This is a genomic window from Stanieria cyanosphaera PCC 7437, from assembly GCF_000317575.1.
Taxonomy (GTDB): Bacteria; Cyanobacteriota; Cyanobacteriia; order Cyanobacteriales; family Xenococcaceae; genus Stanieria; species Stanieria cyanosphaera.
The window spans coordinates 1-230,686 of the sequence record NC_019765.1 but is presented as its reverse complement, the minus strand read 5'-3'; the positions used below and the strand labels follow the sequence as shown (position 1 = coordinate 230,686).

At 38.8% G+C, this 230,686-nt stretch carries 213 protein-coding genes, 14 pseudogenes, 2 CRISPR repeat arrays and 1 riboswitch (1 of these 230 cut by a window edge); of the genes and pseudogenes, 103 read left to right on the top strand and 124 right to left on the bottom strand.

Features of this window, described 5'->3' with window-relative positions; genetic code table 11:
• Positions 1-333: pseudogene (locus STA7437_RS27805) on the bottom strand (DNA/RNA non-specific endonuclease); its annotated part reaches 810 nt to the left of the window's first position; the annotation flags it as partial.
• Positions 334-4,245: 3,912 nt separating this feature from the next.
• Between STA7437_RS27805 and STA7437_RS23200 the strand changes: the two are divergent.
• A pseudogene (locus STA7437_RS23200) lies at positions 4,246-4,858 on the top strand (tyrosine-type recombinase/integrase).
• A 29-nt stretch (positions 4,859-4,887) separates the two neighbouring features.
• Here the strand turns inward: STA7437_RS23200 and STA7437_RS23195 are convergent.
• The 11 genes and pseudogenes from STA7437_RS23195 to STA7437_RS23160 all read right to left on the bottom strand — a co-directional run bounded on the left by STA7437_RS23195 (position 4,888) and on the right by STA7437_RS23160 (position 14,921).
• Complete coding sequence (locus STA7437_RS23195; RefSeq protein WP_041620530.1) at positions 4,888-7,875, bottom strand: Tn3 family transposase; 2,988 nt, start codon at positions 7,873-7,875, stop codon at positions 4,888-4,890.
• A 230-nt stretch (positions 7,876-8,105) separates the two neighbouring features.
• Positions 8,106-8,273 (bottom strand): transposase, encoded by a 168-nt coding sequence (locus STA7437_RS26325; protein WP_150109190.1) that lies wholly within the window; start codon positions 8,271-8,273, stop codon positions 8,106-8,108.
• Between the two features lie 73 nt (positions 8,274-8,346).
• Positions 8,347-9,871: pseudogene (gene tnpC, locus STA7437_RS27880) on the bottom strand (IS66 family transposase).
• A gap of 60 nt (positions 9,872-9,931) precedes the next feature.
• Positions 9,932-10,105, bottom strand: coding sequence for a hypothetical protein (locus STA7437_RS26710; protein WP_015212067.1), 174 nt, complete (start codon positions 10,103-10,105; stop codon positions 9,932-9,934).
• Between the two features lie 170 nt (positions 10,106-10,275).
• Positions 10,276-10,800, bottom strand: coding sequence for an META domain-containing protein (locus tag STA7437_RS23185; protein ID WP_015212066.1), 525 nt, complete (start codon positions 10,798-10,800; stop codon positions 10,276-10,278).
• A gap of 150 nt (positions 10,801-10,950) precedes the next feature.
• Positions 10,951-11,340 carry a hydroxyisourate hydrolase gene (gene uraH / locus STA7437_RS23180; protein WP_015212065.1) on the bottom strand — a complete coding sequence of 130 codons (390 nt, stop codon included), beginning with the start codon at positions 11,338-11,340 and terminating at the stop codon, positions 10,951-10,953.
• A 41-nt stretch (positions 11,341-11,381) separates the two neighbouring features.
• A complete protein-coding gene (locus STA7437_RS23175; RefSeq protein ID WP_015212064.1) occupies positions 11,382-12,152 on the bottom strand; it encodes a glucose 1-dehydrogenase in 771 nt (256 codons plus the stop codon).
• Positions 12,153-12,366: 214 nt separating this feature from the next.
• A pseudogene (locus STA7437_RS23170) lies at positions 12,367-13,648 on the bottom strand (serine hydrolase domain-containing protein).
• Positions 13,649-13,807: 159 nt separating this feature from the next.
• On the bottom strand, positions 13,808-13,930 hold the full coding sequence (locus STA7437_RS27525) for a hypothetical protein (RefSeq protein WP_281169281.1): 123 nt from the start codon (positions 13,928-13,930) through the stop codon (positions 13,808-13,810).
• Positions 13,912-14,412: a hypothetical protein gene (locus STA7437_RS25195; RefSeq protein WP_150109188.1), complete on the bottom strand. Its 501-nt coding sequence runs from the start codon at positions 14,410-14,412 to the stop codon at positions 13,912-13,914. Before STA7437_RS25195 ends, STA7437_RS27525 begins: the two co-directional genes overlap by 19 nt.
• A 41-nt stretch (positions 14,413-14,453) precedes the next feature.
• Positions 14,454-14,921, bottom strand: coding sequence for a helix-turn-helix domain-containing protein (locus STA7437_RS23160; RefSeq protein ID WP_015212062.1), 468 nt, complete (start codon positions 14,919-14,921; stop codon positions 14,454-14,456).
• Positions 14,922-15,476: 555 nt separating this feature from the next.
• Between STA7437_RS23160 and STA7437_RS23155 the strand changes: the two genes are divergently transcribed.
• Positions 15,477-16,274: an SDR family oxidoreductase gene (locus tag STA7437_RS23155; protein ID WP_015212061.1), complete on the top strand. Its 798-nt coding sequence runs from the start codon at positions 15,477-15,479 to the stop codon at positions 16,272-16,274.
• 216 nt (positions 16,275-16,490) lie between these two features.
• On the top strand, positions 16,491-16,937 hold the full coding sequence (locus tag STA7437_RS23150; RefSeq protein ID WP_015212060.1) for a nucleoside deaminase: 447 nt from the start codon (positions 16,491-16,493) through the stop codon (positions 16,935-16,937).
• Positions 16,938-17,021: 84 nt separating this feature from the next.
• Here STA7437_RS23150 and STA7437_RS23145 read toward each other — a convergent pair whose 3' ends face one another.
• From STA7437_RS23145 to STA7437_RS23135, 3 genes are all read right to left on the bottom strand, one after another.
• Positions 17,022-17,801, bottom strand: a complete 780-nt coding sequence (locus STA7437_RS23145) for a globin domain-containing protein (RefSeq protein WP_015212059.1) — start codon at positions 17,799-17,801, stop codon at positions 17,022-17,024.
• A gap of 32 nt (positions 17,802-17,833) precedes the next feature.
• Entirely contained in the window at positions 17,834-18,613 is a 780-nt protein-coding gene (locus STA7437_RS23140; protein WP_015212058.1) for an SAM-dependent methyltransferase, read from the bottom strand.
• 168 nt (positions 18,614-18,781) lie between these two features.
• On the bottom strand, positions 18,782-19,363 hold the full coding sequence (locus STA7437_RS23135; RefSeq protein ID WP_015212057.1) for an HPP family protein: 582 nt from the start codon (positions 19,361-19,363) through the stop codon (positions 18,782-18,784).
• Positions 19,364-19,586: 223 nt separating this feature from the next.
• Between STA7437_RS23135 and STA7437_RS23130 the strand changes: the two genes are divergently transcribed.
• Positions 19,587-20,288: a Crp/Fnr family transcriptional regulator gene (locus STA7437_RS23130; RefSeq protein ID WP_015212056.1), complete on the top strand. Its 702-nt coding sequence runs from the start codon at positions 19,587-19,589 to the stop codon at positions 20,286-20,288.
• Here the strand turns inward: STA7437_RS23130 and STA7437_RS23125 are convergent, their stop codons facing one another.
• Positions 20,289-23,222, bottom strand: a complete 2,934-nt coding sequence (locus STA7437_RS23125) for a calcium-translocating P-type ATPase, PMCA-type (protein WP_015212055.1) — start codon at positions 23,220-23,222, stop codon at positions 20,289-20,291.
• 447 nt (positions 23,223-23,669) lie between these two features.
• The gene (gene pdxR / locus STA7437_RS23120; protein WP_041620455.1) at positions 23,670-24,878 is read right to left on the bottom strand and encodes a MocR-like pyridoxine biosynthesis transcription factor PdxR; all 1,209 of its coding nucleotides are present in this window, start codon (positions 24,876-24,878) and stop codon (positions 23,670-23,672) included.
• 150 nt (positions 24,879-25,028) lie between these two features.
• Here pdxR and STA7437_RS23115 point away from each other — a divergent pair, with 150 nt between their 5' ends.
• The 4 genes from STA7437_RS23115 to STA7437_RS23100 all read left to right on the top strand — a co-directional run bounded on the left by STA7437_RS23115 (position 25,029) and on the right by STA7437_RS23100 (position 29,001).
• Complete coding sequence (locus STA7437_RS23115) at positions 25,029-25,736, top strand: MOSC domain-containing protein (protein WP_015212054.1); 708 nt, start codon at positions 25,029-25,031, stop codon at positions 25,734-25,736.
• 37 nt (positions 25,737-25,773) lie between these two features.
• A complete protein-coding gene (locus STA7437_RS23110) occupies positions 25,774-26,409 on the top strand; it encodes an L-threonylcarbamoyladenylate synthase (protein WP_015212053.1) in 636 nt (211 codons plus the stop codon).
• A gap of 100 nt (positions 26,410-26,509) precedes the next feature.
• Positions 26,510-28,189 (top strand): L-lactate permease, encoded by a 1,680-nt coding sequence (locus STA7437_RS23105; RefSeq protein ID WP_041620526.1) that lies wholly within the window; start codon positions 26,510-26,512, stop codon positions 28,187-28,189.
• A gap of 269 nt (positions 28,190-28,458) precedes the next feature.
• Positions 28,459-29,001, top strand: a complete 543-nt coding sequence (locus STA7437_RS23100; protein WP_015212051.1) for an alpha/beta hydrolase family protein — start codon at positions 28,459-28,461, stop codon at positions 28,999-29,001.
• Positions 29,002-29,706: 705 nt separating this feature from the next.
• On the opposite strand, the gene STA7437_RS23095 is transcribed toward STA7437_RS23100, so the two are convergent.
• Positions 29,707-31,278: an ISL3 family transposase gene (locus STA7437_RS23095; RefSeq protein ID WP_281169285.1), complete on the bottom strand. Its 1,572-nt coding sequence runs from the start codon at positions 31,276-31,278 to the stop codon at positions 29,707-29,709.
• A 296-nt stretch (positions 31,279-31,574) separates the two neighbouring features.
• On the opposite strand from STA7437_RS23095, the pseudogene STA7437_RS27520 reads away from it, so the two are divergent.
• From STA7437_RS27520 to STA7437_RS23085, 3 genes and pseudogenes are all read left to right on the top strand, one after another.
• A pseudogene (locus STA7437_RS27520) lies at positions 31,575-31,976 on the top strand (group II intron maturase-specific domain-containing protein); the annotation flags it as partial.
• Positions 31,977-32,174: 198 nt separating this feature from the next.
• Positions 32,175-32,402, top strand: coding sequence for an HNH endonuclease (locus tag STA7437_RS27515; RefSeq protein WP_281169284.1), 228 nt, complete (start codon positions 32,175-32,177; stop codon positions 32,400-32,402).
• Between the two features lie 142 nt (positions 32,403-32,544).
• The gene (locus STA7437_RS23085) at positions 32,545-32,877 is read left to right on the top strand and encodes a hypothetical protein (RefSeq protein ID WP_041620452.1); all 333 of its coding nucleotides are present in this window, start codon (positions 32,545-32,547) and stop codon (positions 32,875-32,877) included.
• Between the two features lie 87 nt (positions 32,878-32,964).
• On the opposite strand, the gene STA7437_RS23080 is transcribed toward STA7437_RS23085, so the two are convergent.
• From STA7437_RS23080 to STA7437_RS23055, 6 genes are all read right to left on the bottom strand, one after another.
• The gene (locus STA7437_RS23080) at positions 32,965-33,642 is read right to left on the bottom strand and encodes a class I SAM-dependent methyltransferase (protein ID WP_015212049.1); all 678 of its coding nucleotides are present in this window, start codon (positions 33,640-33,642) and stop codon (positions 32,965-32,967) included.
• Between the two features lie 23 nt (positions 33,643-33,665).
• Entirely contained in the window at positions 33,666-34,136 is a 471-nt protein-coding gene (locus STA7437_RS23075) for a DUF4079 domain-containing protein (protein WP_015212048.1), read from the bottom strand.
• Positions 34,137-34,348: 212 nt separating this feature from the next.
• The gene (locus STA7437_RS23070; RefSeq protein WP_015212047.1) at positions 34,349-34,783 is read right to left on the bottom strand and encodes a NifB/NifX family molybdenum-iron cluster-binding protein; all 435 of its coding nucleotides are present in this window, start codon (positions 34,781-34,783) and stop codon (positions 34,349-34,351) included.
• Positions 34,784-34,884: 101 nt separating this feature from the next.
• On the bottom strand, positions 34,885-35,928 hold the full coding sequence (psbA, locus tag STA7437_RS23065; RefSeq protein WP_015212046.1) for a photosystem II q(b) protein: 1,044 nt from the start codon (positions 35,926-35,928) through the stop codon (positions 34,885-34,887).
• Between the two features lie 121 nt (positions 35,929-36,049).
• Complete coding sequence (gene petC / locus STA7437_RS23060; RefSeq protein WP_015212045.1) at positions 36,050-36,583, bottom strand: cytochrome b6-f complex iron-sulfur subunit; 534 nt, start codon at positions 36,581-36,583, stop codon at positions 36,050-36,052.
• Between the two features lie 29 nt (positions 36,584-36,612).
• Positions 36,613-36,686: riboswitch (Glutamine riboswitch) on the bottom strand.
• 129 nt (positions 36,687-36,815) lie between these two features.
• Positions 36,816-37,274 (bottom strand): hypothetical protein, encoded by a 459-nt coding sequence (locus tag STA7437_RS23055; RefSeq protein WP_015212044.1) that lies wholly within the window; start codon positions 37,272-37,274, stop codon positions 36,816-36,818.
• Positions 37,275-37,819: 545 nt separating this feature from the next.
• Here STA7437_RS23055 and STA7437_RS23050 point away from each other — a divergent pair.
• From STA7437_RS23050 to STA7437_RS23035, 4 genes are all read left to right on the top strand, one after another.
• Positions 37,820-38,260, top strand: a complete 441-nt coding sequence (locus STA7437_RS23050; RefSeq protein ID WP_015212043.1) for an OsmC family protein — start codon at positions 37,820-37,822, stop codon at positions 38,258-38,260.
• 413 nt (positions 38,261-38,673) lie between these two features.
• Positions 38,674-39,624 carry an NAD(P)/FAD-dependent oxidoreductase gene (locus tag STA7437_RS23045; protein WP_015212042.1) on the top strand — a complete coding sequence of 317 codons (951 nt, stop codon included), beginning with the start codon at positions 38,674-38,676 and terminating at the stop codon, positions 39,622-39,624.
• 10 nt (positions 39,625-39,634) lie between these two features.
• Positions 39,635-39,973: a hypothetical protein gene (locus STA7437_RS23040; RefSeq protein ID WP_015212041.1), complete on the top strand. Its 339-nt coding sequence runs from the start codon at positions 39,635-39,637 to the stop codon at positions 39,971-39,973.
• A gap of 195 nt (positions 39,974-40,168) precedes the next feature.
• Positions 40,169-41,002, top strand: coding sequence for a YwiC-like family protein (locus tag STA7437_RS23035; RefSeq protein ID WP_015212040.1), 834 nt, complete (start codon positions 40,169-40,171; stop codon positions 41,000-41,002).
• Between the two features lie 51 nt (positions 41,003-41,053).
• Here STA7437_RS23035 and STA7437_RS23030 read toward each other — a convergent pair.
• The 5 genes and pseudogenes from STA7437_RS23030 to STA7437_RS23010 form a co-directional block, all read right to left on the bottom strand.
• A pseudogene (locus STA7437_RS23030) lies at positions 41,054-41,373 on the bottom strand (2Fe-2S iron-sulfur cluster-binding protein).
• 416 nt (positions 41,374-41,789) lie between these two features.
• On the bottom strand, positions 41,790-42,314 hold the full coding sequence (locus tag STA7437_RS23025) for a universal stress protein (protein ID WP_015212039.1): 525 nt from the start codon (positions 42,312-42,314) through the stop codon (positions 41,790-41,792).
• A 153-nt stretch (positions 42,315-42,467) separates the two neighbouring features.
• The gene (gene dps, locus STA7437_RS23020) at positions 42,468-42,971 is read right to left on the bottom strand and encodes a DNA starvation/stationary phase protection protein Dps (RefSeq protein ID WP_015212038.1); all 504 of its coding nucleotides are present in this window, start codon (positions 42,969-42,971) and stop codon (positions 42,468-42,470) included.
• Between the two features lie 110 nt (positions 42,972-43,081).
• Complete coding sequence (locus STA7437_RS23015; protein WP_015212037.1) at positions 43,082-43,807, bottom strand: rubredoxin-like domain-containing protein; 726 nt, start codon at positions 43,805-43,807, stop codon at positions 43,082-43,084.
• 49 nt (positions 43,808-43,856) lie between these two features.
• Positions 43,857-44,495 (bottom strand): universal stress protein, encoded by a 639-nt coding sequence (locus tag STA7437_RS23010; RefSeq protein ID WP_015212036.1) that lies wholly within the window; start codon positions 44,493-44,495, stop codon positions 43,857-43,859.
• A 126-nt stretch (positions 44,496-44,621) separates the two neighbouring features.
• Between STA7437_RS23010 and STA7437_RS23005 the strand changes: the two genes are divergently transcribed.
• The 7 genes from STA7437_RS23005 (at position 44,622) to STA7437_RS22970 (ending at position 51,674) form a co-directional block, all read left to right on the top strand.
• Positions 44,622-45,170, top strand: coding sequence for a Uma2 family endonuclease (locus STA7437_RS23005; RefSeq protein ID WP_015212035.1), 549 nt, complete (start codon positions 44,622-44,624; stop codon positions 45,168-45,170).
• A 99-nt stretch (positions 45,171-45,269) separates the two neighbouring features.
• Positions 45,270-47,138 carry a response regulator gene (locus tag STA7437_RS23000; protein WP_015212034.1) on the top strand — a complete coding sequence of 623 codons (1,869 nt, stop codon included), beginning with the start codon at positions 45,270-45,272 and terminating at the stop codon, positions 47,136-47,138.
• A 130-nt stretch (positions 47,139-47,268) separates the two neighbouring features.
• Positions 47,269-47,601, top strand: coding sequence for an Hsp20/alpha crystallin family protein (locus tag STA7437_RS22995; protein WP_015212033.1), 333 nt, complete (start codon positions 47,269-47,271; stop codon positions 47,599-47,601).
• A 60-nt stretch (positions 47,602-47,661) separates the two neighbouring features.
• Entirely contained in the window at positions 47,662-48,009 is a 348-nt protein-coding gene (locus tag STA7437_RS22990; RefSeq protein ID WP_015212032.1) for a hypothetical protein, read from the top strand.
• A 1,029-nt stretch (positions 48,010-49,038) separates the two neighbouring features.
• Positions 49,039-49,491: a DUF305 domain-containing protein gene (locus tag STA7437_RS22980; RefSeq protein ID WP_015212030.1), complete on the top strand. Its 453-nt coding sequence runs from the start codon at positions 49,039-49,041 to the stop codon at positions 49,489-49,491.
• Between the two features lie 44 nt (positions 49,492-49,535).
• The gene (locus tag STA7437_RS22975) at positions 49,536-50,258 is read left to right on the top strand and encodes an alpha/beta fold hydrolase (RefSeq protein ID WP_015212029.1); all 723 of its coding nucleotides are present in this window, start codon (positions 49,536-49,538) and stop codon (positions 50,256-50,258) included.
• Between the two features lie 165 nt (positions 50,259-50,423).
• Complete coding sequence (locus STA7437_RS22970) at positions 50,424-51,674, top strand: cytochrome P450 (protein WP_015212028.1); 1,251 nt, start codon at positions 50,424-50,426, stop codon at positions 51,672-51,674.
• A gap of 304 nt (positions 51,675-51,978) precedes the next feature.
• Here STA7437_RS22970 and STA7437_RS22965 read toward each other — a convergent pair whose 3' ends face one another.
• From STA7437_RS22965 to STA7437_RS22940, 6 genes are all read right to left on the bottom strand, one after another.
• Complete coding sequence (locus STA7437_RS22965) at positions 51,979-52,251, bottom strand: DUF1830 domain-containing protein (RefSeq protein ID WP_041620448.1); 273 nt, start codon at positions 52,249-52,251, stop codon at positions 51,979-51,981.
• Positions 52,252-52,407: 156 nt separating this feature from the next.
• Positions 52,408-52,782: a hypothetical protein gene (locus STA7437_RS25970; protein WP_015212026.1), complete on the bottom strand. Its 375-nt coding sequence runs from the start codon at positions 52,780-52,782 to the stop codon at positions 52,408-52,410.
• Between the two features lie 380 nt (positions 52,783-53,162).
• Positions 53,163-55,106, bottom strand: a complete 1,944-nt coding sequence (gene ftsH / locus STA7437_RS22955; RefSeq protein WP_015212025.1) for an ATP-dependent zinc metalloprotease FtsH — start codon at positions 55,104-55,106, stop codon at positions 53,163-53,165.
• Positions 55,081-55,845 (bottom strand): phosphoribosyltransferase, encoded by a 765-nt coding sequence (locus tag STA7437_RS22950; protein WP_015212024.1) that lies wholly within the window; start codon positions 55,843-55,845, stop codon positions 55,081-55,083. The genes ftsH and STA7437_RS22950 overlap by 26 nt, the downstream gene beginning before the upstream one ends.
• Positions 55,846-55,942: 97 nt before the next feature.
• Entirely contained in the window at positions 55,943-56,632 is a 690-nt protein-coding gene (locus STA7437_RS22945) for a phosphoribosyltransferase (RefSeq protein WP_015212023.1), read from the bottom strand.
• 83 nt (positions 56,633-56,715) lie between these two features.
• The gene (locus STA7437_RS22940) at positions 56,716-57,096 is read right to left on the bottom strand and encodes a response regulator (RefSeq protein ID WP_041620512.1); all 381 of its coding nucleotides are present in this window, start codon (positions 57,094-57,096) and stop codon (positions 56,716-56,718) included.
• A gap of 230 nt (positions 57,097-57,326) precedes the next feature.
• On the opposite strand from STA7437_RS22940, the gene STA7437_RS22935 reads away from it, so the two are divergent.
• Positions 57,327-58,346, top strand: coding sequence for a dihydroorotate dehydrogenase-like protein (locus STA7437_RS22935; RefSeq protein ID WP_015212021.1), 1,020 nt, complete (start codon positions 57,327-57,329; stop codon positions 58,344-58,346).
• Positions 58,347-58,426: 80 nt separating this feature from the next.
• On the opposite strand, the gene STA7437_RS22930 is transcribed toward STA7437_RS22935, so the two are convergent.
• The 7 genes from STA7437_RS22930 to STA7437_RS22900 all read right to left on the bottom strand — a co-directional run bounded on the left by STA7437_RS22930 (position 58,427) and on the right by STA7437_RS22900 (position 67,160).
• The gene (locus tag STA7437_RS22930; protein WP_015212020.1) at positions 58,427-59,422 is read right to left on the bottom strand and encodes an L-lactate dehydrogenase; all 996 of its coding nucleotides are present in this window, start codon (positions 59,420-59,422) and stop codon (positions 58,427-58,429) included.
• A gap of 184 nt (positions 59,423-59,606) precedes the next feature.
• Positions 59,607-62,108, bottom strand: coding sequence for a phosphoenolpyruvate synthase (ppsA, locus tag STA7437_RS22925; protein ID WP_015212019.1), 2,502 nt, complete (start codon positions 62,106-62,108; stop codon positions 59,607-59,609).
• A 327-nt stretch (positions 62,109-62,435) separates the two neighbouring features.
• Positions 62,436-62,807, bottom strand: coding sequence for a response regulator (locus STA7437_RS22920; RefSeq protein ID WP_015212018.1), 372 nt, complete (start codon positions 62,805-62,807; stop codon positions 62,436-62,438).
• Positions 62,804-64,780: an ATP-binding protein gene (locus STA7437_RS25190; RefSeq protein WP_015212017.1), complete on the bottom strand. Its 1,977-nt coding sequence runs from the start codon at positions 64,778-64,780 to the stop codon at positions 62,804-62,806. The genes STA7437_RS22920 and STA7437_RS25190 overlap by 4 nt, the downstream gene beginning before the upstream one ends.
• A gap of 177 nt (positions 64,781-64,957) precedes the next feature.
• On the bottom strand, positions 64,958-65,317 hold the full coding sequence (locus STA7437_RS22910) for a hypothetical protein (RefSeq protein WP_015212016.1): 360 nt from the start codon (positions 65,315-65,317) through the stop codon (positions 64,958-64,960).
• A gap of 334 nt (positions 65,318-65,651) precedes the next feature.
• Complete coding sequence (locus STA7437_RS22905) at positions 65,652-66,860, bottom strand: iron-containing alcohol dehydrogenase (RefSeq protein ID WP_015212015.1); 1,209 nt, start codon at positions 66,858-66,860, stop codon at positions 65,652-65,654.
• Positions 66,861-66,866: 6 nt separating this feature from the next.
• Positions 66,867-67,160: an antibiotic biosynthesis monooxygenase gene (locus tag STA7437_RS22900; protein WP_015212014.1), complete on the bottom strand. Its 294-nt coding sequence runs from the start codon at positions 67,158-67,160 to the stop codon at positions 66,867-66,869.
• 348 nt (positions 67,161-67,508) lie between these two features.
• On the opposite strand from STA7437_RS22900, the gene STA7437_RS22895 reads away from it, so the two are divergent.
• From STA7437_RS22895 to STA7437_RS22865, 7 genes and pseudogenes are all read left to right on the top strand, one after another.
• Positions 67,509-68,957: a helix-turn-helix domain-containing protein gene (locus STA7437_RS22895; RefSeq protein WP_015212013.1), complete on the top strand. Its 1,449-nt coding sequence runs from the start codon at positions 67,509-67,511 to the stop codon at positions 68,955-68,957.
• Between the two features lie 689 nt (positions 68,958-69,646).
• Positions 69,647-73,120: a plasmid replication protein, CyRepA1 family gene (locus STA7437_RS22890; RefSeq protein WP_015212012.1), complete on the top strand. Its 3,474-nt coding sequence runs from the start codon at positions 69,647-69,649 to the stop codon at positions 73,118-73,120.
• 58 nt (positions 73,121-73,178) lie between these two features.
• Positions 73,179-73,496, top strand: a pseudogene (locus STA7437_RS22885) (AAA family ATPase); the annotation flags it as partial.
• Positions 73,497-73,539: 43 nt separating this feature from the next.
• A pseudogene (locus tag STA7437_RS25965) lies at positions 73,540-73,929 on the top strand (IS1 family transposase); the annotation flags it as partial.
• A 42-nt stretch (positions 73,930-73,971) separates the two neighbouring features.
• Positions 73,972-74,230 (top strand): annotated as a pseudogene (locus STA7437_RS27800) (type II toxin-antitoxin system RelE/ParE family toxin).
• 11 nt (positions 74,231-74,241) lie between these two features.
• Positions 74,242-74,541, top strand: coding sequence for a HigA family addiction module antitoxin (locus tag STA7437_RS22870; RefSeq protein ID WP_015212009.1), 300 nt, complete (start codon positions 74,242-74,244; stop codon positions 74,539-74,541).
• A 182-nt stretch (positions 74,542-74,723) separates the two neighbouring features.
• Positions 74,724-75,959, top strand: coding sequence for an RNA-guided endonuclease InsQ/TnpB family protein (locus tag STA7437_RS22865; RefSeq protein WP_015212008.1), 1,236 nt, complete (start codon positions 74,724-74,726; stop codon positions 75,957-75,959).
• Positions 75,960-75,976: 17 nt separating this feature from the next.
• Here STA7437_RS22865 and STA7437_RS22860 read toward each other — a convergent pair whose 3' ends face one another.
• Positions 75,977-76,936, bottom strand: coding sequence for a tyrosine-type recombinase/integrase (locus STA7437_RS22860; RefSeq protein ID WP_015212007.1), 960 nt, complete (start codon positions 76,934-76,936; stop codon positions 75,977-75,979).
• A 194-nt stretch (positions 76,937-77,130) separates the two neighbouring features.
• On the opposite strand from STA7437_RS22860, the gene STA7437_RS27510 reads away from it, so the two are divergent.
• From STA7437_RS27510 to STA7437_RS22850, 3 genes are all read left to right on the top strand, one after another.
• Positions 77,131-77,262, top strand: coding sequence for a hypothetical protein (locus tag STA7437_RS27510; RefSeq protein WP_015212006.1), 132 nt, complete (start codon positions 77,131-77,133; stop codon positions 77,260-77,262).
• The gene (locus tag STA7437_RS22855) at positions 77,262-77,600 is read left to right on the top strand and encodes a helix-turn-helix domain-containing protein (RefSeq protein ID WP_015212005.1); all 339 of its coding nucleotides are present in this window, start codon (positions 77,262-77,264) and stop codon (positions 77,598-77,600) included. Before STA7437_RS27510 ends, STA7437_RS22855 begins: the two co-directional genes overlap by 1 nt.
• Before the next feature lie 340 nt (positions 77,601-77,940).
• Positions 77,941-78,813, top strand: a complete 873-nt coding sequence (locus tag STA7437_RS22850) for a hypothetical protein (protein ID WP_015212004.1) — start codon at positions 77,941-77,943, stop codon at positions 78,811-78,813.
• Between the two features lie 8 nt (positions 78,814-78,821).
• On the opposite strand, the gene STA7437_RS22845 is transcribed toward STA7437_RS22850, so the two are convergent.
• The 8 genes from STA7437_RS22845 to STA7437_RS22810 form a co-directional block, all read right to left on the bottom strand.
• Positions 78,822-79,409 carry a Uma2 family endonuclease gene (locus STA7437_RS22845; RefSeq protein ID WP_015212003.1) on the bottom strand — a complete coding sequence of 196 codons (588 nt, stop codon included), beginning with the start codon at positions 79,407-79,409 and terminating at the stop codon, positions 78,822-78,824.
• Between the two features lie 49 nt (positions 79,410-79,458).
• Positions 79,459-79,701 (bottom strand): hypothetical protein, encoded by a 243-nt coding sequence (locus STA7437_RS22840; protein WP_015212002.1) that lies wholly within the window; start codon positions 79,699-79,701, stop codon positions 79,459-79,461.
• Positions 79,698-79,883: a hypothetical protein gene (locus STA7437_RS22835; RefSeq protein WP_015212001.1), complete on the bottom strand. Its 186-nt coding sequence runs from the start codon at positions 79,881-79,883 to the stop codon at positions 79,698-79,700. Before STA7437_RS22835 ends, STA7437_RS22840 begins: the two co-directional genes overlap by 4 nt.
• An 8-nt stretch (positions 79,884-79,891) precedes the next feature.
• A complete protein-coding gene (locus tag STA7437_RS22830; protein ID WP_015212000.1) occupies positions 79,892-80,251 on the bottom strand; it encodes a hypothetical protein in 360 nt (119 codons plus the stop codon).
• Between the two features lies 1 nt (position 80,252).
• Entirely contained in the window at positions 80,253-80,798 is a 546-nt protein-coding gene (locus tag STA7437_RS22825) for a siphovirus Gp157 family protein (RefSeq protein ID WP_015211999.1), read from the bottom strand.
• An 11-nt stretch (positions 80,799-80,809) separates the two neighbouring features.
• Complete coding sequence (locus STA7437_RS22820) at positions 80,810-80,974, bottom strand: hypothetical protein (protein WP_171815488.1); 165 nt, start codon at positions 80,972-80,974, stop codon at positions 80,810-80,812.
• 138 nt (positions 80,975-81,112) lie between these two features.
• Positions 81,113-81,553, bottom strand: coding sequence for a hypothetical protein (locus STA7437_RS22815; RefSeq protein ID WP_015211998.1), 441 nt, complete (start codon positions 81,551-81,553; stop codon positions 81,113-81,115).
• A gap of 60 nt (positions 81,554-81,613) precedes the next feature.
• Complete coding sequence (locus STA7437_RS22810; RefSeq protein ID WP_015211997.1) at positions 81,614-82,771, bottom strand: N-6 DNA methylase family protein; 1,158 nt, start codon at positions 82,769-82,771, stop codon at positions 81,614-81,616.
• Between the two features lie 155 nt (positions 82,772-82,926).
• Here STA7437_RS22810 and STA7437_RS26705 point away from each other — a divergent pair, with 155 nt between their 5' ends.
• The 3 genes and pseudogenes from STA7437_RS26705 (at position 82,927) to STA7437_RS22800 (ending at position 83,839) form a co-directional block, all read left to right on the top strand.
• The gene (locus STA7437_RS26705; protein ID WP_171815487.1) at positions 82,927-83,067 is read left to right on the top strand and encodes a hypothetical protein; all 141 of its coding nucleotides are present in this window, start codon (positions 82,927-82,929) and stop codon (positions 83,065-83,067) included.
• 12 nt (positions 83,068-83,079) lie between these two features.
• A pseudogene (gene parS / locus STA7437_RS25185) lies at positions 83,080-83,346 on the top strand (type II RES/Xre toxin-antitoxin system antitoxin); the annotation flags it as partial.
• Position 83,347: 1 nt separating this feature from the next.
• Positions 83,348-83,839, top strand: coding sequence for an RES family NAD+ phosphorylase (locus STA7437_RS22800; RefSeq protein WP_015211996.1), 492 nt, complete (start codon positions 83,348-83,350; stop codon positions 83,837-83,839).
• A gap of 16 nt (positions 83,840-83,855) precedes the next feature.
• Here STA7437_RS22800 and STA7437_RS22795 read toward each other — a convergent pair whose 3' ends face one another.
• Genes STA7437_RS22795 through STA7437_RS22780 form a run of 4 tightly spaced genes read right to left on the bottom strand, consistent with a single transcriptional unit; the run spans position 83,856 to position 86,604 of the window.
• Positions 83,856-84,146 (bottom strand): hypothetical protein, encoded by a 291-nt coding sequence (locus STA7437_RS22795; protein WP_015211995.1) that lies wholly within the window; start codon positions 84,144-84,146, stop codon positions 83,856-83,858.
• A gap of 20 nt (positions 84,147-84,166) precedes the next feature.
• On the bottom strand, positions 84,167-84,676 hold the full coding sequence (locus tag STA7437_RS22790; RefSeq protein ID WP_015211994.1) for a hypothetical protein: 510 nt from the start codon (positions 84,674-84,676) through the stop codon (positions 84,167-84,169).
• Positions 84,677-84,724: 48 nt separating this feature from the next.
• Positions 84,725-86,233: a relaxase/mobilization nuclease domain-containing protein gene (locus tag STA7437_RS22785; protein ID WP_015211993.1), complete on the bottom strand. Its 1,509-nt coding sequence runs from the start codon at positions 86,231-86,233 to the stop codon at positions 84,725-84,727.
• Positions 86,230-86,604 (bottom strand): plasmid mobilization protein, encoded by a 375-nt coding sequence (locus tag STA7437_RS22780; protein WP_015211992.1) that lies wholly within the window; start codon positions 86,602-86,604, stop codon positions 86,230-86,232. The genes STA7437_RS22785 and STA7437_RS22780 overlap by 4 nt, the downstream gene beginning before the upstream one ends.
• Before the next feature lie 525 nt (positions 86,605-87,129).
• Here STA7437_RS22780 and STA7437_RS25180 point away from each other — a divergent pair.
• A complete protein-coding gene (locus STA7437_RS25180) occupies positions 87,130-87,729 on the top strand; it encodes a hypothetical protein (RefSeq protein ID WP_015211991.1) in 600 nt (199 codons plus the stop codon).
• Between the two features lie 48 nt (positions 87,730-87,777).
• The gene (locus STA7437_RS22770; RefSeq protein WP_015211990.1) at positions 87,778-89,031 is read left to right on the top strand and encodes a ParM/StbA family protein; all 1,254 of its coding nucleotides are present in this window, start codon (positions 87,778-87,780) and stop codon (positions 89,029-89,031) included.
• 110 nt (positions 89,032-89,141) lie between these two features.
• Here the strand turns inward: STA7437_RS22770 and STA7437_RS22765 are convergent, their stop codons facing one another.
• Entirely contained in the window at positions 89,142-89,390 is a 249-nt protein-coding gene (locus STA7437_RS22765) for a hypothetical protein (protein ID WP_015211989.1), read from the bottom strand.
• 398 nt (positions 89,391-89,788) lie between these two features.
• On the opposite strand from STA7437_RS22765, the gene STA7437_RS22760 reads away from it, so the two are divergent.
• Positions 89,789-90,475 carry a LuxR C-terminal-related transcriptional regulator gene (locus tag STA7437_RS22760; RefSeq protein WP_015211988.1) on the top strand — a complete coding sequence of 229 codons (687 nt, stop codon included), beginning with the start codon at positions 89,789-89,791 and terminating at the stop codon, positions 90,473-90,475.
• A gap of 64 nt (positions 90,476-90,539) precedes the next feature.
• Here STA7437_RS22760 and STA7437_RS22755 read toward each other — a convergent pair whose 3' ends face one another.
• Positions 90,540-90,887, bottom strand: a complete 348-nt coding sequence (locus STA7437_RS22755) for a hypothetical protein (RefSeq protein ID WP_015211987.1) — start codon at positions 90,885-90,887, stop codon at positions 90,540-90,542.
• 111 nt (positions 90,888-90,998) lie between these two features.
• On the opposite strand from STA7437_RS22755, the gene STA7437_RS22750 reads away from it, so the two are divergent.
• The 5 genes from STA7437_RS22750 to STA7437_RS22730 all read left to right on the top strand — a co-directional run bounded on the left by STA7437_RS22750 (position 90,999) and on the right by STA7437_RS22730 (position 97,079).
• Positions 90,999-91,739, top strand: coding sequence for a P-loop NTPase family protein (locus STA7437_RS22750; RefSeq protein WP_015211986.1), 741 nt, complete (start codon positions 90,999-91,001; stop codon positions 91,737-91,739).
• Positions 91,736-92,713, top strand: coding sequence for a DUF6753 family protein (locus STA7437_RS22745; RefSeq protein ID WP_015211985.1), 978 nt, complete (start codon positions 91,736-91,738; stop codon positions 92,711-92,713). Before STA7437_RS22750 ends, STA7437_RS22745 begins: the two co-directional genes overlap by 4 nt.
• A 313-nt stretch (positions 92,714-93,026) precedes the next feature.
• A complete protein-coding gene (locus STA7437_RS26700) occupies positions 93,027-94,271 on the top strand; it encodes a hypothetical protein (RefSeq protein ID WP_015211984.1) in 1,245 nt (414 codons plus the stop codon).
• An 82-nt stretch (positions 94,272-94,353) separates the two neighbouring features.
• On the top strand, positions 94,354-95,826 hold the full coding sequence (locus STA7437_RS22735; RefSeq protein ID WP_015211983.1) for a hypothetical protein: 1,473 nt from the start codon (positions 94,354-94,356) through the stop codon (positions 95,824-95,826).
• Positions 95,826-97,079, top strand: a complete 1,254-nt coding sequence (locus STA7437_RS22730) for a toprim domain-containing protein (protein WP_015211982.1) — start codon at positions 95,826-95,828, stop codon at positions 97,077-97,079. The genes STA7437_RS22735 and STA7437_RS22730 overlap by 1 nt, the downstream gene beginning before the upstream one ends.
• A gap of 41 nt (positions 97,080-97,120) precedes the next feature.
• Here the strand turns inward: STA7437_RS22730 and STA7437_RS22725 are convergent, their stop codons facing one another.
• On the bottom strand, positions 97,121-98,191 hold the full coding sequence (locus tag STA7437_RS22725; protein ID WP_015211981.1) for a Fic family protein: 1,071 nt from the start codon (positions 98,189-98,191) through the stop codon (positions 97,121-97,123).
• Positions 98,192-98,259: 68 nt separating this feature from the next.
• Between STA7437_RS22725 and STA7437_RS22720 the strand changes: the two genes are divergently transcribed.
• Complete coding sequence (locus STA7437_RS22720; protein ID WP_015211882.1) at positions 98,260-98,868, top strand: IS607 family transposase; 609 nt, start codon at positions 98,260-98,262, stop codon at positions 98,866-98,868.
• Positions 98,865-99,980, top strand: coding sequence for an RNA-guided endonuclease InsQ/TnpB family protein (locus tag STA7437_RS22715; protein WP_015211881.1), 1,116 nt, complete (start codon positions 98,865-98,867; stop codon positions 99,978-99,980). Before STA7437_RS22720 ends, STA7437_RS22715 begins: the two co-directional genes overlap by 4 nt.
• A gap of 244 nt (positions 99,981-100,224) precedes the next feature.
• Here STA7437_RS22715 and STA7437_RS22710 read toward each other — a convergent pair whose 3' ends face one another.
• Together STA7437_RS22710 and STA7437_RS26695 are read right to left on the bottom strand one after the other, a co-directional pair.
• A complete protein-coding gene (locus STA7437_RS22710) occupies positions 100,225-101,160 on the bottom strand; it encodes a SprT-like domain-containing protein (RefSeq protein WP_015211980.1) in 936 nt (311 codons plus the stop codon).
• A gap of 92 nt (positions 101,161-101,252) precedes the next feature.
• Complete coding sequence (locus tag STA7437_RS26695) at positions 101,253-101,864, bottom strand: hypothetical protein (RefSeq protein WP_015211979.1); 612 nt, start codon at positions 101,862-101,864, stop codon at positions 101,253-101,255.
• Positions 101,865-102,030: 166 nt separating this feature from the next.
• Between STA7437_RS26695 and STA7437_RS22700 the strand changes: the two genes are divergently transcribed.
• Entirely contained in the window at positions 102,031-103,638 is a 1,608-nt protein-coding gene (locus STA7437_RS22700; RefSeq protein ID WP_015211978.1) for an AAA family ATPase, read from the top strand.
• A 290-nt stretch (positions 103,639-103,928) separates the two neighbouring features.
• Here STA7437_RS22700 and STA7437_RS22695 read toward each other — a convergent pair whose 3' ends face one another.
• The 3 genes from STA7437_RS22695 to STA7437_RS22685 are packed head-to-tail and all read right to left on the bottom strand — an operon-like array spanning position 103,929 to position 104,879.
• Positions 103,929-104,354, bottom strand: coding sequence for a type II toxin-antitoxin system VapC family toxin (locus STA7437_RS22695; RefSeq protein WP_015211977.1), 426 nt, complete (start codon positions 104,352-104,354; stop codon positions 103,929-103,931).
• Positions 104,354-104,662: a hypothetical protein gene (locus tag STA7437_RS22690; RefSeq protein ID WP_015211976.1), complete on the bottom strand. Its 309-nt coding sequence runs from the start codon at positions 104,660-104,662 to the stop codon at positions 104,354-104,356. The genes STA7437_RS22695 and STA7437_RS22690 overlap by 1 nt, the downstream gene beginning before the upstream one ends.
• Before the next feature lie 4 nt (positions 104,663-104,666).
• Positions 104,667-104,879: a hypothetical protein gene (locus STA7437_RS22685; protein ID WP_015211975.1), complete on the bottom strand. Its 213-nt coding sequence runs from the start codon at positions 104,877-104,879 to the stop codon at positions 104,667-104,669.
• A gap of 173 nt (positions 104,880-105,052) precedes the next feature.
• On the opposite strand from STA7437_RS22685, the gene STA7437_RS22680 reads away from it, so the two are divergent.
• The 7 genes from STA7437_RS22680 (at position 105,053) to STA7437_RS22640 (ending at position 113,111) form a co-directional block, all read left to right on the top strand.
• Positions 105,053-105,319, top strand: coding sequence for a hypothetical protein (locus STA7437_RS22680; protein ID WP_015211974.1), 267 nt, complete (start codon positions 105,053-105,055; stop codon positions 105,317-105,319).
• A gap of 199 nt (positions 105,320-105,518) precedes the next feature.
• Complete coding sequence (locus STA7437_RS22675; RefSeq protein ID WP_015211973.1) at positions 105,519-106,205, top strand: hypothetical protein; 687 nt, start codon at positions 105,519-105,521, stop codon at positions 106,203-106,205.
• Positions 106,206-107,327: 1,122 nt separating this feature from the next.
• Entirely contained in the window at positions 107,328-108,053 is a 726-nt protein-coding gene (locus STA7437_RS22660) for an AzlC family ABC transporter permease (protein ID WP_015211970.1), read from the top strand.
• Complete coding sequence (locus STA7437_RS22655) at positions 108,043-108,360, top strand: AzlD domain-containing protein (protein ID WP_015211969.1); 318 nt, start codon at positions 108,043-108,045, stop codon at positions 108,358-108,360. Before STA7437_RS22660 ends, STA7437_RS22655 begins: the two co-directional genes overlap by 11 nt.
• 167 nt (positions 108,361-108,527) lie before the next feature.
• Positions 108,528-110,072, top strand: a complete 1,545-nt coding sequence (locus tag STA7437_RS22650) for a hypothetical protein (RefSeq protein WP_041620442.1) — start codon at positions 108,528-108,530, stop codon at positions 110,070-110,072.
• Between the two features lie 79 nt (positions 110,073-110,151).
• Positions 110,152-111,348: a DUF1822 family protein gene (locus STA7437_RS22645; RefSeq protein WP_015211967.1), complete on the top strand. Its 1,197-nt coding sequence runs from the start codon at positions 110,152-110,154 to the stop codon at positions 111,346-111,348.
• An 11-nt stretch (positions 111,349-111,359) separates the two neighbouring features.
• Positions 111,360-113,111, top strand: a complete 1,752-nt coding sequence (locus STA7437_RS22640; RefSeq protein ID WP_015211966.1) for a hypothetical protein — start codon at positions 111,360-111,362, stop codon at positions 113,109-113,111.
• Positions 113,112-113,114: 3 nt separating this feature from the next.
• On the opposite strand, the gene STA7437_RS22635 is transcribed toward STA7437_RS22640, so the two are convergent.
• The gene (locus tag STA7437_RS22635) at positions 113,115-114,644 is read right to left on the bottom strand and encodes an ABC transporter substrate-binding protein (RefSeq protein ID WP_171815486.1); all 1,530 of its coding nucleotides are present in this window, start codon (positions 114,642-114,644) and stop codon (positions 113,115-113,117) included.
• Positions 114,645-114,880: 236 nt separating this feature from the next.
• Here STA7437_RS22635 and STA7437_RS22630 point away from each other — a divergent pair, with 236 nt between their 5' ends.
• The 5 genes from STA7437_RS22630 to STA7437_RS22610 all read left to right on the top strand — a co-directional run bounded on the left by STA7437_RS22630 (position 114,881) and on the right by STA7437_RS22610 (position 120,069).
• Positions 114,881-116,332 carry a DEAD/DEAH box helicase family protein gene (locus STA7437_RS22630; RefSeq protein ID WP_015211964.1) on the top strand — a complete coding sequence of 484 codons (1,452 nt, stop codon included), beginning with the start codon at positions 114,881-114,883 and terminating at the stop codon, positions 116,330-116,332.
• A gap of 108 nt (positions 116,333-116,440) precedes the next feature.
• Positions 116,441-116,962: an NADAR family protein gene (locus STA7437_RS22625; protein ID WP_015211963.1), complete on the top strand. Its 522-nt coding sequence runs from the start codon at positions 116,441-116,443 to the stop codon at positions 116,960-116,962.
• Positions 116,963-117,433: 471 nt separating this feature from the next.
• A complete protein-coding gene (locus tag STA7437_RS22620; RefSeq protein WP_015211962.1) occupies positions 117,434-118,669 on the top strand; it encodes a hypothetical protein in 1,236 nt (411 codons plus the stop codon).
• Positions 118,670-118,739: 70 nt separating this feature from the next.
• Positions 118,740-119,396: a Rossmann-fold NAD(P)-binding domain-containing protein gene (locus STA7437_RS22615; protein ID WP_015211961.1), complete on the top strand. Its 657-nt coding sequence runs from the start codon at positions 118,740-118,742 to the stop codon at positions 119,394-119,396.
• 7 nt (positions 119,397-119,403) lie between these two features.
• Positions 119,404-120,069 carry a pentapeptide repeat-containing protein gene (locus tag STA7437_RS22610; RefSeq protein WP_015211960.1) on the top strand — a complete coding sequence of 222 codons (666 nt, stop codon included), beginning with the start codon at positions 119,404-119,406 and terminating at the stop codon, positions 120,067-120,069.
• A gap of 32 nt (positions 120,070-120,101) precedes the next feature.
• On the opposite strand, the gene STA7437_RS22605 is transcribed toward STA7437_RS22610, so the two are convergent.
• The gene (locus tag STA7437_RS22605) at positions 120,102-120,413 is read right to left on the bottom strand and encodes a nucleotidyltransferase family protein (RefSeq protein ID WP_015211959.1); all 312 of its coding nucleotides are present in this window, start codon (positions 120,411-120,413) and stop codon (positions 120,102-120,104) included.
• Positions 120,414-120,472: 59 nt separating this feature from the next.
• Between STA7437_RS22605 and STA7437_RS27200 the strand changes: the two are divergent.
• Positions 120,473-120,586, top strand: a pseudogene (locus STA7437_RS27200) (type II toxin-antitoxin system RelE/ParE family toxin); the annotation flags it as partial.
• 131 nt (positions 120,587-120,717) lie between these two features.
• Here the strand turns inward: STA7437_RS27200 and STA7437_RS22600 are convergent.
• The 5 genes from STA7437_RS22600 to STA7437_RS22580 form a co-directional block, all read right to left on the bottom strand.
• Positions 120,718-120,915: a hypothetical protein gene (locus STA7437_RS22600; RefSeq protein ID WP_015211958.1), complete on the bottom strand. Its 198-nt coding sequence runs from the start codon at positions 120,913-120,915 to the stop codon at positions 120,718-120,720.
• A 19-nt stretch (positions 120,916-120,934) separates the two neighbouring features.
• Complete coding sequence (locus STA7437_RS22595) at positions 120,935-121,171, bottom strand: type II toxin-antitoxin system RelE family toxin (RefSeq protein ID WP_041620440.1); 237 nt, start codon at positions 121,169-121,171, stop codon at positions 120,935-120,937.
• Positions 121,172-121,384: 213 nt separating this feature from the next.
• Positions 121,385-124,588 (bottom strand): serine protease, encoded by a 3,204-nt coding sequence (locus tag STA7437_RS22590; RefSeq protein ID WP_015211956.1) that lies wholly within the window; start codon positions 124,586-124,588, stop codon positions 121,385-121,387.
• 218 nt (positions 124,589-124,806) lie between these two features.
• Complete coding sequence (locus STA7437_RS22585; protein ID WP_015211955.1) at positions 124,807-125,364, bottom strand: COP23 domain-containing protein; 558 nt, start codon at positions 125,362-125,364, stop codon at positions 124,807-124,809.
• Positions 125,365-125,397: 33 nt separating this feature from the next.
• Positions 125,398-126,528 (bottom strand): S1C family serine protease, encoded by a 1,131-nt coding sequence (locus tag STA7437_RS22580; RefSeq protein ID WP_015211954.1) that lies wholly within the window; start codon positions 126,526-126,528, stop codon positions 125,398-125,400.
• 269 nt (positions 126,529-126,797) lie between these two features.
• Between STA7437_RS22580 and STA7437_RS22575 the strand changes: the two genes are divergently transcribed.
• From STA7437_RS22575 to STA7437_RS22565, 3 genes are all read left to right on the top strand, one after another.
• Complete coding sequence (locus tag STA7437_RS22575; RefSeq protein WP_015211953.1) at positions 126,798-127,562, top strand: FHA domain-containing protein; 765 nt, start codon at positions 126,798-126,800, stop codon at positions 127,560-127,562.
• Between the two features lie 49 nt (positions 127,563-127,611).
• Entirely contained in the window at positions 127,612-128,844 is a 1,233-nt protein-coding gene (locus tag STA7437_RS22570; protein WP_015194629.1) for an RNA-guided endonuclease InsQ/TnpB family protein, read from the top strand.
• A gap of 79 nt (positions 128,845-128,923) precedes the next feature.
• The gene (locus STA7437_RS22565) at positions 128,924-129,481 is read left to right on the top strand and encodes a Uma2 family endonuclease (RefSeq protein ID WP_015211952.1); all 558 of its coding nucleotides are present in this window, start codon (positions 128,924-128,926) and stop codon (positions 129,479-129,481) included.
• 1 nt (position 129,482) lies between these two features.
• Here STA7437_RS22565 and STA7437_RS22560 read toward each other — a convergent pair whose 3' ends face one another.
• Positions 129,483-130,868, bottom strand: a complete 1,386-nt coding sequence (locus STA7437_RS22560) for a serine/threonine-protein kinase (RefSeq protein WP_015211951.1) — start codon at positions 130,866-130,868, stop codon at positions 129,483-129,485.
• A 201-nt stretch (positions 130,869-131,069) separates the two neighbouring features.
• On the opposite strand from STA7437_RS22560, the gene STA7437_RS22555 reads away from it, so the two are divergent.
• From STA7437_RS22555 to STA7437_RS22530, 6 genes are all read left to right on the top strand, one after another.
• Positions 131,070-131,960: a S1 family peptidase gene (locus STA7437_RS22555; RefSeq protein ID WP_015211950.1), complete on the top strand. Its 891-nt coding sequence runs from the start codon at positions 131,070-131,072 to the stop codon at positions 131,958-131,960.
• Between the two features lie 120 nt (positions 131,961-132,080).
• Positions 132,081-132,866 carry an SPFH domain-containing protein gene (locus STA7437_RS22550; RefSeq protein WP_015211949.1) on the top strand — a complete coding sequence of 262 codons (786 nt, stop codon included), beginning with the start codon at positions 132,081-132,083 and terminating at the stop codon, positions 132,864-132,866.
• Between the two features lie 184 nt (positions 132,867-133,050).
• A complete protein-coding gene (locus STA7437_RS22545; protein WP_015211948.1) occupies positions 133,051-133,407 on the top strand; it encodes a hypothetical protein in 357 nt (118 codons plus the stop codon).
• A 129-nt stretch (positions 133,408-133,536) separates the two neighbouring features.
• A complete protein-coding gene (locus STA7437_RS22540; protein WP_015211947.1) occupies positions 133,537-135,285 on the top strand; it encodes a VWA domain-containing protein in 1,749 nt (582 codons plus the stop codon).
• Between the two features lie 40 nt (positions 135,286-135,325).
• Positions 135,326-135,667, top strand: coding sequence for a hypothetical protein (locus tag STA7437_RS22535; protein ID WP_015211946.1), 342 nt, complete (start codon positions 135,326-135,328; stop codon positions 135,665-135,667).
• Between the two features lie 89 nt (positions 135,668-135,756).
• The gene (locus STA7437_RS22530; protein ID WP_015211945.1) at positions 135,757-136,413 is read left to right on the top strand and encodes a hypothetical protein; all 657 of its coding nucleotides are present in this window, start codon (positions 135,757-135,759) and stop codon (positions 136,411-136,413) included.
• Between the two features lie 227 nt (positions 136,414-136,640).
• Here STA7437_RS22530 and STA7437_RS22525 read toward each other — a convergent pair whose 3' ends face one another.
• Positions 136,641-136,874: a hypothetical protein gene (locus tag STA7437_RS22525; protein ID WP_041620436.1), complete on the bottom strand. Its 234-nt coding sequence runs from the start codon at positions 136,872-136,874 to the stop codon at positions 136,641-136,643.
• A 90-nt stretch (positions 136,875-136,964) separates the two neighbouring features.
• Between STA7437_RS22525 and STA7437_RS25175 the strand changes: the two genes are divergently transcribed.
• Positions 136,965-137,978 (top strand): hypothetical protein, encoded by a 1,014-nt coding sequence (locus STA7437_RS25175; protein ID WP_150109185.1) that lies wholly within the window; start codon positions 136,965-136,967, stop codon positions 137,976-137,978.
• Between the two features lie 26 nt (positions 137,979-138,004).
• On the opposite strand, the gene STA7437_RS22515 is transcribed toward STA7437_RS25175, so the two are convergent.
• From STA7437_RS22515 to STA7437_RS22500, 4 genes are all read right to left on the bottom strand, one after another.
• Positions 138,005-138,352 carry a type II toxin-antitoxin system PemK/MazF family toxin gene (locus STA7437_RS22515; RefSeq protein WP_015211942.1) on the bottom strand — a complete coding sequence of 116 codons (348 nt, stop codon included), beginning with the start codon at positions 138,350-138,352 and terminating at the stop codon, positions 138,005-138,007.
• 4 nt (positions 138,353-138,356) lie between these two features.
• Positions 138,357-138,623, bottom strand: coding sequence for a type II toxin-antitoxin system MazE family antitoxin (mazE, locus tag STA7437_RS22510; RefSeq protein ID WP_015211941.1), 267 nt, complete (start codon positions 138,621-138,623; stop codon positions 138,357-138,359).
• A gap of 93 nt (positions 138,624-138,716) precedes the next feature.
• Positions 138,717-140,642 carry a DNA polymerase gene (locus STA7437_RS22505; RefSeq protein ID WP_015211940.1) on the bottom strand — a complete coding sequence of 642 codons (1,926 nt, stop codon included), beginning with the start codon at positions 140,640-140,642 and terminating at the stop codon, positions 138,717-138,719.
• A 338-nt stretch (positions 140,643-140,980) separates the two neighbouring features.
• On the bottom strand, positions 140,981-141,913 hold the full coding sequence (locus STA7437_RS22500; protein ID WP_015211939.1) for a DUF5895 domain-containing protein: 933 nt from the start codon (positions 141,911-141,913) through the stop codon (positions 140,981-140,983).
• 128 nt (positions 141,914-142,041) lie between these two features.
• Here STA7437_RS22500 and STA7437_RS22495 point away from each other — a divergent pair, with 128 nt between their 5' ends.
• Positions 142,042-143,976: a type IV secretory system conjugative DNA transfer family protein gene (locus STA7437_RS22495; RefSeq protein ID WP_015211938.1), complete on the top strand. Its 1,935-nt coding sequence runs from the start codon at positions 142,042-142,044 to the stop codon at positions 143,974-143,976.
• Between the two features lie 23 nt (positions 143,977-143,999).
• On the opposite strand, the gene STA7437_RS22490 is transcribed toward STA7437_RS22495, so the two are convergent.
• The 7 genes from STA7437_RS22490 to dnaX all read right to left on the bottom strand — a co-directional run bounded on the left by STA7437_RS22490 (position 144,000) and on the right by dnaX (position 149,991).
• A complete protein-coding gene (locus STA7437_RS22490) occupies positions 144,000-144,677 on the bottom strand; it encodes a LuxR C-terminal-related transcriptional regulator (protein ID WP_015211937.1) in 678 nt (225 codons plus the stop codon).
• 129 nt (positions 144,678-144,806) lie between these two features.
• Positions 144,807-145,289, bottom strand: a complete 483-nt coding sequence (locus tag STA7437_RS22485) for a helix-turn-helix domain-containing protein (RefSeq protein WP_015211936.1) — start codon at positions 145,287-145,289, stop codon at positions 144,807-144,809.
• Positions 145,290-145,595: 306 nt separating this feature from the next.
• Positions 145,596-146,231, bottom strand: a complete 636-nt coding sequence (locus STA7437_RS22480) for a hypothetical protein (protein ID WP_015211935.1) — start codon at positions 146,229-146,231, stop codon at positions 145,596-145,598.
• Between the two features lie 93 nt (positions 146,232-146,324).
• On the bottom strand, positions 146,325-146,993 hold the full coding sequence (locus tag STA7437_RS22475; RefSeq protein WP_015211934.1) for a hypothetical protein: 669 nt from the start codon (positions 146,991-146,993) through the stop codon (positions 146,325-146,327).
• Positions 146,990-147,460, bottom strand: coding sequence for a hypothetical protein (locus STA7437_RS22470; RefSeq protein ID WP_015211933.1), 471 nt, complete (start codon positions 147,458-147,460; stop codon positions 146,990-146,992). The genes STA7437_RS22475 and STA7437_RS22470 overlap by 4 nt, the downstream gene beginning before the upstream one ends.
• Before the next feature lie 183 nt (positions 147,461-147,643).
• Positions 147,644-148,609 carry a DNA polymerase III subunit delta gene (gene holA / locus STA7437_RS22465; protein ID WP_015211932.1) on the bottom strand — a complete coding sequence of 322 codons (966 nt, stop codon included), beginning with the start codon at positions 148,607-148,609 and terminating at the stop codon, positions 147,644-147,646.
• Entirely contained in the window at positions 148,606-149,991 is a 1,386-nt protein-coding gene (gene dnaX / locus STA7437_RS22460; protein ID WP_015211931.1) for a DNA polymerase III subunit gamma/tau, read from the bottom strand. The genes holA and dnaX overlap by 4 nt, the downstream gene beginning before the upstream one ends.
• 42 nt (positions 149,992-150,033) lie before the next feature.
• On the opposite strand from dnaX, the gene STA7437_RS22455 reads away from it, so the two are divergent.
• Genes STA7437_RS22455 through STA7437_RS22445 form a run of 3 tightly spaced genes read left to right on the top strand, consistent with a single transcriptional unit; the run spans position 150,034 to position 150,940 of the window.
• Positions 150,034-150,246, top strand: a complete 213-nt coding sequence (locus tag STA7437_RS22455) for a hypothetical protein (protein ID WP_015211930.1) — start codon at positions 150,034-150,036, stop codon at positions 150,244-150,246.
• Between the two features lie 30 nt (positions 150,247-150,276).
• Positions 150,277-150,615, top strand: a complete 339-nt coding sequence (locus STA7437_RS22450) for a hypothetical protein (RefSeq protein ID WP_041620434.1) — start codon at positions 150,277-150,279, stop codon at positions 150,613-150,615.
• Between the two features lie 34 nt (positions 150,616-150,649).
• Positions 150,650-150,940 carry a type II toxin-antitoxin system TacA family antitoxin gene (locus STA7437_RS22445; RefSeq protein WP_015211929.1) on the top strand — a complete coding sequence of 97 codons (291 nt, stop codon included), beginning with the start codon at positions 150,650-150,652 and terminating at the stop codon, positions 150,938-150,940.
• A 166-nt stretch (positions 150,941-151,106) separates the two neighbouring features.
• Here the strand turns inward: STA7437_RS22445 and tnpA are convergent, their stop codons facing one another.
• Entirely contained in the window at positions 151,107-151,514 is a 408-nt protein-coding gene (gene tnpA / locus STA7437_RS22440) for an IS200/IS605 family transposase (protein ID WP_015211928.1), read from the bottom strand.
• Between the two features lie 31 nt (positions 151,515-151,545).
• Between tnpA and STA7437_RS22435 the strand changes: the two genes are divergently transcribed.
• The 6 genes from STA7437_RS22435 to STA7437_RS22410 all read left to right on the top strand — a co-directional run bounded on the left by STA7437_RS22435 (position 151,546) and on the right by STA7437_RS22410 (position 158,490).
• A complete protein-coding gene (locus tag STA7437_RS22435) occupies positions 151,546-152,712 on the top strand; it encodes an RNA-guided endonuclease InsQ/TnpB family protein (protein ID WP_015211927.1) in 1,167 nt (388 codons plus the stop codon).
• 94 nt (positions 152,713-152,806) lie between these two features.
• Positions 152,807-153,901 carry a tyrosine-type recombinase/integrase gene (locus STA7437_RS22430; RefSeq protein WP_015194993.1) on the top strand — a complete coding sequence of 365 codons (1,095 nt, stop codon included), beginning with the start codon at positions 152,807-152,809 and terminating at the stop codon, positions 153,899-153,901.
• Entirely contained in the window at positions 153,902-155,575 is a 1,674-nt protein-coding gene (locus STA7437_RS22425; RefSeq protein ID WP_015194568.1) for a tyrosine-type recombinase/integrase, read from the top strand.
• Positions 155,575-156,411, top strand: coding sequence for a DUF6262 family protein (locus tag STA7437_RS22420; protein ID WP_015194567.1), 837 nt, complete (start codon positions 155,575-155,577; stop codon positions 156,409-156,411). The genes STA7437_RS22425 and STA7437_RS22420 overlap by 1 nt, the downstream gene beginning before the upstream one ends.
• The gene (gene dnaB, locus STA7437_RS22415) at positions 156,404-157,717 is read left to right on the top strand and encodes a replicative DNA helicase (protein ID WP_015194566.1); all 1,314 of its coding nucleotides are present in this window, start codon (positions 156,404-156,406) and stop codon (positions 157,715-157,717) included. The genes STA7437_RS22420 and dnaB overlap by 8 nt, the downstream gene beginning before the upstream one ends.
• Positions 157,718-157,971: 254 nt before the next feature.
• Complete coding sequence (locus STA7437_RS22410; protein WP_015211926.1) at positions 157,972-158,490, top strand: GNAT family protein; 519 nt, start codon at positions 157,972-157,974, stop codon at positions 158,488-158,490.
• A 4-nt stretch (positions 158,491-158,494) separates the two neighbouring features.
• Here STA7437_RS22410 and dnaN read toward each other — a convergent pair whose 3' ends face one another.
• The 6 genes from dnaN to STA7437_RS22380 form a co-directional block, all read right to left on the bottom strand.
• Complete coding sequence (gene dnaN, locus STA7437_RS22405) at positions 158,495-159,883, bottom strand: DNA polymerase III subunit beta (RefSeq protein WP_015211925.1); 1,389 nt, start codon at positions 159,881-159,883, stop codon at positions 158,495-158,497.
• A 440-nt stretch (positions 159,884-160,323) separates the two neighbouring features.
• Positions 160,324-161,751: an ATP-dependent DNA helicase gene (locus tag STA7437_RS22400; RefSeq protein WP_015211924.1), complete on the bottom strand. Its 1,428-nt coding sequence runs from the start codon at positions 161,749-161,751 to the stop codon at positions 160,324-160,326.
• 71 nt (positions 161,752-161,822) lie between these two features.
• On the bottom strand, positions 161,823-162,986 hold the full coding sequence (locus STA7437_RS22395) for a hypothetical protein (RefSeq protein WP_015211923.1): 1,164 nt from the start codon (positions 162,984-162,986) through the stop codon (positions 161,823-161,825).
• Positions 162,987-163,096: 110 nt separating this feature from the next.
• A complete protein-coding gene (locus STA7437_RS22390) occupies positions 163,097-163,441 on the bottom strand; it encodes an XRE family transcriptional regulator (RefSeq protein WP_015211922.1) in 345 nt (114 codons plus the stop codon).
• Positions 163,438-163,797, bottom strand: a complete 360-nt coding sequence (locus STA7437_RS22385; protein WP_015211921.1) for a type II toxin-antitoxin system RelE/ParE family toxin — start codon at positions 163,795-163,797, stop codon at positions 163,438-163,440. Before STA7437_RS22385 ends, STA7437_RS22390 begins: the two co-directional genes overlap by 4 nt.
• Positions 163,798-163,849: 52 nt before the next feature.
• Positions 163,850-164,500: a uracil-DNA glycosylase gene (locus tag STA7437_RS22380; protein ID WP_015211920.1), complete on the bottom strand. Its 651-nt coding sequence runs from the start codon at positions 164,498-164,500 to the stop codon at positions 163,850-163,852.
• 520 nt (positions 164,501-165,020) lie between these two features.
• Here STA7437_RS22380 and STA7437_RS22375 point away from each other — a divergent pair.
• A complete protein-coding gene (locus STA7437_RS22375) occupies positions 165,021-165,212 on the top strand; it encodes a hypothetical protein (RefSeq protein WP_041620432.1) in 192 nt (63 codons plus the stop codon).
• Between the two features lie 7 nt (positions 165,213-165,219).
• Here the strand turns inward: STA7437_RS22375 and STA7437_RS26690 are convergent, their stop codons facing one another.
• The 6 genes and pseudogenes from STA7437_RS26690 to STA7437_RS22360 all read right to left on the bottom strand — a co-directional run bounded on the left by STA7437_RS26690 (position 165,220) and on the right by STA7437_RS22360 (position 169,345).
• Positions 165,220-165,375 carry a hypothetical protein gene (locus STA7437_RS26690; RefSeq protein WP_171815485.1) on the bottom strand — a complete coding sequence of 52 codons (156 nt, stop codon included), beginning with the start codon at positions 165,373-165,375 and terminating at the stop codon, positions 165,220-165,222.
• A gap of 196 nt (positions 165,376-165,571) precedes the next feature.
• Complete coding sequence (locus STA7437_RS22370; protein ID WP_015211919.1) at positions 165,572-166,108, bottom strand: hypothetical protein; 537 nt, start codon at positions 166,106-166,108, stop codon at positions 165,572-165,574.
• 3 nt (positions 166,109-166,111) lie between these two features.
• Positions 166,112-167,131 carry a hypothetical protein gene (locus STA7437_RS27195; RefSeq protein ID WP_051036133.1) on the bottom strand — a complete coding sequence of 340 codons (1,020 nt, stop codon included), beginning with the start codon at positions 167,129-167,131 and terminating at the stop codon, positions 166,112-166,114.
• Positions 167,132-167,188: 57 nt separating this feature from the next.
• Positions 167,189-167,347: pseudogene (locus STA7437_RS27190) on the bottom strand (RHS repeat-associated core domain-containing protein); the annotation flags it as partial.
• Between the two features lie 50 nt (positions 167,348-167,397).
• Positions 167,398-168,912 (bottom strand): RHS repeat domain-containing protein, encoded by a 1,515-nt coding sequence (locus STA7437_RS27185; RefSeq protein WP_051036132.1) that lies wholly within the window; start codon positions 168,910-168,912, stop codon positions 167,398-167,400.
• 223 nt (positions 168,913-169,135) lie between these two features.
• The gene (locus STA7437_RS22360) at positions 169,136-169,345 is read right to left on the bottom strand and encodes a hypothetical protein (protein WP_015211918.1); all 210 of its coding nucleotides are present in this window, start codon (positions 169,343-169,345) and stop codon (positions 169,136-169,138) included.
• Positions 169,346-169,498: 153 nt separating this feature from the next.
• Here STA7437_RS22360 and STA7437_RS25165 point away from each other — a divergent pair, with 153 nt between their 5' ends.
• Positions 169,499-170,335: a hypothetical protein gene (locus STA7437_RS25165; protein ID WP_015211917.1), complete on the top strand. Its 837-nt coding sequence runs from the start codon at positions 169,499-169,501 to the stop codon at positions 170,333-170,335.
• A 180-nt stretch (positions 170,336-170,515) separates the two neighbouring features.
• Here the strand turns inward: STA7437_RS25165 and STA7437_RS22350 are convergent, their stop codons facing one another.
• Both STA7437_RS22350 and STA7437_RS22345 read right to left on the bottom strand, forming a co-directional pair.
• Entirely contained in the window at positions 170,516-170,956 is a 441-nt protein-coding gene (locus STA7437_RS22350) for a DUF7878 domain-containing protein (RefSeq protein WP_015211916.1), read from the bottom strand.
• Entirely contained in the window at positions 170,926-173,340 is a 2,415-nt protein-coding gene (locus STA7437_RS22345) for an RHS repeat-associated core domain-containing protein (RefSeq protein WP_041620431.1), read from the bottom strand. The genes STA7437_RS22350 and STA7437_RS22345 overlap by 31 nt, the downstream gene beginning before the upstream one ends.
• A gap of 318 nt (positions 173,341-173,658) precedes the next feature.
• Between STA7437_RS22345 and STA7437_RS22340 the strand changes: the two genes are divergently transcribed.
• On the top strand, positions 173,659-174,600 hold the full coding sequence (locus STA7437_RS22340; RefSeq protein WP_015211914.1) for a vanadium-dependent haloperoxidase: 942 nt from the start codon (positions 173,659-173,661) through the stop codon (positions 174,598-174,600).
• 176 nt (positions 174,601-174,776) lie between these two features.
• Here the strand turns inward: STA7437_RS22340 and STA7437_RS22335 are convergent, their stop codons facing one another.
• The 7 genes from STA7437_RS22335 to STA7437_RS22305 form a co-directional block, all read right to left on the bottom strand.
• Positions 174,777-176,213 carry a hypothetical protein gene (locus tag STA7437_RS22335; RefSeq protein WP_015211913.1) on the bottom strand — a complete coding sequence of 479 codons (1,437 nt, stop codon included), beginning with the start codon at positions 176,211-176,213 and terminating at the stop codon, positions 174,777-174,779.
• Positions 176,214-176,218: 5 nt separating this feature from the next.
• Positions 176,219-176,929 (bottom strand): hypothetical protein, encoded by a 711-nt coding sequence (locus STA7437_RS22330; protein ID WP_015211912.1) that lies wholly within the window; start codon positions 176,927-176,929, stop codon positions 176,219-176,221.
• A gap of 20 nt (positions 176,930-176,949) precedes the next feature.
• A complete protein-coding gene (locus STA7437_RS25160) occupies positions 176,950-178,050 on the bottom strand; it encodes a hypothetical protein (RefSeq protein WP_015211911.1) in 1,101 nt (366 codons plus the stop codon).
• 5 nt (positions 178,051-178,055) lie between these two features.
• A complete protein-coding gene (locus tag STA7437_RS25155) occupies positions 178,056-178,943 on the bottom strand; it encodes a hypothetical protein (protein WP_015211910.1) in 888 nt (295 codons plus the stop codon).
• Positions 178,944-179,005: 62 nt separating this feature from the next.
• On the bottom strand, positions 179,006-182,209 hold the full coding sequence (locus STA7437_RS22315) for a P-loop NTPase family protein (RefSeq protein ID WP_015211909.1): 3,204 nt from the start codon (positions 182,207-182,209) through the stop codon (positions 179,006-179,008).
• A 45-nt stretch (positions 182,210-182,254) separates the two neighbouring features.
• On the bottom strand, positions 182,255-182,854 hold the full coding sequence (locus tag STA7437_RS22310; RefSeq protein WP_015211908.1) for a hypothetical protein: 600 nt from the start codon (positions 182,852-182,854) through the stop codon (positions 182,255-182,257).
• 186 nt (positions 182,855-183,040) lie between these two features.
• On the bottom strand, positions 183,041-183,961 hold the full coding sequence (locus STA7437_RS22305; RefSeq protein WP_015211907.1) for a WYL domain-containing protein: 921 nt from the start codon (positions 183,959-183,961) through the stop codon (positions 183,041-183,043).
• A 244-nt stretch (positions 183,962-184,205) separates the two neighbouring features.
• Between STA7437_RS22305 and STA7437_RS22300 the strand changes: the two are divergent.
• The 10 genes and pseudogenes from STA7437_RS22300 to cas2 all read left to right on the top strand — a co-directional run bounded on the left by STA7437_RS22300 (position 184,206) and on the right by cas2 (position 195,260).
• Positions 184,206-184,453, top strand: a pseudogene (locus STA7437_RS22300) (DUF433 domain-containing protein).
• The gene (gene cas3, locus STA7437_RS22295) at positions 184,453-186,633 is read left to right on the top strand and encodes a type I-D CRISPR-associated helicase Cas3' (protein ID WP_015211905.1); all 2,181 of its coding nucleotides are present in this window, start codon (positions 184,453-184,455) and stop codon (positions 186,631-186,633) included. Before STA7437_RS22300 ends, cas3 begins: the two are co-directional and overlap by 1 nt.
• 293 nt (positions 186,634-186,926) lie before the next feature.
• Entirely contained in the window at positions 186,927-187,106 is a 180-nt protein-coding gene (locus STA7437_RS22290) for a DUF433 domain-containing protein (RefSeq protein WP_015211904.1), read from the top strand.
• Between the two features lie 46 nt (positions 187,107-187,152).
• On the top strand, positions 187,153-190,629 hold the full coding sequence (cas10d, locus tag STA7437_RS22285) for a type I-D CRISPR-associated protein Cas10d/Csc3 (protein WP_015211903.1): 3,477 nt from the start codon (positions 187,153-187,155) through the stop codon (positions 190,627-190,629).
• Between the two features lie 82 nt (positions 190,630-190,711).
• Positions 190,712-191,713, top strand: a complete 1,002-nt coding sequence (gene cas7d, locus STA7437_RS22280) for a type I-D CRISPR-associated protein Cas7/Csc2 (RefSeq protein ID WP_015211902.1) — start codon at positions 190,712-190,714, stop codon at positions 191,711-191,713.
• Positions 191,714-191,790: 77 nt separating this feature from the next.
• Positions 191,791-192,495: a type I-D CRISPR-associated protein Cas5/Csc1 gene (cas5d, locus tag STA7437_RS22275; RefSeq protein ID WP_015211901.1), complete on the top strand. Its 705-nt coding sequence runs from the start codon at positions 191,791-191,793 to the stop codon at positions 192,493-192,495.
• A gap of 16 nt (positions 192,496-192,511) precedes the next feature.
• Positions 192,512-193,336, top strand: a complete 825-nt coding sequence (gene cas6, locus STA7437_RS22270) for a CRISPR-associated endoribonuclease Cas6 (RefSeq protein ID WP_015211900.1) — start codon at positions 192,512-192,514, stop codon at positions 193,334-193,336.
• Positions 193,337-193,341: 5 nt separating this feature from the next.
• Positions 193,342-193,932, top strand: a complete 591-nt coding sequence (cas4, locus tag STA7437_RS22265) for a CRISPR-associated protein Cas4 (protein ID WP_015211899.1) — start codon at positions 193,342-193,344, stop codon at positions 193,930-193,932.
• A gap of 41 nt (positions 193,933-193,973) precedes the next feature.
• Positions 193,974-194,981, top strand: a complete 1,008-nt coding sequence (cas1d, locus tag STA7437_RS22260; protein ID WP_015211898.1) for a type I-D CRISPR-associated endonuclease Cas1d — start codon at positions 193,974-193,976, stop codon at positions 194,979-194,981.
• A gap of 3 nt (positions 194,982-194,984) precedes the next feature.
• Positions 194,985-195,260: a CRISPR-associated endonuclease Cas2 gene (gene cas2, locus STA7437_RS22255; RefSeq protein ID WP_015211897.1), complete on the top strand. Its 276-nt coding sequence runs from the start codon at positions 194,985-194,987 to the stop codon at positions 195,258-195,260.
• A 233-nt stretch (positions 195,261-195,493) separates the two neighbouring features.
• Positions 195,494-198,025: direct repeats of the CRISPR family, unit length 37 nt; unit sequence GTTTAAACTATTAATAATTCCTATGAGGAATTGAAAC.
• 104 nt (positions 198,026-198,129) lie between these two features.
• Positions 198,130-198,678: a CRISPR direct-repeat array (repeat unit 37 nt; unit sequence GTTTAAACTATTAATAATTCCTATGAGGAATTGAAAC).
• Positions 198,679-198,760: 82 nt separating this feature from the next.
• Here cas2 and STA7437_RS22250 read toward each other — a convergent pair.
• Complete coding sequence (locus tag STA7437_RS22250) at positions 198,761-200,593, bottom strand: coiled-coil domain-containing protein (RefSeq protein ID WP_015211896.1); 1,833 nt, start codon at positions 200,591-200,593, stop codon at positions 198,761-198,763.
• Positions 200,594-200,709: 116 nt separating this feature from the next.
• Complete coding sequence (locus STA7437_RS22245; RefSeq protein ID WP_015211895.1) at positions 200,710-204,360, bottom strand: hypothetical protein; 3,651 nt, start codon at positions 204,358-204,360, stop codon at positions 200,710-200,712.
• Positions 204,361-204,552: 192 nt separating this feature from the next.
• Between STA7437_RS22245 and STA7437_RS22240 the strand changes: the two genes are divergently transcribed.
• Positions 204,553-204,789: a hypothetical protein gene (locus tag STA7437_RS22240; RefSeq protein WP_015211894.1), complete on the top strand. Its 237-nt coding sequence runs from the start codon at positions 204,553-204,555 to the stop codon at positions 204,787-204,789.
• On the opposite strand, the gene STA7437_RS22235 is transcribed toward STA7437_RS22240, so the two are convergent.
• Positions 204,767-205,699 carry a ThiF family adenylyltransferase gene (locus tag STA7437_RS22235; protein ID WP_245562198.1) on the bottom strand — a complete coding sequence of 311 codons (933 nt, stop codon included), beginning with the start codon at positions 205,697-205,699 and terminating at the stop codon, positions 204,767-204,769. The two genes, STA7437_RS22240 and STA7437_RS22235, sit on opposite strands and share 23 nt — an antisense overlap.
• 541 nt (positions 205,700-206,240) lie before the next feature.
• Here STA7437_RS22235 and STA7437_RS22230 point away from each other — a divergent pair.
• The 3 genes from STA7437_RS22230 to STA7437_RS25950 all read left to right on the top strand — a co-directional run bounded on the left by STA7437_RS22230 (position 206,241) and on the right by STA7437_RS25950 (position 208,944).
• Positions 206,241-207,038: a ParA family protein gene (locus tag STA7437_RS22230; protein ID WP_015211892.1), complete on the top strand. Its 798-nt coding sequence runs from the start codon at positions 206,241-206,243 to the stop codon at positions 207,036-207,038.
• Between the two features lie 220 nt (positions 207,039-207,258).
• Complete coding sequence (locus tag STA7437_RS22225; RefSeq protein WP_015211891.1) at positions 207,259-208,293, top strand: RRXRR domain-containing protein; 1,035 nt, start codon at positions 207,259-207,261, stop codon at positions 208,291-208,293.
• Between the two features lie 117 nt (positions 208,294-208,410).
• Entirely contained in the window at positions 208,411-208,944 is a 534-nt protein-coding gene (locus STA7437_RS25950; RefSeq protein WP_015211890.1) for a hypothetical protein, read from the top strand.
• Between the two features lie 153 nt (positions 208,945-209,097).
• Here STA7437_RS25950 and STA7437_RS22215 read toward each other — a convergent pair whose 3' ends face one another.
• Positions 209,098-209,823, bottom strand: a complete 726-nt coding sequence (locus STA7437_RS22215) for a hypothetical protein (protein ID WP_015211889.1) — start codon at positions 209,821-209,823, stop codon at positions 209,098-209,100.
• On the bottom strand, positions 209,805-210,677 hold the full coding sequence (locus STA7437_RS22210) for a hypothetical protein (protein ID WP_015211888.1): 873 nt from the start codon (positions 210,675-210,677) through the stop codon (positions 209,805-209,807). Before STA7437_RS22210 ends, STA7437_RS22215 begins: the two co-directional genes overlap by 19 nt.
• 464 nt (positions 210,678-211,141) lie before the next feature.
• On the opposite strand from STA7437_RS22210, the gene STA7437_RS22205 reads away from it, so the two are divergent.
• Together STA7437_RS22205 and STA7437_RS25645 are read left to right on the top strand one after the other, a co-directional pair.
• Positions 211,142-211,501, top strand: a complete 360-nt coding sequence (locus STA7437_RS22205) for a transposase (protein WP_245562187.1) — start codon at positions 211,142-211,144, stop codon at positions 211,499-211,501.
• Positions 211,467-211,910 (top strand): transposase, encoded by a 444-nt coding sequence (locus STA7437_RS25645; RefSeq protein ID WP_083856894.1) that lies wholly within the window; start codon positions 211,467-211,469, stop codon positions 211,908-211,910. Before STA7437_RS22205 ends, STA7437_RS25645 begins: the two co-directional genes overlap by 35 nt.
• A 74-nt stretch (positions 211,911-211,984) precedes the next feature.
• On the opposite strand, the gene STA7437_RS22195 is transcribed toward STA7437_RS25645, so the two are convergent.
• The 5 genes from STA7437_RS22195 to STA7437_RS22175 form a co-directional block, all read right to left on the bottom strand.
• A complete protein-coding gene (locus STA7437_RS22195) occupies positions 211,985-212,824 on the bottom strand; it encodes a hypothetical protein (RefSeq protein ID WP_150109183.1) in 840 nt (279 codons plus the stop codon).
• A 110-nt stretch (positions 212,825-212,934) separates the two neighbouring features.
• Entirely contained in the window at positions 212,935-213,888 is a 954-nt protein-coding gene (locus STA7437_RS22190) for a tyrosine-type recombinase/integrase (RefSeq protein ID WP_015211886.1), read from the bottom strand.
• Positions 213,889-214,065: 177 nt separating this feature from the next.
• On the bottom strand, positions 214,066-214,707 hold the full coding sequence (locus tag STA7437_RS22185) for a hypothetical protein (protein WP_015211885.1): 642 nt from the start codon (positions 214,705-214,707) through the stop codon (positions 214,066-214,068).
• Between the two features lie 25 nt (positions 214,708-214,732).
• Positions 214,733-215,224 (bottom strand): hypothetical protein, encoded by a 492-nt coding sequence (locus STA7437_RS22180; RefSeq protein ID WP_015211884.1) that lies wholly within the window; start codon positions 215,222-215,224, stop codon positions 214,733-214,735.
• Positions 215,224-215,685, bottom strand: a complete 462-nt coding sequence (locus tag STA7437_RS22175) for an RES family NAD+ phosphorylase (RefSeq protein WP_015211883.1) — start codon at positions 215,683-215,685, stop codon at positions 215,224-215,226. Before STA7437_RS22175 ends, STA7437_RS22180 begins: the two co-directional genes overlap by 1 nt.
• 286 nt (positions 215,686-215,971) lie before the next feature.
• Between STA7437_RS22175 and STA7437_RS22170 the strand changes: the two genes are divergently transcribed.
• Both STA7437_RS22170 and STA7437_RS22165 read left to right on the top strand, forming a co-directional pair.
• Entirely contained in the window at positions 215,972-216,580 is a 609-nt protein-coding gene (locus STA7437_RS22170; RefSeq protein ID WP_015211882.1) for an IS607 family transposase, read from the top strand.
• The gene (locus STA7437_RS22165; RefSeq protein ID WP_015211881.1) at positions 216,577-217,692 is read left to right on the top strand and encodes an RNA-guided endonuclease InsQ/TnpB family protein; all 1,116 of its coding nucleotides are present in this window, start codon (positions 216,577-216,579) and stop codon (positions 217,690-217,692) included. Before STA7437_RS22170 ends, STA7437_RS22165 begins: the two co-directional genes overlap by 4 nt.
• A gap of 67 nt (positions 217,693-217,759) precedes the next feature.
• Here STA7437_RS22165 and STA7437_RS22160 read toward each other — a convergent pair.
• The 8 genes and pseudogenes from STA7437_RS22160 to STA7437_RS22125 form a co-directional block, all read right to left on the bottom strand.
• Positions 217,760-218,110 (bottom strand): annotated as a pseudogene (locus STA7437_RS22160) (type II toxin-antitoxin system VapC family toxin).
• Positions 218,100-218,348, bottom strand: a complete 249-nt coding sequence (locus STA7437_RS22155; protein WP_015211880.1) for a type II toxin-antitoxin system VapB family antitoxin — start codon at positions 218,346-218,348, stop codon at positions 218,100-218,102. The pseudogene STA7437_RS22160 and the gene STA7437_RS22155 overlap by 11 nt, the downstream one beginning before the upstream one ends.
• Before the next feature lie 181 nt (positions 218,349-218,529).
• Positions 218,530-219,996, bottom strand: a complete 1,467-nt coding sequence (locus STA7437_RS22150) for a multicopper oxidase family protein (RefSeq protein WP_015211879.1) — start codon at positions 219,994-219,996, stop codon at positions 218,530-218,532.
• A gap of 29 nt (positions 219,997-220,025) precedes the next feature.
• The gene (locus STA7437_RS22145; protein WP_015211878.1) at positions 220,026-220,604 is read right to left on the bottom strand and encodes a DUF411 domain-containing protein; all 579 of its coding nucleotides are present in this window, start codon (positions 220,602-220,604) and stop codon (positions 220,026-220,028) included.
• 91 nt (positions 220,605-220,695) lie between these two features.
• Positions 220,696-223,869: an efflux RND transporter permease subunit gene (locus STA7437_RS22140; protein WP_041620428.1), complete on the bottom strand. Its 3,174-nt coding sequence runs from the start codon at positions 223,867-223,869 to the stop codon at positions 220,696-220,698.
• 178 nt (positions 223,870-224,047) lie between these two features.
• Entirely contained in the window at positions 224,048-224,482 is a 435-nt protein-coding gene (locus STA7437_RS22135; RefSeq protein ID WP_015211876.1) for a FixH family protein, read from the bottom strand.
• Between the two features lie 35 nt (positions 224,483-224,517).
• The gene (locus STA7437_RS22130) at positions 224,518-226,275 is read right to left on the bottom strand and encodes an efflux RND transporter periplasmic adaptor subunit (RefSeq protein WP_041620463.1); all 1,758 of its coding nucleotides are present in this window, start codon (positions 226,273-226,275) and stop codon (positions 224,518-224,520) included.
• 436 nt (positions 226,276-226,711) lie between these two features.
• Positions 226,712-226,951 carry a hypothetical protein gene (locus STA7437_RS22125; protein ID WP_015211874.1) on the bottom strand — a complete coding sequence of 80 codons (240 nt, stop codon included), beginning with the start codon at positions 226,949-226,951 and terminating at the stop codon, positions 226,712-226,714.
• Positions 226,952-227,349: 398 nt separating this feature from the next.
• On the opposite strand from STA7437_RS22125, the gene rppA reads away from it, so the two are divergent.
• Both rppA and rppB read left to right on the top strand, forming a co-directional pair.
• Positions 227,350-228,045, top strand: coding sequence for a two-component system response regulator RppA (gene rppA / locus STA7437_RS22120; RefSeq protein WP_015211873.1), 696 nt, complete (start codon positions 227,350-227,352; stop codon positions 228,043-228,045).
• Between the two features lie 23 nt (positions 228,046-228,068).
• Entirely contained in the window at positions 228,069-229,412 is a 1,344-nt protein-coding gene (gene rppB / locus STA7437_RS22115; protein ID WP_015211872.1) for a two-component system sensor histidine kinase RppB, read from the top strand.
• A 158-nt stretch (positions 229,413-229,570) separates the two neighbouring features.
• Here rppB and STA7437_RS22110 read toward each other — a convergent pair whose 3' ends face one another.
• Positions 229,571-230,368 (bottom strand): glutaredoxin family protein, encoded by a 798-nt coding sequence (locus STA7437_RS22110; RefSeq protein WP_015211871.1) that lies wholly within the window; start codon positions 230,366-230,368, stop codon positions 229,571-229,573.
• Positions 230,369-230,686: the final 318 nt, after the last annotated feature.

Below are 230,686 nucleotides of genomic sequence, written 5' to 3'. Positions count from 1 at the left end.
TACTTTTCCTCTTAACTCATCTGGAACATCTAAACTAAAAGTTTCAAATCCATTTTTTCCATACCCAATTCTATATCTATCATCTTCATATTCAGGTTGGCTACCTATTGCTGATGTCAAATTAATTGGAGCGAAATTATAATTTTCAAAACCAGGTACGGTAGATGATAAAGATACTTTAATTTGACCATTATTCAAATTATGAACATGAAGATCGAAGCGTAAATCGCCCCATTCGGGTACGTTAACTAAATTATGTCTGTATGCTTTAGGATTTCCACCACCCAGCTTTGCTGCTCTATTCTTCTGTTGTTGAACAGTTAAAGCCGCCATCAAAGGTGCTACTGCATCATCCAAAAGTGGCTCATCTATTTGTTCTGACTCTACTATAGTATCAATATCATCAACATCAACCAAATGCTCATAACGTAACGGTTGTGTTCCTTCACCATTATGATAAGACCAACCAGGAACGGGTAAATTATTGGGAACTTCCTGACCAGGAGTATTATTAATTCCATAATCGAAATTACCATTAAACACTGTAGGAACAGCAAAATCTCCTGGTTCAACATTGGGGTCAGTATTATCCTCACTGACAGGAGTGCGATCGCTTAAATCCACATCGGGACGCTGACCGCCACCTAAAATAGAGTAATACCAACCTTCACCAATACCTTCAGAATTATTCTCATCATCTTTCAAGTACCAACCAGTCAAAGCAGGATTAGCAGCACTCAAATCCAACAGTTGAGAAATATCTTCCTCTCCAAGACTATCTAAAGCTAGACTTTCTAAAGCTTCCGAACCCAAGCGATCGTAAATTTTGGTGGCTATTGGTTCTATCGGAATTCCAGACTTTGTTATTTGATACCCTGTGGTAACTTCATCTAAGGCAAAATCAACCGTACCTGCGTACCAAGCAAATACTCCTGTATGTGGCGCACCAATTCCATTATCCTTGATAAAACCGCTACGTCCGTTTAAGGGAACATTGACATCTGCATTATCAATATTTCGACCATTGGGAGTCCACGTACCACCACTAGGATTGGCAATATTTTGAAAATAGTTATCGGCAAAAGTTACGTTATCCCAAACTGTTACTTCTGGCTCGTTAAAATCTTTAAAGTCAAGTATCGTTCCCAAACCAGGAAGGGGAAGACCGACATTTAAACTATCTTGCTTAAAGTCATGGGGGTCGATAGTGGTCATTTGCAGATCGCGAACTTTATTTCCACTCGCGTCTACAACAGGTTTTACTTTATTCCCATCATCAGTATCTATATAAACAGCACCACCAGCGTGAGGATAATAAGTACCGAGACGTTGAATGATTTCGCTATTAACAACCGTACCGCGACTAAAGCCAATAAAGTGCAAGGGCGAGCTAAATAAATCTCCGTAAGTGCGAATTAAATCCCCTTCATCGTCATATAGTTGAGTCAATTCACCAGCATCATTGGTAATACCAATTTCACCCCCCAAAGCTTGGTCTAATTGAACCATTGACGCGAAAATCGCATCGGCTGCCCCTTCAGTAAAACCAGAAATAGGCAATACAGATTCATAATCTAGCGACCATTCTGGAATCAGAACCAAAGGTTTATTTTGATAATTAGCTTTGATATTACTAGCTACGGTAGATAGATAGTTGGGATCGTCGGTATCCAATCCACCCGTGACACTATCCAAAACATTTTGCTTTTCGTCAATAGGAATCCATTGTCCTGTTGGTTTGTCATAACGAAGTATCAAACCTTGTTCGTCTGGCTCATTTCTTTGAGAATCTGCGATCGCTGCTGCCAGATCGTAAGTTGCGCTATCTATGCCTGTAGAACCAGGGAGTAAAGTAAATCCATGAGTAAGAATACTAACACTACTGAAGGGATTAGTACTAGGAGGAGCGACTGTCTCGAAACGACCAAAATCAATATTTCTCGTTCCTTGTTTGCCAAAAGCTTCTACTGCCCAATAATAAGTTTGTCCGTTGGTTAAAGCTCTCAAATCTGGCAAAGTAAAACGATTTTGATTATTTGCTGGATCGCTAACAGGTTGAGGAATAATCGTAGTTCCATCGTGCCAATACCAAGTATCGGTATCTTTTTTCCAAGTCGCTGTTAAAATTCGACCTGGATTGAAATCATTGTATTTTTGCCAAGATCTTGTTATTAAAGCTTTCTTCTCTGATTCGCTAAGATCTGAAAGAAAATCAGGGTCGGATAAATCAACTAATTCATCCCAGGGTAATAATCCCTTATCTTTGGGAAAAGAGCTAACAAAAAGATTAACTTCTTCTACATCTTCAAACCCTTCATCGTATTCCCATTTAAAAGTTGGAGTAGAATTTTCTGTAATATTGTCATCATCAACTGGTAATAAATCCAACCAATCGCGATGATTGACATTCGCTACCGACCAAGGATTAAAACCAACAGTCAAAGGCGCGCGGACTGAATCTTCTGGAACGCCAAACTCGACATCATTGACAGATTCAAAACCATCAAACCGATACTCGTCTTTAGTAAGCTGTAAATCGGAGGCAAGGGTAATATCGGGATTAATATTATCAATCGGGACACTACTAAAGTCAGCTTTAGTTGCATTCTTAGCTGTATTAGGATTGAAGACAGGTGATGCTATACCTCTTCCCCGATGATCGATCTTAAATTCACTAGGATCGTCAATCGTCTCAATCATCTCTTCGACATCCCAGGCATAAACACCACCCACTCCTGGATAGGCAGCAAAGAGGTATTTATCATCACTAGAAAGAGTTACATCACTCGTCCAAGCATTGGGAATCGGTCTGGTAGCAGCAATTAACTTGGCATTTTCCGTGAGAGGATCGACAATAATCCCGACATTACTACCTGCTTTGGGCCCATCAATACTAGGAATTCCACTGCCCATCAATCTGCTATTTCTTCCCGCCACAAAACCATACTTACTATCACTGGTAATTGCGATACTCATCGCTTCATTAACATCAAAGTAGTCATTCGTACTTCCCAATCCCAGTGCAGTATAGCTAGTTTTAGCAGCAAATTCGGTGGGTTTGTCGTTAGTAATTTTTAAACGCCCAAAACCTTGAGAATCTTCTTGACGATTGGCAAAAATCATAACATTGGGGTCAGGTGTAGCAGAAATTCCTTCAACTCCTTTTTCTACTTCGATAACTCCAATAATTTCATGCCATTTTTCAGTATTGGGTTCAAATTCTCCAGGGCTATCTTCTAATTCCTTGGGTTTATCCTCTGGATCGATATTGAATACATAAACTTTACCCTTACTATTTGATGAATAACTTCCTGGAACAGTAGCAAATAGTTTTTTGCCATCACTATTAATTGCTAGAGAACGGAAACCATTGGCAGCTTCAGCAATACTAATAGTTTCAATCACCTTATGATAAGTATCCGATCTTGAATCAATATCGACTATGTAGAGCGTTCCCGTGCGATAATCGCCAACATAGAGATAACGGTCATCGGCAGAAGTAGCAATCGCATGAGGAGCAGCATTAATAGGTAGTTGAATTGGATCGATAATATTTGAAGTTTCGGGTAAGGTATCTACTTGCTGTAAACTCATTAAATCTATTACAGCAATTCGACCAGAACTCCTTAAGGATACATAAGCACGAGTCGCATCATGAGTAGCAACTAAATCTCTGGGTTCATCATCAAAACTCTGACCATTACCGACAGGAATTTGTGCTAGTAATAAATCTCTGCTGGTTAAACCATCAAAGGCTAATATTTCTTCAGGATTTAAAGCATTAAAAACGCTAACCTGGTCTTTGTAAGCCTGGGGTGCGAGGGTTAATTCGACATCATCGGGTTGAATGGTAATGCCAGTTTCACTGACATAGGTTTTTTGTTCGATATCCCCAGGTTCAGTACCATTTAATTCTTCCTGGACTCTTTCTAATTTAATTAAAGATTCTCCTAAAACAACTGTTTGTGGTACTTCAACTGCTAGTTGATAGCGATTATTACCTAATTTATCACTCAATTCAGGAATTACAATCCCAGAATACGATTCTCCTCCATATTCAAACAAAGGTGTTAGAGGGCGGAAATAGAAGGTTCGTGCGACGAAGTGCAGCCTCAAAAAAATTGTGATTTTTTATACCAATTTTTAGCTCGAATGATAAGAAATACAAATCATAACATTGCCGAAAATGTCTCCTTCTAGGCAAAGTATCATGAAAATATAAACGCCAGCATGAGGATTCAACCCATGCTATTATTCATCGCCCAACTTTCGTTTTCGGCAAAGTTTTTTTCTCCCCCACCGAAAAAACCATCGACGAGAGAAAGAGAATACCTGCGTACCAATGAAATCAACGCCATGATCCACGCTGCCAAAAAAGTAGGTCGTCATGGTATCAGGGATGGAGCAATTATTTTACTGATGTTTCGTCATGGATTGAGAACGGCTGAATTAGTAGCTCTTCATTTGGACGCAAATTGATTATTCTGGTGGTTACATCGAAATCCGAAGAGTTAAACACGGTCGCGACAGCATTCATCCCTTACGCTCTCCCGAAATCAGAGCCTTACGCACTCTCCAGAGAGACTATGCCGATACAAGCTATGTTTTTGTTTCCGAACGAAAAGCCCCTTTATCAACCCGTTCCATCCGTCACATCATAGCCAGAGCAGGAAAATTAGCTGGTATTTCTTTTCAGGTTCATCCCCATCAACTGCGTCATGCGTGCGGTTATTATCTAGCTGCTCAAGGTCATGATACGAGAGCGATTCAGGATTATTTGGGACATAAAAATATCCATCATACGGTTCGGTATACTCAGATGTCACCTCAGAGATTTGAGAATTTCTGGATGGATTAGGATTAAGTCATACATTAATTTGGGGCATTTTAAGCCACTAATGGTTGCGCTAACCGAACTATCCGCTCCTTCATATCCAGCTTGAACAACCCATAAGGATTAACATGACTAAATATCAAGGGCGTAATCGCCTGTAAATCCCTTGCCGTCAGCTTCTTCTTCCAATGCTCCTGTGCTAGCACGCTCTGAATCATCAAAGTATTGATATACACCAAACAAATCTGTAACAGGTGCAAAGATAATACCGATAATTCCTGACTTTCCAAGCGATTAGAAGCAAACTCACCACCCTTACCGTAGAAGATAAATTCGTTAACCCCATTCCATCTCTCTACCACATTCAATCCTTCATTAATCTCTCGGCGTACAGTTTCCGAGTCGAGATACTGACACAAGAAAATAGTTTTAATGACCCTGCCTAATTCCATCAAGGCTAGATAGGTAGGATGTTTAAAAGGATTTTTGCTAAACCTTTTTAAGATAGCTTCGGTTTCTGCCGTCCCCAACCTCAAAGCAGTGGCATATTTCACCATCTGGTCGTACTGCTGACGAATTAAGTCCCAGTTTATCGGACGAGTCATGACAGGTTCTAAATTGGGGTAAGCATCTACCTGACCCGCATGAGGGCGATAGAGTTTCTGCACCTTAATCCTTTTGAGCCTGGGCATTAACTGAAAACCCAACAGGTGAGTAAAAGCAAAAGCCACCTCACTTTGCCCGTGACTATCCACATAGTTTTTCTGCACCTCCATATTGGTACAGTGCTTTAAAACTCCATTAATCATCGCCGACACTTCAGAAGAAGAACAGGTTTTAAGCTGAGAATAGATACAGGTTGAATTTTTTTCAACGTGCCAGTAAATCATCACTCCCCGTCCGCCATAACGGAGATGATACTGGGTAATTAAATTTTGCTCCCAAGCACCAAAATGCTTGCTGTCGCTAGCACAAGTGGTAGTTCCTTCTCCCCAAATATGAGGCAAGCGAATCTCAAAGGTGGCATTAACTATTTCTGCGATAGCACTGCGTAACTGGTCTTTGTGGATGTAGCGACGGCGGACATAAACTAAATCTTGATAGTTCTCTCCATCTATCCCCGTATTAATGCGTTTTAGTCCCGTATTCGTTCCCATGCCAAACAGACAGAGTAATAATCGCTTTTGCAGGGTTTCTCTATCTAAAATTTCCCTAGTTCCCATACTCTTGAAGTTACGGGTAAAATCAACTCGTAAATCCGTTTCTTTGAGAATGTCCAAGAGACTGGTTTTGTGCCAGAGACGGTTGATTTCTCCCTTGAGTTGTTTGATATTGATGGGTTCGGGTGCAGCATCAAACGGACTAAGTCTAATCAAACCTTTATTTCCCTTACCAATAATAGTGACACTCTTATTTCTAGGCATTCCCTTATCCAGTTTCTCTAACCCTGACTCCATCTGCTCCTGTAAACTTCTGATAAAAGTTTCTACATTTTCGGGGAGAGTTAAAGCCTGATAATAAACTTGCCGTTTGGTTTCAAAGTCAGTGGGTAAATCGTCATCGGGGTTGCGATAGCGATTAGCCCCTACTACCCAAATTTCCTTACAACAGAGTCTTTCTCTGAGGGCTTGAAGGACGCAGATTTCATAGTTGATGCGGTTAATGCGCTCATTTCCTTGGTTGTCAGTTTCTAACAGAATCTCTTTTGCGTTACTTTTGAGAACTCCATCAATAGCTATTTCTTCACTAGGGTCATAATATCGAGCTTTACTGGAAGCGTATTTCTTCAAAAGCTCTAATGCCTCAATTACAGGGCGATGGATGTCATTATTAGAACGAAATTCCAACACCTCTAATAGTTGAGGAATCATCCTGCGATAATGACTGGCAAAGGAATTACGAACTACTGTATGAACCCTTTGCTGATAGAAATTGCCCGTAGATTTATATTCTGCTACTAAATCTTTGAGGGTTTTTAGAGACACGACAGGGTAAATAACTTGTTCTACAACTCCAGTTGGTGCTGCTATAGCTGCTTCGGCGATGCGAAACAGTAAGCCTGTTTTGCCCGAAACAGTTTTGAATTCATCGATTAATTCTTGGTTGATTCGTCTTACGGCTCTAGTATCGATGCGGTGAATGATTTGATTGAGTAACTCAATGAGATTGTCTGTAATCTCTTGGCTGCGTTGGATACAGAAAGCTGCCATTAGGGTGTAGCGGATAGCATCTTTGTGTCGGCGAAGGTCGTAGGGGGATTCTGTGGATGCTCGTTGACGGTAGGTGGAGAGCAGTTTTTCCGAAATACCTGTAAATAAATCTGAGGGTAAACCAACAGCACGAATCAATTTCAATTTTTTGATTTCAGTGAGAAAGCTATCCAATCCCACTGCTCCTGGGTCAGTTTTGAGGAAGGCGAAATCCGACATTTTAATTTTTTTGCCTGACTGGGAGGCAGATTCATCATCTTCCGTTTCTTCTGAATCCTCCGTAGAAAGCAGAATATCGATTTTTTCGATTATAGAGGGAGTGAGTTTCTCTAGGGTTGAGGAGCAGAAATCAGCTTCGTATTGGTAAATAGCACTCTTGATTAAGCGTTCGACTTGAGGAGTTGTAGGCGGTTCGAGTTGTAATTCTCTCCATCTTTGAGAGACGACTTCTCTGATAGCTTCAAACTTTTGCTCGTTGGGTAATATCTCTTGAATCAGCCAGTTACTCATCTCTTCTGAATCTCGGACTGTAGCGACTCGAAAATTGAATAAACGACGGATTTCAACCCGATAACTTTTTGCCGAACGTCCCGACCAATCATAGTCAGAATAAGAACTTTCAGGAGTATTTGTCTGTGAAGCTATATAAGAGATAATAACTCTGGGGATAGATGAGCTACGCTCTGGAAAACTAGCAAAGATTTGAAAATGCTTTAATAAAAGAGCGAAACCAATCTTATTTCCCCCAACTCTATTTTCGACTAACTCTAATTCTTGGGGTAGCAGCGTCCAATGTTCGATTAGTTCTTCTGCGTCCCAATTTGGTTTCACCATTCATCTTCTTCTCACACCAGTTTATCAATTGACAGCATAGAAGAAGAGGGGACGGTATTATTATTCGTTTAGAAAAAATGCAGATTTGAAATTTTTTGTCAAATCTCTTAAACAAGAGATATTTATAAAACTTATCAATTAAGCTCGAATTTGAATGAAAGTAGAAAGCAGATATTAAAGGCTATAAATTATGTAGGACAAGGGTTTTAGCGACAGGTTGCACTTGGTCACACGAACCCTATATTTTCGCGATGTTGGGCTTGGGGGCGTAAAATAACCGTTCTTGCTCCTGCTTTAGCACGAGTACAATCAGCCCTAGACTCACAAGCAAGACAATCGGCTTTGTCAAACTTCACGCTAATTACAGGTTGTTGATAAGTATTATGAGTCGGAATCGTAACCGTTCATTCCCCCCCTGCAAAAAAGCAAGAGAAATTTGGGACTATCGCGATCGCGATAGTCCATTAATTAACTGCCAACAGGAAATGGTGGTGGAGCAAGACCTTTTCGAGCCTTAGCTAAAACTTCAGCGATGTAATCCCAAGGATTAATATCTCTCAGGCGACAAGTTTCAATAACACTCAACAAAGAACTGTAAGCCAAACTTCCCTCGCGGGTGCGAGTGCCAAACCCAATGTTTCTGGCAATTACCGCATGACGCAAAGACCGTTCCGCTTGATTATTGGTGGGAGGTAACTCAGGATTTTTAACAAAAGCAACCACTGCATCCCAGTCGTTGAGTATTTCTTTAGCTAAAGCCTGTAACTTAGTCTGATCAGCCTTTTTCCCTAGATGACACACTCTTCTGAGACCAGCCAGAATTTTACGAATCAGACGATTATCTTCACTGGCTGAAGCAATTTGGCTAATTAATTCTCTTAAATCGTCTAAAATCCATTGTCCGATTTGGGCTGCTTTTTGGTTAATTGCTCCTGTTATGGCGATCGCTTTGCGAATCAAATGTGCCAAACATCTCTGTCTTTTGGGGTGAGAGCGATAAGCAGCATAACCATCCGTTACTAACCAACCCACAAAAGCTTCTTTGACCAAATAGGATAATTCTTCTTTCCGACGAGAGCCAATATGAAATACGGCGGTTTTCGTACTGACTGCCACCCATAACCAATGTAGTTTTCCCCTCTCGTACCAATGAGTTTCATCCAAGTGAAGGATATCTGCCTGTTGTAACTGTTCAACTAATTCTTCTACGACTGGCACACAAGCAAATTCCCGCTTCTCGGATACATCTGTCTATAGTTCCAATACTCAGTTCGGTGTTAGTCCAATCTTTTAAAAACTCTTGAATTTTGGTACGGCTCATCCGATAACGAACGCTCAAGGAAGCGATGAAGGTGGCGAGGAATAGTCCTACTAACACATACTCTGTTAATCTTAAATCTTGGCTCCGTCCTTCTACTACAGAAACCTTACCTGTACCTGGCTTGTCATAGGTGCAGTGACCACAGCTACAAGTTGTCCGATAGTAATGATGTAACTGAGTCACTATCCGAAACCCAAATAATAGTGGTTCTAATTCCAAAACATAATGCCCCATGTACCTAGTCGCCTCTGATTCAGCTAAATCATGATTACAAGCGATACAGACACGAGGATAGTGTGGAACTATTACTTCGGCATTCAGAGGTTGACTACGCCCAAATCCTTTTCCTCCTGGTTGTTTTCCTGGCTTCCTGAGAGATTTTTTCCTTACGGGGTTTTTTTCCGATTCTTCTATTCGATCCCCTTCCGTTTTGCCCGATTTGGTTTCAAATTCTGAATTTTTTTCGGACTCTTCTGTTGTGGATTTTGAAGTGTAAGGATTATCTTTTGATGGAGGCTGAGAACTATTTTCCGAACTCTGCTGTTGCTTTTCCCATAAATCTGTAGCTAATTGATGTAGATTTTTGGCAACTTCTACCAATCTCTCTTTTTTGAGAGACTTGAAGTAGTCTTCGTTCATCTGTGCCAAGTCATCTCGATCTAATTGAGCCATGTTTTTAACATACACCACAAGGGCGCAGTTGGCTCATTTTTGACTGGGGGGAATGAACGTTTACTCTTCGGCAGCTTGCTTGGCTTGTTCGAGAGTGATTTTAGCTAAAGATTGCAGGCTTTCGGTTTCTTGCTGTTCTTCAAGACTTTCTGCGTAGACAATAGCAGCCATCCCTCCTGCACCTATAACCGTTGCTAAAAGTGCAGTAACAATAGTTTTAGTTGAGTTCTTCATTGATGTAAATCTCTTTGCTTAGTAGATCCAAGGTAAAAACCAAATGTCAAGAACTTTGCAAGATGTCTTTGGAATTAAAATCGGTTTAGATATCATTTAGCATTTAGCATTTGGCATTTATCAATTTTTGTTTAATGTTTACTGTTCATTGTTTATTTCCCTTAGTTGCTTCAACAAGCCGATTGGACAAGAGTCGCGAAACTCTTTACTCGTCCCTCGACTTCAAATACTAAGTCTCCATCGGAAGTATTAATAGTCAGCACATTATCTACCACAGCAGCACTTTCTGCTTTATCCAGTAAGTTTAAGTAAATAGTCTCTTGTTCCATCAAATCATCTGGACAAGCTTTTTTCGTCGAACCTACAGTCTCGATATTAAGCTGTGTATCGTCTAGTTGATAGTCGGCAAAATAGGAATTACAGCCTGCCGAACCATTGACACGCCCTTCGGCAAACTCTGCGGTTATTTTGCTTTCGGCTAAAATTGGCTGCTGATTATAGCTGACTAAATTCCAAACTGTACCTTCAATAGTATTGGACTGTTGTGACACATCTGACTCCTGGTTAACTTCAGATTCTTCGTTTGCAGGTGGGATAACTGTAAGATCTTCAGAATTATCCGTACAGGCGATTGTTGTAGTGCTTAACGTAACTATTAGCAAAAGCTGGGTTACGGCTTTGAGATTAAATTTCATGACAATTATTTATGAACGATCTCGATTAGATACGGTTAAGACAAAATTTGCTATGGCGATGGTAAATAAAGAGATCGCTTTAACTAGCAGCTATGTTCATAGCGGGAATTTCTGCTGTTTTCCGTGAAAAATAAAAAATGGAGCGAAAGATTAATTTCCGCGATAGGTACTGTAACCATAGGGACTGACAACTACTGGTACGTGATAATGTTCTTCTGGATCTTCGACGTTAAATACCACATTAATTTCTGGGAAAAAAGTCTCTCCCGTTTCTGACATATCAAAGGTAAGTTTATAGACACCTTCTTCTACTGTGATATCTTCGCCAAAAGATTCGACACGACCATTTTCGCCCGTTGTGGCACTGCCGATATCGGTCCAAGAATTATTTTCATCCTGTACCGAAAGTGTGATTGGTACGTCTGCTCTACCAACCCCATTAGCTATATCTAATACATGAGTTGATATTCCTTCTGCATGGGCTGCTGTTGAGACAAGAGAGAAAAGAATCCCTGCCGACAAGTTGTGAATTAAACTCATTTTGCTCCTTGTAAATATTTAATTTATTACTATTGAATTAATTAATCTAAGGTCTGTATTCCACCGCCGTTAACAAACAATACTTGTCCACTTACCCAAGAGGATATGGGTGCTGCGAAATAAAGTACTGCACCTGCAATATCCTTTGCTTCACCCAGCCGTCCTAAAGGCGTATGTGATAGCATTTTTTCTTCTCTTTCAGGTGTCAACACCGAGGCTAAAGCATCAGTTTTTATCGCTCCTGGTGCTACCGCGTTGATTCTAATATCAGGACCGTAATCAAAGGCTAGATTAGCGGTCATGTGGTTGATTGCTGCTTTGGATGAAGCATAGGCACTGATAGCAGGACTTTTGTTGATTGAGGACATGGAGGACATACTGATAATCGAACCATAGCCAGACTTCTTCATCTCAGGGGCGCATAATTGCGATAACCGCCAAGCACTAAATACATTAAGTTGAAAAGTTCGGGCAAAGTCATTTACGGAAATATCTGAGGGGCTTTCTTTGCCCGCACCGCCACCGCCAACGTTGTTGACCAAAATATTTATACCGCCAAATTCTTTAATTGTGCGTTTTACTAAATTGGTCAGGTCTTCATCTTTCATTACGTTGCAGGATACGGCGATCGCTTGTCCGCCTTTTTGCTTAATTTCTTCGGCTGCTTTGTTAGCGTCTTCTATTTTTAAATCTGCTACGACGACATTCGCACCAAAATCAGAGAGCATTAGAGAGCATCCTTTACCGATACCGTTCGCGCCTCCAGTAACGATCGCAGTTTTTCCTTCTAAATTAAATAATTCTGTGTTCATGATATTTATTGTTTGTGTATTGTTTATCGTTAATTTTTAAAAGCTATAAGCACAGCGCATTCGCGCAGATCGTCGTAAGACGACTGGGAGGCGAAGCCTCCGTAGCTCTAAGCCGATCTATTATGTAGATTCAAACTATCAATCTAAACTTTCCGTCATTTCAGGATAGAAAAGGTAAATTAAACCTAAAAAACTTACAGCTTATGGCTTGCAGCTAGGAGCTTCGCTCCTTCAAATAATCTGCTACGGCTTGATAGGCAGGTAGAGAATAGGGATCGTTGGCAGAATTGGCAGCAACGGGATGGGAAGCAAAACGCACGATGACCATCTCAGCAGTGGGGTCAATATAGATGGTTTGTCCGTGTACGCCTCTGGCAGCGAATGCCCCATCTTTGTTATTGGTAATCCACCACATATCTCGGTAAGACCAGCCTTCTAACTCGTCATGGTCTGACTTAGCAAACGCCTCTTTACTTCCGCCTTGTTCGATATCTTCAACGACACTTTGAGGTATGATTTGTTTGCCTTGCCAATTTCCTTTATTACGAATTAATTCTCCAAAACGTCCTAAATCCCGTAATCCTGCGTTTAACCCGCCTCCAGCAAAAGGGATTCCCAATTCGTCTACAGAATAATAGCCATTTTGTTCCATACCCAGAGGTTGCCAGATTCTTTCAGATAACAACTGCGCTACTGATTTTCCTGTAGTTTTAGAAATTATCCAGCCCAAAGCATCGGCATTAACTGTTTTGTAGCCAAAGGCTTTCCCATGTTTGCCATCTTTTTGTACTGTTTGTAGGTATTCGTAATAGCCGATCGGTCCATTGTAGTTTTTAGGTTTGGGGAGGGGATTACCCGCAGCAGAATATTGCCAAATTTCAGCATTAGGATCGGAATAGTCTTCGCTAAACTTAAGGGCAGTGGTCATATCCATTACCTGTCTAACGGTAGCATCGGCAAAAGCAGAATTTTTTAGTTCGGGTACGTATTCCACTACAGTTTTGCTTTCATCTAAAGTGTCTTCAGCAGCCAACATCGCACCCAGCGTTCCCGTAAAAGATTTGGTTAGGGACATAACTGCGTGTTGACCGACCTCGGTAAAGGCTGCAAAATACTTTTCATAGATAATTTTGCCTTGATGTAGAATTAGTATGCCGTCGGTATAATTCTTGCCTAAAGAAGCTTCCCAAGTCATCTCTTCATCAGAGTTCCAAGGAACGAAAGTTAGTGAGTCAATATTCTCATCTAGATCGTATTCAAAGGGAACTGGTTGGTTTTTTATGCCACGAGAAACATCAACTGTAGGCATAAACTCTCTCATATGTGCCACGCTATAGCGCAAAGAAAGCGGGAAATTCAAAGAAAGAGCCATCGGCAAACCTTAAGCGTTTATCTTTCGGCGGTGGAAACCCCTGCATCCAACCCATTTTTATCGGGTCGCTTTCTCCCGCAGAGAGATATTGCCGATCTTGGCTATCTTGTGCGGATGAACTCATAACGGTAAAAAATATAATACAGAGTGCAATAGCGATCGGCTTCGCTGGTGCGCTTCGCGCAATCGCTAATAGATTTTTAGAAGTACGAGAAAATGATAAAAGGCTGTTTTTTTGCTTCATTCGATCTTGTTTTTATGTAACTTGAGTAGTTTATCTAAGTTAGTTACCGTAACCAACTCCTAAAAGTAAGCCAACATCAGTATCGTCATCAAAACCCACATTCACGCGGGCTGTTCCTGTCAGGCGATCTGTGATTGGAACATCTACTCCTGCTGTTGCCAAACCACCCAAATCGAAATCATCAAATATTTCTTTAATTGATATTCCGCCGCCGATGAAGGGGTGAAGTATTTTTGAAGAACCGCTTTGAATTGGAATATTGTATTTTTGTCGCCAAATAACACCGCAGGATGTAAGGCAAAATGCCTGGTTAACGCCCCTTTACCTAAGACAGCGAAAGCACCATCTCCAATTTGAGTATCGTCACCTCCCAAACCAATATTTCCACCAACGCTTATATAGCTACGCGCTCTATTTGTTTCTCTGGTCTCTATAGGTTCAACTATATCTACTTCTACTTCTTCTCGTTCAAATTGAGCCAGCTTTTCTGCATCGGATTTTATATTCAAAGACTCTAAGTTTCGGCGATCGCTAACGTTTGAGGGTTTGATCGATTGAGCATTAACCGATAATGGTTTAAGTAACAATAATGTAGTTACAAAGCAGAAGAACAAACCAGTAGGTTTGGTTTTTAGAAAAAACATTACACTTGAACTTCTCATGATGTATCGAGTTATATAAGTAGTTAGACAAAATTAATTACATATTTTTGACCAAATTCCCGAAGCATTGTTTCCACAGAATCAACTAAACTTTGCCAGTCTTTGTAAGAATCAATTTCCATCCACTTAACTGTAATATTCCATTTTTCTTGAATTTTTTGTCTAACTTGCTTTAATTGCTGAGGATGAGAACTTGCCCATTCTTTTATTTGTTTTATTTGCTCTGGATTAAAAGTTGCTTTTCGCCCTCTTCCTGGTTGATTGTAAAGTCCAACTAACCCTTTTGACTCCCAAGCATTAAACCAGTTGTATAAAGTTTTTTCACTGACTTGGAAAATTGCTTTCAATTGCTTAATGTTTACTCCTTGATTTTTGAGGAGTAAACAGTGAGAACGTTGGCGTACTTGATGATGACTACTTTGCCGATAGATTCGCTTTAATAAGCTTTGAGTTTCCAAATTAATCTGACGAATAAATTGACCTGTTGTCATTCGTTACTCTCTCAGTTACTATTTTTTAACTACTGTAATTTATTTTGTCCACTTACTTAAAAAGCTCTACTGATATTTCTCAACCGAAAAACACGGTGTATCGCTAAATCGGTGGCAATACATTTGAGCTATGGCTTTAATTTATAGCCAGAAGTTTTGAGGAACTTATGAGCGACTCTTTTTTTGGAAACAAAGCGATTAGGCTTGCGCCTAGCCGACCGATCGCAAAAGCGATGAAGTGCGTTACACTGTGCGAGGTATTTTTAATCGTTGACAAATATGTAACAGGAAGGGGAAATAAATTCTTTAAGCCGTACTCTTTAATTTAATAGTTGCATATCTTAGTACGATTGAATTTCGCCAAAGGATTGCAGATATTTCAATTTGGTACTTATTAGTCTTCTTCATAAGTTACTCATAATTTTTGCCTAGTTTGAATAACACAAGTAATCGAGCGACTGCAACAGAGATATAGTCGGGCATGGTAAGGGCAAGCTCGACTTGCTCAAAATCAGCAGGACAGCATAAATACCACTATTACAAGGAATCGATCTAATGACTCAATTTGATGCTTTTGCAGATTTCCGCATGAATAACCATCATGTCATTATTACGGGTGGCGCACAGAATATCGGTGCAGGAATAGCCAAGACGCTTGCCAGTGCTGGAGCGAACGTGATGATTGCCGATCTCCAAGGCGATAAAGCCAAGAAAACGGCAGCAAATATCGAAGGAGAAACAAGTAGTCATTGCCGTGGCATGGCTTGCGACGTGACGAACTCCGAGGACATAAACGCGGTGGTGGCTGCAACTGTAGAGGCGTTCGGCGGAATATCGACGCTAATCAATAATGTGGGTTGGGGCGCACGCCATGACGATCCCACAGCGATTTCCGACCAAGCGTTTATTGATTCCTACAAGCTCAACACAATCAGCGCCTACCGCATGTCTATGGCGTGCCTACCTCACTTACTCAAGGCAGAGAATCCCAGTATTACCAATTCTGGGTCATTTTCATCAGCCGTGCCTGCTTATGACATCCTGGCTTATGGCACATCTAAGGCAGCCCTAAACCAGATGATGATTTCGATCGCACACATGCTGGCTCAAAAGGTTCGCGTGAACTCTATCCTCATTGGCACTGTAATGACGGCTGGCTATAGTGATGCTGGGATCGATCCTACCGTGCAGGAAAAGTTATTGCATCCCGACAATCTCACTGGTAGAACAGGTAAACCTAGAGATATTGCTAACGCGATGCTTTGGTTATGTTCGCCAGCGGGTAGTTGGGTTAGCGGTCAGATAATCAAAGTTCACGGCGGTGGCTCTGTCGTCCGCCTCTTCGACAGTTGACTTGGTAGTTTTCATAAAATCTGTGGAATAATGGTTGATGGAAAATAGCAGTTTTAGTCTTGAAACTAAAATCGAAACTTATTTTTAGGTTAGCAATTGTCTTAGGAGTCGCGCCTTCGGATCTGACTGCGGATAGTTTTCAATAGCATCTCTAAACTCTAATCTTTAACTTATAAAAGTTCATAACTGCATCACAAAAGTAAATAAAAAAAAACGATGACTCACGAAAAATTTATGCGCGAAGCTTTAATCGAAGCAAAAAAAGGCGACTTACCCTATGGTGCTGTAATCGTTAAAGATAATGAAATTGTGATGCGCGGTTATAATACCGCCCAAACAGATAACGATGTTTCCGCACACGCCGAACTTAATATTTTACGAGCTTTTACCAAACAGTATAGTTATTCTCTAGATGCTTTATCTGGTTATACTCTTTATGCTACTGGCGAACCATGTCCGATGTGTGCAGCAGCCTGTGTTTGGGCAGGAGTTTCTACGGTGGTTTTTGGTGCATCTATAGAACAGATAAGTAATTTGGGACTAGACCAGCTTAAATCTTTCGATCTGCCCTGTAAAACCGTCGTTGCCAAAGGTTTTCAGAATATAGAAGTTGTGGGTGGTATTCTAGCTGAAGAATGTTTGGAGTTGTTTAAACAGTTATAAAATCAGGGCGTTGGTAATTTTTAAAATCATACTTTGATTTACCAACGCCTGCAAATTAATAGTCTGGTAGTACGACAGTAGCAATTAAGAAGCATTTTGATAGATTTGTTGTTCTCGATTAATAAACACCCCAGCTAAAGCTTGATAGGCTTCAGCCCAAGCTGTCATTACTTCTTCGGTTGCTGCATCTCCCAACACATCTTTAATTGCTTTCAACAAACATTCCCCTACAATAGGATATTGCTCTGGTAAAACATGGGTTGCTACATGACGATGGGCGATCTTATCTACCATTGCTTTCAGAGATTCTAGATCGTCGATATGGGTAGCGTAACTATAAACAGCAGTAGCAAGTTTAGCATGTTGAGTACCGTTAGCCTGTGCAGCCATATCAAACTGTGATTTTACCTCTGGATGGGTGTCAAACATAATTTCATACATCCGAGTAGTAATGGTTTTACCGTGTTGTTTAATTACAGGGGCGGTAGATTTAACAATATCGATGGTTTTTTGGCTAACTCCCTTTTTAGCTGGTAAATGTTCGGATAAAGCTAGGGTAAATGCCAAGTTTTCTTTTGCTTGTACCGCATGGGGTGCATTCGCTGGCATAAAAATAAATACTCCTGGAGTCAAAGCAATATCTTTTCCTTCTAAATTGAGATTTCCCGAACCTTCAATTACAGTTATGACCGCATTACGAGTAGAAGTATGTTCGTCGATATTTGTACCTGCTGCCAAACAGAATAAGCTGTATTGGCTATTGTTGTCTTTGAGTAGAACTGTACTATTAATACCATTGGCGGGATATTCAATTAAATCCTGTAATGTAGCGTTAAAAGAATTGTTAGGTGTTGTAATTGTCATAATTTTCTCCTTTATTTTTTGTCTTTTGTTAACTAATGACCAATGACTGATGACGTAAAAACGATATAACCGATATTTTTTCCCTGCTGTTGAAAACTACGGCGCATCTTTTTGACTCTGTGACGCAGACTGGGTTTAGTTAAAATATTCGAGATAATTTTTACTGTTCCCAATAAACCTTCATCCCTTATCATGCGATCGAGATCGAGTAATCCCATTTTTCCTGTTTGCTGTTGCTGTAAGGTTAAACCTGCAACTTTACAAGCTGTTGACCACTCCGAGACAGTTAAAGGATTAGCATTGACTCGAATAGATTTAGATAAGCTTTTACGCACTTGTTCGGCGTTATCGCGGACAAACATTTCATGGGAAAGAAACTTCCCCCCTGGTTTAAGACAGTTTCTAATTCCTGATAAAGTTTTGGCTTTTCCTGCGTCCGACTGCATGGTAAGGATTGCTTCAGCCAAGACATAATCGAACTTGTCTGTAATCTTATCTAACTGAAAGATATCTCCTTCAATAATAGTTACTCGGTCTGATAGTCCCGCAGCTTTAATATTTTCCTTCGCTTTAGCCACGCTATCGGGGTTTTTCTCAATTCCGACAACGCGAACATTAAATCTTTTAGCTATTTCAATAGCACTTTCGCCAAAGCTTGCTGCTAATTCTAATACCGTTTCTCCCGATTGAAAATTAGCCCAAGTAAATAGTTGTTCTGTGGCTGCTTTTCCTCCAGGACGCAGAATTTTTTTTCCTGCTGCTGCTAATACTTGATGACCAGGTGCGGTAGCAAAATTAAGAGTAGTTATCATGAAAGAGCATCCAAACTCGATACTCATACTCTGACATTAAATTTCAGTCCCGTCTTTGAGGTAGCTCATGTTTGTGGATAGAGTTTTATTTAAAACCATCGATCGCAGGTTACGGTAATTTTTAAAAGGAGCGAAAAAGTGGGCAAAACTCTTTTAAATAATAAAAGTTTACAGCCAGTGTCTGGGATAAGGTCTACCCTCAACTAAATTATTAAAAATTACAGTAACTAAAACGATAATAATTGACCCTCCCAAGGCTGGAGTAAAAATAAAGCGCCAATCTACATTACTCAAAACTCCGATTAAAGCGACTGCTCCTGATGGTGGATGAACTGTCCTAGTTAATTGCATTAATTTAATAGTAGTAGCTACCGCTAGAGCCATAACCCAAGGACCTGTACCAAATAAATGTACTAAAATTACGCACGTCAATGCAGCGATTAAATTACCTCCAATAACATTACGTGGTTGAGCTAGAGGACTATCGGGAACACCAAAAACTAAGACCGCAGTTGCGCCAAAAGGCGCAGCAATTAAGGGATAAGAACTATAAACCGAAAGATAAGCTAAAACTGCAATGCCGATAAAACTACCAACATAAGAAAGCAAAATATGTTGCCAGGAAAACTTAGGTTGGTGTCTTCGACTCTGTTGCAAAATATAAAATTTGCGCTTCCAACGTCTTAAAGCACTCTGATTAGTGTTTTTTCGATATGATTTTTGTCTTACGGTATTATTTTTTAACAGCATTATTTAATTGTAAGAGCGACTACGCATCCGCAATCGTTGGTTAAAATAATCTTGAATACAGGCAATTATTCGTTATTATCAATCTATCATGTCAAAAACGCATAAAGTGTTTAAAGATACAGAAATATCTAATAACTTGCTTAACGGTTGCTTATAGATCGATCGCATTTCTTAGGTTCTAATTTTTGGCTTCAATAAATAAAATGAAACTATTTTCCAATAAATGCTAGTTAAAGGTTACTCGTCGATCGCTCAATTACAGCAGCTTTCAATTTTTCAAGATTTAGCGATCGCCCAATTAAAAAGTCTCGTTGGGTGCAGTTACGTTAAAGAATATCAGCAAGATGAAATAGTGATGCACGAAGGCGATCGCATCCCTCAACAACTGCATGGTTTAATTACAGGAAGACTAGAAATTAAAAAAACCGCCGACAACGGTAAAGAAACAATAGTGCGCCTCATTCCCCCAGGTGAACTGTTTGCTGCGCCAGCAATTTTTGGCAACGGAATTTCCCCTGCAACCGTAATCGCTCAAGTAGAGTCGCAAATATTAACTATCGATCGCCAAGCCTTATTACAGGTAATTTCTCAATCGCCAGAAATTAGTTTGCGGATACTAGAAGTATTTAACCAGCGTCTACAACAACTTCACAATACTGTACACGGACTAATCTCCGAACGGGCAATGGTGCGTTTGGTTAGATTACTTCAATATTATGCAAACCGCGATGGCACTTATTCTGTAACTCAAGGCGATCGTTTAAATATTAAACTGCCTTACTATCAAATCGCACGCAGTATGGGTATCACCTATGAAGAATGCGTGCGGTTATTTAAAAAATTGAAGGGAATAGCGATCTATAAAAGAGGCGGAATAATTATTGTTCGAGATTGGCAAAAATTAGCAGCAGCAAGCGAACAATAATCAATCACCCGAACGTATAAAGAAACGTCTTAACTCTCCTACCCAAAGCACGACGGAAGTAAGTACGGTAATGGCGATCCAGTCAGTTAGAGACAGAGGAACAGTACGGAAGACGCTACCGCCAAATTGAACGATGAGAATTTGTCCGACCAGAATGACAGTTGCGATCGCCATAAAGCCTCGATTGTGAATTAAGCCAGCAAAGGCAGAACGATTTGAACCCAGACAACGGACGTTAAACATATTCCAAAACTGCAACATCACAAAGGTAGTAAAGAATAGAGACAGTTCGTAAGTCGTGGCTTCTCCATTTCGATCGAGATATAACAAGAATCCTGTCAGAATAAACAGAAAACTCAATCCAGCGATGGCAATATGACGCAACATTTCTGGAGTAATAATGAAGGCTGCGGGATTACGGGGAGTTCTGGTTATTACTTCAGGGTTTGGTGGTTCGGTGGCTAATGCCAGCGCAGCGAAAGTATCCATAATTAAGTTGACCCACAGCATTTGGATGATGGTTAGAGGCAAGGCTACGCCGATGAATGGCCCTAAGAAAACTATCCCCAAAGCAGCAACGTTAATAGTTAGCTGAAACAGAATGAATCGTTGAATGTTTTCGTAAAGAGAACGTCCCCAAATCACCGCATTGACAATACTCTTGAAAGAGTCGTCTAATAAGACAATATCACTGGCTTCAAGAGCGATCGCCGTACCGCTACCCATCGCCAGTCCTACCTGTGCTTGTTTGAGTGCAGCAGCATCATTTGTCCCGTCACCCGTTACTGCCACTACTTCGTTATTAGCTTGTAATAGCTTAACTAGACGTAACTTATCTAGAGGACGGGCGCGGGCTAATACTTTCAATTCGACCGCAGCGATTTTAGCTTGTTCGTCGTCGAGTTGACTGAATTGTTGTCCCGTCAAGCAAGCATATTGTTGGTGTCGATCCGTATCCGTGACCAGACCCATCTGAGAAGCAATTTCTCGTGCGGTTTCGAGATTATCTCCCGTGACCACTTTGATTTTAATGCCTCCCTGGAGACAATTGGCGATCGCATCAGGAACGTCAGCACGTAAGGGGTCTTGGATGGCTGTAAAGCCTAACCAGATTAGATTGGTGGCTAATTGATCGAGATTATCTATTTGTTCTGGTGCGTCGTGATAGGCAAAACCCAGAGTACGCATTCCTCGACGTTGATAGTCTTGAAGTTTAGCAGAAATTGCTGCTTGGTTTGTTAGGGGTTTTAATCCTGTAGTAGTTAGGATTTGAGTACAGCGATCGAGAATTATTTCTGGCGCACCTTTAACATAAAAAACCTTGCTTTGGGTAACTGCCGAGATGCCTAAAGTACCCATATATTTATTTTGGGTTGAAAAAGGCATTTGTGCCTCAATTTCAAAGTCACTACGGTAGGGAATATAGTCAAGCTTTTGGCTTTCTAACCAGAGTAGTAATGCACCTTCGGTAGCGTTACCGATGGGACGAATCTCCCCGTCAGGTTTTTTTTCTAAATCGGCGGTACTATTAACGGCAATTGCTTCGGCAATTAATTGTCGAGCATCTCGATGTAGGGGTAATAGGGAAGCATCGAGACTGGGGAAATGAGCTTTTTTGACTCGCATTTGATTCTGAGTCAGAGTACCAGTTTTATCGGAACAAATAACCGTCGCTGCGCCAATAGTTTCGCAAGCGTGCATCTGACGTACTAAATTATTGTCAGCAGCCATTTTTCTCATGCTGTATGCCAAAGAAAGGGTAACGCTCATTGCCAAGCCTTCGGGTACTGCCACGACAATAATAGTTACTGCTATCATGAAATATTGCAGCAGTGCGCTGGCAAAATCACCTGGCAACCAATTATTTAACGAACTCGGCAGTAAGTCTACAAAATAACCCAAACCAACTCCGATCACCAAAATTGCCAGTCCGATAGCTGTAGCCTTTAACCAAGTCGCTACACCACCAACTTCTAACCATTCTGGAACTTGCTGTTTTTTGCCAGCCAATTCCCAACCATCGTAGACAATTGGCAACCATACGGGAGTCAAAGCAGCTAAAACACTGACAACAGATAAGCCAAAACAATACCATTGGGCAATAGTTAAACTATATTCCCCGATGAAAAAGCCTCTAAATAGTAGTGCGCTAAAAGTCAGGCTGGCAAATGCCAAACCAGTAACACCAATTAGTTTGCTCAGTTTTTCCAACTGAAGATTGAGTGGAGTAATTGTTTTGTCTTCCACTACAGCTACGGCAATTGCTAACTTGCCGATTTCCGTGCGATCGCCAACAGCAGTCACCTCGACAAAAGCGTGTCCCCCTTCAACTAAAGTGCTGCGATAAACTTTGTCGGCGGGATAAGTTTGTGTCTCGGCTATCTTATTTTGTGTTTCGGCTTGACAATATTTTTTAACCGCTTCAGATTCCCCAGTAATCTTAGATTGGTCGATATAAAAAGCAACCTCTTCTAAGACAACTCCATCAGCAGGAACTTCTTCTCCCCGTTCGAGATAGATAATGTCCCCTACTACCAAGTCTTGACGGGGAACAGTGGTAAAGTTGCGATCGCGAATTACTTTGACCCGAATAGTATCGTATACCTGATTGAGAACATCAAACTCTTTCTCCGCTTGGTACTCATTGATAAATGCTAGAGTAGTTGCCAGCAAAATCGCCACGATAATACCAATACCTTCTATATAATCTCCCTCCACTATGCCTACGGCAATCGCCAAAATTGCGGCGATCGCTAAAATTTGAATTACAGGATCGTTAAATTTGGCTAAATATAGTTTCCACGCTGGTTCTCGTTCGGGAGGTTGAAGAATATTTGCGCCGTATTGTTGGCGATTATGTTCTACCTGTTGAGATGTCAGTCCTTGATATGGTAAGTGATTATTAAGATGAACTTCTTCAGTAGGTATTTGCATTACTATTCTATAGGTGTATATGCGATTTGCTCGATCTCTAATTAAAAATGCGAGTTGAAAACTCGCGATCGCTCGGCTATTGACTATTGCTTTTATTTAATGAGAATTTTTAATATAGCTATCAAGGTACTGAATAAGTTTGAAGAAGTTATGAGGATTTTTATTTATTTTTCAGTTTTTCGATACTGTTTTTTGTTAAAGCCGAATTGAATATATCGAGCAAACCTTTTATTTCAATCTGGCGAACGCTTGGTGAATTTGCGCTTCTGTCACTGCACCAAATCCTAAGATAAGATAATTCTTGCTTTTTTCTGAATGGCGACCGTAGTACTCCGAACCAGAAAAAATTTGTATTCTCTCTTTTCTAAATTGTTGAATTACAACTTCTGCATTCTGTTCGCCTGGTAACTGAATCCAAAACTGTAAACCGCCACCTGGTAAACTCCATTACCAATCTGGAAAATCTCGCCGTAAGTAATCGGCAATCAGATTACGTTTTATGAAATGGTTCACTCGCATACGGCGCAAATGTCGCTCTACTGCTCCTGAATTTAACAAGTCTGCTAGCCATAACTGAACGACCAGACTCGTTCCTCCTTCGATTTGCCAACGTAAATTTATTAATGCTTGGATAATAGTTGGGTGAGCCACAATATATCCTACACGCAATCCGTTAAATAATACTTTAGAAAAGGTACCCATGTAGATTACCTTTTCCCTACAGTCGATCGCTTTAAGAGCAGGTAATGGATGGCGATCGAAGTAAAATTCACTATCATAGTCATCTTCAATGATTAGCGCATCGTTTTGTTGGGCTAATTGCAGCAATCGGGTACGTCTTTCTGGTGACAGTGTAATCCCTTGAGGAAAGTGATGTTCTGGCATAACATAATGTAAACTGGCTTGTTTTGCCTCTTGAGTCAGGCAAATCCCCTCTAGATCGACAGAGCAAGGTAGCCCTGTTATTCCCCGATTGATGAAGTTTTGAGGAATATTTAAATATCCAGGAACACCATAACTAATACTGTCAGCGTAAGTAGACAATAATTCTGCCAGAAGAAAGGAAGAGTGAAGTGAGCCATTGGTAATAAAAACTCGATCGGGTGTTGTTTGTATACCTCGGTTGGGTAAGACCATCTGACAAATTGCTTCTAGCAAAGCTGGATGACCGTTACTGTGTTCGTATTCTGACAACCCAGTTGCTCCCGCGTGCATTACCTTCCGAAATGCTTGGGTCATCGCCTTAAAAGGTAAATAGTCTGTCTGAACTAAACTAGGCTTAAAAGAAATTAGAGAACGAGCTTCGATGTTTGAAATCGCAGAATCGAACCGAGGGTAATTTGAGCTTGCTAAAGATAACCACTTGGGTAATGTCTGTTTTTTTTGACTCGGTGTAGTTGCTTCAATCTTGCCTAAATCCACAACCACCGTGCCGTGTCCAACCCTACTAATACAGTAACCCTGAGCACATAACTCTTCGTAAGCATTTACTACTGTCTGTCGCGAAACATTTAATTCTAATGCTAGCTGACGAGTTGGCGTTAATCGCATTTGGGGCGTTAACTCTCCCGATAAAATGCGATCACGAATTTGTTCGAGAATCTGCAAGTAATAAGGATGATGAGGATTACTACGATCGAGTTGAATGTGTAGCATATTGGTCTATAAAATTTGTCTCGAATTGGCTCGTTACGTTAAGCCAATTTTTCTATAGGATAATATTCCATAAAAAACAGTGGTAAATAAAATGGTCGCAGAACTACAAAAAATTGAAATCGTAGTAAATATTTGTATTTGAAAAGCTAAATGACTACACCCCAGGTAATTACGATTCAAGTTGGCTTACCTCAAGCTTTTGGTATCAAGGGTGCATCTAATCCAATGGATCGACCTTGGACGACAGGTTTTTTCAAAACTCCAATTGAAGGAAAAATCTGGCTTGGTTCGACCAATCTTGTCGGAGACGGACAGGCAGACCTCAAGAATCATGGTGGTGTTGAGAAAGCGATTTTAGCTTACGCAGCAGAACATTATCCAATTTGGCGGAAAAATTTGCAGTTACCAGATTTGCCCCATGGCGCATTTGGCGAAAATTTAACGATTGTTAGCCAAACAGAATCGTCCGTTTGCATTGGCGATGTTTACAATCTGGGTGAAGCAAAAATTCAAGTATCTCAGCCTCGTCAACCCTGTTGGAAATTATCTCGTCGCTGGCGAATTCGCGACCTAGCTTTGCAGGTTCAGCAAAATGGACGAATTGGATGGTATTTTCGAGTGCTAAAAGAAGGAAATATTGAACCGAACCTACCATTAATCTTACAAGACCGCCCATATCCTCAATGGACAATAGCACGAGCCAATCAAATTATGCACCAAGAGCAAAACGATCGAGAAAGTGCAGGCGAATTAGCAGTTTGTCCGCTTTTATCATCAAAATGGCAACAAACTCTGTCACGTAGTGCCAAAAAATCGCTTAACTCCGATCCTGCATCACGACTATGGGACAAGAATTAGCCGAGCGTTGCCAATTAAAATTCTGTATTTAATATAAATGAACACTCAAGTAGTTAAACTCAATCGAAATTTAATCCCTAAGATCGAAAGTCGCCTCAAAGCAGGGGAAGTCATCATTCTTCCTACAGATACCGTCTATGCATTGGTCGCTAATGGCAACGATACCGAGGCTGTCACTCGACTCAGACAAATTAAAGCCTTTACTTCTCCCCAACCTTTAGGGGTATTCACCCGCAAAGAAAAAGCAGAGCAAGTGGTGGAAGTCGATCGACCTGCTTTAGAAATGATGAGTCATTTTCCCTATCCCGTGACGATGATTATGCGCGCTAAATCTACTTTATCTGAGGCGGTAACCAATGGATTTCAAAATGTTTTTGTCACCTGTCCAGATCGATTCATTTACGATTTAATCATGGAAATACCTTTTCCCATTGTGGGAACTTCTGCTGCTTTTGCAGGCATTCAAGCAACCAATGCCGAGTTAGCAGTCAAATTTTTTGGCAATAAAGTCGATCTAATTGTCGATGGTGGTGAGAGTAAACACGGTAGAAGTGGCACTTTAGTAGATTTTACCGTGGAAGTGCCAACTATTATGACTTATGGCACAGTTTCCGTAGACGACCTCAGACCTTTACTTCCTCAAATCGTTCTTCCTTCCCACATGATGAAGTAATAATTAGTAAGAGGTGTCAATGTAATATTATGGGTGGCGTGCATTAAAACATTGAACATTGAAATGATAAATAATAAATGATAAATGTTAAATGTTAAAAATGGAACTTGTAGTTTATGGTTTACTAGCTTTTGCCCCAATTATAACCGTGTTTTTATTGCTAGTAATTGCTAGACGCTCGGCAAAACAAGCTATGCCAGTAGCCTACATAGTCACAAGTGCGATCGCCCTATTTGTCTGGCAAGTTCCCTTAGCTGCGCTCGCTGCTTCTACTATCCAAGGCTTAGTTATGGCAGCAGAAATTCTCTATATTATCTTTGGAGCAATTCTACTGCTAAATATTTTACGAGAATCTGGAGCGATCGCTACTATTCGACGCGGATTATTAGCGGTTTCTCCTGACAGGCGCATTCAGGCAATAATTATCGTCTGGCTATTCGGCAGCTTTTTAGAGGGTGCTTCTGGCTTTGGTACTCCTGCTGCTGTCTGTAGTCCTTTATTAGTAGCTTTGGGTTTCCCAGCTTTAGCTGCTGTTACCATTGCCTTGATTGCCAACAGTACCGCTGTTGTTTTTGGGGCGGTAGGTATTCCAGTTTTATTGGGAATTAATACGGGGTTAGAGGGAGCAAGTATAGTCAACAACTACATTGCCGAGCAGGGTTTTACCTACGTCGAATATTTTAAGTTAATCGTAATTAGGATCGGGGTTTTAAATAGCATCATTGGTACTTTAATTCCCCTATTTATGGTCTGTACTTTAACTCGCTATTATGGTGAGCGTAAATCCTGGCGAGAAGGTTTAGCTGTAGGCTGGTTTTCCTTATTTGCAGGGTTAGCTTTTACTGTTCCTTCTGCTTTGACGGCAATCTTTTTAGGTGCAGAGTTTCCTTCATTAATCGGTGGCTTAGTCGGTTTAGCAATTGTTGTCCCCGCAGCCCAAAAAAGGTTTTTGACTCCAAAACAAGTTTGGAATTTTCCCCTAAGAGAAACACGGTCGCATGGATGGTCGGGTAGCTTAACCGCAGCGAGCGATAATGAAGCGCGATCGGATCTTAGTTTACTAAATGCCTGGACTCCTTATGTCTTGGTAGGCTTGTTTTTGATGCTCTCCAGACTGCCATTTTTACCGTTTCAGGGGTTGCTTCAAGTACTTAAGTTTAACTTACCTAGTTTATTTGGAACAGAAATAGGCATTAACTCCCAACCTCTTTATCTCCCAGGAACAATCTTTATCTTGGTAGCAATTTTGACTTATTTCCTGCACCGCATGAAGAGAAAAGCAACGATCCGAGCAACGGTTAATGCAGTTTCCACTTTAACAGGAACAGCCCTGGTTTTAGCTGCTGCCGTACCGATGGCGAGAGTATTTATCAACTCTGGCTTCAATGAATCCAATCTTGCCAGTATGCCTGTAACCCTAGCAGATGGTGTTGCTAGTTTGGCAGGTTCTAGCTACCCCTTTTTTGCTCCAACTATTGGTGCGATGGGTTCTTTTATCGCTGGTAGTGCCACCGTCAGCAACATGATGTTTTCCCTATTCCAATTTGGAGTAGCTACTAAAATTGGTGCTTCAGCAGCGGTAGTTACAACCCTGCAAGCTATTGGTGCTGCTGCGGGTAACATGATTTGTGTGTCTAATGTGGTTGCTGCTTCGGCTACTGTGGGCTTAAGAGGTTGTGAAGGATTGCTAATTCGCCGAGTATTATTACCCCTGACTTATTATCTGATTGTTGCGGGTATTTTAGGCGCGACTGCTATTTATTTACCGAGAATAGTTTAAATTTTAAAGCGATCAATGTAACTGAGTTAAGTTATGAAACGTTTAAACAATGGATTTGGTTGCCTTTAGATGCCAAAACTAAGGAAATTGTGGGAGTTCGTGTAGGCGATACCTAAAGATTGAGAATCATATTGGAGCTATTTGGTTTTTCGTTCACCAATACAATCAATTCTTAAATCTTTAATCTATCATTTCTTAGATATATCGTCTTTTTTTCTTAAGATTGAGAAAGAAGTTCACCACCCTTTTACATCTAATCAAAGATAATCATGTCTAACATCAAATCACTGAACTTAGCAGACACTCCTGTTATAGTAAAGCCTCCTGCCAACTTGGATCGTCCAGCGCCGTTGATTATTCTTTGGCATGGTTTCGGTACACCAAGTAGTGAAGCAATGTTAGCCAAAACCTTACCTTTAGAAGAAGTACAGGCTTGGAAAGCTTATCCTGAATTACCTTTGTTTGGAGATTTAATCAAAGCAGGTAAGATAGAAGAGTTGATGCAGCGACAGTTAGAAGATTATGTTTTACGACTGCTGCTACCTACAATTGAACCAGCCCTACAAAAGCTACCCGAAATCGTTAGTCAATTGCAAGCAGAATTGAGAATCGATCCGCAGTTGGGAATTGGAATATTTGGTTTTTCAGCAGGTGGTATCGCCAGTTTGCTTACGTTAATTGAAAGTTCAGTTCCAATTAGTGCTGCTGTCTTAACTGGCGTGACTAAAGATTTGACATCGGCTATAGATATGGTTGAACGTACAACGCAGCAAAATTATCAAACGTTAAAAGAACAATATTCTTGGGTGTGACTTGAACTGATAACTTGATACGGGAAAACAGTTCCTTATGGGTTTTTCGCCCCATACCCTCGTAGAGGAATCCGCGAATAAAAACGCGGTACGCCACATGAAGAGTAAGTAATGAAATTCGTGGAAAGCAGGTGCTAAAAGTAGCCAAAAACAAGAAGGTCACTTGTTTAGGAGCGAGAGGGAAGCAATGGAAAGATGAACGTAGTCTAAGATAGCGACTAAATCGCGTTATGTTGTAAAGAGCCAAACGACCTTGATAGGCTCTAACCAAAAGGTAAGTGGGTGACAGTGACATTCCATGATTGTCACTGGGCGAAAACACAATTCCCACCGCGAAATAGCTATCCATCCTAACCACTGACCAAACATCAAGTTAATCAACAAGGTAAACCCTACAGAGTCTGTACAATCAGTAGGCTGAGAGTAATCAAAGCGGAATTCTCTGGAGGGCAGAGGAAGGAAGAAAAAGCGAATGCTGTTTTGTAATGAAACAGATAAGGGTTCAAAATTTGCCCTTGACCGAAAGGAATAGCAGACTTCTTCCTGTCATGTACGAAAGATAAGTCAAGATTGAAAGACGAACATTATGAAAAGTTTGATACTTGAAAAAGTAAATGGACATAATGAACAGTTAGAAGATTGGAGTCAAATTAAGGGTCTTGCACACTTTTGGTGATCTGACGAAAAAAGGCGATCGCGAGCCGATTAAACAGGACACAAAAATCTTTTCTTGAGTAGTTCGTGACTGGCACGACCATACATTTGCCTTTTCAACATCTTAAGTCGATTCACTTGACCTTCAACCTGTCCATTACTCCATTCATAAGTGATTCCATTTCTAACTGCATCTAAATCGTCTTTTAATTTGGTAGCAAAACCAGTTATAGCTCTGATTGCACTCGATTCGGCTTTTTCTAACCATTTGGCTAATAAATCAGGTTGTTTTCGACGAACCAAATCGGCAAAATCTATTGCCAAAGAGATTCCCGTATTAAGATCGGGATGTTGTTTTTTCAATAATTCAATGGCTTCAGTTTCAGCTTTGTTTTGATTGATGCTATGACGCAGAATTAGCCATACTGCTTGACGTACAGTCATCAGTGATTTTTTCGGTTCAAACACAAGAGGCAATGGTTTACTGGTTTTTTCTCTTGGTTTAAGTCCCTGTGCTTCACGCAGACGGTGAGTATATCGAGCTAAAGTGACATAGCTTCCTTCATAACCCTGTTCTTTAATTTCAGCATAGAGTTTTTGTGTATCGTGAAACCCAGAATTCCATCGTTCTAGAAGATATTTTTTGTAGGGAGAAACTTTACCATGTCCTTTATCACTTCGTCCCTTCCTTTCAGGAAACTTTGGGCTACGAAGATAACGAAAAACTGTACTTTTTCCAATTCCTAAATGGTGAGCAATTGCTTTTCCCCCATGACCTTTTTTGTGTAAAGCCCACACTTGGTCGTATTTTTCTTTTCTTTTCTCTCGTCTTACTTCAGCAAGTTTAAGGGCTTTTACAGGATTTGGGGGAAGTTTAATAGGTTGAGCTACAATTTTTTCGTCTTCAACAATCGGACAATTATTAGTATCATCTTCCACATTTTTCAGCAATGTTCGATGTTGATTTAATACTACTTCTAACATTTGAGCTAAATTTTGTAGTAGGTGAAAGCGGTCTGCTACCTGAATGGCTTCTGGACATCCTCTTGATGCTCCTTCTTGATAAGCTTTGGCTCTATCTCTGGAGATGATTTCAACTCCAGGATGCTCTTGTAACCATTCGGCTAAAGTGTTAGCTGTGCGGTCTGAGAGCAATTCTATTGGTTGACGAGTTTCCAAATCTACCAAAATAGTTCCGTAGGTGTGACGTTTGCGATATGCCCAATCGTCCACACCTAAAACTCTGGGTACAGAATGAGATGGTGGTGGCATCTTCATCACCAATCTAAGCAAGGTCTGACGACTAATCGTTATTCCAAGATGCTGAGTCAAACGAGAGCCTGGTAATCCTCCCTGTGCTAAACCTACTTTGGTAAGTTGAATATTCAATCTTTCTGTTCGTCTTGCCCAAGGCGCAGCTATTTTAGGCAATCGTTGAGTAAAAATCCGACGCTTGCAATTTGAATTAGAGCAGAATAATTTCTGAGTTGAAATCTTCAAGCAGACTTGATAGTTCCCCCAAGATACATCTAATAGCGATCGCTTATACGAACTATGAATGCGATTGCTTATTGAGTTACAAATTGGACAAACTGCTTGTAGATTTTTGGTTTTGACTTGTATTGTCAGTTTATTTTCTGTCTCACTGATTGACCAAGATGTTATCTTGAGACAAAAAAATCAGGCAGTAAATATTGTAGTAAAGAAGAATTGTTCAGGGACTGATTTTCTGACATAAATAACCGCTTTTTTAGCTCTTATATCATTTACTCACAAAATCTTTCTTTCTTGCTATTTTTGGTCATAGCGATCGCCTTTTTTCGTCAGATCACCAAAAGTGTGCAAGACCCTTAATGTGGGCTGATTCTGCCGATGATTTCAGGTCGGAGTGATTATAATTTCAGTCTGTTACAGCTAAGAAAAGAGAAGATTTAGAGGAAGGATTAAAAATCATCAAAGAATGGTTAGAATCCAGAGGACTGAGAATTAATAAAGAAAAAACACGAATTGTTCACGTAAGTGAAGGATTTAACTTTCTAGGGGTAAATATTCGCCAATATAAAGGCAAAACACTAATCAAACCACAGAAGGAAAAAGTCCTACAATTCTGCAAAGAAATAGGGCGAGTAATTAAATCAAGCAAATCGTGGACACAAGAAAAATTAATCCTCAAACTGAATCCTATGCTCCGAGGTTTTGCTAATTATTACAGGGGATATGTAAGTAAAGACATATTTAGCTACGTCCAGCACAGGACATGGCAATACCTATGGAGATGGGCAAAAAGAAGGCATCCTAAAAAAGGAAAAAAATGGGTTTATGACAGATACTTCAAGCGAATAAATGGACAAAAATGGACATTTATAACTGAAGGAATCAATAGGCAAGGTAAATCGAAAACTGTAACACTTTGCAACATACAAAAAGAGATACCCATCATCCGACATATCAAAGTCAAAGGGAATAATAGCCCCGACGACCCAACCCTAATCAAATACTGGAGAGATAGAAATCTAAGTATGGGCAAGAAACTTTGGGCAAAAGGCTCTAAATATGATTTAGTAGCCAAAAACCAAGGATGGATATGTCCCGTATGTGGTGAACCCCTTTTCAATGGGGAAGAAATAGATACTCATCACAAAATTCCAGTAAAGGAAGGGGGTAATAATGACCCTAAAAATCTAATACATTTACATAAACCTTGTCACAAACACACCCATTCAGGAGAGAGTCGGCTAAACAAGTAACTTTTACTTGTGAACATGACAAGAGCCGTGTGAAGGGAAACTTTCAAGCACGGTTCTGTGAGGAGGGAGGACTGGTAACAATCCAACCTTACTCGACATTGAAGAGCGACATAAACAATATAATTGGACTGAAGCATCGCGCTTGGCACAACAACGCCTAAATTTTGTCGAACGTGCTGCCGAAGTTATCCAGCGCAAACCCATCCCTGCAATTTTGTTAGCTCATGGTGTCCAAGATGAAATCTTGACTTTGGAAGAAGTAGAAACACTACATACTGCTTTAAAAACTCAGTATAAACGAGCCAAACAGCCAGAGCGTCTATCTTTAAAAACATTTGAACATCTAAAGCATCATTTGGACTTTGAAACTGCCGAAAACAATCCTCAGATGCACCAAGATTTAATTGAGCTTCAACAGGTAGTTGCAAGATGGTTTAGTAAATATTTAACTCGCTTTGAATCGACAAAATCATAGAGGAAATATAAAAGATTATATTTTTAGATTACCGTTTGTCTTTGGTACATCATATATATAGGCAAGTTATCTCGATTAAGTCTTGCTTTAAAAACTTCGGTTATTGATTTTTTTCCTAACTATCCCTGCAATATGAGGACTGACAATGGGAAAAGCCAGTTGAAACTCATAGTAATTGACAGTTTCTAGTCCAATTTGTTGAAGAATTTCTCCCGTTTTGCGGTTAGGATGACAGTTATCAAACAGAGTTTTCCAAACTGGTTCAATACCATCTTGAATTCTCCGCGTCCAAGTGCCACATTCTCCTGCAATGTGTTCGATGAAAATAAAATCGCCTCCTGGTTTGAGAATGCGTTTAATTTCTTGAAGGCTACGGTAAACTTGGTTAACGGAACAGAGAACGTGGGTACTGACAACCGTATCAATGCTTTCATCCTCCACTGGTAAGTCTTCTGCTGTTCCTTGATGCAGTTCGATGTTTAAAAGTCCTTGTTGTTGTGCTTCTCGTTTTAAGTAAGGATACATATATACATTAGGTTCGACACCAATCCAGTGAATATTATTGGGATAATAAGGCAGATTAGCTCCCGCACCAGGACCAATTTCCAAGACCTTATGCTGTAAATTTCCTAAGAGTGCTTGTTTAAGTTCTCCTAAGCTTTTATACTCAGGGCAATTGATTAGCTTAATCTCGTAATCATCGGCAGCGTTAGCTTTTGCCATGCCCCAAGCAAACAAACGTTTTTGAATAGGTGATAGATTCATGTTGTTTTTCAAGCTAAAAAAAATCACAAATTACTGATTATCTTTTGTACAATCTGTACCCCAGTAATCGCTTGCCAGCTAAATAATGCTAAAAGTATCGCGTTGAGGGAGATATGACTATAACGAGCAACCTCATTTCCTTTTTGCATATATGGGACTAGAGAAGCAGAAGTAGCAATAAGTCCTACCATGCCCAAACCCACAAATAAGTGAGGTCCAACTATTAATTTGCCGTTGTTGATATAAGTTACTGCCATTCCGCCTAAAGCCCCTATCACCATAAAAGCCAATAAAATTGAACCAACTCGATGATGTCTGTTGCTAAAATTTTGCTTAACCAACTCTTTGCGGAGTTCTTTGGGAGCATTGCGAGTACGGCGAACCTGCCAACCGAGATATAGTGCATAAATAGCAGTAAAAAACAGAATCCACATCACAAGGGGATGGAAAAATTGCGACCAAGTTTTGATGGTTTCAGGAATTTCAAAGTTCATTGTGTTCTCCTCTATTAATTGATTTATGAGAATTTTTGATTATGGCAAGTTCGAGCAAATGCCAGTAATTAGACCAATAATATTGACTTGATTTGAGCAAGTTATGAGCTTATTTTTATTTTCCCTTACAGGTAGGAAACCCCTTTGGAGTGAAAGATCGATAACTTGTGGTTGAGAATGTGTAATAAATGTCATTTGAAACCTCTTTTAAATTAAACAGTCTTGCCTAAGTTTATGGTTGGTAAGTGATAGGCATGTCCGTGAAGATGTTGACTGCGATCTCTCCTACGGTTATATCTGCGTTGGCGATTGCGAGGTTGGGATAGTTTTCTAACTAGAGAACTTTCGAGGTAAGTAATAACAGCTAAATCGGGTTCTCTTTCTGAAGTCACGATGCCTTCAATTCCCTGTTCCTCTAAACGGTTCATCAATCCGCATCCTATTCCCCCTGAAATCAAAACTTGGATATTATTTAAAGCCTGGGGGATATGAGGAAAACTATTTAGAAAAGATTCCTCTTTGGACAACTGCAAAAGTTTTTTATTAAGAATTTCTTGAGAGTTTACTTCGTAAATCCAGAAGTTTCTACATTTCCCTGTATGACTCGTTATGTTGATTCGATTTTGACTGGCAACTGCAATTTTCATGGCAATAAAATTGATTATTGAAAATTGTATTTTAGGTTGAGCGATCGCTTTTAGGTAAATAGCGATCGCTCTATGAACAATGCTGCATTTTAAATAGCTAGCTATAGCAACTTAGGAAAATTATGGGTATTGGGAGCGTGCATCGCTTGAATTCCCAAATTGGCTCGGTTAAGCAGATCGGCATCAGTTGGGATGACTCTACCACTACTGTCAAGAATAGACTGGTTAAAATTAAATCCATTGAGGTTGAAAGCTATAGTGCCGATTCCTACCGCAGCAAACCAAATACCAATAGTAGGTAAAGCTGCTAAGAGGAAATGTACCGAGCGACTATTACGGAAAGATAGTGAGGGAATGAGCAATCTACCCAAGTAGCCCACATGACCAGCTAATAGGTTATAAGTTGCTTGTTCTTGACCAAATTGGTAGCCTTTATTGGCAGATTCAGCTTCCGTGGTTTCTCGAATCAAACTGGAAGTTACTAGAGAACCGTGCATCACACTTAAGAGTGCGCCACCGAAAACCCCAGCTACACCAAGCATATGGAATGGGTGCATTAAGACGTTATGGTCGGCTTGTAGTGCCAGCATAAAGTTAAAAGTACCAGTAATACCGAGGGGCATTCCTGATGAAAAACTACCCTGACCGATAGGATAAACCAAAAATATAGCGGTTGCTGCTGCTGCTGGAGCGGAGAAAGCGACAGCTATCCAGGGACGTATTCCCAAACGGTAGCTCAACTCCCACAGTCTACCTAAATAAGCCCAAATACCGATTAAAAAGTGCAAGATAATTAGTTGGTAAGGACCGCCATTGTAGAGCCATTCTGCTACAGAACTAGCCGACCACAAGGGGTAAAAATGTAAGCCAATGGCAGCCGAAGTAGGAACAACTGCTGCTGTAGCAATATTGTTACCTCCTAAGAGCGAACCGATTACTGGCTCGCGAATACCATCAATATCTACAGGGGGAGCAGCTACAAAGGCGATCGCAAAAACGATAGTCGCAACCAGCAGGGTGGGAATCATCAGCAAGCTAAACCAGCCAAGATAGATACGATTGTCTGTGCTGGTAATCCAGCGAGAAAACCTTTCCCAAATTGGTGAAAAATCAAATTCGGGACGACGTTGAATTGTAGTAGTCATAACAGACTCCTAGTTAAATTAGTGTCAACAATGCTTAAGCTGCTTTAGAATATAAATTGCAGCTTTATTCGTTCCTCCGCTTACTTATTAATTCGAGTTTCGACGGAGGGAAATGAAATCTTTAAACCCACCAGGGTTTTTCTCCCGTACGGGGGTCGGTTTCTGTCCAGGGAGAAATGCGAATATAGTCTCCTTCCACATTTACGCGAGTAAGCTGCCAAGGTAGCGGTGCAGGACCTCTGACTACCCTCCCTTCAGGATCGTAACGAGAACCATGACAGGGGCATTGAAATTGCTCGTCGTTGGGATTCCAGGGGAAAGTACAGCCTAAATGGGTGCAGTTATCGACTATTCCCCAGGGATGCAGCGTACCATCTTCTCTAACAGTGAGATAGGTCGGTTCGCCAGCTAGTCCCGCGACTAAAGCGCGAGTCCCTGGTGGTTCTGCTAAAATTTGCCCAGCAGGAATAATATTGCCGTTAATATCTTTAGCAATAATCGAACCGTCTTCGCCGACTTCTGAGGGTGGAATAAAATATTTACCTACAGGGTAAAGAGCTGCACCAGCAGTAGCAGCAACGACTGCACCAGTGAGAAAGTTAAGTAACTGTCTCCGTGACATGGACGGACTTTCTATAGGAAGACTTCCTTCCACGTGTTATCACCTCCTAAAATATTGTTATCGGTGCGTTCTTTCAGGATGTTGAAATAGTTTCTTACTTCTGTCTTTTCTTATACTTGCAAAAAAGATGAACGATACTATAAAGACTAAACAAAAACTTTGAGGAACTTATGAGGAACAAAAAAGATTTTTCCTAATGATTGAATGCTCGGTAGTAAAATGATTGTAAATCAACTTGCAGATATATTTTTTACTTAGCAGCATCCTACGCAAACACAATTTTGGATTCTGGTTCATGACCGAGATAGAGCCAAGCAGCAGCTTTCAAAACGATTTGCGAGTAAAGAATTTTTTGAATCTCTAAACTGGGAGCGCGATTAGCAGTAGCTCGATAAGAGGCAATTTCTCCGCTTAAACTAAAGTCGGAGTTGTTTTTGTAGTGGTCGTAATCGTGAATGGCTTGAAAAGCGAATCCACAGAAAGGATTGGGATAGACTTCTGTGTTGTAGCTACGATCCGAAACATATAAGCGATCGTGAGCCAGGTCGTTCAACATTTCTTGGGCAGTTTCATAACGTTCAAAGTCAGAAGGAACGATATTAATCGGAAGTTGTTGAAATTCGCCCATAAGCCAATCACAAAGTTCTTGCCGAGTTTCGTCAGAAATTTCGGCTGGTTTCCCATTTAAATAAATTTTGGCGAGGGTTTCTAGTTTAGGTGCCATTGTATTTACCCCCTTAAGCTTTAGGTTTGCATTTTAGATAGAGTAAGCTTTAACTCCATTCCACTTTGATCTTGCCAAATTTTCTTAATTAATTCCTTGAGCTAGCTCATAATTAGAGGAAAATTATTTAATCTATCTCTTCAAAACCAAGTTCTCTTAAATAAATTACGGTTTTTCACAAATTCCTCAAATTGTTTTTTTAGCCTCAAGTTAACTCTCTTCTGTCAGACTCCGAAAACTTTTGTTATTTATAAATTCTGGAGTCTTTATAGAGAAAAGGATTACTTGATTTTTTTCTAATCAGAAAAACTCAAATTAGAAAATAACTAAAATCCTCTCGCTGTAAGGATCTATCTCGGAAAGTGACAAAAGAGAGTTAATCAAGCTCGATGTCATTCCTTGAGCTAGCTCATAGAAATCGATAAGAATTCTTTTCAAAATAAAAATAACAGGAGAGCAACAGTAATTCAGCAAGCAGCTCATGCTGTTTTTTCTCTCAATAGCAGAACTGGTTCCAATGTCAACAATATGGAGGACATGAAATTATGGCAACTATAAAGCGGACAGCTACCGCCGTCTGGAATGGAAACTTTAAAAGTGGTGACGGACGAATCAATACTATTAGTGGGGTTTTGCAGGAAACTCCTTACAGTTTTACCACTCGCTTTGAAGGCTCTCCAGGCACCAATCCAGAAGAGTTACTGGCAGCTTCCCATGCCGCCTGTTATAGCATGGCGTTTGCTCTGACGTTAAGTAATAAAGGTTATCAGCCAACCAACATCCATACGCGAGCAGTCTGCACACTAGAACCTCAAGCAGGAGGCGGTTTCAAAATTACCAAAATTCGTCTCGAAACCCAAGGACAGATTCGTGATGTCGATGCAGACAACTTCCAGCAGATGGCGCGGGAAGCTGAGGCAGTCTGCGTTATCTCTAATGCACTGCGTCAAGGAGTAGAAATTGAACTAGATGCCTCTTTGGCATAGCATTAGGAGGGCGTTGCTGATTTGAAGTATGAAACCGAAAAGTAATTTGTTCGTAGCTTTTAGCTCTTAGCTTTTTAATTAATTTGCTGGCGTTATGAAAATCATAGAATCATACCCTAATCCAGCCAGCAACGCCGTTAGGAGAAACTTCTCTTTGGTACTCGCCTCCGTTGCGAGATGGGCTCATGTCCCAAGCACCGTTTCAAGAAAGTGTCAATCAATTTGCCAGTGCTGTCGAAACGGGTAGCCTTAATTGGCGAGCTTACTTTCGCTAGATGACGGGGCGAATTTTCAACGAAACCTGGGGCAGAATTCACTTCCTGTTGACGTTTATTGGCTTCAATTTAACTTTTCTAGTTCTACCTAGCTAGAGTGCAGAGCTTTGTAGTACATCGGTGACAAAAGATAAAAATATGAAAAACTTTAATTACGATGTTGTCATTATCGGTGGCGGTCCTGCAGGCTGTACCTGCGCGCTATACACTGCCCGCTATGGTTTGAAAACGGTACTCCTTGACAAAAATCCAGCGGCAGGAGCGCTTGCGATTACCCATAAGATTGCCAACTATCCAGGCGTGCGAGGAGTGGTTTCTGGAAATGAACTGCTTCGTTGGATGCGCGAGCAGGCTGTAGAGTTTGGAGCAGATTACAAGCAGGCTCAGGTTTTTAGTCTCGATCTGGGAGGCACCCAGAAAAAAGTTTATACTCCAGAGGGCACTTTTATCGGTAAAGTCCTGGTTCTAGCTTCTGGGGCAATGGGTCGCATTGCCTCTATTCCTGGCGAGCAGGAATACCTCGGACGGGGAGTGAGCTACTGCGCGACCTGCGATGGAGCGTTTATGCGTAATCGGGACGTGGTGGTTGTCGGCACGAGCGAAGAAGCGATTGACGAAGCACAAGTGCTGACCCAGTTCGCTTCGACGGTTCACTGGGTAGCTTCTAAAGACCCAACAAAGATGAACGGTCGCTGCCAAGAACTTTTGAATTGTTCTTCAGTCAAGCTTTGGAGTAAGGCTCGTTTGGAGGCGATTCTGGGCAACGAAAGTGGCGTTACCTCTGTTGAGGTGATCCAGCGTGGTCAAAATACAAACCAAATTCTGCCAGTGGAGGGTGTTTTTGTTTATTTGCAGGGAGCCAAACCAATTATTGACTTCCTCGAAGGTCAAGTGGAGCTTAAGTCTGATGGTGGGGTAAAGGTTGATGAGATGATGCAGACTACCATTCCTGGAATTTGGGCGATCGGCGATATCCGTAATACGCCTTACAAGCAAGCGGTGGTAGCAGCAGCGGACGGATGTATTGCGGCGATGTCTATCGACCAATACTTGAATCAGCGTCAGAGCGTTAAACCAGACTGGAGTTAAAATTAAACCAATGACTACTAATAATAGCCTTGAGTGTCGGTATTTAGGCTGGGGGAATTTAGATAAATTTCAGCAAATGTCTCTAGCCGACAATCAAGCCCTAATCTATACTGTTCTTGCCGATCGCTCCCCAGTTTTAATACGCGGTTTCTTAGATTGTATTCGCTCTGAAGAAGTAATTCAGCGAGTACCTCAACGATTTTCTGTGAATGACTTGGTAGAAGTCATGGTAGGGATGGTGAGAAGTTTACCTGATAGCCTGCTACAAGAATTTCATCAATTTTCTACTAATACATACAGGGCTTCAAATGACGATCAACCCGTAGTTTGTGCGGTGATTAGTTGGTAAACCTGCAACATATTTGACTCTTTATGAGCTAGCTCATAGAAAGCAACAAGCAAATTTGTCACATTAAGAACAGAGATTTATAGGTTCGAGTTAATAGCTACGTCAAGTTATTGCTACTTATGAAGCAGAACAAAAGCCGAGCGCCCGAACGAAACGCTGGCAAAGTCAATCTTAGTCTAAAGAGTAATTGAGAGGATGACTCAATCGAACATCAAGATAAAAAGCAATAGCCATACTGTTAAACCTAATCCTCAAGCATGGTATCGCCCGATGTTTTCTCCCGAACATGGAGTTTACGTGATGTTGTTTGTTTCTTTTGTAACAGGGGCAGCATTAGCACAAGCTTGGACGTTTTCAACTACATTAGCCTTAATCTGTGCCTTTTGTGGATTTCAAGCGGAACATCCTTTGGTACTTCAACTCAAACAAAGGCGAAGCCTGAAGCCTCGTTTCGTTATCTGGGGCAGTTTGTATGGTTCAGTTTCAGTCGCGATCGCCTTTTGGCTTTATTTGACCTATCCAGTGTTGCTCTGGCTTTATGGCGGTGCAATTGCTGCACTGGCGATCGATGCTATTTCTGTTTGGCGACGAAAGCAAAAATCGATCCCCAACGAATTAATTACCTTTGCTGCTGTTTGTCTGTCTGCGCCGATGGCTTATGCTGCTACTATGGGGACAATTTCGGCAACTGCAATGGGACTGTGGGTACTTAATACTCTCTATTTCAGCAGCACCATTTTTACCGTCAAGCTGCGTAAACCAAAAACTAGTTCTATTGTGCCAGGAATAATTTATCATGCGATCGCTACTGGGATTGTTGCGACTCTCTATTGGTTAAACTACCTGCCACCGATAGCAGCCTTAGCCTTGGGAATAGCTTTACTTAAATTTGCCCTTGTCGCTTGGCAGAAGCAATGGTACAGCACGGTAAAAATTCAATACGTGGCGATGCTAGAAAGCGTGACTGCTTTTAGTTTTTTGTTAATTGTTGCTCTTTCAGTATTACCATCGCACTTAACAACTATTTAACTCACAAACCAACTAGCTAAATTTTTTCAAGGAGTTTAATCATGGCTGATGCTAACGAGAAGGTTTTGGTTTAGTTATAACTTTGACTGAACCATTAACCATAGTTTGACAAGCTAAACGATAATTATTTGGTTTATTCTTCAATTTATGTTTTTCAAAATCTGTTTTGGGTGACAAGTTTTCCATTCCCTCGGCGATTTCAACCACGCAAGTACCACATTGTCCATACCCACCACAGTTTCTTAGTTGTTTCTTAGTTTACCTCCCAGAGTATAAAGATCAACTCGATTTTGAAGAGCTTTCTCGCGTAAATTAGAACCCATAGCTGCGATCGCTTCTTTATCTTCTTTTACAAAGGTAATAGTCGTCATAAAAATTTTCTTTTGTTGAACTCTAGTTTATTGTTTTTTGCAATATTTTATTTTGTATAGGTAATATATTTAATTCCCTTTTTTATATTTATGTTGATTACCTATTAAAGTTAATTAAAAGCAATAAATTGCTACTACATATGGCAAAAAGTATCCTATTAAATAAAAATCCCAATAATAAACTTGTCTAAAAATATTAACACCGCTAGAGATGCTTTCTTAGTCATAACTAACAGTGGTCATAATTGTCTTCATTTATTAAATATTCCAACCTTCTACGGACAATTTAAGTAGCCTCTAGGAAAAAAATGATCGCAACTAGACATTCTTTTGTTCACTGCTATCTAAGTTAAATATTAGAAAAAAGTTTTGAGGAACTTATGACGAGCAAGAAATAATCGGAATTAGTTTTACGATCAAAAATCAGAATTGACCGAGAGAGAGGATGAAGTGTTGTTAGTTTTATGCACAATGAAAACCGAACAGGGAGCATGATGGATTACATAATTACTCACACTCCCTAAAATCATCTCTTTAATACCTGTTAAACCTCTGCTACCAACCACGATTAGATCTGCTGACCATGTTTGAGCTAAGTTACAAATAGTTTTCCCAGGATCGCCTAAAGTTTGGGTAAATTCAGTGTTAACTCCTACTGCTGTTGCTGCTTTAACGAGCGATCGCATTACTTTTAGTCTTTGCTGCTGTTGCCGTTCGAGTTCTTGCCAGTGGCGATCATAAGCTTCTAAAATAGATGAGTCCAAGCGATCGCCTTCCTGTTTGGGGTCAATAGACGGACTTAAATTGTCTTTTTCTTCACTAGATAGAACGTGCAGCAGCATCAAGCTTGCTCCTGTCGTTTTTGCTAAAGATACAGCAGTTTCAAAAACATTTCTGCTCGCGGTTGAACGATCTATTGCCACTAAAATTTTGTTAAACATCACAATTTTGGTGTTGCTGATTTGGTAATGGTATCTAATATTTTTAAGATCTAAGATCTATATTTTTCGCTAACAATTAGCTCAAAATCATTACCTATTCAACAACGCCATTAGTCTTAACTATTGCCATCGATTATCGCTGATTTCCCGTATCTATTTAACCAAATGTGCTTCTAAAAACCAGAGACGTTTATCGATCGTTCGCGAAATTTCGGTATACAAATCGGCAGTATCGGCATCGCCCATTTCATCGGTAGTATCGATCGCAGCACGCAAGTGTTTGGCATAGACCCCGTAGCGGTCTGCTAAAGCGGTAACATGTTCTACACCACCAACCGCATCGAGCGGGTATTCGGGTAAAATCGAATTCACTGCGGCGATCCGCGCCGTTCCCATAGCCGTACCAGCCAAAGCCGTTACTCTTTCTGCCACCATATCGGTATATTCTTCCAACTCGGTTGCCATTTCATCAAACAGTTCGTGTAATTGGTAGAAATCCATACCTTTGACGTTCCAGTGAGCCTGTTTGGTCTGAGTTTTTAGATCCAAAGTAGCAGCAAGAGTTTGATTTAGTATTTCAGTAACTTTCAGACGGGTGTTTTCAGCTAGATCGATTCTAGTAGAATAGAGTTGTGTTTTGTTAACTGTAGAAACCATATGTTTGATTCTCCTTTGTATTTGATTTAAACTTCAATATTTATCAATTAGCTAAAAGCAATATCCAAAAACATCATGGCGACAAATTCGTTTTAGTCTCCTCAATTTATCTAAGCTACTGTGCGAGAATTCTCCTCAACTAAATGCTGGAAATTCTCACGCCAGCTATCAAATTCTGTAACATAGTTATATCCGCAAACCGTTAAGAGCGATCGCTCGTCAATAATTTTTAGTATCCATGCTGCACGTTTACGTGTCTCGTCTTGCGGTTCAAAAGGGTTAAACCGCATCTTAGACCCTGGAGGAAAGGCATAGTCGCAAATAAACAACACCTTGCCATAGATGTACAGAGTAAAACCTGGCGTATGTCCGCCTATATGGAAAGCTTTAATACCATGCTCGCTAAAGTCGCCCTCAAACTCTCGATCGACTGGAAATTGTCTAGCAAGTGGATGTTTGGCATCGAGAGCGTGCAGGTAAACTTTCGCATCCCAGGCTTCACGATACTGGTTGGATGCACCCATGAAATCTTTGTGGGTGAAGTAGATTGCTTCTACTGGTGTCAAATCGGGATCGAATACTGATGGACAATCAATCCAAACAGCAGCATCATCTGTTTCAATGAGGTAAGCAGCGTGTTCTAAACCAAGACGAGGCACTGATCGCAACTGGGTAACGTAGTCATTGACGCGATACGGTGTTACTCGATAGATTTGCTGTGCCTCATCCCAAGGGACAAACTTATCATGGTTTGCTCCGCAAAATGGACAAACATCAGGTATATCGCCAATCATGTTATAGCCACACACCTTGCAAATAGATTGATTATGATTCATTTCCTATTTCTCCGAAAACATTGGTTTTTTTGTTGTTTAAAGAACTTAGTTAAGATTTTGCTGGAGATTGGGGTTCTTTTTCCAACTGAGAAATTGATTTAGCTACAAATTCACGTTTTCTCAAAGTTGATTTTCCAGAAGTAAAAGAAGTTAATTCTCCTTGCTTGTCCTGAAACGATTGAGAATCATAATTGACCGAGAGAGAGGTATTGCCAGTTTTATGCACAATAAAAACCGAGCAAGGGGCATGGTGGGTTACATAATTACTCACACTACCCAAAAACATCTCCTTGATACCAGTTAAACCTCTGCTACCGACCAAGATTAGATCTGCTGACCATGCTTGAGCTAAATCACAGATATCGCGTCCAGGATTGCCCCAAAATTGGGTAAAATCAGCGTCAACTCTTGCTGTTTTCGCTTCTCGAACAAGCGATCGCAAGAATTCTAGTCTTTTTTCTTCAAATTTCTGCCACTGTTCTTCATAGGCTTTGAGAAGTGGTTCGCTCATCACATTGTATCTAATACCAGAATAGACAAACAGAGTTGGATCTTGCTTTAATTCATTCGCGAGAATGTGCAGCAGCATTAAACTTGCTCCAGTTGTTTTTGCCAGAGATACAGCAGTTTCAAAAACATCCCTACTTGCTGTCGAACGATCTATTGCTACTAAAATTTTATTAAACATCTTAATTACCTCGCTTAAATATATATATAGGCAAGTAATTTGAGGAACTTATGAGGAAATTTATTTTACGATGGTTTGATAGCGATCGGCTAAAATCAGCTTATAGTTAGTGATGAGCTTAGTAATATGGTTTCAACAACTTACAAATGGTCGATAGATAAATGGCACGAACTGGTGGACTCTGGGGTGCTGGAAGGACAAAAGGTGGAGTTATTGGAAGGGGATATAGTTGAGATGAGTCCCGAAGGTGTCGAGCATAGTTTTACTAATGAGAGTATTGTTATTTATCTGCGAAACAAGCTATCTAAATTAGCTCATGTTAGAGAGTCCCATCCTATTACTTTAGATAATTCTGAACCCGAACCAGATATTGCTATTGTTAGATTGCCTCTAACTATTTATCGTACTCATCATCCCTATGCGGAGGATATTTATTGGTTAATTGAGGTGTCCCAGCGAACACTCAAGAAAGACTTGCAACAGAAAGTTACAACTTATGCCCGTAATGATATCTCTGAATATTGGGTAATCGATCTGAAAAATAAGAAGTTAATTATTCACACTCAACCCAGTAAAGATAAATACTTGCAAATAGTTGAATATAAATCTGGAATAGTAACGCCTCAAGCCTTTCCTAATATTGAAATTGCGATCGATAAGTTATTGTTGTATTAAATAATAACTGAAATTAATTCGGAAAACTATTTCGTCGAACCAGTGTTCCGTTAAGCTTGCTAGAGTAAAGAAAGACCTCAAATTATGCTCAAAACTTAAATGAGACTTTTATTGGTAGACGATGATGAAGTGTTAGTAGATGCTCTGGCTAACCATCTCATTGCTCAAAGATATGCGGTGGATATTGCCACAGATGGCGAAGAAGCATGGGAATATATCGCGCTTTTTAACTATGATTTGGTGGTTTTAGATGTGATGCTGCCCCAAGTTGATGGCATCAGTCTGTGTAAAAAAATTCGCGATCGCGACTATAGTATGCCAGTTCTGATGTTAACCGCACGCGATCGCAGCACCGATATTGTCGAAGGTTTTAATGCGGGGGCTGATGATTATCTAGTCAAACCGTTTAATTTTGACGAGCTTACGGTGCGAATTCATGCCTTGCTGCGTCGAGAAGCACAAGCTTTGACTTCGGTATTAAAATGGGGTAATTTGAGTCTCGATCTCAATAGCTTAGAAGTAATCTATGATGAGAAACCGTTAAATTTAACAGCAAAAGAGTATGCTTTACTAGAGCTATTTTTACGCAATCATAAGCGCGTTTTTAGTCTTGATGGAATTATTGAAAGCCTCTGGAGTTTTGAAGAACCGCCCACGGAGGGAGCAGTCAGAACACACATCAAAACACTACGTCAAAAATTGACAGGGGCAGGTGCAGCCAAAGATTTGATTGAGACAGTTTATGGGATAGGTTATCGTCTTAAGCCACTACCAGATTCAACAGAAAAACAAACTGAAACTGAATCTAATTCCGCAGCGCAATCGCCCGCTCCTGAAATTGCTGCTGTTTGGATGCAACACAAAGAGGCAATGTCCGCTCGCCTAGCTGTTTTAGAAAATGTAGCGAACGCTTTAAAAGAAGATAATTTCAATAAAGCATTAAAACCAGAAGCGATCTTAGCAGCCCACAAATTAGCTGGTTCTCTAGGAAGTTTGGGGTTTGAAGATGGCTCGAAGCTAGCCCGAAAACTAGAAGATTTTCTGACTCTTGAAACTTTTTCCCAGGCAGAACAAATCGAGCCTTTTAATAAATTAGTTAATAACTTGAGAGATAAATTCGACCGTTACGAACCTGGTTCTAGTTCGGTTTTAGACAGTTTTCCCTTATTATTAATTGTGGACAACGACCGCGATTTTACTGGGCAATTAGCAACCCAAGCAGCAGCTAATAATTTTCGGACGGCGATCGCCACAACTGCATCAGAAGCACGAGAAATAATTCAGCGCGATCGCCCTGCGATTGTTTTGCTCAGGATATTTCAGATTAGAACCAAAACGGATCGAGATAGTCCGATAGATAGTTTAGATTTACTAGCACAACTACACCAGCAAATGCCCTTACTACCCATTGTGGTAATTGTCTCGGAAGCAGCCTTATTTAACACCAATAAAGATTTTACCGAGCGTCTTAAAATTATGCGCGGTAAAAAACATACTTTATTAGTGCAGCCCATAACTCCAACTCAGGCAATGGATGCTGTATCTCAACTGCTGCGACGTTCTGGGGCGGAAGCTAAGATAACAATTGTCGATGATGATTCCTTATTTCTAGAGGTAATGCAGACAAGTCTCAAACCTTGGGGATTTGAAATTACTACCCTTAACGACCCTCGTCAGTTTTGGCAAGTTCTTCAAGTCACCTCACCCGACCTACTAATATTAGATGTAGAAATGCCAGATGTTAATGGCATTGAATTATGTCGTATGCTACGAAGCGACTCAAATTGGAGTCATTTACCCGTTTTGTTTCTCACCGCTCATCAAGACTTACAAACTCAGGAGCGAGCATTTTATATCGGTGCGGACGATTACATCAGCAAACCAGTTGCGGGAACACAATTAGCTACTCGCATCCTCAATCGCCTATCACGAATCCGCACAATTCAAAGCAAAACACCTAACTCCTGATCCCGTACTGACTTAGCATGCTACGTTTCTACCCCTGATTTATTTTGCTCATAAGTTCCTCAAAACTTTTGCTTAATCTAAAACTAGCAAAGAAAACTCATTTCCCTAGAATTACTAGGAGGGATTATTAATGAGCGAACAAAATAAAACTTGGTGTCCAAACATTGAATTCAACGAAACCGATGAAGAGTTAATTCTTAAGGCAGAACTTCCAGGAGTTAAAATCGAAGATTTAATTATTAATGCCCAAACTAGATTTGTTTCGATTTCTGGAATTTGCAACCCAGATAAGTCTACAGACGAAAAAGAAGTAATTCCTTCTCAATTCAATTACGGGCAGATTAAATGTAATACACCTTTACCTGTAGCAATTCAACCCGAAAAAACTAGAGCCGAATTTATTGATGGAGTGCTAACTATAAGCATGCCCAAGCTGAGGGTAGCAAGTGCAGTTAACTTTTAATCGGTTCTAATCAATAGTTAACGGTGGGGTTTTTAGTTCTGGGTTTGAGGAAAATATTTTGTGAATGTACGTAGTAAATCGCCTAATTCAAAATTAATACTAAAGGCATTTTCTTTATTGTTAATTGGAATAGCCGAAATTACTGCTGTCTGGGCTTTGAAAAGAGCTATATTTCCCACCGTTATTAAATCATCTTTTATTGTCGAATTACAGCCAGCTAAGTTTAGTCCTCGACTTTACTGGTTAGAAATAGTCGATAATCGCATTAAGTTAACACCAACAACTATCTCTACTACTGCAACATCTTCAGAATTAGCTCTAAAAGAAGCTTTTTACCAACTATTAGAAAGGATTGCTCTTAGAATATCCTCTCACGAGACAAAAATTTACCAGGGATTTTCTTTTTGATTTGCATAGTTATTTACAGCCGTTTTCAGTTGAATAGACTTCGTTCAGGATTAACTGGTTCGTACCTTTTAGCTCTTAGCTTTTAGCCTTTCATAGTCTAATTATTGGGGTCTACTATGCGTGAAAAGCGCAGAAAAATAACACATCAGCTATTATCAACCAGCTAAATAAGTTACAGGAGTTTAAAAAACACTATGAGATTGGTTTTAGAGCAGATAAACGTTGAAAGCATCACTCAACTGTCTTATTTGGTAGGAAACGATAATGCAGTAGTAGCAACTGCGCTCGATCTGTACGATCTGTATTTGCTTCTGGTGGTAGATATCTACCTGTTGCAATTGACATGGCTTTACGTTCCGTTTTTCCTACCTGGGTTGGCTGCGGACAATCGATCCAAAAAAATAGAAAATAAATGCGATCGCGAAGCCTACACCCATTCGAGTGCGCCTCGAAGAAAGTCCTTTCGGGCTTGCCCTAAAGGTAATCGTGCTTTAGAAAGGTAATGAGCTTATTTTGCTTAATACATGGTTCGACTCTTTAATCAACTTTAATCTAAATCAAATAATCATGAAAAACATAAAAAAGAGATTTTACTGGTAATAGAGAGTCAGCGTGATGTTTGCTTAGTAACCGAACAGCTATTCCGTCTCTCTCGGTAACGGACTTGAGCGTGTCATTAATATTCCTGGTTCTTGGACGGCTTGGAAAAATGTCGATTTGCCCGTCGAACAGACAGCGTAAATAAATCTCCAGTGATTCTTTAGCCGACTAGAAAGTAGTCAAGGCAAATTTTTGCTCCGCTGCTAGGTATTTCTTTTGACAGACGAATCAAATGCAAAAGTTTTTTATTATCTGCATATTGAAACCAAATAAGCTGTAGCTGCCAAAAAAAGACGGTGCGATAGTTCACTTCGTCTCTAAAACGCGATCGCGATTGTGTACAACTAAATTGCATATATGCAACAACTAGGCTATATCGAGTGAATATCGTAAAATCTGTATTCTGCGCCTACTATATCTTAAATCGACATGAAATCTAAATCCGACATGAAGCCCTATATTAGTCTGTTGATTGCACTCTGCATCTCTTATGTCGTCATGTTCGCTATCATGTATTCGCGGGTTAACGAGTGGAGCAACCTGTTTCTCAGTCCTAATCAGGTGTACATGACAGGGCTAATGATATCTGCAATGCTCGTCATCATGCTGACGGTAATGTGGTCGATGTACGGCAATAAGAAGCTTAACATCGTGCTTCTGATTATAGGAGCTGCTCTAGTACCAATATTTTTAACTCTGATTCGGACGCAGACGGCAGTAGGAAACCAGCAATTCTTGCACGCAATGATTCCCCATCATGCTGCTGCAATTCTCGTGTGTCAACAGGCATCAATTACCGACCTACGTATTGAGGAACTATGCACAGAGATTGTCCAGACACAGAAAGAGGATATCCGCATTATGAAAGAACTTATGGAATAGCCTGAGAAGCTTATGGAGCGATCGCGCTTTGGTAAAGTAAAGTAATGAGCGTATTTTGCTTAATACATGGTTCGACCCAAAACTCCGAGTGCTGGAATTTATTAATTCCTGAGTCAGAAAAACTAAATCACCAAGCAGTTAAAATAGACTTGCCGAGCGATCGGCAAAATGCTGGTGGAATGCTGTATGCAGAGATAATCGCCAAACAACTTGAAACAATAGAGGAAAGTGTAATTTTAGTCGGACACTCATTTAGCGGCATCTTTCTGCCTCTGGTTGCCAGCTTACGACCAGTTCAGCATCTGGTGTATCTTGCTTCCTTCATTCCCAAAGTAGAAACTAGTATTGCCGAGCAGCTATTCGATGAAAACCCAGATATGTTTGTTCCAGACTGGGCAGAAGCTTGGACATCAGTAATAGGAGCGGGAAAATGTCCAGTCGAGGATTATGAGTTAGCCCTGCACTTTCTATTTCATGACTGTACGCCAGAAGTTGCTGAGTGGGGGTTTAGTACCAGACAACTGACGAATGCTGAGGCAGCAATGAATGAAGTGTTTCCGCTAACAGACTATCCTAGTAATGTATCTCACTCTTATATAGTTTGCGATCGCGATCAAACAATAAATCCAATCTGGTCTCGAAGAGCAGCACGTAAGTTTCTTGGAGTCAAAGCAATTGAATTGGCAAGTGGACATTGCCCCTATTTATCTGTACCTAAAAAATTAGCTTCTATTTTGGATGCAGTGTCACATGCGAATCAATATTAGTCGTCAACTTTTTCTCAATTGAATTTTAATCTAAATCAATTTTTAAATGAGGCATGACTCTATAGCCAACTAGAAAGTTTAAGCCAAGTTTCAAACCTAACAGAAATAGAGAAATTTCTCACCGATTACTTCGTTACTCCTTTAAGTAAATAACTACACAATTTTATGACACAAATTCCACAAGATCGCAGTATAGATAGCATTTTAGCATTGGCATTTGACGATTATAAATTTATTTCCCAAAGATGTCAACGCTACCAAACTGATATTTTTCAAACTCGGCTTTTATTTAAAAAAACTATCTGCTTAAGAGGAGAGGAAGCTGCTAAGGTTTTCTACGATCCTGAAAAGTTCATTCGCAAAAATGCTGCACCTAAAAGAGTTCAAAAAACCTTGTTTGGTGAAGGAGGCGTTCAGGGAATGGATGGCGACCCACATCGGCATCGCAAACAGATGTTTATGTCTTTGATGAGCGACGAAAATATTCAGCAGTTAGCAGATCTTCTCGACCAACAGTGGAAAGCCTATGCCAAAAAATGGTCAACGATGGATAAAGTTGTGTTTTTTAAGGAAGCGCGAGCAGTTTTTTGTCGTGCTGTCTGCACTTGGGCTGGTGTGACTCTCCCAGAATCGCAAGTAAAGCAAAAAACCGAGGATTTGGGGGCAATGATTGATGCTTCGGGAGCAGTTGGTCTAAAACACTGGCGGGGAAGACTAAGCCGTCAGCGTACTGAAAAATGGATTGAAGGCATTATCGAACAGATACGTAATAATCGGCTAGAAATTCCCCAAGAGAGTGCAGCATACATTATCGCCAACCATCGCGATTTAGAGGGAGAACTGCTAGACATACATACTGCTGCGGTAGAGTTAATTAATATTTTACGCCCTACTGTCGCGATCGCCAGATACGCTACTTTTGCTGCATTGGCACTACACGAACATCCTCAATGTCGGCAAAAAATGCACGATGGTGGCGAGGAGTACTGTGAATGGTTTGTGCAAGAGGTACGAAGATTTTATCCTTTTTTTCCTTTTGCAGCAGCTATAGTTAATCACGATTTTGATTGGCACGGATATCATTTCACTCAAGGGACAAGGGTGCTGCTCGATTTATATGGCACTAACCACGATCCCCAATTATGGTCAAATCCAGAAGATTTTTACCCCGAACGATTCCGCGACTGGAATGAAAATCGTTTCAATTTGATTCCTCAAGGGGGCGGAGATTATTACATCAATCATCGCTGTCCTGGAGAATGGATTACGATCGCCTTAATGAAAGTAACCCTTAATTTTCTTACCCAATCTCTAAAATACGATGTGCCAGAACAAAACTTAGAGATTAGTTTGTCTAAGATGCCAACTATCCCCAAAAGCGGTTTTGTAATTAGCAATATCGTGGCACCGAACTAATACCAATTCTCGAAAATCGGTAAAGACTTACTATTTTATATTTAATTTGTCTCAGCTACTTACCTTAGTTTTTCGGTTTTAGGCTGGGACTGTTTTTTTATGCTTTAACCAATCTTTTGATAATTTTACAATTTGGTTTTGTCGATGACATTTATTTGGGTTAGCACTTTCAAAATTTGGCATTTCTTGCCAACAGTTACGGCAAAACCAGTATTCCCGATGATTACTAAGATGGTGTAGCATAATATTCGAGCAGCAAGGACAAATAGTGAAAGAGTTCATGATTATTTCGACTAGATTTATTCTAAGTGACCGTCGGACAGTTAACTTTTAGATTTTGACAAGGAATAGTTTGGGCAATTTTTGGATTTTTTCCTTGACTATAGTAAATTTCTAACTGAGCTTCCGGCATTGCTTCAAACAAAATTCTTTGTTGAGGAAAGATAATCTTTTCAAAGTCAGAGATTACTACGGAATTCATTTGCGCAGCAGCATCTGACCGTTGGTTAAGATGGCGATCTTTGATTACTCGAATAAGCTGAATTTTATTGGTAGGATTAATGTAGTAACATAGCATAGTTGATAATTTTGCAGTTATTACTCGATCGCTTGGGAACATAACTTTATTTCCCAAAAAATTACTTCTATTTAGTACATATCGTAGTTGTGGGATTTGAAGAACTTATGAGGAACTAGAAAAATAACAGATAATAAATTTAATGTGAACAAATGCTCAATCGTTAAAAATATTCAAAGAAGTTACAGTCGCCCAACCAACCAAAACTACACCGCCTAAGTACAAAGCAACATTTGCCACTGGACCAAAGCCCAAATCTGTAGTCAATATTAAACAGAAAATACAAGTTAAAACTAACAAGGTTAAGATTGCCTTGAAAAGATTTAAGATCGCCATGTTAAATTTGTCCTTTGTTTTGTGGTGTATGAAGAGCGAACGTACTTTGTCGCCGTCTGTTTGTTTGGAAGCTTTTTCAAGCTGATGTGTAACTGAGCCATATACGGTAAAGTGATTAATTATTAGAGACAGAGAAAATAGTAAAAACCCTGTTAATAATAAAGCCAAAAATTTCCAGAGATGAAATTTAATCATTGCTTGCTTTTGATAAGTAACGTCTGGTATGAATTAGATTGGTTCACATTTATTAGTTTTTAGCTATTAGCCTTTAGGGTTTTACTAGTATGTTTTACTCAACCGATCGAGCGCCATAGGTATGGTGGGAGAAGAGACACGATCGCGGTGTTTAATTTGGGTTTCGACTTTGGTAACTAAAATTTCTGCCGAGCGCGATCGCCTTCATTATTAGTTCTTCTTCTTGTTCTCTACCAACTTTTTTTATTGGCAGTAGGATCGAGACGATGAATTTTATTTACCCGAGGATAAAGATTATAAATTTCAGGATTTGCCAGCATTCGGTGCTAGTAACTGTGCAGCGATTTGTTCGATTTTGGCTGTATGTAATTCCATTATGTCTACCTCTTCAAGGTTTTTCCATTATTAGATAAGGCAGGGGTGAGTAAATTATTTTGGGCTAACTCTCCTGTTTGCAACCATCGATCTACCCGTTCATTGCTTTGAGCTTGACCCAGATGCGATCGCAGTTGTCCTGCTTCTAAAACTTCTTGCTTTAAAAGAATTTGAGCTAATGCAGTTAATAGTTCGCGGTTGTCCCAAAGAATAATCTTCGCAACTTGATGCGCGCCATCAATTACTGCTTTGACTTCTAGGTCGATCTCTTCGGCAATTTTTTGGCTGACTTGACGGCGAGGATTAGTCATACCCCCAAGATACTGCTGCTGTACCTTTTCAAAAGCTATCGGACCGAGGCGATCGCTCATGCCATAGAGAGTTACGTATCTTTCAGCCAACTCAGTAGCTTTTTGAATATCGTCGCTAGCTCCCGTAGATACCTTGCCAAAGATTAATTCTTCAGCAGCACGTCCTCCTAATAAAGTGGCAATACGACCGCGAATTTCGTCTTCGATCGCTAAGAAACGATCTTCTTCTGGTAACTGTAAGGTATAGCCCAATGCACCAATACCACGAGGAACAATCGATATCTTTTCGACTCGATCGGTTCCAGGCATCAACCACCCCACGATCGCATGACCGACTTCGTGATAGGCTACGGTTTTCTTTTCAGTTTCATTGAGTACCCGCGATCTTTTCTCTAATCCCGTCAGAATTCTTTCGGTGGCTTCATTAAAATCTGCCATCGTTACCGCAGAGCGATTATTTCGAGCAGCCAGCAATGCGGATTCATTGATTAAGTTTGCCAAATCTGCTCCAGCAAAACCAGGAGTACGAGCAGCGAGTTTATCTAAATCTACGTCCTCCGCTAAACTAACATTTCTAGCGTGAACTTCTAATATTGCCAGTCTTCCCGACTTATCAGGGCGGTCTACTACAATACGGCGATCAAAACGACCAGGACGCAATAAAGCAGGGTCGAGGACTTCGGGGCGGTTAGTAGCAGCCAGCAGAATTACTCCTGCGTTGGGTTCAAACCCGTCCATTTCTGCCAGTAGTTGATTGAGTGTCTGCTCTCGTTCGTCGTTACCGCCCATAAAAGCTCCACCAGATGCGCGAGACTTACCCAAGGCATCTAGTTCGTCGATAAAGACAATGGCAGGGGCTTGTTTTTTAGCGCGATCGAATAAATCCCGCACCCGCGATGCACCAACTCCGACGAACATTTCGATAAATTCCGAGCCAGAGATACTGAAAAAAGGAACACCAGCTTCTCCTGCGATCGCTTTTGCCAATAAAGTTTTACCCGTTCCAGGAGGACCTACTAACAACACACCTTTAGGTATTTTTGCTCCTACAAGAGCGTATTTGGTTTTGTTTTGCAAAAAATCGACAATTTCATAAAGTTCTGTCTTCGCTTCATCGACTCCCGCCACATCATCAAAGGTAACGTCCATGCTTCCTTCGGAGTAAATACGAGCGTTGCTGCGACCAACAGCAAAAGAACTCGCTGTACCTTGTTGACTGCGACTGAATAACAGACCGCCCAAATTGACCAACAAGAAGAGAAAAAATAATAGTTGAAGAAAACCCCAAAACCCACTACCACTATTAGAAGGTGTTGCGGAAAATTCTACTTGATGCTGACGCAAAATCTTCGGTAACTCTGTATCTTGAGTCACTGGAACTGTAGTAAAAATCTGCTCCGAGTTATCTGCAAATCCTTCTGATTTGAGAGTATATTCAAGTCGATTGGGGCTAATAGTCACCTGCTCAACGCGATCGCTCTCTACCAAGTCGATAAACTTACTGTAAGATTGAGATGTTGATGATGACGTTGGAGTCAGGAATAAACTAAATAAAATCAAGCAGAGCGCGCTCACAATTAAAGTTAATTTCCATTGACTTGATCGCGGTGTTTTATGAGGATTTTCGTGTTCGGGCATATCTATTATCCTTGGTGTAGCTTGGTAATGAATAAGAGCTTGCTAAAATTTTATGAGTTACTTGAGAAAGCACATCACACACTTCTCGATCTGTTGTTGGAGTAAAATCTTCATACCAAAGATCTACTGCACCTAAATATTTTGGTTTTATTAAACAGATGAAATCATCTACTTGAGTTGCTAATTGTTCTATAGCTGGCAAAGGTGCAACAGGAGTAGCAATGATAATTTTCTCTGGCTTATGTCTTTTCAAAACAGCTATTGCAGCCTGCATAGTTTGACCCGTAATAATGCCATCATCAACGACAATAACAGTATGCTGAGAAACTCTTAGCATGGGACGAAAACTTTGATAATAACGATCTCGCCATCTTAGTTCGGCTTTTTCACGAGCAGCATAGCGAAGCCATGTACGAAAACTTGTATTTTTAATTTTTTCTGAATTAACCCTATGTTGAGTCGTGTTCTGGTTAATTATAGTAATGTTGCTACAGTTATCAGGTAACTGTGCATCTTCAGTAATCGCACCTATCGTTATTTCTGGATCGTTAGGCAGACCTAATTTCTTTGCCAGACAAACATCTAAGGGAAGATTTAAAGTTTTGGCAATTTCATAAGCTACAGGTACGCCACCACGAGGTATTCCCAATACTATTGCTTGAGGATGATTAGCATAGGCGGTAAGTTTGGTAGCTAATCTTCTTCCTGCTTCTTGTCTATTAGAAAAAACTTGGTTCATAATTTTTACCAATCTCGTTATCATTTATCATTTAGCATTTATTAATGTTTAATGTTCCCTGGTCAATGCTCAATGTTCAATGTTTAATGTTCAATGATTAAGTTTGGTAAGCTAGAGTCTTGTAAGTTTGTTGAGAAAGTAAATCGCACACTTCTCGATCTTTTGTTTGAGTAAAATCTTCGTACCAAAAGCCCACTGCAACTAATGATTTGGGTTTCATTAGGCAAACAAAATCATCTACTTTAGCTGCTAATTGTTCTATGGCTGGCTTTGAAGCAACAGGAGTAGCAATGATAATTTTTTCTGGCTTATGTCTTTTCAAAACAGTTACCGCAGCCTCCATAGTTTGACCCGTAGCAATGCCATCATCAACGACGATAACAGTACGTTGGGGAATTTTCAGCATGGGACGAAAGCTTCGATAACAACGATCGCGCCATCTTAATTCGACTTTTGCTCGAGCAGCGATCGCTTTAATTTGTTCTGAATCAACTCCGTGAATTTGTGTCGTGTTTTGATTAATAATAGTGATGTTGCCACAGTAGTCAGGTAACAGTTCATCTTCGACAATTGCACCTATCGCTGTTTCTGGATCGTCAGGAAGGCACAGTTTTTTAACTAGACAAACATCTAAGGGAAGATTTAAAGTTTTGGCAATTTCATAGGCTACAGGTACGCCACCACGAGGTAGCCCCAATACTATTGCTTGAGGATGATTAGCATAAGCAGTAAGTTTTTGGGCTAATCTTCTTCCTGCTTCTTGTCTATTCGTAAAAACTCGGTTCATAATTTTTACCAATCTCGATATTAATTCCAACTATAGATTTTAAGTTTGAGGAAGTTATGAGTCGTGATGATATGGAGTTAAGATTACTTTAATAGTTGGACGATCGCCTCTACCAATTCTTGTGGGTCAAAAGGAAGAGCGATCGCCTTGGCTGCACCTAATTGTTGGAACTGAAGTCGATCCATGGCTCTAACTCTTGATGCCATAAAGATTATGGGAATAGATCGATTACAAGCAGTAGTTTGTAGTTGTTGCCAAATATGGCGATCGCACCGAGCGAGCAGATCGGCTTCGAGTAAAATTACATCGGGTTGCTGTGTTTGAATTAAAGCCAATCCTTCAGCGATCGAATTGACTGAAGACACTTGCCAATTTGCCGTATTTCCCAAGCTGCGTTTAATAATTTCTCGAATATCTTTAGCAACCTCAATCGCTAAGATGTGTTTGCGAGCTAGCTGTAACATTAATAATTCAGTCCTCAAGGGCGATCGAGTAAAAACCATATCAATTTAACCTGCGATCGATTTAGAACATCGATACTATAACAATGAACAATATATTAATTTAGGAATATGAGCCACTTATGAGGAGCAAAAGCTGTTTCCTTCTGATTACTTACTAATGTTCTGTTCATTACTCATAACTTCCTCAAAAGACTTTCTTAGTTTAGAGATAATAATGAGGAGGCAAATAAATGGTAGACCTATCCACAAATTATCTAGGTAAGACATTGCGATCGCCTTTGGTTGTTGGTGCAGCAGCACCTTTAACCGAAAATATCGATAATATTAAACGGATGGAAGATGCTGGCGCAGCAGCAATAGTATTGCATTCTTTGTTTGAAGAACAACTACTAGAAGAAAGATATGAAGCATATCATCAATTCGCTCACCCTACAGAAACCTATCCCGAATCAGATTTTCGTGTCGATTCAGAAGCCTATTTAGAACGTATTCGTCGTGCTAAAAAGATGGTGGATATTCCCATTTTTGCAAGTCTCAACAGTTCTACAGTAGGTAGCTGGGGTGATTATGTACGTCAGGTAGAACAAGCAGGTGCCGATGGTTTGGAATTAAACATTTATGACATTCCTACAGACATGTCGATGACTGGCGAGCGAGTAGAGCAAACTTATTTAGATATTGTTCGCAGTGTTACAGATGCTGTCAATTTACCTGTAGCAGTCAAACTGAGTCCTTTCTTTAGTAATATGGCAAATATGGCAAAAGAACTGAGCAATGCAAATGCTAGTGGCTTGGTATTATTCAACCGTTTTTATCAACCCGATATTAATTTAGAAACTCTAACAGTAGAGTCCAATTTGCTTCTTAGCACTTCTAGAGAGATGCGTTTACCGATGCGCTGGATCGCTATTTTGTATCGTACTCTTCCCCTCGATTTTGCTGCTACAGGCGGGATTATGACCGCTCAAGACGTTATCAAAATGATGCTGGTAGGTGCTAACGTCACCATGTTGATTAGCGTGCTACTGAGTCATGGCATCGAACAGCTGCAAAAAATCGAGAAAGACATGGTTGAATGGTTAGAGGCTAAAGAATACGATTCAATTGCCCAGTTACAAGGCAGCTTAAGCCAAGTAAATTGTCCCGATCCTAGTGTTTTTGAACGATCGCAATATCTCAAAGCTCTACAAACCTATCAACCTTACTGGAAATTGGTTGACGGATCGTATGTTAGGAATTACGCCAATTGAAAATATTTACCCAGTTTGAAAGTATTTACCCAGTAGCGCAAGGCATAGCTAACCTTACGCTACTAATCGTGTTTATAGAATTAAAATTTGAGTTGAGCAAAAACATCTTGTAGAAGATTAGCAGAAAGGCGAAGCTGTTTTTCTTCTCTGGGACTCAAATCTAGATTGACAGTTTTGTAAAAGCCTTTTTCATTGATTACTCTAGGCAAACCCAAACACACATCTTTGATATCATACAGTCCATTGACAAGACCACTAACAGTAAGAATGCGTTCTTGAGAGCGTATAATTGCTTCAACTATATCGGTCACTGCTAAACCGATCGCATAGGAGGTATATCCTTTACGGTGAATAATTTCATAAGCTGCATTTTTAACTTGACTAAAAATAGCCGTGAATTCCTCGCGCTCTTCTGAATCAAGATTTTCCCAATCTTGTGAGAGCAATTTTCGACCAGCTACATTAGCCGTACTCCACACGGGAACTTCACTATCACCATGTTCGCCAATGATATAAGCTTGAACGCTACGAGCATCAATATTTAATCTGCGGGCTAGTAAAGAACGAAATCGAGACGTATCTAGTACTGTTCCCGTACCAATAACCTTAGAACTGGGAAACCCAGAAATTTTTAGTGCTACATAGGTCATAATATCTACGGGATTGGTGACAATTAACAGGATGGCATGGGGACAATGCTTGACTACATCTTCAAGCAGGTTTTGATAGATAGCAACATTACGTCCTAGTAGATCGAGGCGAGTTTCTCCTGGTTTTTGTGCTGCACCTGCGGTAATAATTACTATATCCGCATCCTTTCCCACGTCAGCTACCGTTCCCGCAGCCAGTTCTGTAGGAGCGATAAAAGACATTCCATGGAGCAAATCCATCACTTCTCCTTCAACCTTTTTGGTATTGATATCCTGTAAAACTAATTCATCGAAGCAATTTTGAATTAGTAAAGAATATGCACAGGCTAATCCTACTTGTCCTGCACCAATAATGACTCCTTTACGGAGACGAAGAGTATTAGTTTGCTCGACTTCAGTATTGAGAGCAAAGATTTTTTCAAACATAAGACTTTTTTGGTTCTGTTTTTGGTTGTGATGATTAATTGATAGTAAGTTTCTACTGGCTATCTGCTTTCATTTACCAACTAAAGGCTAGCGAGCTAGCAGTAAAATATTGAGTGGGCGAGTTTTTAAAGAAAGCTTGAAACGCATAACACCCAATTATTTCACTCCACTAGCCACATTACAGCTAGCCAATATTTTGTTCTGCTTCGGCTATTTTCAGTCTGGTTTTAAGTACCGAATCGGGATTAAGACTGATGGAGTTAATACCCTGTTGAACTAAAAACTCGGCAATCTCTGGATAATCGCTGGGTGCTTGACCGCAGATGCCAATTTTACGATTATTTTGTCGGGCTTTGGCGATCGCTATTTGCAGCATCGCTTTAACGCCTGGGTTGCGTTCATCGAATAGATGTGCCACTAAAGAAGAATCGCGATCGAGTCCTAGTGTCAGTTGCGTTAGGTCATTTGAACCAATAGAGAAGCCATCAAACACTTGGCTGAATTCATCGGCTAGCAAAACGTTACTGGGAACTTCACACATGACGTATACTTGCAGATCGTTTTCGCCCCTGACTAGCCCGTGTTGTGCCATTTCTTCTAATACTTTTCTTCCTTCATCGGGAGTACGACAGAAGGGGATCATCGGAATGACGTTAGTTAAACCCATGTCGGCTCGAACTCGTTTAAATGCTTGACATTCTAAGGCAAAGGCATCGCGATATTTGGGGTCGTAATAACGACTTGCACCCCGCCAACCCAACATCGGGTTTTCTTCGGTTGGTTCAAACTGTTTACCCCCTAGAAGGTTAGCATATTCGTTACTCTTGAAATCCGACATCCGCACGATAACGGGTTTGGGATAGAATGCTGCTGCAATGGTAGCTATTCCCCTAGCTAATTTCTCGACAAAGAAATCGGGCTTACGGGGATAATTAATTGTCAGTTGGGCAATGTTCATTTTGTCCCCAAAGTCTTGTAGTTCGTCAAACTTGAGTAAAGCCAGGGGATGAACTTTAATCTGATTGGCAATAATAAATTCTAACCTAGCTAAACCAACACCATCACAAGGGATAGCCGATAAACTAAAGGCTGCTTCGGGATTACCTACATTCATTAAAATTTGCGTTTTGGTTTGGGGTAAATTATCTAACCGAGTCTCTTCGACAGTAAAAGGAATCGATCCAGCATAAACTTTACCTTCTTCCCCTTCAGCACAGGATATGGTCACTTCTTGTTTAGATCGGATATTTTTGGTCGCATCACCACAGCCAACGATCGCAGGTATACCCATTTCACGGGCTATAATTGCTGCATGACAAGTTCTACCACCCTGGTTAGTTACAATAGCACTGGCTTTTTTCATAATTGGTTCCCAGTCAGGATCGGTTTTATTGGTGACAAGAACTTCTCCAGCTTGGAACTGGTCAATCTGGCTGACATTTAAGATAACTCTGGCTTTACCCGCACCAATTTTGTCACCAACTGCCCTACCCGTTACTAAGACATCACCCGTTTTCTCTAGTCTATATGTCTGTATGACATTTTTGGCTTTTTGCGATTGAACGGTTTCGGGGCGGGCTTGAACGATAAACAGTTCTCCTGTTACGCCATCTTTTGCCCATTCCATATCCATTGGCGTGTAAGCATCGCGTACCTGGGAATAATGTGATTCAATTTGACAAGCCCATTTAGCCAATTGCAAAATTTCCTCATCATTAATAGCATATCGAATTCTTTCGGATGCTGATGTGGGAACGTTTTTCGTCAGCTTACTACCGCCTAGATCATAGACCATCTTGATTTCTTTACTGCCGAGGCGTTTATCTAAAATGGGATGATGACCAGTTAATGTTGGTTTAAACACAGTATATTCATCAGGATTGACCGCACCCTGGACTACGTTTTCACCCAAACCATAGGCAGCAGTAATCAAAGCTGCATCTTTAAAGCCTGTTTCTGTATCGATAGAAAACATTACTCCAGAGGTAGCTAAATCCGAACGCACCATCTTTTGTACGCCCACAGAAAGAGCAACATCAAAGTGGTCAAAATCTCTAGCAGTACGATAGGAAATAGCGCGATCTGTAAATAGGGATGCAAAGCATTTATGACAGGCTTCGAGAACGCTTTGAACCCCATGAACATTAAGATAAGTTTCCTGTTGCCCTGCAAAAGAAGCATCGGGTAAGTCTTCGGCGGTAGCTGAGGAACGAACTGCTACATCGACATTATTGTTAAATTTTTGACACTGTTCTTTTTCCTCACCCTCATAGCGGTTACAATACTCAGAATCGACGCTATATCGCTGGCATAATTGGCTATAGGCTTCGGTAATCGCTGCTTGTAATTCTTCGGGGAAAGGAGTATTCAGAATCAACGTCCTGGCTTGTTTACCACGCGATCGCAAATTGTTAAGATCTTCTACGTCAAGATCGGCAAACAGTTCGCGCAACTTACTTTCTATTCCTGCCTGTTCGATAAAGTAACGATAAGCATAAGCAGTAGTGGCAAAACCTCCTGGAACGTTAATTCCTTTAGGGGTTAGCTGTTGGATCATTTCTCCTAGAGAAGCATTCTTTCCCCCTACCAGAGAAACGTCACTCATTCCCACATCTTCAAACCAGAGAACGAAAGCTCGTTCTTTATCTAAGAATTGTTTTTTAGGGCTATTTGTTGTTGTCACCATAAATCTTAGTTACTCGTTAAACTGCTACCTCTTCGCACCTATAGAGCGAGTATCTGTTTGAGGTTAATTCTGTTGTAAACAATTGATTTGAGAAAGTTATGAGGAGCATCAGAAGTTAGGTAGAGGGCGTTCTATTGAGCGGTGCGACCCTGCGGATTAAAAATCCGCCAAGGAATGCGCACCAAGACGCGTCCGTACAGAACTCAGAAGTTAGAAATCCCAGTTCAAAAGTTTTAAAAAAGTCGCAAGTAAAGACAATCTACTCATTACTTATTACTTACGAGCAGTTAACTGAAATTGCCCTAACCAATTAACGTACTGCGATACTTACCAACCCAAAAAGCCTGAAATTTGACTTGCTAAAGTAGTAGGGTCGAAAGGCTTAGTAATAAATCCTTTAATACCAGAGGCATAGAAGCGACGGCGATCTGCTTTCTGAGTTTTGGCAGTTAGAAAAATTACGGGAATATCTTTAACTTGAGGATTATCTTGTAGCTGCTTGAGAGTTGCTAATCCATCCATTTCGGGCATCATCACATCTAAGACGATCGCGTCTGGCTGTTCGGTTTCGGCAAGCGCGATGCCCTCTTGTCCTGAAGCTGCGGTCAATACTGACCACCCCATTCGTTTTAAACCGACACGAGCAACTGCTAAGATAGAGGCTTCGTCATCTACCAGTAAGATACGTTTGACAGTCATAATGACAATTTTTCTGATGAAGATAAGCCAGATTTAGGCAGAGTAAAATAAAACGTACTTCCTTTACCGAACTCACTGTCAGCCCAAATGCGACCTCCATGTTCTTCGATAATTTTATAACAAATGGGCAACCCTAAGCCAGTACCTCCTTTGTCTCGCGAATCTGAAGCATCTACCTGTTTAAATCGCTCAAAAATGCTACCTAATATATCTGCGGGAATTCCACGTCCTGTATCGATAACTTTGAATAAAACCTCGTCTTCTAAGTTATCTACTGTAACCCAGACTGAACTGTGAGGTGGAGAAAATTTGATGGCATTGCTAAGTAAATTGGTCAGGGTTTGATGAATATGATCGCCATCGGCATTAATTATAATAGAAATAGGTTCTGCTATTAGAGTAATATTTCCAGCCTTTGCCATCGGCTGCATGACTTCTATTGCTTCCTGGATCAGATTGCCAGCATCACAAGGCTGTTTCACCATTTGGATTTTGCCTGACTCGATGCGCTCTAAGTCAAGGACATCGTTTACTAGGCGCACTAAACGGTCTGTATTAGTCACGGCAATATTGAGCATTTCACGGTCTTCTTCAGATAATCCACTTTGAGGACTGGTTACGAGTAATTTTAAAGCACCATAAATAGAAGTTAAGGGGGTGCGTAATTCATGACTGACTACCGAGACAAATTCGTCTTTCATTTTTTCGGTAGCTTTGCGATTGCTGATATCGCTAATTAAACTAATAAATCCTTTTACCCCTCCTTCTCCATCGAGATCGGGAATATGGGTAACATTAACCCAATGTGAACGATCGCTTAATTCAAGCTCGGTTTCATAGGTTACTGTTTGTCCTGAGAGGGCTAGTTCTATATGATGTTTAATTTGCTGGTAATATGCCTCACCCAAAATTTCTTTTAGATGACTGCCAATAATTTGGTTCGGGGATTTAGCGAACCAATCTCCAAAAGTCTGATTGACAAATTGATAGCACTGCCGATTATCGACATAAGCAATTAATGCTGGTAGTGCATCTGTAATTAAACGAAGTTGTGATTCGCTCTGTTGTAATACAGTTTCAGATTGTTGGCGACCCATAGCAATAGAGGCTAAATTAGTACAGGCTTCGATTATTTCTAGCTCTTTCGGCTCTGGCGATCGCGGTTCGGTAAAATACAGATCGAAAGTTCCCAAAACTTGACCCGTATTTGATTTAATCGGTTCAGACCGACTGGCTTGAAAACCGTGGGGTAAAATTAGGTGTTTGTAGTCTGCCCATAAAGGATCGGTAGCGATATTACTAACGATTACTCGCCGACCTAAATACGCTGCCGTACCGCAAGAAGTAGCTTTGGCTCCAATGGGTAAACGTTCGATCGCCCTAATATATTCTTGGGGCAACCCCGAACTAACAAAAGGTCGTAAATGCCTGCCGTCGTTCTCCACGATCGTAATAGTCGAAGTTAAATTTGGAGATAAGCGATCGATCTGTTCGCTCAGTTCTGATAAAGTATTTTTTAGCGTCTCTCCCCGTGCGATCGCGCTCAAAGTTCGATTCTGAATCTGCTGCAAGCTTTCTGTCCATTTACGTTCGGTAATATCTAAGATAATTCCATCTAACCCGAGAAGTTTGCCATTTCGGTCAAAGACTCCTTGCCCTTTGTCCTTAATCCAGGTAATTGCTCTATCTGAGCGAATAATTCGATATTCAATTGTATAGGGTTTTCTTTGGGCGATCGCCTCATTTACTTCTCGAACAACTAGATTGCGATCTTCTGGGTAAATAATACTTCTTATAGACCGACTTTGATTTTGAATAAAATCGGCAGCCCGATAACCTGAGATATTCGTAATTTCATCACTCAAAAACTCCATCGTCCAATTAGCATCGTTAAGACAACGGTATATCGCCCCTGGAACATTGGCGATTAAAGTTTTGAACCTTTCTCTTATGTGTTCGTAATCTGACTCCATTTTGCTGAAAGACTACGCAAGCAGTTTTATGAATATATATAGTTTATCTGCTTTTTCTAAAATATATTTGGTAATATCCTTAGCTGTAGCGTAGATCGACCAACGGTCACAGCAGGCTCCGTCCGTTTAGGGCGGAGCCTGCTGTGACTTTCGAGCGAAATCAAATTATGGTTATTGTCAATTTATATTAGGTCTGTCTGGCTGTTTCCTATCGGTCGAGATTACTATTTGTTGTTTTTCTGCTTGCTCAAGGCGCGATCGCACTATCTTAGACATTCCCATTAGCAATAATTGTCTCATTACTACTCGCTCATCTAAGGGACACTGAGGAAACAGATCGTCAGCTTCTTTTGGAATTGCAGTTAATTCAATCATCATACATCGATGATTTAAATTAGATAAAACATATTCAATTAGCTGCTGTTTATAATATAAATCTCGAAGAATTAAATTACCTCGATATTCTTCAGATTCGGCAAGATACTGAACTTCTTTTATGACCCAAAGATGAGTCAGGTCTACTAATTTTGTAAGCATTTTGCAAAATTAAAGTTAGTTGTTTTCCAGCTAATAAAGCTTGTTGCTTAATTTATTTTTAGTTTTTTGAAAATAGTATTTATTAAAAGTTTTGTAATATTTAAAATTACTTAAGTTTTTTCTATTCCCACCGGTAAATCTTCCACAAGACTCATCCCATCAATCTAAGAAAATATGTTTGTTGCTCATTTTTTCTAAATTACTTTTTTCTCTAGTTTTTAAGATTAAAGCTGAAATTTGAGGAACTTATGAGGAAATATCGATTTTCAGGTCGAGTGTTATCTGCCTATGAATAGTTCTACTTAACTATTGTCCCAAGATTATCGCATCCTCTTCATCCAGAGGGCGGCTGTTCACCTGTCAAACGACTTGATAAAATTGATTTAATCTCTTCACGAGTCAGTTTAATCGGATTATTTCGGTTAGAAGTTTGCTCAACAATTGTTTCTAAATCCCTAGCTTTGACTCCATAATCGCTGAATTTAGGCAGAGCTAATTGTTCTGTCCACTCGGAAAGAGTATGAATTAAGAAATCTGCATAGTAATGCTCCGATTTTCCAGTTTCTGTAGAGAGGATTTTACCCACCCGACTCATCTTGACCAGAGCTGGATTTTGGGGTTCTCTGGCTCTCATCGCTTCTAAGGTCACTTTATTAGCCATTGCCATTAAGGTGCCACAAACCACTCCATGAGGAATGGGAAATAAACCCCCTACAGGAGAAGCCAAACCATGTACGATTCCCAAACCAGCATTAGCCAAACATATTCCCGAACATAGGGAAGCGTAAGCCATGCCTTCCCTTACCCTCGGATTATTAGCTTCCGAACCGCAAGCTGGAAGAAAATATTCTGCCACCTTTTCAATGCCACTGAGGGCGATCGCATCGGTTAGGGGGGAAGCGGTAGGAGATAAAAAAGGTTCTAACAGTTGGGTAAAGGCATCCAAACCGCAGGCAACGGTAATGTGTCGGGGGCAGGATGTCAGTAAATTGCCATCAATAATTATCCCGTCAGGGATTAAGTTGTCGTGACGCAGAGATTTTTTATAACCATTTTTTCCTACTTCACTAATAACTGCATTTTTGGTAACTTCTCCCCCGGTACCAGAAGTAGTGGGAATGGCAAAATAAGGCAATTTCACTCCACTGTGAGGAATACCCTTGCCCACTCCTTCTAGATGGTCAAAAATCGAATTCTGATGGGGGAGCATGGCCGACAGTGCTTTGCCTAGATCGATAACACTTCCGCCGCCAATGCCCACTACCGCTTCAATCTGGTGAGGTCGATATTGTTGGCACAATTTATCTACATCAGGTGTGGTCGGCTCTCCTGAATAAGAGATTCTTTCAAAATTAATTTGATTTTGTTCTAAGAGAGACTGAATCGCCGACCAATTACCAGAATGCTCCAGAGATGTTCCTCCTGTCACTACTAAGACATTATGAGCCTTGACTGACTTAAGTAGAGAGGGAAGTTGCTCAATTTTTTCCGTACCAAAATGAATGGGAGGAACTTTAGCAAAAAAGAAGGGAGAAATAGCCATAGTTCGTTAAACAGGTGCAATTACATCATAGGGTACACCTTGACGGGGTTCGGCCATCCAATCTGCCACTGTTTCTCGCCAAGTTAAATAGTGTTGAGTTTGTTTATGGGCACTTGCTCCTGCTTCGGTTTTATAGGCTTCATAGAGAATAAATTGGCTTTTGTCTTCAGGAGCTTGTAAAATATCAAACCGCATATTCTCTGGCTCTTGAATCGAGTATTGATGATTGAGTTTAGTAGCTTCAATGAAGTCTTGAATGTATTCAGGTTTAACTTTAACGTGAACAATTGTAACAACCATAGAAGAACCCACCTATTGGTTTAATCTGACTTAATAATCAATCAAAAAAAGCTTATCACTATTCCTCACCCCCTATTCCCTTGTTTGATTTTAGACAATAAATCTGTACTAAATCGTTTGGGCGATCGCTGATTAACTTAACCTATCGAATCCTCCTTTTTGTTCGATTAATTGAACTACTAAATTAATCTGCAAAGAAGACAAAGAAACTGAATAAAAGCTAATTTCTGCGCTATATTTCAGTGACAATCGCGCTTTTTTTGTGGTTTTATTCGGACAAATGCTGGACAAGACAAGCATATTTCTTTGCTCCAGCTGAACTTTAACTCTCCTATATCTGGCGTAATAATGGGACATTCTGACGCTAAAATTAGCAATAAAAGAGACAAGAGCGAAAACAAATCTTATGAGTCCAGTATCAAGAGCCAATCCGCTCTTAAACTCAATAAAAAAGAAAAAAGATCGCCATCTGAAGCGCAACTATGCCAGAACAAATTTTACGAAGAATGTCCTAGCAGTGCAATAACTGACACGGTTTACACGGCAGGGGTCACGGGAATGGATTTTTGGGAATTAAAACCCGATAGATTAAATGGAGGAAAAGATTTTTCCTCTGGTCGGGTCGAGTTGCAGATTCGAGATAGATTCGATCTAACTGACTTTGCCGAAGTAGCCTATCAAACAAAAGAAGTAATTGCCCATCAATTTGGCGAACAAACCCTAAAACTACATTACGCACTATCTGCGATCGCTTTCCGTAAACCCGAAGCCTGGAAAGAAAAAATCACTGTCTCAGCTTCTAAACTTTTAACTAATTTTGGTGACAGCAAAAAAAGAAATCACTACATTCCGAAAGCTGATAGAAGCCTTATTAAAGAATCTACTCGCTACTTATCAAAACAAGAAAAGCTGCTTCAACTCGCTCATCATGTATACCTACTCAAGCGTTTAGAAGTCTGGGTTAGAGAATGGCGTGTTCGCCACAAAGGGATTTTTACAGTCGAAATGTCAAATCTCTGGGATGTTTACAATATCAAACAGATAGTTCAACCAAGTCTTGATGGAAAAGATAGCATAATCGATATTGAAATTACCTACAGTCCAGGCTCTTGGTTTGAAAAATTTGCTGGTCATGACTATTTAAGAGAATTTGGCTATCTCAGTGGCGAATCATTAAAATTAGACCCTTACCGAGAAAAAATGGCTTTGAGAATCGCTTATTTTGCTCTTTTTGCCTTACAACAAAGTAGAAATAGTCGTTTTCAGATAGAAACTCTTTTAAGATGCCTTGGTTATGGAGAGGAAATAGAGATAGCTTTAATCAATAGTAGTGCTGCATCTAATCTAAAGCGTAGCTTTGATCGCGGACTTAAAACTTTAGCTAAATTCGAGCATCCATACAGTTTTATATATGATGCAGACGTTCCTGAATGGGTCGAATCTGACAGTAAAATTAAAAAGCCAAAATACTGGTTTAACGATTGGTTAAAGTGTTTTGGTATTTTGTATCAACCAAAAATACAGTCGAAGCTCAAACCAAATTTGCCCATATCTGATTTTCAAATCGATAAAGAGCAAACCTTAACCCACGAGACAATACTGAACATAGATTTATTAGCCTTTGGTAAACAAATTAGGAAAGCACGTAAAGCTAATAAAGAAAGCTTGAGAACTATGGCTAAACAAATTAGTATTTCTCCTTCCCGCCTATCTCAAATTGAGAACGGTTGTTATCCTCATCCAGTTACCCCAGAACTTAAAACTAAACTTTTAACTCATTTAGGTTTAGAAGCATAATCGAGCAAATAAATAATGCCTCCATATCTTTCAAAAGCCCTCAATTAAAGGGTTTTTTTGTTTTGTTTATCAGTTTGATAGTGTTTAGGAAGGTTGAAAAAGCTCCTAAACAGTCACAAAATTTAACAAACTCTAATCTTTATAAATAGCAATAGTTATAGCTCCTAAACACTTAATGTTCATTCGGAAACGTTTCGTGTTCATTCGGAAACGTTTTGTGTTCATTCGGAAACGTTTTGTGTTCATTCGGAAATAGAAAATGTAGAAAAAGCCTAATAAGACAAGTATTTCAGCTAATCGAAATATTTTCTGCAAGTGTTTAGGAACTCCTAAACATCAGTATTTGAAGAGTCTGTACAATAGGAGTTGCTATATTTATTTTTCAAAGTAACTATGACCTTGTTTAAACCAATAACTCCATTCAATTTAATTTCCTAAACGAAAAAGAGCCTAGACCCATAATGTTTGCTAACAAGTGTCCAAGCTCCTTTTCTGGAAAAAATAAATAGAATATTTTCCCACCTAGTTAATATTCTATCTTCAATTCTCCAGAGTTGCACGGCGATCTCGTTCGAGGTCTATTTTTTCCTGCGCCAAAATGTCTGGTGTAATTTCGCTATGGGAATTTAAATGCTTGCTATGACATGGTTTTAAGGCTCCAAAAAAAATAATTAATGGAGTCCCCTTCAATGACGCAACAATTACCGAAACACCATGCTATTTCCAATACATCAAATGAAGAACAACTACCTAACCAACTCACATCTGCCGAATATCAGGAACTCTGCCAAGAAAGCGGAATCCACCCCGATTTAATAAAACTTAACTTTTTCCACCTCGAAGGTCAGGCTGCACTAGACCGCCTGTTTATCTCCGAAAAACTAAAACGAACCAATTCAGGTGCAATTAGCTATAGCATCCTCAAACGTTATCGCCATATCGAAGCTGGAGGTTGGTGGGTATCGGGAGTTGATGTCCTCAACAATTACAATGACGATCTCTGGGGACAATTCAAACCGCTTCAACCTAGACTATCGGCAGATAAAGGGAAAATAATTAAATATGAAGGTCCTCCTAAACACCCGACGGGAATAATTGCCCTAAAAATTTCTCTATTTCTTTGGCATAAAATAGCCAAGCTAAACAAAGTCAAGCTATTTCTCTCTCCTCTAACACTTAGACTCAGCGATCGCACTGCTCCAATCTCATTCTGGGAATGGGTCGTAAATAACCCCGAAGTTCCTTTAATTATTACCGAAGGAGCTAAAAAAGCAGCTTCCTTAATTAGTCTAGGCTATGCAGCGATCGCCTTACCTGGTATCTTTAATGGCTACCGCCAACCCAAAGATGAATTCGGAAGGTATACGGGACTGGCAAAACTCATTCCCCAACTTCAAGTCTTTGCTATACCAGGACGTAAAATCTATTTTGCCTTTGATAAAGATTCTAAAGCCAGTACGATCGCCAATGTCAATCGGGCGATCGCCAAAACAGGAAAACTTTTTACCAAAGCTGGAGTTGATGTCAAAGTAATTAACTGGCGGGAATCGGCCAAAGGGGTTGACGATTTAATTGTTCAACATGGTGCAGAGGCATTTCATCGATCTTATAGTAAGGCATTGTCTTTAGAAACTTGGTTAGTCCGCACCTCAGTTCAATTAACCTACAAAGCCAATATTCAGGTTAATAGACGCTATCTAGGTAACTTGGGGATAGAGAGCGTGGAAGTATGGAAGCATGGGGACAGACGAGGAGTCCTAAAGGATACCGTGACCGTTAGGGAATCCTTTAGGGCTTCGCATAACGGGGAGTCACAAGCATTCCCCAGTCCCCCAGTCCCCCAGTCCCCCAGTCCCTTAATAATTCCTGACACTGCCAAACTCATATGTCTCAAATCTCCCAAAGGCACGGGCAAAACTCATTTACTAGAACAAATAGTCCAACAAGCCACCAGAGAAGGAAAATGGGTGCTGTTATTAACTCACCGCATTCAATTAGGAGAAGCACTGTGTCAGAGAGTGGGACTACCTTATTTAACGGAAATCAAAACCGTTGAATACGGAACTGTTCTCGGTTACGGACTCTGTATTGATTCATTACACCCAAATTCAGGAGCGAGGTTTAATGCCGATAACTGGTCAGACGGAATAGTAATTATCGACGAAGCAGAACAGGTAATTTGGCATATGCTCAATTCCGCCACCTGTACTTCAGAGAGAGTAGAAATTTTAGCTCAGTTTAAAACTCTTATTCAAAATAATCTTTCAGGAGATGGTAAGGTATATCTTGCCGATGCGGATTTATCTGATGTCGCTATCGACTACATCCGCGGACTTGCAGGTTTTCATGTCGAACCCTTTGTAGTGGTTAATGATTGGCAACCCCCTATCGAACAACGGTGGACAATACATAACTATGAAGATAAAAATCCCGCCCGTTTAGTTCGAGATTTAGTCAATCATATTGAAACTGGTGGGAAACCATTTATCAGTTGTTCGGCACAGAAACTTAAATCCAAATGGGGTACGCAAAATTTAGAATCTTATTTACAACTAGAATTCCCAGATAAGAAAATTCTCCGTATCGATTCAGAAACAGTAGCAGATCCCTCTCATCCAGCTTATGGCTGTATTGCCCATCTTAATGAAATTCTACCAAACTACGATCTGGCGATCGCTTCTCCCTCCATTGAAACAGGAGTTAGTATCGAATGCCAAAGAACGGATAAATGTTATTCTGAAGTTCCTTTAGCCTTTCAATTAATACTCAGGGGCATCAATACTAACTTAGGAAAAATTAAACAGATACCGCACTTCGATTCCGTCTGGGCGATCGCCCAAGGAGTACAGACTGCCGATTCCATTCGTCAGGCGTTAGCCCGTATCCGTGCTTCAGTACCCCGCTATCTCTGGGCAGCTAAACGAGGTTTTCATAAATGTATGGTAGGTAATGGAGCTACGATTAAAAAAGCTCTGATTGCCAGCACTAAAAATAAAGCCAGTACAAACATTCGTTTACTCCAAGCTGCCGATGCCTCACTTAGCGACCTCGATTTGGATACTAACTTTCAACCAGAATCCCTAAACACTTGGGCGAGAAGAGGCTGTTATATCAACCTCACCATGCAGAATTATCGTAGTTCTATCGTTGAAGGTTTGATTGCCGAGGGACATTTTATAACCGCCCCTCCCGAACTCAATCGGTTAGAATCTAATCCCACCGCTGAAATAGAAACCCAACTAAAACAAGTAGCAAATACTAAATATGAGGCGGAATGTATCGAAGTAGCTAACGCACCCATCCCGACCGATGCTCAATACCAGAAACTAAAAGATAAACGAGCCAAAACCAAAGAAGAGAGATGGATTGAACGTAAGGGCAGCTTAGTCATGCGTTATGGCAGCGATATATTTATTACCCCCGAATTAGTAGCTAAAGATGATGAGGGATGGTATTCCCAATTGCTCTCCCATTATTACCTTACCGTCGGCAGACCCTATTTAATCGAACGAGATTCAAGACAGTTAAGAGCGATCGCTACTTATACCAAAAACCGTTTATGGTTGCCAGATTTTAACCGCAGTTTGCTATCTACTTCCCTGAGATTATTGGAAACTTTGATAATTGGACTACTCCAACCAGGAGTTGAATACAGAGGTAGCGATCCCAATTTACAACTAATTGCCGAATTCGCGCAATTCAACAAAAGAGAACTAAAAACTTTCCTCGGTTTAACCATAGTTGAATCAGATACCCCAATTAAAATAGTTCAGAAGCTGCTCGGTCTTTTAGGACTCAAGTTAACCTGTATTGGTCGCTTAGGTTCGAGAGATAAACGAGAGAGGGTTTATCTCTTTGAGCCTCCCAATGATTGTAGGGAAGAGATATTTGCCAGTTGGCTGCAAAGAGATAAAAGCATAACTCAAGTAGACTCTACTACCGATATTTATTCTGTGTCCACTATAGGGAAAGATAATAATTTATCTCCAGGGATGGACAGGACAAAAGAACCCGAACCTCTTATTCAACCAGGAACAATAGTTGAATGGTTAAAAGCTAAAGGAACATGGATCGTACAAGCTACTACTGGTATAGTGGCAAAAATTAGAGATACTTATGGCAAAGAAGTATTGGTAAACTGTCGGGAATTAAAACCTTGTTAAATAGAGAGAGACAAAATTACCAAATTTCTGCAACTAAATGTTTTAAAATCCAAAATAGATGGACTTATTCGAGCAAAGTTATCAACAAAAAGTCAAATCTGAAGCACCCCTAGCAGATCGAATGCGACCCCGAACTCTAGATGAATTTGTGGGGCAAGACCATATCGTTGGTGAGGGACGCTTACTCCGTCGTGCCATTGTCGCCGACCAGTTATCTTCACTAATTTTTTTTGGTCCTCCAGGAACGGGTAAAACTACTCTAGCTCGCATCATCGCTCAAACCACCCGCGCTCATTTTATAGCTATTAACGCCGTTCTAGCTGGAGTTAAGGATATCCGCGAAGCGATCGCTACCGCTACGGACAAAGGGAAATATGGCGTTGCTGAATGAGTAATGATGTTTTTGGCATAATGAAGAGATGAAATGTCCCAGATGCAACTCACAAAGAGTAACTAAAAACGGTCTTCGTCGTCGAAAACAATGCTACAAATGCCGAGATTGTGGAAGACAGTTTGTTGAATCGCCAATAGAGCGGAGCTATCCACCTGAAGTTAGACAACTATGTCTCAAAATGTATCTAAATGGAATGGGTTTAAGAGGTATTGAGAGAGTCATAGAAATTCACCACACCACAGTCATGAATTGGATTAAAGAAGAGGGAATTAAATTACCCGATGCTCCAGATGGAGAAGAAATTCCTGAGATAACCGAGATAGATGAGTTACAAACATTTATCGGGAACAAAAAGAATAAGGTGTGGGTTTGGACAGTAGTAAATCATTGGAAACCTGGAATACTATTATGGACAGTAGGCGATCGCCTAAATCCTTACTCATTCAGCAACGCCGATATTTTTAATGGAGATGATACAAAGTATGCGCGGAAAGTTTGCCCTCAAAATCTATGGAAAATAGCGAGACGAAAGCTCGACCAATTAGATGAGTGCAGCTAGCTTAAATGATTTGCGTTCTCCACCTAAGAATCGATTAGAGGCTTTAAAAGGCAGCCGAGAAGGACAACACAGTATTCGCATTAACGACCAGTACAGAATTTGTTTTATCTGGTCAGACGATGGTATTAAAGATGTTGAAATTGTAGATTATCATTGAGAAGTAAGCTTATGGTTAATATCCCAACTAATAGACCCCCTACCAGTCCTGGTGAGATGTTGAAAGAAGAATTCTTAGAACCAATGGGATTGACCCAGCAACAACTCGCTGATGGAATTGGAGTAAGCTATCAAAGGATTAACGAACTGATTAATGGTAAGAGGGGAATTACAACCAGTACTGCTTTGAGATTAGCCAAATATTTTAATACATCTCCTGATTTCTGGTTAAATATGCAAAGGGCGAACGAGCTATATCGGGTCATGCAAAAAGAAGGAGGGGAGATTGAAAAGATTCAACCGCTCGTCTAGTTTTATGACCTTAAATTATAGAGACAACGGGCAGCGTAAAACCAACTCGCTTCAGCAGTTGGATACACGCTACTCGGCAACGGGGCTTATAAAGTGCTGAACCAAGTTCAGCACACAGCCCCTCCTTTTAAGTGCCTTCTTACTATGCTATACTATCTTATGTCAGTAAGCTTGACATAAACATGATTGTCTTAGAGTTTAAGGTTAAAGCTAAAACAGAACAATACCGAGCGATAGATGAGGCGATTAGAACTACTCAGTTCATCAGAAACAAATGTCTAAGATTCTGGATGGACAATAAAGGAGTAGGACGTTACGACCTCAACAAGTATTGCAAGGTGTTGGCTGATGACTTTAGCTTTGCTAACGAATTAAACTCAATGGCAAGACAATCCGCAGCAGAAAGAGCTTGGTCTGCGATTGCAAGGTTTTTTGACAACTGCAAGAAAAAAGTACCAGGCAAAAAAGGATACCCGCGCTTTAAGAAAAACGTTCGCTCTGTAGAATATAAAACTACTGGTTGGAAGCTAGATAGAATTACCTGTAAGCATATTGTTTTTTCCGACAAGAAAGCTATAGGTCGAGTGAAGCTGATAGGTACTCATGACCTACGTTTCTACGAAAACAAGTTAATCAAACGAGTTCGATTAGTTCGTAAAGCAGATGGGTATTACTGTCAGTTTTCTATTGACGTAGATAACAAAGAAAACGTCGAGCCTACAGGTAAAGCCATAGGTCTAGATATGGGATTAAAGTTTGCGTATGTTGATAACACAGGGCATAGTGAGCCAAATCCCAGATTCTACAGGTCTTCGGAGAAACGACTAGCTAAACTACAGCGTCGGGTATCTAAAAAGTACCGTAAAGGTCAACCTCAATCTAACAACTACAAAAAAGCTAGAACTAAACTAGCAAAACTTCACCTTAAAGTAAGTAGGCAGCGTGAAGAATGGGCTAAGAGAGTAGCCCGTTGCGTAACGAAATCGGCAGATTTTGTCGCCTATGAAGATTTAAAAGTGAAGAATATGGTACGCAATCCTAAATTAGCTAAATCTATACAGGATATAGGCTGGAGTAGACTACGCTATTGGATTGAATACTTTGGGGTTAAGTTCGGCAAAGTAACCGTCGCTGTACCCCCTCACTATACGACAGTTGACTGTAGTGTTTGCGGGAATAAAGTACAAAAAAGTTTAAGTACCCGTACTCACCGATGCAATGTCTGTTTAACCCAGATGTGTAGGGATAAAAACGCAGCAGCCAACGTTTTGCAGAAAGCCTTACGTACTGCGGGACACGCAGGAACATGGGAGCAATCCCTAAACGCTTCTGGAGAGATTCCCTCTTGGGCAGTTGGGGCAACCCTGTTGTCTAACGGAAACTCGATGATAGAAGAATCCCATGGCTTTAGGCGTTAGCCGTAGCCGTGGGAGTGTCAACATCTAAACTTCAACCGCTTGACTGCCCTACGTTTTCTACCTTCACCGCGACGGTCGTATTTAGCAGTAGTGGCGGGGGAAGCATGACCAGCCAATTCCTGTACGGTAAATACATCTTCACCTTCTGCTAAGAGATCGCTACAGAAAGTCCGCCGAAAATCATGGGGAGAAAAATGTTTGACTCCTGCCATCATTGCTCTAGCTTTGACTAATTTATAGATTCCATCACCATCGGCAGCAAAGTGACGCAAAATGACCTTTCCTCCCTTATTGACGGGACAGATTAAAGGTCCTGGTAGCTTGCCCCTTATTTCTAACCAATCTTCAACCATGTCCATCGCTTCAGGAGTTAGATAAACCAGCCTAAATTTGCCTCCTTTTCCCCGACGAATGGTTAATTCTCCAGTTGCTAAATCTAAATCTTCTAATTTCAGTTGAACTATTTCCTGTCGCCTAATGCCACCACAACGTAAGATAGCAATTACGGCAGCATCTCTAAGGGAGATCGCATCTCTTCGTTGGTAACAACACTCGATCAAACTTTCAATTTCGGCACGAGTTAAAGCGCGACCCCTTAACTGACCCGTTCCTTTAACATTGGCAATATCTACTGCTTTATGATAGTCTTTAGCATCAATTAAATCCAAACGATAGGCTTCAGTCAGTACCCGACGCAAAGCCACTAACATTTTATTAGTAGTAGCGGGAGCGAGTCTTTGTTTGAGGGCGGTTCTAACTGCTGCGGTGTGATGATAGCGTAACTTCGACCAATCTAAAGAAAAAGCATCGCATTCTCCCTCAGTCAACAGATGGGCGATCGCATTGAGGGAAGACAGCATCGAACGACGCGACCCTTGACTGAGAGAACTGAGGTAAACTGCGGCGGGATGAAGGGTAACGGGAACGGGTTCGTGTAACTTTAACTGTTGAGCTTGGGAATATAGCAGGTAGCTCACGAGCAGTTTTTTTAGAGTTTTTTAATTATTTTCTCATTTCTTGAAGATTATCGATCGACTTTGTTAGTAAGCGAAGAAAGCGATCGCCAATCAAATGTGCAAAAATTTTACACATTACAGAATCACAATTTTTTATTTGATAAGTATGTAGAGTATAATCTCAATAATTAAAATTATAAGTATTTACTTATAAAATGGAAAAATCCGTTGTTTGGATGGGAGATAGTTTAAAACAAGTAAAAAGCTTTCCAGAAGAAGTAAAAAAGGATATTGATTTAATCAAGAAACGTTATAAAACAGCAGTTGAGAGATCGAAGGAGAATTAATGATGAGTGAAGATATGACACCAATTGAATTTACTCCAAGCAGTGGTAATGTATTCGCAGATATGGGTTTAGAAGATGCCGAAGAACTTCTTACTCGTGCCAAACTAGGAGTTACTGTGCGCCGTATTTTAGAAAGCCGTAATCTAAAGCAGCAAGAAATTGCCAAGCTGCTCGATATCAAACAGCCAGAAGTTTCTAACCTTATGAAAGGTAAATATCATCTGTTTTCAGAAGCTCGTCTGTTTGGGTTTCTGAACAAACTTGAAAAGAAAGTAACAATTCAAATTTCTACCCATTATGCTGGAGAAGCATTAATTGAAGTAGCTGAAATTGGATAAATTTAATCTATCGCTTGAGGGCAATCTCTTCTATCTCTCTCCTAAGAAACTCAACTTTTTCAGTTCATATGAACCAATAATCTGCCGAGTTTCTTTTATTCATTATTAGCGATCGCTAATGAAACGCTTCTGTCACTTTAGGCACTTTGGAGTTAGAAAAAAAGTTTTTACAAAAAATTCTTGGGTTATAAGGGCGGGTAAAATAGCTCTTGAGAATTGATGTTTCCAAGAGTTATTCTGAAGTCAAACCCTATGTTTTCGTAATTGATGTTGGTTTGTGCATCTCTTGCTTTGGTGGTGACAGGGTAAAATAATTTAAGCATCATCGGAGAAACAAGAGATGGCGCGCTCGACAAGGCAATGGCGAAAAAAAAGAAAATCTTCGAGTAAAAGTGGCGAACTAGCAGTGATACCAATCGCTCCCCTTACAGTGGAGGAAGAAAGCGACCGCTATTCATTGGAGAGAAAAGTCGAACGGGCATTTTACGAGGCTGGCATGGCATTGATGGAGTTACGCGATCGCAAGTTATATCGTTCGACTCACGCGACTTTTGAAGATTACTGTCGCGATCGCTTTGATTATACTCGCCGTCGTCCCTATCAGTTGATCGAAGCTGCTTTAATTTACGATAATCTAAGTGAAAAATGTGTAAAATTTTTGCACATTTTGCCCACTAAAGAGGGTCAAGTACAACCCTTAACTCAACTAGAGTGGGAGTCACAACCCTCAGCTTGGGAGACTGCGGTAGAAGAAGCGGGGGGTAAAGTGCCGACGGGAAGGATAGTAAAGGATGTAGTACGGCGCATGAAGGAGAAGAATTCGGCACCGATATCTTTTCGAGTCGGGGAAGTTTGCCAGATTCTAGCTAAGGATAATCCCGAATTGCGCGGGAAAAGTGGCTGTTGGTGTATTGTGAGTGAAGTGTACGAATTTAGCTGTTTGGTCGATACTTGGAACGAGCGGTATCTGCTGCGGGGTGAAAATCTCAGCTCGCTCGATTTTTCTCGGCAACAATGCCGACAGTTAAAAGAAATTGGCTTTCGGATGAACGATTTACACGAAACGGGACAATTAGATGAGGCTGCACTTTGGGTTCTGAAGGGATTGGCTAAAATTACTCGACCAGAACTGACTGCTTTAGAAGAGAAGTTGCTGGCAGTTTTAGAATTAGAGTATGGAACGAACGAGTCGAACGAAAATTACGATCAATAAAATTTAAATTAAACTTGTCCTAGTATTCTTGCTACTTCAATTTGAAGCTCGGGAAAGGTAATGGGAGTAATTGTACCTCGGTCGAGGGTAAACTTGGTTTTGTAATCGTTACCAGATGGCTCTCTAAAAATAATTATTTCTGTTGTTTTTAAGTTAATAACCCAATATTCATCGATACTTGCATTAGCGTAGATTTTTTTCTTTCTACCCAAGTCTTCTTCTAGAGTAGTGTTGGAGATTTCTATTAACCAATAAATATCTTCGGGATAGGGATGATGAGTCAAATAATTGCTATTGGGCAGGCGGACTACGGCAATATCGGGTTCTGGCTCGCTTGCCCTTATTATCCCGCCCTGACGGGACGAATGGGGGGAATTAGTCAAGGTAATTGGGTGTGCCTCAAATACTTTTGCTCGACCGCGCAGCAATTCTCGCAAGTATTCAGCAACTGCATCGTTAGTGAACCTGTGTAATGGTCCTTCGGGACTTATTTCAATAATTTCTCCTTCTAATAATTCTACAGAGCGGTTATTTAAAACTCCGCTTTCAATCATGAGATGATAATCATCGACCGACCATTTGGCTAATGTTGTCATAATGTTTTTACCTTGAGAATCTATATATACTAATTTTACAAATGGACGCTCAAAATCCCCAAGGAACGCAATTGGATTGGGAATTAGCCGATTTTAGTCGCTGGAGACTGTAATTATAATCGGCAATGGCTTGTTTGCATTGGGCGATCGCACTTTTTGCTTCTTTGGCTAATTGTTCCATCATTTCTGGAGTTACTTGTCCTGACAGTTCGAGATGTTGAATATGCCTTGCTGTAACAATAGCGGGATTAATGGTTTCTGGACTACAGCGTAGATATTCGAGGGGAGTCATCCTTTTGTACCTGCCTGTTTGATTATTTGAATGGGTTGACCATCTTCTCGCTGAATTTTGGCATTGGCGGCTGCGGGAATAAAGGGAGATAAAATTTGTCGGAGTTTGTCATCATCTGCTGCGATCGCTGCATCAATAGGGTATTCCTTACCTTCAAAAACGACAGTAACTTTATCGCTCATGGTTTTAACTAGAATAATTGAACTTGTTTGATAGTTGAGGTATTAGATTCATTTGGTTGAGAAGTTTTATCAGATTTATTAGTATGAGTAGTTTTCTGCTTACTGGTTTTACTTTGCTTGACGCGAGCGTGGAATTCTCGTTGGGGTAAATCGGCTTTTAACTCTGCAAGCAAATCTTTTATTGGTTCTGGTAAACTCAATTGAGAACGCTTGATTATTTTAGTTAGAGGAATATCTTCATGAGTACTAACGGCAATCGTACAGTCTGGCTCGTTGGAATTGGTTTTGCATGGATGCAATAGCAGAACTATTTTGACGGTGCATTTTTCTAGATCGTAGGGTTCGGGAATTTTTAAGGTATCTGTCATCTTAGGTAATGTCCCTGTTTAATTCGTAAACTACGCGCTGTTTTTGAAAGACTTCCGTGCCTTCTACTTCAATACCTTGTTTCCAAGCTTGAGTAATGGCTTTCTTATCGGCTCTAATCTCAACCTTTTCATAGCGATACTCTTCGGGTAAATTTTGAGGAGGGATTAACACTTCACAGCTTGGAGGATTGGTTTTGATTTTGATAGTTTTAGACAAACCTTCAGTCGAAGTTGCGATCGCTCCTGCTTCGTATAGTTTGATGATGGTTTTATCGATGGTTTCTTTTTTACTTTTAAGGCGTTCGATGGCTCGATTGTGAAGTTCGACAAGATATTGTTTTCTAGCGGAGATCGCAGAGATTTCAGCATCAATCTGTTCGGCAACTTCAGCCACGGCATCGATGGCTACTTCTCGATCGGATTTGTGCTGTAAAAATGAGGTAGTTAAAATTTCAATGTCCGACTCATCTTTGGCTTGTTTGATTAGATTCCATAATTCAACTGCTCGCTTTGAACTATACTTGAGAACTTGAGTAGCTAGACTCATTTGTTTCCTCCTTAATATCGACTATTGATGCAGGTATGAAAGTAGTCGCGTTCTCGCTCAATTCTGGCAATTAAATGCTTTGATGATTTGAGATCGTCATCTAAGGTTAGTTGGTTGTCTTTAGTTTTTTTTCTTGGTAAATCGTTATTTAAATTTGTTGTTTGTTCGAGTTTCATAATGGCAATCAAAGCGTTAATTTTGTTAGCCAATCTTCGGGGCGTTAGCCCTATAATGAGTTTATTTAAAATTACTTTACGGTCAAAATTATAAATTTAGAACTATTAAATTAATCATTTATTTTTTACTTAATACATCTAATTTTTATTTGATGTATGAGAATTATTATTCAACCAAATACAAGCTCTATATAAGATTTGAACGTGACACTTTATTTCTTTGTTTTTACTATATTTGTAATTATTAATATTGGTACAAAAACACATTAATCCACTTACTTTGTTTTCTCCAATCAGTATGGCTAAATGTAGAAATCGATTGAGATAAACCATTTCCCAAAGTTCTAAGGTAGAAATTTTACTTTTTCGATAAGTTTTTAATGATTTCCACAGCCATAAACGATATGACATTAAAGATTCTTCAAGAGAATTAACTATAAATACAGCATTGCTATTGGGTTTATGAGAAAAAGGATTACCCAGACCAATTAGTTCTGGATTTCCAATTTTTCTACCACAGAAAATTATATCGGGTCGGGTTAGTAAGGCGCGATTGTACTTAAGAATGCCGATTGGCATAATCAATTGAAAAGAGTTGAATTAATACCAATTGGAGATAACGATAGCTATCTATACAAGCTATTTTAAGTAATCGAATAAACTTGCTTGATGTACTTTCGGCACTGATTTTTTATTATCTAAAGCCTTATTAACAATCGGATTACTAACATTTTCAATATTGTTTTTTTCAGTTTTCTTCGTTAGTTCTTGTAGCGTTTGTTTTAGATTCTCTCGATAGATTTCATGATCGATTGGTTCTAACTTAACTTTAACAATGTCAGCAAATGCAGGTAGCCAAAATTTAGTATTAATCGATTCAAAATTTTCTAGAGTTAATGAATTACCACAAATCAAATCTGTCTTACCCAACCACCAAATAGGACAATAGTACCAAGGAGCGTAGAGGGCGAATTGAATTAAAGCGCATTCGAGTAGATCGCGATTAATATCGATGCCAATAGCACAGAGATTATAGTTACTTTGAGTTAATAGCATCGACCCCGTACCAACGGCTGGTTCGTTGACTGTTTTGATGCGAGCTAGCTTACCTCTAGGGGAATCGGAGTCAAGGATTTTGCTAATAAATTCGGACACCACTATTGGAGTTGGGAAAAATCCCATCGCTTGCTGTGCCTTATGAGATGAGATTTGGGGCAAGATTCTACCAAAGTAGTCATAAGGAAACATGAGCAGATAGGAGAGATCGAATAATTGGTACAGTCGCATCGATGCTCCTTCACAACCTTGAGGTTCTTCGGGTAATTCCTTGTAACCAGGATGTCCCAAACCAAATAATAGCCAGTGTAGAAAGTACCTTAGATAGCTCCAGCTACTCCAACTATTCCAACCACCAGATACGGGAATAGCATCCAAGCAGTCGAACAACATTTTCTCTGCCTGTTCGTTATATACCCAGCTAATCTGAGGTATTTCTCTATCTGGTAGGGTATGTTCGATGACGAATTTAGGGATGACTTCTGGCTTCCTATTTTCTATTAAGGAGATTGCCTTCTCCCATTTCCAACGCTCCCAGGCTACTTCGGGTAGCAGTTGACATTTTTGCCAATATTGCCATCTACCCCACATTAAGTTCTCAGTTTGTGTTAGGTAAGGAAAGAGCCAGCCGCGCTTTAAATCTCTTTTTAGATGAGCATCGAGTTTCTTTTTTCGCTGCTTTTGAGCTTGATACTGTCGCCAAAGCTGTTGCTTTTCGTGAGGACTGAGTGGTGTTTTCATTGTCTTGAGAAAAATCCTAAGTTTTCCTCTCAGTAGCGTTAGCTTAATCGCCAACTAAGCTTTGAAAATCAGGCTATAGTTGTTGTACGTCAACTGTCTAAAATAAAGCGACAATTGTTAGAATAATAGTTGGAGTTAGAGTTAAGAAAAAGATTGTGGTTTATCAAGCAGTAGGTCAAACGCTAGGTTTAGATTCTCCGACGATAAGTAATTTCGATTTGATGATGCTCACTCGTCAGGGAGTTCCAAGAGCAGCAATTGATGCTTTGGCTAATTCGTTGCACCTATCTGTTTGAGAGTTAACTAAATACCTGCACGTTTCTGAAAGAACTCTACAGCGTTATAGTCCAGACAAAAACCTTTCTACCGAACTTTCAGATCGGGTGCTTCAGATAGCTAAGGTTTATGCCAGAAGCTTGGATGTATTTGAAGAGCCAGAAATTACATCTGAGTGGTTGAAACAGCCCATAGTAGCTTTAGGAAATATAGCCCCCATAGAATATTTGGATACCTCAAGTGGAGTCGAAATAGTTCTCGACGAACTGACGAGAATTGAGTACGGAGTATTCTCCTAAAATGCTGCTGTATCGAATTGCTAAGAGTAAGTATGCTAACGACCTTAGTGGGGAAGGAGCGAGAAGGGCAGGAGGACGCTGGAATTATAAAGGAACACCAGTAGTATATACTGCCGATTCAACTGCACTGGCTACTTTGGAAACGTTAGTTCACTTTCCTCTAAATTTAACACCCAAAAACAGAGCGATCTCGCAGAGATCCGCTGTGCGGCCCGCTACTATTGAGTTACCCGACGAACTGCCAATAACAACGATCGATTTGGCAGACTTACCAGATAATTGGGCTACCTATCCTGCATCAAACCAGTTGGCAGAAATAGGAAATGATTGGATTCAAAAACAAGAAACGGTTGCTTTCTGCGTCCCATCTTCGATTACTCCCAACGCTGAAGGGCGTAATTATATCTTGAATCCAGCTCATCCTGATTTTACAAGAGTAAGGATTATTAAGATAAACGAATATAGGTATGACAGTAGATTGTTTGAAAGATAGGGAATCGGCTGATTCGTCAAGCAACATTAATTTCCGATAGTAGAAGGAGTTGAGATATGGGTTGAAGGTCGGACAATGTTACTGAATCGGATAGACAAATATTGATATTCTTTTTCCCAGTCAAAGAGGTAGCAATATCGACATTTTTTACTTTGACTAACTTTCTCTGATGAGAATTGGATACCAAAACAATAGTATCTCCAATTCTTTTTTTGATTTCATCATCAGAAAAATTATCAAATTTACTATCGGTGCTGCTAACAATAACTCCAAATCTGGGATGTTCAAAATAATCTAGTATTTTCATATAGTTTCTCTCTTTATCTTTTATCTGTGGTTGATATGTAATAAATATTTAATTTGGCGAACTTTAATACCTGCTTTATGTAAACGAGCTATTGCATCTCTAAGTAAAGTATATCTCTCAGTAGATGTAAGAAGAGGGGCAAATCTCGCTGCTCTTATACTAGCTTGAGCTTCTTCTAGAATTGGTTGTAATTGTGTCTTTTGGGCTAATGCAGCTTCCCTATGACCTACTAATTCATGAGCAATTGAGCCTTTCCAAGTGATACGAGTATTAGCACTCAATGTACCTTGTCTATCAGATCGGTTTGCTGGCATAACATCACTGCCAATTTGAAGCAGATCGAAACCTGGACTGTAAGCAGTATTTAACTGGCGATCGTCAACCCATCTAATTATTTCTAAATCTTTTAAGTTGTCTAAGGAGAGGGATGAAATATATTCTTCAATCTGTTGTTTTTGAAAATCTGTAAGAGGCAACTCACCTCGTAATCCTCCTGTATCAACTTGATATGATTTTTTCTGGTATTCCACTGATTAGATATTTTTAATGTTGTAAATGTAGCAGGTAAGTTAAAATTACTACAATTCTAATTCCATAGTTTTATTGGGTTTTTTCTCAATCAAGGTGTTTTTAGCTTCAAATTTTAAGATCGCTTCGACCTTGTTCCAATGAGCTAACCAACTTTGCTGCCAACTACTGTCATTCTTTTGAATTACTAAATTAGAAACTCTATCTGAAACTAACTGTTTATCCCTACTATTAACAACTACAGTGTCAAATTTAGTTAAATCGAGCTTTATAAGATGCTCTGAGCGATCTAAACTCAGATACAAACAAGGGCGATCTTCCTTATTCACCAATCTATCGACTAAATAAGCAGATACAGCTTCTACGGGAGAGTTAGTAACAACAATTGTCTCAACTCGCTCGTCACGATCTTTAATCTCAAACCAAAAGTGAGCATCCTTGCTATCCAATAAGCTGCGTTTGTGCCAAATAGGTTCTCCTTTAGCATTAGCGCTTAGTAAATTAGCCTCATTTAAACCAGCAGAAATATGTTCGGGAATGCCATAGCGAGTGAGTAGTGTCTTTTGTAGCTTGTTCCACTGTTTGGGGTCTGGTATTTCCCAAATTTTCTCAATTGAATGAGCGTTAGCTAACGCTTTGAGAGATTGTGGTAGCCAATAGTCAAGGTCAATCCGTTCCCAGGAAAGAGATTGCTTATTATCTATTTCTACCGATTTGCCGTGATATGCAGCTTCAATTGCGGGAATATCTCTAACCTCATCAAAATCGATGCCTCGTTCTGAGATTAACTTAGAAAAACTACCGTTATGTAGTTTGCTACCTCTGACTTTAAAATCTCCCAAGCGATAGCTAATACGCTCTCTCCCTTTCTCAGTAATATAGGGTCGCACATCAATTCCCAACTGCTGCATTCTAGCTATAAATGATGTCATGGTGGGTCGATCTCGACTGACAACATCGATTGCAGCTTCTAGCTTTGCCATCATAGGTATTTCTGGTGCTGTATCTGGGTATTCCCTGCTTTCTCTCTGATAGCGTTTAATTTGGTTGGTTTTAGGTCTGTGTCGGTCGCATTCATGACTGGAGACAACGGGGCTTAGATTATGTTCTGCTTCTAAGGTTCTAAGAATCTTTTCTAAACGAGTTTTGTCAAAACTATCGGAGACTCTCTCGCCATTAAAATCGATCGCATTGATGACAATATGGATGTGGTCGTGGTGGTGTTGCCAATCGTGTCCCGGGTCGTTTCTTCCGTGGGCGATTGCTATCCATTGATTGTTGGTATAGCCCAACCCATTAACTACTGCTTCGGATATTGCCACCTTGGTTGAAACATCTACCTTTCCGTCGGTAGGAGCAAAGCCAATGGAGATATGCTTGACTGGTTTTTTGGTAGTCGGTCTGGTGCTGGCAATCCAGCTAAATTGACTGGCAAGTTCTTTGGCATCGGGTTCGAGTAACAGGCGATCGCCACTAAGAATTCGAGCTTGTTTATTATCTTTGAGCAGATATTTAAACAGGCGCTCGAAGTTGCTGCCAGTAGTTATTTTGCCAATCAATTGACTTTTCTTCCCTGTAATTGATTTAAGGTTTGACGCAGTAAATTATAAATTTTTTCTAGCATCGCCCGGTCGTCGGGATGTAATTTGGAGTAATTACCAGAAGCTGCCTGGGTATTGTGTAGGCGAGCTAAGCGATCGAGATTGTTACCCTGACGACAGAGTTCTAGATATAGAGCTTTGTCGATTGCTGGAGTTATCCGAGTCGATTTCTGATTTAAACCAGTAGCAATTAAATATTTACCCAGACTCATACCTGAAGCTTTAGCTTTAAGTTGTAGTTCTGCTTTTTCTGTAGGTGTAGCTCTAAGATCTATTCGTGCTGCTTTAAATTCTTTTTTGTAGCGATAATTTTGTTTGGCTTTGGTCATCGAACTTCGGGATAAAACTTAAATAACAATAGAGAAAAAAAGGTATCGAATAAATTTTGTTGGGGGTTTTAGGGGAACGCCCCTAACAAGCCGTGCCGTAGTCTTATCAAGGTCAATACTTCAGTATAAAAAGTACAGACAAAGGCACTGCTTGCTAACAATAATATCACAAAATAATTGGCAATTAATAATAGCAATATATCAATTTACTATAGCGTAATAACGCCGATAAAAAGTAATATTTGACGTTAATATGTACTTATTTATATATGACAAAGTGACAAATTATCTGGTCAAAATCGGGAATTGTTAGGATAAATTTATCGTGATAACTTAGTTGATAATTCACTCGTGCGTAAGAAAAGCGAAATTTCGGCGTAAGAACGTTGTTGTTTTGTCTTAATTGTTTTTTAACAGTAATTTGTAGATTTTGTAAAGCATATTATCGATCTATTTATCTGTTAAAGATTTTCTTCAATGCAGTAGTTTTGATTTCTATTTAGTTTGAGGTTTACTCATAAAGAGATGACCAAAGAAAAAAGATTGAAAATAGGAGAAGGTTTAGAACTTAGGTGTTCTGCTAATAGTCCGTTAGGAGAAGTAATTAACTATCTGCAAAAAATGCCTTTGAATAATTTAGAAATGGCAAGAAGTACCTTAATTGCCCGTTATTTACCATTTACTTTGGATTTATCCCAAGAAGAGCATCGTGCTGCTGCTTTAGCTTGTGCGATTGAATGCGAATCTTGGGGAAGAGCGATTAGGGAATACTGTGCATTGCCATCTACATCTATATCTAATCCAATATCTGTAGCTCAGAATTATTCTGTAGTTCCCGAGTTGGTTAATGATAGTAGTTCCCCAAAAGAAGATCGCTCTATCATAAAAACGACTAAAGTGTTTGCGATAAAACATGAGGAAGATGAATTAGAAAAATTCATTTCAAAGCTACAAGAGATTGTCGATAGTTCATCATCAGCTGCCGATGCTAAGGATAAACTGATCGCACTCCAGCCAGAAAAAGATGATTCTTGGACTGAAGCACAGTGGGAGTTGTGGGAAGAATTTACTACCAAACAAGAAACCGAAGCCGATAAACAACTTCTCGGAGATTGGGGAAGTTAATCAATGCACATCGACCGATCGACCATTAATTATCAGTAGAAAAAAAACATGAATAAACGAGCCTCAAAATTAACTATAGTCTGCGACCACGGTACGAGTTTGACTAAGGTACTATATCGAGTTGGCAGAAATGGACAGCCAAAGCAGTTAACTATGGATGCACAACTATTAAAACTAGATGTAAATGTAGTTGAGAATCTGCAACAAACTTCAGGCTTTGGTAAGCCCGAACATAATGCCTGGTTACAAACAAAAGGGAACTCTTGTTATTTAGTAGGGAGATTGGCACGGGAGTACCGCGCCTCAACCAGTATCAAATCGTTAAAATACGAATCAATCGTACCTAAAATTCTCTCAGTTGTGGGTGTGATTGCAGTAAAAGAAAACTTATCCGAGCAAATAAAATTAGATTTAGCCCTACTGCTACCATTGGGTGAATCTAGTAATAATAGTGAGTTAGAAAAAGAATTAGCCGAAGCGATAAGAGAGTTTAAGTTTCAGGGAAAGACCATGGGCGTGGATTTGCAGAGATATCGATGTCAACCAGAAGGATACGGTATTGCCTCTCATCTGCTCAAAATTTGCTCCCTCGAATCAGTTCAAGCTCAAACTTTTGCCGTATTAATGTTTGGTTATCGCAATACCAGTTTATTGCTGTTTAAAAATGGTATTCTCAGTTTTGACAGTAGCGAAACGACTAGTTTAGGCTTTTACAATTTTAGCGACCGCATTATTAAGAAAACATCTGGGTTAACTAGAGAAGATATTCAATCTGCTATTTATACTTGCAGGGAGAATATTATTAACCACAAAACTGCATTGGGTGAAGAGAGATTGATAACCAAGATTGTAGTAGAAGAGTTGGTGAAGTCGAGAGATAAACAGAGGGCTGAAGTTGAAAAAGCCAGGATTGAAACTGCGATAAATAATTCAAAAATAGAATATTGGCAATTACTGGAAGGTTGGTTAGAGGAAGTTATTCCTACTCAAAGGCAATTAGATAGGTTAATTTATACGGGCGGTACGTCGGGGTTTTTCCGACAAGAGTTAAACGATTACTTATCGGTTAAATATTCAGAAAATGTAGAGGTTAGTTCGACAGAGGAATTAGAACGAGAGCTTCAGTTGGAGTTGAATTTAAGTAAAATTAGCTCCAATAGATTTAAACAGCAGCAACTACCATTAAGATTTGCCGATGCTTGGGGTTTATTTGTGGACTTTGCTCGATATACTTCAACTTATTTGAATTTGCCAGAAACTTCAATTGAGTTGAATATAGAAAAAAAGTTGAGTGTTAACTAAGCTATCAACAGTGTCATCATAAAAATATTCACTGCACTTGCTATTCGGAAAAAAAAATAGAGAATTATTCTCTATTGCTGAGAAAATAGTTCTCTATTTTGGTAGTTACTTTAATTTTCTAGGATCGCTTTGGATACCAAGCTCATATATAGTTGAGAAGCTACAGGGTCGTCTGCCTCCCATTCCATATCGATCTTTTGCGGTTTGTTTTTAAGCATTATCTTACCGCCGAGTCGGTTGGATAATCGGGCAAATCGATAGTCGTGATAGGCAAACACGATTCCCGCACTATTTTGGAATTGAATTTTCCAATCTTGGGGGCTAGTTTTAATAGTTTTAAGTACTTGTCCCGGTCGCATAATTTTTAAGGATGAGTGAACATTCACCCCTTTTTGACTCGTTAGAGTCCTATCAACATAAAGCTCAACTAAATTTTTGGTTGAGTTATCAACAAGATTAATTACCTAACTTCGTGAAGAGATTACCTATGAGTTTGTCGTCGAGCTTTTCTTTGTTTGAGCTTATCTGCTAGGAGATTAATTTTTTCAGGGGAAACAATTTTAACTTTGTCCTGAACTGAAATCGCGCTCGACTAATTTATATCATCATTTTGTACTATATATTTTGGGAATAGACGGCAATAAATTTACGTTTTATGATTGGTATTAATCGAGTTAATAATAACATTTATTAACAAATAAAATTGGTTTTGCTAACTAAAAACAATTGAGTAATTAATAGTCGGTAATTGTTAATTATGAATGAGACTAAAACCCAAAGCGCGATCGCTTATGAATTTAAACTACCATCAGCCACAGTTTTGCTAATTAAAAAAGATCCTTTTCAAAGATTAGGTCTTTGTAAAATATTAGCAAAGCAAGAATCTCTAACTATTTATGATTGTGCCGATTCATTTAAGGGATTGAGGCTGGCACAAAGATATCAGCCAGATATAATTATTTTAGATTTAGAAATTTTAGTCAGTAGTAATTTCAAGCTCTACGAACAACTCATCGAACAGTCACCTAAAGCTCAATTAATCGTTTGTGGACAAAAGATAGACCGCGAAACTATTCTCAAAGTCTATTCAATTTCAGCAAGTTACTACTTTGAAGATGGAGATATTTCCAAATTACTTTTAGCCATAGCTAGTACATTTGAAGGGAGTATTTACGTTCACCCCTTAACAAGCCATCTATTATCAAATAATCTGTTAATGCCAGTTTCATCTTTGGGATTGGATTCTCTTGCGCCAAAAGAATTAACAGCATTGAAGCATTTAATAACTGGTAAAGATTATCAGGAAATTGGTCAAACAATGTGTATTAGTTCTCATACAGTACGCAACTATATCTGTGGTATTGTTAAAAAGTTAGGTTTAAAAAATCGCACTCAAGCAGTAGTAGTTGCTGTTTGTGGTGGGTTATTAGCTGAAATTCAATAGTAAAAAAAAGACCGATTAAGGTCTTTAGATAAATGTAATAAATCGTATAATTAGCTATTGATATTTAGCTAAAATCTAAATCATCACTTTCTGATTCTTGTTGTTTGCCACTAGCTTTATCAATATCTCTCATATAGCGAAAATAAAGCTCCATAACTTCAGCTTCGCTAGTGAGCCAATAGACATTCTCTAGGATTTCAGCCAGTAACTCATCGGCAGAATATTTACCGTAGCTTTGCTCGAATCTTTTACTAAAAGCATCCCAGTTGAATTTGTTACCTTTTTCCTTATGAACTCTAGATAAAGCGCGACCGGATACTTCTTTAGCTACATAGTAAATAGCTTTAGCTCTGCGTTCGTCAGCATCGGCAAAAATTTTCTGCATTAAAGATTGAGATGTGTGTCTAGCCATGAATTAAATCTCCTTTGATTTATCAATTTTTCACACACATCAAGCCGACAGGCTCTTCAAAATTAAACTTTAATTCAATTAATTTCAATTAATATTAATTAGTTCAAAATTATGGCAACTATATATTTAATAGATGGTGAAAAAGGAGGAGTAGGCAAGAGTCTTTTTTGTCGCTGTTTACTTCACTTTTTAGAACAAAAAAAGATTGCTTATAAGTTAATCGATACCGATCCCAAACCAGATGTGGCTCAAATCTATAACGGCATCAAAGATATTCAGTTTGTCGCTTCTGATGAGGCTACGGTGATGTATTCCCAAACCGCAGGAGAGGTTGACAAAATTATCGATCTGGCAATGAAAGAAGATGTAATTGTCAATCTTCCAGGTAAAGTTCACCAACAAGTTAAGTTTTGGATTGAGGGCAATAACTTATTAGATGAGGATTTTATCAAAGAAAGTGGAGTCAGCTTTTGTAAGTTCTTCCTTTCTAATGGGAGTGATATTTCTCTAGATTTACTGGAAGATTCTTTGCAGACATATAAAGGAAAGCTGCCCCATATTTTAGTCCGCAATCAAGGTTTAAAACTAGATTGGTCGGACATTACCAATAGCGATCGCTTTTTGGAATTAAAATCCAAATATCAATTCCTCGAAATCGATTTTCCCGGGTTACGTCGTACCGATATTGATTTTATCGACCGTAAAAAACAGCCCTTTGCTCAAGTGATGGCTCAGTTACCCCTACTAGCAAGACAGAGGGTTAAAACATTCCTCAGCGACACGATGGCAGCTATCGAAGGCACGGGCAAGTTTACTACTTCCCCTACTCCAGCAACGGCGAATAAGAAATGAATCGAGAATTAACACCTAGAGAAATTGAAACCCTAGCTGAATTGGCTGAAGAAGGCACAGAAGATTTGCTCTCTAATGAAATAACTGTTAATAATTCTGAGAGTAAAACCTTTTATGGCTCGGATTATCCTACTGCTAGGAGTACCGAAGCTAAAAATCGGGCCTTTATGGCGACTGCTCTTAAAGATTTGAGCGATCGCGAGAGAGAAATCGTGCTGCGAACGGCGATGGAAACTGACATCAAGGGTGACGATCCTTTATTTATTTTCCTAATAGCTACGGGAAAAATCGAGTTACTCCTACACCAAAAACCAGCAGAAATAGCCGCACATTTCGACAAGCAATATCGGGCATGGCGTAAAGACTGGCAGAGACGCTTGAAGTATTCCCATGCCTTGTTTAAAGAGCATGCTAAAACTCTCCAAAACTATATCAACCAAACCCAAGAAACCTTAGAAATTGCTTCTGAGGCTGCTCTAGAAGCTCATAGCGACAAAATTACCGATGCAGCCAATATAGTAATTAAAAAAGCTGCCTTGACCAAGATCGGTCACGATGCGGTCGCTTTAACTAAAGCTGCATTCTATATCTTTCTCTCAGTTTCTCTTGGTACGGCATTGGGATTGGCAATTCCTCACATCTGGAAAACTTCATCACCAGAATTAGACCCCAAAGGAGCGAGACAACTAACCCTAGAAGAAGCCAAGGCTCTGGAATGGGCGATGAGTGATGTAGGGAAGTCTGCCAGAAACAACCCCGAACTCGTTCAATGGGCTACCAGCACTCAAGGGCAATATGCTAGGGAGTTAATGGGGTGGAATCAAGTTTTACTTACCAAACGGGGTGGAAAGTTTCTCTGCGAAAAAGATGCCCAGAAGTTAGGGGTAGTGTTGCGCTTGGAAGGGAGGGAAACCAAGACGGGTTTTTGTACTCTCTGGGTGCGCTTTCCTAGTGAGCGTAGGTATTTGGAGTAAGTTTATTTCGCTTCGCTCTGAGGCAGGAGGACGGGGCTGCGGGCGGACGCAGGAGAATCTCTACCCGCCCGCAGCCCCTCCAGAGCGCAGAAAGATCGATTGCAGGGCGTGCCGTTGCTCTAGCCTGGTGTTGAACCAGACGACAGGAACTTGGGATAGGATTCCGACCCGCGACTCTATCGAAGAACCACCAAGCCAAACGAGGCTGAGGGTCTTAAATCCAAATGCTCGTGCAAGACAATGGGCTTCTTCTACCGATAGCTAAAACTTCTGCCTGCTGCCATTGAGAAATTTTAAAAGTTACTAAATAACCATGATGAGATCGAGAACGACAAGACTATTAATAACAGTTTTATCTAGTGTAGCTATAGTTGCATTACCAATAAAGCAAACAAGAGCTATTGATTACTGGGACGATAAAACTATTACAGAAGATGTAATTGACGGAGAGGAGGTAGTCGGACAGGTAAGATTGCCCGATTGGGAGCGGATCGCTTTAGCAGATTTTCCTGCCGTTAACCGAGGTGGAAGCATCGGCAGTGAATTTAATTCCTATGTCGGTTATGACCTATCGCGAGAGTGGTTGAAAGGTGATTCATTGGTCGATATTCTCAAACTGGGAGATGTTGAAGAAGCCTTTGCAGCAGAGGAATTTAGTCTTGCTGAAATAGCTGCCATTACAGGAGTGGATACCGATGAGATTGCCCTGTCATCATTTGAATTGTTTAATGACCAATCTTTAGAAGAATTGGTTGAAGCAATACCGGGATTGGGTCAAAAACGAGTCGGTCAAGTAGAACCAATTGCCAAATTAATTGAAACCAAACTCGGTTATAGTTACGACAACATTCAGTTAGAGTCTCTAGTCGAATCAAATTCCATCGCAGGTAATCTCAAACTAGGAGAGGTAGACCTTTCTGAATATAGTATTAAAGATATTCCTGGGTTAGAAGCTACGCCATTAAAAGAGTTTGACCGTTGGGAGAATGCTAACATTAGTGACATTCCAGAACTAGCGAGAGTTGCACTGGCTCAAATGCCCAATCCTATCTCTAATGCATCCATGCCAGTGATGCGGATCGATGCAGTCTGGAGTGATGCCGAGAGTAACCGACAGCGAACGGTAAGTGGCAGTTACGAAGAAGGATTTAACGTACCCTGTACGGCAGGTTCTCGCTGTCCCTATCTCGAACTGGATGACATTGAAAATTCGGGGAGTAGTTGGAGATTACCAACCGAAGGAGTGCAGTGGATAGCAGGGCGCGATCCCGAAACGGGTAGTATCTGTCCTAATGCTCCTTGGGGTGTTAATGGAGGACACGGAGTATTGGGTGCGATCAACTGTGGTAAAGAGCCGACAGGGAGACATCCCTTTGGCAAGGCATTTAAATTTGCTATTTGGGGAACAGACGAAACTACTGACAGTGTAGAAACAGCGATCTTTTTCCGTATCTGTGCCAAAACTACTTTCGTCGATCTCGGTTGTACGCCCTATTTTATCGGACCCATTCCATTCTTTAGTTTCCAGCGCGATGACTGGATTTTTCTCGGAATTTGAGAAGGCGTTCATACGCCCCGTCCTCCTGCCTTCTGCCTTAAAACACCATTAACTTTTATCAATCGACCCATTCATTAGACGCATGAAATTCTTAAAACTATTCAATCTAACTTTTTATCTTCCTCTATTAGCTGCAAGTACGGCAGCTATGAGTGGAGTGCTTCAAATTCAAGCATCGGTATTGGCAGCAGAATCGAATGTAGTGGCAAATTTAAACTATCAGCAGGTCAGTCAAGCAACAGCGATCGCCAATAGTATAAAAGTTTCTATCAATCCAGGTAGAATTGCTGTAATTGATTTTTCAGCAACTGATGAAGCGATTGCCTATATTGGGTTGGGGGATGCCTCGCGAATAGTTTACAATACCGACTTTCCCATCGAGTCGGGTACGGCTCAAACTATCTTTTTATTGCCAATTGAAGAACTAGAATTTCCAGGAGCAACGACTACTAAAATAACGAATCTAGTCGCAAAAACCGTCGATGGTAGTGGAGTCAGTCGCGTCTACAATTTCCAGATCGAGCATAGTAACAGCGTTGTCGATTTGGGAATCAAAATTACCCCTCAAACTCGTAAAACAATTGCCGATATAGACCGTCAAACAATAAAAGTTAGTTCTGGTCGTGCAGCTAATTTAGATGATGTAGCTCGCGGACTGACTCTAGCAATCGGGCGCGGTTTTACCACAGCGGATGACCCAGTAGTAACTAAAATCAGACGTTTTATCGCTTTGGCAAGAAATAGCGATCTAAGTGTTATTGAATCGGCTCAAGCTGCCGAGATTGATTTGGCAGTAATTTCATCATTAGCAGAAATGGCTCTCGACCAATTTTCTCTTGTCAGGCATGATGGTAATTCTGTTTTTTCACCAATACCTAAAACGGAAGCAGATTTGAGTTTGGATGTTTCCGAAAGTAAGGCAGTAGAAATACAGCAACAACAAGAGAAAACAAGTGGTTCTTTACAGCGACTTGAGGGAGATAGAGGTAATGAAATCGAGCAGGAATTACCTAATACAGCTATTCTTAAGCAAAACTATGACCGCGATTTAGTTCGGGAAAAATTCGACAATGATAGAGAAAATTTTACTCAAACTGACAATAAAGATAAACCAGCAAAATTAATTTCAGATTCGAGTGAGGAACGAGCGGTTGAGATTGAATCTAATGTAGAAAGACAATCTTCTTCAGTGTCAGAAACGATAGAATCAACAAAACTAATAAATCGAGCAGAAGATTTATCCATCTACCTGGCCAAACAATCTCCAGTAAAAGATGTCAACTTTGACAAGCGAGTAAACAACCTTCTCAAAGCTCACGATCTTTATTTTGGCTGGCAAAAAGTAGTTCGACAGAGAATATTAGATATTGATGAAGAGACTCAAACTAAGGTCAATCGAGCTATTAGTTTGGTCAGAAGGGGTAGTCCCTTAAAGTCAGCATTATTTGAAGCAGATATTGACATGCAGGTTGCTTCTTTTCTTCTAGCTATTAGCCAGGGAGATACCGAAGCACTATCCTCGCTGTCGAAGAATGTATCGAGGGTAGGGGAATAATGCAATTCATATCGAACAGTAAAACTCCCTTTTATCCGCCAGAGATAATCGATGAGGTACGTCAGTTCGATTTAGAAGAAGTAGCGCAATGGTTGGGAATGGAACGCGATTGTCACGATAAGAAGAAGTGGCGCATTAGTGGCTGTACAATTTCAATCGATCCCGAACGGGGAGTTTTCTTCGACCATCTGGCACAAACTGGGGGTGGTGGTGCAATTAGTTTGGTGACTCACGTTCTTGGGTGCGATTTTGTTAGTGCCATGGATTTTTTATGGGGTAAACCTGTAGATTTATCACCTAGAAAACCTAACAAAAATATTCTACCCAAGGTCAAAGAACTAGAAAAACTACCCAGGTGTAATCGGCGCGCTCCTGACAAATGGAAGGATGTAAAAGAGTATCTAATCGACCGTCGGGTATTACCCAGTTATCTGGTCGATACCCTCCACCAGCAAGGAAAGATCGATGCAGACATTTGCGGTAATGTCATGTTTTTCCGATATTCGATAACCGAAGATTTTCAAATAGGTGAAGCGGTTGGGGCTAGTTTGAGGAGCATATCTGGCAATCTTAAATTACTCACCCCAGGAACTAAGAGGAATGAAGGTTGGTTTTTCTTTGGTATTGGTGAAGGCTTTGTCCACAAGATATTTTTGGTTGAATCTCCCATTGATGCGATTTCACTGGCTGCTTTGAGGGGAAATTATATCTATGGTAGAACGATTTATATTTCTGTTGACGGGGCGGGGAGTATTCCTCGAGCGATACTTACTCAAGCTACTCAAAAGGGAACAACAATTATCTTGGCGTTAGATGGAGACTGCCCTGGAGAAGAAATGTCCTGGCGAATTGCTAAACTGCTGCCAAGGGTTTTGAGATTGCGACCATTATTAGGAAAGGATTGGAACGAACAATTATTGGGAAATAGGCGTTATGCTCTAGCTAAAGAAGACTGGTTGATGTTTGTCAAAGCATTAGATAGAGATGAACTGACACGACAGCGAATTAATCGGTTGGTCGAGCAAACTACTTTTTCTACAGCAGGGCGAGAGATGTTTTTGTTGGACTGGAAAGCTTACAGAAAAAGGCAAAATCAATTATGGCAGTGGTATCGTCAAGCTCGGACTGATGGTAAATCTGCGGGATATTTACAGAGAATTGTCGATATTGCAATTTCATTTAATCAACAGCAACCAATACCCTTATCTAAAAAGGCGATTGAAGCGATGCAGAAAGACTTAACTGGGCGATAATTATAGAGTAAAGATATCTAGATATAAAGATATCCCAATCTTTAAAAAAGAGAATACCAAGTAGATCTTCCTTTACCATGTCGGATTAATTTTTTCATCCCTAGCAAATCATTAATTCTGGCTTTGATAGTACTGCGATTAGCCTGGGTATATCTTTCAATTTCCCCTGTAGTAATTCTGCCATGTTCTTTAGCCAGTTCTAGAATTTTCACCGATAATTCTGGGAGAGAACTTTGCATAATCTTTTCTCTCTCTAATTTGACTGCCAAACGGTCTTTTTGTCGCTTTAGGGAATGAAGAAAAAACAATAACCAACTATTCCAATCTGGATTTTCAGTCTTTAAACTTTGCTGTGTACGTCTTAAAGCCAGATAATAACTATCCTTGTTTTCTTCTATTACAGTTTCTAGGGAACTAAAAGGAACATAAGTATATCCACTTTTTAAGAGCAACAATGTAGTCAAAACTCTAGAAAGACGACCAACAGCGTGGTTGGACAAGCTGCTTGCGAAGCAGCGTCCCCCGCGCTCATTGCCATCTTGAAAGGGATGAATAGCTAAAAACCGAACGATGAAAATTCCTGTAATTAACAAAGGATGCAGTTGTTTGTCTGTAAAAGCTTCGCGAGTCCAGTTAACTAATTTTTCCATCAACAATGGAGTCATCATTGGAGAAGCAGTTGTAAATAAAATACCGAGACTTTTACCATCTCCATCGAATGCTTCAATATGATTATCTATTGCCTTATAATTACCACGATGTCTTTCATCCTTGTGACTGTATTGTAAAAGTATTGAATGAAGTTGTTTGATGTAGTTTTCCGTAATCGGAATCATTTCCCAACTGTCAAACAATATTTGCATCACCTCTGCATAACCCGCTACTTCCTGTTCGTCGCGAGTAGTAAAAGATAATGAGTCTAAATTACTCAGTAAAGTCTCAATTTGGCGATCGCTAAGTTTGGCGCCTTCAATACGAGTAGATGAACCAATACTTTCAATAGTCGCTACTTTTCTCAATGCTGCTAAACGTTCGGGAGCAAGCGTTCCCAAAGCTCGCCACGACCCCTTAAACTCATCTATTTCGGCAATGAGATTTAGTATTTGGGGCAACCAGCAGAACTTAAATAATTGGACATAGTTAGACAATCATAGACATAAATTTATGTTATACTTGGTCTATGTCCAACTTATTAACTGTTACTGAAGCTGCTCAATTACTTGGTGTCTCTACCAAGACAATAAGACGTTGGGAAAATGAAGGAAAAATCAAAGCAATTAGAACCGAAGGTGGTCATAGACGCTTTGAAGTATCTTCATTGCTCGGTAATAAACATGATGCTTCTTTAACAGTCGCTTACGCTAGAGTCTCTAGCTCAGACCAAAAGGAAGACTTAAAACGACAAGTGTTAGTACTAGAAGCTTATTGCGCAAAGCATGGTTGGTCTTATGAAGTCATCCAAGACTTAGGTTCAGGTCTAAACTACAGAAAGAAAGGACTAATAAAATTAATTAAACTTCTTTGCTCGTACCAAATAGAACGATTAGTTATTACACATAAAGACCGATTATTACGATTTGGCAGTGAGCTTATTTTTACTCTATGCGAGATATTCGGAACAGAAGTGATAATTATCAATCGCTCCGAGGACTCTACCTATGAAGAAGATTTAGCAGCAGATGTAATTGAAATAATAACTGTGTTCTCAGCAAGGCTTTACGGGTCGAGAAGCCATAAGAATAAACAGATAGTTAATCAATTAAAGCAAGTAGCGGACGAGTTAAAGTGATTACTTGGAAGACAGAATTAGACTTTAATAATAAGCAGAAGACTTTAGCCAAGAAACACGCTGGTGTGCGCCGTCATAGCTGGAATTGGGGACTTTCTATTATAAAAGACGAGATTGAAAATAAGTCTAAATGGTCTTCAGCTATTGACCTACATAAGAAATTAGTAGCCGAAGTTAAAAGTGTTAATGATTGGTACTATGAGGTCTCTAAATGCTCTCCTCAACAAGCTTTAAGAGATTTAGTTGTCGCTAGAGATAGATGGAAGAAAAAGATAGCTAAATTCCCACGCTTTAAAAAGAAAGGAATTAAAGACTCTTTTTACTTAGAAGGTAATATCCAGATTAGTAAGAATCGGATTAAATTACCTATCTTTGGTTGGGTCAAAACCTATGAAAAGATGCCTGTTATGCGAGCTAAGAACTGTGTAATTAGTTGTAGAGCAGGTCGTTGGTTTATTGCTTTTAAGATAGAGGCTGAAAAATTACCTATCTCTAACAAACCGCAGCAAGTAGTAGGTGTAGACCTCGGTATTAAAGCACTGGCAACTTTATCAACAGGATTTCAAGTAGACTCCCCAAAACATTATAAACAGGCAGATAAGAAACTTAAACGCTTACAGAGAAAGCTTTCAAGACAAGTCAAAGGAAGTAAGAATCGTGAGAAAACTAAACTCAGAATAGCTAAACAACATTATCGTGTTGCTAGCATTCGTCAAGACATCTTACATAAGTTAACTAGCTACTTAACTAAGAACCACGGTGAAGTAGTTACAGAAGACCTAAAAGTGTCTAATATGCTGAAGAACCACAACCTAGCTAGAGCAATAGCTAACGGTGGATTCTATGAATTCAAGCGACAGGTCGCTTACAAATCGAATTGGTATCGCACAGTTCATACTACTATTGGAACTTTTTATCCCAGTAGTAAAACTTGCTCTAGTTGCGGAGCTATTAAAAAGACTCTCAAGTTATCTGAGAGAGTCTTTAACTGTCCTTGTGGATTTAGTTGTGACAGAGATTTAAACGCTAGTTATAACCTAGCGAACTTGGCGGTAAGCTCTACCGTTACAGTCTGTGGACAGAGTAGGTTACAGAAACTTAGGTTTCAGTGACTCTGATTGAAGCAGAAATAAGACATCAAGATAGTGTCTAAGTTTGTCTAACTTTATCCTATCTTGTCTAAGTTCTTAAGAGCGGTGTTATCTGAAGAGTATTTAAATCCATGACTTCTATTTTAACCAATAATTAAACCAATTAAAACCAATTAAAGCTAATTAGAGCCAATTAAACTAGTAAAAAACTATAATAGGTATCCATCAAGCTAGAAGAGGAGTAATCAACTATCGGCAGAATAATTTAACTCTTCTGACGGGCTATCTTTCCCAAATACTGAGAAGCTTCTAGATAAAACTTAAACTGCCGTTCCTGGCGACGAAATTCGGCTGTGTGAGCCAGACATCTCCCGTTGACGTATTTAACTCCAATTTCTTTGTGCAATAATTCATGGTACAAAACAAATTCCACGACAAATTGGGGGATGCGATTGCTATCTAAAGTTTTGCTAATTACCACTCTGTTTCTGGTTCGCTCGTAATGACCGAATTTTCGCCTGGTTAAAGTTTGATTCCAGGTTAAACGGGGTTTGCTCATTTTACCTGCAAAATACTCTCGATTTATGTTTTCAAACAGTTCTTCTAGGTTATAGTGGCTACCTTGAGGTATCTCTGCTGCCACCTCAGCAATAGAGTCTAGCTCGAAAATAAGGTCGCTGTATTCTTCTGTTGAGCCAAAATTTCTAATGATTTGTTGTTGCGAACTCTCTTTACCTAGTAGAACAATAGTCATTACTGCCTGAAAAACATCGTCACCAGCCCTAATAAAACCCTCGCTGAGTTGAATGGTAGCTAGTTTGTCAGTAATTTTGTATTTATACAATCCCGAAAAGTTAGTTAATTCGACGATAACGGTTTCAATTTCTGTTTTTTTGGTTTTAATAATTTCCCGAGCTATGGCTCGTGTGCGACAAATAGCATTTAGATGTAGGGTAAGATTGTCCTCGTGACTCAAAAATTTCATCCAGGCGTAAGCTTTGCGAGAAGGCTTGCTTAAAGCAGCAGGGGTTAATTGATTTTTGGCACAAATTGCTTCAATTTCTACCGTACATTGAATAATTCTCTGATGGAGAGTTTGGACTTTATCTGAATCAGAAATAGTAGTGATTTGACTGATTTTTTGACCGATAGCTTGTTGTTGTTTGAGTACGTTTCTAAGTTTTATTGTAGAAGTTGACATAGGGCTTAAAGAAAAGGATTTTTATTGTAGAATTTGAGTCAGAAAAAAAACCCGACCGCGTGATCGAGTTTAATCGAATTTATTTAACTAGATTAGTCTTCATCAAAATCATCAAGTTCATCATCATCAAAGTCTTCTAAATCTTCATCTTCGTCTTCATCGACAAAATCCAAATCCTCCTCTTCATCATCTAATTCATCGTCTTCATCGAGTAATTCCTCAATATCATTTAGATCGTCATTTTCCCGTTCTTCTCGTTCCCGTCGATTGCGCTCTTCTAAAGAACGGTCGTTATAATCGATCAGAGCTTGAACTGCTGCTTCGGGTTCGGTGGGGACATCGTGATAGATAATTGCCATTGCCCCAGCTACGATTTCGGGTGGATATTTGAGGTCAGTAGGTTCGCCGAAGATTTTGGCAAAGATTTTATTCCAAGTCTCCCAACTAAAGTCATCTTGAGCCAAGCCGAGGAGATTTTTTCCCAAGCGTTCTCTGGTAGCATAACCAACCTTTTTGGCGATCCTCTGCTCTCTGGTGTCGAGCTTGACGCCAAACTTTTTCTGTGCCGCAGCAATTAAGGTACTGGCTAACTTTTCTGGAGTAACTTTAGCCGATGTTTTAGTAGTTTTAGCGTTACTTTTGCCATTGCTACTCGCACCATTTTTATTGGCAGCTCTTGTAGTTCTACGACTAGCTGTAGCCATAATTAAACTCCTTAATTCAAATAATTTTTCTAATTACGCGCTGATAAGCGCATCAATAAATCAAAAGTGATAAATTAATTAGTCTTTTTGGGGAATAGTTAGGCTCGATTAATTCTGTTAATTTATCTATTAATTAAGATTTAAATCGTTATAAACTTTCGATAAGATGCATTTAAAATATTGGCTGAAGCAAGCCAACTTAAATAAAGTAACTACAGCTATAGAAATCAATTCAATCGATCTCGATATTTTATTTCAATATTTTGATAAATTTGCTAAAGAGTTAAATATTTCCCTTTATTATTGTAATTTGGGATATAAAAAGTTACAAAAAGTAGAATTGATAGAGCAAAAAATAGCTAACTTAACTCCCGATTTAGAAATAAATAGAACGTCAAAGTCAAATTTTATTCTTAAATTTCTCTTACAATCTGACAGTATACCTTCTGGAATATATTTGCTGGACGATCTATGTAATTTTGGAGAATTGGAGCCAGAGATAATCAGGGAAAGAGAAGCCTTAATTACTAATATTAATCGTAAATATGCAACTAGCGATCGCTTTATTTATATTGTCTTGTTGGGCGAATATCTTCAATTTGGCAGTAGACTCACTCCCTGTATACCAACATTTAAAATGCCCTTACCAGACCGCGCTGAAGTAGAAATTCTCGCAAAAACTTATTTAGGTGAAAAAACGTTAGATCGGCATAAGTTGATAACGGCTTTACAGGGTTTACCTCATGGTGAAATTGAGCTTTTATTGCAAACTTACTCTCAAGATGATGCAGATAGTTTAGTAGAAAAGATTTTAGCTCGTAAGATAAATCGCTGGCGGGGATTGGGATTGGAGTTTTTTGCTTCACCCGATGTTCAAAGTGCGGGGGGTAACGATCTATTACAAAAATACCTTTATGAGGTAGTAGTCAAGTTGAATGAATCTGGAGCAAAACAATATAACCTCAGACCGCCTAAAGGAATGTTGTTAATGGGTCCTCCTGGGACGGGAAAAAGTCTAATAGCCAAACTTGCTGCTAAAGCATTGGGTTATCCTCTGTTGGGATTATCTTGGGGTAATGTGTTGGGTGCGAATAACCCAGATCGGGCATTGGCACGGATTTTAGAAGTAGCCGACTGTTTGGATAACTGCGTTATTTTAGCCGATGATTTTGATAAAGGTTTTACTGGTTGGACGGAAGGAGGGACGAGTCGTAGGTTATCTCAACGATTGTTGACCTGGATGCAGGAACATACGAGTAATGCTTTAATGATTGCTACAGTCAACCGCATCCAATTACTGCCATCCGAGATTAAGCGCAGGTTTGATGATGGGGGAATTTGGTTTGTCGATTTGCCCCACAGGGGAGCGATTAGGGATATTTTCCTGATTCATCTGGCTAAATATTTTCCCTCTCAGTTTGCGGATGGATTAGACCCTTGGTCGGAGCGAGATTGGTATCGTCTGCTGAAGGGATATCAGGGTTCGACACCTGTGGAGATAGCTAATGCTGTAGTTCGCTGCGCTCAAGAGTTTTATTGCAGCTTGAGCGATGAAGAGAGGCGAGAAGCTGCTATTAGTCCTAGGGTAACTATCGAGAGTTTGCTGGCTCAACTTTCCCAGTTTAAGAAAGCTTCAATTCGGGATGCCGAAGATTTACAGGCAATTCGCAATAAAGCCTATTATGCTCGTCCTGCTAGTTCGGAAGATAAGAGCGAGTATGCAGTAGTGAGGCAGGAATTGTTTGAATATCAAGGGCATCATCTTGAAGTTTAAAAATTTCAAGATAATAATATTGTCTAGTCCGTCTTAATTAGATTATTAGTAATGCTCGCTTCAATCTTTTTTACCCTTGGTAAACCATTCCAAGCATTATCTAACACCACCACTGTATCGCGATGAGTCTTTTAATAACTGGTGTTCTGGAGGGGCTGTCTGCGTAGGTTTCCAAGGGGTCGTCGCCTGGGGTTGCCCCAGGCGTTTATGAACCCCGCCGCGCAGTTTATACGCCCCGTCCAGTATAAACCCCAAAATCGTTATTTATATGCTTCTATTTTGGTAATCATCTATTTAGTTGTAGTGTCGTCAAATAAAATCACTAATCCTTCTTGAGTAAAATGTTTGTCGTGACTTAAAACAGAATTTATTCCTAAATTTTTCATCGTATTCATAGAAATACAGTCTGTTAAACTATATCCCTTATCCAAACGCTGTTGATAAAGAGCAAAACCCAATAAAAAAGATTGATGACTTTGTTCGACAACTGTGACGCGCTCGTTATTTAAAATACTTTCAATTAATTTGATCGCTCGTTGTTTCATTTTTAGACCAGATTTGGAGTAAAAAGCCAAAACTTCTCCTAATACTTCTTCTGTAGTTACCAAATGAACATCTCCTAACGATTGACTAAACTTCAGAACTTTTTTATGCCAATCATCTTGAGGATTAATTAATGCAACCCAATAAAAAGTATCTACAAAAATAGTATCCATCAATCAACTTTTGGCGTTCCGTAAATATAATGATCGTGTTGGACTGCCCCATCTGTTGGTAATTGTTCTTTTTCTGACTCTGTTAGATCTGCAATTAAATCTTCTGCTATTGCCCAAATTGGTTGGCTGGATTTTTCAGCTTTTTTGGTACTAGAAACTTGAGTTAGATAATCTTCGATAGTTGCTTGAAGATTTTTAACTACCACATCTAAAGACTTAGCTGTTACTTTATAACCAGCAATTTCCGAACAAGAAGCAGCATAACCAGACTCATCTTTCTCAATTAAAATATTTAACTTAGTTTTCATTATCTTAATTTTTATCTGATGAAGATTGTAGCTTTTGGGCGATCGCGATTCTGACAAATTCCTGCCAATTATCTCTAGCTTCCAACTCTTTCTTCATGGAAGCGGAGACTCTGATTTGCAATCTTTCTCTTAAGGGTTCATTTCGATCTGTTGTAAAACAATATTTTTTTAAATCTGGATTTCCCCCTGGACGACCACTGGCTTTTGTTCCTGGCATAGTGAAATTTTAGTTTGTAGGCACAGGTTCATTATAGCAGGTAGCCATACAAATAAATTGGTATTAATCATTGATTTTTGCACGTATACACGTTAGAATAATATTAAAGACGGTTTTGAGCCTGAGAAACTTTAACCGCCTTTAAATCGAAACCACTCACGCAAAAATTGAACATGATTGATTCATACATCAGTGTAAAGCAAGAAAAACTAGAAAAACAAGGACTTGAAGTAATTAAACAGCAAGGAAAGAATTACATAGATTTATATTCAGGGGGTCGGCTCGATGGACTTAGCGGGTTAGAACCTCGATCGCCTGATATATACTGGCAGGGATACCAGTTAGGTCAACGGGAATATTGGTGCAAACTGCGTGGTTTAGAAATACCAGAAATAGAAACTTTTGAGTCCGATTGTACAGGATCGAAACCATCTGCCTAGCTTCTGTTATTAGCTACTGTAAGTTGATTTACATTTAACCTGCAAATATTCAGACGTTCAATCCCATATATAGCTGGAAACGTTCTGGCAAACTAGAGCGAGCGTCTTATTTACTTTTCGGCAGTTCGATCATGGTAGCTTTTTGGCGATAAGCCTACGGCATGGCTTCGCTACGCATTAATCAAATATAAAAAAGATTATGGTAGACTCAAGAGAACTCAAGAATACTCCAGTTGAAATAGTCGATGAAGACGAATTAAGTTTAGAAGATGAACGAGATAAATTAAAGTTAGAGCGCGAGGTAGAAAGGGCATTTTATCGGGCAGGATGTGCTTTAAAAGAACTTCGGGATAGAAGATTGTATCGCTCTACTCACAAGACTTTTAAGGAATACTGCCAAGATAGATTTGGCTTTACTCGTCGCAGAAGTGATTATTTAATCGGTGCAGCAGAAGTTGTTGATAACTTGTCTGGCGAACCAAAACCAAAACGAGAACCATTGGTTCTCATTTTACCTACCTCAGAAAGACAATGTAGACCTTTAACAAAGCTCGAACCAGAGCAACAGAGAGAAATCTGGCGTGAAGCGGTAGAAAGTTCTAAAGGAAAAGTTCCATCGGGTAAAGTTGTTGCCGATCTCGTAGCTAAAATTCAGGGAAAGTCTAACTTAAAGCAACAGCAAGTTAGTTCTGGCACCAAAAATGAGAGCCACAAACAATTAAACGAAGGAATAAATTACAAGCAAGGAATGGGTTGCGAGTTTTATGTACGAGTTAGCCAGGAGACTTGGGAGAAGTTGAATAAATATGCTGAGTACATTGGTACGGCTACTTTAAATGGTGCGGTGGCAAGATTACTAAACGAAGTCAATCATGGTGTTATCTGAATAAAGTAAAAGATAATCGAGATCATCTTCACAAATACTATAAGGAGATCGCTTTTTAAAATCGGGCATTTATCGCTCGACTCTATGAGTATAGGTATTTGGGGATTTGAAAAATTTTTACTTTTGTCCTGCAACAAAATCAAACTTTCAACCGAATAACTAATTGAGAAGATTGATTCGCTTCTACTGTAGGACAAAAGTTATGAAAACAAAGAGTCAAGAGGAATTTGGGCAAAAGTTTCAAGATAGTCAAGAACTATTGCGACTCCAAGATCTAGCCGAGAAAAAAATGTGGTTATCAGGTATTTTGGGGTCAATTTTTGGTTGTTTTGATTACTTACTCAGGTCAAAGCGATCGCTATTGAAAAGATACATATTTGAATTTTGGCTTATTAACGCCGAAGTAATTACAGAGAGTGAAGTAACACCATATTTTGAGATAAATTTCAATTGGTTCTTATGAAAAATAAAAATCGAACAATATTACTAGACCGAAATTCTATTAAGTGGCTCAGAATTATTGCAGCTTACCAGATTTGTAGAGGAATTTTCGGGCAGTCACTTTTACCATTTCCAGTAGATTTTTTGTTTAGAGTACTTCTCTGTTCTAGTGGTGTACTTGTCTTTTTAAATAAAAAGATAGGGATCGTGTTGTTATTGATTGTATTGATTGCATCTATTCCCTATATTGAAATTGTCTTAGAGTCGAGTTTTTTTTATTGGCCACCAATCGTACTAGATTCACCTATAAATATAGGTCTTTATTTTACTCCATTTAGTATGGAACGTTTCTCGCCATCTCAAGGCGATAGGACTTCTGTGATTAGTATCTCTTTCAATTGTGTCTATATTTTTCTTTGTCTTAGTTTAAAAACAATCCTTTCTGAGGAAGCTTAAATAAAAAATCTCCTGTCTCCTACTCTCTTTTTCAATTATTCAATTAATTTTGCACCATTATTTATCTGTTTTGTCGGAGTGTAGGGGCTTGGAGTGGGACAATCAAACAAATGCGATCGCATCATAAAAGCTAAAGCAACATAGTTTTTTCAAAATATTTGCAACAAAACTCAAAACCTCAACCGATAGAAAGCTAGAAGAATTAAATAAAATTTGATGTATTAGATGAAACAGTCAAACAAACATTTTTCTAACTTAGCATTAATTCAATTTAGTAAGGGGTTTCAAGCAGCAATTCCGATTATCATTGGCTATATTCCTACTGCTATATCTTTTGGTATTGTAAGTACTGAAAATAATTTATCAGAAATTTCAGCAGTTTTGATGTCAGCAGCAGTTCATGCAGCAGCAAGTCAGTTTATGGCGGTTGCGATGCTCTCAAAAGGTGTACCAATTTTAGAAATTGTAATTGCTACTTTATTTATCAACTTGCGCCATATTGTAATGAATCTTTCGTTGCTACCAAAACTTCACAATCTGTCTGGTAGTGAGAAAGCTTTGATTTCTTTGGGTATAACCGATGAAACTTTTGCCGTAGCCTCTCTGACAAAAGACAGCGATATTCGTAGTGTTTCGGGGATGGCTGGCTTGGTTATATCTGCATTTTTAGCGTGGGTTATCGGTACGGTTTTGGGAGTTTGGTTGGCAGAATTTATTCCTCAAACAGTTAGCGGAGGAGTGAGTGTCGCTCTCTATGCAATGTTTATTGCTTTGCTAGTTCCAGCTTTGAAACAAAAACCTCAATGTCTTTTGGTTGTAGGAGTGGCAATAGTAACTAAAGTTTTACTACAGAACTCGTTTTCTTTGGGATGGTCGCTAGTAATCGCAACGATTTTAGGTTCGTTTGTATTTCCGTTTGTTGAGAGGAAGGGTATTGTCTATGAACGATAAAACTATTTTATGTCTGATTGTCGGAATGTTGCTGGCAACTTGGTTTTCTCGACTACTGCCTGTAGCTATCGTGTCTAGAATAAAGTTATCGCCATTTTTTGAATCATGGTTAAAAGGAGTTCCTTATGCAGCTTTAGGTGTTTTAATCTTTCCGGGAGTAATATCTGCCGATCCAGAAAGTTCTTGGACGGGAATTATCGGAGGAATGGTTGCATTACTTTTTTCTCTTTCTAGGCTTCCTACATTCTATGCTGTTGTTGCCTCAGTCTGTGCTGCTTCGATCTTTAAGCTGATGGGAAGTTTTTGAGTTTGGTTGAATACAGGCGATCGCTTCAAATCTTTTCAGAGAAAATTTTTCTAAAAAATCCAACATTAACCAACTTCCTAACCGACTATTGATTGCATGAGTCAAAAAAGCTTAAAATCTTTGTCTTATATACCTACATCTGGTATTTTGCGTAATATGAGGAGCGGATGATGTGCAATGAACAACTAATAGACAATTTTACAAGAGAACCCCGTCTCGAACAAAATAATGAACGTTTGAGAGTTCGACGCAACAACAGCGATCTAGAAGAGTTAAAAAATGCGATAATTCCTTTGATTTCAGAATATGGTGAAGATGAAGACAATGTATTTAGACATTTATTATTCAATAGATGTTCTGATTATGAATATTTATATTTAAGACTTTTAACAATATTTTGTAAAAATATTGCATACAACTACGGAGCAGTTAGTGTAAGAAATCAAATTGACGGTTATAGAGTAAATTTTCCTCAAGAAATCGGTCAATGGTTCGAGCGAGGTGATGTTCGAGAAAGATTGTTCCAAGAATGTTTACTAAAAATTTTAGATGTAACAAACGTTAGTAATTTACATCAACTAAATTCTAGAAATCTTTCTCAAGAATTTATTAATAAATTAATCGAGAGATACGATCCTAACTATAAAAATACAGAATCTAAAATTTTACCCTATTTAAAAACCACAATCAGTGGAAAAATACAGGATTCTGTAAAAAGAGATATTAATAATCCCGATCTTATTCGGATAATGTTTCATTCGAGTTGGTGGCTATTGGAAAAGAGTTCTAGAACAGATTTAGAAGAAGCAGCAATAATAGGATGCGTACCATCAATTAGATATTCAACAATTCAAAATCTCTTTAAATTGCACTATGGAACAATGCCAAAATTAGTACCAGGTCAAAGATACAGAGAACCGACAAATCCCGAATTAGAAAATATTGCATCAGAATTTAATGAAATAATATCTAGAGGATATAATTTTGATTTGGAAGATAATTTAACAATAGATGCAAACTGGATAAGATTTGAACTTAAAGAAATAAACGAAAATTTAAGAACATATTATACTAATAGGTCAAGAAATATTCAAGTAAATGAAGACATGGCATCAATAGAATCAATAGAAGACAGTATCGATCTAAATAATAATATAAAAAATATTCATTTTCTAATATTACAAATATTAGAAAAAATGGAATCTTTAGCGAACATAAAAAACCAAAAGATTATAGTTAGAAAAAATAAAGTTTTAACATATATGTATTATGGATTTAGTTATACACAAAATAATTATACTCTAGAACAAATTGGAAAAATTGTTGGATTAGGAGGGGGTGGTGTAATCAGTAGAATAAAAACACTTGAGCAAAATATTGTTAAAAAAATAATTGCAAACTTAGTATTAGATGAAACAATGAATTCTCAAGAAGTTACGTCAGAAAGAGTTGAAACAGTACGGGAGAAGTTGAAGAAAAATTTACCAGAAACTTATAGGCAGTTTACTTTTAAATTTTTAAGTAACATTCAAAATAATAATGTAGCAGTAATAACAAGCGATCAAGATTTTCTTATTAATGAAATTGAAAACTTTTTAATGCAAGAGTTAAAATTATTCGAGTCAAAATATAATTATGAAATATTTCAAAAATATTCTTATATTGTTCGAGAAAATATGCAACACATAATTCAACAATGGCATGATCTATAAAATTTAAAATTTATTTACTGTTACTTATTCAAATCCACCACACATCAAACACACTAAAACATCAATTGAGGAAAATTTCATGTTTCATTATCAATATAGTTTAGCGAAAAACAACCAGACAAACTTAATAATTTATTTCGATAATAAAGATATAGAACAAATACCCTTTAAAAGAAATGAATATTCTAGTAATTCGACATACCGTAATGCAAAAATTAATTTTATTTGCCAAGAAGGTTTTATGACATGGTTAAGAGAAGAAATAGAAGCAAATGAGAATTTAGAAGTTTGGGATAAAAATAATTTTTATATTAATTGGGAGTTTTTAAATGGAACAAAAATAAAACTAGGAAACAAAAGTTTAGTTTTAGTTCCTCAATTAGGCTCAAATGAAGAATGTGAAATAGATGCAGAATGGATAGATATTCCCGAATGGACAGCGGATTATTATATTCCGATATATGTAGATTTGGATAATATGTTTTTGCTAGTTCAAGGATATACTACTCACAAATGTCTTAAAAACTCAAAAATAACTAAATACGATGAAATACTTCGTAAATATTATATAAATACCAAAAAAATGTTTTTGAACATAGATAATATGTTAATTGTTAGAGAATACAATGCAGAAAACAAAACAAAGGTTAATTCTCTTCAGCCTTTGAGTGAAAGCAAAGAAAAACAAATGATTACAAAGTTGGGACATCCTACAGTTTTGTCTCCTAGATATGCAGTAAAGGATTTTTCAGAATGGTGTGCATTGATAGATAGTACTGATAAACGAAAAGAATTATATGAAGAAAGATGTTTTACCCTGAGAATAAATATTAATAAATGGTACGAAGGAATTTTTGAAGAGTTTTGGCAATCCCTCAGTGATATTGTTTATCCTTCTTTACGAATGGTAACATCTGGGTCATATAAACTACAGAGTAACCCATCAGTAACTATAAATAATGAAATATCAAAAGCTCGTCTTGTGAAGCTTGGTAAAAATTCAGTGGCGTTAGAGGTAAGCACTAAAATTGATCGACAAAATAGCTTAGATTTGATATGTAAAATATACTCTTCAATTAATTCTAACTCAATAGATTTACCTATTGGACTGAAAATAATAATAATGGATCGATATAAAAACATTTTAAAAGAAGAAATAGTTACTAATTCAACTGGTTGTATCCAGTTTGATTTAATGAAAATAAAAAAAGACGAATGTTATGTATTAGAAATAAATTTGAATAAAATAACTGAAAAAATAGAATTTTATTTTTAATTGAGTTAAAAATGTCGTATTTTTTAGAATTTAGTAATGATGACGGTTTTAGAGCAGGTCATAATTATCCAGAAGGAGAAGTATTTAGAGTTAGCCTAAAAAAAATATCTCCTATTTCGGAAGAAATTAAAAAAGGAACATTAGCTAAAAATTTTCAATTGTCCTCAAATAGTAAAAGTTTTTTTGCTTACTTGCAAGAATGGAAACAAGCTATAGAAAACTTTAGAAGACACCAGGATAGTAAATGCTATGCAGCGGTAACAAGTACTCAAATTCCTTCAGATACTCTTATGAAAATGGCTGATGCCGTCAATCTAGCATCTCACAATTTAATTAATGGCATGTTAAATTGGATCAGGCATTTTGGTAATCTAAATAGTATTTTATCATATTTATATGATGATATTATTCAGGCTTATCAACAAGATCGCAATCGAAATTTTTGTATATATATACAAACTGATAGTATTGACTTGAGACAATTACCTTGGCAACAAGCAATAAAACAATTAATAAGACAGGAGGCTTACACTCAGGGACAAAATATATCTAACTTAAATTTGTCTGTAAATTTTATTTCTAGGTTCAACTCTGGATTAATAAATCAATTTCAACGAATAGAATTTAATAATACGCCAGTTCGACTTTTAACAGTTATAGGCTCTGAAATAGACCAAAGTAAAGTAAATACAACGATAGAATGTTTAAAGTCAAATAATAGAGAATGGTTAAATGTAATAGCCTATCGACCTAAAAAGATTAAAGAATTATATGATAAAATTTGCCAGGATAATTTTGATATATTAGCTTTTATTGGGCATAGTCGTACAATTAATCCCGATCCAAATAATAATTTAAATCCAATAGGAGTATTCGATTTTTCATCTAACGAAAGTTTTACTTTGAAAAAATTAGAAAACGCATTAAACACAATAAATCCGAGTAAACATAAATTAATTATTTTTAATTCTTGCCAAAGTTTAGGTTTTGCGAGAGACTTAATATCAACATTGGGAATTAATAATGTTTCCTGTATTGCTTATAAAGAAGTTGTTCCAGATATAACTGCTTTAGATATTCTCAGAGAATTGTTAACACAGTTAAGACATTATAAAAACCTTAACATGGCTCTGTTGAAGACACAATTACGGATTTTCCCAACTGAAGAAAATGATGGTGCTTATGCTGCTTGGTTTCCAGTAATTTGTCATTCTGGTGGACAGGGAATACCTTTAATTTCTATAAATATAAATAACCAAATACAACAATATAATAATCAAATACAACAATATAAAGCTTTTAAATTAACATTTATTAAATTGTTTTTCGTATATATAAATACGAGAAGAAAGCCGATTGATATAATTGTCAATCGAATAATTAACTTAACTAATACAAGTTTTCCAATTTGGATATTATTATTAATGGGAGGGTATTTTATTATTAGTTTAATGTTCGTTGATCGGTTAATTAATTTAGAAGAACAAATGTTTATAGTTAAAACTATTTTATTGTTTATAATTTTTACTGCTATACTATTTATTTCTTATTTTATTAGATCAAACTGGCGAAATATAAATAAATATTTACGTTTTCTTAATATTATTTTTTTTGTAATAATCAATATTTTTCTTGTTCACTTTTTAATAAAGCCAGATAGAGTAGAACTAATTTTATTAATATTTAAAGTTTTTATTTCAACATTATTTTTTGGTATGTTGTCAGCTATGATAAAAAATTTGAGGTCTAGAGCGATTAATTAGTTTTTAGTTTACTGAGCTTGACGATTCAATTGGAACAAAATCATAACCACTTTCGTGTTGAGCTTCATTTCCCTTATATTCTACTTTAACTAAATAAGGCTTCAATTTACGATCGCCATTCGATGAAAATGTTATTTCTCCTAAAGCTCCTTTAGCAGAGAAATTGTTTTTCAAGAAATTGTTTTTCAATTCTTTAGCAATTTGCTGACGGTCAATTTCTTTATTTTCAGCTTCAATTTTTTTAATAGCTTCAATAATTACCTTCATCGCGTCATAACACATTGCTGCTTTAAAGTTTACATCTCCGCCCCAAAGACATACTGCTTTGTTAGGAAAATCTGAACAATTTTGGTTTGCTCCGTTTGAATCGCAATCGCTTTTTTCACAACGGTCGATATTGTTATGCCAAGAAACTGCTAATACTAAACCTTCTGCATCTTTTTTAAGATCTAAAGTACTGCTCTGATATAAGTTAGCTAAATCTCCTATTATTTCTAATTTTTCATTATTATTTGCAGCATTTGCTTGGATAATTTGTCTAGCTACCTCAGCGCGAGCGTTATCAGTTGCAAGCAAAATAACTTCTGCTCCTTTATTTTTAGCTTTGGCAATAAATTCTTGTGCTACCTCGTCTGCCTTAGATTCAACATCTTCAAAAAGATGTTGATAATCAAACTCTGCTATTTTATATGTCTTATTAAAAATATTTACTCCTAAAGCTTTTTTAAATTCACTCCTAATTTCTTCACTATAACTAACACCTTTAACATAAAAAATAGCTACTTTGGTTTTTTGAAGCTTGGTTTTCATATAGTTCGCCAAATTAGCACTTCCTGATTTATTTGTAATGTTTGTTCTATAAATATAATCGCCATATCCTGAAAGTTTTATTGTGGTACTAATTGGGGAAATGTATAGAATCTTATTAGCGTTATATATTGGTACTGCTGCTAAACTTACATCAGATGTCCAGTGTCCAGTAACTGCTAAAATATTTGAATCTTCAGCAATGTAACAAGCAATTTGTTGTGCTTTTTCTCTTTTATCATTATCTATAAAAATAGCTATCTTTAAGTATTTGCCGTTAATGCCACCTGCTTCATAAAGTTCTTGTTGTGCTTGAGCAAAACCTTGTAGCATTGACTTTGAATCTATTTGTTTATACTTTCCAGGAACGATAACTGCAACAGTAAATGAATTTTGATTTTTAATAATATCATTGTTAATAAGACTATTGTAGTAATAAATAGAGGTTTCTGGAGCATTTCTTTTAACAATTAAAGCTTTTTTAAATTCGTTAAATGCTTTATTATACTCTCCTGACAAAAATAATTGGTTTCCTGTTTCTTTATGCTCTGTAAAAGTTACATTTTTATCCGATTCAGATAAATCGATATTTAAATTTTTTTCTCCATAGCTTATTGATTTTTCAAGTTCAGAATTTTTATCAAATTGACATATTAATTTGGCCTTTATGACAGAGCGATCGTTGAACAAATCTAGAATACGCGAAAGCAACGAAGAGAAAGTCAATATTAAACCAATTAAAACTAAAATAAATATTCTTCGGTTCATATATCAAAAAATACTTGAATTTTGAAATTAATGTAATTAGTCAAAATAAAATATGCGTATTATTGTAAGATGAACGAGTAATCTCTGTAAATATACTTAAAAAAAATGTGATATTAATAACTATTAAGCAATGCTTTGAATTATTCCAACATTTGAAGTAAATCGATCGATATATCTAGTAGGAAGTCCAATAAATGCGATCGCCTACTATGATTAAACCGATTAAAACGGTAATAACGACAATTTTAGAGGCAATTTTTACAATACTCAGTTCGGGTTTATTCCATACCCCCGATGATACGGCATACATCGATGTCTATAGATATCAACTTCGTCAGACATATCCAGTCAATAGCGCGAAATTCAAACAATGGCTGAAAGCCTATGCCAGAGACAAATACAACAAATTCTTAACTCCAAAAGAAGTTAATTTACTGATAGAACAATTAGAAACAGAAGCTTTATTCAAACCGAAAGCCGAAATTTACCATAATCGCGTCATTCAATACAAAGGAACTATCTATATTAACGTAGGGGATGACAAGGGAAACGCGATCGCCATAAATAAGCAAAACTGGTATATTATCAACAATCCTCCCGTTCGATTTAAAACTTCCCAATTTATCGAACCCCTACCCTTTCCAGTCAGGGGAGGCAAAATTGAAGACTTGTTAGAGTTTACCAATCTCAATCCCGAACAACTGATTTTAGTAGCAGGTTGGTTATTAGGTACGCTTAGTCCCAATCCTCCTTATCCTCTGTTAATTATTACTGGCGAACAAGGTTCTGGTAAATCTAGTTTGGCAAAAATGCTCAAACAACTAATCGATCCTGGCAAAGGAGTCTTGCGATCGCAACCCAAAGACGAACGCAGTCTGATGGTTGCAGCAATGAATGCTTGGGTATTATGCTTCGATAATTTATCAAAACTCTCTCAATCTCTTTCTGACGGTTTGTGCCGACTCAGTACGGGTAATAGTTATGTAGACCGAAAGCTTTACAGTGATAGAGAACAAACGGTAATCGAAGCAGCACGACCTGTAATTATTACTAGTATTGCAGATACAATAACTAATGGAGACTTACTAGACCGTTCGATTTGCATTCATCTCGACCCGATTCACCCACAGCAAAGACGTTCGGAAACAGAAATTAACCTTCGCTTTGAACAGTTAAAACCAAGAATTTTAGGATTATTTTGCACTGCCGTCAGTCAGGCTTTAGCCAATCGAGAAAGAGTTAATTTAGAAGAATCTCCCCGTATGGCAGATTTTGCCGAGTGGGTAACGGCAGCCGAACCAGCTTTGGGTTTTGAATCAGGTACTTTTCTCCAAGCCTATCAAACCAACCGCGAACAATCTCAACGACTGACGGTTGAAGATTCTATTGAAACACTAGCAATTCAATCTTTATTAGAAAGAGAGTCTTGCTGGCAGGGAACGGCAACCGAGTTATTGAAGTTTATTGAGGGGTATGCAGAAGAACATGAATATTCAACCCATGACTTACCCAAGGCTGCCAATAAACTTAGCCAAAAGCTACGAAAAATCAACCCAGGATTGCGTGCTGTAGGCGTAGAAGTCAATTTCGAGCGTCAGGGAAAGTCTGGTATTCGTGTAATTAAGATTGAAAAGATCGCTCCTTAATCGTCAGACCGTCAGCGAGTAGAATTATATTTTAGTCTTACTGGTACATAACTTTAATCTCTGCTGACGATACTGACAATAGCTGAATTAAAACATTTGTGAACTACTATGAATATTTACTTCTGCGATGCAAGTGAAAATCCTTATGGATGCTTTTCAAATTCTGCCTTTTATGGTGTTAGATTAGATATATTTCAATGCAGAACTAGCGAACACTATTTTCAAGCACAAAAATTCGAGGGAAACTCTTTAACAGAGCGTGAAGCAAAGCGTAATAATTTGTTATTAAAAGAAATACTAGCAGCAAAAACGCCAGAAGTAGCAATTGCTTTAGCTGAGAATTATCGGCAATTTTGGCGTAGTGACTGGGAAGAAGTAAAAGACCAAATGATGTATCAAGCGGTATTTAAAAAATTTGATTGGCATAGGGATATAAGAAAAATATTACTCAGTACGGGAAAAAAAGCGATCATTTATAATTCTCCTTCAGATTATTACTGGGGTTTTGGAGAAGATGGTACTGGTGATAATAAACTAGGTGAAATTTTGATGTCGGTTAGAGATATTTTACAAAAGAAAACAGACCGCTTAAAAAATCATTCTGGTGCTAGTTATAGGTGGTGGTTGTAGTAGTTACTACGGAAAAACATATTATTTAATTTTTCAGATAAAAATGCTTTATATTCGGCATTACTAGCTTCACCTTGCAAATTTATTTCCTTCATCTCTGCAACAATGAGCCTGAATCTACCGAAGGTACTAATAGATAGATGTAAGAGGAATTAAAAGGTGAAAAAAACTTCGACTACAGTTTTAGGCTTAATATTATTATCGATAACGCTGCGATCGCTCTCAAACTTTTTGCACAATCAAATTCAAGTTTTGAATCAGAAAAAAACACGCTATTGCAAGCATTTCCTAATTGGTCGAGAGTCTTAAACAATACAGAAAAATAAACCCTTAAGTTTTCACCGCGTCTAAGTCAATATTTAGATGTTCCTATCGAATTAGAAAAAATTCCCGTCTTCAAAGGATAGCTGCATCAATATGCCTTTTTTATCAGATTAACTAACTTATCCTCCTCAAGCAAAATGTATCGTTATGACTCCCACTAATCGTTATCAAAAGCGATCGCCTAACTCTCAAATACCAACTGCTTACAACTCGGTATTTTCCTACCGATGGCTTTGTCATCTAGTTCGAGATTTGCTGATCGTTACTGCTTCCGAACTGTACGGCGATGCTATTGTCACTAAAAAGTTAGCCCGACAGTCAGATTGGGTTGCAGGTATTTTAACCGTTACTAATTTAATCAATGCTGCTAGCAGTTTTCCCCTGCTGTTATTAACTTTGATTGACTTTGGTATCTTTGGTTGGCTATTAGCGATCGCCATAGAACTCGGTTTGATTAAATTTAGTAATTGGACGGGAGTTGTAGCGATCGCCTATGAAGCCCGACACAAAAATTGGAACGGTATCGGTTTGGCAGGGGTTGTTTTAATTAATATCGTCCAGTCTTTTGTCGGAGGAGTGGGAACGCTGATTCTGTTAGATCGACCGAGTTTGAGCGATCGCTTGAGCGAACAATTAATTCAAGAGCGAGTTATCGTTCCTCAAGAGAAAAAAATAGAGGCTTTACAAATCGAACCTCAACAACTAACTGAGGCTAAAAACCAGTGTCAAAACCTAGAAGCTCGATTGGCACGAACTCTACCCAATAGTCCCGAACGAGGTTCTTTATTTCCTCAAGCTTATGGTTCGTGGCAAGACTACAATTTACCCCTACCCCAGCGTAGTTATTCTACCTCTCCCGTTGCTCAGTGGCCCTGGTGTCCTAAAAGTAGTAGACTAACGGAAATTTATGCCGAGAATTTAACAAGAGCAGAAGAAGAGTTAGAAAAACTCAAGGCAGAAATCGCAAGCCTGGGTAATCTAAATTATCTACATTCGACTCTATTTGATGTCTATGCTCAAAACTTTAATGAAAATGACGAAATAAAATCTAGCATGAGAGCAATGGCGATCGCCCTCGATTTGTTCTTCAGTCGCTTGAAAAATGGCGAATGGGCAATGCTCGGTCTTAGTTTATATGTATTTATCCTTTCTGTGGTTACTTCTGGAATTGCTGTAGGTTTAATTGCGACACACGCTCGACGGGAAGACGTACAGATGTCTTGGAGTGAAGCAGCAGCAGAGGCTTTTATCGAATTTCTCAAACAGAAACGACAAGAACGAGCGTTTGAACTTGATAGGGTGAATAGTCAGAAAGATATCATTCTTACTTCTAGCGATCGCCATAATTACTCTTTTAATGGTAAATCCGATTCTCAACAGTAGTAAATTTTAGCGATCCGCATCAAAGTTTACAACAAGAACAATAACCAGATAAACCACTCTAAATTTATCCATGCAAACCCTCGCAGAACCAAAGCTATTACTTTTAACACCAGAAGAATCCGAACTGGTTGGCGATGACGAACCAAAATTACTCGAATACGTTCGAGAAGCTTACCTTAAGGAGCGCGATCGCCCGTTAGCTGAAGCTTTAGGTTCTGTAGAGGCTGCTTTGGAAGATATCCGCGAGGAATGCGATCGCTTGAGTTATTTGCTGTCGGAAAAAAAGTTCGATGAGATTTCCTATTCGCAATGGCAAACGGCGATGAGTCGCCTTCTTTATGGAACTCATTATTTATTGTTTGTGACGGGAATTGATCGCCAGTATTGGCGCAAGCTAATTAAAGATTGGTTTACTGGTTCTTGGTGGCGCAAACTAGGACTCGATAGAAATTACTTTTCCGAACGAGATAGTTTGGAGGAGTGTTGGCGAAATGTTAGCTATATCTACAATTTCTGGCAACTATCGGGATTGACTTATCCGAGTGCGGAATGGACTGAAACTCATTGTCAGCGTTTGCAGCTTTATCTACAGCAATTGCCTATCTCCAGTCTGCATTTAGCTCAGTGGTTGCAAATCAAAATTCAAAACAGTTATCGCAGGGGTAAGTTACGTATCCCTCTGTATTCTCCTACTTCTCTAGATAAAAGACCGACTAACATCAATTGAAAAAACTATGTTTATCTTACCCGATACCATATACGATCTATTTCCCTCCTGGTTGAGAATTGAAATTATCGGCGATCAAGAATTTCAGCAACGCTACCGAGAAGGAGAGCGTCAGTTTGCTAAAAAGCGGTTGCTCAATATAACTATAGATGGAGCAGAATTTTTAAATATTGATTGGCAGGGGTCTGATTTACGTTATTTTGGCAGATTACCTCATAATTTGACTGGGATTAACCTGCGTCGTGCCAATCTATGCGGACAGGATTTGAGCGGTAGAGATTTACGTCAGGCAAATCTAACGGGAGCTAATTTACGTCACGCCAATCTAGCAGGGGCAAACTTAGCAGGAGCAAATTTAAGTCAAGCAAGACTGGTTAGAGTCAATCTCCATCGCGCTAATTTAATCGGAGCGCAGCTAGAGAAAACTAACTTAAATGGCGCGAATTTGAGTCAGGCAGAACTAGAAAAAACCAATTTCAGTGGAGCAAATTTATCAGGAGCAAATCTAGCCTGGGTAAATCTCCGCAATAGTAATTTAATCCATACCAAACTCAATTGGGCAAATCTAACTGGTGCAGATTTAAGCGGTTCGGATCTCGCCTATAGCCAGCTAAAAGGAACGGCATTAGCAGCAGCGCGATTACCTGTTGGATTTAAGATGGTTTATTATTGATTTTTTTGATGTGTTTTAGGCGAGTAAGATCGTCAATTTTTGGCATAAATTATTACGGCTTCACTTAATACTCTTTCGCGAAAAAAGTGACTTAATTCTGCTGGTGTTCTTAAATCTACTTCTCGCCCTAGCATTTGCGATAATTCATCTTGTAGATCTACAATTGCTAACCCTGGTGTTTTTCCTTTGGCAAACTCTACTAATAGATCTACATCACTTTCGGGGGTAAAATCCTCTCTTAATACCGAACCAAATAACGATAATTTATCGATCTCATTTCGCTGACAAAAATCTTTTAGTTTTACAATAGGTATTTTAATTGGTAATGCTAAAGGAGTTTTCATTTTTGTCGAGCTTTTTATCTTATTTACTTTCATCTATCCTACTTTTAAATGGTTTAACATTTAAAGGAATTGGCAGTGGTATTTTTGAGATTGTTACTCGATTTGACTCTGACACTTATAGAACAATTTATGCTGTACAAATAGGTAAACATATTTATGTGCTTCATGCTTTTTAGAAAAAATCTCCTAAAGGCATTAAAACAGCACAAAAAATCTAAATTTGTCGTATTGTTTTATGGTCATTTTTATTAATTTGCGGATGCTGTTAAACATGAATTAAACTCAATCTATCTCTACAGACTTTTTACATTTCAAGCATTTGCTTAACTTCTTGTAAAGAATATTCGGGACTGTCTTTATCTTCTTCTTCAGCCGATCTTAAATCTCGTAAGTCTTCTAAATCTTCTAGTATCTCTTGTAGTTTTAGAAATTCTTCATAAGGAAGTACGGCAAACTCTTTTTGACCATTTTTGGTTATAAATTCGGGATGTAATTCAATCATTGTATTTACTTGGTTTTTATTATTGGTAAGCGTCTTTTCTATGTTTGACTCGGTGAATCCTTAAAATTTCACCATCAATTTTAAATAAAATTCTATATGTTCCAACTCTTAATCTATATTCTGGAGTAAAATTAGTGAGCTTTTTAATATCTCCTTGTAGATTATTCTCCATAGCTTCAATTTTAAGTAAAATTTTTTCTCTTAAATTGGGAGATAAGGCTTTTAAATCTTTCACTGCTTGGCGTTTAAATTTAATTTGATATTTTACATCTTCCTCTTAGCTAATTTTAAAATTGAGGAATTTATATTTCTGCCTATTGTAACGAAAAAGTTTCTCTGCTTGAGGAAAAAGAAGAATTTACATTTTTCCTTAAACAGATATTTTAAAATATTTGATCTTAACAATTATTTTGGTTTGTTTTACGGTTTCAAAAATTGAATCGAGCTAGTAGGTTTTTTCTATGTTTGTTTAAGGTAATTGTTGCAATAAACTAGCTGCTTGTTCGGCTAAAACAGTGTTACCTTGAGCAATGAATAATTTTTGGGCTTTTTGAAGATTAGCTCGCGCTGCTTCAATAGCTCCTTTTTTTTGATACACCAAAGCCAAGTTACCATAAGCTTTAGCATCATCGGGATTAATCAGGATGGCTTGATTAAAGTCAGCGAGAGCTAGATCTAGTTTGTTTTGGTACAAGTAGATAGTACCCCTACCGTAGTAAGCATCACCATCATTATGATTGATGTCAATCGCTTGATTGAAGTCATTTAGAGCCAAATCTAATTGACCTTGTGTTACGTAGATAGTACCCCTACCGTAGTAAGCATCACCATCATTATGATTAAGGTCAATCGCTTGATTGAAGTCATTTAAAGCCAAATCTGGATTGCCTTGCCTGGCGTAAATACTACCCCGATCGGCGTAAACTTCAGCATAGTTAGAATTAATAGCAATCGCTTTATCGTAGTCGGAGAGGGCTAAATCTAGTTTGCCTTGCTGAGCGTAAATAGTACCTCGATTGTAATAAACCTTAGCATTGAAATAAGCCCCAGTATAGTTAGAATTAATAGCAATCGCTTTATCGTAGTCGGAGAGGGCTAAATCTAGTTTGCCTTGCTGAGCGTAAAGATTACCCCGATTGTAGTAAACTATGCCATCATCAAAATTGAGGTCGATTACTTGATTGTAATCAGCTATGGCCAAATCTAGTTTGCCTTGGTCGGCGTAAACAGCACCCCGATTAAGGTAAGCTAGAGCAAATTCACGATCAATCGAAATCGCCTTATTAAGGTCGGCTATGGCCAAATCTAGTTTGCCTTGTTGATCATAAACAACACCCCGATTGTAATAAGCTTTAGTATAATCAGAATTAATCGAAATCGCCTTATTAAGGTCGGCTATGGCCAAATCTGGTTTGTCTTGTCGAATGTAAAATAAACCTCGATTAATGTAAACTTTAGCATCGTTAGAATTAATCGAAATCGCTTTATTGAAGTCGACTATGGCCAAATCTGGTTTGTTTTGTTGATCGTAAACATTACCTCTATTGTAGTAAAAAGTAGAGCGAGGATTAAGTTTAATTGCCTGGTTATAAGCCAGTTTAGCTTCTGAATAACGTTCTAGATCGAATAAGATATTACCTTTTTGGTTGTATAAATTGGCATTGTTTGGTTGCAGTGAACTTGCTGTTTCGGTAACTGATAGTGCTTCTTCTAATCGATTTAATTGTTGTAAAAACACAACTTTAGTCAGGAAAGCTGCTGCAAAACTAGGTTCGGTTTCTGTAGCTAGTTCCAAACTTTTTAATGCTGCTTCATATTTACGTTCATACCCTAAAGCCAAACCCTTGCCATAGTAAGCCAAATGAATAAATTCAGGTTTAAGTTCAATTGCTTTATCGAACGCCTCCACTGCTTCAGAATTGCGCCTTAACCGCCATAGTTTATTTCCCCTTTCAATCCATTTTTCTGCTGTAGCATTACTTTGAGGTATTTCTGTACCTAAAATAGCATCTTGAAAAGCTTGGGTTTCTGACGTGTTTAATTTTTTCGGTTTGTTATCTTGTATCGCTAATGTGGAGTTAACCTTTAATATATTTGTTAAACCGACAAATGTATTAATGGGAATTCCTAAACTAAAACCTGACTGCACCTGCTTTTTGTCACTGCTTTGACTGTCTAAAACTTCTTCTCCTTCTGCCAACCCATGAATGCCAATAACTCTGCCATCTCGATCTAATACCGCACCACCACTCATTCCTCCATAGGTGATGCTGCTATAAACCATTTCATAACCACCAGCTAAACTACCCTGACTGCTAATCAAACCAAAATTATCGGTAGTCAAAGAACTATCTTTAACCTCTAATAATCCCTGTTCTCGCTCAAAACCATAACCCAAACTAAACAACCACGGGGCTGGTTTATTGTTATCTAGCTTGGGATACCCTGCCACAAATACCGCATCGCCTTGTGTTAAAGGATAATTAGCTAACTGAGCTACTTGATAATTTTCATCACTGGTAAATTTAACTACCGCTAAATCTACCCCCTCTTGTCTTCGAGTCTTGTCAGCTTCTATTTGGTGACGTTGACCGTCATGAGTCACTATTTCATAAACAAAGTCGCGACAGGGTTGGGTGGCGTTGTCCCTTTCGCAAATTACATGATCCGCAGTCAAAACGGCATAAGTATTGTTTTCTTTAGCTACAATCACTCCCGAACCATTACTCAAGCCATTAGTATTATCAATTTTGACGGTAAATTGCTTTGCTTCGGCTTCTAACTCGCCCAACCATTCCGTTAGAGCAGGTGTGTTGGCTTCTGCAATTTCTGGTTGAGGTAAATTGTAAGCAGTCACAATATTGGAATTTAATTCTCCCAACACCGTATCGATGGGAATGCCCCAACTTAACTGCCTCATTGCTTCAATTTCTTCTGGCTTGGGTTGTGTGCCATCTTGATAGACATAGACAGTATTGATGATAGGAAATTTTAGTTGACCGTTAATTCCCAGTAACTTCATATCCCCATCGAGAATTGGTCCACCACTCATGCCTGATTCGATCTCGTTGGTGTAGCCAATTTGATAACCTTTTTTCAGAAGTCGGTCGGAAATTTGAGTAACTTGACCACTTGTAGTGACAAATTTCCCAGTTTGGCGAGAATAACCTGCTGCAAAAGTAGGTAGTTCTGGTTCGGCAGGTAATTTACTAAGGGTAGCTATTTTGTAAGTGTGGTTACTACTAAATTGAAGCAATGCCCGATCGTAAGCGGAACTGATAGAGTTAGAAACTAGATTGGCTTGGTGAGTTTGACCGTCTTCAGTTTTAACTTCAAAAGTTTTACCACCACGAACTACATGAGCGTTAGTGAGAATCAGATAGTTATTGCCTTGCTTACCAATCAAAACCCCCGAACCACCATTGTCTTTAGTGCTGATTTTAACGGTAATGGCTCTAGCTAATTCTGTAAGATCTTTTTCTGCTTCGGGAGAAAATGCCTGAGCAACTTCGTTTGATTGTGCCAACTGTTGACCCGAACTTTGAGTAAGAACCGATTTTGCTGTCAAATCTTCAGCACCCGATGTATTGATACCTAAATACGAACAAGCACTTACCGTGAAAACCGATGTGGGTAATAGAAAAAAGCCAATTAAAGCAAAAGAACGTTTCATAAAAATTTTTATCTTAATAAAATCACTCGATAAACAAACAGAAGTGTGGAAAAGCTAACTATGTCTGAATAAACTTAATTGTTTTGTAGTGGCGTGCCTAGACTAAAATGGTAAGTTAATATTCTTGTACTGATTAACTGCCCCCAAATTTGGAGGTCGGGGGACTAAAGTTAATTTGCATTATTTGACACAACAGAATATAAAAATTACGACATTATTCAATCCTCTACTGCGGGAGCATTTAACAAAAACTCATTCATGGGAACGTAAATCTGCGATCCCGAACTTTGATATAAAGGAGGTGCATCTCCTCCTCTTCTTTCCAAAATATCCATCAAACTTTTGAGCGCATCATCCCCATCTGCTTCCCGTTTGAGTTGAAACAATTGATTTTCTGCGTTACAAGTCTCCCCATTTTGGGTTCCTACGGCACAAATCACAGGATAAGCACCGACTTTACCATGAGTTAAATAATTAAGGCGGTTATTATCAAGAAAAGTTTGAAATTTGGGGGTTACTTCTTCGCACCGTCTTTGACCATCCCAACCAGCTTCTTCAAAATGAGCAGATTTCCAATAAATAATCGGGACATTTTGATTTCGCTGGGGAACCCAGGCTATAGTGGCGGGAATCTCTGAGCCAGCAGCACTATCAAACATAGCTTTACAAAAAAAGCTTACTCGATCTTCAGAAGCAGATTGACTAAAACTAGGAATGGCAGCAGTAATAATAGCAGTTGCTAGGGCAATGCCCAAAACAGGTTTGAGTTTCATCATTTTTTTTCTTAGTATTAATTAATAAAATTTGCTTCAAAACTCCGAAGAAGTGTCATTAGAAAGGGCTTGCAAATTGTAAGTGCCGTATTCTCCGTTGTAGGGAGATTGAGCAATAATTACATAAAAACCGTCTTCTTTTAGAGTAGTTTCAATCCTGGCGTTCAAACTTCCTGGATTAAAATCATCATTTTCATCAACTTTATATTCTGGCTCTATTTCTCCTTTGGGAGATATCTGCGCTTTAACCAGCACTAAAGCCGAATTAATTTCTTCGCTAACCATATCGATAGTGACTTGTTGACCCGCACGCCCTTCAAAAATGTAATAAGAAGCTCGATTTTCTTCGGATAAACTATCTGAAATTGTTTGACCGTTCAAAGTAATTTCTCTAAAGTTTGTTTCACTTTTTCCTGTTGGTCGAGTAGATACGGGAGAAATATTGTCTTGTTTTACTGCGGTGATAAAAGAAATTAATTTATCGACGGGGATAGCAAAATTCATTCCTGTATTAAGCTTTCCAGTTTGTACTATTCCTTCAGAGTTGACACCAATGACTTCTCCTCTATCATTGAGCAAAGGTCCTCCAGAATTACCACCAAAAATAGCAGCATCGTGTTGTATATGGTCAAATTTATCTCGGTCGATCTTAGTCACGTTGCCTTGGGTAAACGAATTTTGAAATTGAGAATCTAACGGAGTACCGATCGCAAAAACAGGTTCGCCCACTCTAACAGAATTAGGCTGTGCTAGAGTAACGGTGGGTAATTTTTTTGATTGATAAACTTGCAAAGCAGCTAAATCTAATCCTCCTTTGGCAAAACCAACCACATCCGCCGAAGCTTGACTACCATCGGCAAACACTACCGTTACCACCTTCGGAGCGTCTTCGACTACGTGAGCATTGGTAAAAATCAAACCATCTTCGCTGTAAATAAATCCACTACCAATTGCCGAACCAGTTTTGATAGTCACCACAGCGGGATTGACTTCTTCAAAAATTTGACTGGCATCTTTAGATGGACTATTTTGTGCTAAGACAGATTGAGAAACATTTTCGAGCATACTTGGCAGAAACTTTGATTTTTCTACCCTGTAGTCTCCCAATAAAGTTCCAGTAGTTAAAAGTACCAAAGCTCCTAATTTAAAAATTTTAATATCTTGCATTTTCGCTCTAGTAAGTTTTTCACTTATAGATGAAATTATTATTCGGATGTATTTCTAATGAAATCTCAGTAATCGTGATAATACAGCTTTTACCATCTAATTACAATCAACTTAAATCTGACTAAATAAAGATTAAATATTGTTTCAATCTTGCCTGGGGTCTATAAATGATAGATTCGATTTGATGAATAAATTTATTGGTTTATTCATTAACTTTTTTGAAATAAGTATTAAAAAAAAATTAATATTCTTGTCTATAGCACGATAATATGAATTCCGAATATCCTTTTTTAGAAGTTACCAAACCAGATGGCTCGCAATACACAATCGAGCTAGAAAATATTATTACCAAGCAAACAACAGCCGAAATTTATATTTCTCTTGGCAGACAAAGTAACAATCATATCGTTCTACCCGACCCCCACAAAACAATATCTAGAAATCACTGTTCTTTCCAATACAAAAACAATCGCTGGTGGATCGTAGACGAAGGTAGTTCTAACGGAACTTTTCTGCAACGAGAAATAGACCGACCAGAAATCGATGTGCGTTCTGAAGACAAAATTTCCCTGAGAAGTGGCGACTATATCTTGATTTTGGGAGAACTCAGTCCGTCGGAACAACCTATTTTCTGGCGGTTGGAATTTATCGATCCTGGAGAAACCAGCCAGATATCGAGTAGGGAAACCATCCACAGTATCGAATACAGCCTCAGCCAAAAAACTTTGTTTCGTAATCTTGCCCGTCGTCGAGATTCTATATCTTTAGGGGAACAAGAACGTTGTTTAATCGATTATATGAGTCGCAAAAATCATCAGAATAGCGATCGCCCCTCAATCTGTGAGTATGATGAATTGATCGAAGCAATTTGGAATGAAGATAGTTTCGGCAGAAATAGAAGCCATATCAACCACTTGGTTTGGCGAATTAGAGACAAAATCGAACTAGATTCGGGAGAACCTCAATTCCTTAAAACCGTCAAAGGTAGGGGCTATTCTTTGGATATTAAAATTATCGAAAAAAATTGGGTTTAAGACCTCGTGCTTCAGCACGGCTTTACAGAATTTGTGATAATATGTAAGCATGACCGAACGTGCTTTCAAATACCGATTTTACCCAACTGCCGAGCAAGAAAATCTCCTGCGACGGACAATGGGTTGTGTTCGTTTGGTCTATAACAAAGCTCTGGCTGCAAGAACCGAAGCTTGGTATAGCAAACAAGAAAGGGTTGACTATAAGCAAACCTCTGGCTTGCTGACTAACTGGAAGAAAACCGAAGACTTGCAGTTTCTTAATGAAGTTAGCAGTGTACCTTTGCAGCAATGTTTGAGACATTTGCAAAAAGCTTTTTCTAACTTTTGGAGTAAAAGAGCTAATTACCCTCGGTTCAAGAAAAAACGTAACGGTGGTTCGGCAGAGTTTACCAAAGCAGCTTTTCGCTACAAGGAAGGTAAGCTTTGGTTAGCTAAATGCGAAGAACCATTGAATATAGTTTGGTCGAGGTATATTCCTCAAGGATGTGAACCTTCGACTGTTACTGTTAAACTCGAACCCTCTGGTAGATGGTTCGTATCTTTGTTGGTTGATGACTATACCGTAGAGGTACTTCCACCAACAGACAAAAAGATTGGGTTGGATGCTGGAGTTACCAGTCTTGTCAGTACCAGCGATGGTGAGAAGATAGTTAACCCAAAACATTTTAATCGGCTGTATAAAAAGCTCAAAGCAGCGCAAAAGGAACTGAGTCGGAAAACCAAAGGCTCTAGAAACCGAGAAAAAGCGCGACTTAAAGTAGCTCGAATACACGCCAAAATAAAAGATGCTCGTACTGATTTTCTGCACAAATTGACTACTCGCTTGGTTCAGTCTAATAGCCTGATAGCTATTGAAGACTTGGCAGTTAGAAACATGGTCAAAAACCGTAAGCTGGCTCGTTCGATTAGCGATGCAGCTTGGGGTGAGATGCGAGCGCAACTGGAATATAAGTGCGAGTGGTACGGACGAAAACTGGTCAAGATTGACCGCTTTTTTCCAAGCAGCAAACGATGTCAATGCGGTTTCGTAATTGAAAAATTGCCTTTGAATGTTCGCAGTTGGGACTGCCCTAGCTGTATGACAATAGGCATTGACAGGGACATCAACGCTGCAAAAAACATACTCGCTGCGGGACTCGCAGTGATCGTCTGTGGAGCGGACATAAGACCTGATAACCATAGTGTTAAAGGAGCGAGTGCGGTCTTGGGGGTTTCCCCCACTCGCCTTTCGCGTGGGCAGTTGCGGAAAACTCGAAAGAGAAAGAAACAGAAACCCAAATAGTGATGTTTGGGAATCACCGCACTTCTAGGGCGGTGAGGATGTCAATCCATAAGAGTTTTAAAAAAACACAGATAAAACAATGCACTCTTCTGTAAACTTACTCACTGTAGAAGAATACTTCAAATTAGAGCAAAATGCTGAAATTCGTCATGAATACGTAGCGGGACAAATCTTTGCAATGGCTGGTGCTAGCGAAGAACATAATTTGATTGTTACAAATTTTATATCCTTATTACGTCCTCACTTAAGAGGGAGTTCTTGTCGCGCCTTTGTTTCCGATATGAAAGTAAAAGTTAAATTGCCAACAGCCGACATATTTTATTATCCCGATCTCTTAGTCACCTGCGATCCCAATGATAGTGCCAAGTATTTTAAAACCAGTCCCAAACTAATTGTAGAAGTCCTTTCTGAGTCTACCGCTACTACAGATCGCAGAGAAAAAAGAATCAATTATCAAACTCTGGAGAGTTTAGAAGAATATGTCTTAATTGCTCAAGATGAGATGAAAGTCGAAGTTTATCGTCGAGACAACCAGGATAACTGGACAGTAGAAACTTTAGGCAAAAGCGACAATTTACACCTAACTTCAGTTGGATTGAGTTTAACAATGGCAAATCTTTACGAAGATGTGTTTTAAATTAAAATCCACAAGCATCGAACCGCGACAATAACATTTCCCGTTCGCGAATACGTAAATCTTGTTTGTTATCGGCTACTTTACCTGGAGTAGGAAGAAAACCCGATGGGGTTATGGTCGTATCGATCTGATTGAAATTAAAGTCGTTGTATCTTTTCCAAGTACCAAAAATTCTCCAACCAACTTCATTGCCAAATGTTTCATAAGTAGATTCGATATAGCGATCGAATTCATTTCCTGTTTCTAAATAAGCTTTTTTTTGGGGAGTATAACCAAAGCGTCCATTACTATTCTGCATCCACAATTCATCGATTTTTTGCAGTGAGTTACAAGGGAATTTTTGAATTGATTCGGCATCTAAAGTACTCTGTTCTCCTGCAATTTTGAGAATAAGGTTATCTGTTTCTGTATTAGCTTGTTGCCATTGCTCGTTTTGTAAATATGTTGCCAAGCCAGTATAGTTAGGCTTATTCATAAAAGTCAAAACAGAAATCCCCGCACCAGTCAGTCCTATAGCTCCTAATAAAAGCGATAGTAGTTTTACTTTTGATGGGATTTTTTGAATTAGATTGAGTGCCTCTAAAGCTTCATCAGCATCGGAAAATCTTTGTTTGTATTGAAAACTAACCATCCTATTTAAAAGACTCTTGAATCGTGGATTGATTTTGAGGTTAAGTTTATTCCACATTGTTTCCAACTCTTCGGAATTTTGAGGTATTTTTGTAGGCGATAAACCAGTGACAGCCTGAATACCCAATAATCCTACTGCATAGATGTCACTATACTTTCCAGGTTTTCCCATTGCTTGTTCTGGTGGCATATAAGCAGGGGTACCAATACCATCCGATAGTAAAGATATATTAGTACTTCCGTGTTGATTTACGGTTAAAATTTCTTTTACCGCACCGAAATCAATGAGAACTAATTTGCCATCCTTTTGACGACGCATGATATTGGCGGGTTTAATATCGCGGTGTATCGTATTTTCTTGATGGACTAAAGACAAAATTGCTAAAAGTTCTCGAAGAAACTCAATCGTTTCGGTTTCACCCCATCTTTTACCTAACTTAAATTCAGAAGTTAAATTTCGACCTTCAATTAATTCCTGCACTAAAAAAAACTCTCCATCTTCCTCAAAATGAGAAAAAAGACGGGGAATGCGATCGTGTTCTCCTAAGCGAGATAAAACGATTGCTTCAATTTCAAATAATTTTTTAGCTTTGGCTAAACTCGCAGCATCTCTATTTATGGGATATAAATGTTTGAGAAGCCGACGGGGTTTGCCAGGAAAGGCAAGATCGATAACGATATAGGTATGACCAAAACCACCTTTATCGATTTGTTCAATAACCTTGTATTGTTTAAATAAAACTTTACCGACTAGCATTAAATTATTCAAAAACTAAGAGATTTTTGAGCGTGTAACTAAAAGTTAGTGTTTTGCAGCTTCATCATATTTTAGATTGGTCTTATAATTTTTGGAATAAAGTTTCGCGATCGCAATCGTAAAATTATTTCTGCGATTATGCAACATTTTCTTAAATCGTACCGATAAGAGAGATAGGTATTAGTAAAAAGAAATTGCCAGATGAATGAAAAAAGATTAATGCAAGTATTACGATCTTGCCGAAGGCGAGGTGCGATCGCTCTTAAATTAATTTTAGTACAGTTAATTGTAATAACAAGAGTAATGTATGAGAAAAAAAACAAAAAATCTAAATCAAAAAAGAGCTTTATAGGACATATAGTTATTATAATGCTAGTAGTTTTAGTAACGATTAATTATACTCTAGCTCAAAATTTGAATAACAGTTATCTTAAAATAAAAAGTAATTTTGAGATGGCTAATAATCAAGAAAAAACTCCTCAAGAAATCTATGAAAAAGCCAACAAAGCAATAGTTACCATCAAAACAGATAATAATATTGGTAAAGGTTTCATTGTCGAAGCAGGAAGATCTTGTGATCATTCAGAGTTTGCAGTAATTACTAACAATCATATTGTCGAAGATAACTGGAAAATCAAAGTGATTCTTGCTAATGGAGAAGAATACTCTGGATATGTTTTTAAAACAGATGAACAAGCTGATTTAGCAGCTATTTCTTTCAAACTGCCACTATTACCATCTTTTCTGGCTCAAAAAAAATCTTTACCTACTTTAGATACATTATTTTTCCCTTTTATGTTTTTCAATTATGCTAGAGTAGGCGAACCTGTATATACTATCTATTCATCTGAAAAAACGAGTAATTCTTTTGCAGCAGGAACTATTTCTAGTATCGATCCAGAATTGGGTATATTACACGATGCATTTATCACTCATCTTGATAGCTCTGGTAGTCCTTTACTAAATTTTCAAGGACGCGTAATTGGAGTAAACAGTGGCAAATCGGAAGCTGGACTCAATCACGCTGTTTCTTTGGAAAAAATAGAAATATTTGTCAATCCTTTTGTAGTTTCTAAAATATGTTTCAACTAAATCTTAGGGTAGTGATTTTTTAGTCTCGTATACTAAAAATTTACCCCTCTTGTTTTTGCAACTTCATCTTTTTTAAAATCAATGCATCGCTTACAAACACCATTTTAATTGGAGAAAACAATGGAAATGCTATTTATTATTATAATTGTGGCAATAGTAATAATACTATTATCCATCAGAATTTGTAACCAATGGGAAGATATTTTAATCTTTACTTTAGGACGGTTATCTAAAACAGCTAAACCTGGAATGTATCTCTGTTTCCCAATTATTCAGACAGCACAAAAGGTAGACAAAAGAACAATTACATACACCGTACCGCTACAAAAAGGATTAACTAGAGACAATATTCCTGTAGAAGTTGATGCCATTTTATTTTATAAAGTTCGGGATTCTAAAGTAGCAGTTTTAAATGTCGATAACTATCATCAAGCTACTCAACTAGCGGTTCGTTCTTCGATTAGAGATATGGTAGGTAAATCGAGTTTAGATGAATTACTATCCCAAAGAGATAAAATTGGCGATATCGTGATGGAACACATCGCTGAATTTGTCTGTCAGTGGGGAATCTTAATTGTCGGCGTAGAAATTAAAGATGTGATAGTTTCCAAAGAATTAGAAGAAGCTATCTCCCGTGAAGCAGCAGCAGAACGAGAAAAAAGAGCCAGAGTTAAACTAGCAGAAGCAGAAGAACTAACAGTCGATGCGATTGCCAAAGCTGCCGAAAAATATGCAAAAAACCCCGTTTCATTACAGTTACGTGCGATGAATATGCTATACGAAATGTGCATGGAGGGCAAATCAACGATGTTATTCGTTCCTACTAATAATTCTGGTACTGCTATGCCTACCCCTTTAGGAATTGAAAGTATCGATACTTGGCTAGAACGTAGTCATTCAAAGTAAATATTGCCCTTAAATAATTGCCAGCAGGTTCGGTTAAAGACCGAACTTTTTTTTAGGAAAAAATCAAGACAAAAATTACAACTTTCAAGTCTTCAACACCGAAGTAATTAAAGAGAGTCTAGCAATTCGCTTTTAGAGCGATCGCTATTACTAAAACAATAATTTACTGAAGGTGCAATGAAACATGAAAAAGCTCGGATATTTTGTCTTATTTGCCCTACTTATGATGTTATTTCCCATTCAATGCAAAGCTCCAGATGTACCGCCAGGTGCAGTAGGAATTGGATTGGGAGTTGAGTTTGGCGCGCCAAAAATTGTTCCTCTAACTGGCACTACTCAATTTATCGACTATCAAGGAGAACAGATTGTCATTTTAGAAAGAGACAATTTTAATGTTTACACGCTCTTTACCCCAGAATTTATCAATTACCAAAAAGATTGTGAAATCATGGCTAGGGTAAGTCTGTGGGCAATCATTTTTCAATTACTTCGACAAAATGATTATATTTGGTCTTACGACACAGAAGTTAGTTGTCCTTAAAATTTGCTTGCATCGATGCAACAAATTAGTTTTTTACACCGATTAATAAATTAGATGCGAATAATGGCGAGATTTCCTCGCGATTTTCGACCGAGTTGTTGAATAATTTAGTTCTTAATCGATAAATAAATGAACAAAAAACATCTTAAGATAACTCGATGGTTATTATATTTTGTAGTTACTTTATTGCTGTGTCTATCGTCTTTATGGGCTTGTAGCCCAGATACAAAGCAAGTATTACTATCGCCATCGGATACAATAACCCAAATAAACAAACTGGTCGATAATATTACGGTAAATCCCAGTCCTTTACCTGAGATACTTCCGATATCTGACACTCCAGCAATTACCGAACCGATTCCTAACCTAGAAAATTATCCCGTTTATGGAGCAAAAAACACCAACAATGTTGATGTCATCCCTTTAGAAATTTATAGTTCACCAGAAAAAGCCAATCCAGACTCTTCTACTGAAGATTTCCTGATTGAAGCTGTAGATGAATTTAATGCTCAAAACCAAACTATTGATGGTCAGAAAATAGAGGTAAGCATTCGTTCAATTCCCTCTGGTGCGGGAGCGAGATTAATTGCAGCAGGAGCGACTAAACCTAACGCCTATAGTCCTTCTAATAGTCTTTGGCTATCGATGCTACAAGCCCAAGGAATTGATTTTAAGACGATCGCACCTCAACTCGTTCCTAATACTGCGGGTTTGGTACTTTCCGAATCAGCCTATCAAAAACTAGCCAAAGACGGAGAAGTAACCTTTGATCGCGTTTTAGATGGGATTTTAGCGGGTAATTTAACTGTCGGCTATGCCAACCCCTATGAAAGTTCTACGGCAATTAATTTACTCTATTCTACTTTTTGGCGTGGTGCGGGGCATCATCTCGATGGTAAACCTCTAACTAAAAGCGATCTCAATTCTCAGCCAGTTAATTCTGTCTTCGAGACGTTTCAAAATCGCGTGTTAGTAACGACTACGACAACTCTAGACTTGCTCGAAATCTATCAGCGCGAACCCGATAAATTAGATGCTTTCCCTTTGGAGTACCAAAATTACCTCAATCTCAAACAACAGCCAGAATTTAAAAACCTTCACTTTGTCAGCTTTGGTGTAGCTCACGATAATCCTCTAGTCACTTTTAGTTGGAATAGTCCCGAACAAGAAGCTGCGTTGACTAAATTTACTCAATTTGTTCTTTCCACAAAAATGCAGCAACTGGCAACTAAAGATAGCTTTGTTCCCGTACAAAATGCAGCGACAGATTCTCCTCCCCAACCTAATGGAGAAATTTTACTAGCAGCACAAAAATACTGGAAACAACGTAAGGATTTGGGTAGAACCGTTTATATGGAATTGGTCGTCGATGTATCTGGCTCTCTAGAAGGCGAACCAATTAACTCTCTCAAAGAAGCTTTACGAGTAGCTACGACAGAAATTAATCCAGGTAACGAAATTGGATTAATTTCCTTTGCCGATACACCTACTCGCATCGTCGATTTGAATGCCTTTGACCAAAATCAACAGCAACGACTTTTAGCAGGGATCGATAGCCTTCAAGCAGTGGGTAGTACGGCAATCTATGACGGTTTGGTCGTGGGTTTGGCAGATTTACTAGCCAAAAAAGAACGCGATCCCAATGGGATCTTCTATCTACTACTTCTCAGCGACGGCGATCGCACTACGGGTTTGGAATTCGACCGAATTCGGGATGTCGTGGCTAATGCGGGAGTCAGAATCTTACCAATTGCTTACGGCGAAGTCAATTACCAAGAACTAGAAGCGATCGCAGCTTTTAGCGAAACTACTGTCAAAGACGGTAATCCAGATAACGTCAAAGAACTCATGCATCAAATTTTTCAAACTCAAATGTAGTATGAATATTTTCAATAAATCGTTGAATCGAGAGTTGTCGATGCTTATAGCTGGAAGTTGTACTGCTTTCGTTTTAACTTGGTTACTATTTAATTGGTTAATTGTTCCCCAAGTTACTATCATTATCGACCGTAGCTATTGCCAACCCCAGCAATGGCAAGAACAAGTAGTCAAGGCTTACGAACGGCTTTATAACCAACATCCTTCTCGTTTAAAAATCGAGCGCGTAGTTTCTTTTAGCGACTGGGGAATAGAAAGCTTTCCCCAAATTCCCTCACCACACAAGATCGAAACTTTAGCAACTTTTGGCAGACAAAACCAGCAATTGCGCCAACAGCTTGAAGCCAAATACGATTCCTTTCAGATTTTGAGTTGTAACTAAACTCAAAACAAACAAAAGGCAGGAGCTAACACTATTAAAATCCTGCTTTTTTGTCATCTATGCAGTGTTCAAAATGAGGCAAATAACTGATGATTTCTTTTTTTTTAGCAAATTGGCAACAAATTAAGCCTTTCAATCAAACTTATGTTTTAATTGCGGTTCTTAGTTTGAGTTATGTTATTTTTATTTTCTCTCTGGGTTTTCATCCTCTAGCTTTGATCGTAGGATTGGCGATCGCGCTATTAACTTTGGTAATCTGGAGCGTAATTATTCCAGCCAAAATTACTCGATTTAACGCACAAAACCAAGCCGATCTCTTGATTCCCAAAAACTTTGAAAATGAATTAGCACGATGCGATCGCCTACTGGGAAAAGATCGGGTTTTTTCTCAATGGCAAGCTACATTATCTTCAGTTAGAGAAATTCATGTTTTAGCTCGAGATATTCACCAAAGCGATCGCATTTTGTTACCAGAACTATTAGAAATCCTTCATTTTGTTCTTCATCTTTGTCGAGAGATAGCTAATTCTCTTGTTGCTCTAAAAAAGGTTAAAACCAGTGCTAGTTCACAACAAATTACTCAACATTTGCAATTAAAGCAGTCTCAGTTACAAGAAATTTATCAAACTCTATCTCAATTAAAAGATAAACTGTTGATTGCTGGTTTAGAAGTTAATAGTACAGTAACCACAAATAGTCTCAAACAATTGTTGGAATCAATTAATATCGACTGCGAAAATTTATAGAGGGAGCGAGTCAAATGTGGGAAATAAAAGGGTTTGCAGCGTCAACAGCACAATTGGATCGGACAAGCACCTTTAAATAGAGTAAAAATTACACATTACTGGCAGTGCAAGATAACTGAAAGTTTTGCAGGTATTTAATCTTGCTAAAGTAAGGCTGAATTTGTAATCGATAATGGCTTGATTTTTCTTTGAAAATTGAGTTTAGTACAATAATTGAGCCACTAATTTTAAGCTGAAACATCAATTTTTACCAATCCTCTACCAACTTTTTCTAGAAAATCGGAAACGCTCTTGCAGCCTAACTCTTCAATAACTGGCTGTAATCCTTCCCATCCTTCTTCAGTAACAGATACACTTCTTCTTTTTTTAGACGAATCAAAAGTTTTTGGTCTACCGCCACGGTAGTTTAAGTTCGCCAAACTATTGGGATGCTTGCCATGAGAATAGTTGTTATCTGTCATTTCAGGATTACAAACTGCCTTACTATCACACCTAATATTATCTATCAAAAACTGAAAGTGAGCTTTATTTTCTCATTATATACATATATAATGAGGATAATTAGGATTGAGCGATCGCTTTACATGGTTAATAGCCAAAGCGTGCGATTGCCTCTGGCAGCGGGCTTCGCTCAATCGCTATTTATGCTTAAGAAGATGGTTGACTTGATAAAACCAGAAAAAACTCAAATTGAAGAGGACACGGGTGCGGAGGTTGCCTTCGCACCTCGAGATGTCCGTATAGTCAGTGATGAAGAATTAAGTTTTGAAGAAGAACGAGACAGATTGAGGCTGGAGAGGCAGGTAGAACGAGCATTTTATCAAGCGGGAATTGCACTAAAAGAATTAAGAGATCGTCGTTTGTATCGTTCTACTCACGAGACGTTTGAAAAATATTGCCAAGACAGGTTTGGAATGCAACGGCGTCATCCTTATCGTTTAATTGATGCTGCTGCTGTTGTAGATAATATTCTGCAAATGTGTCCGATTCGGACACAAAATGGCTCGGATACATCTGACGCTAATAAAACCTTAGAAATAATACCTACTTCAGAATGGCAAATTAGGTCTTTAACGAAGCTCGAACCTCGCCAACAGAGAGAAATATGGGCTAGAGCAATAGAGTTAGCTGGTAATAAAGTACCATCGGGTAAAATTGTATCCGAGCTTGTGTCCGAAATCAAACCGAAAAAAGATAAGGTGTCCAAGAAATTAACGGTAGGACAGAAAGTAATTGTTTCTAGGACACATCCTCTATTTCCAGAGCGATCTGGCAGAATTAAACAGATACCGAATAAAAAGGATGCAATTGTGGAACTTAGTAATGGTAAAACTGAGTCGATCTCTCAAGAATATTTAGAAATGGAATTAGACTCGTCAATTAAAGAACTTCCGCCAGAGGGATTAGCATATACACCAGGGCTAGGCATTGAATATAACGTGCGACTATCTCAAGAGACTTGGGAAAAACTAAATAAGTATGCCCAACTCGTGGGTACGGCAACGTTAGATGGAGCGATTCAAAGGTTATTAGACGAAGTTTATGAAAGTTCTGATGTTCGGTAAATTAATGCCATAGCCTTCCCTTTTGCCTAGAGCGCGAAAATTATCTTAATAGCTTCCTGAAGCGGTTTCAAATATTGCTGTTCCAGAATTCCTTGGCGATTTTGGATGCGGGAAACATCAACTGCTCTCATCTGTTTGAGGTTGATATGTCGTTCTTTATCTAATCCGTTACTCTTGCTAGGTTTGACATTGACTGCAAAAGGCCAATTTTTATGTCCTGGAAGAATAGGAGCAATAATAATTGTCTTCGACCCCTGGTTAACAATGTCGGCTTGGATAATAACGCATGGTCTTTTTTTTTGAGTTTCAGCACCCCTTGTCGGCTCGAGATCGATCCATCTTATTTCCAATTGCCGATAAACAGGAGAACTCATCAACTTATAACTCGATTGGACAAGCTGCGGAAACCGCAGTGTCCCTCTCGTTCAATCCATCAGACAATGTTACATCCCAATTCATTAGCTCTTCTTGATAAGCAAGGTCAGAAGCTTCTTCTTGATTGGCTCTCATTATCTGTTTTGCCAATACTCGTTGTTTTTCTTCTTTAAGCAGCTTATTGATATAAGCACTACGATTATTCCCCGCTGAAGCTTCTAAAAAGGCGTAGGCATCATCATCTAGAGTAATAGTTGCACGATGGGTCATAATAGTAACCTCCTTAATCATATATTAAATCATACTATTTAGTACGATTTAAAAGGGAAATGCCTAACGACATTATTGAATTAAGTTTTAAATTTAGCGATCGCCCCAACTATCTAAAACCTTGACCTCAACTTCAACAGGAATCGGAGCGAGAATCGGTTTGGCGGCACGAATAGCACAATCGGACAAACACCTCGCTACTCTATCGGCTAAAGAGCGAGGCACTTCCAGGACAATTTCATCGTGTACCACCAGAATCAACTTAACCTGGGGGACTTTTGCCAGTAAAGTAGAATCCAATAGAGCGATCGCCCGTTTGATAATAGTGGCATTTGTACCCTGAATGGGATGATTGAGAAGTTCGTTGAGAGTCGGTCTAGTGCGCTTGCTCCAGACTCTACGCCTACCGTCGAGACTGTAACTGATTCTAGTACCTGCTTGCCATTCCCGTCGAATTCGCTGATGATAAGCAGCAACTCCTTCATACAGTAAAAAAAACTTCTGACGAAATTGACTGGCTTGAAATTTAGATAAATAGATGTCGTGCTTTTTAGCAGTAGTCAGACAAAACTTTGCCACTCCCATGCCATAAATTAAGCCAAAATTGACAATTTTACCTAATTTACGTTCCTCATCAACAATGTTTTCAATTAGCTTATCGAATAAAAATGAAGCAGTTAACCGATGCAAGTCTTCTCCGTGGCGATAGGCTGCAATCATACGGCGATCGCCACTAGCTTTAGCCATCAATCGCAGTTCGATCTGACTGTAATCGGCTTTAATGATGACATTGCCAGGAGCAGCAGTAAAACATCTTCTAGTAAAGATATCGCGAGGAATATTGGTTAGATTGGGTTCTCGACAGCTAAATCTCCCCGACCTTGCTCCCATTTGCCACCAATGACCTTGAATCCTCTCCGTTACTGGATGGATAAATTGAGGTAAACCCACACTGAAAGTATTAATTTTAGTTGTCAGACTGCGATATTCAAGCAACCATCTAATGACGGGATAATCTTGAGCTAAAGGAATTAACTCCCTAACACTAGTCGATTTCACATCAATTCCCAATCGGTTAAATGCAGCTACTACTTGCTTGGGGGAAGAGAGATTAACTCGGATACCCAACTCAGCTAGTAAAGTGTCAGTCGAGCAATTGCGAGTTACCAGATGTGCCTGCAATTTTTCTTCTAACCGAGCTTGTTGTTGCAGTAAATCCTGTTTGAGTAACTGCCACTTATCTAAATCTAACCTAACACCATTGAGTTCCATCTGTGCCACTGCTCTAAGACAGTTAAACTCAGTTTGAGCCGTAGCGGTGAGTTTGGCTTTGCTTAGGTGGCGGGTCAGTTGTCGATGCAGGGGCAATAAAACAGCAGCATCATTGGCAGCATACTGTAACTGTTCCTTGCCGAGACTGCGACTAAAATCGCTAGTCTGAGCGGATTTATTAAGCTTTACTCGCAATAGCTTTTGAACTAACGTTTCTAGGGTATTACTTCTTTTGAGTCCCGCAGTCAAAACTTTGTATTCTAGATAGGTATCGAAATAAGGAGGTTCGAGATTAAACCCCGTACTCTTCAGCATCATTAAATCGAACTTTAAGTTATGTCCGATTTTGAGACAGTTGCTAGCTAAAAGTTGTTTGAGGGGAGTCAACCCAGTTTGGTCGATGGCAGCTAAATCGATTACCAAAACAGGATGCTTCAAGACAGCAATTTGTACCAAACGGACTTTACTGGTATGGGGGTCTAAGCCAGTGGTTTCAGTATCGATGCCAAATTTTTCGATTGTATCAATTAAAGGGTCGAGTAATTTTCTAAGTTGTTCGACATTGGTAACTAAATGATATTTAGCATTAATAGATTTAACTCGTGCGGGTTGTTTTAACCGATATCGTTTGAGTAAAATCTCGGTTTCTTTCGAGCTATAAAAAGCATCAGCACTGTCTTTTTTATCGTGCGAGCGATATTTACAGATAATCTTGTTAGCAGCGATCGCTATTGGTTGACTATTCATTTAAATTAATATTCATGACAATTGGGGAAATAAGCTAGTTAAATTAAATGATTAGTTTTGACGAGGAGATTGGGTAGATAAAGCAATTGGATAAGACTTAATTGAGTTGTAATCTTTAGATAATCAATCAAGTATTAATCAGACATGAAAACTACAGACAAGAAAAACATCCCCCGACCCGAGCGAAAACTAGCTATTTTTGCTAATTGGTTCAGAGTGGGGATAATTGGATTACTGGCTCTACCTTCTCTGTTTCAACTAATAACTGGAATCATTTGGCAAATCTGGTCTTAATTACTAATACGAGAAAAATATTTTCTTGGTTGGGATAACAATTTTTAGTCGTCGAAATCATCATTGAGGTAATCATCCTCATCTAACTCAAAATCGTCTTCGTCCTCTATCTGTTCGATCTTGCGAGTTTTAGGATTGCTAGCAGGAGGTAATATTTCAACAGAAGCGTCTTCATCACCAGCAGCTAACAGTTTATCGCTAGATTCAAATCCAGTAATGGTTTCATGTATCTGCCAGACTTGCTGTTTGCGTTCGGGTTTACCCAAGAAGAGAAGGGAAAAATTACTAATAGTTGGTTCGACAATTCGATCGGTTTTACAACAGAAAGATTTGTTGCTACCTTTGCCTTCTTTAACTGCTTTAAACTTGGTGTAAAGTACCCCTAAAGAACGCCATTTATCGTTTTTATTGCTATAAGGTTGATTGGTATATTGGGCAAAGACTTTTTCTAGTTTGCGATAATGTTCTTCTTTGGCTGATTTAAACGACCATAAAGCGACATTTTTAAAGGTAACGACAATAGGAATTTCGTGTAGGGGTTGATTGTTTTTGTCGAGAAACATCATGGCATGCTTGGAGCAAACATCCTGAGTCTTCTTATTGAGTTTAGAACGATATTCTTCATAAAGAGCGACTAAAGTACCAGCCTTTTCACCCAGGTTATCTTCATCGTTTTTCCAACGCACGTATTCGGGAGTGGTTGCTAATACCAATAAACGAACTCGATCTAATAGTAACCCCGTTACTGGTTCGGTTAAATCGACTGTAGTTAAGTCGAGCTCTTTTTGATACCAATTAGCTCTTTCTAACTGGTCTTCTGGAATTAAAATTCCCGCAGGGCGGTCGTTGATGACAATGCCATAGGGTAGAGAAGGAGGACGAGCTTCATTGTATTGAGTATCTAGTAATTCTTCATCAATTTCTAACTCAGAATCAATTGCAGCTTTTTTACTTTTGTTGGTTTTAGATTCAACCATTTTTTTGTTAAAAATTAGCCTAAAATTACCAAACTAAAAAGGCGATAGCCTGCTTTAAGAATTATTTGAAGACCAGATATTTGGTGAATGCATGGTGTAGGGAACCTAGCCTTTTTAAAAAGATAGAAATGAATGATATTAATCAGCAGAATATAATTATAGCTACTACTAAAACGGCAACTACTTCTAATAGTTTTGATGAAGTTTTAACTGGATTAAATAATTCAGATACTCTGACAATGTTGGGTATTTTGGCTGGCTTATTAGTTGTATCTCTATTTTTAGGAAAGAAAACCAATAAGATAACTAGCGGTAGGTTTGCCAACAATGGTGACAAGCTACAGGCGACTAAGAAAGCTATTAAGCAGATAGAAAGCGTCAAACAAGGTCAATGTCAACCCTGTACTCTTTGGAGTGGTACTCCTAATTATTGGTTCAAAGGAAAGTTAAGGGGAATCGGTGCGAGTTGGCAGACAATCTTGGGTGCTTCTCCGACTGTTTGGTTTCCCCATGCCGAACGGGGTATTTTAGTAATTGGCGCACCTGGTTCTGGTAAAACTTTTTCAGTAATCGATCGCGTCATCGAAAGTGCCTATCAACAGGGATTGCCCGTCACGATCTATGATAAAAAGGGCGACCAGATGGAGCTACACGCAGCTTTAGCTACTCGCTACGGTTATAGCGTTCGGGTATTTGCTCCAGGGGAACCCTACAGTGGAGTAATCAATCCTCTCGACTTTATGGACAGTCCCCAAGATGCAACTATGGCAGGGGAAATCGGACAGATAATTATCCAAAATTCACCTGGGGTTAAAAATAGCAAAGGAGACTCATTTTTTCAGCTCAATGGGGCAATGCTAGCCAAAGGATTGCTACAGCTAGCTAAATCGAGTAAATATCCAGACTTAGCTATGGTTTATGCTCTAGCTCGCCTGCCTCAATTTATTCAGAGATTAGAATATGCGGTATATCGAGAAGACGAACATCGCTTAGATCCATGGATTGCTTCTACCTTCGCTACATTTCTATCGAGCAAGGATGCGGAAAAAACGGTAGCGGGTATTAAAGCTACTGCCGAGACTACCTACAGTGCTTTTATCCAGAAAGATTTGCTGCGAGCTTTTATTGGCAGGAGTACCATTCCCCTCAAACAGAAGAGAAAGCAGCTAACGATATTCAAACTGGATGATAAACGCAGGTCGATCCTCGCACCTTTATTAGCTACTAACATTCACCTGTGTATAGTTGAAAACTTATCAGAAAAAAGAGATTGTCCCTATGTCTACTCCCTCGATGAATTTCCCTCAATTTACTTAGACCGCACGGTAAACTACGTTAACGAATATCGCAGTAACGGGGGAGTACCGATAATCGGCATTCAAAGTCTCAATCAACTCTATGAAACCTACGGAAATCAAAAAGGAAAAGCGATCGCTTCCGCCCTCTCAACTCACGTATTATTTAATCCAGGGGATGTAGAAACTGCCGATAGTTATTCCAAGCGTTATGGAGAAACTGAAGTTTTAATTAAAAACCGTTCTACGGGAAGATCGATGGGCAGACATGGCTCTCGTTCGGTTAACTGGAGCGAACAAATCCATAAAAAACCCTTGATAACTGCCGATGAAATTCTCCGCTTCCCCGAAGGAAAATGTGTTATTACCTCTCCTGCCTATGGTAATGGCAGAGAAGCTTTATTTCCGAACCTGTTGAAAATACCTATTTCCAAGCAAGATAAACAGAGGGCAAAACAGTCAGAACAACTATGGGATAAATCTATTAAAGCTCAACTAATTGCGCGGTGCGAGCGACAGCAAGAAAAAATTGCTCACTCGAATACCGAGGAATTAGAAGTAACTGAAGAGCGAGATTGGATTACTAATGAGTTAAATAAAAGAATTGAAGCAGCAGCCAGGTTATTACCATTACCAGAAGAACTAACTGATTCATTGGCAGTAGCGGCACAACCTCAAACCCAGAAGTTAATCGAAGAATTGAATCAAGCGGGTAGAGCGATCGCTCTTTCTAGTCGTCGCAAGGCAAAATCAGTACAAAAGAGTTAAATTCGTGGAATTGAGGTCCCTAGTCACAGTGCATAAGCTAAACCCATACTCCAGCATTTAGCAATCACTTCCGATTTGCTTTTTGCGACTAACTTGTTTCTAATCGCATTTAAATGAGAGCGAACCGTATAGTAAGAAATTTCCAGTAGTTTGCTAATTTCAGTTTCATCTTTTCCCTGTAAAAGTAACTTGAGTACGTCTTTTTGTCTGGTTGTAAATTCTGCCAACAGATGAGTAATTTCTTCATTAGTTTCGTCAGTAACATACTTTAAACGACTAATTTGTTTTCTCAAATCGCTAACGATTCTGGCATCTAAATAAATACTATCTTCATTTTTTTGAGTAACTCGAATTGCTTCAATTAACTCATCAACTTCCATACCTTTAAGACAAAAGCCATTATAGCCATCTGCTATGAGGCAAATTAAATCTTGTTGATTGCTCAAAGTAGCTGAAAGAAATAGAATTTTTATTTCGGGAAGAACATTTTTAATTTGTTCTGCTAAAGTCAAACCTTTGCCATGATTCAAGTCCATCAAAATTAAGTCTGGTTTTAAGCTAAGTGCTTTTGATAGACCATCTTCATGATTAGTGGAAACATCAACGACTATTTCCGATTGAACTTTTTGATGGATTAATTCTGGCAAGCCTAAAGCAATAGCTGGGTCAGTTTCAATCAGAAGAACTTTTGTTTTCAACATGATTAATTCCGTATTTTATTTATTTACATCTATATAATTTTTAATTCATGGGACGCTTAATTTGGCTAGTTATTGTTAAAAATACTTACCTCGTTCTGGAACTCTTCATAATAGCTTTATCTAAAACCATTAAAGATTAAGTAAATCTAAAACCTCTATACCTCGATGTTTGACTAAAGTGCTAAAAAAACGACTGACTTCATCCTGGTTTTTACAACATATTAGTCTTTCTATTTTTCTTTCAAAGAAATAGTTGAAAGCTTGTTGAAAATATAGAGTATTCAGACAATTTTGGGGTTGAGTTGATTCAGAGATAGCTATTTCCGTCCAGCTATTTCGTTGACAATAATCTCTAGCTTTTTCTACTAAATTTCTCCTTTCTAAACTGTTTTCGGCACGAACATAAATCAAGGTAAACTTTGGATTTCGACTGCGGTAGAAAGAACTTTGTTTAAACTTTTCTATTTCTGCTAGGGAAAACTTGCGATTTTTTCCCTGTCTGAGGCAATTTATATGTCCTTGTTTGACCCATTTAATTAAGGTTTTATTACTAACCTCAAGAAGAGCGGCAGCTTTTCCAGAGTAGACGTATTTATCTTGTGGTAAATTCATTGTGGTGTTTAGCGTGGGCAATAGACGTTTCTGACGAGAAGCTCGTTCGACATAGCTTTATCGCTCGCCAAGTTACAATTCCTATCTAACTAGATCGAGTATTTGATAGCTGTGACATCGATCTAAATTGCTGTAAAAGAAAAATGCTTTTTTATATCTGCGAGTGAGAATACTCGTCTTGCCTTTAGGCGACGGGACGGGCGGTGTTAGCCTATGGAGATACCGCTGACGGGGATACGGCAATAGCTATGTCTAGTCAAGTATCGTCGAAGTAGGAAGCCTACACGGGTTTACCCTGTGGGTTTGTCACAACTTTATTTCTTCGATTTCATCGAAATTAGTTAAGTATTGGCAATATTTATCTACTTGCTGGGGAGGACTTTTTAAAGTATCTTCTGAAAGTAAGGATATTAGTTCTCGTTCGATGGTACGGTCATCTTTTTGATTCCAGCATAGTTTTTGAATATAACTATTATGTTGGGATGAAAAAGCACAAATAACCATCCATAAATCTTCGGGTTGATATTGAAGATGAAGATATCGGCAGGCTACCCAAAGCTTGACCCTGTCGCTCCAGTTGAGTTTGGCACTGCCAATTCTCCATTCATAAAGCCGAACTTTGGTCTTAACTACTCCAGCATTAATCGGAACTTCAAGCCAGTAATTGGCTTCATCTATTTTAAGTTGGGCTTTCCATCTACTGTCGAGATAAATTTTTTTACGCGACTCAAATATTCCAGGAATAAAACTTTCAAGCTGTTCGAGCCAAAGAGCAAGCTGAGGATTGAGTAAGGGTTTGATGTTTAAACCCATTCGCTTTTGTCTGACTAGTAATTGAAACTGCTGTTGTTGTATTGTTTGCTTTGAAGTTTGAAAGTTAGCTAGAGGAGAAGAATGTTGTCGATTGAGAGAAACTAGCTCTTTTAAAGTAATAACTGCCATTAATAGTTGTAAGTCTTGATTTTTTAGCTATAAATGGCGTTAGCTAAGAAATTGGAGTAAATACGAATTATTGCAACAAATAAATTTATTACTTTATTCTGTTTGAAGACTAGTTCTCATTTTCACCTCACTTTCTCCCGCTCTAACCATGATGGTACGCACGAGAGAACCAAAAATACGCCATCCCACCAAACTTAAGCTGGCATGGCGTGTCGACATCAATAAATCTTCCAGTCTTATTTGAACTAATCCATCGAAGAGTATGGCATTGGCTAAAACGGTATCCCTATCACCTGGTAATGGTGGAAGATACATTCTTTGAGTCGAAGTAAACTTAAGCATCTCCCCTAGAAGCTGCTTGGCATAAGGATTATCGACGGTAATTGGCTGTAGTCGTAGCAAGGTAGCGTACTGGCGGCGATTGGGTACGAGGTCGCAGGTAGAACTAGCAATGGCAAACTTCATACCTGTAATGCGCTCTCCCATAAAGTAAGCAGCATCAGAACTGATAATATCTCCTTGCAACAAGATAAAGGGGTCTTCTTCTGGAGAGATTAAACCTTTATCTATGAACACTTGATATTCTATGGGAGGTCGTACTAATGCACCATTGGTATTAAAAAGTTTTTGTCGTGCTTTAGTTTTACCGATTTTTTGAGCAAAAGATTGGATAATCGTGAGAGATTGAAGGTCATGGGAAAGGTTTTGAAGACTTATCTCTAATTCTTTTAAACTCTCTGGAGTTTTAGCTGCTGCATTCAATCGAATTTATCCTCCAAGATAGGAGTTGCATTGCTGAAAGGACGCTCGATTTGATTGGAATCGAGCATGACATCATCATCGTCATCAAAATCTGTATTTTCAGGCATCAAAGATTCAAAACTATCTCTGGTAGGGAGTTCTGGCAACTCTCCTAACATGGCAACCGCCTCGGCTAATACCTCCAGGTTTTCACGGTCGGGATGTTTTTGAGCAGCTTTAACGGCTACTGTAACCATTCTCAATCCACCACGAAGCCGATCTACATCACGTGCTAAACCATACATCTGTTGGAAATCGCGTTCTTCTATAATGCGGTATTGTCCTGTTTTTGTCGTCAGAGTAGCAACTGCACCATCTTTAATGGTCGATAATGCTTTTGCTCCTTCGGTGCGGAACTTTTCAAATGATTTCCAAGTTTGACCGAGGCGCAAGCTAAATAATCCAGGTTTACGGTTGGCTTGTAACATAATTTAAACCTCCTGATTCAATACTAACGAAAAACCAACGGGAAAACAACGCTCATTTGGATGGCTTACTAGAGGAGAAAGGAATTAGCGAAGAAGAACTGGTCGAGGAGTTTCGCCAGCTACGTCAACAGAAATAGTGAGGATGTCTCGTGCAGGAGTAGCGACTTGGACGAGCGATAGAGTTCACCTGTATTTATCTCGAGGTTGAAATCGTTCGCAAACCAGTAACAATTTTGACTGCAAGCAATCTGTTTTCATCCCCTGTTGACAAGCAATTTGTAGCTCGAACAAAAGAACCACAGTACGAGCCAGACTTGAGAGGGAACATTTAGCTACTTCCTGACGCAGATAGTAAACTCGATTGACATTTTCCACATTAGCCACCTTGGCAATGTCAGCATTAGTTTTAATTCCAGAAGCAATTGCCAATTTCGTCCACAACCAAGTCCTAAATTGAGTAATGAGAGTCGCAATAATCTTCAATTGAGGTTCGCCTTTAGCTAAAAGTTCTTCAGTCAGTTGGGCAACCAATAAAGCCTGTCCTGCTTTAATCGCAGCAGCCAACTGCAAGCTAGTTTGAGTATTAATTGGCACAAAATTAGCTACTTGAGATTTGTTTAATTTAGAATCGAGAGCGTAGATTCCTACCTTTTCTAACTCTTTACTCCTGCGTTCTGAATCATTGCCAATGGCATTAGCTAAATATCGAACAGCATCCTTGGTGAGCTTTAATCCAATGTCTTTGGCTTCAGTTTCTACAGCTTTGATGAGTAAATCCTCTCGCCAAGGTGGAATTAGTTTGTGTTCGACGACTTTTCCTCGTTCGAGCAGGAATTTAGCTACTTTCAGTCGCCGATCTATCGAGCTAGCAGTAAAGATTAAATCAGTAGATTCGGGTAATTTGGCAATGGATTGTAGCAGTTCTAAACCAGCGATTCCGAACTCTCTAAAGTTACAATTCTCAATCACTACTACTTTCTGACAGTCACCGAAACTGAAACTAACTGCATCCATAATCGCTTCTGACAATTGCTCGCAACCATAACGCTTGTAGTTGAGGGTTTGCCACTGTTGGGGAATTTGATGCTTGTACTTATTTATCTCCTGTTCGATACCGTGGCGGTCTTCTCCTACTAATATTAGTATCATTGCTGCTCCTCAATAATGACTTTAATAGGCTGCTGCTGCCTCAAACTGTGGGTTATGATACGAGAGAGGTGAGTAACGTTTTTCTGGAACTTAGCTACGTACTTGGATTCTACTGCTAGTACGGCAAAATTTAACTCTCGATCTAAGTCGATTAAACTGGCATGAGACAGCATTTTTTGGTTAGATAACTCGGTACTGTTAACGATCTTTGCCCACAATTGACCCAGATTGGCAGTCGATTTTTGGGTTTTGGTTCGGTGTTGTCGATTATTTAGAAGTGTTTGAGTTTCATTAATGCTGGTAGAGTCCATCATATTTAACAGACAAGTTTCCAACCAAACGGCATTGTTAATACTAAATCGAAGCTGCTGTTCTCTTTTTTGGAGTTGTTCGAGATTGCGCTCGATGTGATGCCAACTAATTTTGCTGGCTAATTGGTCCAGTTTACTATATTCGAGATTACTAGAAAGCAAGGATTTGCCATCTTTTTGAGTTGCTTTAACTAACAATAAATCTCGATGACAATTGAGTAAATCTTGGAGGATTAATTGGGGTGACTTTCCCATTTGGATGAGATTTCTGGCTATTAGTAGGACGTTGAGGACATCTTCTTTAACTAAGTTCGTCATCAATTTCCACATTTGTTGTGAACTAATGCCACCAACAGCTTCAATTACGTTGTCTAAGGTAATTTGTTGCCGTAACACTTGAAGTTGAGACAATAATTGTAGGGAATCTCTGAGACTACCCAAACCCGATTTTGAAATAGCAGCGATCGCTTCAGGAGTGAGATCGATTTCTTCAGTAGTAGCTATCTGACTTAAATAGTCTATTACAGCCGTTTGGGAGAGGGATTTAAAGTTAAATAGCTGACAGCGAGAAACGATTGTTGGCAAAATCTTATGCAGTTCTGTAGTGCATAAAATAAAAATGGTTCTCTCTGGAGGCTCTTCCAACAGCTTGAGTAAGGTATTTTGCGCTGCTGAGGTGAGCATTTGTGACTCATCCAAGATAAACACTTTGTAGCGAACTTGAGCGGGAGCGAGGTGACTTAACTCAATCAATTCTCTAGCATTGTCTACCCCATTATGGGATGCAGCATCAATTTCAGTGACATCAATAGCATTACTGCGTTCGATACTGCGACAAGAACTGCATTCTCCACAGGGTTTGATTGTAGGCTGTTCGACTGCCAAACAATTGAGGGATTTGGCTAAGATTCGGGCGGTAGAGGTTTTACCCGTTCCTCTTGGTCCTGAAAATAAATATGCTGGTGCGATTTTTTTGGCTGACAGGGCATTTTTGAGAGTGGTTTTAATAAACTCCTGTCCGATTAAGTCTTCTAGTTGTTGCGGTCTGTATTTAAGAGGGAGAGATTTCATTACTTTGTTATATGAAGTGAAACTAAATTTTGAGGTTGAGGGATGTTTTCGGAAAGACAACGCATATCCAATCGACCTGTTGAGTGCAATCCCGTTAGGGAAGAAATTTTTCCACTTTTTTTATTGCAGATCGAAAAATTGGAATCACAATTGCAAGAAAAAGAACGGCAATTAGAGCAGAAAAAACAAAAACTGGAAGAATTTAAAAACTTTTCCGTATTACTTTTAACCAATCGTTTGTTACCAGCAGGATAGCCTCTCAATGGTACGGAAGAAAGCCCGGCTATGAGAATTTTGGGAGAACCCAAAACTTTAACCGAATTAGAAGCCAACTATCGAGAGCTAATCAAGCGCGAACATCCAGATGCTCCCCTTTTCCATCAGAAGAGGCAATCGAGCGATTTGCTTACGCGCGCACCGCGAAGCGGATCTCTTCGAGATCGCTTTACTCGGATCGCCAGGGAGTATTGGCAGCAGTTAAAGCCTACGGCTGTGATTGCTCCAACAGAGTTGAATCCCCAGCTTTGTCTGTTTGCATTACTCCATCTCAAGAGATTGTTACTGATTTTTCTCAAGCCAACTTTTATTCTACTCAAGATAATACGTCAAAATGCCGTACAATAAAAATAATAAATAACTTATTTACGTTTTGCTTGGTATGGCTAAGTCAACAAACAAATCTTCAGCTAGATTAGAAGCCCGTGTCTCGCCAGAGGTAAAAGCATTGTGGCAAAAAGCAGCCGATTTAGAGGGACGGACTCTAACCGACTTTGTGATTGCTAGCGTACAAGAGGCAGCATTTGAAGTTATTCAACGCCATCAAACACTAAAACTAAATCGTGAAGACAGCGAAGCTTTTGTCGCAGCTTTGCTCGAACCACCGCAGCTATCAGAAGCTTTAAAAATAGCAGCTCTTCGTTACAAGAAGCAATGCGACTCTGCGGATTAAAAATCCGAATCGCGAACGCGCATTACGACAAAAAATACAACTTTCTCGCGAGTGTCCCTACCCTCAACGAAGTAGGGTAGGGAACGGGGCTTATAAAGGGCTGAAGTGAATTCAGCCCACAGCCCCTCGGAATAGCGAACTAATTCGACGGCTCGATGCCCGAGAATTAGTCTAAGGGAGTATCTTGTTCATCGATATACTTCCTCAGTCTTTCTATCGTTACGCCACCACAGGAAGCGACATAGTACGAGCCAGACCAAAATACAGGTTTGGAATAGGTTTTCGAGACTTCAGTTTCAAATTCTTTTCTAATTATTCTACTAGATGCGCTTTTGAGACTAGCTACCAGTTGAGAGATATTGTTGTCGGGGTGAAGATCGATTAAAAGATGCACGTGATCTGATTCTCCATCGAACTGAAGCATCAAGCTTTTTTTCTTCTTGCAGATGTTTTGAAACACTTCAGTCATTCGAGCAATCATCGCAGAAGTAATTACCTTACGACGATATTTAGTCACTAGAACTAAGTGCAAATGAATTGAATAAACCGAATGCGAACCCTTGTTAGGTCTCATGTTATACTAGCTACAGGTCAGTTGGGTAACTATGTTAACACGGCGCATTACATTTAGGCTTTATCCTTCTACTGCTCAAGAACAAAAAATGTTCTGGGCAAGAAGAATGCACGCCTACTTGTATAATGCAGCAGTAGCTAACCGCAAAACTCAATATCAAAAATTTGCTCATTCAGTAGATTACTTTGAGCAACAGGCATCATTACCAGGCTTCAAAGAAACTTGGATTGAGTACAAAGAGTTAAATGCTGGTTCTTTGCAAGCGACATTAAAGCGTGTCGATTTTGCTTTTGTTAGATTCTTTCAAGGATTAGCTAAATATCCTAAGTTTAAGCCATTTAAAGCTTATTCTGGATGGACATACCCTGATGCTCGTCAAGGTTTTAAAGTTCATAGCAGTGGCAAAAATGGTTATCTAGAATTAAGAGACTTGGGTATCATTATTCAAATGAGAGGACAAGCTCGTATTTGGGGTCAACCTACTACTTGTACGATTGTCTACCGCAATAGCAGATGGTATGCCAGCGTTACAGTTAAATGCTTGCCAACTAGAGAAACAGCAAAAGGTAGTATTGGAATAGATTTTGGTTGTAAAACGGCTGTTGCTATGAGCAACGGCATTCTGGTTGAACCATCAAAATTTTTGACTAATACCCAAAATCAAATAAACCGATTATCTAAGCAACTAAGGAGAAAACGTAAGCCCGAAAAGAAAAAGTGTAAAGCCTCTAGCAGATGGAAAAAAATACAGGCTAAAATTTCTCGACTTAAGAAAAGAGTAGCCAATCGCCGTAAAAACTGGGTACATCAAGTGGCAGTAGATATTGTTCGGAGTAATTCCCTCATTGTCACAGAGAAACTTAAAATCAAAAACATGACTAGAAAAGCGTCCTCTGGTAGCAAAAGAAAAAGACAGAAGACTGGTCTTAATCGTTCTATGCTTGATGTCGGAATAGGTATGCTTAGAGATGCCATCGCTTATAAAGTCAAAGAAGCTGGTGGAGTATTTCTCGAAGCTCCTACTCAAAGTTTAAAACCAACACAGCGATGCGTTAAATGTTGGGAATTAACCAAAAAAAGCTTAAGTGATAGACTTCACGTTTGTTCTAATCAAAGTTGTCGGCACACTGAAGATCGAGATATTAACGCAGCCCAAGTATGTTTAGCTTGGGCAAGGGGGCAGGTTATACAACATTAATTTAATATATTAAACAACAACAACAAAGGCAAGATAATTGCCTTTTTTAACGTTTTGTGTAAATATAAATCTTGATAATTACACAAAGCATATAATGAGAGTTCAGAAGGTCAATATTCGAGGTCAAACCAGTTGGGTTTTACTTAGTGATGACTATCTTCCTATCGAACCAGTCACAGATTATCTGCAACACCTGATGGCGTTAGGCAAAGCACCAAACACGCTGAAGAACTACGCCCACCACTTGAAATTATTCTTTGAGTACTTGGAAGCTTACAGTCTCGACTGGACACAATGTTGGGAGAAAGAGTTAGCGGAATTTATGCTCTGGCTACAATTACCCGATTCTATTCCTGGTGTTCCTTCTATTGCCCCACAAACGGCAAAAAGGACGGAAAAGACAGTCAATATCATGATGAGTGTGATTTATCAGTTTTACGAGTTTCACGCCCGAAATCAGAGGATAGAAAGCCGAGAACTGTATCAAACTAGCTACCCAGTCCAGAGAAGGTATAAGTCACTTCTCTATGAGATGAAGAAAGATAAGAGGGTAAAAACTAAGAGATTAAAAGTCAAAGAACCTAGAACTTTTCCTGGGTGTTTAACTAAAGAAGAAGTCCAAACTTTAGTTGATAATTGTGCCAATCTTCGGGACAAGTTTTTAATTGTACTTCTCTATCACTCAGGTATGAGAATTGGGGAAGCTTTGGGGTTACGCCATAGTGATATTCACAGTGAAATGGGATTGAATGAAATCCATGTAATTCCCCGTGATGATAATCTCAATGATGCCAGAGTCAAAGATGGTGAAACAAGAATTATTAGCGTACCAAGACAAACAATTCAAGCTTATGAAAATTACGTTTTAGATGATGATTTTCCTGATGTAGATTCTGATTATGTCTTTATCAATATGTGGCGTAATGAAATCGGTTCGCCCATGAGATATTCTACTGCTCAAAGTTTATTTAGAAGGTTGAGTGAAAAAACAGGAATTGAAGCCACAGCACATTTATTAAGACATACCCACGCTACAGAATTAATTAGAGCAGGAATGGATTTAATTTATGTTCAAGAACGCTTAGGTCATGCCAGTATCCAAACCACAATTGATACTTATGTGCATTTGTTAAACAAAGACCAAAAAGCTGCTTACAAACAGTATTTAGCTAAGTGCGAGGAAGATTAAATGCAAAAAATATCGATATCAAAGTCTAAAGACAAAGAAATAGTTTGTCCTAGATGTTGCAGTATAAAAGTAAAAACTTGGGCAAAATCGAAAGCAAGACAACAATATAAATGTGATGATTGTGGTCGTTTCTTCTATAAAAATCCAAAATTACAGTCTGCTAAAGATATATTACCTTCGGATATTACTCCCAAAGAAATGCGAATATATGATATATGGGACTTAAGAGTTTTTGGGAAAGAAGCAACTACTGGAGGTTTATATACAGCTAATTTCTCAATGATTAATCCTGAATGGTTTAAAAAAACTGTGAAAGATTATATCTGGTATAATTCTTCGCAATATAGCACCAGCGAGCTTTTAAGAAAATTAACAGAGTTTAGACGTTTTTCACGATATTTAACCGAAAAAAGAGCGACAGTAAAACCGCAGGATATAGATAGATTATTAGTGATTGAAGCAATTAATTATGCTTCTCAAGACTTAAAAGTATCTAAATCATTATCTATCTTTATCACTACATTAAAGTATTTTTTTGAATTTTGTAATTCTAACAATCTCATAGAGATTAGCAGTAAACAATTAATTTTTGAATCTGATTATCCTAAAGCTGAAAGAAAAATAATTAAAGAAATTCCTTCTGATGTCATTAAACAGATACGTCAACATCTTGATTCTCTTCCAAAACCAATAAAAATAGCAATTAGTATTCTTATTGAAACGGGAATGAGAATATCAGAAGTATGTAGTTTAAAGCTAAATTGTATTAGCCAAGATTCAGATGGAGATTGGTGGGTTAGTTTATATAGAATAAAGCTTAAAAAAGAAGACAGATTATTTATTAGTAAAGAATTAGCTCAAAGTATTTTACAACAGCAAGAGTTTATTAAAAATAACTTAGGAAGAGATTTTAGCTATTTGTTTTGCAGCACAGAAGGTAGTGGATGGTTTGCATCCTATACTAATACCCCAAAAAGAAGGGCAAGTGTAAAAAGAGAACTTTCTCATTTTATTCCTGTTAAAAAACTTATCAAACAACCTTTAATAAGAGGATATCTTCATCAATTGGCTCACGAACATAACATTACTGATATTTCTGGTGAAATATATCCTGTTTGGAAGTGCCACAGATTTCGTCATACTCATCTAACAGATTTAGCTAGAAAAGGTATGGGCATCGCTCACATTATGCAGCGTGGCGGTCATGCTTCTCCTTCGATGTCTATGCACTATATTCACCTGACTAATGACGACCAGAAAAAGAAAATGAAAGAAGTGTGGGACAATACCCACTTCAACATGGAAGGTGAAATAGTAGCACCTGTTAATCCTGATTTAGACACAGCAGAAATGCAATGGATAAAGAAAGGAATGGGAGTACAAACTACAGATAATGGTTACTGTACTTTACTCTGGACACAGACTTGTCCCCATCAAGATTTACCTTGTAAAAGCTGTGGTAGTTGGGTAACAACTTTAGACTTCTTAGATAGCCATAAACAGGAATTAAAAGAGACAGAAAAAATTATCGAAAATGCTCGTCAAAAAGGCTATCAAAGACAGATAGAAAAGAACGTTCCCAGAGCGGAAAGACTCAAGAGAATTATCTCTGGAATGGAAAAACACAAAACCATGAGAGGTCTTGGTCATAATGAATGGGAGGAGAAAGAATAATGTCTCGCCCTAGTAACAACTCTAAAGGCAATCCAGAGCTATTAGTCAAAGCAGCAGCAGCTAAGAAAAAAGATGCAGAAGAAAGACTGGAAAAAGCGATTCAACAAGTCTTAGATTCTGGAGAAACTATTACTTTTAACGCCATAGCAGAAGCAGCAGGATTATCTGTTAGCTACCTCTATAAATATCCTGAGATTAAAAATCGTCTTGCCGAACTACGCAACCAACAAAAAGCAGCTATTGGAGGAATAGTAAATAAAACTCCTCAGTTTCAACCAGCTACAGACAAGTCTAAAGCGGTAATTATTAGTAAATTACGACAAGAAAATCGTCGGTTACGTAATGAAAACGAAGACTTGAAAAAACATATTGAAATAGCTCAAGGTAAAGTTATCGAACTGCGTCAAGTAGAAGCAGAAAATAATCGCCTAAAGGCAAGAATAAAAGAGTTAGAACAATCTTTAACTAATGCCAAAGTCACGCCAATTAATCAGAAAAAACAGAGTGATATTAGCTCCAATATTCTGACTCAATTACAAGTGGTAGGAGTTAAGTTAAATCCTACCCTGACTAAGACTATTCATACAGCTTCAGATGAAATAGTATTAGATGCGATTGAAGCTTTAAAAGACCAACTTACTAAACAAGATATTCCTAATGCTGGTGGTTGGTTGAATAAGGCAATTCAAGAAGGTTGGACTAAATCTGAAACTATTCATCAACAACCAAATCAACCCGAACAAAAGATAGTTAAGGCTGGCGACAAACCACAAAAAGAACAAGTTAGTTTGACTCAACTTAAGAAACTAAGCAGTATTTTTAACAAAGATGAATGATAATCATTTACCTCCCACTAACATTGAAGCTGAAGAAGCTATCTTAGGAGGAATATTACTCGACCCAAAGGCAATTACCATTGTTGCTGATATTCTACCAGTAGAAGCTTTTTCTATTTCTACTCATCAACAGATATACAAAGCAGCACTCTTGTTACATCACAAAGATAAGCAAGTAGATTTGATGACTGTTTCTACTTGGCTATCAGACCATAAATTACTGGAAAAAGTTGGAGGTACAACTAAATTAGCACAACTGTTAAATCGTACTGTATCAGCCGTTAATATTGACCGCTACAGTCTCTTGGTTTTAGATAAGTATCAGCGTCGTCGTTTAATTGCTGCTGGTCATGAAATAGTCGATTTAGGATACGATACAGCAATAGAATTAGAAACAGTCTTTGACTTCGCTGAATCCAAGCTCTTCGCTCTAACTACTGATAAGAAAGATAAGTTTACTACTGAACCAATTAATGACTGTCTAGCTGATATCTTCAATGAATTAGAACAAGGTTCATTACCTCTTTTTTCTACTGGTTTAACCGACTTGGATTCTTTAATTGGTGGTTTAACTAAACAGGATTTAATTATTGTTGCAGCACGTCCGAGTATGGGGAAGTCTTGGTTTGCTTGTTACCTGGCTAATCACATTGCTATTAAAGAGAAAAAGCCAGTAGTCTTCTTTTCTGCTGAAATGTCCAGAAAACAGTTGACTAAGAGATTTCTAGCGATGCACACGGGCATTGACTCTCAAAGATTAATGAACAATGTCATCTATGAAGATGAGATGGATTCTTTAGTTAATGGTTTGAGTAATTTAGCTGAATTACCCATCGAGATTAATGACACTCCAGCCGAACAATTAACCCCTGCTAAAATTCGTTCTGAGTTGAGGAAAATCCAATCGAAAAGAGGAGAACTAGGATTAGTTGTACTGGACTACATTCAGAAACTAGGAGACAGAGCAGCAGGGAATAGAGCGCAAGTTATCGGCAAATATAGTGGGGCTTGTAAGGATATTGCCAAACAGTTTAACGTACCATTTGTTGTCTTAGCTCAAATTAACCGAGGTGTTGAATCTCAAAGTAATAAGCGTCCTGCTATGGCTTCCTTGAAAGACAGTGGAGATATTGAACAAGACGGCGATCTTCTTTTAATGCTTTATCGAGATGAATATTACAAGTCGGACACTGAGGATAATGGAGTGATGGAAGTAATTGTAGGGAAGAATCGCAATGGTGCTACTGGGACTTGTAAGGTTTTATTCGACCCATCAGTCGGAGCTTTTTGTGACTATACAAGCTAGAATGGTTAGCGTTATATAATTTGACTAACTACTCTAGCTTTGCATAAAATATTCACAACACTAAAGCTTATAATCAGCAAGCTTTATAGGCGTTATGGGTGTGATAAGGCAGGAACTGTCCTCTCTAGACGTAGATGGGTCTAGCTCTACTGAAAATCCCAAAGTTAAACACTGCGGAGGTTTTCAGCAACTGACTCAGTTGAAACGTCAGAAACTCATGGCTCAACGAAGTAGACATGAGTAGTTCATAGTCAATGGTATTACAGATTGAACCTTTTGATTGCAAGCAACACAATCGTTCAAAATTTAGTTGTGGAGTAGAAAGTCTAGATCGCTATATACGCTCTCAAGCCAATCAAGACTTGAAAAAAAAGATTGCAACGGTATTTGTTTTAATCGATGCTCCCGATACTAATATCATGGCATACTACACTCTCTCTTCCTATACCGTCGAAATAACAGAAATAGATAATTCCTTAGCCAAACGTTTGCCACGCTATCCCCTTCTACCTGCTACTTTGTTGGGTCGTCTGGCAGTAGATAATAGATATCGAGGTCAGCATTTAGAAGAATTAATATTGGTTGATGCTCTCAAAAAATCGTTAGAAGCAACAGAAAAAGTAGCTTCTCTTGCAGTGATTGCCGAAGCTATAGATGAAAAAGCAGTCTATTTCTATCGTAAATACGGTTTTCGTTCCTTTGTAAATAGTCCGATGAAACTCTATTTTCCCATGCAATCGATTCGAGAATTATGTCAGAGTTTAAATATTTAGTAGCTTACTCCACCAATAAAGGTGCGATAATATGTTCTACTTTGACTGGGATAGTTGATGACTCGTAAGTACCGTAAGCTTCTATCAAACAGGGACTTTGACTATCTAGCAACTTCAGGCAAACCTCATCAGATTCAATCGTGCTGACGATATCGATCAGATTTTTGATATTAAAATGAATTGATGCTGCTTCTCCCGACATGACAATCGAATGACTTTCTCGACCTTTACCGATGCCACTACGCTGCACCTTGAAATTTGCCCGCTCATCAGCTAAAGATATATGCAGTATTTTATTTTTACCTTCGCTAAGTACTGCCAATCTCTGTAAACTTTGAAGTAAAGTAAGTCTATTAAATACAGCTATTTTGTCATTTTTATCGACCATTTCCCTTACTGCTGAAAGGTCGGGATAATCACCCTGCATGACAAGGGCAACAATGCGCTTATCGTCCCAAGCGAACATTATCGCAGCACTTTTTGCTTGAGATTCTTCAGAAGATTCCAATTCATCGTAGTAAACTCTAATTTGCTGTTCGGATGAAGTGGCAGTCAAATTGTTTTTCAGTTCTTTGAGTACCTTAGCAGATAGAGTAAAACTAGTATCAGTAGTCAGTTTCACTTTATTCATAGGTTGAAGGGAAGTGGTAAAAGTCAGTCTGCTGCTATCGGTAGAAATGGTGTCAATTCTAGCCAAGTTCTTGGCATCAACAGTAAACTTAAACCGAACTCCAGTTAGCATTTTGTTATCCTGTTTGGTGGCAACGCTAATTAAGGCACTGGATATCTGTTTGAGCAAGATACTAGCAGGAATGGTCAGCAACCTGCTGGTGACTTGAGGTAGTGTGGGAAATTCATCACCCAGACAAGCTTCTAACTCGAATTGGGCATCCTCGTTATCGGGGGCTAAAATAAGTTGGCAAGAGTCCCCCTGCCAATTTGAATCCTTTTCTTTTGTGACTTCCGTTACTATTGCTGTAAGTTTAATTTGACCTTGGGGAAACTTTTTAATCAGCTTATCTAAAACTTCTAAAGAGACGGTTAATCGACCAGCTTGACTGACTTTGGCTTTAATTTTGGTATTCATCCCGAAGTCGAGACTGTTAGTAGTTAATTCCAAAGTATTACTCTCTGAATCGGCAACTAAAGATACATGATGGAGTAGAGGATGGTGGGGATTTTGAGGTACGCCTTTTCTAACATAGGTTAGTGCAGTTTCCAAGTCTGTGCGAGCGCAAGATAATTCTATTTCGGTTCTAGTCGATTCACTACTTTCGGATCTAGCTGGCTCGGTTTTGCTGGCTTTAGTTGTAGAGTTTGTCGTTTTTTTTCTAGAACTTATTGTAGAGGTTGTTCTACGTTTTCTTTCTTTAGTAATGATAGTTTCGGTCATAATTTTTATTAGTCGATCTTATTGCTAATAAGGCGATAGCGTTAAAGTTAAAATAGACAAAGGTACTTAAATCTATCCAACTCTTCCTAAAGGATTAACCTTTAGTGGTTGAACGCCACAACTCACTATCTCCTCGACAGTAAATGCCTCTGGGGAATACATTCTAATGATGTTCAAACTGCCATTAATGTCTGAGTTAATAACCTGACCATTGGCAGTTTTGAATAGACCGCGTTTTACTCTACGTCACGCTGAGAATGAAAACATAATGAATATCAAATCTTTTACTAATTCGTTTTCATAACTTTTGGGTAAAGATTCTTTGACCCATTCAATCTCTACTCCATGACTTTTAAAGAATACTAGTTGGGCATATTATTTATGGGTTTTATTTTACTTGTATCACATGTATTAGAGAATATTCAGCAATGTTTAAAAAGTTAAGTAAACAACAATTTATTCTGCATTCTCGAACTTCCTACATACCATAGACGATGATATTCCTTGAGCTTTTTTTGTTCCGATTCATCACCGACATACAAGCGTTTGATTAAATCTTTACTATCAATTACCCCCTGCTCAAAGGTACTACCTTGAGAATTGTGTACTGTAAGAGAGTAACAGTTATCAACTCCAGCAAATATTTTATCTCTAAACTGATAGTATCTATGCCAAAAAAAAGGTTTTTCCTTAGCAAGATTTAGTTTAGCTTCTAAGTCAATTTGAAATCTTTTTTGTTCCGATTCGTGTAAAACATATATTTGTTCGATCGATTTACCATCACTAATTTTCAAACGATAAGCCCGATAGTTAAAGTATTTGGTTTCAACTGCATCGAGAACAATAAATTCAGTAGAAGTAGAAATTGTAATAACTTTACCTTCTGGATTAAAGATAGCTTTTTTAGCAATCAAGCGTTCGCCAATAGTATAGCGAGGGCTATCTACGCCATAAATTTCTTGACGAATAATTTGATTGTAATAGTTAACTTGCTTATTGGTATAGCAGAGGATTCTAAAACAATCAGGGTCACGCTCAAAGTTAGCTTGAATTTGTTTTAAAGCATAGTTAATTAATGTTTTTCTGCTAACTTTAAACGCACCGTTAGTCTTATCGCCAAAATTAAAACAAGATTGGGGATAAAATATTTGCGATTTGAATTTAATTGCAGCTCTAGTAGCAGTAACAAAATCCAGTAGGGGACTATCTCCAGTCTGTCTGACTACTTCTTTCATTACTATTTTATTCTTGATTTTAAAAGTAGGAGACAAACCTTCACCGACTGGGTATAGTTGTGCGGGGTCGCCCATGAGGATTAATTTACGATTAGATAGTAAAAGATTGCGGTCAAAAAATTGGTCGGTAATCGAATTCCACAACTTTTTTCCCACCATCGAACATTCGTCGAGAAATACCAGATCGTAGAAAAATACTTTGTTGGGAGTAATTTGTTCTAGACTGCGCTTACCTAGATTATCCACGATAGATAAACCCAGCAACTGGTGAATAGTAAAACAATCTACTGCAAGACCTTGTTTGATGGCGATATTTCTGATTACTTCTACTGCTTTATTAGTAGGAGCAGTAAGAGCAACTCTTTTACCCAAGCGGATTAATTCTTTGATGACGGCAAAAACAATGGTAGATTTACCCGTACCTGCATAACCAGCTAAGAGAAAAAAATGGTCGGGAGAATGAATAAACTGCCATAGTTTAGTTATTGCTTTTTGTTGACTTGCTGTTAGGTCGAGTTCAAAAGATGAAATTAGAGATTGTAATCGCTCTTGAAGTTGAAAACTTAAGTTATTTGATTTTAGATTGTCGAGGTTGGATACAGTAGGTACTTCAGTTAAATTAATATTATGCATACGCTTTTAGTGCTAAGAAATAATTTTCGATCTAAAAGCGTTAGCCAAATATTATTTTTTAGATATGATTTTTAAGGTGGTTTTTCTAAGTCTAGACGAGCGATTATTTCTAAATCTTGCAAACGTCTCGATATCTTTTTGTGACGAAATTTTTCAACAGAATATTGCCATCTTTTTTCTAAAAAATGACGTTTTTCTTCTCTACGACAATCTTTTAAATTACTCAATCTTCCTACAATCTGTTTTAACAGTTTGAGCCATGCTTGTGCTAACTTTTTAGTTCTAAAGCCAATATAAGCTTTTAATAATTCTCGCTCGCTACTAATTTCGTAAGCTACGCGATCTGAAAGTTTTACTAAGCTTACCAGAGAAATAGCAAGTGCCTTCATTTCCAAGTACGAAAGACTAATTTTTTCGCCATCATCCCACTGAAGTAAAAAGCTAGATTGATAAAAATCGATATCGCTAATATGTCCAAATACAAATTGATTATCGACAGTTTGTTTGAGTATTTTCGTACTTATTTTTAGTCCGTATAAACCTACTTTTTCAGCTTGAGTTTGCAAAAACTGACTAAATGATATCTGCCAAGCAGCATCTAATTCATCTGGATTAAAAGGGCGATCTAGATTTTGTAACCATTTTTGTTTTTGTTGTTGCTCGATCGTCGGTGTTAAATTATTGAGTAAGAGACAATTGAATTCCAATAATAGCCAAATCTCAGCTTTGTATTTGAGTTCATGTTGAGTTAGCGGCAAATTTTCAAGAGGAGTTACTGTTGCAGGTTCGATAAAGTGGACAAATACTTGACCTGGAAAATAATCTAATTGAAATTGATAGGTTTCTTTTGTATCTATATTTTGAATTATGATTAGGCGATCGCTGTTATTTTCAACTAAAAACTTTTGTCGGTAATCAAATTTAATTTGCTCTCCATTTTCTAAAAGAACTGTGGTACCAGGAGGCATAGATACGATAGTTTCCTGGGGTAATAATTGTTCGACAATTTTAATTTTTAATACTCTTATTTCGTCTTCGGTGTAGGCAAATGGTTCATTTTTATCCCAGTTAATAGTAATCGGTCTATAACTATCAGAGTTGATATTTGTAACTATGCCGTAATGGTTGCGCTGGCGGGCGATCGCATTGAGAGAAAATTCTGCTATTGATTCAGGTTTAGTAATAATTGGATAGATAACTTTTTCTACAATTTTCATCACTAATAAAAAAGCCATTTTCTACTGAGTAAAAAATGGCAAAGACCATGTTCTGATTATGATGAGTTTGACAATTCATCCAACTAAAAGGGCGTTAGCTTATGAATAGAAAAAGTTTGAATCTATTTTTAATTAGAAGGAGAATTACTTGAAGAAGAATTGGTAAAATCAAAATTGGTAATCTTGACTTCACCATCAGGAAAACGAGCTACTATATCTAACTGACCTCCCATAGCCTCAATAATTTGACGTAGGTGAGAAACATACATATCAGTACGTTGTTCGAGACGAGAAATCGCTGGTTGTTTGACGTTAAGCTTTGAAGCTAATTCTGATTGAGAGAGTTGGAAAGCTTGACGCAATTCGTTTAAAGCCATTTCCGTTTTCAATTTTGATGCTCTATTAGCTATTTCTGCTCTGCGTTCGGCAGTAAATTCAGCCGTTAGTTTATTGAAAGAGTGATGTCCGCTCATATTAAACCCTCCCGTTTAATTTCTTCTAAATAAATGTCGTAAAGTTTATCTGCTATTGGAATAAAACTTTCATAGAAACGATTATCTCCAGTCTTGTCACCACCGATTAGTAAAATTGCAGTACGTCTGGGGTCAAACATATAGAAAATTCTAATTGGGTTTCCTTGAGATTGAATTCGTAGCTCTCGCATCCCCGAATGCCGAGAACCATTAATTTTAGAAGAATAAGGAAACCCCAAACTAACTCCTCTTTCTTCTAAAAGCATTATTACAACAGCAACATCATTTTGTTGGCTAACGGTTAAATCCGACCACCATTGACCAAATTCATCGGTATATTCAATATTTATTGCCATAGCTTTATTATTACATCGATGTAATAATAAATGTAAAAGGAAGCGATAATTTTTAACTGCGATGACTGTTTAAAGCAGAAATTCTTTCTAACTTAAGCTTAACGGCTATCAAATCCTGCCAAGTCTGCCATTTAGGACTGTCTTTTTGAAGAGAAGGATTGCGTAATAGATAAGCAGGGTGAAAGATAGGTATAACAGAAATACCTTCCCAATCGAGCCATTTACCACGTAATGAAGTGATACTTTCTCTTTTACCTGTCAATCCAGCTACGGCAGTTGCTCCAGCACAGATAATTATTTTCGGTTCGATCAGTCTGAGTTCATCGATTAAGTAGGGTTTACAAGCTTTAATCTCTTCTGCACTGGGTTTGCGGTTATCTGGAGGACGGCAACGAACTACATTAGTAAAGTAAACATTAGAATCGAGTTGTACCGCTTGAAGCATTTTTAATAAAAATTTACCCGAATCACCAACAAAAGGTTGTCCTACCTTATCTTCTAGTTTGCCTGGAGCTTCACCAATAACTGCCAGATCGGGTCTAATCTTGCCTCTTCCAATTACTACTCGTTTGCGTTGTTGACTTAAAGGACAGCGATCGCATTTTAGACAGACTCGATTTAGTTTTTCTAAGGAAGAATAAAAAGTTAATTTTTGAGTTGATTTTTCTGACTGTAATTCAAACAATTGAGTTTGTTTAATCATATAAAACCATTAATATTTTAAAATTTATAGCTTTTTGCAGTTACTATAAATCGTTAGGTTTTTATATAATTTTGTTTAATATTTTTTTAAATAAAATGATTTTTATACTAGTTATTAATAAGTAATAAAAAGTTTTGAATAATATTTAAATATATATTTAAATAGGTATATTTTTACAAAAACTAATTTTAAAATAATTATTTTTTGCTTATAGCGAAAAATAAAAAAAATAATTATTCTTTAAAAAGAGGTATTTTAAATCCAAAATGGAGAATTATTAATTCTTAATTATTAATTGGTAATTATCATTTTTTCAACAACTAGAAGACTGGCAAGAATTCGTCCGTCAAGAGATCACAGAAAAGCTATAATCGGCATAAGTAAAATTACTACATATCGGGAGCACTTTTATTGTCAAGATTTAATGACTATGCGAACTGCGATCGCTCATTGAAAAGATGAATAATGAGAAAGCACCAGTTGAAGAGATACTACAAATTTTGAGAGAGAGAAAAAAGTAATGGATTTAAAATATGTAGGGATTAAAATGAATCTTCAGGTAGTCAAGACAGAAATAGACGAGCTACTGAATTATATAGAATCCAATCAAGAGCGGGAAGACAGCGGATTTATCGACATAGAGAGCTATTCGCGACTGGCAGAGATTTCAACCCATGTTCTTCAGAGCGATTGTAAGACATTAAAAGAGTAAATCTCATTCAAGCTAGTAGGTTGGGTAGAACGTAGTGAAACCCAACATAATACCAATGAGTCGATAAAGTCAAAATATCTACGACAGCAGAAACCGCTTGATTGCAGAAGGGATGATGTTGGGTTGCGCTTGGCTTCACCAAACCTAGGCGAACGGCGATCACGCTCCGACTCCTGTCTTCTCTGAGTTGGGTTTGGGGGTTTGTTGACCTACAGTACCAGCATTATTTATGGTGGGCAAGCCCTATCTAATTCAAATCCTTTCTCGATCTTGGTAATTTGCCCACCCTACGATGCGATCGTACTACAGGAGAGCGATCGTGCTTTTTTAAAAGTTTGTTATCCAAATATCCAAATATTTTACTCATATTGGATATCTTCCCATTCTCCATATATGTCTTTATGCCAACCTAAGCTAATCCAATTTCCGTGGCCATTAGAATGCTTCTTATAAACAAATTCAATAATGCTTTCTCCAGTATCAAGACGAATACGTTCTTTATTTATAGAATCAAAAAGAAATAGCGTAAGACTTACTGAAAAAATTTCTTGAGTTTTGTCATTTTCTTTGCTTCCAATCATATCACCACCCATTACACCAGACCAGGTTATTGAAGGCAAAAGAAATTTTTTGTTATTGGTTTCAATTGAACTATCGATAATGTTTGATTTCCCTTCGTATAAGTTCTCTCCATCTTTCCAAATCCATATTCCAAATGAAGGAGAAAATGGATTATTAATATCCATATTTATTTCTTCATCTTTTTCAAAACTTTGTCCAATGAATTTCTGAAAATCACTTAACAAAGAATATACAATTTTCAACCATATTTCTTTCTTGTATATCTGGTCTGTTTGACCTGCATTCCACAATTTCTGCTCAAGATCGTAATCCATTGTTTACTCTCCCAAAATGATAGGTCTTGATTCTGATGTATTTTGGTTGCCCTTTATTTCAACATAGTTACTGTTATTTGACCATTTGCTTAGGTCTACGGGCTTTCCAGGAACTGGCTGGCCTTTAGCATTTCTGCCTATTCCATCTTTTCCATAAGCAGTAATAACACGTGTATGGTCATTGTTTTGTGTTATTACTACATTATGATCTTTATAAAAGACGGTAACTTGCCGACCATTATCATTGATTCCAGCAAATATACGATCTGGATTATTAATTATCTCGGCTTGAAGATCTTTAGAAAAATTATGCTTACTTCTTGCGTGTCCTGCTGAACCTCCTGGAGGAGGAAACGCACCTTTAATATCATCACTAGATATTTGTTGTCTATTGAAAATATCTAAACCTTGAGATAATGCTTCTTCTTGAGTTAGAGGACGTGCTGAATCATGAAAATCTCCAGGAGCATCATTATTCTGACTCCCCTGTGGATCAGGATTGTTGTCATCATTATCATTATTCTGACTACTGTTAGTTGGAGGTAAATATTTATCCCTATCACCCCAACCGCAACTATCGGAATTATTATCTCTATTTTGCTCTTTCTCCTTCTTCTTGTTTTCTTCATTTATTTCTTCAGTCAGTTCTTTTTGTTTGTCAAACCAACTATCAGGCTCGTCGGGATTGAAGAAATCATCATTATCTGGTTCGGGATTAATTTTGAGAGGGTCTGAATCGAAATCTTCATCATCGTTGCCAAAGATATCTTGAAGAAGTTCTTTTGCTGCTTCAAATAAATTGGGAATCAAAGGAAAATTATTAGGCTGAACACTAGGAGTGGAATTAGGAGTCGGAACAGTATTAGGCAATCCTCCATTTTGAAGACCTACACCTTTATAACCAGCACTACCAATTGTTCCACTACCTCTTGCTCCGCCAAGATTGAAACCACCACTTCCTGCTCCCGCTCCGTAAAGAGGTCCGTCAGCTACATACTTATTAGCTCCACTGTAGCCTCTCAATCCAAAAGGATCGATATAGTTAACTGGACTATTAACTACATAACGATATAAGTTACTATCCCCACCAGCAAAACCAATGGTATCCTCATTAATAAATCGACCCGTGTTCGGATCGTAGGGTCGAGTTCGATAGTAATAATTACCAGTTTCAGGGTCTAATTCCCTTCCCGTATAGAAGAAGCGGAAATTAGTACCAGCATTAGTCTGGAGGGTAATATTTCCAAAACTGTCATAAGTAATATGATTGACAACATTGCCATCATTATCTAAGATCGGATCGCCCTGACCGAACCCTGATTATCGGTCAATGCCCAAAGCACCTTACCCGAAGCATTCTCCTGTGCGATAACCGAATCTACCCCAGTACCGTGGAAGAATCTTTCGATTTGATTCCCCTCGCCATCAAAGACTAACGCAATATGGTCGCCGTCATAAACAAACTTCTCTACCTTCTCCGCTACACCATCCCCATTACTATCTACTGATTTACCTATCCTTCTATCAAAGACATCATAGGTATAGTCAGCTTGTTTAATAACATTACCACCACTATCTTTCGTTACAACTCCAGTTAGACGATTACGATAATCCCAAGAATAGTTCGTTACCTCACCAGTAGCAATAGATGTCCTCTTAGTTCTGTTACCTTCGGAGTCATATTCATAGTTATACTTACCATCCGAGAGTAATTGATTATTCTCACCAGTTACATAACCATAACCCTTACGATTACCATTCTCGTCATAAGTATACGATTCATCCTCTTGATAACTATGCTCCGCATCAGTTAACTGGTCAGTCTTATCATAGTTATAATCAGAAGTCCCATCAGGTGAAGTAGCCTGAGTAATCCGATTAGCCTGGTCATAAGCCCATTCGTAGGCAGAAATAGTTTCTCCATCGCTATTGTGAGTTAACTCAGTAAGACTTCCAGCTTCATCAAACTTATAATTAGATTCAGCTACAGGTTGAGTACCCGCTAAATCCTTATAACGAGATACTTGCGTCATCTGAGAAGCAGCATCATAGGTATAATCAACTCGTTTATCTTCTACCCCATTTCCAGACTGAGTAATAGAAGTAACGCGGTCTAGTTCGTCGTAGGCGAAAGTTTCAATTCCTCGCTCGACTCCATCGATGCTGTCCGTAACTTGAGTCAGATTATCAACGGGGTCATAGGTGTAGTTAAACACTACATTAGGAACATTAGTCGTACTTACATTATCAACCTGAGTTAATCTTCCAGCGAGATCGTACTGATAACTATAAGCCGAATCAGGGTCAAATGCAGACTTTAACTGACTCGCCCCGTCGTATTGATAATTAACATCTTGATTATTGGCATCGATTTCAGATATTAAACGATTTAATTTATCGTATTCGTAGCTGGTGGTATTGCCTCTCGCATCGGTGACGGAGATTAGATTACCTGCCGAATCATATTCGGATTTGGTAGTATATCCCAAGGCGTTTGTTACTGAAGTTTGCTCATTGCGCTCGTTATAACCAAATTCAGTAGTACGTCCCAACTCATCAGTTACACCAACAACATTACCCATTCCATCATATTCAGTCGTTACTGTATTTCCTTCTGCATTGGTTACCGCATTAACTCGATTCAAAGCATCGTAACTGTAGGTAGTAGTATTGTTTAAGGGATCGGTAATCGTCGTAACGTTGCCTACACTATCATAATTGGTAGTGGTAACGTGATTTAGAGGGTCTTTTACAGAAACCTGACGGTTGAGGGCATCATAAGTATAGGTAGTAGTACGATTCAACTCATCGGAAAAAGCGAGTAGATTACCAGCATCATCGTATTGGAAGATAGCTACTCCATTTTCAGCATTGGTAGTAGTTGTTAATCTGTTTCGCCCATCGTAATCGAAACTGGTAACTCTACCTAATTCATCGGTAGTGGAGATGACATTGCTGACCTCATCGTAATTAGTCTTAAACTTATCTCCATTGGGATTTTAATTTCATTATTGTAGTCTATAAAAGCTATTTGGTTAATGGCTTACTTAAAATAAATTCTCCACGACCTAATGATTCCAAAATTTCTGAAATAGACATATCCAAATCCTCTGATAGCTCTTGACATCCTTTCCATCCTTCATCGGTGACGCTTAAACGTCTATGTTTTTTTGTCGAACCACGTTTCAATGGACGACCTTCGTGTTTGAGGTTCGCCAAAGAATTGGGATTTGTCATATACTCTTAGATTTTTTCTGGTTTTTACTTATATAGTCTATCAAAAAGACTCGTGGTATTCTATTATATAGTCTATAATATAGAAATAAAAGAGCGGTTGCTATGCCTGGAAAAGCCACAACCGCTACTCGTAAACCAAAGAATTGATTCACTATGAATATTTTAAAACAACGAAGTTATCAATCAGATTTAACCGTAGATACGGTTTTTGTGTATCTGTGCCAACAACAAAGTTGGATTAGTGAGGTTGAAGTTGCTGCACAGTTGGATTCCCCGATGCCAGTTATTAGGAAATTATTAGTTGAGTTGAGCGATGTAGTTGAAAGTGACGGGGATGGAAACTGGAGAGTTGTTCAAACAGTAACAACAGAAGTAGTCTCTAATAGCTCTCGCTGCTTAACTGCCTCACAAACAAAAGAACTACTCAGGTTAGAAAAAACAATAGAAACCAGCTTTTATTTGGCTGGACTTGCTTTGAGGCAAATTCAGAGCAAACGTTTATATCGAGAAAATTACCGCACTTTTGAAGCTTATTGCCGTAATCGTTTTGATTTTACTAGAGCATCCGCTTACTATTTGATCAAAGCAGCATCCGTTGTTGATAATTTAAAATGTCAACAATTTGTTGACATTCTTCCAACTAAAGAATCACAGTGCCGTCCTTTAATGAGTTTACCACCTGAGAAACAAACACAAGTCTGGCTTGAAGCAATTTCTCAAGCTAAGGGAAAAGTACCTTCTGCACGTCTTGTTAAAAATATTGTGGCTGAGATTGAAGAAAATCATCTGCCACGCCAAATAGGGAACACATCATCTTCTCAAAAGCAAGAAGGATTAAACTATAAACCAGGAAATAATGGATGCGAGTGGTATGTCAAAGTCGAGCAATCTACTTATGAGCAGTTGAAAAATTATCAGGAACAGAATGGTTTGCCTACTTTAAATAGTGCTATTTTTTCCCTGCTATCTTTGCTTAATCATCAGATTTGATAATTAATTAGAGATTAAAAACGGTGGGCAATTATTCAGACTGAAACGTTTTTTTTTATTTTAATCATTTGCCCACCCTACGGGAGAGCGATCATACTTATGTGTTTTTACGAACTACCCTAGGTCGGCGCGATCGCACTTGACATCCAAGACAATCGCTACGGGAGAGCGATCGCGCTGTTATTTCATTAAATCACAAACATCTAGATTAAATTCCTGTTTAAGTTCATGTTTTAGTTTTGTTATGTAATTTGTTGCTGCTGTTAAAAGTTCATTGAAATCAACGTATTCATCATTTTTAAATTCTTCCCATACAGATTGTAAATTCCATTTTTTCTCGTCAATTTTAACAAACTCTAAGATGGGCTGTTCTTCATAATTCATTGATTCATAATAGAAATTTTTGATTTCGTGATTTTGAATATTTTGTAGCCATCTATTTAAAATAATTGCGAACTCTAGCAATAAAATATCTTCCTCTTTAAGAAATATTCTTTTTTTTATGTATACAATCAAGTTCCCTTCAATATCTGCTACTGTTTTTGCGCCTTCTAAGCAAAAAGGCACACTAACAATATTAAAAACTATTTCTAATTTGTGTTTACTGGAAAAGCGTTCCATATCTCACCATCATTCCCTATAATTACGCGAACTTTAGTTTGCCCTTTAGTTCCAATTGGTCTTTTTAAGTCAGTAACAACTCTGACAGAACCATCAGTATTGTTTGGAAAAAACTGAGCATCTGGAGAACGTAAGGCTTCTTGAACAATATCTCTAACATCGTTTACATCATCTGTGTTAAATTTTGCAGCACGCTTAGCTGTAGTACTTTGTAGGTGTTTATTTTTGGGAGTCCAATTATCAACATTATCTGCTGCTTGATTTGCTGCATCAGAAGCTTCCGCTAATGTACTTGTACTTTCTATTATACTTTCATCATTATTATCTCCATTCTGACTACTATTTTGAGGAGGTAAATATTTATCCCGATCGCCCCAACCGCAACTATCGGAATTATTATCTCTATCTTGCTCTTTCTCCTTCTCGTCGTTTTCTTCTCTAATGTCTTCAATAAATTCCCTCATTCTCTTAAACCAATCATTAGGTTTCTCGAATAAATCGCTAAAATTAGGAAAAAAGGGATTGCTCTTTTGGTCGGGATTAATTTGCAGGGGATCGAAAGGATTTTCTCTAGACGGATTTACAACTGGTGGAAGACTATTAGGTAAACCACTTGGAGGAGGGGTTGGAATAGTGTTACGTAACCCTCCACCACCTACTGGCATTGGAACATAGGTTGGATTTGAATTATCAGGGGTAAGCAGGAATAGTCCCAAAGGATCGACATAGTTAACAGGACTATTATTGACATACCTGTAAAGATTACTATCCCCACCTGCAAAACCAATTGGGTCTTCGGAAATAAACCTATCTCCCTCGACATATCTTTTCCCATTACGTCGTAAACCAGTCTCAGGGTCTAACTCTTTGCCGACATACCCAAACCTGAAATCAACATTACTATCAGTCTCCGAAGTTACCTTGCCAAAGGAATCATAAGTAATGTGATTAACAACAGTACCATCACCATCAACCACATCTCTAACACTTCCCTGATTATCGCTTATCGCCCAAAGCACTTCACCGTCTTGATTCTCCTGCGCTAATATTTCATCAATGCCGACACCGTGGAAGAATCTCTCTTTCTGATTACCCTCACCATCAAAAGTCAGGGCAATATTATCGCCATCATAGACAAACCTTTCTACCTTCTCTGCTACACCATTACCATCAACATCAACAGATTTAGCAATCCTTCTATCAAAGACATCATAGGTATAGTCAGCTTGTTTAATAACATTACCACTACCATCTTTGGTTACAACTCCAGTTAATCTATTACGATAATCCCATTCATATTCAGTTACTTCACCAGTAACAATAGATGTCTTTTTAGTTCTGTTACCTTCTCCGTCATACTCATAGTTATACTTGCCATCAGAAAGAAGCTGATTATTCTCACCTGTTACATAACCTGGATTAGTTCTATTGCCATTCTCGTCATAAGTATAATTAGTTGTATTCTCTTCAGGGTCAGTTAGAGATAATAAATTACCCAAAGGGTCATAACTATAATTCGTAGTACGATTCTGGGCATCAGTTTGAGATGTTAAGCGGTATAGTGGATCGTAAGCATAGTTCGTTTTATTACCCAGAGGATCGAGTAGGGCTATTGCATTTCCTACCCCGTCATACTCTGTAGTAGAAGTATGTCCTAGAGGATCGCTAATCGATGTTTGTAGATTACGTTCGTCGTAAGTAAAATTAGTAGTTCTATCTAACTCATCAGTTACCGCAGTTACATTACCCACAGAATCATATTCAGTCGTTACCGTATTTCCTTCTGCATTAGTTACTTGCTTCAACCTATTCAAAGAATCATAACCATATTCAGTAGTATGATGATTGTCATCACTTACGGCGATTAAATTACCAACAGAATCATATCGAGAAGTAGTAACGTGGTTTAAAGGGTCTTTTACAGATACCTGACGGTTGAGGGCATCATAAGTGTAATTAGTAGTACGATTCAACTCATCGGAAAAAGCAAGTAGATTGCCAGCATCATCGTATTGGAAGATAGCTACTCCATTTTCAGCATTGGTAGTAGTTGTTAATCTGTTTCGCCCATCGTAATCGAAACTGGTAACTCTACCTAATTCATCGGTAGTGGAGATAACATTGCTTACCTTATCGTAATTGGTCTTAAACTTATCTCCATTGGGATTTATTCTGGCAATCTCTCGATTAAGCTCATCGTAGGTGTATTTGGTTTTATTACCATTTTTATCGACTACTTCAACTAAATTATCTGCCCTGTCATAAGAATAAGTAGTAGAATTGCCAAGAGCATCGATTTGTTTAATCAAGCGACCTCTGGCATCATAAACGTACTGAGTTTTATTACCCAAAGGGTCGATAGTTGCAATTAAATTATCATCCAAATCGTATTGATACTGAGTCTTATTACCTAGAGGATCGATAACTGCAATCAGGCGGTTTCTGCTGTCGTAGATATTCTGACTTTCTCTAGCTTCTGCATCGGTTACTTGAGTTAAATTACCTGCCGAGTCGTATTCAAACTCGGTTTCTTTTCCTTCGGCATCTGTTATCTTACTCAGGCGATTAAGCTCATCGTATTCATTTTCAGTAACATTGTTATTAGCATCAATAGTTTTAACTAGATTACCCGAAGAGTCGTAGGTATAAGTAGTAACGGGATTGGTTAATTCGCCATTGCCATCGATGTTACTCCTTTTGCAATGGAATCTGGAGAGCAGTTTCGTCCTCCCACTCCCGAACCTTTTTTATTGGTAGATGGACGGGGCGGCGTACAAGTCTCGCCCTTCGAGGGCGAGGTCAGCCCCTCACGAGTTAATCTCGACGCTAAAACCATTACCCTAGCGGATGGTTCGGTACTGGAGGTTGACCGCAGTTTAATTGGCACGATTATCAATCCCAAATTTATCAAACAGGCAGAAGAAATTATCGATTACAGTGCTAATTTGACCGACCGACAAAAACTAATCGCTGAATTTTGGGAAGACGGACGCGGTACTTCTTTTCCTCCCGGTACCTGGATGAGCTTTGGTGAGTATGTTTCCGATCGCGATAACCATAGTCTCGACCAAGATGCCAAGATGTTTTTTACCCTCAGTAACGCTTTATTCGATACGGGAATTGCTACTTGGGAGTGCAAAACTTATTACGATTACACCCGTCCCGTCGCCGCGATTCGACAATTGGGAGAATTGGGTCTGATTGGAGAATACAATCGAGATTTGGGCGGTTATGCCATTGAAGCTTGGCAACCAGGTCTGGGGAAGACTACGATTTTAGCGAAAGATTTTATTACCTATCAAACTCCCAACTCTCATCCTTCACCACCTTTTGCTGAATATACTTCCGGACATAGTGCTTTTAGTGCTGCTGGAGCAGAAATTTTACAATTGTTTACCGGTAGTGATGAGTTTGGTGCCAAGGTGACTTTTGACCCCGGACAATCTCGTTTTGAACCGGGATTGACTCCTGAGAAGACGGTTACTTTGGGTTGGGATACTTTTTCGCAGGCAGCACGAGAGGCTGGAACTTCTCGCCTCTACGGAGGAATTCATTTTAGCGATGGCAATCATTATGGCAGTATTTTGGGGACAGAAGTGGCTGAGGCGGTTTTTGCTCAAGCTCAATTCTATATTAATGATTAAAATCTTACAGACATAACTGTATTTAAACTATAGCTTTTGATTAACAAGTGTAAAAAACTCATTCGTTTGACTAAAATTCTTTGCTTTTGGCTAACGTCAAAGAACAGAACCTTGTCTCCCAAAAAGATAAAAATTTCTTATCCATTTTGAAGTTGAAATGCTCTCTAAGAAGTAATCTAATCAATAATAAAAGAATCATTAGCGATAAGGGACACTTCAGTCCCTACTTCTAATACAGCAATATTAGGCAGTTGTTCTAATTCTGTTTCTTGGCGTAGAGAGCGATCGCTAATTCTTTCAGCTAAAGGATTGAAAAACCCATCGAGTAAGGCAGACCAAACTTCTCGGTTGCGATTGTCCACGATAGTGGTGACATTAGAACCGAAACTACTACTGACAACTGAAGAAGTAGTATTGGGTTGAGTAAAAACTTCTCCTACTTTACCCAGTCCCGCTAGGGAACTGACCAATAAATCTGTTTTAGCATAGTCTCCACCGCGATCGAAGTGTCCCTTAGCAATTAATGGTTGCTGCTGTTTGCCGAGAATAGTGAGCTTTTGCGGTGAAAGCGATCGCTGTTGGATACTACCCTGTCTATCGGTGTAGACAATCGCTATTGCACTGGCATTAACCAATCTGTTATCGGGGTTGACAGAATGACTTTCAGCAACGACTACCGAGCCTTTTGATAAAGCTACTTTACCGTTGCTTGCCAACAAATCATTGGTAAGAATGAGAGCAAAGCGTTTGTTAGGTTGAGAGGAACTATCGACCGATTCATCCCAAAGTAGAGGAATAGAAACTTCTGCGGTAACAGTAGTACCGTAAGCTATTTGGTAATTGTTTTTAGCAGTTGATTCTACAGGCTGACGATTGAGTATGCCTAAACTACCTGGAGAAGGAGTATTGGTAACATTAGCGGTTAATGTTGTTGACTTATCAGCAACATTATTCACAAAAGTAGTTTTAGTAGTAGGAGTTTGATTCTTGGCAAGTTGGCTTGAAACAATCGGTACACCTCGACCAAAATTAGATAGTTGCGCCCATCGTTGCTGGGGGTCGATCTTTGGTTTAGATTCTACTCTAACCGCTTGCGGTCTGGGGGTTGGTTGAGTACGAGGACGGGATATTGGTGCAGTGCGAACTACTCTCGATTGTGGGGTCGAGCGAGTTTGGGGTTGGGTCGGTTGCTTGATAGGAGCAGGAGTAACGGGTTCTGTAGGTTTAGTAACTTCAGCAGAAGTTGGTTGTTGTTGTTCCAGTTGATGCTTTTGATCTCTCAGTGCCAGTTTACCTCGATAATCGACTTCAGGAGTCCCCACTGGTTCCTGTTTTTCTGAAGGAGATTCCACAACTTTAATTGGTGCTTGCTGAGGAGTCATTAGCTGCCAAATACCGATTAAAAACAGTAACCCCAAGCCAGTCATACCGTAAATAAATAAACTACGTACCAAGGGTTTTTCTTCTACAGGAATTTGTTCTGGAGCATCTTCTTTAATTCGATACTGTTGTTCTATTTCTAAGGGCTGTTCTGCTTCAGTGTCCAAACCAGCTAGGTCGATTTGATCTTCTCTAGTGAGGGTTTCTTGAGATTGAGTGTAGATATTAGTCATTTTAATTAAGCTTCAAATTCTTCAAGGTTAATAATTTCCAATCCGTAGGCTCTAATACTTTCAATTAGTTGCTGCAAACTATTAGTTTTTTCGGTAAAGGGTTTAGGAGGAATAGCAGCCGCTTTAATGGTCAAAACCTTGTTAAAAGTAACGGTTTTTATTTCAGTATTAGTTGCCAAATCAAACAGAATCCAGTCGGCGACGACATTAATCGACCAAGTATTTTCATTTATTGGCACGGGTTCGGATACATAACGAACTCTAGCAGAGGATTTGATTTGGTTATCTCTTGTAAATACACCAGAGGGAACGAGTTGGCTAAATTCAGAGAGAAAAACCTTTTGCAAGCTAGTATCCATCATTTGTGCTGCTGCATAGGAATTAGCAGGGACAGTAAGTTTGCCATCCAGCTTGACTGCTGTTTCTTCTCCCGACCAACCGAGCATGAGCGTGTACCATTTTTTGGTAAATTCAGTAATCGATTCGGGAGTGCGATAATTGCCTGGCTTGACCTCGGCGACGAGTGCATCACCGTTGTTGAGTTGTACGGTAGTAATCTTGCTGTTGGCTAATTGGCGATAACTGTTGGCAGTGCTACAGGAAGAAAATGCCAGCATGATAAACGCCACTGCCAACGATAGCTGTGCTAAAACTATTTTTTCTTTACCTGCTGGAGCAATTTGACTGAGTTTAGTTTGAGTTTTTGGTTGAAACATTTTCTGAGAGCTAAATATAGTTATAAGACTAATAAGACTGCTTTACTTACTACTTCCGTACCGAAGCTGATGGTTTTATCGACGCTACTGTTAATCGCCTGATATAGGGCTACACCGCCACCCTTACTCATGGCATAAGCCAAACCAGGACCGAAGAATGCAGCTAGAACTAGGAAGGTAACATCGCTAAACAGTTGGGCGTTACTCAAAACAATTGCAGTAGCAGCAAGACCGATAATGATGGTATAGCAAACCTGAATTGCTGCGATCGCCGCAAACCAAGTCAACCAGATAGAGATATAACGTTGCCCTGTGGGAATCAGAGTCAAAATAACGGCAATGGGGGCTAGTACCGAATGCAGCAGCAGAGCAATTTCAATAATCATGTTGAAAGCCAACTGTACGGCAATTAGCAGGGCATGAACTAAGGTGGTGAGAACAATTTTTTGCGGTGCTAAGATGATTTGTCCCACTTCAGCAATATTGAGAATCGCTCCTTTAATTTTGTCTTTGTAGTTGGCTAAAACAGCTAGAGGGTTACCATTATTTTGGGCTTCGGCTTCGGCGACAATGCGATCGATTTCGGGGATGGTTGCATTCAAACAATCGGAATACTCGGTACCGTTATAGCTATTACACTGGTTAATTAATGAATCGATTTGTTCTCTAGCAGCATTAGTCAGTTGAATATCTTGAAGGGCATTTTGAATGTTAGTCGAGGCAATCTGGGTGGTACTCATGGCTCGAACAAATTCGCGATCAATAGTTCTCAACGCACCTATGCCTTGGGAAATTAAATAGCCGTTGTTACCGAGCATCAAAGCGACAATAACGGGCCATACGATCAGTAATACCAATCCATGCCAATCTCTTTTTTGGACTACTTCCGAACCCTGAGTGATAGCCAGATAAATTAGGATTAGTAAGGCAATATCGGCAGCAAAACGCATTACTGTCACCCAAATCGGCGAACTGGTATCTAATATGACTTGCTGCCAGACATTTTCAAAACCCTGAAAGATTAATTCCCCCGTGCTGAGTGCTTCTTTGAGTACCAATAGGCTTTCAAAGTCGGCAAAAGAATCCATTGCTAGATATGAATTGTAGATAGACAAGCTCATATATCCTATTCCTCGCTGGTATCAGAAGGATTTCCAGGCAATCTAATCAGCCCCCACTGTCGAACCGTAAGATTGGTAGTACCGATGTCTTCTCTACGCTTGGCAGCGTTAATTCCTGCCAACTCTTCTGCTTGCTGGGCGTTAAGCATATTACTAATGGCGCGGTCTACCTGTGCCTGTTGGTTCTGCTGCACGATAATCCCCTGCCTGGTAGCCGAAATAGCTTCTTGTTGGGAAAGATTCTGTAGGATTTGCTGGGTGACATCTCGATTCTGGGAATCTTCTCCTAATTTGACGCTTTCATCGACACTTTTTTGAACTCGTACCGCAGTTTGTTTTAAATTAGTTTGAGCTGATTCATTGAGGGTAGTTGACTCGACAGTTTCGACTAAAATTTCTCGCACCACTGCATCGGTTTCTGATTCTGAGACCGCATAATTATCTGGAGTCCCCTCTAAAGTCTCGCTTTGCTGTCTGCTGGGGAGATCGGATTCTCCCTCGGATAATTCACTGTTAAAAACAATGTCAACGATTTTGCCGATATCGGGAATTTTAGTGCTGACAAAATCACTTACAGTATCTTCTAATCCACCTAAAAAACCTTGAATGCTATCGGGAAGATGGTCAAATATCTTGTCAATTATGTTATCCACCGTGCGATCGAGTTCTTTATCAATTCTGTCGCGGATCGCGTTGTCATCGTTGGATTGTATATCGGCATTTTCAAGAAATTGACTTATTTCTGCGCTGTTGTTGTTAGATTTAGTAGGTTGAACTAGTTCAATTTCGTTGGCAAAAACTTTTGGTTGTCGGGTTAATGTCAACCCGATGGCTAATAACAACCAAGCATGAATGGCAAATGTAATTTTAAGACTGTTTAAGTTTGAAAACATAATTTGTTGAGACTTTTTATAAAAGTCAGGACAAAGATTAAGGGGAAAAAAGAAGAGATATTTTATCTATGCAAATTGGCTATTTTTTTGGGAGCAGAAGCTATAGAATTTTCGGTACATCCAATACCTGACATCCCCACTCCCCCACAAATAGCACTGACATATCGTTCGGAAAAATCCCTCAAGCCCAGCATCTGCCCGCGCAGATTATCGGGATAGTTTGCCATTTCTCGATTCCTGGCTTCAAGTTCGCTCGGACTGTTGGCAACGGCAGCTAGGGTCATGGCGGAAGGATAGTACTCTGCTTGCCAGAAGCGGTTATCTTTTTCAATCAGCCATTTGGAACAGAGTCGCGTTTTATCTGGTAGAAATAGCTCGGTAGAATTTTGATTGATTAGTTCGGGATTGTAGCCGAGATGATAGGTTAGAGATTTAGCACCGCTTGAGGTAATCCTGCCGATAAGGCGGTAGTTGATATTTTGCAGAATTTGATCCCTAGCACTACAGTTTTGGATGGCATCGAGGTCTTGAGAGATCAGGATAATCGAAATACCGCTCTTACGCCCGACGGCACACCAGTTACCAAAGCCATTAGCAAATCCCTGTTTTTTAAATAGCACCGATACTTCATCCCCTACTATCAGACTGCGGGGATATGCCAGGGCATTACGCAAACAGGCAGCTTGAGTAGTGAGGGCAATAATGTTTTGTTCGGCTTCGCTGTCGAGTCCAGAGAGGGCAAAAAATTTGATTTTGGGATTGGGAGAAAAGGAACTGGGTCTACCAATCGCTTTACCCAAGGGGGATTCTAACAGTGCCGATACCTGTACCTGAATCTGATTGATGGCAGCTTGGTCGATTGCTTCAAAACTCGAGAGGTTAAGCTGTTCTCTGGTACAGAATTTGAGCCAGTCATGAAGTACGGGCATCTCCTGCCAGGCGGAAGATTTCCAACCTTTCTCAAATGCCAAATTATAGCGTTCGATAATTTCGGGGTCGCTGAGGAAGATATTCAGGGTTTTAGCAGCGATCGCTTCTACTCTTTGTGTTAATCTGGGGTCGTTAACCTTACCTATGGCAATCTCGACAATGGCTGTCCGCACGGAATCGAGCCACTGATTTTTCCTTTCCTCTCGCTGTTGCCCGTCAAAGCGTCTCAGGTCGGGAGGTTCGACGAGATTATTGGAGTGATGGCGCAGGTCGTGATAAGCTCCCTCATCTCCTAAAAGCTCGATCGCGGTTTTGAAACTGTTACCCTGTCCGGAAGAGATATCCATACCAATCACGGGGATACCCGCTCGTAGGTGGTCGAGCATAAACTGCCATGCCAGGACGGTTTTACCCGAACCAGAAGTACCCAAGATTAGAGCCCGACTGGTTTGTTGGTGGCAGAGATCGACATAAATAGGTTTGCCACCTTTCCCAATCAGTTCTACTCCCTGACGGTCTAAATCTCTGGTCATGGTGAGGGGGAAGAAACGCCAGACGGTATGGTTGCTAAAGACGTGGCGGCGGTCTTCTAGGACAGAATTGTTTTGCAGTAACCGATTGATGTTAATCGGCAGACTGTCCGACCACAGCGACCAGGCGATGTTACGCTCCCGCTTGACCTTTGCCGTACCAAAACTGCGACTCAGTTTGAGACAGGCTAAATCCAACTCTTTGGGGTTGGAACGATAGACGAAGAAGGTAACGGCAGTGTGAAAGGATTTGGCTCCTTTACGCAGTTGTTTTTGAGCCTCGAAACTTTCTTCGGCCTTGAGTTCTGCTCCCACATCCCTACCCTGCCCTTTAAGAACGGCGTGTTTTTGAGCCGAACGGGACTGTTTGGCAATTTTAGCCAGACTGTCTTCAATCAGAAGATCGTTTGCCAGACTAATTTCGATTACGGCTTCGGTATCTTTGACGTAATCTTGAGAGAGAACATCAAAGAGCCAACGTAACTGTTCTCGCTGAGACATAGATGTTTTGGGTCGCTCGGTTAGGGTCAGCACCGCACATTTTTGCTGTCTGCCTGGCAACCAAATGGTATCTTGACTGCCTCGATGTTCTGGACAGGCGGGTTCGTCAATGCCTTCGGTGAGGACGGTAACGATATGCTTATCGTTGTTGACCACCTCCTCTAGAACAAAATCATTTTGTGATTCCCTTAGAGAGAACAGTTGGGGTTTTGGGGGTATGGGCGTTATAGGGGAATGAAATTTGTACCACAACCAACTCCACAATTCGTCACTCGATAGTGGTCGTGCTGCTAGTCCCAATTTGTTATTAAGTAGAGTTTCCCAGTTAACGAACCCTTGGTTAAAAGCCTGTAAAAATAACTGTTGGTAGAATCGTTCTTGATAGACGCGAGCGTTACCAGAAAACCAAGTTAGAGCCTGTTTGAATTTGGTAGTCACCAATTTAATCGAGCGACTGGTCAGGTCGCTAGCAGTCGCTCCTGCATTTTCATCGTAAGTCCAGGTACAAAACAAGGTACTATTCCACCACTGCCTGGCTCCTTCATCGTGGAGTTCTCTAACTCGCTTTTGTTCGTTACGAGTCAAAATCGCTACTGGTAGTAAATCGCACTCATCGGCGATCGCGGTTAATTCCTGCTGACGGGTCAGATCGTTACCGAATTTTTGGGTGTGAATGGTCAATCTTTCTCCTGGCAAGACTTCTTTCAAACCTTCTTCTAAAGCAACTGCATAATTACTGACTTCAGTGCTTTCGAGGTTATCGTGATAGCCAGGAGTTTTGAAGGGGAAGACAATCTGGAAAGTAGTACCTCGATTGAGGAGGAATCCAGATACCTGGTAGCCATCCTTCTCAATCGAGATGAGGCAAACTAAATCTTGAAAATTCTGAAAGGGCATAAACCTATACTGTTGACCTTTTTGGTTGGTTAAGTGCAGAGGTTGGAGACGAGCGGTAAGGGTGTTATCGGGAACTTGCGATCTTAGGTAAGCAGGGCGGTTTTTAATCAGGGGAGAAATGTAAGGTAAATTAGCCGAGTACCAATCTTTGCCTGGAGGGAATACAAAGCGATCGATAAATTGGTGGGGATGTTTTCCCGTAAGAATCCACCAGCCAATACAGAACCACAGCGAAACTGTTCCAAAGGCTGCCAATCCAAAATCGAAGAACCCCATGGTGAGGACGTAACTGATAATAATTAATACCGACCAAGGAATCAGTTGATTGGCAGGAATGAATAGAATGGTCGGTTGTTCCCCCAGAAGTTGATTGATGCTAATCAAATCTTTATCGGGATCTTTGAGCATAGTGAAAGTGGAGTGTAGTAAATTTTATTGTTTAACTCAGTCCGCCTATGCTCCTGCACCTGCTATCAAAACCGTTAGTACGTCAATACCCATAATCGTGCCAAAAGCAATGACAATCGTGCCGATAATCGGTCTGGGGTCGTTTCCCTGTTGTGCTTGAATGAAGGCAAAAATACCAGCAGCTACTACAAATAAGACAAAAGCAACTCGGAGGAAATTGAAGATCAATGCTACACTTTCGGGTGGTAGACCGCTAGAGGTACCGCCAATAACGTCAGTGACTCGGTTTTCTAAATCTTGGAGGAATAGAGCGTTAGCTGGTTCGAGCATTCCAACTACCATCGTTAATCCTAGTACCAATACTCCTACGTGCCAGATACTGATGCGATGTCCGATAGTTTTTTCTAAAAAAGGGATGACTTTGGCACAGTAGTACATCGCGCCAAAAACTAGGGCAAAACTGGCAAGAACGAAAACAAAGAAAGCATCGTTAATCGCTAAATAAACTACTCCTGCTGTTACTCCTACGGCGTAGGGTAAATCGCTAGGACGAATTTTGAGGTATTTCATTAGCGAATTGACGGGTTTTTGCGTAGCTATTTTGTTTTGTTTGGATGCGGGGGGTAAATCTAATCTTGTTTGCATCTTTCTAATTTTTTATTTGACTGAAGAAGCGGACAAGATAAATATAGGTTTGGTTTTATAGCTGCGTCTTATGACAAATTAACCTAGATTTTTAGTTTTTTTGTATGATGTTTAATCGTCATCAAATACCTATATGCTAGATGCTTCGCAAAAAAATGTAAGATGAATGCCAGAAAAACTAAACAACTATCGAACGGGAAAATTTGTCTCTATGTCATATTGTTGGCATATTTCAATCAATTCCTGTCGAAAATAATTACGTAAACCTGACGGAGCAATAATTTGACAATTTCTACCATATCCTTTGATTTCTCTGACCAACCAAAAAGGATTAAACACTTGTCTGGTTATTTTTCTAACTCCTCCACGGACGACTCGCGCACCTGAACTTGGTTCAGGTATCGCGTCCTCATCAATTACATCGTCAATATCTTCTTCTCTGGGTTTGTAGGCTTTGACCATCCAGCCTGTAAATTGTAAGTGTACTTGGATATGATCCAAACTTTCGCGCCATTCTCCAGATTTGGGAATTATTCCCTGAATGCGCTCGAAGCTCAAACAGCGATTGTGGATGAGTGAAGGAAAATATTTCTTATTGTCTTCAGAGACATCTTCAGTTTCTTCGCACCAAATGTTTAAGTAAAAACGCTTTTCATGAAAGTCTATTTGGGCAAAGTGTACGTTAAAAATTAATTCTTGTCCTTGACTATTGGTATATAGTATCTCAAATGGTTGTTTATTGCTGATATATTCATCAATGACTAACCGCCATTTGTCTAGATGAGTATTAACGATCCTCAGCAATTCTTGGCGTAGTGTAGGTTCGAGTTGCGCTTTATCCAATACAAGTCTGGCAATGGTTTCTGCTTCTGTGACATAACCAGTATCGATTAAAACTTTTATTGCTTGTCTTAGAGCTTTAATGCGATCGCTACTTAAATAAAAAGGTTCTCCAGTGGCTATTTCTCTATTGGCGATCGCGGTTACTAACGCCGAAGGAGAAGGGCTTTTACCCCAAAAAAAGCCTAGTTCGTGGGCTATTTCTTCTAACTTAGCTTTTGTTCCCGCTGCAAGTGAAAGTGTAAGAGTCTCTTTTTTTGTTGACATTTATATTTTATAAGTATAAATTTGTATTTATCGTCTCTAAGTTACTATTGTAAATGTAAAATTTAAATATTGGTATTTAATGAAATAAGTATCTTAAAGTCGAGGGACGCGCGGGTTTCCCGCGCTTGTCCAATCGACTTGTTGAAAGTAGCCTAGTTAAATAAAGAATTGAAAGTTATGAGTAGTAAAAATTTGTTATCGAGAATTGCGATCTCGGCGAAGCCGAGGCGCGCGCGCGATCGCGATGAAAGAGCGAACTCTCGATCTCAATATCTGTTCGGGAAAACCCTTTATAAAAGGACATCGTATTTGGGTTTCACTGATTTTAGATTTACTAGCTGCGGGTGAAACCATAGAAGAAATACTCTCTGCTTATCCCAGTATTAGTAGAGAAGATGTTTTGGCTTGTATTGCTTGTGTGCAGAAATTGCCAGAGATAGTTATGTGGAGATTCCTTTGCATGGAAACAAAGAGGAAGTAACAGCTAAATAATGAAAATCTATTCGATTAAATTAAAACCTATATATTCTTGTTCCGCATTAAATATACCAAAAGAGATTAAACTCCCTGATGGTTGGCTCTTATCTTGGCATCAACGAGAAACTTATTTAGCACTTAACGATCCAGAAGTTAATGTTGTCATTAATACAGGTATGACTGGAGATGGTAAAACTCTGGCAGGAGATTTAGATGTCATTTTTGGTGATTCTCTAGCTTTGAAAATGTATCCTACTAATGAATTAGCAAGAGATCAAGAAGTTTCTGCCAGAGAATATCTCAAGCAATTTGAACTAGAAAATAAGCTAAGGATTAATCGACTTAGCGGACAAGATTTGGAACTTTATGCCGAACAAGAGGGCATTAAAAAAAAGACTGCTATTAAAACTCGTGCCGATCAATCAGAAATTATTCTAACTAATCCCGATATCCTTCATTATCTGCATCGAGGAGCTTATCTAACAACTTACGACAATCCCGATTTATTGTGGAACAAAATCGACAAAAGATTCGACCTGTTTGTCTTCGATGAATTTCACGTATTCAGTGCGCCTCAGATAGCATGCATAATCAATACTATGTTGTTGATTCGTCATACTAATTATAGGAAAAAATTTCTCTTTCTTTCTGCTACTCCCGATCGCGATTTTATAGATCGCCTTGTCCAAGCAGGTTTTAAGGTTAAAGTAATCGATCCTGTTGCAGAAAACAAATATCGATTTCCCACAACTCAAGCTGAAGCTTCGGAATTAAAAAAATATAACTGGCGCGAAGTATCTCGGCAAATAACTTTAAATTTTATTGCCTTGGAATCTGGTTCGACAAGCTCAGAAACTTGGCTTAAAGAAAATAGCGATCGCATTATTGATTTGTTTATCAAATACCCTGGTAGTAAAGGGGCAATAATTCTTAATTCAATTGCTGCGGTAAAACGATTAGTTTCTTATTTTGCTGAATTATTACAACCTTTGGGGGTTAATGTTGGCGAAAATACGGGATTGTCGGGGCAATACGCGAAAAATCAATCTTTAGCAGCAGATTTAGTTATTGGTACGAGTACTATTGATGTTGGAGTTGACTTTAAAATTAACTTCCTTTTTTTTGAGTCTGCGGATGCGGGTAATTTTATTCAAAGATTGGGTAGATTGGGTAGACATGATGGTTATGAAAAAGATGGAGAATTTATTAAGTTTAATAACTATATAGCTTATGCTTTAGTTCCTAACTTTTTAGTAGAAAGATTATTTTTAAAAGAGTCTGCACCATTAGAAGTAGAACAAGAATATAATCGTCCTTTTTTCCATCAAGTAATTAGAGATGAATACCGTCATATAAATGATTTTCGCGGTTACTATTCTCGATGGGGTGGAGTTCAATCTGTGAAACTATGCTTTCAATTGGGACATCCTAATATCAAAGCGAGATATAAAAGCGATTTAAAAAGATTACAGCAAGATTGCGAGACAGTCTTTAATACTAGCCTCAAGAAAACTATTGGTAAAATCAAAGGATGGGAAAAAGAATGGAAAGAGTTATCTGGTAATAGATCGGGTAATCCTATAGCTGAAGATGCTAGTAGTTTTCGTGGTGTGAGTTGTTTGCAATGTGGCTTATACGATCTTACAGAAACTAACGAGGCGGATCGTTATAAAACCTATGGTTTGCCAGGAATTTTAAGTAATTTAGAAATTGAAACTATTACCAAAGCTGAATTCGATAGGTTACTCGCAGCAACTAGCAAAAAGATAAATACACCGATTCCTAAAAGTAGATTTAATTACTGTTTGGGATTTATGAAACTGCATCGCTATCGAGAGGAAAGATTAAACTGGCAATTTACCTATCACGGCGATCTAAAAGATATTTCTGAAGCTTACAAAGTAATGGTTTTAACCCAAATTCAAGTATGGCAACCTGAAAACTATTGGATAAGTCAGATTAACAAGCAATTAAAAAAACAAGCTTTAGTTAGTTACGTTTTACCTTTTGCTGTTGCAGAAATTAAAAACCGTCTTAGATTACCCATGCACTTTCAAATTTATCCCATCAGCGATCGCACTAGCATTCACGATCCATCACCACTTTATTCTATTGCTTTCGGGCAATCGGCATTATTAATCGATACTTTGGCACATTGGCTTAAAAGCAAAGGGGGTAAATCATGGTTTATTTAACAATAGCTTCCCAAACTTTGGGAAATTTAGGAAGGCAACATAGTTTATTTTGCCCCCGAACCCCCAACACTGGAAACTTAAATATAAAATTTGTTTTTCAATTCCTCATAGGAATTAATCATCTGAAGTGGAGGAAAACAGCTTTCGGCATTAAGTTCTGACGTAGGAAATCTCAACTCCCAATATTGGCTAGTTAAGTTATTTACAACAGACTAAACCTGTAGCTATCTACTAGATTACTGCTTTCATCTCTTTCCTAAACGAAAATTATTATCGATATATTTTTTGGCAAAATGGTAAACCAACAAAAATTACTAGAAAGAATTACTGTTAATCCGAAAATATTTAGAGGTAAACCAATTATTAGAAATCGATGTTTAGCAGTCGAATATATCTTAGGAATGTTAGCAGCAGGAGATACTAAAAATATATTACTTAATGCTTATCCCTGGCTAGAAATAGAAGATATTTAAGCTTATCTAGTTTATCAGCAGCAATATATGTAGAGAAAAAAATATTATGAATATAAAACAAGATAAAAATATATCGCAACAGCTATCTTTATTTGATGAAACAGAAATCGATCTAAATGATAGTAACTTATTTGATGATGATTTTGATTTGAATTTTGAATCGAGCGATCGCACTATTGAAATAGATTCAGAATTATTAACGCTGAAATTATTACGAAAAGCGATTACCGCCGAACATCCAGAAGATTTGGTAATGGCGTATTTTGCTGAATATGTTTTACCTAATCTTTTAAAATTTGCTATTGGGGTTACGGCTAAAGGTGGTAAATTCTTTGATCGCATTGACAGTGAAAGACAGGCAGCTAATAAAAGTAGAGTACGGCGAGATAATGCGGGAGATCAATCTTTAAATACTCATTTATTAAATGGTTTGTTTCCTGCTTATTTAATTAGCAGAATTTTAGAACAAGCCGATACAACTGTTAAAAGAGAATTTAAGAAGTTTCGAGATATTAAACAAAGAATTTTAGTTAGCAGCTTCATACTCCATGATTTTGAAAAATTTGATTATAATTTATTTGCTTGTATACCAAATAAATACAAAGACAATAATTTAGATATTCGTAAGCTATCTATCGAAGAACATCGAGAAATTCTCAGTATAATCGTTACTGAACTTAGTTTAGATAAGTTTCTTACTGCGGATTTAGAAGAAGACGAACAATGGCAAGATTATTTAGATGACTTGTTATTTATTGCTTATAATACTCAAGTTCGTTACGATACAAATCTCAATCTTTCAGAATATGGATTAAACCCAAAGTTAAAAGATCGTACTTTAATTTGTCTTGCCGATTTATGTTGCTTGGCAGATTCTTTAGCATCAATTATTAAACATCCTCAAGATGCCGAACACGATCGTCTTAAAGGATTAATTCATAATCTTAGTGATGGGCAATTAAAGTTTACTTATCATCGTCTGGCAGAAAATCGCGGAGTATTAACTAATGTAGTAAATAATGCCTTAATTCAGGCGCATACAGATTTAAATACTGAAGACAATAATTATTATCAACCTCTTCTATATTTGCCTACAGGAGTTATTTATTTAGCTGCTAAAGATGCACCGAGTATTTCTATTGCAGATATCCCCAATAGAGTTATTTCTAGTATCAAACAATTGTGCGCTGACAGATTAATGCAAAGTCAGACTGGTTTTGGTAGAGATGGAAAAGGGATGAAATATGCAGACTATTACGAACAGTTTTTTAATATTGTTGGCTTGATGCAGGTAGCTTTAAGGGCTACATTACGGATTTTAAATGATAAAAAATCTTCTGTGGCTAAAAGTCGCAGTAATAATTTAGTCAAGTTTCAGCAACAGGGTGTTTTACCGACAGATTATGACTTTACCTTTGAAGATGATATCAGATGCGATCGCTTGGCGGAATTCGGCGATGTTGTCAGTCGTAAGATATGGGGAGAAAAGGTTAATCAGATTGAAGCTGTCATTAAAGCACTTACAGACAAGGAAGCTGAAAAGTTACCCGATATAGATTTAATAATTGAAATAGCTGAATACTGGAACTTAAAACAATATATTCCGCAAATTAGAGAAATACAGAATATCAACCAAAGTCTTAAGGAATTAAAGCTCAAGGGAAATACTGGAGGTGTACCTTATGAATGGTATTATCTTGCAGCTAAATATTTACAACACAACCCTGGTATTGAAGATGTTCGGGAAACAGGAGAAAAGTTAATTGAATTTATCGCGGGGTTGATTCAACCTATTGTTGACAAGTATGAGTTACCTGATGGTTGGGATGATTTGAGATTGTGGGTAAATCGTATTGTCATGTTACCTCTCCCCCAACCCCTCTCCTATAAGGAGAGGGGAGAAAGACAAGGAGAGGGGAGTCATACCACAGCACAAGTATTTCTTGATGAATTAAATAATTACCAACTAGCTAAAAAACCAGGGAGGGGAAGACAGTTAATTTGTTCGATTTCCCATTCTGCTTACACCGTCACCGAACAAATGGAGTCGGCGGTATTGTTTACCCCCCAGGTATATACCAACAAGCAAATGTTAGGAGGTTCAAACGCCAAACGCAACATCTCTAGTATTGCTGGCGTGGAGATGATGCTGAGGCAAATCTTGATGAACAATACTCAAGCAGTGGGTAAACGCTTTGAAGATGGTAAGTATCGTTATCTTTACTTTTACCCTACCTATTACTTTACCCCAGAAACCAATAAATTCTTAACCTATGCCTATGCTAATATCGCCCAAACTCGCTTTAGTAGTGGAGTACGCAACCATTTTATTAACAATGAGTTGCAAGCGAACTTTAGTAAACAACGCTATCAAAGTGTGGATGCTTTTTTGATTGATGAGGATTTACAAGTCAAGCAAAATTTACCAGAAGATGACCCCAATTATAAGAAAGATTATAGCTTTAAACTGTCCTATCCCGATGACTTACCCCTGACTTTTTATTTCATGGCATTACCCCCAGGTAGAGATAGTACCGATACCGAATCTTGGGTGATGCCCGCTTGGTTAGCTTTTGCCTTCCCCATGATTCTCGATGTCAAAACAGTTGTTTCTGAATCTCCCATTCCTCCTTTTACCGATGGTACGGAATTTGAAGAAACAGTATTTCTCGATAGTGCGCCTCAAGCTTTTAAAGTTCTTACCAAACGCGATCGCTTTAGGCTCGACTATATCTTAGAGGGTTGGGAAGAAGGAGATAAAAATTATCCCGCACCTTTGAATGTTTTAACTGCTGCTTATGCCATTCATTTAGATGTTAATGCCAAACAAGGAAAGTCTGGTTATAACTCTAACTGGGGTAAATTAACCGAACTAGCTAAAGATTTAGAAACTAGCCCTTTGTATGTTTTTAATTATCTCAATCAATGGGTACGCAGACAAAATGTTGACACAGCCAGAATAGAAAAGATTAAGCTTTATGCCTATCATTTTTATCCCTGTTTTGATCCCTATGCTCAATATAATTTCACCAAACAAGAATGGAATATGGAAAAATTAGCAAAATCACCTTTAAATCATCCACTACAATTGACAGAACTTTATCGTAAGTTTTATCGAGCAAATAAACTATATAATCCTAAAGCTAATGCTGTTTTAAAGCCAATTGAGATTGCAGCAGACACAATTTTGAAAGCCGAATCAACTGTTTTTCATGGTGAAACATTAGTTCATGCTGTAGCTGCTGAAGTTACTAAATTAATGGATCGTGTTCATGCTTCTACTGCTGACGGAAGATGGGTATTTACTAACCAAGAAAGAGATAAAGAAAGACAAGCAATCTTAGAATTTTCCCGTTATTTTGTCGAGGAAGTATTTGAAAAATCTTTTGCAGGCGATCGCGCTCGTTTAGCTGGCAAACAAATCAATTTAATTCGCGATACTTGCGAGTTTTTATATCGCTTAGAAAATGATAAAGATATAGAAGAAAAGAAGAAGAATAATCCAGATGACTCTGAAGAATAAATACAGAATCAAAGTTCCCTATTATTGAGAGATTTAGGGGCGACAATTGCCAAACAATCTATTAACATACCAGGAGTAAATTATGACATTTTTAAAATCTATCGACGCTAAATACTTTCATGCTGAAATTCCCTACAAACCAATGGGAAAATACGCTCATTTCTTAACCATTCGTGTTACCGAATCTTACCCTTTATTTCAAACTGATGGTGAATTAAATAAAGCTAGAGTAAGAGCGGGTATTACCAATCAAAATCCTATCAGTCGCTTAACTATGTTCAAGCGCAAACAATCAACCCCAGAAAGATTAATTGGTAGAGAATTATTACGCAATTATGGTTTAGTAAAACCAGATGAATGTGAATACAATGTTGACTTTGCTAAAAACAATGCTGACTGTATTATTTATGGATTTGCGATCGGTGATGGAGGTTCGGAAAAATCTAAAGTAGTAGTAGATTCTGCCTATTCTATTACTTCTTTTGATGAATCCCACGAAACATTTACTCTTAATGCTCCTTATGAACATGGCACAATGAGTAAAAATGGGGAAGTTACTAGCAGAATTAATCAACAAGATCACATTCGCCCTCAAGTGTTTTTTCCTAGTATTGTTACCCTAAAAGATCCCACAGAAGCTAGTTTTCTTTATGTATTTAATAACATTCTTCGTACCCGTCATTATGGCGCACAAACTACTAGAACAGGAAGGATTAGAAATGAATTAATTGGCGTTATTTTTGCCGACGGAGAAATAGTTAGCAACTTACGTTGGACTCAAGCAATTTATGATAAATTAGGAGGAAAAATTAACTCTCTCGATCCTTTAAATGAAGACGAAGTCGATCGAGCAGCAAAAGAAGCAATTGAACAACTAATGTCACAAGAATTTATCGTTCATCAAGATTTTATTGGCGATAATTTTACTCCTATTTTAAATGACGTAAAAACTTTGACTGGTAGTGAAGAAAATATCAAAGCAATCTTAACCAAGGCTAATCAAGAAGCACAAAATTACTTTGACAATTACATTACAAAGTCAAAAGATAAAGATAAAGATAAAAAAACCGCTAAATCAAAATAATTCTTAAGGTGGGGATTGCCCACCTTATTATTCGATTCTCCCTAATCCTTAGAAAAGTAAACTTTCTCTATCCCTTCATGACTACTATCTATCGCTGTCAATTAGAACTTCACGACAGTCTCTATTTTGCTACCCGTGAAATAGGCAGACTATACGAAACAGAACCAATTTTACATAATTATGCCCTTTGCTATGCTTTGGGTTTAATAGATAGCAAAAAATACGCTACTAATGTTGCTGAAGAACATTCTTATCGCTACTTTTCTGCCGAACAAATGCCCCAATACAAGCAACATTTAACACCTTTAAATCAACAAAAAATTTACGTTACTCCAGCAAAATCTTTAAATCACACTTCTGTTTTAAATACTTGGAAGTATGCTAACAATAACTATCATGTAGAAATGGAAAAGACGCAAAAAAATATTCCTAGCTTTGGCAGAGCAAAAGAAATAGCAGTAGAAAGCCAATTTGAGTTTTTTATTATTTCTGAAAGTCCCTTAAATTTTCCTCAATGGAAATGGATACGTCTTGGCAAATGGATGAGTAAAGCACAAGTAATATTTGAACAATTAACATCTATCAAAGCACATCAAGGTTTATTTACTTGTATTCATCCTTTAAACCCTTTAGATGTCATGTTCACCAATCAAGTTTTTAGCTACGACGTGATTAATATGCCTCCTGTTAGTTTAATTCAAAATGCTCAAATACAGGGGCAATTTTATCAAATCGATAATAACTTAAAAATTCCCGTCAATATGCAATATCGTTTTAGTTAAAAGTTTTTAGTTTATCATGCCCTACAGTCTCGTTTTAAACCTACTGCCACTATCTCCCATATCCCCAGGTTACTCTCAAGGAAAACACCTACACGCTTTATTCCTCAATATCGTCAGCCATTGCGATCGCTCTTTGGGAGACTATTTACACGAACAAAAAACTAACAAAGCTTTTACTATTTCTCCCTTACAAATTGTGGGAAATAAAAACCAGAAAATACAATACCAACACAACAAACCGATACCCGTCAACACTCCCTGTTGGTGGCGTATATCTTTATTAGATGAAAGTCTCTTTGGTAAACTAACTCAACTTTGGCTAAATATAAATCCCGAAAAACCATGGCATTTGGGGAATGCAGATTTAAAGATTTCCAGTATTCTCGGAACATCTCAACCTAACCAACCTTGGTCTAATGCTATTCCCTACGCTCGGCTTTACGAAGAAGCATCCGCTAATAACAATAAATTTACCTTTTCCTTTGCCACTCCCACGACTTTTGGTAAGGGAAAACAAAATGACTCTTTACCAACTCCCGAAAATATCTTCAAAAGTTTATGCAAACGTTGGAATAAATACAGCAATATTGAAATTCCAGAAACAGAATTATCGCTATTATCTTTATTTCCCAGCTATTTCAACATTCATACCGAAATGGTCAGTGACTACAGCAAAAGTAAACTAATTGGTTGCGTCGGTGAGATAAGCTATCAGGCTTTTGGCAATATCGATCTCCAACAAATTAAATATCTTAATACTTTAGCTGACTTTGCCCTCTATTGTGGCATGGGAAAAAAGACCACTATGGGTATGGGAATGGTCAGGAGAATCAATAATTAAACATTATGGATCGAGAAGAAAATTATGTCCCGATAGCAGCACTCAACCATTACGCCTATTGCCCCCATCGCTGCGGTCGAATGTTTTGCCTGGGCGATTTTATCGATAATCATTACACTATTGAAGGAACGAGTTTACATGAAAGAGTTCATACAATTAGCCAAGAAAATCGAGAATATACCTGGCAAATAAGAGCGATTTGGCTAAAGAGCGAACAATACGGACTTATTGGTAAATCCGATTTAATTGAAAGTGAAAAGGGCGAACTTTATCCAGTCGAATACAAGCGGGGTAAAAGAGATGACTGGAGTAATGATGCGCTGCAAGTCTGCGGACAAGCATTATGCCTAGAAGAAATGACAGGGTTATCCGTTACTACGGGTTATGTTTATTACGCTCATTCCCATCAACGTCAGGAAATAAATATAGACCGAAATTTACGAGAAAAAGCGATCGCGACAATCGCAGAGATTCAAGCCATGATGATAACTGGCAAGATACCATCTCCAGTTTACAAGCCTCGCTGTAAGGGCTGTAGTCTTTACTCTTGCTGTTTGCCTCAAGCTGCGAATAAGGTAAAGCGTTATCAAGAATAAACAGCAAATTTTATATAAAAACTAATTAGGAGCAAGATGAGATGGGAACAGTCTATATTACTCAAGAATACAATTCATTTATCGGCAAAACCGATGAAAGACTAACGGTGAAAGCAGACAAGAAAAAATTACTAGACGTTCCATTAATCAAAATTGATGGATTGGTAATTATGGGACAGGCTACCATCTCTCCCGCCATCATTAAAGAACTGTTAGAAAGAAAAATTCCTCTTAGTTTTGTCAGTGCTACGGGAAAATATGAAGGATGTCTGCAACCAGAATTAACTAAAAACATTTTTATTAGAAAAGCACAGTGGTTAGCTGCGGGAGAAACAGCAACCGCTATCCATTTAGTACGTGGCTTTGTGAGAGGAAAATTGAAAAACTATCGCCACCTATTAATGCGTCGTCGTCGCGAATATCCCGAACTAAATTTAGATACAGCAATCACTAAATTAGAACAAGCGATCGCGCCAATAGATTTAAGTAATAATATAGACTCTCTCAGAGGATTAGAAGGTGCGGGAAGTGCTGCATATTTTGGTTGTTTTGACCGATTAATTCAAAACCCTAATTTTAACTTTAAATCCCGCGTGCGTCGTCCACCAACCGATCCAGTTAATTCTTTACTGAGTCTCGGTTACTCATTACTCAGACACGATCTTCAAAGTGCAGTCAACATAGTCGGATTCGATCCTTATTTGGGTTATCTCCATTATCAAAGATACGGTAGACCATCCTTGGCGTTAGATTTGATGGAAGAATTTCGACCTTTAGTAGTCGATGCAATAGTTTTGAATGCTATTAATAAAGAAAAGCTAACTCCCAATGACTTTACTAGCGAACCAATTAGTAATGCGGTTTCTCTAACCAAAGAAGGATTAAAAGTATTTCTCCGTCTTTACGAACAAAAGAAACAATCTGTATTTAAACATCCTGTCTTAAAACGTCAGTGTACCTACCAAGAGGCTTTTGAAATTCAAGCCAGACTGATAGCTAAATACTTGATGGAAGAAACCGATAAATATCCTCCACTGATTTTGAAGTAATCTATGTTTGTGATAGTTAGTTACGATATATCTGAAGATAAGCGACGCACTAAAATTCACGATATTTTATCTTCTTATGGTCAATGGATGCAGTATAGTTTGTTTGAATGTAATTTAACCAAAACTGAGTATGCTAAACTGCGATCGCGTCTCAAAAAAATAATCAACTCTGATACCGATAGTATTCGTTTTTATTTTTTATGTAGTTGTTGTCAAAATAAGATTGAGCGCATTGGTGGTGAACTAGTTCGAGACGATACAATTTTCTTTGTTGAGTAAGATATATGCGCGGTAGGGTAGGTGTATAAAATGAGTAAAGTTATAAGTTCCTGTAAATTCTTACCCAGTATAGCTTTGCAAGCAATTGAGTTTGGCATAGTTCCGCGCACTATACAGTATAAAGGTTTCAGCAATTTTGGCTCTGTTTTTCTTGTCCTTTGTGCTATCATCAACCCAATACCGCGCAAACGAACCTTGAAAACTAAATATATCAATGTTTTTGAACTACCGCGGTTTAAACTATTAATAATTCCTATGAGGAATTGAAACTTGGGAACTACAACTAATCTTTATTTACAACTTGATTAGTTTAAACTATTAATAATTCCTATGAGGAATTGAAACAAAATTGCTCCCCATAATTCTGCTAAAGTTTCAGCTAGTTTAAACTATTAATAATTCCTATGAGGAATTGAAACACTTCCAATGATACGGCAACGGTTGAATTACCATGTGTTTAAACTATTAATAATTCCTATGAGGAATTGAAACATTTCTGGTGGAGTAGTGCGCCCATTGAATGAAATAGTTTAAACTATTAATAATTCCTATGAGGAATTGAAACCTCAAAAAGCTACAGCCAGCCATTGAAAAAATCGTTTAAACTATTAATAATTCCTATGAGGAATTGAAACAAAAGTAAAATCAATTTCTAAATAATCAACTACTTTGTGTTTAAACTATTAATAATTCCTATGAGGAATTGAAACCTGCGGATACGGCTCAAGCTGCTGTGGTAAGACTTGAGTTTAAACTATTAATAATTCCTATGAGGAATTGAAACGGCCGCAATTAAAACAGTTCAAAATTTAATCGATCTGTCTAGTTTAAACTATTAATAATTCCTATGAGGAATTGAAACAGAAGCTTGTAGTTCTACTGGTGCTGTAGTTTCCAGTTTAAACTATTAATAATTCCTATGAGGAATTGAAACGATCTATTGCTCTTGCTCTCTCTAATTCTCAAATGGTTTAAACTATTAATAATTCCTATGAGGAATTGAAACACTAAATATACAATAGCAAATCTAGCTTATTTTTCTGGGTTTAAACTATTAATAATTCCTATGAGGAATTGAAACATTGATTGGTTTGATCAAAAAGATAACTGGGATAGGTTTAAACTATTAATAATTCCTATGAGGAATTGAAACAAAATTGGGAAGAAGGAGAAAATATATATTTTCAAGTTTAAACTATTAATAATTCCTATGAGGAATTGAAACGTAGTTAAACCCTTTAATATTTTTCCAGTTATTAAGTTTAAACTATTAATAATTCCTATGAGGAATTGAAACTATACCGCCGATGATGGTACTACTGAGTATGTACTACGTTTAAACTATTAATAATTCCTATGAGGAATTGAAACAGCATACCAAGCTACTTTAGTTTCATTCTCCACTGTTTAAACTATTAATAATTCCTATGAGGAATTGAAACTTAGAATCAGTAACATCTTCAAATAAATCTTGAAGTTTAAACTATTAATAATTCCTATGAGGAATTGAAACAAAGAAGAACTAAGTAAAATGTTCGCTCAGTACTTACGTTTAAACTATTAATAATTCCTATGAGGAATTGAAACAAATAAAGTATTCTGAGGTATTTACTTTTGAATCGGTTTAAACTATTAATAATTCCTATGAGGAATTGAAACAGCCAGGAGTGCTGCACCTGCATTAGATGCAGCCGATGTTTAAACTATTAATAATTCCTATGAGGAATTGAAACCAAAAGAACTCAAATCGCGATCGACGGAAGATAGTTTAAACTATTAATAATTCCTATGAGGAATTGAAACTAAAAGATTGCGATTGTAATCTAAATTCTCTCTAAGTTTAAACTATTAATAATTCCTATGAGGAATTGAAACTATCAACGCCAACCCCGAAGTCGATCAAATCTTGCTACCTACGTTTAAACTATTAATAATTCCTATGAGGAATTGAAACAGTACATTTAAATCATCTTGATCTAGATTTTTATTAGTTTAAACTATTAATAATTCCTATGAGGAATTGAAACTAGCCTGTGACCAATTATGGAAAGCAATACGACCAGCAGTGTTTAAACTATTAATAATTCCTATGAGGAATTGAAACAAATTCAAAAAATCGAAGCAGAAGCGAGAACTATGTTTAAACTATTAATAATTCCTATGAGGAATTGAAACTGGATTGGACAGACGCTCGAACACGGGCAAATTTGTTTAAACTATTAATAATTCCTATGAGGAATTGAAACATCAGAAAAAATTCGACTCCGAACCATTCCATCAAGTTTAAACTATTAATAATTCCTATGAGGAATTGAAACTCTTCAGCTACTTTTTATCGAGCGATCGCCAAATTTGTTTAAACTATTAATAATTCCTATGAGGAATTGAAACAAGGACAGGTCAACTTTTACGGGGTCGGATTCGTTTAAGTGTTTAAACTATTAATAATTCCTATGAGGAATTGAAACCTTTACCTACGCCATATTGCAAACAATCGTTATAAATGTTTAAACTATTAATAATTCCTATGAGGAATTGAAACATAAAGAGCAAATTGATGAAACTATTGAAGAGCTTAAAACGTTTAAACTATTAATAATTCCTATGAGGAATTGAAACGTCTTCGTGGTTTGAATTGGTTTGCTGCTAATGGGTTTAAACTATTAATAATTCCTATGAGGAATTGAAACAATTCCATTATTTCTGCACCTTAGTTGCACGACGAACTGTTTAAACTATTAATAATTCCTATGAGGAATTGAAACTTATTTATCCTCAATAACATAATACCCAGAATAGTTGCCATGTTCCTGCGACACCCGTTTGAATTGAAACTTATTTATCCTCAATAACATAATACCTTATCAAAAGTTTAAACTATTAATAATTCCTATGAGGAATTGAAACCTAACTCTGTATTGCTCCTCGACGAAGGGGGGATTGGTTTAAACTATTAATAATTCCTATGAGGAATTGAAACATCACCTTTACGAGCAAACATATCAATTCCCTCACGTTTAAACTATTAATAATTCCTATGAGGAATTGAAACAGGGACTTTTGAAACGCAAGTTTACGAACGTAGCACGTTTAAACTATTAATAATTCCTATGAGGAATTGAAACATGACTGGCAACCAATTACGTTTGCTGAGAAACAATGTTTAAACTATTAATAATTCCTATGAGGAATTGAAACTCGATAATTTTTTCCGAAGAAAGAGGAATTTCCATCTATGTTTAAACTATTAATAATTCCTATGAGGAATTGAAACCAAACTTGCGCCATAAGCAAATCTTTAAACTCATTGTTTAAACTATTAATAATTCCTATGAGGAATTGAAACTACGACCTTTATCAATTGATTGAGAAAAGATAAAAGTTTAAACTATTAATAATTCCTATGAGGAATTGAAACTATTACGATTCTCAGCTTCTACGAAAGTTTCAAGTTTAAACTAAATCTAATTTTATGGTTAGCGAATAAGTTTCAAAATTTACTAATCAATTATCGCTATTTCTTTCTGTTTTTTTTCTTGTTTAACATTTGACTGACTTTGTTTTTGCTGTTTATCCAAATAATCATTAATTTCTTCTAGCTTCTGGCTAAAACTTTCCACAATAGCCTGCTTTTCCTCTTCATCTAATTCATCCTTGTCGATTACAAACTCATCTTTATTTATCGTCGCCTTAAAAATTTCTAAAACTTCATCATTATCTCGTTCTTCAATAGTAATAATTTTCTTCTCGTCAGCGCGATCGCAACACAACCTACAGCGATCGCCAATAAGAATTTCTGACTTTGAATTGGGGTTAATTTGCTTGTATTTCTCGCTAACATCCAGCAAGACATTAACTAGCTGAGTATCCAAATCTTCTGCTTTTTCATCCACTTGATTTTGTTCGTCTTCATCCCAAAGATCGGAAACTAAATCGGCTTCTGAATCTAATTCAACATCATCTTTTTCTTCCTGCTTGTCTAGCAATTGTTCCAGATGTTCGATTCTCTTTTCTAATAAATCTAATTTCTGTTCTAATCGATCTAAAGCAGCATTAATTTGTTCTAACTGTTGGTAAAAATCAGCAGCGCGATCGATGACGATTGGTTCGGCGGAGATATCTGGATCGACATCCATTAACTGGCGATCAATAGTTTTAACCGCCTTGCCTAATTGCTCGGTAATATCGCTTTCTAAATCCAATTCATCATCCAAGTCGAGATCTTCATCTACATCCAATTCATTATTTGATTCAATCTTGACATCTTCATCTAAATCCAGTTCGCTCTCTACTTCTGGTTTATCTGCTTGCTGTTTGAGAGACTGGGATCGCTCGACAAGTTGACTGGTTCTTTCTTGGACAGCTAAAATCTTGTCAATAGTCGCTTTTAACTTTCTCTCTTCGCGTTTTTCTAGCAATTTATTGGCAAAAGCTATCCCCACAGCACCCATTTTTAAACTAGCTGCCATTACTGTCATCCCATCGGTATCTTGGGTGTAAGTATCGGCTTTGCTGCCTAAAGCCATTAAAGTTTTACTAGCACGGTCGGCAATTGACGATTTGGATTGGCTTTTTTTAGTCTTTTTAATAACTACATCTGGTTGAATTTGTTTAGTTTTTGATTGCTGTTTTTGTTTCTTATCATCTGATAAACTCTTATCATTACTCTGAGTTTTTATATCTTCACTCGAATCATTTAAAAGTTCATTTACAGGATCGTGAGGGCGCGTCCCCTGGGTCAAACCCAGGGGCTTGTGTCGCCCGTCTATCCCCTCTAGTTTACTTCTTGATTCTGCTGTTTCAAATAATAAATCATCTGGAACTTCTGTAGAAGCTGAAGTAGATCGATCTTCAATTAAATCGACAACATCTAAACGACTATTCTTTTTACCTCTTTCAATTAATTCAGTTTCATTAGCAAAAGAATTTGAAAAATCTGACAACTCCTGCGAATTTAATCGATCGCTTTCTTTAGCTTCTTTTTTCTGTAATAATTCTTCAACAGTCGAGCGGGTAAATTGATATTTTTCTTCACTGCCTAAATGCTCTAGCATTTTAATTGATTTAGTAGTACCCAACTGCGGTCGATTCGCCAAACTTAGTACTAGATCGTTTTCTTTAATTCCCACTCTAATTGCTAAATGCTCGCCCTTTGCTTCGGCATTTTTATCGCCAATTATTTTGATTGTCCGAGCAAAGTCTTCATAGGATTGAAGATTATTTTTTTGACAATAATTAAGAGCCTGCTGACAAGTTTTATTGAGGTATTTTAAAATCACCTCTCCTTGGCGATCGCTTGCAGTAATAAACTTAACTTTATTTGAAGAATTCATAATTTAATAAGAGGTAATAAAATGAATGAAAAGCTAGGAGTTGGTAAAAGGAAAAAGCTAATTGAAAGTCCTTTTACCTTTAGTTGGGATTTTTGAAAAAACTTGGCAATCTGAAATTAAATAGATAATTGTTCTTGCTTATTTTTACGTTTAATTCGATTACTTTTTTGGGGATTTAAACTCTCCTTTTTAGTTTCCTGTTCGCACATCTTGAAAAATCGCTCGGCATTGGCTTCTGATAGAGGTTTATCGATTTTGTCTGTAGCTAAATTAGACTGAAAAACTATTTTTTTATGACGGTCGCAAACCTTACAATTATGACCTCGAATAGTGGCAGTCCATTCTCCCTTACTATCAATTTTGAGTTGGTTTTCACCCGTTTTTTGATGCTGACTTTTAATACTTTGATGCAGAACAATCGAAGCATCTTGAGATAATAATTGTTTGATAGTTGGTTGAGTAAGAGTTCGATTTGGCTCTGGTTCTCGTTCTGTTTCTGCTGTTGATTTGGGTATTTCGATATTTAAACAAAAATTCCGTTTTTTCTTGGCTTGAGTATTGCCATTTACTTCTTTATCCATTGGTAATTGTGAGGGAGTATCTAAATAAAATTTACGCTTGAGTCTTTTCTGTTGAGCTTTTGTTGTCTTCTTCCCCTGCTTTTGCAGTTCACTTTCAGGAAGCCGAACCGATTCGGGTTTGACATGAAGAATCAACGCACCTTTACTCTGTTCGATACTGGCAGTAAAAGTAGAACCGACAGGTAATCTGGGAGATTGAGGCTCAAACATGGCTAAATCCTTGCTCTTTAACTGCACCATCGGCTGTCCGTGGCGGTAATCATTGGGATTGTTATATTTGCCAACGACAAACTCAAACTCTTTATTCTGTAAACGCTTATCGCTAAAATCAACTTGACTGTAATCGTTATGTTTCGCGCCAATTAACTTAAATGAGGTAAATTGATATTCCTCTAATCTCTGACAAATTTCCGCAGCAAATAAATTCAGTATCAAGCTGCCTTTGGCAAGATTTTCTTCATTCATTTCTACCCAAGTATAATCTTTGGGCGGAACGATCTGAAGAGGAACGGTATCTCCTTTATAGGTAGTTAAATTGTGTTCTTGCCAAACAAAGCGATCGTTATCATTATTACCCAACTTAGCCTGTAGATTTTTAATTAGTTCGGGTTGGGGATCGATGAGGGCAAAATCAATCAAGGGTAAATCCGAGTTGACGGTTGCCTCATAGCTTGCTCCTTGTTTGTCGAGATATGCCTTAAACTCTGCTGCGAGTGGTCTGTAGGAGTTATTTTTGCTATTGTTGACTACATCGCTATTATTATGGGAATTATCCCGACGGACAAAAGGAACGCTGACAACCCAAGTGTTTTGAGGTTCTAACGAGCTATTAAATCGATGTTCTTTAACTAACTCAATCGTAGAATTCAAACGACAGGCAAGTTTCTTACATTCAGCGATATGATTCTTTAAACTTTTATTGTTTGTCTCCAGCTTCCACATGGCACTAGCAGCCAACATCCGCTCCTCGGCATTGGGAAACTCTTCATCAACTATAGCTCTCAAGTCTTCATACAGTTGAGCGAATTCCTGTTTTTTCCGTTCTGGATCGTCCTTATTTGCCTGATGTATTTCCCTGGAGCGATCGCGATATCGCTGTTTGATTTCTTCCGCTTTAGGCAGACATACCTGCTCCCAATACTTCAAATCTTGTTTATCATTTGGCTCATCAAAGAGAAAGCTAAAGCGGTCTAGTTCCAAACTCTTAATCCTGGTTCGACTCCACTGGGGATTGACAGCACGCTCGGCAATACAATCGATATTGTTGTCGGTTGAAGTGGGCAAGCAGCTTGTTTTGTAGACTCGTTCGTCTTTCTTATAATCGAATAAGGGACTGGGGAAATTTTCGACCCAGTTTTTAGTACGGGCAATGATATCCCCATGACGATCTTGATAGCGAGCTGCACTTTTAGGAGAATCCACTTCTATTTGCAGCGCGTCGAATAGTTTACCTAACAGTTTGACTTTGGCAGATTCAAATTTTTCCCGTCGCGACTGCTTTTGATAGGGGTTAGATGAAGATTGTACTCTGCCTATTAGAGTAGCCACATAACCAATACTGTTTTGTTTGATAGCTGCCGCTATTTGTTTGAGATTAGTATATTTGGGCTTGCCGTAATTGGTTTTCTCTCGTTTAACTACTGATGGATACTCGGAAGGTTCGTTAGCTCGACGAATTTCCTGGGAAATTTGGGGAAAACGAGAAGTTGGAGTTACGATCAATTGGTCGCCATCAAAGTCGCATTGATGGTGCTGCATTGCCTGATCCGAGCGAATAAATACGCAACTGCGATAGTTTAATAACGACTGGGCAGCAGGTTGATGATTGTCTACTGTGTAGCGACGGATGTTATCTTTACTGACTATGGGATAGCGGGTAACGATTACTTCCGTACCGTTTTCTAAGTGGGGAGCGACAATCGTTCCTGGTTTGAGGTTATCGCATGGTTGAGCCATGGCACTGTCGTGGTGTAATGCCCCTTTAATTGCCAGATTGAGCCAAATCTTCCTCAATTGAGAGCGTTGAAACTCAACTAGCTTGGGATAACCCGTTAGTAATCCTTTATTATCTTGGCGCAATAGGGAAACCAATCTCGATTCTTTGGCTTCTCGCTCGTCTTCACTCCCCTCCACACTCACCGCATCATCATCGGTTTGAATAAAACTAGCTTTTTTATCATGTTGTTCGACTATGTAGCGATTGAGTTTGAGGGGGTTAGATTGAATTTGCGCCAATCTTTGAGCCTCGGCTTTGGTAGCGGGTACGAGGTCAGAAGCGATCGCACTTTTTGAAAACCAAATGCTAAATTGCCAGGAATTATCGTATTTCTGTAGTTCGGCATTAGCTCGATTACCCAGTGCCATTTTGGGAAGTTGATAATCTCCGCAGGGAATGAGTTCGCTCAGTTTATCTTTAGCAATGCCTTTAATCGAACTGCGGTCTAAAATGATATCATACCCGCGAGCTTCTGTTAGAGTGCGATTGGGCAGAAATGTTCCTTTAGCCAAAAAACTGGTTTTAGGGGTAGAGTTTTTGGTTTCATTTTGATTCCATCCAGTCATCCACGCCATTCTAAACTGAAACGGTCGTTTGCTTTTAGCACCAACCTCTTCAGCCAAGTGGGGGGATATCTTACCGTGACAGTCGCCCGTAAAGAAATCTGCTGCTGCTTCTCTTTCTTTTGGGTTGTTGCTTTGAGAATCAACTATTTTAAGTTTAATAGGAGAATTATCCTTGCTACTATCAAATAAAACCGCTCCTTGTAAGCAAGAACTGACCAATAATGAACCATAGCGACAGCAGTGGTCTGGTTGAGTTTTGAAAAATTGCTCGCGAATGTTGTCAATTAATTCTTTATTGCCGAAGTAGACGCTTTTACCAGAACTAAAAATAATACCGCGTTTAATATTGTCACCAAAATCAACTTTATCTAACTGATTTAAGTAGATTTGTTCGGCTAATTTCGGGTCTTCAAATTGTAATTGTTTGCCCCGGTCTCGCTCGAGTTTGACAATGACTAAAGAAGATAAATCATTTGATTCACCGAGTAATTCCAATAGAGAATCAGTAATATTTTCTGGCTCGGATAAATATCTACCCGACTCGGCTAAACTCAGATCGATTACTGGTATTTTTAGTCCTGTTTCTGTCACCGAGCTATTTTGGTTATTTTGATTATGGCTCATCCTTTTACAACTCCTGCGCCAATCATAATTTTTTTTCTCCTAAAAAAAAATCCGATAGGATGACTTCTGAGTTAGTCTTTTTGAATGAGTCAAAGTAACTAATAAAATTATCTAAATGGATTAAATACAGCTAACCCTAAATCCCGTATAATCTGCCAAATAAAAGTAAATAGAAAAACTAAAATAGAGCTTATGAAAGAGAAAGTAACTAACACCAATTGTGGCAATTCATTGAATGATAAACAGCTCCTTAAAAAACAATCGAGGGAGAAAATTAAAGTTCATCATAGTTTGATGGAATTTTATACAGATACGGGATTGATAGACGAATATGACATCGAAGTAGACTATTCAAATGAAGAGAAAAATAGCACTTATGGAGTAACGAAAGAGGATTTGGACGAGCCTAATTTTTGGCAAGAGCTTTAGCATGATTAATTATTTTGGCTATTGCTTCTTCGGTAATGAAAGTAGAAGTAGTGAAACCACTATTTAAATCTAGATAAGTTGCCAGGCGATTTAATTTACCAGTTATCAACTGAATTAGATAACTAGCTGCTTCTGCTGCCATTCGTTGATTGATCGTTAGACTTTGAGTATTGAGTAGCTCGAGTTCGGCACAAGAAATATTAGTCTGAGATAATTCTTCTGGTTTGGGTTCTAATAGTTCGGGGTGTTGCAAGCAGGGTGCGGGTAATTTAATACATCCCAACTGATGAAATTGGTAGGTATCGAGTTCTGGCGATAGATGAGAGCCAATTAATACTTGTCCGCTATGGGAATGGTTGCCACAATCAAGCCACCAAAGTTCGCTAGCGACATTTCTGGTATGCCAAGATTGATACTGAGATAAAGCACGAGCAATTGATTGACGAGCATTAGCATTATCTACGCAACCGATTATAATTTTGAGTTTGTGTTCTCTTTGATAGTAGTCTCTAGCAACTATTTCGGGATTAAATGAATCGGGCAAGCCTTCAATGTCGACCCCCCAACTCAAGCTATATCTTAATGCCAGAGTTTGAGCTTTACTCAACCCAATTTCAGCATCGCAGAAGTTTTGGCGCAGGACGTTTTTCTCTTCTACAGTATCGGGATCGATAAATATTAAGGTGGTGTTTTTACCTCGTTGAGTTAGATATCTGGCTAGGCGACAAAGGCTGGGTGCAAGCCAACTACCAGTTCCCCCACAGCCGACTAGGTAAAATTCTATCTGTTGGTAAACGGGAAGTATGATGTGCCTGGCATTGAGAATCGAACGAGCGAGGTGCATATGAATGAATGTGACGAATAGTTTAGAAGCAAATAAAGCCTTTGAGAAAAAGACTGCTTCATTCACAAATCCCGATAGGGATAAGTATTAAATCCTAAAACATAAATAGAAAGCTTATTTTTTATATCTAGATATCAATTATTTATTTTTGGAAAAAAAATAGAGCCTCGAAAGTATAGAATTATTGATACTTTTGATTAATGAAGTATAGATATCAGGATGTCAAGATATCTACTTGTCAAAACATTTAGATTCACTAATGTCAGTAGCTATTACAAAGCAAGGTTTCTCGATATCAAGATACTTTTGTTTCTAAAAATCAATAAGTCTAGATATCTTTATATCTAGATACCCAGTATTCAATGTATCTAGAAACTTTGAAACACCGACATCTTTGTATATAGATATCTACATATATTAATTTCTGTATATTTAGTTATCGAGAAAACAAAACCAATAGACATCTAGAAATCATGAGGCTATAAAGAAGGCTGAAGCGGGACTTGCTCTTGCGGAGTGCCTGTCTGATTGGGTTTCCTCATCAGTTTATACGGCGTTCTTTTAGAGAGGCGAGCTTCCCTATGGAAAATATACTTCAAGTACGCAAATGCAAACAATAGCAGCAGTTAGTTTAGCAGGGGGACAAGGGAAGACTACAACTTGTTATTTCCTTGCCAAAATGTTAGCCCAGGCTGGAAAAAAAGTTTTAGCGATCGACTGCGATCCTCAAGCCAATTTAACTTTTTTCTTAAATCATGAAGTAGCACCAGATCGACCTACTTTGCTTGAAGTATTAAAGGGTACGGTATCAACTGAAGATGGAATTTATCCTACTAATGATGAAAATTTATTTTTAGTTCCTGCCGATAGCGGACTGGCAAAGGTAACTGAGTATTTAAGTGGTAGTGGTACTGGCGCACTAATCTTACAGATCCGACTTCAAGCAGTTAAAGAGCTATTTGACTATGTAATCATCGACGTACAACCGACGCGATCGCAAATTTGTTTGACCGCAGTTGGTGCAGCAGACTGGGTGTTAATTCCTGCTGAGTCGGCAACTAAAGGAGTAAACTCCTTGCTCGATACACAAAAGTTTCTCGCCGAACAAGCTCAAGTAATGGCATTTAGAGGACAAATATTGGGAATTATTCCCTTTCGCGATCGCTGGGTAGGAAGAACTCAAACCTTAGAAAGTAGAGATAATATTGCTGCGATGAGAGAATTTGCTGACGATGCCCCCGTGCTTCCCACGATAAGAGAATCAGAAAAATTCAAACAGGCAACTCGTCAGGGTCAACTTTTGAGCGAATTGGGCGCAAAAGATTTAGAGTACCCCTTTGAAAAAATCATTGAATTATTAGAAGACTGCAAACAGCTAAATCAATCAATAGTGGTAGCAGTATAAGATTTTAAAAAAACAGAAGTAGTCAACTACCCACCGCTAATTGCTAAGAGCAATTTAGCGTGGGCTTGCAAAGAACTAAATGCCAATTAGTTCCAGCGAGACGAAGCAGTTGTCTAGCCTGTGCGGAAAACGTAACCTGAGCTAACTGAACATGGCAGTTCAAAACACATTACGGATGCTTCTCTAGTCTGTAATTCCTGTGTAAGCCAGAGGCGAAGAGATGTATATACAATTAGGGCTTATCGCCATGTACGTACCTGTAGTAGACAAAAACCAAATCCCGTTAATGCCTACAACCTCGACGAGAGCCAAAAGGTGGATTAAGTCTGGTAAAGCTACAGGGTTTTGGAAAAGAGGTGTTTTCTGTGTACGGCTAAATATCGAGCCTAGCAACAGAAACTACCAACCAATAGCTTGCGGTGTAGACCCCGGCAGCAAGCGTGAAGGCTATACGGTTAAATCCAAAGCTCATCAGTACTTAAACATTCAAGCTACTACTGTTGACTGGGTTAACGAACACCTTAAGACTAGACGAGAAATGCGGAGGGCGAGAAGGTTTAGGAAAACCCCTTGTAGGCAACCGAGAGCTAATCGTTTGATTAACAAGTTTTGCCTACCACCCTCAACAAAGTCGCGCTGGCAGTGGAAACTTCGCTTGTGTTCTTGGCTTTCTAAGATGTTCCCGATAACTACTTTTGTAATAGAAGACATTAAAGCTAAGACTTGGGGTGGTAAGTGGGGTAAAAGCTTCTCTCCACTGCAAGTAGGCAAAGATTGGTTTTACTCGGAACTAGCAAAGTTAGCTGAAGTCCACACCTTGCAAGGTATGGAAACTAAGCAAATCCGAGACGAGCTTGGGTTGAAGAAAACCAAAAACAAACTAGCCGAAACCTTTGAAGCCCATTGCGTAGATAGTTTTGCCTTAGCTTATTCAGTAGTCGGTGGTAATTCTTTACCAAAGAATACTAACTTACTGATTGTTGTTCCCTTAAGGTTTCACCGAAGGCAACTTCACAGGTTAGAACACGCACCTGGAGCAATTCGTTCTCCTTATGGTGGAACAATGTCTGCTGGGTTTAAAAGAGGTTCTTTAGTCAAGCACCCAAAATACAATCTTTGTTTTGTGGGAGGTTCAAGCAAAGGTAGAGTCTCACTTCACTCTGTCGAGACAGGTAAGCGACTTTGCCAAAATGCTAAACCTCAAGATATTAAATTCTTAACGTACAACACTTGGAGGACAAAATATGCCAACTAAACCCTGCCCTCCGTTTCCTGAGTGCCTGTCGCCTGGGGTCTCCCCAGGCGTTTATAAGGCACGTCCCTGCGCCAAGCTGAGTACAGCTATGGCGAGGGTCTCCACGGAGGCGGAAAGATGAATCAAGATGCTTTAGAAAGACTGCGTAATAGAGCTAAACCGACTGTACAAAGTCGAGACTTATCGACAATTCCATCGGTCAATAAGAACGAAGAATCATCTCAAAAGCCTGAAGTTTCAGTAATTCAAGAAGAGAGGGTAGCTAAGGAAGCAGAATCCTTAGCTTACGATCGCCATAATCTTAAAGATATCTCAAATTCTAGCAATCAAGATGTAGAGATATCTTCAACTACAGATGCTCTCAATGCTATACCTGCTCTAGATGAACTGTCTTCACCGAGCATGGATATTAAAACCAAGCAAAGCACGATTAGGTTAGAACAAAAACTCAGCCAAAAATTAAGTCAAAAGTGTCAGGAAGAAGAAATTAGTCGGGAAGTTTTTTTAGAAGCCTTGTTTGTATATTTTGAAAATCACAAATCCATACAATCTAAAGTGTTAGCTGAAGCTCGCCAAAGAGATCGACAAAGACAAAAAATAGCTAACTATCGTCGAGCTAAGTCAATGATCGAACGCTTTGGTAATGAATAATACTAAGTAAACTACCCAACGCTTCCGCTACGCGGTAGGTGCCGATCTTTGCGCAAAGACAGATGAAGTGTAGATATCTAGATACCTTGAAATCTGTGCTGAGTATAAAGCTTACGGGGATGAATAAACGTTAACACCCCGTATTTTTTTTTATTAACCACAGTCGACATTTTTAATAATCGCTTTCACAGCTTGCGCTACTGTCAATTTATTCCGAACGGGAACGAGGTCAGAAACTGGATACCTACAGCGAGAAGAAATTTTTTCTTTTCGGTTTAAAATCTTTAACTGCTCGATAATATTATTTTTGTATTTCCTCGATTTCCCCTGAGTATAATCCCGATTAAATACACTACCGATAAATTTAGACCAAACAGCTTCTACATTTGACAGCCCAACAGAGGTAGGATAAACATTGCCCCAACAGATTCTGCCATCAGCCATAATATTGGGTAAAGGAGCATGATAAACAATTAAATTTGGCTCGAACTGATTCTTTTTTACTGCCCAAAGAAAGTAGCTACTACCGATTCCCATAAAGACGAAACTCGGCAGAGGTAAATAAAATTGTTCTTGCCCGACTTGTAGGCTGTAACGCTGTTGGGGAAAGAAACAGACTATCCAATTACCCGAAACACCACTGCCATGACGAATCACACTTTTAGACAGCCAATCTGTATCGGTAGGCTCGTTAGCAAAAGCATTTCGCAAAACCTCTGGAGTCAGACTTTTGTAAACGTGCCTATTACCCTCTAAATAATGGAAAATATAATTGCGCTCGATAAATAGCAGTTCGGCATCTAAATTATCGAGATTTCTCGGTGCTTTGGCAATCACTTCTCTGAGTACATCGCCAGAAATTAATGGGGAGTCGAACATTGATTCCAAAGCCTCAAAACAGATTGAAAATTATTATTTAAATCGGCTTCTAACCAGCCAATGAAAGAACCCGCAGCATCTAAGATTCTTTGGGCTTTAAGGTATTCTCTATGGAGGTAAATAACATTCTCTTTTGACCAATCTAACGTCGTTCCCTTCATGCCCTGCAACCATCCACCCTCTTCGTCAAGCCAAATATTATTGGTATTTAAATCTAGCAATCTCAAAGTTAAAGGCAGATAGCAAATGGGTTTCTTGGCTTGAAAACACATACGTCTGAGCTTTTTAAAATCGATACTGTGAGGATGGGCAATTTTAGCCATAGTGGGAGGAGAAGATAACTCTGCTTCAAACCATTCCCCATAGCAATCCTCACCCAGATGATTCTGCCAATGTTCTAAGTTTTCTCTACCAACTGAAGTCATGGGCAACAAAATTTTATCTCCTAATGCCAGGTCGCAATAGGACATTTCATAATCCTCTAGCTGCCCCAGACCCAAAGACGTTACTAGAATCAATCTCGGTTCGATAAAATCAATTTGCTCTTCAAGAAGGTAATCCAAATAATTTAGAGGAAATAAATCCCGATGAACAAGCTGAAGAAATTCAATTTCTCGTTCCGTGTATTGAATTAAACCGTCATCTTCGTCTAACCCAGGATAAACCGCAGCCTTACTTTGTGAGTATTGTTGGGGAAAAAAGTGACTGTAGAGAAATAGTAATTGGTATCTTAATTCTCTTTGTTCGAGATATTCAACGGCATTACCGAGAGTAGAAAGATCGAGACATTGATAGAGCAAATCTACTGCTTGTTCGACAGTCGCAATTTTTGGTACTGAGGTATTGGCATTCATTTACTGGAAAGTATGTAAATTATTCCTAACCCCCAGCGTTAGCTTTCTAATATCTTAAAAATGTTAACAATTTTTAGAAGCTAAAAAAGAGATCGTATTAATATTCAAAGAGCGAGATTCTAAAAACAGTGCCGTGTTGAGTTATCAATTAGAAAAGTATCTATGTTCTTCTTGGCAAAAAGAGACGCGCTATTACGTTATCGAACTGTGCCAGGACTTATGGGGCAACTGGCTGCTCAAAAGAACCTGGGGTTCGGCTGCAAAAAGAGATTTTGGTCGCTCGAGTTCTACAGTTTGTTCGGATTACGAAACAGGTGTCAAGCTCTACAATAGAGCCGAGAAACGTCGCTTGTCGAGAGGCTACAATCTTCTTGCAACCTTCGATTAATGTGCTTTGAGCTTCTCACTAATTGCTGTGAACCTATCCCACTATTGCTCAAATATGATACTTTACTCTTGATGATATGGAGACTAAAGTGGCAGGACGTTTTGAAGGGCTAAATGATTTGGAGTGGAAATTGTTTGAAGATATTTTGCGAACGTCTCAAAGGAGATCGAGAGGAATGCCTCCTGTTCCGTTTCGTTATGTGTTAAACAGCTTGCTATATATTTTAATTACTGGATGTCGATGGTGTGATTTACCGACAGGAAAACAGTGGGCATCAAAAAGTTCAGCACATCGTTGGTTGAAAAGGTGGCAAGAAGATGGAACAATGGAGCAACTTCAAAGTCGAATTTTGGGCATAGCGCAAAATCAAGGCATGATTAATTGGAATTACGGGGCTATTGATGGCTCTTTTTCCCCCTGGAAAAGGTGGCGGTGAAGAAGTCGCTTATGGCTACAAGGGAAAAGGAATTTTAATTCATACCATCACAGAAGGAAATGGGATGCCATTAGCAAGTCGAACCACAACAGCTAATGGTAGCGAAAGGGAGCAGGTATTGCCTTTATTAGATAGCATCAAAATTCAAACAGGGAAACCAGGTCGTCCCAGACAAAGATTTTCTGTGTTAGCTGCTGATAAAGGTTATGATAGCTGCGAAAAGCGATCGCAATTAAGAAAAAGAGGTATTAGACCCCAATTTCCCAAACGAGTCTATAAATCCAAAAAACATCGTGGAAGACCAATTAAAAATGATACACCGCGATTTCATTCAACAAGAGCGTTGTTTTGCTTGGTATCAACGCAAGTATCGTCGTCTTGTTGTTCGATGGGAGCGTATCAAAGCTAATTTCGATGCCTTTTTATCTATAGCTACCATTCACATCTGGATTAACAGAATATTATTAGTGGGATAGGTTCTCTCTATGTCTTCGTTTCCCCCTCATTTTTCCAACGATATTTACCAACACTAGTTCTAACCCAACCTTGTTTGCCAGCCCCTTTGCTCAAGCCGTTACTAAAAGCAGCGTAAGCTTTTTTTCTATCCTCTCCTGCTAAACCTTCTGGATAATAGTATTTAATCACATCTTCAGCACTAACTACTTGAGGATAAAACTCTTGCAAACAAACCGCTACGGCATTAACGGTAGTTTCGTAAAAAGCTAACTTTTCAGAATAGGGCAATTTCAACGAATTGGTTGAAGTCGAGCTTTTAGTTTTAGCCGGATTTTTTTGGGTAGTGGGTTTCTTGGTTTTGGCAGTTTTAGTACTGCTACTTTTGGTCTTACTATTGTTTTTTAGAGATTGGCGATCGCTTAGTTGAGAGGTTTTTGAGTTAGATTTTTCAACCTCAGTGGCTTTCTTTTCTGGCTTTGATTCTTCTGAAGCTAGAGTAGCTGAATCTTTTTCTGCGATCTTTTCCTGAGCTTTTTCTTCCGATAAGCGGATTTTCCCAGTGCCATTAACCTGTTGACCATTAGCGCGATCGCTAATTTCTTGAGGAACCAATTTAGGTGTTTGAGGAGAAGAAGATTTTGTTTGTAAGGGGTGTAAGATTGCTTCGATACTTGCTAACTGTTTTTCGGCAGCTTCAGCCTCTAAAACGTGTTGTTCTAGTAATTGTTGATGATAATCAACTGAAGAACGGTGATATCGTGCTAACTCCCGATAATAATTGACTAGTTCGCTCAAGGCTTGTTGAGCCACCACTGGGGGAGAAGGTGCTTGTGGCGGTTGCATGGATGGGGAGACTGTGTTTATCATTAATTCAATTCTATTTTAAACTTTCAACTAGTACGCTATCCAAAAAAAAAACGCACTCCTTAATATTTTATTAAACTTTAAACGAAGTAGCATTAGTTAGGTTGTAGAGTTTAAACTTCATCCGCAGTCGAATCAAACAATTGCCAAAATTGTTCTTGAGCTTTAAGATCTAATCCTCTTTCGCTATATCTTTGATAGCTGGTTTCACTCCGATGGCGAGTAATCCTGCGAGCAAGCATCGAATCCATTCCAGACAATGCCAAATTAGTAGCCAGAGTATGACGCAGACGATGAGGGTAACATTTTTCTAACCCTGCTATTTCCACTAAATCCTTAACGATGCCATACAAACCATCGTAAGTTAATCTCTTGCCCTTACTTTTATTAGAATGGGATAAGAATAAAGCAGAATTTGCTTCAGTACCCATGCTTTCAACTTCCCGCCACTTTAGATAGGCATCAATTGCTTTTCTAGCCTCAGATAAAAGGGGTACCATACCTACGCTATCGCGTTTAGCTTCCAAGATCTGTAAGCGTTTGCCATCATAGTCTTTAATGTTTAACGCCGTAACCTCACTGGCTCTCAAACCGTGTTCTAAAACTCGCAACAGGGCGGTATCTCGAAGGCGATGCCAACCCCGTTTTTTTAAGGCATTAAATAAAGATTGTACTTCTTCATCACTTAATTCTTGAGGTGTTGGTGGCTTGAGTTTGGGTTTGGTTAGAGTCAGAGTGGGATCTTTGCTGATGTAATCTTTGATAGTCAGCCAATTAAAAAAACTCTTGAGAGCAGCGAGTTCCTGACAGATAGTAGCATTACTCAGTTCTAATTCCTTGAGATGTTGTTTGTAGCGGTCTAAATCTTGATGTTTGAGAAGATGCCAGGTTCGATCCGTCCACGCCAGGAAGCGAGTTAATGCCCGTTTGTAGGCACGAATCGAATTAGTAGATAATTCCATGCTGCGAAAATATTCATCTACTCGAGTCACACGAAAATCGGTAATTATTTCGTTGGCAGGTTTATCGCTAATAAAAATTAATTTTGGTTCGGGAACTTCCATCATAATTTACAAGTTATGATACAACATTAAAGCGTATTGGTTCGATTTATTTATAAAATTTTCTCTAAATCTCTGATTGTCTAGAGCGGATTAATCGTTTAGAGGAGTTAAAAACGAATTTTTCTTGATTTGCTGTCATTTATTTCCTCATGTTAGTACTCGGAAAGTGGCAAAAAAGGGTTATTGCTGCTCGATAATAATTAAAATGCGATCAAGATCGTAAAAATCTCCATTGCTACGCTTAAGTTTAAATCCTCCCAGCAACAAAGATAACCAAACTTGACCCAATGATAATTTCGTTTCTTCTACAAGCCGAACCAGAGAACACTCTTCTCCGATATATTCGTCAAACCAAGCAAATATCTTTTCACACCAAGCAGTAACATTCTCGTCATAGCTAGTTTGAAAAACTTGTTGCCTCATCTGCTCGGAATCGAGAACTTGCAGTAATTTTTGTTTATCTACTTCTCCTGCCACTGACTCCATTTCTGGCAGCAATGACTTTACTCTCTGCCTTGGTTGTGGTGGCTCGAGTAAATCAGAGATATCTAAACTCATCGATTGCCGAACTAACCCAGCTAGCAACTCTTCATTAAATTCTGGTTCACTAGGATCGTATTTCTGCTGCCAATCATTGAGTAAAGCTTCGCTTTTAAATTGGTAAATTTCAGCGATCGCTGCTAAAATTTCTCCTGCTAACCTCAATTGCTTTTCAAGATTAAATTGAGACAGCATATCTTCAGCTTGTTCGATCAGAACCGAGACATTTGCTTTTTCTGGTATTTCCTTTGCCGTTTGAAGACTCTGCCAAAAATCACTCAAGTTATTTAATCTCTATACTTAACTTTTAATTTGAGCTAGCTAGCGGACAAGCTTCAATAGGACATTCTGTAGGATGTTTAGTTAACATTTGAGCAAAATTATCAATTCTATACTCCTCATTTAATTTAACCAAAACTCGCTCCAAATAAGTCCTCACCTGCCGAGGAGTCCAGCCCAGACAGTGCACTGGTTCGATAACAGCAAGTTGCGTATCCCCCTGCCAAACTGCTGCCGAAACTGCGTGTAAGAGTGCATCCTTACGTTCTTGCTTGTAAAAAGTCACCATTGCTACAATCGGCTGCTCTACCGTAACAGAGATTTTTCTAGAAGTGCCACCTAACTTCCTAGCCTGTCTGCGTTTAGCGTTATTTTCGACTCGATTACGGTAATGAGAGCGACGACGGCGACAAATTTTGGGATTCCAACAGCCATCACCCAATTCGCCATGAATTTCGCTGGCTGATTCAATATCCAACCCAGCACAGTGAAGACATTTTTTGTTAATTTTTCTAGCCATTACAAATCACTCTTCCACATTCGGCGGTCGAATTTAAACTTCATCGATGATTCTAATACTACTTTCAACTTAGAAGGTTGGGGATTGAGCAAATAATTATACTCTACTGGCACTATGGAGCAAGGAACTTTCAGAATTGGTATTCTGAGAGATGTTAGCCAATCTCGTCCCATCTCTTGCAAGAGAGGATAGGATGATGTGTCTTGCCAATTATCTGGCAGTTGTGATGGTTCAATCTCTTCAATTTCTACCTCATCGCTCATCCCAGCTTTGATGGCAACTAAAGAAACGCGATTGCTTTCGAGATGAACGAAGATTTCTAAAGATGCTAGTGCCAAACTTTCAGCAGTGTAAACAATCTTATGTCCTTGAGGATGCCACCTACCAGGGATATATAACCCACCTATACCAGAAAACGCTGATGCTCGATACTTTTGAGAACAGATACCCCAGACGAACACTAACTAAAAATTCCGTTACTGTCAACTGACATTATTTTAATATCATTTGACAAGAGAGTTGAATCGCAATTAGCTTCGAGATCGCTCATCTGCCTTTAAGATTTGATGTTTTTAAATGTTAGAGGAAGGGCGATTACTTAGACTTTTTTTAACTAAAATTCAACTGCTACTGAAACATCAGTTTGGTTAAAATCATTACCTTTGAACAATAAGGGCAACCAGCAGAACTTAAATAATTGGACATAGTTAGACAATCATAGACATAAATTTATGTTATACTTGGTCTATGTCCAACTTATTAACTGTTACTGAAGCTGCTCAATTACTTGGTGTCTCTACCAAGACAATAAGACGTTGGGAAAATGAAGGAAAAATCAAAGCAATTAGAACCGAAGGTGGTCATAGACGCTTTGAAGTATCTTCATTGCTCGGTAATAAACATGATGCTTCTTTAACAGTCGCTTACGCTAGAGTCTCTAGCTCAGACCAAAAGGAAGACTTAAAACGACAAGTGTTAGTACTAGAAGCTTATTGCGCAAAGCATGGTTGGTCTTATGAAGTCATCCAAGACTTAGGTTCAGGTCTAAACTACAGAAAGAAAGGACTAATAAAATTAATTAAACTTCTTTGCTCGTACCAAATAGAACGATTAGTTATTACACATAAAGACCGATTATTACGATTTGGCAGTGAGCTTATTTTTACTCTATGCGAGATATTCGGAACAGAAGTGATAATTATCAATCGCTCCGAGGACTCTACCTATGAAGAAGATTTAGCAGCAGATGTAATTGAAATAATAACTGTGTTCTCAGCAAGGCTTTACGGGTCGAGAAGCCATAAGAATAAACAGATAGTTAATCAATTAAAGCAAGTAGCGGACGAGTTAAAGTGATTACTTGGAAGACAGAATTAGACTTTAATAATAAGCAGAAGACTTTAGCCAAGAAACACGCTGGTGTGCGCCGTCATAGCTGGAATTGGGGACTTTCTATTATAAAAGACGAGATTGAAAATAAGTCTAAATGGTCTTCAGCTATTGACCTACATAAGAAATTAGTAGCCGAAGTTAAAAGTGTTAATGATTGGTACTATGAGGTCTCTAAATGCTCTCCTCAACAAGCTTTAAGAGATTTAGTTGTCGCTAGAGATAGATGGAAGAAAAAGATAGCTAAATTCCCACGCTTTAAAAAGAAAGGAATTAAAGACTCTTTTTACTTAGAAGGTAATATCCAGATTAGTAAGAATCGGATTAAATTACCTATCTTTGGTTGGGTCAAAACCTATGAAAAGATGCCTGTTATGCGAGCTAAGAACTGTGTAATTAGTTGTAGAGCAGGTCGTTGGTTTATTGCTTTTAAGATAGAGGCTGAAAAATTACCTATCTCTAACAAACCGCAGCAAGTAGTAGGTGTAGACCTCGGTATTAAAGCACTGGCAACTTTATCAACAGGATTTCAAGTAGACTCCCCAAAACATTATAAACAGGCAGATAAGAAACTTAAACGCTTACAGAGAAAGCTTTCAAGACAAGTCAAAGGAAGTAAGAATCGTGAGAAAACTAAACTCAGAATAGCTAAACAACATTATCGTGTTGCTAGCATTCGTCAAGACATCTTACATAAGTTAACTAGCTACTTAACTAAGAACCACGGTGAAGTAGTTACAGAAGACCTAAAAGTGTCTAATATGCTGAAGAACCACAACCTAGCTAGAGCAATAGCTAACGGTGGATTCTATGAATTCAAGCGACAGGTCGCTTACAAATCGAATTGGTATCGCACAGTTCATACTACTATTGGAACTTTTTATCCCAGTAGTAAAACTTGCTCTAGTTGCGGAGCTATTAAAAAGACTCTCAAGTTATCTGAGAGAGTCTTTAACTGTCCTTGTGGATTTAGTTGTGACAGAGATTTAAACGCTAGTTATAACCTAGCGAACTTGGCGGTAAGCTCTACCGTTACAGTCTGTGGACAGAGTAGGTTACAGAAACTTAGGTTTCAGTGACTCTGATTGAAGCAGAAATAAGACATCAAGATAGTGTCTAAGTTTGTCTAACTTTATCCTATCTTGTCTAAGTTCTTAAGAGCGGTTGTCCAGAAGTTTTACTAAGAGCATAAGCAAAACAATCACCAAAATTTAAACTGGCGGGATTTCTGCCTTTACCATAATTCTCAAAAGCATAACGAGCTATTTTTAGTTGATTTTCATCAAAATTGACTAAATTAATGGCTGCTTTATATAAAAAGAAATCTAATTCTCTAATTCCAGCTTCTTATTTTCTCGCCTTGACTATTATTGATAGTTCTAAGGCAGTTCCCATAGACATAAGACGAACTGAGTCCGAAGCGATTGCATCAGCTAAGATAGTTGCTTCAGGTTCAAGATTAAGAATCGCTATAATCGCACTCGTATCAATAACCATCGTTGTAACCCAAAATTTCTTCCTCTGTTCGGTTATCTAAAGTCGGCAGGGTTTGATACCGTTGAGCAATATTTAGTAGTTCTTGTTGTAAAGGCAAAGGAGTAATTTGTTTATTTTTTTCCCTTTCTAGTCTTTCAGCCAAAGATTTAATTACAGCTTCTGTGATTGTTTCTCCAGTTATTTCGCTTAATTCCCTAGCCAGTCTATCTGCTTCAACGTTTTTAATATTAATCGCCATTTCTACATTACAGAATTATTTCTTTATTGTAGAGGTTTTCTCGAACGGATCGCTTGTTTCTAATTTAGTGTAATTTTAGTGTAACAGTGATAATGGTAATTATCTGGGATTAATCTGGATAGGTATTATGTACTAGCGTCTTTGATTCCAGGTATTATTAAATTTTTCCCAGATAGCACTATCAAGCTTCAATTATCAAATTGCCCATCATACCCAAATCTTCATGGTCGAGAACATGACAATGATAGACAGTTTTACCTGTAAAATCGTTAAAAGGAATACGAATGCGCACGGTTTCTCCCCTCTTAACTAACACTGTATCTCGCCAGGCAAGTAACGATTCCGCAGCCCCGTTGCGACTGATAACCTGAAAAGCATTTCCGTGAATGTGAAAAGGATGATCCATTACTCCTGTATTGATTAGTTCCCAATCTTCTACGGTGTTGAGTTTAACTTGAGTATCGGCGCGATCGCCCTGATAGTATTCACCATTAATTAAAAAAGCCATACCCACCCCAGGAGTCATACCGTGATTAATCTCAAAGCGTCTTACTGTTTGGGGTTCGGGTAATAGGTCAATCGAATTTAGTTTTGTGGGCAAGGCTACAGACTCAACAGCAGAAGTATAATTGACTGTGGCTAAAGCGATCGCCTCATCTGGGTTGCTGCCCATCATTCCCCTACCGCCCATCATGCCACCACCCATCATGCCCATACTGCCTCGGTCATAGGGTAAATTGAGTAAGCGGTACTGTCCCGACTCTTTTTCTCCTCTGACCAAAATATCGGCTCGTTGTCCTGGTGTCAGTAGTAATTCATCGACTTCTACAGGCTCGTTCAAATTATTGCCATCGGTAGCAATGTGGTAGAAAGCATGGTCTTCTAGGGCTAACCTGTAAAAACGAGAAGGAGAAGCATTGAGAATGCGTAAGCACAGTAATCCGTTTTGAGTTAGGCTAATACTTGGATTTACTTGCCCATTCGCAGTAATTATCTCTCCCTCCCTACCCATCATTAGAGACATATGTGCCGAGTCCGAACGTCTTCCGCGATCGTCAATAGAAAAGTCCTGTAATACTAAAAATTCTTCTTGGGCTGCTTTTAATTCGGGAATTTCATCACCCTCACCCCGCACGATAAATAAACCAGCCAATCCACCAAATAGTTGTTCTGCTACTAATCCGTGTAAGTGAGGATGATACCAGAATGTACCCGATGGATGATTATTAGGGATTTGAAATTCGTAGGTTAGTTTTGCTCCTGGTTCTATTTTCAGGAAAACATTATCTGCGTTGCCCGTAATAGGAATATGTAAGCCGTGATAGTGAATATTCGTCGGCTGTTCGAGGTTATTAGTAAAATGGATGCGAACTTTATCCCCAGGCTTTGCTTCTAAACGGGGTGCGGGAATTTGCCCATTATAAGTCAAAAGATTTGCTTGGCGATCGCCCAGATTTACCAAACGTTCGCTGGCTTCTAGGTCTAGTTCGAGTAATCCATTGCTGCTTTGATATAGGGGTGCAGAATTAACTGGTGCAGAAGTTACAGATCGATCTGAAATATCTCGACGCAACCAACTACCGACTAAAGCTGCACCAGTACCAACAGCACCCAAAGCAATAAATTGGCGACGGTTGAATTTAACCATAATTAATTCGGTTAGAGAACCTTTTTAATTCAATAAGATTGGTATTCTTTAAATACCTTGACTTCTCCCTTGTCATTAAATGCCAATACTTGAAATGGTTGTTTGATATCTTTTGCTTCCATTCCTGGCGTACCGATGGGCATTCCTGGCACTGCCAATCCAATCAGATCGTCTGGTTTTTCGGCTAAGAAACGTTTGATATCATCGGCAGGGATATGTCCTTCCATGACGTAGCCATCGATGATAGTGGTGTGACAGGAGGCTAGTTCTGCTGGAACATTATGTTTTTGCTTGAGAGCTTCCATCTCTTCAGTTTTAATATCCTCAATTTTGAAACCATGTTTTTCGGCGTGTTCTACCCAGATACCACAACAACCACAGGAAGGGCTGCGATATACGGTCATTTTTCTAGTTCCAGAGAAATCTGGCTCGGTTTCTCGATCCCAAACGCTAACTAAAGTAGCGGTATTTATATTTTGAGCAACTACTGAATTGTTATCGCTCAAAGTTTGATTAACTCCCTGACTGGAAGTTAAATAATAAGCTCCGCCGAGCGCACTGGCAATCGCAATTGAAGTAATAGTTATTTTAGATAGTAGTTTTGACATTATTGATTCAATTGATAGTTATTTGTGTGTGAAATTTTTATCTTGAATTCCCCAGTCCAATAGGAGTCAAAAAGCAGATTAAGATTCTACTTTAAGATAGCTGTTTACGAGTAGAACGTTTCATCTTCCTTAATTCACTCAAACTTTGAGTAATATCATCAACAAAGGTATAAACGATGGGAATCACAATCAGAGTCAGCAGGGTAGAAACTGTTAGTCCACCTAAAACCACTGTGGCAATGGGAGAATAAGCATCCATGCCCGTTTCGGGATAAAAAGCCAGTCGCACAATCACAATCATGGTGGTTAGGGTAGTCATAAAGATGGCTTTGAGTCGCACTGGTGCAGCTTGGCGTATGGCTTCGGCTCTGGGTACTCCTTCTTCCCGCTTGGTAAGGATTAATTCCAGTAGCAGAATGGCAGCAGATACGGAAATACCAGAAAGAATGATAATTCCCAGAATGGATACGGATGAGAGGGTTTGTTGAGCTAGTAATAATGCACCAAATACCCCAATTAACTGTAGGGGAATCGAAAGCATCATTACCAGGGGTTGAATAAACGAACCGAATTGAATTACCAGAATGAGATAAATCAAGATAATAGAAACTATCAAACCTTTGAGCAGGCGATCGAATTCAATCATCATATCGGTCATATCCCCCATCGAATCCAAACCGTAACCAGGAGGGAAATCTAACTCTTCTCCCGCACGCATGGCGATCGCCATTGATAAATCCATCGAAGCGGGACTGGATTTACGATAGTAACCATTGACGTAAACTACCCGTTTACCGTTAATGTGTTCGATTAAAGTTGCTCCATATTCCCGTTTTAAAGTAGCAACGGTACTGAGAGGTACTTGCTGTCCGTTGGGAGTGGTGATGTAAGTAGCTGCCAGATTCTGACCGTAGGCGCGATCGCTTTCTGGGTAGCGGACTAAGATAGAATTTTGTCTGAGGTTGGGACGGTTATAGTATTTACGAGTAAAACCACCATTGAGAGCGTAACGGGCTTGTTCGGCTACTTCTTCGATATTTAAGCCCAATTCCTGAGCGCGACGGCGATCTATCTCTAGTTTATATTCGGGTTGAGTTAAAGCAGAACTGGTATGCGCCATCACTAACCCTGGAGTATCTTTAGCAATCTCTAGTACCTTATCTGCTAGAGGGTAAAGAATATCTAAATCTTCGCCGTAGACGGCAATCTGAATCGGTGCTGCCGAGGTAGCCATTACGTCTACCCCCATTTCCTTGATGGCAATGCGCCGTAAACCAGGGATAGTGCTACGGGCTTGTTCCTCCACCCCATCCATAATTTGCCAGATATCGCGGTTTCGTTCGTTTAAATCCTTGAGGGTGACAACAGAGGAAGCTGTGTTGACGCTACCCATGCTGTAACCACTAAAATAGGTACTGTTGCGGGTAATTTCAAAACCAACGTTAGAAGAAACTTTTTCTACTTCTGGCTGTTCTAATAAGATCGATTCAAACTGCTGTGCCACTCGATCTGTACGCTCGAAAGATGCTCCTGCTTCTAATTCGATAGTAGCGACAAACTGCCCCGAATCTCCCAGAGGCATCATCTCTTGGGGAACTAAGGGATAGAGAGCAAAGGCTAACACAACAGTGGCAGCAGCGATTGCTAGAGTAATTTCCCGATTTCTCAGGCAAATATTTAACAACCAGCCGTAACCTTTCTCTAATGCCTGAAAACCCAAACGGAAGGGAGATAGTAACCATTGCAACCATGTTTTACGATTGCCTTTTGTTTCTCCGATTGGTTTGAGGAAAAAGGCTGCCAATAGGGGAATGAGGGTAATGGAAACCACCAACGAAGCAATAAAAGCAAACACCATTGGTAAGATTAGCCCTGCAAACATCAACCCCGTCAATCCCCCTGAAAGGATGGTGGGGATTAAAGCTGCAATCATCACGCAGCTAGCAGCAGCACTGGCGAGAAATACTTCTCCCGTCCCCTGAATAGCTGCCTGTCGGGGTGTTTTTCCTTCTTTAAGCTTGCGATCTATTGAGTCAATGACAATAATCGAATCATCCACCAGTTTCCCAATTGCCATCATCATCCCCACCAAAGTTGAGGAGTTGAGGGACATGGAAAAGGGAATAAACGGCAGCATGGAAAGAGCGAGAGTTGTAGGGATGGAAATCATCACGATCGCCGTTGCCCGAAAATCCTCTAAAAACAGCAGAATTACTAACCCCGCCAGTGCCACACTAATTAATAATTCTCCTGTGGTGCTATCTTTAATTAGCTCGACTAGGAAGGAGTTATCATAAGCCTCTTCAAACTCTAAACCTGGATATTGAGACTCGATTTTTTCTAATTCCTTTCTCACCCTGGCAATTACCTGCGGTGAACTAGAGTCGGGTTTTTGAATGACGTTAACTGCTAATGCCGATTCGCCGTTATAACGATAAGCACTGCGACGTTCTTCATAGGTATCTTTTACCTCTGCCACATCTCGAACATAAACAATCTGCCCCTCCCTTTCCAAGATAGGATAATTCCTAACTACCTGAGCATTAAGAGCGCGATCGTCTGCCCTTACTAAAATTTCTTCATCTCCTTGAGTTAAAACTCCCGCCCCCTTACTAACATTATTATTATCGATCGCATCTCTGACCTGAAGAATCGATAATCCGTAGGCTGCTAGCTTCTGGCGATCGACGATTACTTGTAGCTGTCGGCGATAACCACCTGTAATAAAAACCGATTGGACATCCTGAACGTTAGTCAGGCGATCGACTAGGGTATTATCGGCAAACTCCCGCAGCTTTACCCGATCCCATCCCTCAGCCTTGAGTGCCAGAGTTAAAACGGGACGGTTTAACGGATCGATGGGTAACACCCAATAAGAACGGGTATTGATCCCATCCATCGGCAAATCACCCTCCGCCGATTTCATCACACTTTGCACATCCCGAACTGCTTTATCGATGTCCCCACCCCAGGCGAATTGCACCGTCACCAGAGATAAATCCTGTTGGGAACTAGAACGCACAAAACGCACCCCATCCAGAACAGTCATTCGCTGTTCGATGGGTTTGCTGATATAGGTTTCCACCTCCATCGGGGACGAACCAGGAGTTCTGGTAATTACTGCTACCAAGGGACTCTGAACGTAAGGCATCATTCGCACGGGAATGATTATTAAGGTAAGAACCGAGAGGATAAGAACCCCGATATAGAGGGCAACAGTAATTACAGGGTTGCGAATTGACCAACGGGTGAAAAAAGTTTTCATGGAAAAAGCACAATTGATTACAGTTAGGTTAGGTTTCCATCTCATTTAACCCAACCTACTAACAGGGAGATTTTCAATTTCCCGTTCAGATGTTTTTTCTACAGGAATGGTAAGGAAACTGATTTGCTATTAACCAAATAAATAATGGCTGACAGTTAAAAGCTGAGAGTTTAATTTATTACTTAACTTCAACAGTAAACTCTTGTTGAGCCTGATATTGAGGGTCTTTGACGCTGGCAACTACATTCCAAGTACCCTGCATTCCAAAATAAGTAGTCGCTTTGAAACGACCAGGTTCGTCTGCGGGGGTAACTTCTACCTTACCCATCATGTCTTCCATGCCATCCATTGGCATAGTTGCGCTGACATCTAGATTTTCTACTTTTACTCGATTGCCATTGCTATCTACTACTTCTAAGATCATTTCCGCATCACCCATCGGAATTTCGGCTTGAGGATCGGGACTGACTAAATTTACAGTAGCAGTGCTTTCTTGTTTGTTTTGTGCTGTTTCAGTAGGAGTAGGGGATGTTGTTTGAGTATCGCTTTGGGCGGGACTACAAGCGATCGCCAGTAAACTTAGGGGAAGCAAAATTAAGATTAATTTTTTCATGGTTGGCTGAATTGATAGTTAATGAATTAAGTTAGTTATTGGACTTTGAGGGTAAACTCTTGCTTACCTTTATTCTTGGGGTCTTTGACTTGAGCCGTAATCGTCCAGTCCCCTTTCATGCTGAGATAGGTATCAACTTGAAAGCGACCAGGTTTGTCTGCGGGTTGAACTTCTACTTTTGCCGTCATCGGTGCCATGTTTTTCATCGGCATTGACGCGCTAACTTCTAAATCTTTTACCTCTATAGGTTGACCCCGATTGTCTTTCACTTCTAGTATTAATTGGGCATCCCCCATTGTCACTTGTCGATTGTCGGGACTGATTAACTGGATTTGAATATCTTGAGTAGCAGCTTTATTCATTGCGATAGATTGTTCGGACTGGTTGATGACCGCTACGGGGGCATTTTCTACCAAGCGATGTTGTCCTGAAGTTACTACCGCTTGTTCCGACTCTAAACCACTGGTAATTTCTATTCTGTCTCCCGTTGACATTTCCAAGGTTACGGGTTGGGCTGTTACCGTATCTCCTTCTACTACCCATACTGAGGGTTGGTCTTGAAATTCCACCACCGCAGCTTGAGGAACAGTAATGGCACTGGGCTTACGGGCAGTGACAATCTTCATTTCGAGGAACTTACCAGAAAGCAATTGTCCGTCAGGATTATCGATAACTGCCTCTACCGTTACGGTACGAGTTTGACTGTTAGCTTGGGGAAAGATGCTGGTAATTTTTCCTTTAATTGGTGGAATGTTACTGCCAGGAACAGTAGCAACTACTGTCGCCCCTGGATTAATATTTACAGCATCACTCTGGGCGACATTAGCCTGTAAGCGAACCCGATTGTAATTGCCGATTTGAACGATGCCCATACTCGGTTGAACCACTACCCCAGGATCGACGTTCCGTTCTTGGACGATGCCCGAAATGGGAGAAGTGATGGTGGTGTAACCCTGCATCACCTTGGCAGTATCGACTTTAGCTTTGGCTTGATTAATCTTGGCACGGTTATTAGTTACCTGTGCCTCCATCCGCGCTAATTTCACCCGTGCTTGCTTGAGGTTAGCTTCTTTGCTTCTGACTTCGCTATCGACTACATCAAACTCATCTTGGGAAATTACCCCATCCTTAACCAGTCGGGCAAAGCGGTCTTTTTTCAGGTTGAGATAGTCGAGATCGGCTTCAATCTGGGCGATCGCGCTTCGCTGTTCGTCTACCTCAATCTTGCTCATTTCCAGGTCGGTTTCCATCGTGCTAACCTCTGCTGCTGCTTCAGCTACACCTGTAGTCAACTCTGAAGCATCTAAGGTAGCTATGGGTTGTCCTGCGGTAACGCGATCGCCTGGATAAACCGAGTAATTAGTTAGCTGTCCTGCCACACGGGGATAAACCATAATTTCTTCATAGGGTTTAATCGTTCCCGTATAGCTCACGCTCGCTTCTAACACCTGGGGTTTAACGGTTTCTACCCGCACGGGATGGGGGTTAAACGAACCATCCACCGCCATCATCTCATCGTGAGACATATCCCCATGATCCATTCCTTCCATACCCGCCATCGAGCTAGAAGGCTTAAGATGATTGGTTAAGACCAGGATATTCCCCGTCAGCAGGGCAAAAACTCCCAGTCCCAAAAGGGTTTTTCCCAGTCTAAATGAACCTGAAGGTGATTTTTTCTGAGATTCAATTTCTCTCAGTTCTTCTGTTGCAGTAATTGAATGGGAAGTAAGGTCTTCCGTTACGCCGTCGGAGTTGAGAGAATAATGGGACAAATTCTCATTATTATCTGACATTTCTTCTTGAGTTTTTTTAGAAGGTCGCGTGGGTTGAATCTCATTTAAGCTCTCGTGACGACCGTTTGGGTTCGCAGTCATGCTACCGTCTTGTTTACTATCTGCACTCACACTAAACTAGAATGGCACAAGAAAATTAAATCAGGATGAAATCTCTTGTTCTGAATCAATAATATTCAGTTTTACCGAACCTACAAGGTATTAGTAAAAGCCAAATATTTAAAATACTTTAAACTACAATTACTAAAATTACTAAAATTTTGGTAACCATATCCTTATTTTTTAATTAATAATGCAATTAATGATTATTTATTCATGTCAAAGTAAACAATTATTGGATTTGATTTTCTAGGATTGGTTTCCAATCCTAGAAAATCATTTTCAAGTTGTAGTTCTATAGTTTAGCTAAATAAATAATATTATTTTTCATAGCAATCTATTTTTTTGTCGAATTTTGAGTATTAGTTGATTGATGCTGTTGATGATTTTGGTGTTGACTAGCTGAATTGTTGGTTTGCTTTTGATTATTGTGATGCTGTTGATGATGGGAATGGCTATCGGTAGTAGTAGGTTGTTTTTGAGGACTATTTTGTGCTTGACTGACTGATATAGAAGCAATCGTAAAAAAAGATGCTAATCCTACAAGACAAATTGACTGAGTTAGTTTAGTTTTCATATGTACCTAAATATTTTAAAAGGGTTGATATAGCTTTCTTCAAATAGGCGAGGTACACCTATCATCAGTTACTTGTTGTCAATCAACTATCAACAATTAACAAAAATCAAGGAAATGAACTGTATCTCGTTAACCTGAACATCGCTATATATCTATTTATAATTCGGAAAAATTAAATCAGAATGAAATCGGATAAATATTAACTACTTTTTTGGTAAAAAGTGTCTACAGTGTTTACCAGTTAAATCATAGATTGAACTATTGAAAGATAGATAATCTAAAATTGGTAAGAGAGTAGAACTTATTTTTCATCTTAATTTCATAAAGTTATGACAAAATAACGCTTAACTATCTCAATAATCAAAAGTTTAGTCAAAAGCAAGATTAATTCCAAAAATATGAGAATTCTGTTAGTTGAAGATGAACCAGATTTAGGGGCTGCTATCAAACAGAGCTTGAACAACAACAATCATGTTGTAGACTGGGCATTAGATGGTTTTGATGCTTGGGATTATTTTAAACTCAAAGAATATCATCTGGGAATTTTTGACTGGTTGTTACCTGGCTTATCGGGAATAGAACTAATTAAAAAAATTAGGCAACAGCAAAAATCTTTACCAATTTTGATGCTTACCGCGAAAGATAGCATGGATGATAAAATTGTTGGTTTGGATGCAGGGGCAGATGATTATTTAGTTAAACCCTTCGATATGCCCGAATTATTGGCAAGATTGAGAGCTTTACAAAGAAGAACCCCTCAAATACAACCCCAACGCTTACAAGTAGGAAATCTCAGTTTAGATTACGGTACTAATACTTTTTGGTTGCAAGAAGAATCGGGAGAAATACAGGTATTACTTACCAAAAAAGAGTTTCAGTTGTTAGAGTATTTTATGCAGCATTCCAATCAAATTGTTACCAGCGAACAGCTTTTAGAACGACTTTGGGAATTTGGTGCAGAACCTCCCAGTAATGTAGTAGCTGCCCAGATATGTTTATTACGTCGCAAGTTAGCTAAATATGGATGCGATGAGATGCTGGAAACCGTATACGGACTAGGGTATCGTTTTCAGCCTGTTTCCTCAGTCAAATAATTGAAAATGATCTTTAACTCAATGTGAAACAAAACCGACTTTTTGAGCGATCGCGCTGGCGACTAGCTAGCTGGTATGCAACGATCATCAGCATAATTTTATTAATCTGTGCCGTGGGAGTTTATCAAGCAGTTGCCCATGCCCATCAGATTAGCATCAACCAAGAACTAAAATCAGTAGCTGGAACTCTTCATGATAGTCTGTTACCTGTTCTCCAACAACCAGGGAAAATAGAACCTGAAGTCAAAGAGTTATTACCTAATACCTGCCTTGTAGAAACAGGGTGTTACAACCCCGACCGTTTTCAATCTTTGCGGTTAGGGGTAATTGGACAGGATAAATATTATTTACGTTTATTCGATCTGTCTGAAAATTTGGTAGCAGTGGCAGGAATGCAACCGAAATTACCTCAAATTCTCACTCAACAGCAATGGGAAACTCTGACTGACTCTCAAAATATCCGCTATCAGCAAATTTCTTTTCTCTTGCACACTCAACAAGGTCAAAATTGGGGTTATCTTCAAGTCGGCAGAAGTCTCCAAGATGTCGATCGCTATGTGGATAATGTTAGATGGGTGCTGTTGTTGGGAGTACCTTTAGTTGTGTTATTAGTAGCAGGTGCTAGCTGGTGGCTGTCAGAATTGGCAATCCGCCCTATTTACCAGTCTTATCGACAAATGCAGCAGTTTACCGCCGATGCTGCCCACGAACTGAGAACCCCTCTAGCAGCAATTCAAGCAACGGCTCAATCTAATCTGATGTTGCCTATCCTATCGGAAACGGAAGCGCGAAATACCTTAAGCAAGATCGTGCGACAGAACAAGCGATTGTCTAGTTTGGTGGCAGATTTATTGACTTTATGCCGTATTGATGGAGAGATAAGCGGTAATCAATCCCATCAAAAGAGAGAAAAAGTTGCTCTGGCAAACCTAATTATTGAAGTAGAAGAAGATTTGGCAGCCTTAGCTATGGCTTCAGAAATTGAACTAGCTTCTCAAGTCAAAGTATCTCAACTAGAAATAATCGGCGATCGCTCTCAGCTATATCGTCTGATTACTAATCTGGTAACTAACGCGATTCAATACACGACCGCAGGGGGTAAGGTCATTATTAGTCTGACAAAAGAACATCATCAGGGGGTAATTTCTGTTCGAGATACGGGTATTGGTATTGCTAAAAACGAACAAAAGCGTATCTTTGACCGCTTTTATCGGGTAGATAAGGCTCGTTCCAGAAGTAAGGGTGGCTCTGGGTTGGGGTTAGCTATTGCCAAGGCGATCGCTCTGGCTCATCATGGTAGTTTAGAAGTAGAAAGTGAGATCGGTCGGGGAAGCAACTTCATCTTGAGGCTACCCCAAGATCGTTAGACAACAGCAATTATTTGAGATACAAATACTTTTAAGGGGCTTTGTGAATTCATAGTATGACCCACAATTGCCTCGCTGTCTTTTTGCTACTTCTAAAAGATAAACTCTCTAGTCAGCTAGAGAGTCAAGACAATCATAGTCGGAAATATTAACTATATCTATTTAACAGCCTCTTGTAAGCGAACGATCGCAGCAGGTTCGGCTTCTTTGATTTTGGTTGTTTCAGCTTCTCCTGTAAAAGTATTGAATAGCAACACACCGCCCATAATTGCCATAATCGCATTTTCGGTGAAGCTGACAATACCTAAAGGTGCTTTGGAATTACCGCCCACACAAGCACAGTTGAGGGCTAATTTGTCGATATAGACAGCTTTTATCACCGAGATTCCGCCACTAACACCAATGAATAAGGAAGTAATACCTGTAGCTATTGGAGCAACCCCAGAGAGGAATCCTAGAGCGATCGCAAGTTCGGCAAAAGGATATATTTTGGCGTAAGGTTTGATTTTCTGGGTTATCAGGTCGTATTTCTCAAAACTCTCGGCAAAAGATTCGATATCCATTAACTTGAGGGTAGCCAGCAGAGATAGGGAAAAGCCCATAAACCCAGTCAGTCCCATCGCAGTAGCCAAAGCCATTAGTCCTGCACTAGAAAAAACGGCAATTACGGGAGTGTAAGAATATTCTGCTCCTTCAGCTTCTACATCTAGTTTTTCAGCTAAATCGGTATATCCGCCAATTCTCTCTTCGCCGAAGAATATTTGAGGTGTAGTTTGAACGTTATGCTTGGCTTTAAAAGCTTCGGTTTCTTCTTTCGATTTTAGTTTATGGTCTTCAAATTCGATGCCTTTTTCTTGGAGCAAATTCACCGCTTTCAATCCCCAAGGACATTCGTGTTCGGGGGTAGACATTCGATATAATCTTACTTTTTCTTTTTTTAAGATTGCACTGTTCATATTTATCTATCGGTATTAATTTAAATTAGATCTAGTCTAGAGTTTACGGTTAACTAGAGAGTCAAGCCTGTGTTTTTCGATATTCGCAGAAACCAAAACCAGACCATGAAGGATCAGTTGAATCCAGCATGGCTTAACTGACTACGATATTAAAATTACATAAATTGAATAGCGATCGCATCTTTCTCGTGAATGAATTGTCATTTATGACTTAAGAAAGAAAGTAATTTCATCATTTTTTCATTTTTTGGATTTACGCAGGTTGGAAAAATTATCGATAACTTTTCCTTTTTATCTATATCATCTACGTCAAAATAC

Bases quoted from the DNA above. Each gene is read 5' to 3' on its own strand.
- STA7437_RS26710 (WP_015212067.1), bottom strand. From the start codon at position 10,105: ATGAAGAACTCAACTAAAACTATTGTTACTGCACTTTTAGCAACGGTT.
- STA7437_RS23185 (WP_015212066.1), bottom strand. From the start codon at position 10,800: ATGAAATTTAATCTCAAAGCCGTAACCCAGCTTTTGCTAATAGTTACG.
- uraH (WP_015212065.1), bottom strand. From the start codon at position 11,340: ATGAGTTTAATTCACAACTTGTCGGCAGGGATTCTTTTCTCTCTTGTC.
- STA7437_RS23175 (WP_015212064.1), bottom strand. From the start codon at position 12,152: ATGAACACAGAATTATTTAATTTAGAAGGAAAAACTGCGATCGTTACT.
- STA7437_RS25195 (WP_150109188.1), bottom strand. From the start codon at position 14,412: ATGTTTTTTCTAAAAACCAAACCTACTGGTTTGTTCTTCTGCTTTGTA.
- STA7437_RS23160 (WP_015212062.1), bottom strand. From the start codon at position 14,921: ATGACAACAGGTCAATTTATTCGTCAGATTAATTTGGAAACTCAAAGC.
- STA7437_RS23155 (WP_015212061.1), top strand. From the start codon at position 15,477: ATGACTCAATTTGATGCTTTTGCAGATTTCCGCATGAATAACCATCAT.
- STA7437_RS23150 (WP_015212060.1), top strand. From the start codon at position 16,491: ATGACTCACGAAAAATTTATGCGCGAAGCTTTAATCGAAGCAAAAAAA.
- STA7437_RS23145 (WP_015212059.1), bottom strand. From the start codon at position 17,801: ATGACAATTACAACACCTAACAATTCTTTTAACGCTACATTACAGGAT.
- STA7437_RS23140 (WP_015212058.1), bottom strand. From the start codon at position 18,613: ATGATAACTACTCTTAATTTTGCTACCGCACCTGGTCATCAAGTATTA.
- STA7437_RS23135 (WP_015212057.1), bottom strand. From the start codon at position 19,363: ATGCTGTTAAAAAATAATACCGTAAGACAAAAATCATATCGAAAAAAC.
- STA7437_RS23130 (WP_015212056.1), top strand. From the start codon at position 19,587: ATGCTAGTTAAAGGTTACTCGTCGATCGCTCAATTACAGCAGCTTTCA.
- STA7437_RS23125 (WP_015212055.1), bottom strand. From the start codon at position 23,222: ATGCAAATACCTACTGAAGAAGTTCATCTTAATAATCACTTACCATAT.
- pdxR (WP_041620455.1), bottom strand. From the start codon at position 24,878: ATGCTACACATTCAACTCGATCGTAGTAATCCTCATCATCCTTATTAC.
- STA7437_RS23115 (WP_015212054.1), top strand. From the start codon at position 25,029: ATGACTACACCCCAGGTAATTACGATTCAAGTTGGCTTACCTCAAGCT.
- STA7437_RS23110 (WP_015212053.1), top strand. From the start codon at position 25,774: ATGAACACTCAAGTAGTTAAACTCAATCGAAATTTAATCCCTAAGATC.
- STA7437_RS23105 (WP_041620526.1), top strand. From the start codon at position 26,510: ATGGAACTTGTAGTTTATGGTTTACTAGCTTTTGCCCCAATTATAACC.
- STA7437_RS23100 (WP_015212051.1), top strand. From the start codon at position 28,459: ATGTCTAACATCAAATCACTGAACTTAGCAGACACTCCTGTTATAGTA.
- STA7437_RS27515 (WP_281169284.1), top strand. From the start codon at position 32,175: ATGGGCAAGAAACTTTGGGCAAAAGGCTCTAAATATGATTTAGTAGCC.
- STA7437_RS23080 (WP_015212049.1), bottom strand. From the start codon at position 33,642: ATGAATCTATCACCTATTCAAAAACGTTTGTTTGCTTGGGGCATGGCA.
- STA7437_RS23075 (WP_015212048.1), bottom strand. From the start codon at position 34,136: ATGAACTTTGAAATTCCTGAAACCATCAAAACTTGGTCGCAATTTTTC.
- STA7437_RS23070 (WP_015212047.1), bottom strand. From the start codon at position 34,783: ATGAAAATTGCAGTTGCCAGTCAAAATCGAATCAACATAACGAGTCAT.
- psbA (WP_015212046.1), bottom strand. From the start codon at position 35,928: ATGACTACTACAATTCAACGTCGTCCCGAATTTGATTTTTCACCAATT.
- STA7437_RS23055 (WP_015212044.1), bottom strand. From the start codon at position 37,274: ATGGCACCTAAACTAGAAACCCTCGCCAAAATTTATTTAAATGGGAAA.
- STA7437_RS23050 (WP_015212043.1), top strand. From the start codon at position 37,820: ATGGCAACTATAAAGCGGACAGCTACCGCCGTCTGGAATGGAAACTTT.
- STA7437_RS23045 (WP_015212042.1), top strand. From the start codon at position 38,674: ATGAAAAACTTTAATTACGATGTTGTCATTATCGGTGGCGGTCCTGCA.
- STA7437_RS23040 (WP_015212041.1), top strand. From the start codon at position 39,635: ATGACTACTAATAATAGCCTTGAGTGTCGGTATTTAGGCTGGGGGAAT.
- STA7437_RS23035 (WP_015212040.1), top strand. From the start codon at position 40,169: ATGACTCAATCGAACATCAAGATAAAAAGCAATAGCCATACTGTTAAA.
- STA7437_RS23025 (WP_015212039.1), bottom strand. From the start codon at position 42,314: ATGTTTAACAAAATTTTAGTGGCAATAGATCGTTCAACCGCGAGCAGA.
- dps (WP_015212038.1), bottom strand. From the start codon at position 42,971: ATGGTTTCTACAGTTAACAAAACACAACTCTATTCTACTAGAATCGAT.
- STA7437_RS23015 (WP_015212037.1), bottom strand. From the start codon at position 43,807: ATGAATCATAATCAATCTATTTGCAAGGTGTGTGGCTATAACATGATT.
- STA7437_RS23010 (WP_015212036.1), bottom strand. From the start codon at position 44,495: ATGTTTAATAAAATTTTAGTAGCAATAGATCGTTCGACAGCAAGTAGG.
- STA7437_RS23005 (WP_015212035.1), top strand. From the start codon at position 44,622: ATGGTTTCAACAACTTACAAATGGTCGATAGATAAATGGCACGAACTG.
- STA7437_RS23000 (WP_015212034.1), top strand. From the start codon at position 45,270: ATGAGACTTTTATTGGTAGACGATGATGAAGTGTTAGTAGATGCTCTG.
- STA7437_RS22995 (WP_015212033.1), top strand. From the start codon at position 47,269: ATGAGCGAACAAAATAAAACTTGGTGTCCAAACATTGAATTCAACGAA.
- STA7437_RS22980 (WP_015212030.1), top strand. From the start codon at position 49,039: ATGAAATCTAAATCCGACATGAAGCCCTATATTAGTCTGTTGATTGCA.
- STA7437_RS22975 (WP_015212029.1), top strand. From the start codon at position 49,536: ATGAGCGTATTTTGCTTAATACATGGTTCGACCCAAAACTCCGAGTGC.
- STA7437_RS22970 (WP_015212028.1), top strand. From the start codon at position 50,424: ATGACACAAATTCCACAAGATCGCAGTATAGATAGCATTTTAGCATTG.
- STA7437_RS22965 (WP_041620448.1), bottom strand. From the start codon at position 52,251: ATGCTATGTTACTACATTAATCCTACCAATAAAATTCAGCTTATTCGA.
- STA7437_RS25970 (WP_015212026.1), bottom strand. From the start codon at position 52,782: ATGATTAAATTTCATCTCTGGAAATTTTTGGCTTTATTATTAACAGGG.
- ftsH (WP_015212025.1), bottom strand. From the start codon at position 55,106: ATGCCCGAACACGAAAATCCTCATAAAACACCGCGATCAAGTCAATGG.
- STA7437_RS22950 (WP_015212024.1), bottom strand. From the start codon at position 55,845: ATGAACCAAGTTTTTTCTAATAGACAAGAAGCAGGAAGAAGATTAGCT.
- STA7437_RS22945 (WP_015212023.1), bottom strand. From the start codon at position 56,632: ATGAACCGAGTTTTTACGAATAGACAAGAAGCAGGAAGAAGATTAGCC.
- STA7437_RS22940 (WP_041620512.1), bottom strand. From the start codon at position 57,096: ATGTTACAGCTAGCTCGCAAACACATCTTAGCGATTGAGGTTGCTAAA.
- STA7437_RS22935 (WP_015212021.1), top strand. From the start codon at position 57,327: ATGGTAGACCTATCCACAAATTATCTAGGTAAGACATTGCGATCGCCT.
- STA7437_RS22930 (WP_015212020.1), bottom strand. From the start codon at position 59,422: ATGTTTGAAAAAATCTTTGCTCTCAATACTGAAGTCGAGCAAACTAAT.
- ppsA (WP_015212019.1), bottom strand. From the start codon at position 62,108: ATGGTGACAACAACAAATAGCCCTAAAAAACAATTCTTAGATAAAGAA.
- STA7437_RS22920 (WP_015212018.1), bottom strand. From the start codon at position 62,807: ATGACTGTCAAACGTATCTTACTGGTAGATGACGAAGCCTCTATCTTA.
- STA7437_RS25190 (WP_015212017.1), bottom strand. From the start codon at position 64,780: ATGGAGTCAGATTACGAACACATAAGAGAAAGGTTCAAAACTTTAATC.
- STA7437_RS22910 (WP_015212016.1), bottom strand. From the start codon at position 65,317: ATGCTTACAAAATTAGTAGACCTGACTCATCTTTGGGTCATAAAAGAA.
- STA7437_RS22905 (WP_015212015.1), bottom strand. From the start codon at position 66,860: ATGGCTATTTCTCCCTTCTTTTTTGCTAAAGTTCCTCCCATTCATTTT.
- STA7437_RS22900 (WP_015212014.1), bottom strand. From the start codon at position 67,160: ATGGTTGTTACAATTGTTCACGTTAAAGTTAAACCTGAATACATTCAA.
- STA7437_RS22895 (WP_015212013.1), top strand. From the start codon at position 67,509: ATGGGACATTCTGACGCTAAAATTAGCAATAAAAGAGACAAGAGCGAA.
- STA7437_RS22890 (WP_015212012.1), top strand. From the start codon at position 69,647: ATGACGCAACAATTACCGAAACACCATGCTATTTCCAATACATCAAAT.
- STA7437_RS22870 (WP_015212009.1), top strand. From the start codon at position 74,242: ATGGTTAATATCCCAACTAATAGACCCCCTACCAGTCCTGGTGAGATG.
- STA7437_RS22865 (WP_015212008.1), top strand. From the start codon at position 74,724: ATGATTGTCTTAGAGTTTAAGGTTAAAGCTAAAACAGAACAATACCGA.
- STA7437_RS27510 (WP_015212006.1), top strand. From the start codon at position 77,131: ATGGAAAAATCCGTTGTTTGGATGGGAGATAGTTTAAAACAAGTAAAA.
- STA7437_RS22855 (WP_015212005.1), top strand. From the start codon at position 77,262: ATGATGAGTGAAGATATGACACCAATTGAATTTACTCCAAGCAGTGGT.
- STA7437_RS22850 (WP_015212004.1), top strand. From the start codon at position 77,941: ATGGCGCGCTCGACAAGGCAATGGCGAAAAAAAAGAAAATCTTCGAGT.
- STA7437_RS22845 (WP_015212003.1), bottom strand. From the start codon at position 79,409: ATGACAACATTAGCCAAATGGTCGGTCGATGATTATCATCTCATGATT.
- STA7437_RS22840 (WP_015212002.1), bottom strand. From the start codon at position 79,701: ATGACTCCCCTCGAATATCTACGCTGTAGTCCAGAAACCATTAATCCC.
- STA7437_RS22835 (WP_015212001.1), bottom strand. From the start codon at position 79,883: ATGAGCGATAAAGTTACTGTCGTTTTTGAAGGTAAGGAATACCCTATT.
- STA7437_RS22830 (WP_015212000.1), bottom strand. From the start codon at position 80,251: ATGACAGATACCTTAAAAATTCCCGAACCCTACGATCTAGAAAAATGC.
- STA7437_RS22825 (WP_015211999.1), bottom strand. From the start codon at position 80,798: ATGAGTCTAGCTACTCAAGTTCTCAAGTATAGTTCAAAGCGAGCAGTT.
- STA7437_RS22820 (WP_171815488.1), bottom strand. From the start codon at position 80,974: ATGAAACTCGAACAAACAACAAATTTAAATAACGATTTACCAAGAAAA.
- STA7437_RS22815 (WP_015211998.1), bottom strand. From the start codon at position 81,553: ATGCCAATCGGCATTCTTAAGTACAATCGCGCCTTACTAACCCGACCC.
- STA7437_RS22810 (WP_015211997.1), bottom strand. From the start codon at position 82,771: ATGAAAACACCACTCAGTCCTCACGAAAAGCAACAGCTTTGGCGACAG.
- STA7437_RS22800 (WP_015211996.1), top strand. From the start codon at position 83,348: ATGCTGCTGTATCGAATTGCTAAGAGTAAGTATGCTAACGACCTTAGT.
- STA7437_RS22795 (WP_015211995.1), bottom strand. From the start codon at position 84,146: ATGAAAATACTAGATTATTTTGAACATCCCAGATTTGGAGTTATTGTT.
- STA7437_RS22780 (WP_015211992.1), bottom strand. From the start codon at position 86,604: ATGACCAAAGCCAAACAAAATTATCGCTACAAAAAAGAATTTAAAGCA.
- STA7437_RS25180 (WP_015211991.1), top strand. From the start codon at position 87,130: ATGACCAAAGAAAAAAGATTGAAAATAGGAGAAGGTTTAGAACTTAGG.
- STA7437_RS22770 (WP_015211990.1), top strand. From the start codon at position 87,778: ATGAATAAACGAGCCTCAAAATTAACTATAGTCTGCGACCACGGTACG.
- STA7437_RS22765 (WP_015211989.1), bottom strand. From the start codon at position 89,390: ATGCGACCGGGACAAGTACTTAAAACTATTAAAACTAGCCCCCAAGAT.
- STA7437_RS22760 (WP_015211988.1), top strand. From the start codon at position 89,789: ATGAATGAGACTAAAACCCAAAGCGCGATCGCTTATGAATTTAAACTA.
- STA7437_RS22755 (WP_015211987.1), bottom strand. From the start codon at position 90,887: ATGGCTAGACACACATCTCAATCTTTAATGCAGAAAATTTTTGCCGAT.
- STA7437_RS22750 (WP_015211986.1), top strand. From the start codon at position 90,999: ATGGCAACTATATATTTAATAGATGGTGAAAAAGGAGGAGTAGGCAAG.
- STA7437_RS22745 (WP_015211985.1), top strand. From the start codon at position 91,736: ATGAATCGAGAATTAACACCTAGAGAAATTGAAACCCTAGCTGAATTG.
- STA7437_RS26700 (WP_015211984.1), top strand. From the start codon at position 93,027: ATGATGAGATCGAGAACGACAAGACTATTAATAACAGTTTTATCTAGT.
- STA7437_RS22735 (WP_015211983.1), top strand. From the start codon at position 94,354: ATGAAATTCTTAAAACTATTCAATCTAACTTTTTATCTTCCTCTATTA.
- STA7437_RS22730 (WP_015211982.1), top strand. From the start codon at position 95,826: ATGCAATTCATATCGAACAGTAAAACTCCCTTTTATCCGCCAGAGATA.
- STA7437_RS22720 (WP_015211882.1), top strand. From the start codon at position 98,260: ATGTCCAACTTATTAACTGTTACTGAAGCTGCTCAATTACTTGGTGTC.
- STA7437_RS22710 (WP_015211980.1), bottom strand. From the start codon at position 101,160: ATGTCAACTTCTACAATAAAACTTAGAAACGTACTCAAACAACAACAA.
- STA7437_RS26695 (WP_015211979.1), bottom strand. From the start codon at position 101,864: ATGGCTACAGCTAGTCGTAGAACTACAAGAGCTGCCAATAAAAATGGT.
- STA7437_RS22700 (WP_015211978.1), top strand. From the start codon at position 102,031: ATGCATTTAAAATATTGGCTGAAGCAAGCCAACTTAAATAAAGTAACT.
- STA7437_RS22695 (WP_015211977.1), bottom strand. From the start codon at position 104,354: ATGGATACTATTTTTGTAGATACTTTTTATTGGGTTGCATTAATTAAT.
- STA7437_RS22690 (WP_015211976.1), bottom strand. From the start codon at position 104,662: ATGAAAACTAAGTTAAATATTTTAATTGAGAAAGATGAGTCTGGTTAT.
- STA7437_RS22685 (WP_015211975.1), bottom strand. From the start codon at position 104,879: ATGCCAGGAACAAAAGCCAGTGGTCGTCCAGGGGGAAATCCAGATTTA.
- STA7437_RS22680 (WP_015211974.1), top strand. From the start codon at position 105,053: ATGATTGATTCATACATCAGTGTAAAGCAAGAAAAACTAGAAAAACAA.
- STA7437_RS22675 (WP_015211973.1), top strand. From the start codon at position 105,519: ATGGTAGACTCAAGAGAACTCAAGAATACTCCAGTTGAAATAGTCGAT.
- STA7437_RS22660 (WP_015211970.1), top strand. From the start codon at position 107,328: ATGAAACAGTCAAACAAACATTTTTCTAACTTAGCATTAATTCAATTT.
- STA7437_RS22655 (WP_015211969.1), top strand. From the start codon at position 108,043: ATGAACGATAAAACTATTTTATGTCTGATTGTCGGAATGTTGCTGGCA.
- STA7437_RS22650 (WP_041620442.1), top strand. From the start codon at position 108,528: ATGATGTGCAATGAACAACTAATAGACAATTTTACAAGAGAACCCCGT.
- STA7437_RS22645 (WP_015211967.1), top strand. From the start codon at position 110,152: ATGTTTCATTATCAATATAGTTTAGCGAAAAACAACCAGACAAACTTA.
- STA7437_RS22640 (WP_015211966.1), top strand. From the start codon at position 111,360: ATGTCGTATTTTTTAGAATTTAGTAATGATGACGGTTTTAGAGCAGGT.
- STA7437_RS22630 (WP_015211964.1), top strand. From the start codon at position 114,881: ATGCGATCGCCTACTATGATTAAACCGATTAAAACGGTAATAACGACA.
- STA7437_RS22625 (WP_015211963.1), top strand. From the start codon at position 116,441: ATGAATATTTACTTCTGCGATGCAAGTGAAAATCCTTATGGATGCTTT.
- STA7437_RS22620 (WP_015211962.1), top strand. From the start codon at position 117,434: ATGACTCCCACTAATCGTTATCAAAAGCGATCGCCTAACTCTCAAATA.
- STA7437_RS22615 (WP_015211961.1), top strand. From the start codon at position 118,740: ATGCAAACCCTCGCAGAACCAAAGCTATTACTTTTAACACCAGAAGAA.
- STA7437_RS22610 (WP_015211960.1), top strand. From the start codon at position 119,404: ATGTTTATCTTACCCGATACCATATACGATCTATTTCCCTCCTGGTTG.
- STA7437_RS22605 (WP_015211959.1), bottom strand. From the start codon at position 120,413: ATGAAAACTCCTTTAGCATTACCAATTAAAATACCTATTGTAAAACTA.
- STA7437_RS22600 (WP_015211958.1), bottom strand. From the start codon at position 120,915: ATGATTGAATTACATCCCGAATTTATAACCAAAAATGGTCAAAAAGAG.
- STA7437_RS22590 (WP_015211956.1), bottom strand. From the start codon at position 124,588: ATGAAACGTTCTTTTGCTTTAATTGGCTTTTTTCTATTACCCACATCG.
- STA7437_RS22585 (WP_015211955.1), bottom strand. From the start codon at position 125,364: ATGATGAAACTCAAACCTGTTTTGGGCATTGCCCTAGCAACTGCTATT.
- STA7437_RS22580 (WP_015211954.1), bottom strand. From the start codon at position 126,528: ATGCAAGATATTAAAATTTTTAAATTAGGAGCTTTGGTACTTTTAACT.
- STA7437_RS22575 (WP_015211953.1), top strand. From the start codon at position 126,798: ATGAATTCCGAATATCCTTTTTTAGAAGTTACCAAACCAGATGGCTCG.
- STA7437_RS22570 (WP_015194629.1), top strand. From the start codon at position 127,612: ATGACCGAACGTGCTTTCAAATACCGATTTTACCCAACTGCCGAGCAA.
- STA7437_RS22565 (WP_015211952.1), top strand. From the start codon at position 128,924: ATGCACTCTTCTGTAAACTTACTCACTGTAGAAGAATACTTCAAATTA.
- STA7437_RS22560 (WP_015211951.1), bottom strand. From the start codon at position 130,868: ATGCTAGTCGGTAAAGTTTTATTTAAACAATACAAGGTTATTGAACAA.
- STA7437_RS22555 (WP_015211950.1), top strand. From the start codon at position 131,070: ATGAATGAAAAAAGATTAATGCAAGTATTACGATCTTGCCGAAGGCGA.
- STA7437_RS22550 (WP_015211949.1), top strand. From the start codon at position 132,081: ATGGAAATGCTATTTATTATTATAATTGTGGCAATAGTAATAATACTA.
- STA7437_RS22545 (WP_015211948.1), top strand. From the start codon at position 133,051: ATGAAAAAGCTCGGATATTTTGTCTTATTTGCCCTACTTATGATGTTA.
- STA7437_RS22540 (WP_015211947.1), top strand. From the start codon at position 133,537: ATGAACAAAAAACATCTTAAGATAACTCGATGGTTATTATATTTTGTA.
- STA7437_RS22535 (WP_015211946.1), top strand. From the start codon at position 135,326: ATGCTTATAGCTGGAAGTTGTACTGCTTTCGTTTTAACTTGGTTACTA.
- STA7437_RS22530 (WP_015211945.1), top strand. From the start codon at position 135,757: ATGATTTCTTTTTTTTTAGCAAATTGGCAACAAATTAAGCCTTTCAAT.
- STA7437_RS22525 (WP_041620436.1), bottom strand. From the start codon at position 136,874: ATGACAGATAACAACTATTCTCATGGCAAGCATCCCAATAGTTTGGCG.
- STA7437_RS25175 (WP_150109185.1), top strand. From the start codon at position 136,965: ATGAGGATAATTAGGATTGAGCGATCGCTTTACATGGTTAATAGCCAA.
- STA7437_RS22515 (WP_015211942.1), bottom strand. From the start codon at position 138,352: ATGAGTTCTCCTGTTTATCGGCAATTGGAAATAAGATGGATCGATCTC.
- mazE (WP_015211941.1), bottom strand. From the start codon at position 138,623: ATGACCCATCGTGCAACTATTACTCTAGATGATGATGCCTACGCCTTT.
- STA7437_RS22505 (WP_015211940.1), bottom strand. From the start codon at position 140,642: ATGAATAGTCAACCAATAGCGATCGCTGCTAACAAGATTATCTGTAAA.
- STA7437_RS22500 (WP_015211939.1), bottom strand. From the start codon at position 141,913: ATGGTTGAATCTAAAACCAACAAAAGTAAAAAAGCTGCAATTGATTCT.
- STA7437_RS22495 (WP_015211938.1), top strand. From the start codon at position 142,042: ATGAATGATATTAATCAGCAGAATATAATTATAGCTACTACTAAAACG.
- STA7437_RS22490 (WP_015211937.1), bottom strand. From the start codon at position 144,677: ATGTTGAAAACAAAAGTTCTTCTGATTGAAACTGACCCAGCTATTGCT.
- STA7437_RS22485 (WP_015211936.1), bottom strand. From the start codon at position 145,289: ATGAATTTACCACAAGATAAATACGTCTACTCTGGAAAAGCTGCCGCT.
- STA7437_RS22480 (WP_015211935.1), bottom strand. From the start codon at position 146,231: ATGGCAGTTATTACTTTAAAAGAGCTAGTTTCTCTCAATCGACAACAT.
- STA7437_RS22470 (WP_015211933.1), bottom strand. From the start codon at position 147,460: ATGTTACAAGCCAACCGTAAACCTGGATTATTTAGCTTGCGCCTCGGT.
- holA (WP_015211932.1), bottom strand. From the start codon at position 148,609: ATGATACTAATATTAGTAGGAGAAGACCGCCACGGTATCGAACAGGAG.
- dnaX (WP_015211931.1), bottom strand. From the start codon at position 149,991: ATGAAATCTCTCCCTCTTAAATACAGACCGCAACAACTAGAAGACTTA.
- STA7437_RS22455 (WP_015211930.1), top strand. From the start codon at position 150,034: ATGTTTTCGGAAAGACAACGCATATCCAATCGACCTGTTGAGTGCAAT.
- STA7437_RS22450 (WP_041620434.1), top strand. From the start codon at position 150,277: ATGAGAATTTTGGGAGAACCCAAAACTTTAACCGAATTAGAAGCCAAC.
- STA7437_RS22445 (WP_015211929.1), top strand. From the start codon at position 150,650: ATGGCTAAGTCAACAAACAAATCTTCAGCTAGATTAGAAGCCCGTGTC.
- tnpA (WP_015211928.1), bottom strand. From the start codon at position 151,514: ATGAGACCTAACAAGGGTTCGCATTCGGTTTATTCAATTCATTTGCAC.
- STA7437_RS22435 (WP_015211927.1), top strand. From the start codon at position 151,546: ATGTTAACACGGCGCATTACATTTAGGCTTTATCCTTCTACTGCTCAA.
- STA7437_RS22430 (WP_015194993.1), top strand. From the start codon at position 152,807: ATGAGAGTTCAGAAGGTCAATATTCGAGGTCAAACCAGTTGGGTTTTA.
- STA7437_RS22425 (WP_015194568.1), top strand. From the start codon at position 153,902: ATGCAAAAAATATCGATATCAAAGTCTAAAGACAAAGAAATAGTTTGT.
- STA7437_RS22420 (WP_015194567.1), top strand. From the start codon at position 155,575: ATGTCTCGCCCTAGTAACAACTCTAAAGGCAATCCAGAGCTATTAGTC.
- dnaB (WP_015194566.1), top strand. From the start codon at position 156,404: ATGAATGATAATCATTTACCTCCCACTAACATTGAAGCTGAAGAAGCT.
- STA7437_RS22410 (WP_015211926.1), top strand. From the start codon at position 157,972: ATGGTATTACAGATTGAACCTTTTGATTGCAAGCAACACAATCGTTCA.
- dnaN (WP_015211925.1), bottom strand. From the start codon at position 159,883: ATGACCGAAACTATCATTACTAAAGAAAGAAAACGTAGAACAACCTCT.
- STA7437_RS22400 (WP_015211924.1), bottom strand. From the start codon at position 161,751: ATGCATAATATTAATTTAACTGAAGTACCTACTGTATCCAACCTCGAC.
- STA7437_RS22395 (WP_015211923.1), bottom strand. From the start codon at position 162,986: ATGGCTTTTTTATTAGTGATGAAAATTGTAGAAAAAGTTATCTATCCA.
- STA7437_RS22390 (WP_015211922.1), bottom strand. From the start codon at position 163,441: ATGAGCGGACATCACTCTTTCAATAAACTAACGGCTGAATTTACTGCC.
- STA7437_RS22385 (WP_015211921.1), bottom strand. From the start codon at position 163,797: ATGGCAATAAATATTGAATATACCGATGAATTTGGTCAATGGTGGTCG.
- STA7437_RS22380 (WP_015211920.1), bottom strand. From the start codon at position 164,500: ATGATTAAACAAACTCAATTGTTTGAATTACAGTCAGAAAAATCAACT.
- STA7437_RS22375 (WP_041620432.1), top strand. From the start codon at position 165,021: ATGGATTTAAAATATGTAGGGATTAAAATGAATCTTCAGGTAGTCAAG.
- STA7437_RS22370 (WP_015211919.1), bottom strand. From the start codon at position 166,108: ATGGATTACGATCTTGAGCAGAAATTGTGGAATGCAGGTCAAACAGAC.
- STA7437_RS22360 (WP_015211918.1), bottom strand. From the start codon at position 169,345: ATGACAAATCCCAATTCTTTGGCGAACCTCAAACACGAAGGTCGTCCA.
- STA7437_RS25165 (WP_015211917.1), top strand. From the start codon at position 169,499: ATGAATATTTTAAAACAACGAAGTTATCAATCAGATTTAACCGTAGAT.
- STA7437_RS22350 (WP_015211916.1), bottom strand. From the start codon at position 170,956: ATGGAACGCTTTTCCAGTAAACACAAATTAGAAATAGTTTTTAATATT.
- STA7437_RS22340 (WP_015211914.1), top strand. From the start codon at position 173,659: ATGGAATCTGGAGAGCAGTTTCGTCCTCCCACTCCCGAACCTTTTTTA.
- STA7437_RS22335 (WP_015211913.1), bottom strand. From the start codon at position 176,213: ATGACTAATATCTACACTCAATCTCAAGAAACCCTCACTAGAGAAGAT.
- STA7437_RS22330 (WP_015211912.1), bottom strand. From the start codon at position 176,929: ATGTTTCAACCAAAAACTCAAACTAAACTCAGTCAAATTGCTCCAGCA.
- STA7437_RS25160 (WP_015211911.1), bottom strand. From the start codon at position 178,050: ATGAGCTTGTCTATCTACAATTCATATCTAGCAATGGATTCTTTTGCC.
- STA7437_RS25155 (WP_015211910.1), bottom strand. From the start codon at position 178,943: ATGTTTTCAAACTTAAACAGTCTTAAAATTACATTTGCCATTCATGCT.
- STA7437_RS22315 (WP_015211909.1), bottom strand. From the start codon at position 182,209: ATGCTCAAAGATCCCGATAAAGATTTGATTAGCATCAATCAACTTCTG.
- STA7437_RS22310 (WP_015211908.1), bottom strand. From the start codon at position 182,854: ATGCAAACAAGATTAGATTTACCCCCCGCATCCAAACAAAACAAAATA.
- STA7437_RS22305 (WP_015211907.1), bottom strand. From the start codon at position 183,961: ATGTCAACAAAAAAAGAGACTCTTACACTTTCACTTGCAGCGGGAACA.
- cas3 (WP_015211905.1), top strand. From the start codon at position 184,453: ATGAAAATCTATTCGATTAAATTAAAACCTATATATTCTTGTTCCGCA.
- STA7437_RS22290 (WP_015211904.1), top strand. From the start codon at position 186,927: ATGGTAAACCAACAAAAATTACTAGAAAGAATTACTGTTAATCCGAAA.
- cas10d (WP_015211903.1), top strand. From the start codon at position 187,153: ATGAATATAAAACAAGATAAAAATATATCGCAACAGCTATCTTTATTT.
- cas7d (WP_015211902.1), top strand. From the start codon at position 190,712: ATGACATTTTTAAAATCTATCGACGCTAAATACTTTCATGCTGAAATT.
- cas5d (WP_015211901.1), top strand. From the start codon at position 191,791: ATGACTACTATCTATCGCTGTCAATTAGAACTTCACGACAGTCTCTAT.
- cas6 (WP_015211900.1), top strand. From the start codon at position 192,512: ATGCCCTACAGTCTCGTTTTAAACCTACTGCCACTATCTCCCATATCC.
- cas4 (WP_015211899.1), top strand. From the start codon at position 193,342: ATGGATCGAGAAGAAAATTATGTCCCGATAGCAGCACTCAACCATTAC.
- cas1d (WP_015211898.1), top strand. From the start codon at position 193,974: ATGGGAACAGTCTATATTACTCAAGAATACAATTCATTTATCGGCAAA.
- cas2 (WP_015211897.1), top strand. From the start codon at position 194,985: ATGTTTGTGATAGTTAGTTACGATATATCTGAAGATAAGCGACGCACT.
- STA7437_RS22250 (WP_015211896.1), bottom strand. From the start codon at position 200,593: ATGAATTCTTCAAATAAAGTTAAGTTTATTACTGCAAGCGATCGCCAA.
- STA7437_RS22245 (WP_015211895.1), bottom strand. From the start codon at position 204,360: ATGAGCCATAATCAAAATAACCAAAATAGCTCGGTGACAGAAACAGGA.
- STA7437_RS22240 (WP_015211894.1), top strand. From the start codon at position 204,553: ATGAAAGAGAAAGTAACTAACACCAATTGTGGCAATTCATTGAATGAT.
- STA7437_RS22230 (WP_015211892.1), top strand. From the start codon at position 206,241: ATGCAAACAATAGCAGCAGTTAGTTTAGCAGGGGGACAAGGGAAGACT.
- STA7437_RS22225 (WP_015211891.1), top strand. From the start codon at position 207,259: ATGTATATACAATTAGGGCTTATCGCCATGTACGTACCTGTAGTAGAC.
- STA7437_RS25950 (WP_015211890.1), top strand. From the start codon at position 208,411: ATGAATCAAGATGCTTTAGAAAGACTGCGTAATAGAGCTAAACCGACT.
- STA7437_RS22215 (WP_015211889.1), bottom strand. From the start codon at position 209,823: ATGTTCGACTCCCCATTAATTTCTGGCGATGTACTCAGAGAAGTGATT.
- STA7437_RS22210 (WP_015211888.1), bottom strand. From the start codon at position 210,677: ATGAATGCCAATACCTCAGTACCAAAAATTGCGACTGTCGAACAAGCA.
- STA7437_RS22205 (WP_245562187.1), top strand. From the start codon at position 211,142: ATGGAGACTAAAGTGGCAGGACGTTTTGAAGGGCTAAATGATTTGGAG.
- STA7437_RS25645 (WP_083856894.1), top strand. From the start codon at position 211,467: ATGGCTCTTTTTCCCCCTGGAAAAGGTGGCGGTGAAGAAGTCGCTTAT.
- STA7437_RS22195 (WP_150109183.1), bottom strand. From the start codon at position 212,824: ATGATAAACACAGTCTCCCCATCCATGCAACCGCCACAAGCACCTTCT.
- STA7437_RS22190 (WP_015211886.1), bottom strand. From the start codon at position 213,888: ATGATGGAAGTTCCCGAACCAAAATTAATTTTTATTAGCGATAAACCT.
- STA7437_RS22180 (WP_015211884.1), bottom strand. From the start codon at position 215,224: ATGGCTAGAAAAATTAACAAAAAATGTCTTCACTGTGCTGGGTTGGAT.
- STA7437_RS22170 (WP_015211882.1), top strand. From the start codon at position 215,972: ATGTCCAACTTATTAACTGTTACTGAAGCTGCTCAATTACTTGGTGTC.
- STA7437_RS22155 (WP_015211880.1), bottom strand. From the start codon at position 218,348: ATGGCGATTAATATTAAAAACGTTGAAGCAGATAGACTGGCTAGGGAA.
- STA7437_RS22150 (WP_015211879.1), bottom strand. From the start codon at position 219,996: ATGGTTAAATTCAACCGTCGCCAATTTATTGCTTTGGGTGCTGTTGGT.
- STA7437_RS22145 (WP_015211878.1), bottom strand. From the start codon at position 220,604: ATGTCAAAACTACTATCTAAAATAACTATTACTTCAATTGCGATTGCC.
- STA7437_RS22140 (WP_041620428.1), bottom strand. From the start codon at position 223,869: ATGAAAACTTTTTTCACCCGTTGGTCAATTCGCAACCCTGTAATTACT.
- STA7437_RS22135 (WP_015211876.1), bottom strand. From the start codon at position 224,482: ATGAAAAAATTAATCTTAATTTTGCTTCCCCTAAGTTTACTGGCGATC.
- STA7437_RS22130 (WP_041620463.1), bottom strand. From the start codon at position 226,275: ATGTCAGATAATAATGAGAATTTGTCCCATTATTCTCTCAACTCCGAC.
- STA7437_RS22125 (WP_015211874.1), bottom strand. From the start codon at position 226,951: ATGAAAACTAAACTAACTCAGTCAATTTGTCTTGTAGGATTAGCATCT.
- rppA (WP_015211873.1), top strand. From the start codon at position 227,350: ATGAGAATTCTGTTAGTTGAAGATGAACCAGATTTAGGGGCTGCTATC.
- STA7437_RS22110 (WP_015211871.1), bottom strand. From the start codon at position 230,368: ATGAACAGTGCAATCTTAAAAAAAGAAAAAGTAAGATTATATCGAATG.